The sequence below is a fragment of the Nocardioides sp. BP30 genome (assembly GCF_029873215.1).
Classification (GTDB): domain Bacteria; phylum Actinomycetota; class Actinomycetes; order Propionibacteriales; family Nocardioidaceae; genus Nocardioides.
In genome coordinates this window covers 3,405,141-3,633,058 of sequence record NZ_CP123620.1, presented here as the reverse complement: position 1 = coordinate 3,633,058, position 227,918 = coordinate 3,405,141, and the positions used below count along the sequence as shown (strand labels likewise).

Here is a 227,918-nt window from a genome sequence, read left to right as displayed (position 1 = left end):
AGCCTGCACCCGTACGTCGGCGCGGGGGAGATGCGCTGAGCGTCGTGACGCTCGACCCGTCCGGGGTGGTCCCGGTGCCGTGGCCCAACGGCGCCGGGACCACGCGGGAGCTCGCGATGGATCGCGGTCCCGACGGCGAGGTGCGGTGGCGGGTGAGTGTGGCCGACCTGACCCACTCCGCGCCGTTCTCGCTCTTCCCGGGCCTGGACCGGCTGTTCGTCCCGATGGGAGCGGTGCGGCTCGTCGTGGACGGGACGGCCGTCGATCTGCTGCCCGGCGAGCAGCACCGCTTCGCCGGTGAGGCTGCCGTCGAGGTGGTGCTCGCCATGCCGACACGGGCGCTCAACGTGATGACGCACCGCGACCTCGGCAGGAGTCCGCGCGTCGTGCTCCGGCCGGCCCGATCGGCTGCTCCCGACACTCCGGACCTCCATGTCCTGCTCGGGCCGATCGTCGCCGACATCCACCTGGAAGGACTTCGATGAACGACACTTCGACGAACGACACGGTTGCCGGCCTGCTGGCCGAGATCGCCGACCTCGGGCGGGATGCGGTCCGCGGCGGATACACGCGCCCGGTCTACTCGGCGGCCGAGCTCGACCTGCGCGCGTGGTTCCTCGCTCATGCGGGCAAGCGCGGCCTGGACGTCGAGACGGACCCCAACGGCATCATCTGGGCGTGGGCCGGCACCCCCGGCGCGGACGCCGTCGTCACCGGGAGTCACCTCGATTCCGTGCCGGGCGGCGGCGCGTACGACGGGCCGCTCGGCGTCGCCTCCGCCCTCGTCGCCTTCGACCGTCTGGCCGCGAGCGACGTCACCGGCAGGCCGCGCGCGATCGCCGTCTTCCCCGAGGAGGAGGGCTCGCGCTTCGGTGTGGCGTGCCTCGGCTCGCGCCTGCTCACCGGCGCGATCCGGCCCGAGCGCGCCTTGGCCCTCACCGACGCCGACGGGCGGACCTTCGCCGAGACCATGGCGGCAGGTGGCCTCGATCCGGCCCGCGTGGGCCGCGACGCCGACAGGCTCGGCCGCCTCGGCGCCTTCGTCGAGCTCCACGTCGAACAGGGGCGTGGGCTGGTCGATCTCGACCGACCGGTGGCGGTCGCCTCCTCGATCCTCGGACACGGACGCTGGCGGCTCTCCTTCACCGGAGAGGGCAACCACGCGGGCACCACGCTGATGCCCGAGCGCCGTGATCCGATGGTGGCTGCGGCTCAGGCCGTGGTGGCGGTGCAGCGGCTCGCGCGCGCGACACCCGGTGCTCGGGCGACGGTCGGACGCCTGCAGCCGATCCCCGGTGGCACCAACGTGATCGCGTCGCAGGTCGACGTGTGGGTCGACGTACGACATCCGGAGGACGTGGTGACGCGTGCGCTGGTGGAGCAGATCGGGCAGGCCGCTGCCGTCGTCGCGCAGGAGGAGGGCTGCGACGTCACCCTGACGGAGGAGTCCTTCAGTTCCACCGTCGACTTCGACTCCCGCTTGCGCGACGACCTCGCCGCCGCGCTGGGTCATGCACCGTTGCTCGGCACGGGGGCGGGTCATGACGCGGGCGTGCTCACCGGGCACGTCGAGACCGCCATGCTGTTCGTCCGCAACCCGACGGGGGTCTCCCATGCCCCCGGGGAGCATGTCGAGGACGACGATGCCGAGGCCGGGGCCGCCGCGCTCGCGGCAGCGTTGGAGGTGCTGATCGCTCGCTGAGCGACCACTGCGGGGAAACGCCGTCCCGTAAGGTTCACCCCATGGCGGATGAGCTGCTGCGCAATACCGGGACGGCGCGTCGCCGCGGCGCCGAGGAGCCGATCGAGGAGCTGGAGCTCGAGGCGGCCATCGCCCGCAACGTGCGCGAGCTGCGCCTCCAGCGTGGTCTCTCGGTGGCCGACATGGCCGGCGAGATCGGCATCTCCAAGGCGATGCTCTCCAAGGTGGAGAACGCCCAGACCTCGTGCAGCCTGGGCACCCTCGCGCTGCTCGCCAAGGGGCTCGACGTGCCCGTCACGTCGCTGTTTCGAGGCGCCGACACCGAGCGGCCGGCGTCCTACGTCAGGGCCGGGCGCGGTACGCCGATCGTGCGCAACGGCACCCAGGCCGGGCACGAGTACCAGCTCCTGGGGGCACTCCGCGGCGAGCACAAGCGGCTCGAGTGCCTGCTGGTCACCCTGACCGGCACCAGCGAGACCTATCCGCTCTTCCAGCATCCGGGCACCGAGTTCATCTACATGCTCGAGGGCACCATCGACTACGGCCACGGCCGCAAGGTCTACCGCCTCACGGCAGGGGACTCGTTGACGCTCGACGGCGAGGGTGCGCACGGCCCGGTGGAGCTCATCGACGTCCCGATCCGGTTCCTGTCCGTCATCGCCTTCCCCGATGGCGCGGTCTGAGCCCTCGCCGGCCGTCTCGACGGCAACGACCTGACCTCTCGGCCGTTTTCTAGCCCGCCCGCGCCTGATGAGAGGATGACGCCATGCCAAAGGTCGTGATCATCGGTGGGGGACCCGGCGGGTACGAGGCGGCGCTGGTGGCCCAGCAGCTCGGAGCCGAGGTTACCGTCGTCGACCGGGACGGCATCGGCGGCAGCGCCGTCCTCACCGACTGCGTGCCGAGCAAGACCCTGATCGCCACCGCCGAGGTGATGACCGACATGGCCCAGGCCGCCGAGCTGGGCATCAGCTTCGAGGACCACGACGGTGACGCCGCGACGCAGCTGGGCGTCGACCTGGCCAAGGTGAACGCACGGGTGAAGTCGCTGGCCGCCGCGCAGTCCGCCGACATCGAGGGCCGCCTGTCCCGGCGCGACATCCGCATCGTCAAGGGCACCGGACGGCTCGGCCCGGGCGCCGGCGCCGCCGGCGGCGAGGTGATCGCCACCGCACCCGACGGTTCCGAGGAGGTCCTGCACGCGGACAGCGTTCTGATCGCGACCGGAGCCCGGCCACGCGTGCTCGCCTCGGCGCAGCCCGACGGTGAGCGGATCCTCACCTGGGAGCAGGTCTACGACCTGGACGAGCGGCCCGAGCACATGATCGTGGTCGGCTCGGGGGTCACCGGCGCGGAGTTCGCCAGCGCCTATCTCGCCCTCGGCTCGCAGGTCACCCTGGTGAGCAGCCGCGACCGGGTGCTGCCCGGGGAGGACGCCGACGCCGCCGAGGTTCTCCAGGACGTGCTCGAGCGACGCGGGATGAACATCCTCGGCAACTCGCGGATGGCCTCGGTCGCCCGTGAGGGTGACGCTGTCACCGTCACCCTGATGGACGGCCGCACGGTCACCGGCAGCCACTGCATCCTCGCCCTGGGCTCGATCCCGAACACCGAGGACCTCGGCCTCGAGGCGGCCGGCGTCCAGGTCGACGACGGCGGCTTCATCAGGATCGACAAGGTCAGCCGCACCACCGCCCCCGGCGTGTACGCCGCCGGCGACTGCACGGGCGGCTTCATGCTCGCCAGCGTGGCGGCGATGGCGGGCCGGGTCGCGATGCGGCACTTCCTCGGTGACGCGGTCCAGCCGGTCGACCTCAAGGAGATCAGCTCCAACGTCTTCACCAGCCCCGAGATCGCCACCGTCGGCTGGTCGGAGGCCGCGGTGACCAGCGGCGCGATCGAGGCCGACGTGGTCAAGCTCGACCTCAACGGCAACCCGCGCGCCAAGATGCAGGGCATCACCGACGGTTTCGTCAAGCTCATCGCGCGACGCGGCAGCGGTGTCGTTGTCGGCGGGGTCGTCGTGGGCCCGCGGGCCAGCGAGCTGATCCATCCGATCAGCCTGGCGGTCAAGGCGAACCTGACAGTCGACCAGCTCGCCAACGCGTTCACGGTCTACCCGTCGTTGAGCGGCTCCACGGCCGAAGCCGCCCGGCGCCTGCACCGCGTCGACTGAGCCGGCCGCCTCCGGCCACTCGACCTCCCGGATGTGACGTCTCGACCCGCGAGAAGTGACGTCTCGGCGCTCGGGTCTTCACTCGTCCGGATCGTGCGGCTGCCGATGGGTTACCGTCGCCGTACCCCCGAACGACGGAGGAGACATCCATGTCCGTACGTCGCCCGCTCGCCCCGATCGCCGGTCTGGTCCTCGGCCTCCTCGCCGCGGTGCTGCCGCTCGCCGCACCCGCCGCCCAGGCCAAGCCCGGCGCGGTGGTCACGGGGCCGCTGACAGTGCGCGGCAACGGCTACGGTCACGGCCACGGGATGTCGCAGTGGGGGGCCGAGGGCGCCGCCCGCCAGGGCCTGGACTACCGCAGGATCGTCGGCTTCTACTACCCGGGCACGGCATGGGGGAGCGCCACCGGGAATGTCCGCGTGCTGATCACGGCGGACACCACCCGCTCGGTGGTCGTGCTGGCGCGGGACGGGCTCACCGCCCGCTGGGTCGGCCACGCCCGCACCTGGAGGCTCACGAAGCGCCAGCCGCACGCCACCCGGTGGCGGATCGTGCCGCTCGCGGGCGGGCGCAGCAAGGTGCAGTACAAGCTCAAGGCGTGGCACAAGCTCGCCACCGTCAGCGGTGATCTGCAGTTCGCCGCCGCGGGCGCACCGGTCACGCTGGTGCTGCCGGGTCACCGCACGGTCGCCTACCGCGGCACCCTGCGCGCTGCCAGCCCGCACCCCGGCGGCCTGGACCGCGACACGGTCAACATCCTGCCGCTGGATCGCTACCTGCAGGGCGTGGTGCCGCGCGAGATGCCGGCGCTGTGGCACACCGCCGCCGTCGAGGCGCAGGCGGTGGCCGCCCGCACCTACGCCGCCTTCGAGCGCGCCGGCCAGCACGGCTACTACCAGATCTGCGACACCTCCGCCTGCCAGGTCTACGGCGGCTACAGCGGCGAGCAGGCCGCCTCCAACGCGGCCGTCACCGCCACCGCCGGCCAGATCCTGACCTACGCCGGCCAGCCAGCCTTCACCCAGTTCTCCGCCAGCAACGGCGGCGCCAGCCTGGCCGGCGGCCAGCCGTACCTGGTCTCGCAGACGGATCGGTACGACGCAGCGGTCTCGCCGTACAGGGGTTGGAGCACCAGCGTGACGCCGGCCGCCATCGAGCAGCGTTGGCCGGCGATCGGCCAGCTCACGGGCGTGAAGGTGACCCCGTCGAGCGCCAACGCACCCGGCGCCGGCTACGTCGCCACGGTGACGCTCAGCGGGACCGGTGGCAGCGTCACCGTCAGCGGGGATGCGTTCCGCAGCTTCGCCGGGCTGCGCTCGACGTGGTTCAGCATCACCCTGCCGAGCGGGACCACGTCGCCCAGCCCCAGCGCCCACCGCCGTGGAGTGTCACGCTGACACGGTCACCGTGACACTCCACGAGCCCGGGCTCAGCCGATCACCAGCACGAGGTCGCCGCCCTCGACCGACTGCGTGCCGCTCAGCGCGACCCGGCGGACGGTGCCGCCGACGGGTGCGGTGATGGCGGCCTCCATCTTCATCGCCTCGATGGTGGCCACCGTGTCGCCTGCGGCGACGGTGTCGCCGACTTCGACGCCGACGGTCACCACGCCCTGGAACGGGGCCGCGACCTGGCCGGGCACTGCGATGTCTGCCTTCTCCGCCGCGGCGGCCTCGGCGGAGACCGAACGGTCGCGCACCGACACCGGGCGCAGCTGGCCGTTGAGGGTGGCCAGCACGGTGCGGTAGCCGCGCTCGTCGGGCTCGGAGACGGCCTGCAGGCCGACGAACAGCTGCACGCCGGGTTCGAGCTCGACGACGTGCTCCTCGCCGGCGCGCAGCCCGTAGAGGTAGTCCAGCGTGGTCAGCACCGACACGTCGCCCCAGGTGGAGCGGGCCTCGGCGAAGTCGCGCGTCGGGCCGGGGAACAGCAGCCGGTTGAGGGTGGCACGGCGGGTCGCGTCGGTGGTCCCCGCGTCGCCGGCCAGCGCTGCCTCGTCGTCCGCGGCGAGCTCCTCGGCCGGCGGCGTCCACGGCCGGCCCTCGATCGCGCGCGAGCGGAACGGCTCGGGCCAGCCGCCCGGCGGGTCACCGAGTTCGCCGTGCAGGAATCCGATCACGGAGGCCGGCACGTCGTAGGAGGCCGGGTCCTCGGCGAACTTCACCGGATCCGCGCCGGCGGCGACCAGGGCCAGCGCCAGGTCGCCGATCACCTTGGAGGAGGGGGTGACCTTCGGGACGCGGCCGAGGATGTCGTTGGCGGCGGCGTACATGTCCTCGATGTCCTCGAACCGCTCGCCGAGGCCCAGGGCGATGGCCTGCTGGCGCAGGTTGGAGAGCTGACCGCCGGGGATCTCGTGCCGGTAGACGCGGCCGGTCGGGGCCGGCAGCCCGGACTCGAAGGGCGCGTAGACGCGCCGCACGGCCTCCCAGTAGGGCTCGATCGCGTTGACGGCCGCCAGGTCGAGGCCGGTGGCGCGCTCGGTGAAGTCGGTCGCGGCGACCAGCGAGGACAGCGGCGGCTGGGAGGTGGTGCCGGCCATCGCTGCGCAGGCGGCGTCGACGGCGTCGACCCCGGCCTCGATCGCGGCGGTGAGCGTGGCCAGCTGGCCGCCGGGGGTGTCGTGGGTGTGCAGGTGCACCGGCAGGTCGAAGCTCTCCCGCAGCGCCGTCACCAGCGTCCGGGCCGCGGGTGCGCGCAGCAGACCGGCCATGTCCTTGATCGCCAGCACGTGCGCCCCGGCCTCGACGATCTGCTCGGCCAGCCGCAGGTAGTAGTCGAGGGTGTAGAGCTTCTCGGCCGGGTTGGACAGGTCGCCGGTGTAGCACAGCGCCACCTCGGCCACGGTGGTCCCGGTCGCGCGGACGGCCTCGATCGCGGGCCGCATCTGCTCCACGTCGTTGAGCGCGTCGAAGATCCGGAAGACGTCGATGCCGGTCGCGGCGGCCTCGGCCACGAAGGCGTTGGTCACCGAGACCGGGTAGGGCGTGTAGCCGACCGTGTTGCGGCCGCGCAGCAGCATCTGCAGGCCGATGTTGGGCACCGCCTCGCGCAGTGCCGCCAGCCGCTCCCACGGGTCCTCGGAGAGGAAACGCAGGGCCACGTCGTACGTCGCGCCACCCCACGCCTCCAGCGACCACAGCTGCGGCGTCGTGCGGGCGACGTGGCCGGCCACGTCGAGCAGGTCGCGGGTGCGGACCCGGGTGGCCAGCAGCGACTGGTGCGCGTCACGGAAGGTGGTGTCGGTGACCGCCACGGCGGTCTGGGCGCGCAGCGCGGCGGCGAAGCCCTCGGGCCCGAGCTCGAGCAGCTGCTGCCGGGTGCCGGCCGGCACCGGGGCGGTGGCGTCGAGCGGTGCCAGCTTCGTGACGGGGCTGACCGAGACGGGCGCCTCGCCGTACGGCTTGTTGACGGTGACGTCGGCCAGGTAGGTCAGCAGCTTGGTGCCGCGGTCACCCGAGGCCCGCGCGGTCAGCAGCTGCGGGTGGGTCTCGATGAACGAGGTGGTGATCCGGCCCGCGTCGAAGTCCGGGTCGTCCAGCAGCGCCTGCAGGAACGGGATGTTGGTGGCCACCCCACGGATGCGGAACTCAGCGACGGCGCGGCGGGCGCGCTTGACGGCGTCCTCGAACGTCCGGCCGCGACAGGTGAGCTTGGCCAGCATCGAGTCGAAGTGCGGGCTGATCTCGGCGCCGGTGAAGGTGGTGCCGCCGTCGACGCGCACACCGGCGCCGCCGGGGGAGCGGTAGGTGGTGATCACCCCGGTGTCGGGCCGGAAGCCGTTGGCCGGGTCCTCGGTGGTGATCCGGCACTGCAGCGCCGCACCGCGCAGCTGCACCGTCTCCTGGGCGAGGCCGAGGTCGGCCAGCGTCTCACCGGAGGCGATCCGCATCTGGGACTGCACGAGGTCGACGTCGGTGACCTCCTCGGTCACGGTGTGCTCGACCTGGATGCGGGGGTTCATCTCGATGAAGACGTAGTTGCCGGCCGGATCGAGCAGGAACTCCACCGTGCCGGCGCACGAGTAGCCGATCGCCTTGGCGAACCGGACCGCGTCGGCGCAGATCCGGGCCCGCAGCTCGGGGTCGAGGTTGGGGGCCGGCGCGATCTCCACGACCTTCTGGTGGCGGCGCTGCACCGAGCAGTCGCGCTCGAAGAGGTGGATCACCTCGCCGGTCGCGTCGGCCAGGATCTGCACCTCGATGTGCCGCGGCTCCACGACCGCCTGCTCGATGAAGACGGTGGGGTCGCCGAACGCGGCCTCCGCCTCCCGCATGCAGGTCTCGACCGCCTCGCGCAGCTTGCTGTCGTTCTCGCCGGCCTCGTCGACGCGCCGCATGCCCCGGCCACCGCCACCGGCGACGGCCTTGACGAACAGCGGATAGGGCAGCGCGGAGGCCGCGGCGATGAGCTCGTCGGCATCCGTCGAGGGGGCGACGCTCTGCAGCGTCGGTACGCCGGCCTCGCGGGCGGCCGCGATCGCGCGGGCCTTGTTCCCGGTCAGCTCCAGGACCTCGACGCTGGGGCCGATGAACGTGATGCCGGCTCGGGCGCACGCCTCGGCCAGCGCGGGATTCTCCGAGAGGAAGCCGTAGCCGGGGTAGACCGCGTCGGCGCCGGCCTGCACGGCCGCGGCCACGATGGCCTCGGGATCGAGGTAGGTGCGGACGGGGTGGCCGAGCTCGCCGATCTCGTAGGCCTCGTCGGCCTTGAGACGGTGCTCGGACCCACGGTCCTCGTACGGGTAGACGGCGACGGTCTTGGCGCCGAGCTCATAGGCCGCGCGGAAAGCTCGGATCGCGATCTCACCACGGTTGGCCACCAGGATTTTCCGGAACATGCGGGCCAACGTATTGGTCGCGGGTCGACCGTGACAGGGGCGTCTCACAGGCTGCGACGCCCGTGCCGGAAGTTACCGATGAGTCACCCCGTCGCGGGTTCGCCCACCCTCACCTGTCGTCGTCCGCCCAGGTGGCCCGCCCGCGCCTGGCGGCTCGGAAGGCCAGCCAGATCAGACCGGAGAAGAGGGCCAGCATCACCACGAACACACCGATGACCGCCACCACGCCGGCCACATCGTGGCTCTGGGTGTTGTCGGTCGCAGCCAGAAGGAGCACGTCTCCATCATGCGCCTTCTGCCCGACCGTCACCTGATCGGGTCCCGGACCGATCAGCCTCGTCGTGAGTCACACCCCCGCGGGATCGGGAAGGTCAGTCCTTGAGCTCGCAGATGACGGCGCCGTTGCCGACGGTCTCGCCGACCGCGGCGGCGAGCCCGGTCACGGTGCCGGCCTTGTGGGCCTTGAGCGGCTGCTCCATCTTCATCGCCTCGATGACCACGATGGTCTCGCCCTCGGCGACCGTCTGGCCCTCCTCGACGACGACCTTGACCACGGTGCCCTGCATCGGCGAGGTGACGGCGTCCCCGGAGACGGCGGCGCCGGCCTTCTTGCCGCTGGCGCGCTTGGGCTTCTTCGCACCGGTCGCGGCGGCGCCGGCGGAGAGGCCTCCCAGCCCGGCCGGGATGACCACCGAGAGCCGCTTGCCGCCGACCTCGACGACGACGGTCTGCCGCTCGCCGTCCTCGGCCGCCTCGCCGGCGGCGCCGGAGTACGGCTCGATCTGGTTGTCGAAGTCGGTCTCGATCCACTGGGTGTAGACGTCGAAGGAGCCCTCGCCGCTCGGGGTCGAGGGGCCGACGTAGGCCGGGTCGTTCACGACCGCCCGGTGGAAGGGGAGCACCGTCGGCATGCCGTCGACGACGAACTCGTCCAGCGCGCGTCGCGAACGCTCCAGGGCCTGGGTGCGGTCGCGGCCGGTGACGATCAGCTTGGCGATCAGCGAGTCGAACGAGCCGGGGATGGTCTCCCCGTTCTCGTAGCCGCCGTCGACCCGTACGCCGGGGCCCTGGGGCGGGTTCCACGCGGTCAGGGTGCCGGGGGCGGGCATGAAGTTGCGGCCGCCGTCCTCGGCATTGATCCGGTACTCGATGGAGTGGCCGATGATCTCGGGGTCGCCGTAGCCGAGCTCCTCGCCGGCCGCGACGCGGAACATCTCGCGGACCAGGTCGATGCCGCTGACCTCCTCGGAGACGCAGTGCTCGACCTGCAGGCGGGTGTTGACCTCCAGGAAGGAGATCGAGCCGTCCTGCGCGACCAGGAACTCGCACGTGCCGGCGCCGTAGTAGCCGGCCTCCTTCAGGATCCGCTTGGAGGACTCGTAGAGCTCGCTCACCTGGGCCTCGGTGAGGAACGGCGCCGGTGCCTCCTCGACCAGCTTCTGGTTGCGGCGCTGCAGCGAGCAGTCGCGGGTGGAGACCACCACGACGTTGCCGTGCTGGTCGGCCAGGCACTGGGTCTCGACGTGCCGGGGCTTGTCGAGGAACTTCTCGACCAGGCACTCGCCGCGGCCGAAGGCGGTGACCGCCTCGCGCACCGCCGACTCGTAGGCGTCAGGGATCTCCTCGAGCGTGCGGGCGACCTTCAGGCCACGACCGCCGCCGCCGAAGACGGCCTTGATCGCGACCGGCAGGCCGTTGGCCTTGGCGAACTCCACGACCTCGTCGGCGTCCTTGACCGGGTCCTTGGTGCCCGGCGCCAGCGGCGCGTTGGCCCGCTCGGCGATGTGCTTGGCCTTGGCCTTGTCGCCCAGCGCCTCGATCGCCGCCGGCGGCGGGCCGATCCAGATCAGCCCGGCGTCGATGACGGCCTGGGCGAAGTCGGCGTTCTCGGCCAGGAAGCCGTAGCCGGGGTGGACCGAGTCGGCACCCGACTGCTTCGCCGCCGCGACGATCTTCTCGATCGAGAGGTAGGACTCGGCCGGCGTCGAGCCGCCGAGGGAGTAGGCCTCGTCGGCCAGGCGCACGTGCAGCGCGTCGCGGTCGGGCTCGGCGTAGACGGCGACGGACCCGATGCCCGCGTCCTTGCACGCGCGGATCACCCGGACGGCGATCTCTCCGCGGTTGGCGATCAGCACCTTGGCCAGCGGCTTGCTCAACGTCACTCCTCGTTCGGCTCATCGCGCCCAGTCATGGGCGAACGGGGCGACTGTACCGGCCGGATGACTGCGCGGGGTGTGACGGAGGTTACGCGACTCGGACCCGTAGGGTTGGCGTCGTGTCAAGGGTGAGCCGCATCGTCGGCGAGGCTGGGCGGTTCATGGCGGTAGGCGCCGTCTCGACCGCCGTCGCCGTGCTGCTCTACAACTGGCTGGCCTACGAGCCCTACCGCCTGTGGTCCCCGTTGCACCGCCACATCACGACCGCCTACATCGTCTCCCACGCCGTCGGGATGCTGGTCTCCTACGAGCTCTCCCGGCGTTGGACGTTCAAGGAGCGCGCCGATCGCAAGCCCGGCGAGGGCTTCCTGTCCTACGCCGTCATCAACATCATCACGATGATCACGATCCCGGTCGGCTGTCTGTGGTTCAGCCGGCACGTGCTCGACCTGCAGAGCGGCCTGGCCGACAACATCTCCGGCAACGTGGTGGGTCTGCTGATCTCCCAGGTGGCGCGGTTCTACCTCTTCCGGCGGTTCGTCTTCCACCGGCCGATCCACTACATCGAGGTCTACGACGACCCGAGCGTCCTGCCCGGTGCGGCGGAGGGCAGCGGGGTCGGCGTGCTCACCGAGGAGCCCACAGCGCCGTCCACTGGTGCCCCAGAGCGGCGACCAGGTTCCTGACCAGCGGCAGGCTGACGCCGACCACGTTGTGGTGGTCACCCTCGATGCCTGTCACGAACGCGCCACCGAGCCCGTCGATCGTGAATGCTCCCGCGACGTGCAGCGGCTCGCCCGTGGCGACGTACGCCTCGATCTCGGCGTCGGTGACCTCCGCGAAGTGCACCGTCGTCTCAGCGGTGCGGCTGACCAGGCGACCGGTGGCGGTGTCGAGCAGGGCGTGCCCGGTCACCAGTACGCCGCTGCGGCCGCGCAGCTCGTGCCAGCGCGCCGTGGCGACGGCGGCGGTGTGCGGCTTGCCCAGCGGGCGACCGTCGAGCTCGAGCACGCTGTCGCAGCCCAGCACCAGCGCGCCGTGCGGCACCTCGGCCCGCTCCGCGACCGCGCGACACTTGAGCTCGGCCAATCCGAGGGCGAGCTCGCGGGGCGCGAGGCCGTCGAGCCGGCTCTCGTCGACGCCGCTGACGATCACCACGGGCTCGATCCCGGCGTTGCGCAGGGTCTGCAGGCGGGCGGGGGACTGCGAGGCCAGCACGAGGGTGGTCATGGCGGTCAGTGTGTCAGCCGGCGCGTCCACCCGCGGTGCGAGCGTGCGGGGCGCCGCCACGATCGGCACGGCCACGGCCCGGCCGGCCTGCCGACGAGCGCTCGACATGGCGGGCTGGCTAGGCGGCCTCAGGCGGCTCGCAGAGCGGGGTGGGAGCTGTTCACCCGATGTTCGCCGCCCGCTGGCGCGGACCCTAGGATGCCGCTGAGCGCCCGTAGCCCAATTGGCAGAGGCATGCGGTTTAGGTCCGCACCAGTGTGAGTTCGAGTCTCACCGGGCGCACGCGAGGCCGGTCCCGCGTCGGCTGGTGGCCGGGCCGGGCAGAAGGCATGGAGAACGCCTGGAGAACGCCCGGAGCCCGCCCGGAGACCGCCCGGAGACCGCTGGAGAACACTGTCGTCGAGCACCTCGGTTGTGGAAGACTCTGGAAGTGAATGGCATTCATTTAAGAGGAGGGGTGTCCGGTGGCAGCTGAACCGTTCGAGCTCGGTGGTCTGTCCCGCCCGCGGGTGAGCCCCGAGCGGGCCGCAGAGGTGGCGGCGCGCTACGGCGCGGTGACCGCCCCGCTGGTCGAGCTCGGCAGTCAGCAGGACCGCAACTTCCTGGTCACCACCGAGCGGGGTCGGTTCGTCCTCAAGCTGGCGAACGCCGCGACCGGCACGGCTGAGCTGGAGGCGCAGCACCTGGCTCTGCGCCAGCTGGCCGCGGCCGGCCTCGGCGTACCCCTGCCGGTGGCCGACGGCGACGGTGCCGAGCTGAGTGCGACCGATGTCGAGGGGGAGCGTCTGCTGACCCGGCTGCTGACCTTCGTCGAGGGCGAGCCGCTCATCGAGGTGGAGGACTTCGGGCTCGAGCAGGCGGCGCTGCTGGGCGACACGGCCGGTCGGGTGGTGGCCGCGCTGGTCGACTTCGACCATCCCGGGCTGCACCGGCGCAACCAGTGGGACCTGCGGCTGGCCGGCGACGTGGTCGCCGCGCTGCTCGACCACGTGCCCGACGAGGATCGTCGGACCCGCCTGGCCGCCGCACGCGAGGAGGCGCTGCGCCGGCTCGCGCCCGTGGCCGGCCGGCTGCGCGAGCAGACCATCCACGCCGACATCACCGACGACAACGTGGTGCGCGACGCCGCCGGGAGGGTCGGGGTGATCGACTTCGGCGACCTGCAGCGCAGCTGGCGGGTCGCCGAGCTCGCCGCGACCTGCGCCGCGACGCTGACCCGCGACCCCGATCCGGCGCTGCTGCTCGGTGCCGTGGAGGCCTTCACCGCCCACGTCCCGCTGGACGACGCCGAGCTGACGGCGCTGTGGCCGCTGGTGTGGCTGCGCACCGCCGTGCTGGTCGTCAGCGGCGAGCAGCAGGTCGCCCTCGACGGTGACAACGAGTACGCCGACGTCCGCCGTGCGGCGGAGTGGCGTTCCTTCGCACTCGCCAGCTCGTGGGATCCCGACGAGATGGACGCGCTCGTCCGTGCGGCCGCCGGCAGGCTCGGGCAGCATCAGCACCCCTTCGGACCGATGCTGCCGGCGGGTCTGGCGCCGGCCGTCCTCGACCTGTCGGTGCTCAGCCCCGCCCTCGACGGCGGAGCCTGGCTGGAGGAGGACATCGAGGACCGTCTCCTCGAGCACGGCGCCGACGGCGGCGGTGTCGCCGTCACCCGCTGGGCCGAGTATCGGCTCACCCGCGCGCGCCCGTTGACGGCACGCAACGGCTCACCGACGCTGGCGCTGGCCGTCGACCTCGTCCTGCCGCCCGAGACGGTGCTCAGGGCGCCGTTCGCCGGGGGCATCGAGCCGACCGACGACGGGCTGGTGCTGCGGGGCGAGGGGATCGACCTGTTCCTGCACGGCCGGCTGGAGCACGCTCCGGCGGGGAGTGCCAAGGGCGCGGCGGCGCAGGGTGCCGAGCTGGCCCGCGTGACGGGCAGGCTGCGGGTGCAGCTGAGCGCGCTGCTCGGCGTCCGGCCTCCGGCGTTCGTCGCGCCTCGCTGCGAGCGGCTGTGGCGCCGGATCAGTCCGGACCCGTCGGCCCTCCTCGGTGTCGACGTAGCGGCCGAGCCGGTCGACGCCGACTCCGTGCTGGCACGACGGGACGCCGCCTACGCCCAGGTGCAGGAGCACTACTACCGCCGGCCGCCGCAGATCGAGCGGGGCTGGCGCGAGCTGCTTGTGGACACCACCGCCCAGGTGTACGTCGACGCCGTCAACAACGTGGCCACGCTGGGTCACTCGCACCCTCGCCTGGTCGAGGCCGCGGCGCGCCAGTGGGCGCTGCTCAACACCAACGCGCGGTTCCACTACGCCGTCGTGGCCGAGCTCTCCGAGCGCCTGGCGGAGCTGGCGCCCGACGGCCTCGACCACGTCTTCCTCGTCAACAGCGGCAGCGAGGCGGTGGACCTCGCGCTGCGGCTGGCCCAGACGGCCACGGCGCGACCGCGGATCCTGGCGGCGCGCGAGGCGTATCACGGTTGGACCATCGGCTCCGACGCCGTGTCGACCTCGCTCGGCGACAACCCGCGGGCGCTGGAGAGCCGGCCCGCCTGGGTCGAGCTGATGGATGCTCCCAACCCCGTCCGCGGCACGCACCGCGGTCCGGACTCCGCGGCTGCCTACCTGGCGGATCTGGACGCCCAGCTCGACGCCCTCGGCGCCGCCGGCCGCCAGGAGCTGGCCGGCGTGATCCTGGAGCCGATCTTCGGCAACGGCGGTGGCGTGCTCCTGCCCCAGGGGTACGTCGCGGGCGTCTACGACCGGGTGCGCGCGCTGGGCGGCCTGTGCATCTCCGACGAGGTGCAGGTCGGCTACGGCCGGCTCGGCGACCACTTCTGGGGCTTCGAGCAGCAGGGTGCGGTGCCGGACATCATCACGATCGCCAAGGCGATGGGCAACGGCCAGCCGCTCGGCGCCGTGCTGACGACGCGGGCGATCGCCGAGGCGTTCGCGGCCGAGGGCAGCTTCTTCTCCTCCGCGGGCGGCAGCCCGGTCAGCGCACGGATCGGGCTGACGGTGCTCGACGTGGTCCGCGACGAGGGGCTGCAGGACAACGCCCGGGTGGTCGGCGGCCACTTCCGCGAGCGGCTGCTGGCCCTCGCGGAGCGGCACCCCTCGATGGGCGCGGTGCACGGCATGGGGCTCTACCTGGGCGTCGAGCTGGTCTCGGACCGAGCGGCGTTCACGCCCGACGGCGCCCTGGCGGACCGGGTCTGCGAGGAGCTGCTGTGGCGCGGGTGCATCGTGCAGCCGACCGGTGACTTCAAGAACGTGCTGAAGATCAAGCCGCCGCTGGTCATCACCCAGCGCAGCGTCGACTTCGTCTGCGATGCGCTGGACGAGGTGCTGACCGAGCTGGGCGGCTGACGCGCGGGGTGACACGGTGCCGCGCGGACACCGTGTCACCTCCGGGCGTCGTCACGCCAGCAGGCTCAGGCCTCCGCCACCGACTCGCTGAAGTCCAGGACCGGCGGCTGCCGCCGGAACATCCCCGTCGACGCGGCCAGGTAGGCGGCGCCGATGGCCAGCCAGATCAGCCCCAGTGTCAGCGTGTGCCGCGACAGCGAGGTCCACAGCCACACCGTCAGGCCGAAGCCGATCAGGGGCAGCACCACGCCGCGCACCCAGGCACCCGCACTGCGGCCGGCGGTCCCGCCCCGCAGGAAGGACCGGGTCACGGCCAGGTTGACCATCGAGAACGCTGCCAGCGCACCGAAGCTGATCGTGGAGGCGGCTGTCGACAGCGAGAGCACCAGCGCCAGCAACGAGACGGCGGAGACGAACAGCGCGGCGACGTACGGCGTGCGGTAGCGCTCGTGCAGCCGCCCGAAGATCCGCGGGAGGATGCCGTCGCGACCCATCGCGAAGATGATCCGCGAGACGCTGACCTGCGTCGTCATGCCGGAGCCGAACGCGCCCACGACGTACACCCACACGAAGATCGTGGAGAAGAACGAGCCGCCGACCTTCACCATCAGGTCCACGCCGGCGTTGTCGAGGTCGGCGAAGCCGTGCCAGTCCGGGATCACGAACGCGCCGATCCAGCTCACGACCAGGAAGAGGGCACCGCCGAGCACGGTGGTCCACACGATCGCCCGTGGGATGTCCCGCTTGGGGTTCTTGCTCTCCTCCGACATCGTGGAGACGGCGTCGAAGCCCAGGAAGCTCAGCGCCAGCACCGCCGCGCCCGAGAAGACCGAGCCGACCCCGCCCGAGCCGGGCAGCAGCGGGGAGAAGAAGCCGGGCCGCGACGCGTCGGGGTGCCGTGCCACGTGCACGACGGCGAGCACCGCGAAGACCAGCACCAGCAGCACCGAGACGCCGACCACCACCCAGCTGAGCCGGTTGATGAGGGTGACGCCGAGGACGTTGCAGGCCAGCGAGAGCACGAGCGAGGCGAGCACGAAGATCCACTGCGGGATGCTCGGGTACTGACCGTGCAGGTAGATCCCGATCAGCAGGAAGTTGATCATCGGCAGCAGCAGGTAGTCGAGCATGAGCGCCCACCCGGTGAGGAAGCCGACGTGGCCGCCGAAGGACTGCTGCGAGTAGGTGTACGCCGATCCCGAGACCGGGTAGAGCCGCGCCATCCGGCCGTAGCTCAGCGCGGTGAACAGCATCGCCACCAGGGCCACGAGGTAGGCCGAGGGCAGGTGGTTGTCGGTCTGCTGGGTGACGATCCCGTACGTCGTGAAGACCGTCACCGGTGCGAGGTAGGTCAGGCCGAAGAGGATCAGAGCGCCGGGGCCGAGCGCTCTGCGCAGGCCGGTGGCGCCGGCCGCGTCTGTTGCCGTCATGGGGTTCCCCATTCTGTTGGTGGATGGTGCCCGGGCCGCCGAGTCGGCGTCGTCGTCCCCGGCCTCATTGCCGGAACCGCTCCCTGCCGGCGACCCAGGTCCCCAGGACCTGGACGTCGACGAGGCTGTCGGGGTCGGCCTGACGCGGATCCGCGTCCAGCCAGACCAGGTCGGCGTCGTACCCCTGTGCCAGGACGCCGCGGCGTCCCTCGGCGAAGGCCTGGTGGGCCACGCCGGTGGTGTACGCCGCCAGCGCCTCGGCCAGGCCGATGCGCTGCTCGGGCAGCCAGCTGTCCTCCTCGGGCCGGCCGGGGGTGCGGCGCGCGACGGCGGTGGCAGCACCGGCCCGCCAGTCCGCGCCGGTCACCGGCCAGTCGCTGCCGAAGGAGACGGCGGCGCCCGCGTCGAGCACGCTGCGGATGGCGTACTGCCAGCGACTGCGCTCCTCACCCAGGTGCGGCATCGTCAGGTCCCGCATGACGCCGTCGCAGCGGGCCCACAGGGGCTGGAAGTCCGGCACCACGCCGAGCGCGGCGAACCGGGGCACGTCGCTCGGGTCGAGCACGTGCGCGTGAGCGATCACGGGCCGGCGGTCGCGCGGCCCGTTGCGCTCCTGCACGGTCTCGAAGACGTCGAGGGCGAGCCGGTTGGCGGCGTCGCCGATGGCGTGGAAGTGCAGCTGGAAGCCGAGCGCGTCGAAGGCGATCGCCGTCTCCAGCAGGTCGGCACGGGTCCAGTTCGGCAGGCCGCGGTCGCCGGGGCGGTCGGCGTACTCGGCCAGCATCGCGGCGGTGTGGTTCTCCACGATGCCGTCGACGAAGACCTTGACGGTGTCGGCGGTGAGCAGCGGATGGCCGAGCGCCCGGACGCGGTCGCGTCCCTCGGCGAAGCTGTCGAGCTGGTCGCGCCACCCGCGCGGGTCGGCCCGCTGCGCGAGGTTCACCCGGATGGCGAGCAGGCCGCGACGGGCGGCGTCGAGGTAGGCCTCGAGGTCGTCGTGCTCGACCCACGCGTCCTGCGCCCAGCCGAGGCCGAGGCCGGCGTAGTGCCGGGTCGCGCGGCGGATCGCCTCGACGACCTCCTCGTGCGAGCGGCCCGGCGCCACCGCCGAGACGAGGTCGACCGCGCCGGGCTCCTGCAGGATGCCCAGTGGGCTGCCGTCCTCGCGGCGCACGATCCTGCCGAGCTCGGGCTCGGGGGTGTCCGCGTCGATGCCGGCCCGCCGCAAGGCCTCGGAGTTCACCCAGACGGTGTGGTAGTCCCACGCCTGCAGGACCACCGGGCGGTCCGGGCAGACCTCGTCGAGCCATCGCGCGTCGAAGAGGCCACCGGCCGCGAGCGTCGCGTCGTAGCTCGCGCCGTAGATCCACTCCTGTTCGGGATGCTCGTCGGCCCACGCGCCGACCGCCGCGACGATGTCGGCGACGCTCCGCGCGGCACGGATCTGCGGGCCGAGCCACTCCAGGCCGCCCTGCGGCAGGTGGGCGTGGCCGTCGGCGAGCGCTGGAGCGAGCACGCCGCCGGCGAGGTCGACGATGCGCACGTCCGGGTCGGCGAGGTCCACGGCGCCGGTCGCCCGCTCGCCGAGCGCGAGCACGCGGTCGTCGTCGACGACGAGCACCGGGCCGGGGGAGGTGTACGGCGCCCGGTCCGAGCCGAGGTCGCAGATCAGCGACCCGTTGAGGAAGACCAGCACTGGCATGGCGGAGCGTCCTTAAATGAAGACCGTTCGTTTTATCGCGGGACACTAGTATTTCCGCTCGTGACTGTGAAGACCCTTGTGGCAACGGATTCCGCGTGACGGGTCGACGCAGGGCGGGTCGCCCGCTCACAGCGGTGCTGAGCGTCGACGGCATCGCCGCGGCCGGGCTGGCGCTGCTCGACGAGCGCGGCGACTTCTCGATGGCCGAGCTGGCCCGTGCGCTCGGCGTACAGGCCTCGGCGCTGTACAACCACGTCGCCGGCAAGGACGAGGTGCTCGCGCGCGTCCGGGAGCTGGTCAGCGACCGGATCGACGTCGGGGTCTTCGACCGGCTGGGCCTGGAGGAGGCGCTGCCGGTCTGGGCGCGCTCGTACCGGATCGCGTTTTCCACCCACCCGGTGACGGTGGCCCTGTTCGCGACACTGCCGGTGGTGCGGGCGGATCGCACGATCGCGATGTACGAGCGCGTCATCCGGGCGTTCGCGGAGGCCGGCTGGCCCGAGGAGGACATCCTCACCACCGTCGTCGCCCTCGAGAACCTGATCCTGGGCTCGGCGCTCGACGTCGTGGCGCCCGACGACATGCTCGACCCGGCCGGCGCTGCGGCGGCGCCGGCGTTCGTCGCGGCCTACGCCGCCCAGCGGGCGGCACTGGGTCGGGCCCGGCCCGCCGACGCGGCGTTCGAAGCCGGGTTGGCGGCGATGCTGCTCGGCCTGCGCGCGCGGCTCGGCGCGCTGCGCGGGGCTTAGCTCCGCCCCGGCTGCGGCGACGGCCCGTCAGTCCAGCTGCAGGTCGCGCCGAAGCTTGGCCACGTGGCCGGTCGCCTTGACGTTGTACTGGGCCAGCTCGACCTTGCCGTCCTCGTCCACCACGACCGTGGAGCGGATGACGCCCTCCACGACCTTGCCGTAGAGCTTCTTCTCCCCGAAGGCGCCGTAGGCCGCGAGCACCTCCTTGGTCGGATCCGAGAGCAGCCGGATGGTGAGGCTGTCCCGCTCACGGAACTTCGCCAGCTTCTCCGGCTTGTCCGGCGAGATCCCGACGACCTCGTAGCCGGCCGCCTGCAGCGAGGCGAGGGAGTCGGTGAAGTCGCAGGCCTGCTTGGTGCAGCCGGGCGTCATCGCCGCTGGGTAGAAGTAGACGATCACCTTCCGGCCGCGCAGGTCGGCCAGCGAGACGGTGGCACCGGTGTCGTCGGCGAGGCTGAACTCGGGGGCGGGGTCACCAGCGGAGAGACGGCTCATGAGGGCGAATCTACCGGTCCGTTATCTTGTGCAGCATGGCGAACGCAGACCGCAACTCCAAGCTGGAGCGCGAGATCGAGGAGACGCGGGAGCAGCTGGCCGGCACCATCGACCAGCTGATCTACCGCACCAACCCCAAGACCATCGCGTCACGTCAGGCGGCGGCGGTGAAGGCGCTCTACGTCGACCCGCGCACCGGCGAGCCGAACACGGTCAACATCGCCAAGACCGCCGGCGCGGTGCTCGGCGTCGTGGTCCTCTTCATCACGCTGCGCAAGCTCTCCTCCCGATCGTGAGCAGCGCCAAGACCCCGATCAAGATGCTCCACGACCGCATCCTGGTGGAGCTCGACCGGGAGTCGGGGGAGCGCCGGTCCTCGGGCGGGATCGTCATCCCCGCGACAGCGGCGATGGGCGCGCGCCGGCTGACCTGGTCGCGGGTGGTGGCCGTCGGGCCGCACGCGCGTGCCGTCGAGGTGGACGACCGCGTGCTCTTCGACGCCGAGGACAAGGCCGAGGTCGAGGTCGCCGGCGAGCTCTACATCGTCATGCGGGAGCGTGACGTGCACGCTGTCGCGGCCGACCGCGTCGCCAGCGAGTCGACGGGGCTGTACCTGTAGCTCAGCGCAGCAGGCCGTAGGCGCGCTGCGGACGCAGCCGCAGGACGACGCGCCGGTCGGTGACCATGGCGCGCCGGTACTCCTCCCAGTCGGGGTGGTCCTTGGCCGCCACGGCCGCGTAGAGGGCGACGAGCTCGTCGGCCGCCTCGTCGTGCGGATCGGCGGCGACAGCGGACAGCTCGGCGTCGCACTCCAGCACCGCGTAGGACCAGAAGTCAGGTCCGTTGACGTGCAGTGCTGCCCACGGCGTACGACGCAGGTTGTGGTACTTGGCGCGGGTCGCGGTGATCGAGATCCGGATGGTGTCGTCCTCGCCGACGGCGTGCACGACGTTGGACAGCTGGGGCAGGCCGTCGCGCTTGAGGGTGGTGAGCACTGACTGCTGCCGGGCGCGAGCGGCCTCGAGGGCCTCGGAGATCTCCATGCCTCCAGCATGCCCCGTGACGATCGGCGGGGGGCCGGAAAAAACTTCCGCGCCGATGTCGAAGACGCGCGCGGCCGTTCGACGTACGTGCGAGAAGCAAGGCCCAGCAACCAACAGGAGGAAACCGAGATGCCGCGTTTCATGGGATTCGTGAGGATGGAAGAGGGGATCGGTACGCCGCCGCAGGAGCTGTTCGAGGCGATGGACACCTACATCGGCGACCAGGCCGCCCGGGGGATCTTCCTCGACGGCGGCGGCCTCTACGGCACCGAGGATGCGGTGAACTTCGTGGTCCGCAAGGGCGAGGTCAGCCGGGTCGACGGGCCCTACGCCGAGGCGAAGGAGGTCGTCGGCGGATGGGCGATCATGCAGTACGACACCCTCGAGGAGGCGGTCGCGGGGCAGCAGGAGTTCGCCGAGCTGCACGCGAAGTACTGGCCCGAGGTCAGCATGGTGGCGACCCTGCGTCAGATCTCGACCGGGCCGGACAACCCGGCCGACGCCTGAGCGATCTCACTACGCTGGGCTGCGTGTCGCACGCAGCCGTGGTCGCCGCGTGGCGGGCCGAGTCGGCCCGCCTCGTCGGCGCCCTGACCCGGATGACCCGGGACGTGGGGCTCGCCGAGGACCTCGCCCAGGACGCTCTGGTGGCGGCACTCGAGCAGTGGCCGGACTCCGGCGTCCCGGAGAACCCGGGGGCGTGGCTGATGACCACCGCGAAGCGGCGCGCCATCGACCACTTCCGTCGCGCCGACAGCCTGCGACAGAAGGTGGCCGAGCTCGAGCACGCCGCGGAAGAGGAGGCCGTGATGCCCGACCTCGACGCTCAGGTCGACCACATCGAGGACGATGTCCTGCGGCTGATCTTCCTGTCCTGCCACCCGGCCCTGAGCGCGGAGTCCCGAGCGGCGCTGACCCTGCGGCTGGTCGGCGGCCTGACCACCGCCGAGATCGCGCGCGGGTTCCTCGTCACCGAGTCGACCATGGGCCAGCGCATCTCGCGGGCCAAGCGGACGCTGGCGGACGCGCGGGCACCGTTCGAGCTGCCCAGCGGTGCGGAACGGGCGCAGCGTCTCGACGACGTCATGGCAGTGGTCTACCTGATCTTCAACGAGGGGTACGCCGCCACGGCCGGTGCGGACTGGATGCGGCCGGACCTGGCCCGCGAGGGGATGCGGCTGGCCCGCATGCTCGCAGCGCTGGTCCCCGACGACCCCGAGGTGCTCGGTCTCCAGGCGCTGCTGGAGCTCCAGGGCTCCCGGATGCCGGCTCGCATCGACGACACCGGCGCGCCGGTGCTGCTCGAGGCCCAGGACCGCTCCCGGTGGGATCCGCTGCTCGTCCGGCGTGGACTCGCCGCGCTGCGCCGCGCGGAGTCGCACGCGACGCGCGGGCGGCCCGTCGGGAGGTATTTCCTGCAGGCCGCGATCGCCGCTCAGCACGCCCGGGCACAGCGTGCCGAGGACACCGACTGGCGGCGGATCGCGGCCCTCTACGACGTCCTGGCCCAGGCCGCGCCGGGCCCCGTCGTGGAGGTGAACCGTGCGGTGGCGCACGGTCGCGCGTTCGGTCCGGACGCGGGACTGGCGGTCCTGGCAGCGCTCGATCCGTCGCTCCTCGGCGACTCCCCGCTGCTGCCGAGCGTGCGGGGGGACCTGCTGGAGCGTGCGGGGCAGCACGCCGGGGCGCACGCCGCGTTCACCGAGGCCGCGGGCCGCAGTCGGAACGAGAGCGAGCGCGCGATCCTCGAGCGCCGCGCCCAGGAGTCTCGCCGGCGCACATTGACCTCGTGACTCAGGACCTGCCGCAGCTCAGGCGTGCAACCGCTCCTGCCAGTCGTCCGGGACCCGGCCGGCCGGGCCGGGCACGGGCTGGGACAGCGGGTGCGACTGCGGGTCGGGCAGCTGCGGACCGTCGGCGTACTCCTGGCGCTGGTAGTCCCAGAACCAGTCCTCACCGGGCTCGAAGCTGCGCACGTAGGGGTGGCCGGTCTCGGCAGCGTGGTGGCTGGCGTGCTGGCCGGGCGAGGAGTCGCAGCAGCCGATGTGGCCGCACTGCGTGCAGCGCCGCAGGTGCAGCCACCATCCCGCCGTCCGCTCGCAGTCGGCGCAGCCCGTCCCGCTCGGAACGGCCAACAGGTCGATGCCCGGATCAGTGCTCATGGCTCTTACCCTGGCCGTCCGTCGGCACGGGGACAAGCCCTCCCTCCAGGCCCCTCGGCTGCCTTAGGCTGATGGCGTGGAAGGCGACCCCGCGATCATCCTCGTCTCCGGTGAGCACGGCGAGGTGCTCCTGGAGGAGTTCCGCAGCCGCTACGAGCGCGACTACGACCTCCGGCTCGCCGCCGGTGCGGCGGAGGCCGAGGCGATCGCGCGGGAGATCTGCGACAGCGGCGGGACGATCGCACTGTTCGTGAGCGACTCGCGCCTGCCCGACGCCGACAACCTGTTCACCGCGCTCCACCGCTGGCGGCAGGTGATCCCGACGGCCCGGAAGGTGGTCGCGGCACACTGGGACCACTTCGTCGAGGACGGGCCGCCGCTGCGGATCGGCCTGGCCAAGGGCAAGTACGACGCCTACCTGCTGATGCCCCGGGGCCGTCGGGACGAGGAGTTCCACAACGCCATCACCGACCTGCTCTCGGACTGGGGCTCCACGGTGCCACAGCCCGAGGTGGTGAGCGCCAAGATCATCTCGCCCCAGGCCGACGCCCTGACGATGGGCATCCGCGACTTCCTGGACCGGATGGGCATGCAGAACAAGGTCTGGCACCCGGACGACCCGGCGATCGCCGACTACCTGCGGATGATCAAGGACCGACTCGGCGTCGAGGACCTGCGCTACCCGGTCGTCTACGCATCCAACCGGGTGCCGGTCCAGGCCCGTACGGTGCGCGACGTCGCCGTCTCGATCTACGGCCGCCCCGGTGACCTCCAGGTCGACGGCGTCGTCGACCTGGCGATCGTCGGCGGTGGGCCGGCAGGCCTCGCCGCGGCCGTCTACGGCGCCTCGGAGGGATTGTCGGTCGTCGTGCTGGAGGCCGAGGCCATCGGCGGCCAGGCGGGCACCAGCTCGATGATCCGCAACTACCTCGGCTTCCCGCGGGGCATCTCGGGCATGCGGCTGGCACAGCGCGCTCGCAACCAGGCCCTGCGGTTCGGCACCGACTTCTACACCGGCTGGGAGGTCACCGAGCTGATCCCCGGATACGACGGGGAGCCGCATCGGCTGTGCACCGACGGCGGTGACGTCCATGCCCGCACGGTGCTGATCGCCAACGGCGTGGCCTACCGCAAGCTCGGCGTGCCACCCCTGGAGGAGCTGGTCGGCGCCGGTGTGAACTACGGCGCGGCGATGACCGCTGCCCGCGAGATGGAGGGGAGCGACGTCGTCGTGGTCGGCGGCGGCAACTCCGCCGGTCAGGCGGCGTTGCATCTGGCCCGGTTCGCGCGCTCGGTCACGATCGCTGTGCGCCGGCCGGGTCTGGAGGAGACCATGTCGCGCTACCTGATCGACGAGATCGGCTACAACGAGCGGATCCGGGTGCTGCCCTGCACCCGGGTGGTCGACGGCGGGGGAGAGGGCCAGCTGGAGTGGCTCTGCCTGGAGGACCTGACCACCGGCGAGCGCACGACCACCCCGGCGCACGGCCTCTTCCTGCTGCTCGGCGCGGAGCCGCGATGCGACTGGCTGCCGCCGGAGCTGGCCCGGGACAAGAACAGCTTCGTCCTCACCGGCCGCGACGTCCCGCGGGAGCGCTGGGTCGACGGGCTGCCCCCGGCCAGCCTCGCGACGACGGTCCCAGGTGTCTTCGCGGCGGGGGACATCAGGTCCGGGTCGATGAAGCGCGTCGCCGCTGCCAGCGGCGAGGGTGCTTCCGCCGTACCGCTGGTGCACGCCTACCTCGCGCCGGCGCCCGAGACCGAGCCCGCCGCGACGCCGGTCTCCTGACCGCCCGACCCGACCGACCGGCCGACCGGCCGCACGGAGCCCGGGTAGCGTGGTGGCGTGGTCGAGTCGGGTCCGGTGCTGGTCGACCACCGCGAGCGGAACAGCACCATCCCGGAGGCGCTGTCCGCCGCGGGCCTCGACGTACGGCTCACGGATCTGCCGGTCGGCGACTACGTGCTCGGACCGGGGCTGGCCGTGGAGCGCAAGGGGCCGCACGACCTGGGCGCCTCGATCCGCGACGGCCGCATCTTCGACCAGGCGGTGCGACTGCAGTCGGCGTTCCCCCAGGCGGTCCTGATGATCGAGGGCGAGCCGCGCGGCATCGTCGAGGACGCCTGGCGCGGCGCGGTGTGCCGGCTCGTCGAGGACGGGTTCACCGTGCTGCACAGCCTGGACGCCGAGGACAGCGCGGCCTGGATCGTCCGCCTCGCCAAGCGGGCACGGCGGACGGCGCCCACCGCCCGGTCCGAGGGTCCGCGCCGGGCGCCCCGGCACCCCTCGGCGCAGGCCGAGGTGATGCTCTCCGTCGTGCCGGGCATCTCGCCGACGATGGCCCGCAGCCTCCTGGCCGCCTACGGCAGCCTCGCGGCCGTCGCCGCGGCCGCTCCCGACGGGTTGCGCGGCCACCCGGGCATCGGCCGGGTCCGGGCGGCTCGGCTCGCCGAGGCACTGCACGGGTCGTACGTCGCTCCGATCGACCGTGATCCCGAGCCCGACCGGCCCGTCCGCGGTCCCCGTACGCCGCGGCGCTGGATCCTGGCCGAGCCGGACGGCGGCTCGGAGCCGCAGTCCTTCGACCGCCGGGCGATAGCGCTGCGTGCGTTGCGGGCCGCCGCCGACGGCGCCCAGCTGATCGACGGCCTCACCGGCGAGGTGGTCGGGGCGAGCGCCGGCACCGATACGCTGCGATCATGAACCTGGCCCCGCGCCTGAACGTCGCGATGCACGGACCTGCCGAGGCGCGTCCGATCGTGTTCGTGCACGGCTTCGGCTGCGGCCAGCTGATGTGGCGCCACGTCGCGCCCGCCTTCGCCGAGGACCATCGGGTGGTCCTGCTCGACCTGCCCGGCGCGGGTGACTCGGACCTGTCGCTCTACCGGCCGGAGCGATACACCGGCCTGGAGGCCTACCGCGACGACCTGGTCGCGTTGCTGGAGGAGCTCGACCTGACCGACGCGGTGTTCGTCGGTCACTCCGTCTCGGCGATGATCGGCGTCCTGGTCGCCAACGCCGCTCCCGGACGAGTGGGTGCCCTGGTGCTGGTGGCCCCCTCGGCGCGCTACCTCGACGACGAGGGCTACCTGGGGGGCTTCTCCGAACGTGACATCGAGGAGCTGCTCGGCCTGATGGAGCGCAACCACCTGGGCTGGCAGGATCCGCTCGCCGGGCTGGTCGCCGGTGCAGCGCCGGCCGAGGTGAAGCTGGAGCTGGAGGACAGCTTCTGCCGCACGCGCCCCGACATCGCCGCACAGTTCGCCGCGGTGACCTTCCGCGGCGACAACCGCGCCGACCTCGTCGACGTACGCGTGCCGACGCTGATCGTGCAATCGAGCGACGACGCGGTGGCGCCGATGTCCGCCGGCGCGTTCATCCGCGATCAGATCCCCGACTCGATCTTCACCGTCATCGAGACCCACGGTCACTGCCCGCACCTCAGCGCGCCGGTCGAGACCGTTGCCGCCCTACGAGAGTTCCTGGACCGGCGCTGACCCCGATGGAGCCCGCGCACGGCACGGCCGACCCCTTCGAACGGGCGCCCTGCGGCTACGTCGTCACCGATGGCGAGGGTGTGATCGTCCGCGCGAACGCGGAGTTCCTCCGCATGGTCGAGGTGACGGCCGCCGAGATCGTCTCGGTGCGCACCCTCGCCAGCTTCGTATCGGTCGCCGGGCGCATCCTCCTCGAGACGCACCTCTTCCCGATGCTCGAGCACAGCCGGGTCATCCGCGAGATCGACCTGGACCTGGTCACCGCCGGCGGTCGGCGGGTGCCGGTGCTGTTCAACGCCGGCCTGGCCTCGCCCGGCGGGGACCGGTCGGTGCTGGCCGTGTTCGTCGAGGCTCGGGACCGGCACCGCTACGAGGAGGACCTGCGGCACGCGAAACGCACCGCCGACCACGCCCGGGAGGAGGCCGCAGCCCTCGCCGAGACGCTCCAGCAGACCCTGATCCCGCCCGCGCCGCCGCACATCCCCGGGCTGGACATCGCCGCCGCCTATCGGCCGGCGGGTGCCGGGCGGGAGGTCGGTGGGGACTTCTACGACGTGTTCCAGGTCAGTGCCAGTGCGTGGATCGTCGCGCTGGGCGACGTGAGCGGCAAGGGCGTCTCCGCTGCCACCGTCACCTCGCTGGTGCGCTACACGGTTCGGTCCTTCGCCATCGACCATCCCGACCCGGCCGACCTTCTCGGCCGCGTCGACGCGGTCCTCTCCGCGAACGACACCCGGCACTACTGCACCCTGGTGGTGGCGCGCCTCGAGCGTCACGGCGACGGCTGGGAGCTCGCGCTGAGCCTGGCCGGCCAGCCGGCCGCCCTGCTGCGATCCTCGGGAGGGGAGGTGAGCGAGCTGGGGGTCTTCGGAACCCCGGTCGGGCTGGTCGAGCACCCGCGCTTCACCACGGTCCGGCACCGCCTCCGCGCGGGCAGCAGCGTGACGCTCTTCACCGATGGCGTCACCGAGGGACGCGGAGCGGACGGCATGTACGGCGACGAGCGGCTCCACGACCTCGTCCGCGACCTGCCTGCGGACGTCCAGGCGGTCACCGACGGCATCGCCCGGGCCGTCCTGGAGTTCCAGAACGGGGACGCGAGCGACGACATCGCGATCGTCACCTTCGCCCCGCAGCCGTGACCCGTCGGAGCACCGGACCTCCCGAGTGCGCGCTTCCGCATCCGGGTAGCGTGGCGGGATGAGCGTCGGCCGCACCCTCACCCGTGTCCTGCTCGGCACCGCCATGATCGGGGCCGGCGTCAGCCACCTGACGGTGGCGCGCGAGGAGTTCCGCGCCCAGGTGCCGCCGTGGTTCCCCGTGGACGAGGACGCCACGGTGCTGGCCTCCGGGGTGGTCGAGGTGGCGCTCGGCGCCGCCTTCGTCGCGCTGCCGCGGCACCGGCGGGTGATCGGCACGGCGCTCGGCGCGTTCTACGTCGGGGTCTTCCCCGGCAACATCGCGCAGTACACCGAGCACCGCGACGCCTTCGGCCTCGACAGCGACCGCAAGCGGCTGGTCAGGCTGTTCTTCCAGCCCGTCCTGGTCGCGGCCGCGTTGTACGGCGGCGATCGCCTCGGCGCCAGCTCCTGACGGCCGGCGGGGACCGACCAGCGACCGGACAACGGCCCGGCTATCGGGCGCGCTCGACCCTGACGCCGCCGAAGATGCCGTAGGCGAGCAGCCGGACGGTCGGCGCGCCCGGCATCGACGGCCCGGTGTCGCGGGTGCGCCGGCCGATCACGTTGAAGCCCTCGACCACGACGTTGACCCCGGCCGGCACCCGGAGCTTGGCGCCACCGACGAAGGACACCTTGACGATGGTCGCGCCGCCCTCGGGGAGGGTCGCCTCGGTCAGGTCGAGGTCGATGCCGCCCACCGGCGAGATGGCGACGGTGCGGCGGCGTACCTCCCACGGGCCGCGCCGGTCGAGGCCGCCCAGGAGGGCCAGGTGCAGGGTGGTGTCCTTCGCGGCGCTGCCCGATTCGCTCATGAGCGCAACGGTACGAAAGTCCGAGCGGTCAGGCCACGGGATCGCTGGGGGAGTCCCGCCCCGGGTACCTGCCCAGGCGTCGGCTGATCCGGAGGAGCAACGAGGTGACGTGTGCGTGACGTGCTCGGCGAGCTGACGCAGCGCTGGCGGGCCGGTGAGACGGTGGCCCTCGCCACGGTCGTGGGCACCTTCTCCTCGGCACCACGCCCGCCGGGATCCTCGATGCTGGTCTGTGCCGACGGCGCTGTCGCCGGCTCGGTGTCAGGCGGCTGCGTGGAGGGAGCGGTCTACGAGCTGGCGCAGGAGGTGCGGGAGAGCGGTACGCCGCTGCTGCGGCGTTACGGGGTCTCCGACGAGGAGGCCTTCGCCGTCGGCCTGACCTGCGGCGGCATCATCGACGTCTGGGTCGAACGGGTCGACCGGGCGAGCTTCCCCGAGCTGGCCGAGGTCGCCGCCGACGTCGAGGCCGGCCGGCCGGTGGCGGTGGCCACCGTCATCGAGCACCCCGATCCTCAGCGACTCGGCCGCCGCCTGGTCGTGCGGCCGGACCGGGAGCCGGCCGGGACGCTGGGTTCGGCCCGGGTCGACGATGCGGTCGACGACGACGTCCTCGGCCTGCTCGCCTCGGGCAGCAGCGCCACCCTGACCTACGGCCCGGACGGCGAGCGTCGGGGGGAGGGCATGCGCGTCTTCGTGTGGACGGCCGCGCCCAGGCCACGCATGCTCGTCTTCGGAGCCATCGACTTCGCCGCGGCGGTGGCCTCGGTCGGCGCCTTCCTCGGCTACCGGGTGACGGTCTGTGACGCCCGGCCGGTCTTCGCCACGCCCCGGCGCTTCCCCGACGCCGACGAGGTGGTGGTCGACTGGCCGCACCGCTACCTGGCGGCCGAGAGCGAGGCCGGCCGGATCGACAGCCGTACCGTCGTGACGGTGCTCACCCACGACCCGAAGTTCGACGTCCCCCTGCTGGCGGTCGCGCTGAGGCTGCCCGAGATCGGTTACGTCGGGGCGATGGGCTCACGGCGGACACACGAGGACCGCCTCGCCCGGCTGCGCGAGGCCGGACTGGACGAAGACGCACTGGCGCGGCTCTCCAGCCCGATCGGTCTCGACCTCGGGGGCCGGACGCCGGAGGAGACGGCCGTCAGCATCGCGGCCGAGATCATCGCGGGCCGGTGGGGAGGCACCGGTCGCCGGCTGCAGGCGACCACCGGCCGCATCCACGGCCCGGCCTGAGCCCGCTGTCGCCCAGCCCTCACCCGAGGAAGCGGTCGGCGGTGAGGGGGATGCTCCGCACCCGTACGCCGGTGGCGTGGTGGGCGGCGTTGGCGATCGCGGCGGCGGTGCCGACGATGCCGATCTCGCCGATCCCGCGCGAGCCCATCGGCGTGAAGACCGGGGTCTCGTCCTCGAGCCACTCGGCCTCGATGCCGAGGGCGTCGGCGTGCGAGGCGACGTGATAGCTCGCCAGGTCCTGGGTAACCATGTGGCCGAACCGGGGGTCGCGGACGCCCTCCTCGAAGAGGGCGGCGGAGAGACCCATGATCAGTCCGCCGAGGAACTGGGAGCGGGCGGTGGTCGGGTTGATCACCCGGCCGACGTTGTAGACACCCAGCATCCGGGGGACACGCAGCTCGCCGGTATAGCGGTGGATGCGGACCTGCGCGAAGACGGCGCCGAAGGAGTGGAAGGAGTACTGCTCGACCTCGTCGCCGCGCATCGCGGAGGCCTCCGAGCGCAGTCCCGGGTCCGGCCGGTCGCCGTGGTCGTGGCGGAACTGCTGGGCGGCTGCGACGATCGCCGAGCCCCACGAGCTCGTCCCCGACGATCCGCCGGCGACGCTGGCCATCGGCAGCGAGGAGTCGGCGATGTGCAGGTCGATCGCCTCGGTGCCGACCTCGAGCGCGTCCGCGGCGATCTGGGTGAGCACGGTGCGCGCGCCGGTACCGATGTCGACGGACCCGATCGAGACCGCGTAGCAACCGCCGTCCAGCGACTCGACCCGGGCGACGTTGCCCGGCATCCTCATGGCCGGGTACGTGGCCGAGGCGACGCCCGTGCCGACCCACCACTCGCCGTCCCGCGTCGCGCGGGGGCGGGTGGGCCGATCCGCCCAGCCGAACCTCGCCGCGCCCCGCTCGAAGCACTCGGTCAGCCGGCGGGTGTCGAACGGCAGGCCGGTCTCGGGGTCGACGTCGGGTTCGTTGCGCCGGCGCAGCTCGATCGGGTCGAGGCCGCAGGCCACGGCCAGCTCGTCCATCGCGACCTCGTGGGCGAACATGCCCGGCATCTCGCCGGGCGCACGCATCCACGACGGCACGGCGACGTCCAGGACGGCGAGGCGGTGGCTCGTGCGCCGGTGGGGTGCCTGGTACATCATCCGGGTCGGGGTGGCCGTCTGCTCGGCGAACTCCTTGACCGCGGAGGTCTGCTCCTGAACGCGGTGCTCGATCGCTGTGAGCCGGCCGTCGCGACCGGCGCCGAGCCGGACGTGCGAGATCGTCGCCGTCCGGTAGCCGGTCAGGGCGAACATCTGCTGACGGGTCACGGCCAGTCGGACCGGCCGGTCGGGGGTGGTCCGGGCGGCGAGCGCGGCGGCCATCACGTGCGCGTGCGGCTGACCCTTGCTGCCGAAGCCGCCGCCGACGTACGGCGCCATCACGCGCAGCTGGTCCTCGGCCAGGCCCAGCATCGGGGCCAGCGCTTGCGCGACGCCGTGCACGCCCTGGCTCGCGTCGTACATGGTCAGTGTCTCGCGCCCGTCCTCGGTGCTCCACCAGGCGACGGTGGCGTGCGGTTCGAGCGGGCTGTTGAACTCGTAGGCGGTGCGGTAGGTCGCCTCGACCAGCACGTCGGCAGCGGTGAGGGCGGCGTCGACGTCGCCCTGCTCGGTGTCGGTCTCCTTGTCGGGGTTGACCGAGTCGGGCCGGTAGGTGGCGTTGTCCTCGCGCAGCTCGGCCTCGAACGGCTCGGCCTCCTGCTCGACCCGAACCAGCCGGGCGCCCTCACGCGCCGCCTCGGAGGTCGCGGCGATCACCAGAGCGACGATCTGCCCGCGGAAGTGGATCCGGTCGTCCTGCAGGATGGCCAGCTCCCGGTTGCTGGTGTCCTCCAGGCGCGGGGCGGTGGTGTGGTCGATGACGGCGAGGACGCCCTCATGGGCCAACGCGGCGGTGGCGTCCACCCGGCTGACGCGGCCGCGTGCGACAGTCGACTGCACCAGCCAGCACGAGAGCGCCTCGGGGATGCGCTGGTCGGCAGCGTAGGCAGCGCGGCCGGTGACCTTCTCCAGACCGTCGACGCGGCGCAGGTCGGTGCCCATCGCCCGGGCGGTGATGGGGGTGGTGCGCAGCTCGGTCACGGCGTCTCCTCGAGCAGGTCGGGAACGAGCCGGCGGAACGCGAGCGCCGTCGCGTTGCGCACCATCGTCGTCTTGTACGCCGTTTCGGGGGTCGGGCGGGCCGCCTCCAGCTCGGTCTGGGCGGCGGCGCGGACGGCGTCCTCGGTGAGGACCGCTCCACGCAGGGCCTCCTCGGCGCGGTGCGCGCGCCAGGGCTTGTGCGCCACGCCGCCCCAGGCGATCCGTACGTCTCGGACCGTGCCGGTGGCCTCGTCGAGGTCCAGCGCCGCTGCGACGGAGACGAGGGCGAAGGCGTAGGACGCGCGGTCGCGCACCTTGATGTAGGTGGAGCGGCGGTACGTCGGACTTGCCGGCAGCTCGACGGCGGTGATGAGCTCGCCGTGGTCGAGGACGGTGTCCCGCTCGGGCTCCTCGCCCGGCAGGCGGTGCAGCGCGTCGGCCGGGATCCGACGCTCACCCTCGCGTCGCAGCGTCAGCACCGTGGCGTCGACGGCTGCCAGCGCCACGGCGAGGTCGGAGGGATGGACCGTGACGCAGGCAGGGCTGGCGCCCAGGATCGCGTTGTAGCGGCCGTAGCCCTCCGCGGCCGAGCAGCCGGAGCCGGGCTCACGCTTGTTGCAGGGCGTGGTCGGATCCTGGAAGTAGACGCACCGGGTTCGCTGCAGCAGGTTGCCGCCGGTGGTGGCCTGGTTGCGGATCTGGCCCGACGCACCGGCGAGCAGGGCGCGGGTCACGGCCGGCCACCCGGTCCGCACGCGCAGGTCGGCCGCCAGGTCGCTGTTGCGCACGTTGGCGCCGATCCGCAGGCCGTCCTCGGTCTCCTCGATGCCGTCCAGCGGCAGGTGACCCACGTCGACCAGCGTCTCGGGGTCCGCGATGCCGAGCTTGAGATGGTCGACCAGGTTGGTGCCGCCGGCGAGGAAGCGGGCGGTCGGGTCGTCGGCGACCGTCGCGACGGCCTGCGCCGGATCGCTGGCGCGGACGTAGCCCAGCTCCCTCATGCTCCCGCCACCTCGCGAACGGCGTCGAGGATGCCGACGTACGCACCGCAGCGGCACACGTTGCCGCTCATCCGCTCGCGGATCTCGGCATCGGTCAGGTCCTCGATCGTGGTCGGGCGATCCAGGTCCTCGGTGACATGGCTGGGATGGCCGTGGGCGACCTCGTCCAGCATCCCGACCGCCGAGCACACCTGCCCCGGCGTGCAGTAGCCGCACTGGTAGGCGTCCTTGGCCAGGAACGCCTCCTGCATCGGATGCGGACCGTCGACGCCCAGCCCGGAGGCGGTGGTGACCTCGGCGCCGTCGTAGGACAGGGCCAGGGCGAGGCAGGTCAGCTGCCGGCGACCGTCCACCAGCACGGTGCACGACCCGCACTGGCCGTGGTCGCAGCCCTTCTTGGGCGAGGTGTTCCCCAACCGCTCCCGCAGCGCGTCGAGGAGCGTCGTTCGGGTGTCGACGGTGATCTCCCGGGCAGCGCCGTCGACCGTCAGCCTGATCACCGTCTCCATGCCCAAGCCGATACCCGGGTGCGGGCGAACCATCCCTGCGGCGGGGGTGCTGTCGCGAGCCGGCGAGCCGGCCTTCAGCGCGCAGCCGACGGCGGCAGCGCGTCCAGGGCGCGGAGGTAGCGGGCGGTCATCCACCGCTGGGTCCAGGTCGTCAGCGGGCCGCCGGCCCGCGCGAGCAGGGTCGCCGGCCGGGAGAAGGCGGAGACGGTGAAGCGGAGGCGGCCGTCGTCACAGCGCTCGAGCACGAAGCGCTCCTCGCCGCTCTCCGGGTGCCCGGGCAGCGTCCCGTAGGCGAACCCGACGCGGTCGGGCTCCTCGACCACGGAGATCACGCGGCAGGGGATGCGTACGGCGAGCGGCCCGATCCCGAGGCGCATCAGCACGACGGCGCCGGCCTCGGCGCGTGGCGCTGACGCCGCCACGCGGACGCCGGCGTACTCCTGCACCTGCCAGCCGAGCAGCTCGCGCCCGGCCGCGTCGAAGTCACGCCGTTGCAGCAGGCGGGTGCGCTGGAAGGAGTGGTGGCCCGGCGGGGTAGTGCCTTCGCCGGTCGCTCCCACCGCTGGGTAGGTGAGCTCCGCCGCGCGGAGTGACGCGGCGACGTGCGGCGGGAGGATGGTGACCACGCTCCCATCATGTCCCTGCGAAACGCGTTCCGGGGCGGCGGATGCGCGCTACCTTTCCCGCATGCCTCGCCGCACGCTCGCCGACATGCTGGGTGTCTACCGTCGAGACGGTCGCGTCGTGTTCGGGCGGGCGCCGTACATCACCGCGGAGCAGTGGTCTCGTATCGAGCATCCGGGGCCGATCCTGCGGGTGCTGCAGTTCCTTGGTCTCGCGTACGCGTCCGACCACACCCGTCCGCGAGCCCTCAGGCCGACCGGGCGGCGCGGGCACGCTCCTTGATGGCGACGATGACGTCGGTCTTCGCGTCGGCGTACGCGTTCATGTCGGCCCAGTCCCGGGTGATGAGCTCGCGCTTGACCCGCTCGTACAGCTCGCGGTCAGTGGTGCTGCTGCGCAGCTGGTCGCGGAGCAGCAGGTAGTCCGCCGCCGCCTCGTCGCCGACCTCAAGGACGTGCACATGCACGTCGCGCGCAGGGGTGCGCACCAGGCGATGCCCGGGCTCGCGGGTGCGCAGCAGATAACCGGCCTCGAGGAGCTGGTCCAGGTAGTCCTCCTCGGCGGTGATGTCCGCCACGGTGAGCAGGATGTCGACGATCGGCTTCGCGGCCAGGCCCGGCACCGAGGTCGAGCCGATGTGCTCGACCTGGAGGGCGGTGGGGCCGAGCGCCGTACGGATGCGTCGTCGGTGCTCCTCGTACGCCGCCGCCCACCGCGGATCGTGGTCCACCAGCTCCAGCGTGCGCCGCTCCACCCCACCGACGAGCTCGACCGTCGTCACGTCCGGGCGCCGGGGTCTGTGTGCTGAGGTCATGGTGGCGAGTGTCGCAGGGGCACCGTGGCAGGATGCACACCGCTGACGACCCGATCGAGCAGGGCGAGCTCAGGGCGGTCACCGGTCGCGAGGTCGAGGTGTTCACACGTCTGATCTACGAGATCGACGAGCTCACCGGGAAGAACGCTCACACCCGCCACACGATCCAAGCAATGCTCCAGTCCTGCCTCGGGCCGCCTGGTGTGGGGTCACAGCGCCCGCCGGTAAGGCTGGAGGACGTAGTCAGAGCCGCCGAGCACTGGGGCGTTCCCTCGCCTCCCGGGCTACCGCCGGTGCGGGGAGCGAACCCGTAGGTCACCGACCCCAGCGCTTGGCCGCCCGCGCCCGGCGCTTCCCCTCCTGGACCGCATCGTGGTTGACGTGCGACGGGCTGCCCTTGCGGTCGACCCAGACGCCCACCGCCAGGATCGCGGCGAAGACCAGGCCTACGATGGGCCAGAACATGGGGAGCTCGCTTTCTCGATCCGGCCGCTCCGCGCCACTCGCGGGTCATTCCGGCGGATTGACACTGTGCGGCACGCGCGAGTGCACGCGCAGCGTTTTCAGGTGATCGGCAGGGTCTACTGGCCGTAGGAGTAGCGCAGGTCGGCGTAGAGCAGGACGTTCATGCGGTAGCGAAGGTGGCCGGCGGTCTTCTCGTCCGGCGGGTCGGACGGCGTGAGCAGGGTGAACGTCAACAGCGTCGAACCACCTCGGTCCGCCAGGTCGAACCGGATCCGGTCGTCGGGGCGGCTCGGCCACAGCGTCGACCAGACCACGCGCGTGGGACGGACGGCCTCGAGCACCCGAGGCTCGATCTCGTCGCGATACAGGTCGAGCCACGGGCGCGCGCCAGGGGCGTGCGGATCGACGAGGGAGTCGAACACGACTCGCACCGGCGGGGGCAGTGCCTTCGTGCGGGAGCCGATCTCGATCACCGGCGCAGCGTAGGGCAGCGCCTGACGAGGCTGTGCGCCATTTTCGGCGCTCGTGAGCGCCCCGCTCTTGACCGCGCCGCTTGAATGGCACGGTGCCGACGCGGCTGCTGATCATGTCCGACACCCACCTGCCCCAGCGCGCCCGGGACCTGCCCGCCGAGCTGTGGACCGCCGTGGACGAGGCGGACGTCGTCGTCCACGCCGGTGACTGGGTGGACGCCGCACTGCTCGACGAGCTGGAGCACCGATCGCGCCGGCTGGTCGGCGTGTACGGCAACAACGACCACGGCGTCCTGCGCGACCGACTTCCCGAGGTGGCCCGGTGCGAGATCGACGGGCTGCGGTTCGGCGTGGTGCACGAGACCGGCCCCTCGACCGGCCGCGAACGCCGCTGCAGCGAGCGCTTCGGCGACCTCGACGTCCTCGTCTTCGGCCACAGCCACATCCCGTGGGACACCACCTCCGAGACGGGTCTGAGACTGCTCAACCCCGGCTCGCCCACCGACCGCCGCCGCCAGCCGCACTGCACCTACCTCACCGCGGTGGCGAACGCCGGCGCGCTGGTCGAGGTCACGCTGCACCGCCTGCCACCGCGATCCACTCCCGCTCTCAACGACTGAGGGCCGGCCCGTCCGGCGCGATGTACTCGAACACCGCCCCGTCGACGTGCCGCGCGATCATCCGGGCTCCGTTCGGCGCGGGTGCCGGGCCCTCCAGGACCTCGCCGCCGTACTCCTCGACGACCGACCGCGCCGCCTCGATGTCGTCGACGATCAGCGTCGCCCGACGCTCGTACTCCGCTCGTCGCTCGGGAGCGACCTGCAGCAGCAGGAACGGCCCCACCCAGGCCAGCCGTACGTCGCGGAACTCGAACCGCTTCGTCTCCACACCGCCGGCCAGCGCCTCGTACGCCGGCAGCGCGGTGTCGAGATCGTCGACGAAGACCCGCGCGACCACCGACCTCACCACTGTCATGGGTCCAGTGTGCTCGTCGCAGCCGGAGGCCGGCCCGCACGGTTCCGAGCCGCCCCTACGCCCGCCGTACTGTTGCCGCATGGCGGAGCCGGCGCGGTGGTGGGAGATCCGTCCCGCGCAGAGCCGGCAGCCCAAGACCTACACCTGCCCGATCTGCCACGGCCTGTTCCTGGCGATGGTGCCCAACGTGCTGCTCTCCCCGGAGGGCGACCGCGAGCGACGCCGGCACGCGCATCCCGAGTGCGTCGCGCGGGAGCGCCGGGCGGGCAGGCTGCTGACCCGTTCGGAGTGGGAGCGACTCAACCGGCCGCCCCGTGAGGAGCGGCCGTGGTGGCGCAGGGTGTTCGGTCGGTAGCGGCGGCGACGCCGAATCTGCGGCGTACGCCCGCCGTCTCCTGCGAGGATGTCGTCGTGGCCGCGTGGAGCAGGACAGGGATGGCGGAGCTGGGGAGGCGCGTCACCACGGGCCTCGGGCTCGCCGGACCATCGCGGCAGTGGTCCTGGTGGACGAGGTGCTGGGTCGCCGCTGGCTTCCTCTTCCTGGCAGGGGAGATGTACGCCAGGCGTGGCGTTGTGGTCGGCACCGTCGGCCTCCTCGGCTACGGCGGGATCGGTCTGTGCCTGCTGTCGAATCGAACCGATCCGAGGCGCTGGGCCCAACTGCATCCGGTGCTGGACGGCATGATGCTCGGACCTTTCGTGTTCCTCCCGGTCGCTTACCTGACGTCTTGGTCGTTGCCGATCTGCGCCGCTATCGGTGCGGTCGCATCCTGTGCCGGGGCGGTCGCGGCCGCGCGTCGGTCACGATGCCGTCGTCCGGCGCCCGCGGACTAGGACGACGACCCGCTGCGAGGCCGAGCCGCCAGGAAGGCGGCGGAACCGCCCGATCGTTCGCCGGCGACCTCGTTGGCGCCACGTGCGGCCTACCGTCGCCGGTGAGCCTGCTGCTGCCGCAGCGTGTCGCGGATGGGGGCCGGCCACCGATCGAGGCGGCGTTGCAGCGCCGGTTCGTACCAGCCCTCGTTCTCGAGGAACGCGATGTGGACGCATTCGGGGTCGTACAGGTCCGAGTGCTCGTCGACCGCCGGCAGCAACGCGGTCACGATGCGCAGCGCGAGCTCGTCGTCGCCATCGGCGTACGCCGCAAGGACGCGGCCGGCCGCGCGCTCGCAGACGTCGAACGGATGCGCGATGCCCCAGCGGCGCTCGGACGCGGCGATGTCGTCGGCGAGCTCCGGGACCTCGGCCCGGAGGTGGCCGACGAAGCGGTCCCCGCTGGTCTCATCCGTGGGCGGCAATGACAGGCGGTGCTGGTCGCCGTTCCAGGAGGTTGGGCGCCAGTAGTAGAGCGCCTCGGGGTTCACCGGCCACCGGTCCCCGTCGAGCTCGGGCGCGTTCCCATCCACTGCGGGATCGAAGGGCCGCCAGCCCGCATCGAGCGGCTCGTCGGGACGAGGAGCACGCACCCTGCTCTGGAACGTCCGGCTCATCGCGCCGAGCCGCCGGTAGCTCTGTTGCGCCTCGGCCAGGCTGATCCCGTTGGCGCCCACGGGGCTGAGCGGGCGGCGCAGCTGACCGGGGTCGTCCTCCCAGAAGCACACCGGGCAGAGCCCGAAGTCGCCCGGGCCCTCGGGGAGGGTGAGGTGGCCGCAGCAGGGGCAGGGGAAGCGGCGCACGGCGTCATCATCGTGGACACGGAGGAGGCGTGCCACCTCCTTCGCGCCGATTCGTGGGGCCGCGAATGCTCAGCAAACGGATCCGCGGCCCGTTGGTGCGCCCGTACGATCGGCGTGTGCGCATCGAGATCTGCCCCGAATCGCCAATGTTCGGCGGCGGGGGAACCCTGGCGCTCGTCGGAGACTTCCTGCTGGACGGCCTGCCGGAGGTCGGCGAGGGCCTGCAACTGATCGAGGTCGAGCTCCTGCTGCGCAGCCGTCCCCAAGCCGGGTACCCGGTCGGCGAGGACTCGATCTCGGAGGCGGACATGGCCGCCCTCGTGGCGGCGGTGACCGAGGGACAGGGGATTACGCGCGACCACCCCGACTGGGACCGCAGCCACGAGGAGAGACGGGCCAAGGGTCCGAGGCTCACGTTCCGGCGTGCGGCAGGCAGGGCGAGTGTTCGTATCGTGAGCGCTCTCTCTGAGCGAGATGTCTTCGGCGACGGTCAGTCCCGGCTGGAGGTCGAACCGGAGATCTTCGCGACCGCAGCCCGGGAGATCGTCGCTGCGCTAGCAGACCTCAGCCGGCGAATGAAGTCCGACGATCCGTTCGACGCCAGCACATTCCTGGCCCACCTGTCGACGCGCCTGGAACACCTACCGCAGACGCAGGACGAACTGCGGGCAACCCTCGCGCCTCTCCAGGAGGCCGCGCAGCAGCGCTGGAGGTCGATGGGGCCATGGGAGGTCCTCGACGTCGACTGGACACTCTTCGCGCCTGGGACGAAGGAGCGACTGAACGACCCCTTCTTCTTCGACCCTGCCGACAACGAAGCCCCGCACGGGAACGATGCCGGCGCGGATCTGCTGGTGGAGTACCTCGAGCAGCGCCCGGCCGATGGGTGGGCGTTCTTGCACGAACAGATCCGCGACGACGGCTATGGGTCCGTTGAAGCTATGGTCGGGGACGCCGATGGGGACGGCCGTGAGCTGGTGATCGCGACGGCGTTCGCTGAGCTGATGGTCCGGGGGAAGACGTCGGACCGGATCGTCGCGCTTGCCTTGGAAGCTCTCGACCGACGAGAAAGGGACGCGCCCAGTCCGCGCAACGAGCAGTTGCGCCAGGCCCTGCGGGAGGCTGCCCCGTCCCCGGGCGTGGCAGGGTGAGCACACGCGCGCGGCTCGTCAGCTCCGCCTGATGTCCCTCAGGGTCAGTGCGGCGCTCTGCGCCTCCTGCTCCAACGCGTAGGCAGCAGGGCTCTGGTCGTCCCACAGCCGGTCCCACCCCTGGACGAGCCGCAGATCGGACTCGCCTGACCCCGAGCCGGTCACGACCAGTTTCGTGTACGGATAGCTCTCGCGAAGGCTGAGGGTCAGATCGCTCGTCAGCTCATCATCGGCCAGCAGGACATCGACCCTCGCCGCGAAAGCGCGCTCGATCTCCGCGGCCTGCGCCGCCGCGTCCGGATGGCATCGGGCCAGGGCGAGGGCGAGGGGCCGCTTCAGCTCGTCATCGTCGCCTTCCCATGCCTCTTCGAGCCGGGCGAGCAGGGGGTAGAGCCTCGGATCGGCGAGCGCCGCGGCCGCCTCCAGTTCCAACTCGTAGATGTCGTCCGTGTCGTCGGCGCCCAGGCGTTCTTCGACCGCCGCCAGGGCTCTCTCGTCGCCGACGGAGGCGAGGGCGAGCAGCGCCTCGCAGCGGGTCTTCGCGTCGGGGTCGGACAGCCGTGCGGCGAGGGCGTCACGGGCCTCCGGCGACGAGGCGCCGCTGAGGTAGAGCCCGAAGCATGCCCAGTCACGCACGCTCGTCTCGCTGTCGCCGGAAGCCGATCTCCAGGTCCGATAGGGCCGCGCGGGTGGTCGAAGACGCCGGTCTCCGGGTCGATGTGGACCATGCAGCGCATCACGTCAGAAGCGTAAGCGCGACGCTCAGGCCCGCCGCGCAAGCGCCTCGAGGATGCGCTCGATCCGTACGATCCCCACATACCGCCCGGCGTTGTCGGTGCACACCAGCGGCTGGAACCTCACCGCCGGATGCCGCACGATCGCCCGCTGCGCAGCCATGGCGGTCGGGGTGTCGAGATTGATGCCGAGCGCGGCCTCGCGCACGGCGTACTGACGTCCGTCGGCATCCAGCGTGGCGTCGGGTCGGCCGTGCTCGTCGACCACGACGGCGACCTCGCCGGCGCGGAGCCGGTTCCGGAGGCTGGGGACGGCGGAGGGGCCGACGGTGGGCACCTGCTCGAGGAGTGCTCGCAGGGTGGGTCCCGACTCCTGGCTCGCCCTGCTCGCGATGCCGAGGGCGACCTCCGGCTCCAGGCTCTGCAGCCCCGGCGCCGGCCGACCGAGGTGATAGCCCTGCGCCAGCGGCACCCGCAGGTCGATCAGTACGTCGAGCTCGGCTGCGGTCTCCACCCCCTCGGCGATCACCCACGCGTCGATCCGGCCGGCGAAGGCACCCATCACCTCGACGAGCGCCCGCTTGGCCTCGTCCAGGTCGAGTCCCGAGACCAGGTCGCGGTCGAGCTTGATGAAGTGCGGTCGCAGGGCGAGGAGGTGCTGGAGCCCGGCATAGCCCGCACCCGCGTCGTCCACGGCGATCATCGCGCCGCGTGATCGCAGGTCGTCGAGCACCGGCTCGAGGGCGGCGTAGGACTCGATCCGGACCTGCTCGGTGAGCTCGACGACGATGCCGCTCAGGGAGGGGTGGCCCTGCCAGACCTCCCGCACCGGCGACTCGTCGATCAGGTCGGGTCCGATGTTGACCGTCAGGAACGTGTTCGGCGGCATCTCGCGTCGGGCTGCCAGCGCCGTACGGAGGGCGGCCGCCTCCAGATCGGCACCGCGTCCGCTCAGACGCGCGGCCGCGAACACCTCGAAGGGGCCCGGGCCGCCGGGGAAGCGGGCGAGCGCCTCATAGCCCGCGACGTTGCCGCGGGTGAGGTCGACGACGGGCTGCAGGTGGGTGGTGATCCCACGTTCGAGGAGTCGGTCGAGCTCCTCGGGGCTCACGCCACCTCGCGGATCGCCGCGCGCACCTGGTCGACCATCTCGGTGGGGACCGAGGTGAGGTGGTGATCGCGGCTGGCGTGCAGTGCCACGGCGGCCAGGATGTCGTCGTCGCTGGCGCCGGCGAAGGTGGCGTCACAACCGGGTACGACGTCGCCACAGGCGAATTGCTTCATCGGGATCTCCTCGTATCTGCGTGTTCGATCCGCCCGGCGGACGGTCAGCCCCCATTCGGCGGGTGGCTCTCCTTCGAGACTCAGGAGGAAGAGGTCGCCATGGAGATCATCGGCCGATCCGAGCCCGAGGTGAGGAGACCAGCCCCTCGTCGACCTCGCTGCCCACCTCGGGTGGCGGTGTCCTCGATCCACCTCGATACTCGAGGAGTGGCGCCGCGCCACTGCGCCCGTCGTCCCGTCCGGTCGGAGGTATCTCGTGGGGAAGTTGATCTACGCTGCCAACACCTCCCTCGACGGCTATCTCGAGGACGAGACCGGCGCGTTCGACTGGTCGGTGCCGGACGAGGAGGTGCATGCCTTCTGGAACGAGCACGAGCGGCACATCGGCACGTCGCTCTACGGTCGCCGGATGTACGAGACGATGCGGGTGTGGGAGCGCGACGACTGGCTGTCGGACGAGCCGGCCGTCGCCCGTGAGTACGCGCAGATCTGGCGCGACACCGACAAGGTCGTCTACTCCTCGACGCTCGAGGAGGTCTCCACCGCGCGGACGAGGATCGAGCGGCGGTTCGATCCTGAGGCGGTGAGGCGGCTCAAGGAGGAGTCCGGCTCCGACCTGAGCATCGGCGGCGCGACCCTCGCCGTGGAGGCGTTCCGGCACGGGCTCGTCGACGAGTGCGTCCTGCTGCTGTGCCCCGTCATCGTCGGCGGCGGGAAGCCGGCGCTGCCGCGTGGCCTCCGCCTCGACCTCGAGCTGCTGGATCAGCGGCGGTTCGGCAACGGGGTGGTCCACCTGCGCCACCGGGTGCGCGCTACCTGAGCGCTCGACCCTGCGGGCCGCCGGCTGACCGGACTCGACGCCGCCGGGCGACGTACGACGCCGGCCGGGTTTCGCCACTATCTCCGTTCCCGTCAACAAGGCGGCCGAGCAACGCTAGCCTCACCGCGTGAACGCGCCGAACGAGCCACGTGCCACCTTGCAGCCCACACCTCCACAACGCCGCATCACGGTCCGCCCCTACAACACGCGGATGGCCACCCGGATGGCGAGGCGGGCGAACCTCCCCGAGGACGGGGTCGCCATCGCGTTCACCTTCAACAACCTCCTCACGATGGTCGTGTTCGCGCTGGTGGAGGACGTCGCCAGGCTGATCCCCTCGGTCGGGTTCCTCCTCGACCTGGCGATCTCTCTGGTGAGCTTCTACTGGCACCGGATCGTGCTCGTCACCGACACGCACGTCTACATCTACCGCGACCTGCCGTTCCACCAGCCCGGGAAGCAGCTCCGTGTCTTCGAGCGAGGCCCGGGCCTCGTGACGATCGGCAGTCCCAAGACCGGATGGTGGTCGAAGTTCATCCGCCGCGGGCAGCTGACGTTCAGCGACGGGACAGTCGTCTACCACGGCGTGCTCTGGATCAAGCGGGCCCGCTACGTGGCGCAAGAGGGCAACATCGCCCCGGCCGTGACGGTCTAGACGGTGGCGGCGCACCACCATCGCACCTCGCGCGGGTTGCCCGCGTGAAGGTCGTGATCGCAGGCGGCTCTGGAGCGCTCGGGCGTCGGTTGTGCACCGACCTCGCCGCTGCCGGCCACGAGGTCGTCGTCCTCACGCGTCGCCGACGCCCGGGCCCTCACCGACAGGTCGAGTGGGACGGCCGCACCGTCGGACCCTGGTCCAGGGAACTCGAAGGCAGCGCGATCATCAACCTGGCCGGCGAGTTGGTGGACCGGCGGCCCACACCGGCCAACATCTCGCTGCTCACCGCCTCGCGCGTCGAACCGACACGTGCGCTGGTCGAGGCGAGCCGCACCCTCGAGGCCCCGGTCCCGGTGTGGGTCCAGGCCAGCACGCTCGCGATCTACGGCGACGCGGGTGATGCGGTCCTCGACGAGTCGGCTCCGCCAGCCGACGGTCCGCCCCAGATGGCAGGGGTGGCCCGGGCCTGGGAGGCCGCCGCGGACGGCGCCCACACTGAGCGCCTGGTCGTCCTGCGCACCGGAATCGTCCTCGACAACGACACCCCGGCGCTGGACCGCTTGTGGGGGCTGGCCCGCTGGGGCCTGGGTGGACGCGTCGGCCCGGGCACGCAGTGGATCAGCTGGGTGCACATCGAGGACTGGCTGGCCATCGTCCGCACGGTCCTGGCGCCGGGCTCGGACCTTGAAGGAGTCCTGCACGCGACCGGTCCCGAGCCGGCGCGCAACGCCGACCTGATGGCTGCCCTGCGCCGCAGCCTCGGTCGGCCCGCCGCTCCACCGACGCCGGCGGCGCTCGTACGCCTCGGGGCGGTCGTGCTGCGTACCGACCCGGCGCTCGCCCTCACCGGTCGCCGCGCGATCCCCGCCCGGCTCCTGGAGAGCGGCTTCCGGTTCGGGCATCCCGACCTCGACGAGGCACTGTCCGACCTCCGCACCCGTCAGGCGAACAAGGCCTGACCGAAGCGATCCGCCGGCGTCAGATCGGGCGGTCGAGGGTGTCTGAGGGCGACTCGCCGAAGGCGTGGCGGTAGGCGGCGGCGAAGCGACCCAGGTGGAGGATTCCGAGCTCGAGAGCGACGGTACGGACGGTGGTGGCGTTGCGGTCCGCGCGCTGCAGCGCCTCCCGGGCGAGACGGAGCCGGACTTGGCGCAGGTACGTCATCGGCGGGATGGCGAGGTCACGCCGGAAGCCCTCCTGCAGCGCACGCACGCTCAGGTGCACCTCGGCGGCCAGGCGGACAGTGGTCCACGGCTCGGACGGTCGCTCCTCGATCAGCTCGACCGCTCGTCTGATCGCCGCGCCCGGCCCGGCCGGACGGGTGCGGGCGACGGCGTCGCTGTTGTTGTGCGGTTGCGAGAGCAGCAGGCCGTCGATCACCAGACTCTCGAGGTGTCGACCCGCGAGGGGGTTCCGAGACAGGTCGGTGGGGCGGCCGAGCTCATGGACGACCAGCTCGAGAACCGTCCGCCAGCGCCGCCCCAGCGGCGTGTCCAGGTCGGCTGCGAAGTCGAAGACCAGCGGACCGCGGACCAGCCGTCCGAGCAAGCGCTCGAGCTCCGCCTCGAGACGGGCTTGGGGGACCATCAGGCACAACTGCTCGCAGCCGGGTGCCCACAGGAGCTCGGCCGGCGCGCCGGGTGAGAAGACCAGTCCCTCGCCCCGGCCGGTCGTCACCGCCTCACCGTTCCCGCGCCTCGACGTCGCCCAGCCGCGGAGCGGGATGTTCACGTGCACCTGGGTGGCGTCGGCCGTGGATTGGCGCAGGCCGCGGCCGTAGGTCAGCCGGCCCACGGTGAGCGCTCCGAGGCGTACGCCGGAGAGCTCCATCCGCAAGGGTGCGGTATCGCCCGAGAGGTCCAGCCGGTTGGGGAGGTAGACCTCGGTGATGATCCTCTCGGCCTCGTCGCTGTCGTCGGTGGTGCTCCGAGGCGTGATGCTCGACGGTGGTCGAGTCTGATCCCGGCTCGGCGGTCGCTTCTCAGCCGCAGGGTCGCTCATCGTGCTTCCCCCAGCAGTGTCGCGACGCGGCTCGTCGGCGTACGCCGCTCGTGGGTGAGGAGCGTGGCAGCGAGGGCGATCGTGAGACCGAGGACGGTCTGGAGCGCGCGCTGGGTCAGGAGGGTGCCGATCGAGGCGGGCAGCATGAGGTCGCCGAGCACGAGCGCCATCGGGGTGAAGAAGACGAGGCCGAGGCTGTAGTTGCGTGCGGTGGTCAGTTCGGTGCACGCCTGGAGCACTGCGATCACCATGATCGCTGGGTACCCGGTCGGATGGGCCGCCAGGACGAGGGCTGCCACACCGAGACCGGTGGCGGTGCCGATCACCCGCTGGGCCGCACGCGCGAGGCGGGCGTGCAGGTCGGGTGCGGACATGGGGACAGATGCGGTGACGAACGTCCAGTAGGGATGGCCGATGCCGCTGATCGCGACGGCGAGGCCGGCGGCGCCGATGCCGAGGACGTAGCGGCTCACATGACGAGCCACCGAGTCGGGCGGCTCAGGGGCACGAGCTGCCGGCGCGGGCGCCCCCGGCTCGGCCTGTCGGCGGCACCCGGGGAGGGCGAGCAGCAGTGCGACCACAGCCGCGCCGGCGGCCGCGAGGGCAGCGGCGGGCACCGTGTTCGGCGTCATCGGGACCGTGGCCGATGCGGTGAGGGCGAAGACCGGGTTGAGCGCCCCGACCGGATGCCATCGGCCCCGCTCGGCCAGCACGACCGAGACACCGGCCCAGAGGGTCGCGACCGGGACGAGCAGCCAGAGCCGGAAGGGGACCGAGGCGATCAGCGCACCCAGGATGACGCCGGCCACCAGCAGTGCGCCCGCCTGCCCTTGCATGCGCAGCCGTACCCGGGCCGGCTCATGCCTGCCGTACAGAGCCGTGAAGGCCCCGATCGCGGCGTACAGCAGGAGGTCGTCGCGACCGGACGCGCGACAGACCGCCAGCGGCACCAGGATCGCCAGGCTCGCGCGCAGCGCGGTCCCGTGGGCGCCGGCGTGCGGGCCGACGTGGAAGACCGTCGCCCACCAGCGCTGCGACGGCATGGTCTGTGTCATCGATGACTCCGAGATGCTACATAAGTGAAGTATCTCCCAGGGTACTACAGTTATGAACTATCTTGGGAACGGCCGAAGCGGAGGGCAGCAGGAGGCTCCGAATGAACCAGGACACCGACGCAACGCTCACCGAGGGCGACGTCGTGGACAGCATGCAGCGAGAGTGGACCCGGCTGCGGCCGGACCTGGATTTCACCAGCCTCGGCGTCGTCCACCGCCTGCTCCGAGCTTCCCGGCTCATCCTCGAGGCCAGCGACGACTTCCTCGCTGCGTACGGCCTCACCCGCGGCGAGTTGGACGTGCTCTCCACCCTGCGCCGGTCGGACGCGCCCCCGAGCCCCACCACGCTGGCCCGGACCTTGTTGGCGCCACGGTCCGCGATCACCATGCGGCTCAATGCCCTGCAGGCTCGGGGGCTGCTGACCCGCTCGACGAATCCCGCCGACGCCCGCTCATCCCTGCTCATGCTGACCGACGCAGGGGTGGCGCTCGTGGACGAGGTGATTCCCGCCCAGCTCGCCTTCGAGGACGCCCTGCTCGCCGAGGCCCCGACCGAGGCCGTCGAGGGCCTCGCCGGCCGCCTGCGCGCCTTGACCACCGTCTGGGAACAGGGCCGGCGGCCCGCGCCCGGTGCTCGCAAGGACGGGTGACTCGCGCCGTCCCGGCGCGTCACAGGGCCCCGCCGATGCTCGGTGGGATCCCCGGACCGTGTCCGACGAGCCGCGTTGCGCCGGTCGGTGTCCGGATCGCGCGGTTTCTCCTCCCCAGGGGTGGCCGAGGCGGCCTCGCGGTCTGATCCTCACGCCGAGAGGTTTGGACGCGCGGGTCGCGCCATGACGGCCGGTGCGAGATCAGTAGGGGGGCAGATGTCGCAGAAGGAGCGGCGGCCGAGGAGGTCGGCGACGCAGGGTCGCGGTCACCCTGCCGGACGCCGGTGTCTCGTGCAGCCGGAAGGATCGACGTGGGCCGGCTCACCCGGCCAGGTGGTCTCCGATCGGGGGTGGGCGGCGGTCCTGCTCGCCGGTCCGCTGCTCCCCGCGGGGGTGGCGACGCACGTCTCCCAGGACACGGGCGCATGGATGCCTCTACTCGTCGCTGTCGTGATGCTCGGACTCGTCATCGCTCTCCTTGCCGGGAGCCCAGGCGCGAGGCTGCGCAGCGCCGGGCTGGACGCGCTCGCCTCGGCACGGCTCCGCCGAGCGCTCAAGCGCGGCGAGATCGAGGTCTTCTATCAGCCGATCTACCAGGTCCAGGAGTGCCGCGTCGCCGGCTTGGAGGCCCTCGTCCGGTGGCGCCGGCCGTCCGGGGGATACGCCGATCCGTGCACGTTCATCCCCGTCGCGGAACGGACCGGTGCGATCACGCAGCTCGACGAGTACGTCCTGCGGCGGGCCATCGCCGAAGCATGCTGCTGGACGAGCACGGGTCGTCTGTACGTCTCGGTGAACCTGTCGGCGACGACGCTCGCGAAGCCCCGCCTGGCAGCCACCATCGACCGGATCCTGGACGAGACGGGCTTGTCGGCGCACCTGCTGCAGGTCGAGATCACCGAATCGGCGTTGATCGACGACCTGCCCGGCGCCGTCCGCCAGGTCGCGGCTCTGCGATCGCGGGGCGTGGTCGTCGCCATGGACGACTTCGGATCGGGACGTGCGTCCCTGAACTACCTGCAGCACCTCCCGGTCGATGTCGTCAAGCTCGACCGCAGTCTCGTGACGGCGGCGGCCGTCGACGATCGGAGTCGCCGCATGCTCGAAGGGGTGATCCACATGTGTGACCTGCTGGACCTGCGGGTCGTCGGCGAAGGCGTGGAGCTTCCCGAGCACCTCGCCTGTCTCACCGAGGTAGGGGTCGGCATGGCCCAGGGCTTCCTGTTCGGCCGTCCGGCACCGATCGAGGAGATCCGTGCCCGTCTGGCCGGGCCGGCATCGTGAGCGCGAACGGCGGTGACGCCTCCCGCCAGCGGAGTCTCTTCCCGAGAGTGGCGCCGCGACAGGCGTCGAGCCTGCGTCGGTTCGCGCGTGCCTCGACCGCGGAGGCACGAGGTAGATGGCGGGAGGCTGATGCCCCCGACGAGTCGACGACGCACGTGCCGGTGGGGCCCACCTACCGCGTCGCCTCGTACACCGTCTATCCCTCGGGCTTCCATGAGGTCGACATCACCGCCAAGGAGCGATGGTGCCTCGTGGTGGTCGATGCCGGGAACGGATGGGCGATCCGACGCGGGGACATGTGTCTCAACATCGCTCTGCAGTGGGAGGCGGAGCGCCCGCCCTCGCTCTGCGACACCGAGTTCGTTCGCCGGTGTCGCTACAACGAGCATGCAGCGCTCCTGCGTGCCAGGAGGGTCGTGGACAGGCTGGAGGCGGCAGGCCTGACGTTCGACGAGTACGTGGTCGACGTACGGCGGAGCCTCTCCGACAGCGACGCCTAGCGTCCGGCGTCATCGCCGGACGGCGGAGTCCCCACCTCGGTCGTCAGACCGAGGATCACCCCGCGTACGGCGGCCTCGCGCACGTGCCTGGCGTCGTCGTGCAGGGGCGCCAGCGTGATGGCGCCGGCATCCGCGGCCAGGACCGCCCTGGTGAAGATCTCGGGGGTGGTCGACAGCCGTCGGCCGACGATGTCCAGGCCGCGCAGCAGCAGAGGCTGCAGGTGCCGGCTGAAGGCCTCGGCGTGCGCGCGGAGCTCGGCCGCCAGCTCGGCCCGATGCTGGGCCTGGGCGACGAACCCGGCGCGCACCGCCGACCACTGGGGGTCGCTGGGCAGCGCCTCGAGCACCGCTGCGACGACCGCGTGCAGGTCGTGCGGTGCATCGGCGGGGAGCAGTGCTTGCGGGACGATGGTCTCCAACTGTTGCTGAACCTCGGCGTAGCGCTGCTTGTAGAGCGCGAAGAACAGCTCGTCGACGGTCTTGAAGTTGGAGTAGAAGGCGCCGCGGGTGAAGCCGGCGCGTTCGCAGATCGCCTCGACGCTGACGTGGGTGGTGCCACGCTCGGTGAACAGCTCGGCCGCCGCGGCGATCAGCTGTGCGCGGGTCTCCACCCGCCGTCGTGGGCGGACCGACGCCGACTTCTCCATGGGCTCTCCGAACATTGCGATACGAATCGTATTCGATACAGTATGTATCGAACGGGTGGTGTGGACAACCGCGACCCGTGTGCCCCAGCACCGCCGGCCGCGCCGAACGCCGGCCACCATCAAGGAGATCTCGGCATGAGCGATTCACCCGGCCGGCACGCTGACCCTGCTGTCGACCCCGCTGTCGACCCCGCTGTCGACCCTGCTGTCGACCCTGCGCGCAAGGAGACGTTCGCCGAGGAGTTCCGCGACGCCATCAGCCCGCGTTCCCTGCTGCTGGGCATCGGCACCGGACTGCTGTGCCTCGGGTTCCTGCTCTCCTATGTAGGCGCGTTCCACACCCCGACGCCGCATCACGTTCCGATCGCCGTCGTCGCCCCGGCACAGACCAGCGCCCAGCTGGTCGACGGTCTCAACGGCATCGACGGCACGCCGCTGAAGGCGACGGCGGTCGAGAACGAGTCCATCGCCCGACGACAGCTCGAGCGCGCCGAGGTCTCGGCCGTGCTCGTCGTGGACGCCTCCGGCACCCAGGACCGGCTGCTGGTCGCGAGTGGCGGCGGGGCGACTCTCGCCTCAGCGGTCGAGCGGGTCATCAACGCTGCCGAGGACCAGCAGCATCGGACCGTCGCTGTCACCGACGTGGTGCCCCACCAGGCCGGAGACGAGACCGGCGCGGTCGGGTTCTACGTGGCCATCAGCGCCGTCCTGGCCGGGTACCTCTTCGCCGCCACCCTCGGGATGGCCCGCGGTGCCCGCCCCGCGACCTTCCGCCGTACGCTGTGGCGGCTCGGCGCCACAGTCCCGTACGCCGGCTTCGTCGGTCTCGGCGCCGCCGTCATCGCCGATCCGGTCCTGGGCGCACTGACCGGCCACTTCGGCGCGATCTGGGGCATCGTCACGCTGCTGACCCTCGCCGCGGCCACCGTCACGATGGCCTTCCAGGTGCTGTTCGGCTTCCTGGGCGTCGCCGCGACCATCCTCGTCTTCGTCATCGTGGGCAACCCGAGCGCCGGCGGCGCCTACCCCTACCGGATGCTGCCCTCGTTCTGGGCCACCATCGGCCCCTGGATCCCGAACGGCGCCGGCGTCGACGCCCTGCGCCGTACCGTCTACTTCGGCGGCGTCGAGACCACCGACCGCCTCCTCGTCATCGCGGCCTGGGCCGTCGCCGGTGCGATCCTGGCCATCGCCGCTTCCTACCGGCGACACCGCCGCACGGACGCGGCCTGAGGGGGAGGTGCGACCCCGGGGAGTGGCGAGAGCTGGCGCGCAGCAGCTCAGATCGCCTCTCCGCGTTGCGGATCGAAGCACACCAGACCGCGAGCCCGGGCTTCCGCGGCGATGACGGGAACGGCGAACTCCGCGCCCGGAAACGTCATCGTGATGTAGATGCAGGCGCCGAGACAGTCGCCGATCTCGGGTCCCATCGCCCACGGCGATCTCTCGTCCCCCGGCTCGCCGAGGGCCGGCCACCGTGCGAGCAGCGCGTCGACGAAGTCATCGATCACCTCGGCCATCGGCGCCGCGAGCGCTTCATCGTCCTCGAGGAGATCGGTCACCGTCGCGTAGGCGTCCTGCGGCGGATGGCCAGCGAACGGGGCGACGTCGGCCCAGACCGCGAGGTCGTAGCTCATGGCCCGAGTCTCTCAGAGCGTGCGGTGCTCCGGTGATCGCTCCGCACTCCGGCTCGCGGCGGTGCTTCAGGGCCAGTCTCGGAAAACGAGATAGACGTCCGTCGTGTGGCTCAGTCGCGCTCTCCGGGAGCATCTGGCACCCACCGGATGATGTCGCCCGGCTGGCAATCGAGCACCTCACAAAGAGCATCGAGGGTGGTGAACCGCACGGCTTTCGCCCGGCCGTTCTTCAACACGGCGAGGTTCGCAGGTGTGATGCCGATGAGGTTCGCCAGCTGGGTGACGCCGATGCCCCGGTGGGTCATCATCGACTCGAGATCGACCACGACCGTCATCAGACGACTGACTCCAGCTCGTGATGCTGGGTAGCGGCCGCGCGCAGGAGGCCGCGTAGCACGACGACCAGCAGCACCGCAGCAGCACCGAGGAGTACCTCGACCGGCAACAGGACGACGCCCAACGGCAGGTCGATGATGACCAGCATGGCCGCGCCGAGAGCCGTCACCAGGGCCACTGCTCCGATCTCCCGCGTGACCCAGCGGTCCGCGGCGGGGGAAGAGAAAAGAATGCCGTGGCTGACGAACGTCAAGAGCTGCCATACGCCGAGCAGGCCGAACTCCACAACGGCGAGGGCCACGATCGAGATGACAAGGAGCGGCGATCGCATCCAGGCGAACTCGGGATACCTCGCGGCGTAGGTCCCAGCCGTCCACGGCAGCACCAGCACCTGCATGAGGACCGACCAGGCAAGGATCGCCGCGATGATTGCCTTGAGGGGTACCACCGACTTCGCCATGGACGAAACCTATCGCAAAACGATAGGTGCGGTCGTGGCGAATTCCCGGATGGTGCGGATGCCGGTCCGCGTGACTGGGATCTGAATCTCGGCCGATCCGGTGAGTGGGCCCTCATCCACTCTCGTCGCCCTCGAAGCCGATGAGCCAGTGCACTCCGTAGCGGTCGATGACCTGGCCGTCGGATGCGCCCCACGGTCGAGCCTCCAGGGGAGCCACTATTCGCCCGCCATCGGAGAGACGCGAAAACCAGGCGTGGAGCGTCGAGGGCGCGGCTGCGCCGAGGAGGGAGAGCATCATGCCCTCGCAGCGGAAGGACGGCTCCTCGCCCGACGCGTCGGCTGCGAACAGCTCGACTGGCCCGTTCACGAGGTAGCCGTGGGCGATGCCATCGGCTGGGCCGTCGGTTCTGTGGAAATCCTCGAGGGTGTGAAGCTGCACGGCGCAGCCGAACACGTCGCCGTAGAACGTCAGAGCCTCGCGAGCGGTGCCCATCGGGAAGAGGAGGTACGGCGTCGGAGCGTTCATGAGCCGATGCTAGGCACGTCGACTCCCGAAGTCCGGACGGCACCCGGCGCTCTAACACCACACGACGTCGCGGATCGATCGTCGCTCGCGGCTGGTGCCGGTCCCGGTGTGTGTCTCTCGGGCGCCGACAGGTACGCCGATCGCCGCCATGCTCGTGATCTCCCAAGGAGACGGCACCCGGAAGTCGTCGGCGAGGCGCTGACGATCGAAGGCTCGGAACTGGTGAACGGCCAGACCCATGGCATGGGCTTGGAAGGTCATGTGGGCGACAGCCTGGCCGAGGTCGTAGTGGGCGAACTCCGAATACTCCATCTCGCTCCCTTCCACGAAGCGGAGGCACAGGTTGGCAGTCAGGATGCTGGCCGCCGGCGCCCACGAGGAAGAACTCCGAGCGAGGTGACCCACGAGACGCCTGTGGGTGTCATCGCCTCGCCGTCCCACGATGAACGCCCAGGGCTGTGAGTTGCCCGCGGACGGGGCGCGCCGTGCGGCATCGAGAAGAGCGTCCACCTCGCTCTGAGATGACTCGCGTGCGGGGTCGAAGCGCATCGGGCTGAAGCGGTCCATCGCGAACGAGGTGAGGAGCGTGGGACCAGGCACGACTGCACAACTTCGATCCGGGCTGGACTAATCCCGGGCGTGCACACACGGCCCGTGTCGATGCCGAGGGCGGTCCTGGGTGCTGGCCTCTGCGTACGTCGTCCCCAACGTCCATGCCTCCGGCCCGATCTACGCGTTCTTCGCCACGGCGTGCAGCGCCCGTCCACCGCCGCGCACCGTCCACGGCATGATGACGCTCGTGCCCTGCGAGATCCCCGACTTCCTCGACCTGGTCTCCCAGCTTCCCGGTGTCGGCCGCTCCGACCGGGACAAGTGGCTCCGGTTCGACGTCGATCGGCGTGCCTTCGGCTACCTGTGGCCGGCGACCCGAACGGTCGGGTTGAAGCAGACGATCGTCGAGCAGCTCGCCCTGGTGGCCGAGCGGCCGGACGTCTTCGAGGTGCAGTTCACCTCCGGAGGCTTCGGCTGGGTCGTGGTCCACCTCGCAGGTGTCGAGCGCGACGAGCTGGCCGAGCTCACCTTCGAGGCGTGGAGGTTGACTGCGCCCGACGCGTTGCTCGAGGAACGCGCCGACGAGTTGCCGTCCTAGGCGGCGAGGCGAGACGGCTCAGACGATGCGCGGGAAGAAGTCGCACTCGGTGTGCGCGGATCGCGGCTGGTCGGTGCCATCGGCCTAGGAAGGTCGGTCGTGCGGATCGGCGCCGTCGCCCCGGTATCGAAACCATCCAGTCGGCGTGCCCGGCGGTAGCGGCTCCGGGTACGGGCGCAGGCGACGGAGGTCGTGACGGTCGAGCGCGGCTCCGGTGGCGAAGCGGTACGCCGAACAGCGTTGGCACCGCACGACGTCCGGCAGATAATCCCTGCGCGCTGGGGGAGGCCCGTACGGGGCCCATCTGTGTCCCTTGAGGCGGCATTGCAACCTCGCGACTGCGCCCACGCGACGACCGTACCCTCCGACTCCTCCTCGGCGGATGAGGTCATCGGGGGGACGGTGGCCCGTTCGCGGCGGATCGACACACCCTGTGGGTGACGTGTGGAGCGGCTGGAGGCCAGGCGTCAGCTATACCGGGGGAGTCGGGACATGGCATCGAACGCAGCACCCGTTCTCCGGCCCTCAGGCGGACCGTCCCTCGAGAAGGGCCGCGACGCCGAGCGCGGTCGGGTCACCGTACGGGCGTCCGACGGCCTGCACGGCGACCGGCAGCCCGTCGACGAAGCCGGCTGGGACGCTCACGGCCGGGAGGCCGGTCGCGTTGAACGGTGAGGTCAGGCGGGTCAGCACATCCTCGATCTCGACCTCCTCTGCGACCCCGGGGAACGCGATCGACCGCTGGCCGAGCCGAGGCGCCGGGCAGGGGACGGTCGGCAACAGGAGCGTGTCGTACCGCTCCAGCAGGCCGAGCAGCTGTGCGGAGAAGCGGGCGATCGCGGCCTCGGTGCTCGCCAGCTCGGCCGGTGCCGGACAAGGCAACGCCAGCAGCTCGGTGAGGTCGGCCCCGAAGGACGCCGGCTCGGCCTCGAAGGCGGAGCGGTGCAGCAGCCCCGCCTCGAACAGGATCCGCGTGAGGACGGCGTGCGGCATCGCTGCCTCCCCGGGCAGGTCGACGGTCTCCACGTCGAGCCCCGCATCGGCGAGGGTGCGGGCCGCCCCGTCCAGGGCGTAGCGCACGCCCGGGTGCAGAACCTCGGTGGCCCAGCCGCCGAGTACGGCGACGCGCGCCGTGCCGACGTCACCCGGAGCCAACGGGTCGACCAGCCGGAGGGTGCGCGCATCGGCCGGGTCCGGACCGGCGATGGCGTCGGCGATCACCGCCGCGTCGGCGACCGTGCGCGCCAGGGCGCCCACGTGGTCGAGCGTCGAGGACAGCGGCATGACGCCGGCCAGGCTGATCCGCCCGCGCGAGGGCTTGAAGCCGACACAGCCGCTCAGCGCCCCCGGGATCCGGACGCTGCCCGCGGTGTCGGTACCGATAGCGCCCAGGCAACTGCCCGCGGCGACGGAGGCACCGGAGCCGCCCGAGGAGCCGCCGGCGATGTGACCCTGGCGATGCGGGTTGTGGGTCGGCCCGTAGAAGGCGCTGTCGGTGCGACCGCCCCACGCGAACTCGTGCGTGGTGTGCTTGCCGAGGATGACGGCGCCGGCGGCGCGCAGGCGCGCCACGGCGGTGGCGTCGCGTTCGGGTACGTGCTTCGCGTACCGCGGCGAGCCGTAGGTGGTGCGCAGCCCGTCGGTGTCGAAGAGGTCCTTCACACCCAGCGGCACACCGTGAAGCGACCCGAGCGTGTCGCCGCGTCGGACCGCCCGCTCCGCGGCGGCCGCGGCCGCCCGGGCACCCTCCTCGTCGACAAGGGCATAGGCCTGCAGCGACGGCTCGGTCGTCGCGATCCGCTCCAAGATGCGCTCGGTGAGCTCGACCGGGGACAGCTCCCCGGCTCGGATCGCCGCTGCCGCCTCGACCAGAGTCAGCTCGTCGAGCTGCGCCTTGCCGCTCATGGCACCGCCGGTCGGGCGACGAAGTGGCCCCGGTCTGCGTCCTTGCGGACCGTGCGCCACCGCGTGTAGGTGAACATGTCCGCATTGGACTCACCGCCGAAGCGGCCACCGCTGCCGGACGCCTTCGTGCCGCCCATCGGTGCCCACGCGTTGTCATTGATCGTTTGGCCGTTGATGTGCACCATCCCGGAGACGATGCGGTCCGCAACCGCCTCGGCCCGCTCCGGCGAGGCGCTGTGCACCGAAGCGGACAGGCCGTACTCGGTGTCGTTCGCGATCCGCACGGCGTCCTCGTCGTCAGCGGCGGCGACCACGACGGCGACCGGTCCGAAGACCTCCTCTGCGTACGCCCGCATCGCCGGCGTGACGCCCTTCAAGACGGTCGGCTGGACGAAGTTGCCGCGACGCTCCCCGCCGGCGAGCAGCTCGGCACCCTGCGCGACCGCGTCCTCGATCAGCGCCATCACGCGATCAGCCTGGCGGGCGTTGATGAGGGGGCCGAGCTCGACGTCCTCCCGGAACGGGTCGCCGACACGCAGTCCGCGGGCCCACCGCGCCAGCTCGGCGGCGTAGTCCTCGAGCACCGGCGCGGCGATCACGTGACGCCCGATCGCCATGCAGACCTGGCCCTGGTGGGTGAAGTTGCCCCACGCACCGGCCGCGGCGGCACCCTCGATGTCCGCATCGTCGAGCACGACGTGCGGGTTCTTGCCGCCGAGCTCGAGCGCCACCTTCTTCAGGTACGGCGCGGCCAGCGTGGCGATGGTGCGCCCCACGGCGGTGGACCCGGTGAAGCTCACCATCGACACGTCGGGGTGGGTCACCAGGGCGGACCCGACGGAAGGACCCTGCCCGGGCACGGCGTTGAAGACGCCGGCCGGGAGCCCTGCTTCCTCGAGCAGGCGCCCGATCAGCACCGCGCCGCTGACCGGTGTCTGGTGGTCGGGCTTGAGCACGATCGCGTTGCCGAGCGCGAGGGCCGGGGCGACCGTGCGCATCGCCAGCGTGAAGGGCACGTTCCACGGTGTGATCACGCCGACCACGCCGTACGGGACGCGCTCGGCGACGCTGGCGTCCTCGCCGTGCGGGGGGAGTGGGCGGGCGACCGTACGCTCGGCGAGGTCGGCCGCCTCGCGGAACTCGTCGAGCGCCTGGAGGTACTCCGCGGCATGCGCCTTGGCCGGCACGCTGCCCGACTCTCGGACGATCCACTCAACGACCTCGTCGTGGTGCTGCTCGAGCAGATCCGCCGCACGGCGGAGCACGCCCGCGCGTACGTCGGCCGGCCGGGCCGCCCAACCGGGCTGCGCGGCCTTGGCGGCTGCAACCGCCCGGTCGAGCTGCTCCAGCGAGGCCTCGCGCATGATCAGCAGCGGCTCGCCAGTCGCCTTCTCGGCGACCTCGATCTGGTCGCCGTCGCCGCCCTGCCACTCGCCCCCGATGACAGTGGTGCGCTCGTCCGCCGCCCACAGGCGGGCGTCGATCCGCGTGCTCATGCTCTCTCCTCGTTCAGTCGACCGGCGGCATGCCGAGCGTGTGGAAGCTCTCGATGGTCCGCAGGCCCCAGGCCTGGCCCTTCGCACGTTCGGCCTCGGTCCAGGTGACCAGCGGCCAGTCGGGGTCGAGGATCAACCGGCTGAGCGGGTTGCACAGCTCGATCCGGTTGCCGCCCGGCTCGAAGACGTAGAGGAAGAACGTCTGCTGGATCGCGTGCTTGTGCGGCCCGGTCTCGATCTTCACGCCGTTGTCGAGGCAGAGGTCGGCCGCACGCAGGATGTCCTCGCGGCTGTCGGTGGCGAACGCGAGGTGATGCAGGCGGCCGTGGGCGCCCTTCCAGTCCTCGGTGTAGACGATGTCGTAGGACTTGTTGCCGAAGCTGAGCCACTTGGCCGCGATCCGGCCGTCGTTCATCTGGATCTGCTCGGTGGGCCGAGCGCCGAGGACGTGCTGGATGAAGTCGGCGTTGAGCGCGACCTGGGAGCCCAGGTAGTTGACGTGGTCGAGGCGGCGCACGCCGACGCCCTGCCGCGGCTTGGCCTGCGGCTGGTTCTTGAGGCCCGGCTTGAGGTGGTCGGGGGCGACGTAGCGCTCGGTCTCGTAGTACAGCCCGATCTCGTGGCCGTCCGGATCGGTGGTCACGTAGTTGCGGCCGGTTCCGGCCCTGCCCTCGACCCATGATCCGCTGCCGCCGGACTCCTCGATGGCGCGAACCCGGCGCTGTAGCGCATCCTCGCTGCTGGCGCGCAACGCGGTACGACGGATGCCGGTGGTGTGGTGGCCGGTGAGGACGAGGCTGGTCAGCTCGTAGTCGTCGAACGTGCGGAGGTGGACCGAGTCGCCCTCGCGTTTGGTCTCGGTCAGGCCGAGGATCTCGGTGAAGAACCAGGTGGATCCCTCGAGGTCGGGGGTCAGCAGCTCTGCGTGACCAAGGTGGGCGATGTCGCCGAGTGGGGCCGCCATGCGGTCCTCCTTAGGAGCGGGTCGCGGGCACCGGGTAGACGGTGCCGTCGAAGATCATTCGGGCGGTGCGGGTGACGGTGGTCCGAGCGATCCCGTCCTCGCCGGCCTCCACAGCGAGGTCGAGAAAGCCGGTCGGGTGCTCGATCCGGACCCGGCCGTCCCGGACCCGGGCCAGGTCGGCAGCGACGCTGCCGGGCAGGATGGTGGCAGCGGCGACGCTGGCGGCGCCGAGCACGCCGATCGCCTGGTGCACCCGGACCGGGATGAAGCTGCGGGTCGAGATCGCACCCCCGTGCCGCGGCGCTGAGACGAGGACCATCTTCGGCACGGTCGTGGCTTCGAGGTCGGTGTCGAGGCCCATCGCCTCGACGGCCTCGGCGCGGAGCTCATGGATTCGGGCGGTGAGCGCCTTGTCGGCCTCAAGCTCGGCCGGCTCCTCGTCGCCGCGCACGCCGAGGTCGCTGGCACGGATGATCACCGACGGCATCCCGTTGTCGATGCAGGTGACCTCGAGACCGGCGAGCGTGTCGGTGACGTTCCCCGTCGGCAGCAGCGGACTGGAGCTTGGCTCGACGTCGATCCGCACGGGGGCCGCGGTGCCCGGGACGCCGGAGAGCTCGACGTCACCGTCGTAGGTCACCTTGCCGCCCGGTGTGCACACCCGCAGGGTGGCCAGACCTCCGGTGTTGAGCATCCGTACGCGCACGTCGGTGAAACCGTCGGCGGCCTCGACGAGGCCACGCTCGATGGCGAAGGGCGCCACCGCCGCGAGCATGTTCCCGCAGGTTTGCGAGGTCGACACGATCGGCTGGTCGACGACCGCCTGCAGGAAGAGGTAGTCCACGTCGACCCCCTCGTCGCTCGAGGCCGACACCACGGCCACCTTGCTGGTCAGCGGATGCGCGCCGCCGAGGCCGTCGATCTGGCGAGGGTCCGGACTGCCCATCACGCGCAGGACCAGCGCGTCGCGCTCGTCGGCTGTCGTGGGCAGGTCGGAAGCGAGGAAGACGGCACCTTTGGAGGTGCCGCCGCGCATCAGGGCGCACGGGATGCCGGTCATGTCAGGTCGCCGTCCCTCAGGGCCTGCTCGTGGGTCTTGTAGGCCACGCCCAGCTCCTCCAGCAGCGGTCGCAGTCGGTAGCGGTCGAGGCCGAGCTCGCCCTGCCGGAAGGCGGCACGGGTGGCGGTCTCCTTCTCGAGGCGCGCCTGGGACGCCGCGATCGTCTCCGCGACCCGGGCACGAGGCACGACCACCACACCGTCGTCGTCGGCGACCACCACATCGCCGGCCTCGATCCGCTGGCCGGCGATGACGACCGGGAGGTTGACGTGGCCTGCCGTCGCCTTCACGGTGCCCTGCGCGGAGACGTGGCGCGACCACGCACCGAAGCCCATCTCGCGCAGTTCCTGAGTGTCACGCACGCCGGTGTCGCTGATGACCGCGGTCACCCCGCGGTGCGCCAGCGCCGTGGCGAAGAGCTCGCCGAACATCCCATGCGTCGACGGGGCCGCGCTGGCCACGACCAGGAGGTCGCCGGGCCGGCACTGCTCGACCGCGACGTGGATCATCAGGTTGTCACCGGGCCAGCACAGCGCGGTGACCGCGCTGCCGGCGACCGTCAGGCCCTGCTGGATGGGCCGCAGATCGGGTCCGAGGCTGCCGACCCGACCCATCGCCTCGTGGAGGGTGGCGACGCCGTACCCGCGGAGCGTGGCGATGTCCTCCCTGTCGGGACGCGGCACCTCGGTGACGACGACGTTCCTCATGACAGGCTCCTCAGGCGGGGGTAGACGCGCCGGGCGTTGCCCTCGAAGATCAGCGCGCGCTGCTCGTCGTCGAGGTCCGCCGCTTCGATGTAGCGGCGGGTGTCGTCGAAGTAGTGACCTGTCGTCGGGTCGATTCCCCGCACGGCACCGACCATCTCGCTACCGAAGAGCAGGTTGCGGGTGTCGATCACGTCGACCAGGAGGTCGATGCCGGGCTGGTGGTAGACGCAGGTGTCGAAGAAGACGTTCCCCATCACGTGGGTATCCAGCGCCGGCTTGCCCAGCATGTCCGCGAGCCCGCGGTAGCGCCCCCAGTGGTACGGCACCGCGCCGCCGCCGTGGGGGATGATCAACCTCAGGGCGGGGAAGTCGGCGAACAGGTCCCCCTGCAGCAGTTGCATGAACGCGGTCGTATCGGCGTTGAGGTAGTGCGCCCCGGTCGCGTGGAAGACCGGCGTACAGGTCGAGGAGACGTGGACCATCGCCGGCAGGTCGTGCTCGACCAGCGCCTCGTAGAGCGGGTACCAGAGGGGGTCGGTGAGGGCGGGCGCCGTCCACCGGCCGCCACTCGGGTCGGGGTTGAGGTTGACCCCGGCGAAGCCCATACCAGCGACCCGGTGCACCTCGGCGACGGCGGCATCCAGCGGCTCACCCGGTGCCTGGGGCAGTTGTGCCACCGGCGCGAAGTTGCGCGGGTAGAGCTCGACCACTCGGGCGATGAGGTCGTTGGACACCTGGGCCCAGCCGATGCTCGTCTGGAGATCCCCCTCGTGGTGCGCCATCGCGGAGGCTCGGGGCGAGAACAGCGTCAGATCGGTGCCACGCTCGGCCTGCAGCCGTAGCTGCGCCGACTCAAGGGTCTCGCGGATCGCGTCATCGGCGATCACCGGGTAGGCGGGGGTCGTCCCGCCCTCGCTCCATGCCCGCAATTGCGCGACGCGCCAGTCGGTGTGGGCCCGGGGAGCCGTCGTGTAGTGGCCATGGGCATCGATCAGCATGATGCGGCCAGGCTGGCATTGTCCGACAGGATTGTCAACAATCTTGCTCGCGGGGCGGGTCCCCGGTGTCCGGCGCCCGATACGATGCGGCTCAGCGGCTGGTGGCCGGCTGCAGCGAGGAGGAGTCCGTGAGCGTCGAACGCGTCGTCACCCAGGTCGAGGTGGCCGCTTCGGTCCGTGCGGCGATCCTGGCCGGTGACCTGGTTCCGGGCCAGCGTCTGGTCGAGGCAGAGCTCTCCGACTCCCTTGGCGCGAGCCGGGGCGCTGTCCGCGCTGCGCTCATCGACCTGACACACGAGGGTCTGGTCGAGCGGATCGCGAACCGGGGCGCTCGGGTGCGGGTCGTCACGGTGGCGGAGGCCTTGCAGATCACCGAGGTCCGCATGGCCCTGGAGGGTCTGTGTGGCGCGAAGGCCGCAGAGAACGTGAACGACGAGGCGATCGACGACCTCCGGGCGCTCGGCGCCGCGATGACGTCCTGCGTGCAGTCCGGCGACGTGGCCGGATACTCCCAGCTCAACCAGCAGCTGCACGAGCGGGTGATCGCGCTCGCCGACCAGCCGGTCGCCGCCGAGGTGCTGGCCCGGCTGCGGGCCCGCAACGTGCGCCATCAGTTCCGGCTGGCGTTCCGGCCCGGGCGCCCGCAGACGTCGCTGCCGCAGCATCTCGCGATCATCGAGGCGATCTGCCGCCGCGATCCGGCGGACGCCGAGGCGGCCGTCCGTGCCCACCTCGCCAGCGTCCTCCAGGCGCTCAGCGACGCCGAGGACGCTCCGCGCTCCTGAGCCCGCCCTCCGGCCCCTCGAAGGCATCCGGCGTGCGCTCGTCCGCACGGGGGTTGACATGACGCATGTCACACGAGATTGTTAACACTCTCGTCAACGATATCTCGCTCATCTTCATCCTCGGCGACGACAGGCGATGACCTCATACCTCCACGCCGCGGCCGATACCGCCGTGCGCACCGACGCAGGAGCACACACCCATGTCCACCACCACACCCGGCGCGAACGCGGCCACGCCCGGCATGAGCGCCCTGTTGCTGGGGCGCCTCGACCGTCTGCCTCGCCATGCGGTCCGCTACGCCGTCACCGGCATCGTCGGACTAGGCCTGTTCCTGGTCTTCTACTGCAACTTCAACATCAACGTCTCGTTCATCCAGACGTGCACGCAGATCAAGGCCGGTTGCACCCCGGCCAACGCCGCGAGCGCTGAGCGCTGGCCGGTGGTCCTCTACCTGATCGGCTACGTGCTCGGCGGTCTGGCCGTCGCCCCGATCTCCGACCGACTCGGCCGACGTCGCCTCGTCGTGGCCGTCCTCGTCTTCGCGCTGGTCGGCTCCCTGATCACCACGTTCGCGGGCACCTTCGACCTGTTCGTCTTCGGCCGCGCCGTCACCGGCGTGGCCATGGGGGGCATGCTCGCGGTCGGGAACACCTACATCGGCGAGATCGCCCCGCCGTCGTCCCGTGCGCGGTACACCGCCATCACGTTCGTGCTGTGCACCCTGGGCGCGATGATCGGCATCGGTCTGGGTCTGCTCTTCACCACGGAGTCGGCCTCCTTCCCGAACGGCCTTCCGATCGCGCTCGCCGGAGAGGGCTTCACCACCGGGTGGCGCTGGATGTACGCGATCGCCGCGGCTGTCGGCCTGGTCTCGATCCTGCTGGCCCTCCGCCTGCCCGAATCGCCGCGCTGGCTGCTGGAGCATGGTCGCGTGGACGAGGCTGAGGCGGTCGTCGTCGAGCTTGAGCGGCGGGCCCTGCGCCGCGGACCGTTGCCCGAGCCCGCCCCGGCTCCGCCGGCCGCCGAGCACGAGAAGCTCTCCGAGGCGTACCGCGAGCTGTTCACCAACCATCGTTACCGCAACCGCGCGCTGATCCTGATCGCGATGTGGTTCTTCGGGTACGCCACCGTCTTCTCGTTCTCCACCAGCTCGACGTCGATCCTGACCGGGCTGCACTTCACCCCACCGGTCGCGGGCATGATCACCGCCGTCGGCGGCGTCGGCTTCTTCGCCCAGGGCCTGTTCTCGGCCCGCTTCTCCGAGGCGCTGCCGCGCCACCTCTGGCTGCCGATCGGCGCCGTCCTGACCCTGCTCGGCGGCGTCGTGATCGCCGAGCTCGGCGATCACATCACCTGGGCCTTCATCGGCGCCTTCATCGTCTTCTTCGGTTTCAACGTCTGGGTGCCGCCAACGTTCGCGCTGTCGGCGGAGAGCTTCCCGACCCGCATCCGCGCGGCCGGCTTCGGCCTGGTCGACGGCGTCGGCGTCACCGGCGGCATGGTCGGCGTACTGGTCATCGCGCCGCTGGTCCCGCACCTCAGCACGTTGGCCGCGATGGTTGTCATCTGCGCCTTCCAGTTCGTCGCCGCCGTGCTCGCACAGTTCACCCCGCGCTCGCGCAACGAGGCCCTCGAGGTGGTCTCGCCCTGAGCGGCACGTCGTGATCCAGGGCGTTCCCTGGCCCAGGTCTGTGCTCGCCGGGTGTCGTGCGGCGCTGACGCCAGCGACGCTCGGCGACCCGGCACGAGAGCGAGATGAACGTAGGAGCGCCTCAGCCCTGCTGGCTGGCCATGTGGAGCAGTACTCCGTCCACCGGATCGGGTGGTGAGAAGGCCCGGCCGAGCGGCGCAGACAGGCGCCGTCTCCTATTCCTGATGCACGACCGCGGACGCCCAACCGATCGCGCTCACGCTGACGGCCGGAGCAGGTAGGGCAGTCGTCGGGACAGGAACGAACGTGGGAACTCGTCGCGCAGGCGCCAGAGCCCGGCGTCGATGACGAAGTGGGCCATGACCAGCCCGAGATAGCAGCCGTACAGCCCGCGTACGGCGCCGTGTGCGGTGTGCAGGTGCGACGCCTGGCTCAGCGCCAGGCCCGCGATCAGTGCGATGTTGACCATGACCAGCACGCCCAGCTGAGGCGAGGCGGAGGCGTCGATCGGTGCGGCCGAGAGCAGGCCGACGAGCAGGAGGTACTGCATGCCGTGGGCCATCGTGATGCCGGCAACAGCGGCGTACGGCGAGGGAAAGAGGAACACCGGTACGAAGAACAGCAGCGAGGCCATGTAGACCGCAACGAACGCTCGGTGCCGCTCGGACCGGCGACGGCCGGCCATGGCGAGAGCGCCTGCGGCCGCGGCGACGACGAAGAGCGTCTCCCCGCCATGGAAGAGCCAGGTGAGAGAGACGCGCGGCGAGAGATCGAGGAGCGTCGGGTGCGCGATCAGCGCCGTGATCCCCCCGACGCCGGACCAGATGAGTGCGTGCCGCTCGATCCTCGAGAGCGCGCGGACGCGCGTGGCGCGCGCCGCGAGAGCGGCGATGCCGAGGTTCTGCTTCTGGAAGTGGAAGAACTGCCAGGCGAAGAACCCCAGCAACGCCTCGACGAGCAACGCCGCCGGTGCCGCGATGACCGCGACAGCGGCGACCGCGACGAGCAGCAGTGGGGCCCACACGTAGCGGAGGCGATGCGCTCTCATGTGCGTGCGCACCTCGGGAACGGTGTAGAACCATGCGGTGGCGCCGACGTGGGCGGAGGAACCGACGAACAGCAGCCACACCAGAGCCGGACCCGGACGGGTGCCGGCACTAGGCGCCAGGGCGACGGCAACGGCGATGGGCAGCAGCGTCAGCGCGAGGGTCGCGACCAGCCACGAGCGACGCTGGCCGCGCCGCGGCACAGCGATCCACGGATCAGCCGCCGCCACAGCCGCCCGCTGCTCCTGCCGCCTCGTGCAGCGAGATGGCCGCGATGACGATCACGACGGCCAGGGCAAGCAGCACCAGCAGCACAACGCGCGGCCAGATCCGCGCGCGCTTCGGGTCCTCTGGCTGGTCCGTCGGGGCGCCCTCGTCGAGGTGCGGGATCAGGTCCGTCACTGCTGCACCTCCACGTCGCTGGTCTTGAATGGACTCAAGGTAGCGCTCTCGTGTGCCCGCCGTTGCCAGATTCCTAGCAGCGAGGGGAAGTCAGTACGCCGAGACGCAGACGCTCCGTTGAGTCATCGCGGGCGAACCCGGTGGTTCGCACCCGCGCCCTGCTCGCGGCGCTCAGATGCCCGAACGCACGAGCAACCGTCCGTCGCCTCGCGTGCCATCCCGATGCGATGGGGTCGTCATCCCAACGTCCGCGCGAGTGCTTGATTCGTACTACGCGGGCACCCGCTCGGTGATCGGATCACGATCTCGGACGACGGCGAGCCCGGTTCGCGGCGAAGTGACGCAGGTCCGTGTGATCGAACGGCATGGTTGACGCCGCTCGCTGGTGGAGGCGGGGTCTGGATGGCCTGGACCCACCGACCGACCGACCGACCGCCGGCGGATGCCCCTAACGCTTTCGCAATCTCCCGTGAGGCCGTCGTGCGACGAATAGCATGCGGACGTGGGTACGGCTCCAGAGCAGGATCGAACTCCTGACATCTCACCGGCACGGCTGCGGTTGGAACGCTTGGCAGAGTTTGCGAAGTCGTGTTGGAACTTCCTGTTCGACTGGATTCTTCCGTGGTGACTCGCCACGGGCGGCGGAGTCGGCTGGACACCGACGGCAGCTGCCCTCAAGCAGTGTGCTCATAGCGCCGCCGCCCAAGGTGCGGTGCGTGCTGCCTGGTGGGCGTGTGTCCTTAGCGCGGCTATGCACGAACGCGGAGCAGGGTCCCACGGTCGGGGAGGGATCTGCGGCTTCCTCGCGGCGGAATGACGCCGATGGCGCATACGGTGCCGGGAAAGCAGCCCAGCGGGTGAAGATAGGGCACAATACTGGACACCCTGCGTATCAGGTCTCGGCGTATTCATTCTCTAAACCCACCCGAGGGCAGGGGTCGACGTTCTACTTCAGTCACTGGGCGCAGGGCGGGGCTCAGACGCTCAACTCCCTGGAACTGGCCAGCACGCGCATTCGCAGAGCTACCTCCGCTTCGATACCGAGCGACCAGGACGATGTCATCTAGACGGGCGACCTCGGCGTGGTCGAGTCCGCTCTGCGCGTTCGCGTGAAGGTCAATAGCCTCCAAGGCACTATGACCGATCTGGAGGTGATCCGTCCTTCTTTGCCGCTGTGCGGCCGACGGAGGACGCCGGCGCCACCTCGTCGGGCTACTACGAGTTCCAATACGGATGGGTCGCTCGGCACGCGTTGGAGATGACCGACGAGTCCTCCGGACTCCAATGGATTTTGTGCGAGTGGCACACCGAATTCGTTCTCGGTTGAGTCGACTCGTTCGCGCCAGTGAGCGTGAAGCACCGAGAGCCGAACTCGGGACACTGGACCATTGCCACGATGTTCAGCGAGGGCGGCTTGCACACGTTGTACACGCGGTGGTGCGAACTTGGTCGGCCACCAATGTGCCGGTGGGTGACCAACGGCGGGTGAAACGGGGAGCACCCCGCGGCAGCGTTGCTATGCGCTCGAACTTCGTGGGCAACGGCTTGCTGGGCAAGTAAACGGACTTAGCGCCCTGCGGATTCCGCCAGTTCAAAAACGCGCGGATCGTCGCTTCCGCGCCCAAGCTGATGTAAACAAGATGTTGCGTTTACGTTAACTTCTGCTGTGTCCGACCTGTGAAGGCTACGTTCAGGGCGCGGCGTCAACGCGGGTGCCAAGAGTCCGACAGGAACCCTGGTGAGATCACCCAGCCAATTCAGAGGGTCTATCACTGTTATCGCGACATGCGTCGGCCTCTTCGCCTCGAGCGAATTTGCCGTCAGCGCTACGGCCGAACAAGTCAACACAGGCGTCCCAGTTCAGTTCGACTCCTCCGCCGACGGCACGACCGAGGAACCGACCGCCGCAGCAGCTCAAACCGAGGCGAAGCTTCTTGGTAAGCCCGTGGAAGACACTTCGCAGACGACGCCGACGGTGCAAAAATTTGCGAACCCGAATGGAGGGTGGACGTCCAAGATATCCGCCTTTCCCGTACGCGCGCGGAACATCACAACCGGCTCTTGGCAGAGCATCAGCACTTCCTTGGTCTCATCGGCAGACGGGTGGCGTCCAGAAGCAGCGGTTGGCAACGTGGTCTTGTCTGCTGGGGGATCAGCGCCCCTTGCACAGATGACCGACGCGGAGGGCCGAGAGCTTTCTTGGACCTGGCCCCATCCTTTGCCGACACCGACAGTTTCCGGTAGCACATTGACTTACCATGATGCGGTCCCGAATGGCGACCTAGTAGTGCGCGCGGTCCCAAACGGCTTCTTGCACTCAATCGTGCTCAGGAAGGCGCCGGAGAGCACACTGAAGATACCGATTGTCGTTGGCACGAATGGCTCTTCCCTGGCCCAGGACTCGAGCGGGAATCTTTCGTTCAAGAGCGAAGGGAAGGACACGCTGGATGCGCTACAGCCTAAAATGTGGGACAGCAGACGAGGCGGCAATTATTTGAGGGCACAGCCGATCGACGTTGCTTTGGAGAAAGATGGATCCAAGTCCGTTATGACTCTGAGTCCAAGTCTCAAGTTCCTCACCAGCAGCACGACGAAATACCCGGTCACGATTGACCCGTCTTTTACGCTTCCCGCATCGTACTATACCACTTAATGCATTACATCGATCAGTACTATTCCATTGCAAATGCTCGATATGTCAGTTCAAATTACACAACGCAGCTTGAGCAGTGCGCTGCCGGTGGATCGCGGAACAAAAAATCGCTGAAGCGCCTCGCTAAAACGGATGGCGAAATGTCAATTGGCGGTGCCGAAAATCATCTGCTGGCATACAAGTGGGGCACGGGCGTATACGATGGCACCGTCTCGAGCAACCTTGGCTTCGAACTAGGCGCTGGAGCTGCAAAAGTTTCCGCCAGCCTCGCCGTAACGAACGGCGGACACGAAACAGGGAGCGTCGGCTCGGGGCTCTGTGGTGCCATTGGGAGCAATAATGGAAATCAGGTCAACGCAGCTTGGAACTACCATTACCCTGGATTCGGAACCGGTGATTTCAAAGGAAACGTCGGACAGGCGCTTTATGAATACACGACCGCAAACAAGACAAGCTTCGACATTAAATTTGTCAGCTGTGCGACGCCTCGGTACTAGAAGGGCGAAATGAAGCGGAACGCAACGCGCTTGATGCGCCTTTTGGTCGGCTGTCTCGTCCTCCTAGCGCCGCTTGCGGGCTGCGGAGGCGGGACGGCCGCTCACTCCGGCAGTGCAACCCCAGCGCACGTCCCCCACCAAACCGGCCTGAGTCGTTCGCCTAGCCCGATGGCCAAGCTGCTAAGAAACCTCGGAGCTCGGCAGATCTACGTGATGTCAGGCAGCGACGTCCTACACGCCAGCCTAGGTGTCCTGGACTCCGAAGGCATCCGTGCCGCTCAGGTTTCCCCACCTATACCGCTTGTATCAAACATCGCAGGTAACGGAACGGCGGTTGTCGTCGGTGGTGCAGGCGTCACGCCGAACTCTTACACGGACGGCGTCTACCAAATCGTTGGCAAACGACTCATCACGCTCGCTAGGCCGGCCCGCGCGATGTATGGCCCTACGATCGCGCTAAACGGCACCGTCGCAGCAATCCACCCCGAGGGCGGATTCTCATGGCGGTCAGCTCGATCAGGTCGCTGGCGCACTGATGCGCGTTTGCAAAGCACGCCACTCGGCTCATTGACGTGGAATCGCGCAAACAATGCCTACGCCCTCATTCGCGGAGGTACCCAGCAAGCGGCGCTGGTGCGAATACCTAAACACGGGGCCGTTCGGCAACTTAACATCAACGTCTCGTGCGCGATCTCGGTTCTCAGCGCCCCGACCAAGTCGCTCGTGGCAACGACGGTTAGTGGTAGTAGGCACGAGCCGGCGGCATGCAGGCGTGCGCGTGCGCAGGTGTTGAAGCCAAGCCATCGGGGCTCGCCAATCCTCATCCCGCGAGGCTGGAATCCGATCGCCTGGTCTGCCGACTCCTCGACGCTTTTACTCACCCGAGGCACGACCGTCTCTACTTGGAAGCCTGGTTCCTCGGGCCTCGCCGGCCCCTACGACCTCAAGACAAAGACTTGGATGGCGGCGCCCATATATGAGTAGGACGGGGTATCGTGTGCTGAAACTTGGGGTATGGCGCTTCGGCACGCTCAAGCTCATCGGAGGTCGCCGACGGGGCCCGATAGTGGTCCCGTGGGCGACTTATGTGGGAGGCCTCCTGAAGGACACCATCTCGCCACCTCTCCGTTGGGTCTAAACGGACGCAGCCCCCTGGGACGTATTCAAGGTGCGTAGGCCCCATGCCCGTCGTTTCGGGGATCGACCGCCAGAATCTCGGCTTACAGCCGCATCACGGCGGTCTGCTGATCTGGGGTAGAAGCTTCCAAACGCCGTCCCAACGGCGGACAAATAATCGGCCGCGTCATTCTGGGCGATGCGACACAGACGCGCCCCGTTGCTCCGCTGCCCGTTGCCGAGCCCGGCCCGTCAGGCGGCGCGGGTGTCGAGCGCTTCGACGTCCAGCCCCATCACACCAGCCATCGTGGCGAGCGCCCCGTCGAGCAGCTCCAGATCCCGCGCGACCAGCTCGTGTGAGGAGCCGCCGGAGGGGGCGGGCGCGGTGGTGACGGGGGAGGGGCAGTCGGTCACGGTGCGATCGAAGAGGGCGGCGCTGCGCACGTAGGCGCGGTCGCGCTCGCCGCGCTCGATCCAGCCGAGGAGGACCTCGACCGACTCCGAGAACCGTCGGCGCGCCTCCTCGAAGCCCTCTAGCACGACGGGGGAGGCGTCGACGGTCGGGATGTCCATCATGAGGTTGCGGGCGTAGTGCCGGGCAGCGCTCGCGGCCGTCATGAAGCGCTCGGTCTGGCTGCCGCCCCGGTCGAAGAGGTTGACGCTCAGGTTGGCCGCGACAGCGCGGAAGGTCTGGTAGGCGTCGTCCATTCGGCGTACGGCGGCGCGCAGCTCGGCCTGCGTCATCGACCCGTCCAGCACGGCGACGGCGGTGACCACCACCTCGTCGACGGCCTCGAGGAACCGCTGGCCGCTGAGCCGCGCCACCCGGCCGGTGCGCAGCGGGAAGACGCAGAGCACCGTCACGGCTGCGATCGCGGCACCGAGCGCCGTCTCCTCCAGCCGCAGCAGCAACAGCGAGTCGGTGAACTCGTCGAGCTGGACGTAGAGCTGGGAGACCATCACGGTGATGCCGATGACCATGAACGCATAGCTGATCCGCATCAGGTAGATCCCGAAGAAGATCGCGGCGAGGATGACCAGGATCGCGATCCAGCCGTGCGGGCCGACCAGGTGCGCGAGCAGCCCGCCGACCACAGCGCCGACGACGGTGCCGAGCACGCGGTTGGCGCCCTTGCGGACCTGCTCGGCGGCGCTGTTGGCACCCATGAAGGTCACGAACGCGGCGATCACCGCCCAGTAGAACCGGCGCCCGCTGAGGATCTCGCCCAGCAGCACCGAGGCGCCGACGGCGACAGCCATCTGCACGGTGACGCGGACGTTCGGCGCGAGCGGCACGTGCCCGCCGAGCACCTGCCGCCAGCGCGGCCCTGCCGGAGTGCGGGCGTCGGGAAGGCTCGAGGCCTCGGCGCTGACCATCGCCGATCCGGGCAGCCATCCCGCCATCAGCACCACGGGCGAGCCGAGCCCCTCGGCGGCGTCCCCCGCTGGGGTCGACGGCGACGACTCCGCGGCCAGCCGCGCCTGCTCCAGCTGGTGCTGGACGGCGCAGTGGCCGGCGATGGAGAGGCTGAGGCGGTGCAGGACGATCCGTCGCGCGCCGTCGTCGAGGATCGGACCGGTGGCGCGCTCGCCCGGCACGGGCGCCAGGGCGAGGGCGGTGAGCCGCTCCGCAGCCCGGTCGGCACCGGCCAGGTCCCCGTCCCGTACGGCGAGGAGCGCCTCGCGGACCAGCCCACGCGCTTCGGGGTCGAAGCCCGGCCTCGTGGCGACGGCGCCGGCGAACCGGCCCATGTTGCTCACCGACAGCTCGACGTCGAACAGGATCTGATGCAGCAGCTCCGCCGACCAGCCCGGTGGGATCGCGGCGGGGTGGTTGAGGTGGCCGTCGATCATCAGCGCCGTCTCGTTGAGCAGCAGCAGCCGCCGGTCCAGCTGCGGCGCCATCTCGGGGGCGCGGGCCGGGTCGTCGAGCATCCGGACCGCGTAGTCGAGCAGGTCGCGACGGCGCGCGTCGTACGAGCGCTGCAGCCGGCGCAGGGCGGAGCGCCGGCCGGGGTAGAAGAGCGTGAACTGGGCGAGCAGGGCGACGGCCGTGGCGAGAGTGATCTCGGCGGCGAGCCAGCCGATGTCGCCGATGCCGATCTGCCCACCGAGGAAGAAGCCGAAGAAGTTGCCCATGAACACCATCTGGCCGCCGACGAAGCCGAGGGGGCCGAACCGGCGGCAGTAGGCGCCGGCCGCGAGGATGACGACCAGGACGGTGAGCGCGATGGGCCGGTGTGAGCTGAGCGGCAGCCCGACGGCCAGGCCCGCGACCATCAGCGGCGGCATCAGGGCGTAGCCCACGAGCTGCTGGCGGACGGTGGGATACATCCCGCCGGTGAACGCCGAGATCATCCCGACCACGGCTCCGAGCATGACGCCGATGATCAGCATCGCGTGGTTCTCGGCCGCCACCAGCGCCGCCTGCGTCGCCGGCAGCGTCGCGCCGTGCGTCTGGATCTGCAGGGCGTGGGTGATGCCGACGAACGCCCACTCCGCCGCCATCGCGGCGCCGATCGTGGCCACCGCCTGGAGGGCTCCGCGCAGTCGATTCAGGCCAGGGTCGGAAGCTCGGAATCGTGTCAGCATGTGCTGCTCATCCTAGCGGTCGGTCCGTGGAGGCACGGGGCACGTGGTTCTCGCCACATAAACGGAAACTGGCTCCACTTTTACTCTACAGTGCTGGCGCAGCCAACCATCCGTCCCGAGAGGTCACCATGTCATCGGCGTCACCGGCATCGAGCCGCGCGCACTACCAAGTCACCTTCGCCGTGCTGGCGCTCGGCGTCGCGGCGTACGCGCTGCTCCAGTCGCTGGTCACGCCGGTCCTCGCGACCGTCGGTGCGGAGCTGCACGCCTCGCAGAGCTCGGTCACCTGGGTGATGACCGCCTACCTGCTCTCGGCCTCCATCTTCACCCCGATCATGGGTCGTCTCGGCGACATGATCGGCAAGGAGAAGGTGTTCGTCGCGACGCTCGGCGCGCTGGCGGTGGGCTCCCTGCTCGCCGCGCTGGCGGGATCCTTGCCGCTGATGATCGTGGCCCGGGTGATCCAGGGCGTCGGTGGTGGCGTGCTGCCGCTCTCGTTCGGCATCATCCGCGATGAGTTCCCGCGCGAGAAGGTCACCGGAGCGGTCGGCATCATCGCCTCCCTCACCGCCGTGGGTGCCGGACTCGGCATCGTCCTGGCCGGCCCGATCGTCAGCTCGCTGAACTGGCACTGGCTGTTCTGGATCCCGATGGTCCTCACAGCGATCGCCGCTGTCGCCGCGCTGCTGTTCGTGCCCGAGTCGCCGGTGCGGAGCGAGGGCAGGATCAGCTGGCTGCCCGCGCTGCTGCTCTCCGCATGGCTGGTGTGCTTCCTGGTGGCGCTGAGCGAGGCGCCGGACTGGGGCTGGGGTTCGTTCAAGGTGATCGGCCTGCTGGTCCTCGCCGTCGTGCTCGCCGCGCTGTGGGTGGTGGCGGAGCAGCGCTCCGCGGCGCCGCTGATCGACATGGCCATGATGCGTCAGAAGGCGGTCTGGACGAACAACCTCGTCGCGCTGCTGGTCGGCGTCGGCATGTACGCCACGTTCGCGTTCCTGCCGGAGTTCGTCCAGTCCCCGGCGCAGGCCGGCTACGGCTTCGAGGCCAGCATCACCCACTCGGGCCTGATGCTCCTGCCGAACACCGTGACGATGTTCGTCATCTCGATCCTCGCCGGTGGTCTGGCCGCCCGCTTCGGCGGCAAGGCGCTGGTGGTGGCCGGCTGCGCGGTGGCCTCGGTGGGCCTGTTCATCATCGCCTTCGCGCACGGTCAGCAGTGGGAGATCTACGTGGCCACCGGCGTGCTGGGGATCGGCATCGGGGCGGCCTTCTCGGCGATGTCCGGTCTGATCGTCGCCGCCGTACCGCCCGAGCAGACCGGCGTCGCCTCGGGCATGAACGCCAACATCCGCACCATCGGCGGCAGCATCGGATCGGCGCTGATGGCCAGCGTGGTGACCTCGCACGTCACCGCCTCCGGCTTCCCGAAGGAGTCCGGCTACACCGCCGGGTTCGCCATGCTGGCGGTCGGGATGGTGATCGCCGCGTTCGCCGGTCTGCTCATCCCCGCGCTGCGGACGCGCCCCTCCACCTCCGACCACGACGCGCCCCACCCGGAGATGGGTCTGGTGGCCGCCGGCACGCTCGTCGGCGACGAGAGCGAGTGAGCTGGGTCGGGGGCGCGTGCACGCCGCACGCGCCCCCGACAAACAGCTCGGCCCCTGACCGCGTTTCCGCAGGTCAGGGGCCTGATCTGTACGCCATGTAGGACTTGAACCTACAACCCGCTGAGTATGAGCAGCCGGATCATCACGTCCTCGATGGTGCTCGATCGCCAGTTCCGTGAGCGTGGCAGCAGCCAGTCGGCCCGGTTGGGCGTCATCCGAGCTCATCTCTGTTCCCCTTATTGACGGGGGGGTCTAGGGGAACGTTCGTCTATTTGGCGTTGTCGCTCAGGTGGCCAACAGGAATCTGCTCAAAAACCTCTTTACTAGTACCCCTGATTGGTCGTATCCTTGAGTCATCGGGCGAGCGCCCGTCCCCAGACGAGGAGGAACCATGAACGCATCAGCCGTAACGTCCGACATTAGGGTCCTGGAGCTGCCCGCTACCCAGAGCGCACCCGGCGAGCTCTGGATTCAGGTGCTCTACAGCCGCGGCGAGCTGATGCTGGACCTCCCGACGGTCCGCCGCGTCGTCGCCGAGCGGTTCCCGGACGTGAACCTCGACGACTATCGTCGTCGTCCTGTGGCATACCAGCCGTCCGACGAGCCCGAGACCGGATTCCACCGGAGTGAGTGGTGGGTACTCACCGCTCGACGCTGACTCAGCCCAGGCAGCGCGGCCCAGCCTGCGGGCGGGCCGCTTCTGCACGTGTACGTGCCACGAGCCGCACAACATAAGCGGCTCACCGAACGAACGGCTGCCCACCGGACTCTGTGCCCGCGGGCGATCGGACCGTCGCGCAGCGCGCACGCCATAGCGCTGCCATGCATCCGAGTCCCTATGCGGCGCAGCGCGCAGTCCGCGGGGAAGATGCGCCAGGCTCGCTCCGCTCGAGCCAGCGAGCTGGGGCCGGCAGGGTGGGCAGGCACCCACCCGTCAGAGGGGTACCCCCTAGTGCAACAGCCCTCTTGAGCCCACGGTTTTAAAACTCGGCCCCACCCCCTCTTATTAGTCTGCCTTTTTACGTCGGTGGCTGGATCGTTGGCTCGGCTGCGATGGCTGAGCTGATGCAGAACTCTTCGCCAGGCAGGTGGGATCAATCCTTTCGTTTCCCCTCCAACCAGGCACCGGGGCGTGCATCCTTCGCCTATAATCACAAAGCCTCGAGGCCTAGGCGTTCTGCTCACCAAGTTGCTCGCAGTCGGCTTGTTCTGTGCAGTGTGCGGGTTCGCAGGGGCGTACGCATTGCAGCGGCTGCACCCGGCTCCGCACGGTGCAGTTGGACCGGCAGGCCCTGCGGGCACACCCGGTGATCCGGGCTTCGCGGCCCCGTCGGTCCGGTCGGGCCTGCGGGCTCCGTCAACTTCGATGAGGATCCGGGTTTCCGGTTACTGGTCGGACAGGTTGAGGTGCTTACCGAGAAGGCGCAGCAAGACGGAGTGTGTACGCCCACCCAGGTCGTGACCGGTATCGATCCCGGTGGGACGACTGCAGTCGGCACTACATATCCTATGAGTGTGCACACCGGCACGTATTGCCTGAAGCCGTGACTCCTTAGTGTTCTTCGTTGCTGGACCCATCTACCGCTGCTCACCCCGCGGCCTGAGCAGCGACGAGCCAGCGAACCGTTCCTGAGCGGCCTGGACTACGGACGGGTCGACGACAATCGTCGGCCTCATGCGGCCTTTCGGGATTGCTTGCACCCATACGTCGAGCGGAACTTCTTGACGGCACTCGCGGCACACGAAGTAGCTGCACGTGCGAAACCTGTTGGACTCATTGACTACTACGATCCTGATCTCTTCAACATCGATACGAGATTCGCATCGTGTACAGAGTCGCTTGTCTCGCGCCATGCGGGCCTCCCTCGCCTGAATTCGCGAAACGTAGCGCAATCGCGTAGATGTTGCGAGCGCGAATAATTGTCAGTATCTCTGAATACGTCTAGCAGAGCTAACTCACGCTCGGGCCCAACTCTGTTGACAGTCGTTCGAACGCACTTTCACGCGTCTACCTGCTGGCATGCAACATCTCTGGCACTCTGGACAACGGCGGCGCTCGGCACAGGGGGATTGACAGCCTTCTCGATCGCTCCATCCATCGCAACCTCAAACGCTCCGACTGGAGGCGTGGCGCCATCCTCGACCGGAGCCCCTGTTCCCCAACATCGCACCGCGAGCACCTCCACGATCGTGGGCTGGCTCAAACTTCCGTTGAGCGTCTCTCCTGTCCACGCTGCCTCGGCGGACATCCACTGGGTTGTGGTGTGCAATTGCACGAAAGGAGTTCCAATTCTTGAGCCATGCTGGATAAACAAAGCAAACCCAAAGTCGAATGTCCGATCTGCCTCCATCTTCGCGACGACCTCTCCGTGCCGAAGTTTGAAACTAGCCCTAGCTGGCCCGGGGCGCTCGATGCCATTGTGAAGTAAGCAATATTTGTCGGGAAGGAGTTTGACAGTGTCAGTCGATACCTGTGTAGCCAGTCGCCCGCCTGCAACGAATTCTGGACCGGGCACAGCGTTGGATAGGACTTTCGCCAGCCTGCCGGCCGCTCCATCTAAGGTGTTGACGCGGAACCAGCGCGAATCCTTTCGGGCCTTGTCGAGCGAGATGTCACCGATTGCTCGACCGGGGCAGAATCCATCGAGGCCGACCGTGCACCCCGCTGCCAATTCACCCACTTGGTTCGCTGCTGTGGTAGCACCGGCGCGCGCCGTCAGACCCGGAGGCTGGACAACCGCCAGGTAATCGGCGCCTTGCGTTGGGCGCCCGGCACACGTAGCCGTAGGTACACCGTCAGGAGTCGTCGGCATGACGATGCCTGTCAGCCCATAGAGTCCCGTCGCGATCGCGACGACAGCAGCGAGGGTGTCGACGCCTGCGCCTTTCACATGGCCCCGGAGCGTCAGCGCAGCCACACATAGGCCGGCGGTGACAACTAGGGCCCGGCCATAGCGGACTGGCTCCGTACCGAAGAGCACGCCCGTGTGTACTAATGCTCCGCCAAGTGCCACCGGGAGCACGATCCCGACTACCGCAACCAGCGCGATCCTTCCCCACTTCATGCGCAAGACCCTCCCGGTGCGGACGAAACGACGACGATGCAGGGCCCGAGCGCGGCTCGCCGCCAATAAACGTCAGAATGCTGTACCTGGGGCTCGGCCGTCGATAGGGCAACGTCCAACCACGGCCACTGCTTGCGGGTCTTTGTCACGTGGGTGACGAAATCGCAAGAGGTTCTGTCATTCACCTTCGCACCTCCGACACCCCGGGCCCCACGCCGGCGTCTCTGACGGCAGCACGGACCGAGACCCGCGTCATGACCCGCTCCGTCAGGCCGCATCGGAAGAAGCAGCTGAGCCATGCACACGGGATGCGCCCGGACCTGGAAGCGTCGCTCGGGCGAAGAGCGAGGACCGCCTCGCCGCTGGCCCCTGGTCTACCCACAGAATCCGCCCGACCAGTCGTCACTCACCCACCGCCGCGACCTTCGCCGCCGTGAGGATCTCGATGTGTCGGGCTTTGAGTGCCGCCACCGGGACGCGAAGCTCCTCGTACTCCGGTGCGCTTTCCGCTAGCCGTCCATCCGCACTGTGCCACTTGGTGCTCTCGTTCCCCACCTCCAGAGGACGATCGGGGACCGTCTGGATTACGACACCGCCAGCCAGTTCGATCCAGAAGTGATCGGGGAAGCTCGCATAGCCCGATTTCTCGTACTGGCACACGATGGTTGCAGCGGCCGCCTCCGGCTCGACGACCTCGAACCCATTGAGCTGGACCAGCTTGACGAACATCTCCTTCATCAGTGGCCGCGCTCGCGCTTGGGTCGCCTCATCGGCCGGCTCTTCCGCAGGCACCAGGCTGGCCAGCCCCGCTGCATTCAAGCGCCCGGTGAGTGCCCGCAGATCGCCGACCACCTCCTGGGACAATCCCGCCATGGTGGCCGGTAGTTCCTTCTGTGCAGCCGGGTTGAGCACATAGGACCAGAAGTCCTCTCGAGACGGCCCGCCGGCAACGTCGCTCAGCGCCCACAGGGCCCAGTTCCAGCAGGCGTGGTTTGGCTTCTCCTTCCCGATTCGGTGGACCCGCTTTCTATCGGGGGCGTAGGACTGGTTGCGCTTCGGTCCACCGAGCCAGGCCAGCACCTCCGGCGGCAGCGCGGGGGCTGCCTCTACGGCCGGCTCTGCCTCAGCCGCGACCTCAGCTCCTGCGACCGGAACATGGACGTCGTTGACCACCGCGGGCACTGGGGCGTGGTCCGCAGCCACCCCTCCGACCTGAGCCCCCTCCACGGGAGCAGGCACCTCGACCGGGGCCGCTGGCGCCGCTGCCTCTGCGCCGGGCTCTGCCGGTTCATCAGCCGCCCGCCGCCGTTTGCGTGCGAGCCCGGCCAGCGGCATCTGAGCGGCCGCCTGAGGGGCGACCGCCGCTGCGGCGCGCGCCGCTGCGCGCGCGTCACGGTCGGCGCGGGCCCTAGCGCGACCCGCATGCGCAGTGGCGTCGAACATGGACACAGACGGCCTCCTGGGGCGCTACCGGCGTCTGCCGCTCATGCTAGACGCCTCGATACTCGCCAGTAGCGCAATTATCTAAACTACGCTTTCTGAGCGAACCCATCCGCTGGGCAGCGGAGGCCTTCTGGGCCGCCGTCATCTTCCTGGAGCGCTTAACGCCCGCCGCGACCAGCGGTCGCTCGGGATGCTGAACGAGGCCCACTCCGTGGTGCCGACTCGGCCGCTGGCGGTCTCGGTGAACGCCGAGTCCTTGCGCAGTCGGGTGATGACCTTGGCCTGGGCGGTCGGGGTGGCGCGTCGAGCTGCACATAATCGCTCTTACCGATCCGCCGACTGTCCGTCGCCCGAAGGAAGTGGCGGCCAGGTGACATCGGTGTCGCCAAACGCCTGACAACGAGCCTTGGTCAGTCCTACTTTCGTTGCATGGTTAACGTTGGCGCGCCCCTTGCGGGGACGGACTATGTATGCGTGATGAAGGGCAAGGCTGGAGAGATTCAGTCACTCGAGGGCGTGCTCTCGGATCACTTCGTTCCGCTGATCGAACTTGCCGCGGCAAGCAAGTGCCCGGACATAGCAAAGCGTTGGTACGTTGGCGAAGCTATCTGGATCCAGCCGGTGAACCTTGATGGGGCGGCTGATCCGGTCTGGGCGCAAGAAATAGATCAGATATTCGCGGACCTCCAGGGTGCGGGGCGCGAAGCAACGCCTGTCATTCTTCTGGAGGAGCCGGTAGAGTCGATCAAAATTTACGAAACCGTGCTTGAGCGACAGGACACGGGCGCTGTGCTCCGTGTCGACGCCGAGGATCTGATCATGAGCCCGCCAAAGGCCATCGTGTCGGACGTCGATGACTTCCTGATCCTATACGGCCTTGACCCTGAGGATTGCGATCTTGTCATCGACGCCGCGCTGATCCGTGACAGCGTCCCAGCGCGGGTTGCGACCGTAAATGGTGCCCTCGCCGTCTTCCCTTACCTCGACCGGTGGCGCTCCCTGGTACTGGTATTTTCCGCGTTCCCGGAGGACATGGGCGCTCAGGCTCCGAAGTCCTCTGTGCACCCGTTTCCACGTGATGACCGCGAGGCGTACCTCGCGCTCGTCGCCCGCGGTCTTCCCCGAGACGCGACGTACGGGGACTTCGCCGTCGGACAACCTTCCTACGGAGGAGTTCCCTACACGCCGGTGCCCAACATCAAGTACACCTGCGTTGACGTTTGGCGCGTTCATCGCGGCGCGAGCCGCAACGATCCGAGCCCGCAGTACATCGACCTCGCCAAGGGCGTCGCCGCATCGCCATACTTCCGCGGAAATTCGTTCAGTGCAGGTGACAGTTACATCGCGAGTGTGGCTAACGGATCCGACGGGCCAGGAAACGCGACAACGTACCTTCGCGCGGCAATGTCTCACCACGTCCTGCACGTTCTGGACCGTCTCGCCACCCACGGCGAGCCTTAAGGGCTGAACGCACCTCAAAGCGAAGCTCGTCCAGTTCCAAGGAGTCGGCTAATCGCGACCACACTGCATCGCGTGGGCGCGATCGGACGCCGCGGTCAAGTTCGAGACGCTCGAGAACGGCCAGCGCCTCTGCCTTCCACAGAAGTTGAACGAGAGAAGACTTATCGACCCCGGGGTTTGGCTTCGCGATTCGAGCCTCCTCGAGCACCACCACTCCCTGGCGTACTCGAACGACCTCTACGCCCCACCAAGGTCGAACGATCCGACGAGCGTTCTTTAGATGATTCTCCGCTACAACAAGCGTGGCGTAATCGAGAACCTTGGAGTAAACGGCTACTTGAGCGGGAAGCCGCGTTAGGGTGTCACGAGCGCTCTTGAGCTCATATCCCGAGAAATCTCCGTTTACCACGGCAACATCTACCCGAACCGCGTTACATAGCCCCAGTTCCTCCACGAAGAGGGTGTCCTCGAGCTCGTCCTGGTGCTGGGTGGCGAGCTTGCGCCGAACAACCCTCCTAACGTCCGCATCGCGCATGCCTGACAGTGTAAGGACGGCAGCGCGGTCCTGAGCAACGAACACTGGGGCCGGCCGGGCTGGGTGGCGGTGTGCCAGCGATCTCAAATCTGTCGTCACCGCTGAGTGCACGGCTTGTGCACCCTGTGCGTGAGAGGAACTCACCGCGCGGCCGGAATCACGACGGACAGATCGTCGTGCTCGAAGTACCGGTTGTAGATCGGCGCGAACGCGGGGTTCTTGGCGACCATCTCAGAGGTGTAGTTCTGCCAAACGGTCCCGACATCAGCGTTCTGCCCAGTCGGGGCGCCGTCTGGGGTGTACGTCAGCGTGTGCGAGCCGCCCACAGCGGCGCGTTGATCGAGAACGGCGCTCACCTGGGCACGAGCGATGAGGTACGAGCGCAGACCAGTGATGTCCGCTCGACTGTCGAGCTGAGGATCGAACGCCACGTGGTAGGCATCCTGAAGCACCGACTCGAGGTTGCTCGAGGCGCTGGTGTATGCCGCTTCCCATCCCGGGTTGGACGCCATGATCGCCTGCAACTGCTTGTTCCGCCATGCTCTAACGACGGCGTTCGACGACGCGGAGAGCGACGAACTGCCGCCCTGAGCGGCCACTGTCCGCAACGCGCTGGTGACCGTGTCCTGAAGCTTGTTGTACTGCACCCATCCGCGATTCACGTACGCGCTGTTCATCTGCTCGCTCGGAGACTGACGCTCTCGAAGGGTGTCGCTACTCAGCGGCGAGACGCGGGTGCGCATCTGCCAGTCGTACACCGCCTGGCTGAAGTCGGGGTCGTTCGACCCGATGGAGCCGGTGAGAACACCGACCATCGACGGAGCTTGCTCGATCAGGCCGTGATACCTGTCGTACATCGTCTTGGCTGCCACCGTCGGCGCCATGCCGCCGACCGAGTGGGTCGCGTCACCGGCGAACAGCAGCGCATCGGGCCCGAAGTCGTCGTAGAACTTCTCACTCGCGGCCTCGCCGTACTTCTTCTCATACTGCCGGTAGGCGTCGATGAGCGGCTGATAGGGCGATTGGGGGGTCACCGGAGTCGGTAGCAGCAGGGAAGACGCGGCGCGAAGTCGGTACTCGTTCTTGGTCGCCTCGAGTGCCTTCTCGTCGGTCGGTTCTGGACCGACACGACCGCCGTTCTCCCAGTCAACCTGCATCTGCACCCTGATCTGTGCCGCTCGCCGGGCGAAGGCGGCATCATCGAGGTTTTCCGTCTCACTCGTGGTGAGGCGACGTGCCCACGCGGGCTCGACCGAGGACGCGGCACGCTCAAGGAAGTTGCTCCCCTGGGGCTGGCCGTACGGATAGAGCCACCTGTAGATGGCGCTGTTCGAGAGCTCAGGTCGTTCGCGGTAGTGGAACTCCGAGAGCGGGGCGGTGACCAGCGGGCCCGTCGAAGGGATGAACGGGTTCTGGCCCTGGGTGATCACGTCGAGCGAGGACGTCGGGATGGTGAAGGAGCTCGCGTAGGGGAACAGCTTCTTGAGCGGCCCAAAGTTCTGAAAGACCACACGGTTGTCCGGGCTGTAGCCCTTCGCCGGATTGCCGTCTTGGTCGACGACCTTGAAGAACGGGTTCGGCATGGTCTGGGACCCGACGTAGAGCTGGGCGAGTCGTGCCATCGTCTCCGGCTTCTCCATCGCGAGGTGCGCGTACTTCTCGAGCACCTCGACCTGGGCCTGGAAGAACGGGGAGACGAAGCGCAGCATATGACTGATCTGCCGCTCGTCGGCCATGTTGTAGAGCAAGTTCCGCACCTGCCGCGTGGCCTCGCCCCGAGCGGTGGCCTCCGCCGCCTCAAGAACCTCCGGCGTAAGGGCGTCGCTCTCCACCGACGAGAGGTAGTGGCGAAGCGTCTGCCGGTAGACGGTGCTGGCATAGGGGTGGCGGACCAGGCGGTCCGTCGGCTTGGTCGCGAGGAAGTTCATCGCGCTGTCGATGAACTTCGAGATGTACTTCCCCTCGATGCTCTGCCCGAGCCCCAAGGCGATGTCGTCACCGTGGATCTGGTTGCGAAGCTCGAGCGGGATGGCGCGTTCGGCCTGGGCGGCAATGACCTCGCCCGCCTTGGCCGCATCCCTCGACGCTTGGGTTGTCAGCACGTGATCGAAGACCGTGCGTGAGTTCTCCACCCAGCGTGGTCGTTGAGGATCTCGCCGCGCTTGTCCTCGAACATCAGGGCGAAGCCCTGACCAACGTTGAGGTTGCGCTGCTGCTGGAGGCGATGCGCGTAGGACCAGCTGTAGTTGCCGCCCGTGAAGAAGTCGTGGAGGCTGGCGTTGCTGTTCAGGTCGCCATACGCCTCGAGCGTCGAGAGGTACTCGTTCGCCTTGCCGGTCAGCCAGAACGCCTGCTTGATGCCGGGCGTGCTGGCGACCTTCTCGAACCCGGTCGAGAGTTGGTTGCCGACCTTGTCGGCAGAGTCGTTGAAGTTCCAGTCGATCTTGCTGTCGTCGTTGCCGGGGGCAACGAAGCGAGCGGCGTTCTCCGCCTCACCAACAGCGCCGCCGACGGCGTTAGTCGCCGTCCCTACGGCACCGGTGATGTGGCTCCAAAGGCTCACTGAATGTCTCCCTCGCGCTTGTCACCGATGAACTCGTCGCGAAGCACCTGATAGCGCTCCGTGTCGCTCTCGCACTCCCGCGCTCGCTCGATCGCTTCGAACGTCTCGGGAGGGAACGCTTCGTCTAGCCGGCGGTTGAGATCCGCCAGCATCCGGGCGTAGTCGTAGTCACTGCTCATAGATGGGTCCTTGTCTCAGGTGGGTGGTCAGAGGCCGACGACGTCGGCGGTGCGGCTCTTGCGGCTGAGCGCGTCGATCTGGCGCTGGCGCACGAGGGGTGTGTCGGGGAGCAGGGTCAGGTGCTCGCAGACGTCATGGGGCGACCCGATGCGTCGGATACGGCCCTCGCGTTGCTGCTCGCGCTTGGGGTTCCAGGAGGCTCCGAGGCTGATCAGCAGGTTGCAGTGCTGAAGGTTGAGCCCCCGCTCAAGAACGCTGCTTCCGAGGAAGACACGCGCATCTCCGGCCCGGAACCGCTCGACGGCCGCGGCGCGGTCGGGGGCCTTGACCTTGCCCTCAACGCGAACGAGGGAGATCTCGTCTCGATGCAGGGCCTGCTCGACTAGGTCGAGCATCTCGAGTGTTTCGCAGTAGACGACTGCCTGCCTATCGGCCCCTCGGAGTCTGAGCTCAACCGACAGTGCGTCGACCAGGGCGCTCTGTCCGTCCGCGATTAGCCCTGCCATCTGCTTCCGCTGGAAGCCCGTCAGGCCCACGGAGTTGAGAGCCGTCTCGTAGGCCTTGCGCTGAGCCGCGGTCAATCCCACCCATCGGGTCGTTTGTTCCAGGCGGGGGAGCGGCAGCCCGATGTCATCGGCCGTGCGGCGAAGCACCGTCTCGCTCAGCAGCTTCCGCACCTCGCCGACGCGCGGCTCCAGCCACCCCTCAGGCTGAGGGTGCTCCCGTCCCCACTTGTCAACGAACGGAGGGCCGAACCACACGAAGCGCTTCTCGAAGGTGCCCTTCGGCCACAGCCCCTCAACGCCGGCAGCGGACAGCACGCGCCACAGCTCGACCGGGTTGTTCTCAAGGGGCGTCGCCGTCATCAGGAGTGCTCGGCCGGCTCTCTGAGCGAGCGCTGCCATCGTCGTGGCCGACGGTCCACCGCCGCGGACCTTGCTGCCCTCATCGATGACGACCATCGCGAACTCGTAACGGCTCAACCACTGCCGGCGACTGTGCGCCGTCTCATGGCTCAGGACAAGGAGGTCGATGCCGGTGCGCGCTCGCTCCTGCAACTTGAGCTGAGCGCGGCCACCCCCACCCAACTCCCGATCATTGCCGGTGAGAAGAGAAGCCGACGGCAGGAACCGTTGGATCTCCGCGGCAGTCTGATCGATCAAGTTCGCTTCGGTAAGCCACAGCACCCGCGCAAGCTGGTGCTGTGTGCGCGGTAGTTGCTCCGTTACTCCCAGCTCGGCGATCAGCCCGAGAGCGGTGACCGTCTTGCCCAGGCCCACATCGTCCGCGAGCACTGCGCGGGGGCGTTTCACCAACCAGTCAACGCCCGTGCGCTGGTGCTCCTTGAGAGGCGCGGAGAGCGTGAAAGCGGCATCATTCATCAGAGTCGTCATGCGACTGCCTTTCCGGGGATTGCCCCCTGGGCCGACCCCCTGGGGCAGCCCTGCGAAGGGCCCCCTGGAATGTCGATCGAATTAGTGCAAAATGGCTGGTCAGGCCACGAATGGGGGAGTGTGTGAACTCCCGCCTAAAGCTGCGAGATCAGGACGCCCATGAGGCTTCGGGGTCGCTGTCCGCGAATTCGGCGACGAAGAGCTGTTGATAGGCAGTCCGCTCGCGCTCGTGCAGCTCCGCCCGACGGTGGCGTTTGCCCATCACGCCTAGCAGGCGTGCGAGGCGTTCGGCGGCCTCGTCGCTGGGGACGATGCGCCGCCAGGTCTGGCCGCTGCGCTCGGCGAGGCCGGCTTGCTCCAGGCGGTTCAGATGACCGCGAAGCGTGCGGATCGTGGTGTGGCCGCGTCGAGCGAGAACCTCGCGCGTCTTCGTGAACTCGTCCGAGAGGGCTTCCCACGTCTCGCGGCAGGGGAGACCCAGTCCTGATCCGTTGGTGAACAGATCACCGAGAGTGTCGGTAGAGGGGGACATTAATAGTTCTCGGACCCCCTTAAGAGAACTACTAGTGTCTCCAGGAACGTAACCTTCTGCGGTCGTGAGAGGAGCGACGAGCCGCACGGCGGTCGCCCTCCCCGGGGCAGCGCTTCGCTGCTTCGGGCGCTCGATCAAGCCCATATTGGTCAAGCGGCTAAGGGCCGTGCAGGCGGCGTTCTTGCCCACTCCGCTGCGGTCGGCCAACTGCCGAACGCTGGCGGTGGGATCGATTCGAGCGGCTTCCGTAGCGATTTCGATGAGCGCGGTGTATACCGCTCGATCGGTCGTGCCGGTTCGCGCGGTCCATGCGTGGTCGCTGATTCGGCGGCCCAGGTCAGCGAGCATCGCCCGTGCGAGCTTCGCCGACGGCGTCGGCGGGTTCTCCCGCACCCAGGCTGCCGCGTCAGTCCAGAGCTTTTCGGCGTACGCCAGGCGGCTCTCGGCCGGCTGCTCGCGGTACTTGTCGACAGCCACCCCGTGGCTAGCCTCCAGCGTGGACCTGAAGTCATCGAAGGTCCATCGCGCGTGCACAGCAGCACATGCGACGGTGTAGAGCGTGACGCCTCGCGCCGGCTTGCGGTGGTGCCTCCTGAGGTCTTCTAGATCCCGCGTCGTCAGCAGCCGCATCGTGTCTTCGTCCAATGCGCGAGGCATGGCTGACTTGAACCACTCGAGGGCTGTAGTCGGGTCGGGCTCGACCAGCTCGGCTCGGGCGTCCTCGCTTCGGTGCGGACTCAGCGGTGGCCGGGTGGCATTGCTGCGAACCTGTCGCCGATCGCCTTCAGCGTGTGAGGCGATGAGGGACTTGATGTGCTGATGGCCCCAGCCGGGTGCGCCGATGATCCACAGGTGGCCGTGTCCACGGCGCCCAGAATGCGTCAGCACGACGCGGAAGGCGTCGGGCAGTGCGGCGCGCACGCGCTGGGCCCAGGCCCAGTCGGCGTCGCTATCGAGATCGAGGGCGACGATGCCCTGACGAGGCTCGACGGCGTAGGCGCCGCCGTCGCGAACGGCGGTGGCGATGTCCGTCCAGGCGACCGGGCGGTTCTGGGCGTCGATGCGCAGAGCGCGTCCGTTCTTGGCGATCGCCTCCGCGAACGCCAACGCCATGTCATGCGCGTCAGGCACTGAGCGTCTCCGTGATGCCCGAACGGTGGCCTTCGGCCCAACGCTCGATCTCGCTGAGCCGGTAGCGCCAGCCGCCTCCGAGGCGGTAGCGCGGGATGCCGAGCTTGTCTTGGTTGGCGTAGAGCCAGTTGCGGTCTCTGCCGAGAAAGGCTGTCACTTCAGCGGTGCCGACGAACGGCTCCATGCTTGGTGATGTCATGCGCGCCTCGATTCCCGCCTCAGCCGACTGCGGCTGGGCGTGCGGATGAACTAGCTGGAATCGAGCGGTGATCGAGCGAGGCGCATCGGGTCTGTTCGTAACCGCGTCAGTTCGATATTACACGAATCATCTGGCATATGCCAAGTGCATCAGGTATAGTGCGTGTCGTGGCTCTATCGGACGCGGAAGACTCGGCTCGACGTGCCGGCTCGGGCTTCGATGAGCCCTGGTTGTGGGTCAGTTACGAGGTAGGTGGGTGGGTCGTCACCGCGCGGGCGCAGGTCGACGCACCATTCGAAGGACCCCAAGAACTCTCCGTCGCGCTGGACATGTCGGAGGAGGGGTTTCAGGCGTCCGTCGAGGCGGCGGAGTCGACTGGCGGCATCACTGCTGCTGTCTTGAGGTCGGTCCCGCTCGGCGACGCCCGCAAGGTGTTGCGTCGCATGCGGGCTGATGCGCTCGCGCATCGGGATCTCGACGACCGGGCCGTCTACACCCTGCCTAGGCGGATGGTGACCGATGACGACTGGCGAGCATTTGCTCGTGCCTATGCGCGGGCCGCCTCGCGGAACCCTGGCCAGCCGATCCCGCACCTCGCGGGCATGACCGGCTTGAGTGTTCACACCATTGCGGCTCGCCTTCGGCGAGCTCGTGAGATGGGGCTGCTAGTTGATCGAGGCGACGGCTGGTTCGTACTGCCGGAAGAGGAGACGAAGTGATTCACCTGACGACTGAGCAACTTGCGGAGCGATGGCAGGTGACCGTCGGCCACCTCGCAAACATGCGCTCGGCGGGCCGCGGGCCTGCTTACTTGCGCATCGGTAGCCGCGTGATCTACCGCGTCGCGGACGTCGAGTCGTACGAGCAGGACCGCTTGGTGGTTCCCGCTCGGGACCTACATATCAATCCCCCTATTACGGCCTAGGATTTCGACATGGCACGACCGAGAACGGCGCTGGGCACGTTTGGCAAGATCGCGCTCACTGGCCAGGTGAAGGACGCCGCGGGCCGATGGACTCGCTCCGAGGCGGGTCAGCGCCCAGAGCGCTGGCGGGCGCGCACGAAATTCCGCGATCGCGATGGGGTGTCTCGTGACGTCGAGGCGTTCGGCGCCACCAAGGCGAAGGCCGAGCATGCCCTCAGGCTGAAGCTGGCCGATCGCCAACACGTCACCCAGAACAACAAGTTACGCGCCGACATGACGGTCCTCGCAGCAGCGAAGGTGTGGCTTGAGCAGGTGGACCGCAGCGAGCTGGCGGATGGAACGAAGCGGCAGTACGCCGCGAACGTTGCCACCTATCTCGAGGGTGCGTTCAAGGACGAAGACCTTGCGCGCGTAGCGAAGGCCTACTCGATCAAGGGTCTGACGCTGCGCGAGGTCAACCGGGTTTCGATCATCGAGGGCTACCTCCAAGGCGTTGCTGATGCTCACGGCGAGGGGGCCGCCAGGGCCGCGCGCAAGGTCTTGTCAGGTGTTCTGGCACTGGCTGTCCGCTACGACGTATTGCCGCACAATGCGGCGAAGGATGTTCGACCGGCGAAGGCCAGTAGCGCGAAGAGTGAGCGTGTCCGCGACACTCGGCGCGCGCTGACGAAGGACGAGCGAGCGCACCTGATGGCTGTCGCCGACGCCGACGAGCGGGCTGGCCGCGACCGCATGGACATTGCCGATCTGATCGCCTTCATGGCCGGCACAGGCGTCCGCATCGGGGAGGCTCGGCTCTGCCTCCAGTGGACAGATGTCGACTTCGAGCGAGGGACCGTGCACGTTCGCGGCACGAAGACCGCGAGTGCGGACCGCGTCCTAACGCTTCCTGAGTGGCTCTCGAGCCGCCTGCTCGCACGTGCGAAAGTGCTTGGAAGTGAAGGCCTTGTCTTCCCCTCGCCGGGCCGTCCCGCCGGCATCAACCGGGACTCGCATCGCCCCTGGGACAAGGATAACCTCAACAAGGAGGTCCGAAAGTTGCTCGATGCAGCCGATCTGCCGTGGGCGACGTCGCATAGCCTGCGGCGCACGGTCGCGAGTCTCATGGACGCAGCTGGACTCTCGGTCGCCGAGGCCGCGGACCAGCTCGGGCACGCTAATCCCGCGATGACTGCGAGTGTTTACTTGGGCCGCAGGGCGGGCGGTTCTCGGGCGGCTGAAGTGCTCTAGCGAATCAACGCAGAGTGTCCACTGCGGTCGCCTCTTCGTCACCGAGAGCGTCGTCCTCAGCGTCCTTATCCAGTGGTTCCGCTTGCCCTTTGCGGAGTGCCGTCAGTCGAGTGAGATGCGCGCGTCCGCGCTCCGTCAGGGACCAGTACGTGTCGCGGTCAGTGACTGGGTGCCGCTTCTCGGATTCCTGAATGAGGCCAAGCGCAAAGAGCTGAACGATCGTCTCGGTGCGGGCTTCTTCCTGGATCGCTGGATCACGGCGGAACTTGCCGGCGCCTTCGGGGAACGGGAGACCGCTACCATGCTCTGGTAGCACCGCCGCGGCATGGCGTCGGAGCGCCATGCCGATTGACTGCTCGGATGCCTCGACCATGAGCAGAGGAGCGACCTGCGCAAACACGCCATCCCAGGTCGTGGGCAGGCGAGTGTCGAGGAACTTACGACTTGAGGCGACAACCGCCTCGTCCTTGTTCCAATACGCGATGCGCACGGGCATGCGGTAGACGTCTGACCCTTGGGCAAAGCCAGATACGTCCTCGTCGGTGACGCCTTGCTCCCGAGCTTGAAGTTGCTGGGTGAGCGTCGCCACGCGCTCTCGCAGTTGAGCGATCTCAGTTTCAACCTCAGGCGACATGGCATTGTCGCCGCGGACCCAGCCGATCGCAGGGTGCGACTTGCGAGTCTTGATCAAACTAACGGCTACCGCGCCGGCAAGCTCCTCGGGCGACGTCCAGTACTTCACCATTCGCTGTTCGACCTTGGTGCGGAACGCCTCGAGCTTCTTGCGTAGCTCAGGCTCAAGGTCCGTCTTGCCAGCCGCGATCGCTCCGGCGTCGCTGTGTATGAATCCCATGACTGGCGTCTTGGTCTCGACTGCGTAGTCGAACTCCTTCTCCGTGAAGCTCAACCCGTCGTCGTCCAACGAGCCGTAGCGACCTCCGACCACCACGACGTAGTAATCGCTGTCATCGATCACAGCACGGATCAGGTCCCACTTGTCAGAGTCCGAAGCCGGGAATAGTTCCATGCCGGCGGGGAGGCAGTCAGCCTCCAGGAGCGTCTGGATGACAGCTTGCCGCTCCTCCTGCAGATCAAGGTACGTGGAACTGACGAAGACTTGTTCGCGACGCTCGACTGCCACGTCCAGACGGTAGCGCGAGCGTCGCTCGCAGGGGACGACTTCGGGGGGTACGCGTCCGCCGAATTCGGGGGGTTTTTGGGGAAACCTTGCAATGAAGTCAGCCCCCGACCCGCGTTTCCGCAGGTCAGGGGCCTGATCTGTACGCCATGTAGGACTTGAACCTACAACCCGCTGATTAAGAGTCAGCTGCTCTGCCAATTGAGCTAATGGCGCATCGCCTTGCGTCCGCCGTGCGTTCGCTTCAGCGAGAAGAACACTACCAGCGGGGTCGGAGGGTGCGAAATCGAGGGCTCAGCGCCCCTCGAGGACCGCCTGGGCGGCGTTGTGGCCGCCGATCCCGGAGACCGCACCGCCGCGGCGCGCCCCCGAGCCGCACAGCAGCACGCTGGCGACGTCGGTCTGCACGCCCCACCGCTGCGCCGGCGTCTCCAACCGCGTCCGGTACGGCGCCCACGGCCATTCGAGGTGCCCGTGGAAGATATGGCCACCGGGCATCGCCACCTCCGCCTCGATGTCCTGGGGGATCTTGGCCTCGATGCAGGGCCGGCCGTCGCCGTCGCGCGCCACCACCGAGGCGATCGGATCCAGCAGGTGCTCGTCCAGCGAGCCCAACGCGCGCTTGATCGCCTCGGCCTTGGCGGCCTCGGGATCGGCGTCGAAGAGCGTGGCCGGCGTGTGCAGCCCGAAGTAGGTGAGGGTGTGGGTCCCCGCCGGCACGTCGGTGCCGAGGATCGAGGGGTCGGTCAGGGAGTGGCAGTAGACCTCACCGGGTAGGCGCGAGGGCATCGACCCGGCGGCGGCCTCGGCGTACGCCCGCTCCAGGTCGGGATAGTCCTCGCTCAGGTGCAGGGTGCCGGCGAAGGCGACGCGCGGGTCCTCGCCCGAGCGCAGCCGGGGGAGCCGGTCGAGCAGCAGGTTGACCTTCAGCTGGGCGCCGACCGGCTTGGTGGCCGGGTCCTCGGGCTCGCCGAGCAGGATCCGCAGCACCCAGGGCGCGACGTTCGCCAGCACCACCGAGGCCCCCACGGTGTGCGAGCCGTGGTCGTCGTCCCAGGTGACCTCGGCACCGCCCTCGGCGGCGCGGATCCGCCGTACGCCGGCACGGGTGAGGAGCTCGGCGCCGGCATCGACGGCGGCACGGGCCAGCGCGTCCGTCACCGAGCCCATCCCGCCGACGGGCACCCGCCACTCGCCGGTGCCGTTGCCGATGAGGTGGTAGAGGAAGCAGCGGTTCTGCACCAGCGAGGGGTCGTGCAGCGAGGCGAAGGTGCCGATCAGCGCATCGGTCGCCACCACGCCGCGCACCGTCGGGTCGGCGAAGCGCCGCTCGATCGCCTCGCCGATGGGCCGCTCGACCAGATCGCTCCAGATCTCCTCCGGGACGCGCTCGTGCACGAAGCGATCGGTGGGCAGCGGCTCGGTCAGGGTCGGTGCGACGACCTCCGCGAGGGCCGCCACCTCGGCATAGAACGCGCGCCAGGCGTCGTACTCGCTTCCCGAACCCGTCAGGGCGCGGAACGACGCCGCGGTGGCCGGGCCCTCCGGCCGCTCGACCAACAACCCGGTCGCGCTGCCACCCCGGCTCACCGGCGTGTACGACGCGATCGGGCGCGACTCCAGTCGCAGATCCAGGCCGAGCTCGCCGACGATCCGGTCGGGCAGCAGCGAGACCAGGTAGCTGTAGCGGGAGAGCCGTGCCTCCCGGCCGGGGAAGGCCCGCGCTGAGACGGCGGCCCCGCCGACGTGGTCGAGCCGCTCCAGGACGAGCACCTGCAGGCCGGACCGGGCGAGATAGGCGGCGGCGGTCAGGCCGTTGTGGCCTCCGCCGACCACCACCACGTCGTAGTGACTGCGCACGCCCACCACCCTAGGGGGAGGAACCTGGCACTAGACCGACAGCGCGAGCTGCTTCTCGAAGAAGTGCCGGGCGTAGGGGTTGTCGTTGTAGCGCTCGATCTCGCGGTAGCCCGCCCGGCGGTACATCCCGATCGCCTCGACCAGGGTGTCGTTGGTGTCGAGCCGCACCACGTGGTGACCCAGCCCGGCGGCCACCGACTCCAGGTGTCGCAACAGCCGCGAGCCGACGCCGGTGCCCCGCCAGGCGGTGTCGACCCACATCCGCTTGATCTCGCCGTACCGGATGTCGGCCTCGATCGTCTGCACGCCACCGCACGCGACGGCTCTCGCCCCGACCTCCTCGGGGGAGTGCCCCTGTGGCAGCACCACCACGAACGCACCGCCGGGCGGCCCGAGCAGCTCGGCGTCCTTGGTGCTCTGGCCGCTCGCGTCGAAGCCGCCGGGGAAGCGGTCGTCGAGCTCGGCGAAGTACGCCGCCATCGCGGCCGCGGCGAGGGGCGCGGTCGGATCGACGGTGTGGAAGCTGATCGCGGCGGGCATGGCGAGAACCCTAGTCATGCCTCCCAGACCGCCGCGTCGTGGGCGAAGACGACCCGACGCGGGTCGAAGGCGAGCACGCGCTCCATCCAGAGCGGCGGTGCCGGCAGGGGCTCGTCGTGGCCCAGACCGACAGCGGTCGCCGCGAGCACATCGGCGCTCCAGGACGAGGCGGTGTCGTGGGACTGGCCGGCCAGTACCACTGTGCCGTCCGGCGAGACGACGACCACCGACTGGTGGCCCGCGACGTGACCGGGGGTCGGGATGACGTGGACGCCGGCCAGCGGCTCGGCCTCGCCGTCGAGCGCCTGGTAGTTGCTGCCGGCGTGGTCGATCAGCTCGGTGAAGGTGTAGTCACCCGCCCGAGCGGCGGACAGCTCCGTGCGCTGGGCCAGGATCGGTGTCCCGCCCAGCAGCGGGTTCCCGCCGCAGTGGTCGAAGTGCAGGTGGCAGTTGAGGACCAGGGCCAGCTCCGAGACCTCGACCCCGGCGCCGGCGAGCGCCTCCCGCAGCCCTACGCGGCGCGGCCGGTACCACTGCTCGGTCTCCTCCTCACCGCGCCCGATCCCCGTGTCGAGCAGCAGCAGGCCGTCGCGATGACGCACGAGGTAGCCGTACACGGCCTCGACGCGGGGCGCCCCGGTGCCCGTCTCGGCGGCCGGTCGCACGAACGTGCCGAGCAGCAGGCGCCGGACGCTGGTCACGAGCCCAACCTACGGCATGTGAAACGGCTCCCGACCTGTCGGTGCAGGTCGGGAGCCGTTCTCCATGGGGTGAGCGACGGGGCTTGAACCCGCGACCCTCGCGACCACAACGCGATGCTCTACCAGCTGAGCTACGCCCACCATGCGCGCCGACCGAGGTCCGGCACGACCGGAACTATAGGGGAATCAGTTCCCGGTTGTGGAATCGGTGTCGTCCCGCAGGCCGGTGATCGATCCGCCGTGCCGCTGGGCGATCGCCTTGGCCGCCTCGCTGTCCAGGCCGGGCGGCGGCAGGAAGACCGCCTCCCGGTAGTAGCGCAGCTCCTCGATCGACTCCTGGATGTCGGCCAGGGCTCGGTGGTTGCCGCGCTTGGCCGGCGCCTGGAAGTACGCCCGGGGGAACCAGCGCCGGGACAGCTCCTTGATGGTGGAGACGTCGACGTTGCGGTAGTGCAGCCACCCCTCCAGCGTCGGCATGTCGCGGGCCAGGAACGCCCGGTCGGTGCCCACCGTGTTGCCGGCCAGGGGCGGTCGCGCGTCGGCGCCGCACTGCTCGCGCACGTAGGCGAGCACACGCTCCTCGGCCTCGGCGAGCGTGACGCCGTGCTCGAGCTCGGGGAGCAGGGCCGAGTTGGTGTGCATCGTCCGGACGAAGTCGTCCATCTGCGCCAGCGCCTCGGCCGGTGGCTTGATCACGATGTCGACGCCCTCGCCGAGCACGTTGAGTTCGTAGTCGGTGACGAGCGCGGCGACCTCGATCAGGGCGTCGGCCTCCAGGGAGAGGCCGGTCATCTCGCAGTCGATCCAGACGAGTCGGTCAGAGGTGGTGGACACGGAGAGCACCTTAGTCCGGACCGGGTCAGGCCCAGAGCCGGCTGCCGAAGTGGGCGTAGATGATCCCGGCGAGCACGAGGAAGTGCAGCACGATCCAGACCGGCGTCACCTCATAGACCAGCTTGGCCACCGCGTTGTCGTAGGCCCACCGGCGCAGGTTCCGGGCGGTGACGGCCCAGAACGTGGGGATCATGACCGCCCACGTCACCATGCACCACGGGCACAGCGCGTTGATGTGGAAGATCGTCTGGAACTGCAGCCAGCTCACCATCACGATCCCGCCGATGACACCGAGCTCGAGGGCCACCCAGTGCCAGGCCCGCAGGGTCACCCCCGAGATCAGCAGAACCCCGAGGGCAGCGACGACCGGCCACGCGATCACGCCGATGACCGGGTTCGGCAGGCTCCAGAAGATGGAGGCCTGCGGCGTGTTGATGACCTGGCCGCAGCCGATGATGGGGTTGAAGTTGCACGAGAGCGACGGGGCGTGGCCGGTCGCGAGCTGCTCGTAGTAGGAGAGCTTGTCCAGCACGAGGCTGGCAGCGGCGTACAGGCCGATCAGACCGCCGACCAGCAACCACCAGCGCAGCACACGGCCCTCGCCGGCGTGGCGACGCTCGAACTCCTCCGAGGCCAGCAGATACGCCCGCCAGGTCTCCTCGTCGGCATCGGCCTCGGGCTCGACGGGCGGCTCGAGGTGTGATTCGGCGTGGTGTGACACCGTGCTGCTGCTCCTTCGTCGGCGGACAGGTCCGCGCATCCTCACCCCATCTTCGCTGGCCGGCGGCCCTCGTGGCCACCGATCCGTGTCAGGAGGCGGCTGCCTTGACCCCGGCCGCCGTGCACACGTTGGCCGGCTTCTGGTCGGTGAGCTTGCACAGCGTCGCGGTGATGACGTTGGCGGTGCCCACGATCGACTTGGTGACGGTGCTGCTGGGGTCTGAGAGGTCCTTGGCGATGTCGGCGTGGCTGAGCCCCTGGAGCGTGGCCGGGTCGTAGCTGGCGCCGGAGGAGGCGTACTTCCCGCCGTAGTCGATGAAGGGGATGCCGCCGTCGCTGCCGACGTACTGCTTGGTGTCGTAGGTGTCCAGGATCTTCTGGTCGGCGGCGCTGAGGCTGTCCAGCGGCTTGTAGCCCCCGTTGCCGTCGGGCTGGTTGGTGGTCTGCTCGACGCCGGTGAAGGAGAGGTAGTCGCTGGTGTAGGTGGCGCCATGGAAGCTCAGCGTCGCCGTGCTCGGGTCGATGTCGCTGGCCGAGGAGGTGGTCTGGCCGAGGTGGGTGAACGTGCCGAAGCGGGACAGCGCGTTGACCACGGCCCAGCGCTGCGCGGCACAGTACGGGCAGTACTCGGCGCCCACGTAGAGCACGCGTGGCTTGCCGTCGCTGGTCAGCGCGGGAGCACCGCTCAGGGCGACCGGCTTGGAGATGCTGACGCCGCCGCCGGCACCGACGGCGTCGATGACGTCACCGGACACCCCGGTGATCGCCTTCTCCACCGAGGAGTCCAGGGCGGTCGAGGCGGAGCCCTTGCCGCCACCACCACCGCCGATGCTCAGCCCGATGCCGACACCCACGGCGACGACGATGACCACCACGATCGCCACCACGCCGGTCGTCTTCAGGCGCGCGGTCCGGCGGGCCTTGGCCTGGTCGCGCAGCATCTGGGCGCGCATGGCCTCGCGCCGCGCCGCCTTGGCCGCGTTCCTGCTCGGGGTCTGGTCGGGAGCGGGCGTGGCGCCCTGCGGTTCCTTCTTGGCCTTGCCGGTCATGCTTCGCATGGTAGATCGCCACGATGAGAGCAGGTTGAGAGAGCGCCTCGCGGAGCCTGCCGATCCTGCCGGCGGGCGGGGGAGCCGATCGTGGCAGGATCACGGTCGACGCACCCAGCTCCGACGTACGAGTGAGGCCCGACCATGTCCAAGCGCGACGAACGCGCCGCTGCCGCCGCCCGTCTCGCCGAGGAGGCCCGTCGCCGGGAACGCCGCGGCGTCGTGGTGAAGGTGAGCGCCCTGGTGCTGGCACTGATCGCGATCGTCGCTGTCTGCGTGGTCATCGGGTTGAGCAACGGGGGCGACGGCAAGGTCGACACCGACGCCGCGACCAGCAGCGACAACGCGACCTACAGCCTCAGCGTCGGCAACCCGAGCGCACCCCACACGATCGTCATCTACGAGGACTTCCTCTGTCCGTTCTGCGACCAGCTCGAGCTCGCCTCGCGGGACAAGCTCGCCCAACTGGCGGCCGACGGCAAGGTCTACCTGCAGTACCGGCCGTTCCGGCTGCTCTCGCCCGACTACTCCGGTCAGGCGCTCAATGCCTTCGCCGTGGTGCTGACGACGTCCGGCCCGGACGTCGCCAAGAGGTTCCACGACCTGCTCTACGAGAACCAGCCCGAGGAGTCCGGCCCGTTCCCGAAGGTGAGCGAGCTCGTGGACCTCGCCGTCAAGGCCGGCGCCGAGGAGAGCGCGGTCCGCGCCGGCATCGAGGACACCAGCTCGCAGAAGGCCTGGACCGACGGGGCGACCAGGGCCGCGCAGAAGGCGCACGTCGAGGGCACGCCCACGATCCTGCTCGACGGCCGGCAGTTCCAGGACGGCGACACCGTCCCCGAGCTGGCCGCCAACCTGATCAAGGCCGTCTCCTGATGCGCCCCTCGCACGTCCCGTTCCCATCGAGCTCCCACGTCGAGGTGATCGCATGAAGGACTTCATCGCCGGGCTGCCCAAGGCCGAGCTGCACGTCCACCACGTCGGGTCGGCCTCGCCGCGGATCGTCGCCGAGCTCGCCGCCCGCCACCCCGCTGCGGGCGTGCCGAGCGACCTGGAGGAGCTGCGCGGCTTCTTCACCTTCCGCGACTTCGCGCACTTCATCGAGGTCTACCTCGCGGTCGTCGACCTCATCCGTACGCCGGAGGACATCCGCTACCTCACCTACGAGATCGGCCGCGAGCTGGCGCAGGGCCAGCAGGTGCGCTACGCCGAGCTGACGTGCACGCCGTACACCTCGGTGCTGGCGGGCGTTCCGATCGAGGCCTACACCGAGGCGATCGAGGACGCCCGCGTGGCGGCGCTGCGCGACTTCGGGGTGGTGCTGCGCTGGATCTACGACATCCCCGGTGAGCTCGGCGTCCCGGCCGCCGACGCGACCCTCGGCTACGCCCTCGAGCACCGCACCGACGCCCTCGTCGGCTTCGGCCTCGGTGGCCCCGAGATCGGCGTTCCCCGCCCGCAGTTCGCGCCGCACTTCGATCGCGCCCGGGCGGCGGGACTGCACTGCGTGCCCCACGCCGGCGAGACCACCGGGCCGCAGACGATCTGGGACGCCCTCACCCTGCTGCACGCCGAGCGGATCGGACACGGCACCTCCGCCGCACAGGACCCGGCCCTTCTGGCGCACCTGGCCGAGACGGGCATCCCGCTCGAGGTCTGCCCGTCCTCCAACATCGCCACCCGAGCCGTGGCCACCCTCGCCGAGCACCCGCTCAAGGCGTTCGTCGAAGCCGGTGTCACCGTCACGATCAACTCCGACGACCCGCCGATGTTCGGCACCACCCTGGGTCGGGAGTACGCGATCGCCGCCGAGCTGCTGGGCCTGGACGAGGCCGGAGTCGCCGAGCTGGCGCGCGCCGCCGTACGCGCCTCGTTCGCGCCGGCCGACGTGCGCCAGCGGGTGCTCGCGGAGATCGACGCCCACCTCGGCTGAGAGCGACTCTCACCCGTTCCTCAAGAAAGTCCCCGGCAAGCGTCAGGTTGGGGGCGCATGCTCGTCGCATGGCAGCAGTGATCCCCTCGGTCCCCGCACCGAGCCTGTCGCCGGCGTTCGGCAGGCTCGCACGCCGGGACGCGCTGGTGCGGACCGCGCTGGTCTCCGTGCTGTGGCTGGGCGTGCTGCTGGTCGCGTACTGGTGGGCGGCCGGTGGCGGCTTCCAGGACCTCGGCTCCTCCCTGACCGACGCGTTGCTGTCGCTGGGCCGGCTCAGCGGGCTGGTCGGCTCGGCGCTGCTGCTCGTGCAGGTGCTGCTGATGGCCCGCGTGCCGCTGCTCGAACGCGCCTACGGCCAGGACCGGCTGGTGCGGATCCACCGGATCGTCGGCCTGACCTCCTTCGACCTGATCGTCGTCCACGTCGTCCTGATCACCTGGGGGTACGCCGCGGGCAGGCTGGGCTCGACCCCCGCCACCTTCTGGGACCTGACCTGGCACGACCCGGGGATGCTGCTGGCGGTCGCCGGCACGCTGCTGCTGGTGATGGTGGTGCTGACCTCCCTGCGCGTCGCGCGCCGCCGGCTGCGCTACGAGTCCTGGCACCTGCTGCACCTCTACGGCTACCTCGGCGCGGGTCTGGCACTGCCGCACCAGCTGTGGACGGGTCAGGAGTTCCTGGCGAGCCCGCGGGCGACGTACGTGTGGTGGGCGGCGTGGGCAGCCGTCGCCGCCACCGTGGTCGTCTTCCGCGTCGCGCTGCCGCTGCTCCGCAACTACCGGCACGGCCTGCGGGTGGCGGCGATCTTCCCCGAGGGGCCGGGCGTGGTCTCGGTCCACCTGATCGGTCGTCGGCTCGACCGGCTGCGCGCCGAACCGGGGCAGTACTTCACCTGGCGATTCCTGGACCGCGAGGGTTGGACACGGGCCAACCCGTTCTCGCTCTCGGCGGCGCCGGACGGCCGGACGCTGCGGATCACCGTGCAGAGCGACGGGGACGGCAGCGCGTCGGTCGGTGCGCTCCGGCCCGGCCAGCGGGTGCTCGTCGAGGGTCCGTACGGCCGGCTGACGCCGCGTGCCCGCACCCAGCGCAAGGTCGCCCTCATCGGGGCAGGCGTCGGGCTGGCGCCGCTGCGTGCGCTGGCGGAGGGACTGGGCTACGCGCCGGGGGAGGCGGTCCTGCTGCAGCGCTACCGCAGCCACCAGCTCTTCGCCGGCGAGCTGGGCGTCCTGCGCGAGCGGCGCGGGCTCAACCTGGTAGCGATGCCGGGCGCCCGGCGCAGCGCCGGCTCCTGGGTGGGCGAGGGCTACGACGGCTACGACGACGCGCAGGTGCTGCTCGGCTGGATCCCCGACCTCGTGCAGCGTGACGTCTACGTGTGCGGACCGCCGGCCTGGACGGCCGCGGTGCGGCAGGCGGCCGAGCAGGCCGGCCTCCCGCGGGAGCAGTGGCACGAGGAGGCGTTCGGATGGTGAGGGGCGTGAACCGGATCGTCTTCTGGTTCCTCGCGACGGTCACCGTGGTGGTCTTGCTCTTCGGCTACCACACCTCCACCTCGGGTCCGGCCGGCTCGGCGCCGCTGAGCGCGATCGCCGACCCGACGCCGGGCGCCGCGTCGGGTTCCGCGTCGGGTTCCGCGTCGGGTGCCGCCGGCTCGACCACGGAGGACTCGGGCAGCTCCGCATCGACGACCGTCACCGGTTCCGAGGCGCAGACCCAGTGGGGGCCGGTCCAGGTCGAGCTCACGATCGCCGGCGGCAAGATCACCGATGTCGCCGTACCGGTCTATCCCGACGGCAACGGCCGCGACGCGGAGATCAACTCCTTCGCACTGCCGCAGCTGATCCAGGAGACCATCTCCGCGCAGAGTGCCGACATCGACATGGTCAGCGGCGCCACCGTCACCAGCGACGGCTACCTCCAGTCGCTGCAGAGCGCGCTGGACAAGGCCGGCCTGTGAACGCCACCGCCGGGAGCGCGACGGGCAGCCCCACGGCCGCCCCCGTCACCCGGTACGTCGACCACGTCATGGGGATGCCGGTCAGCCTCGCCCTGCGCGGTCGGCACACCGACGACGCCGCGGCCCGGGATGCCTGGGCCGAGGCGATGGCGACGTTGCGCGACGTCGACCGGGTGTTCTCCACCTACCGCTCCGACTCGCACGTCTCCCGCCTCGACCGCGGCGAGATCTCCCTGGTCGCGTGCCCGCCGGAGGTGCTCGAGGTGCTCGCGCTGGGGGAGCGCTGGCGGCAGGAGTCGTCCGGCGCCTTCGACGTACGCCGTCGCGGGCGTGACGGGGAGCTGCACCTCGATCCCAGTGGCGTGGTCAAGGGCTGGGCGGTCGCCCGGGCGGCCCGGCCGCTGCGGCACCTGGAGGAGACCGGCTTCTGCCTCTCCGCCGGGGGCGACATGGTCTGTGCGGCCGACCCGGGTGCGGCGCCGTGGCGGATTGGCGTCGAGGACCCGCACGATCCCGCCCGGGTGGTGGCGGTGGTGCCGGTGCACAACGGCGCGGTGGCGACCTCGGGACTGGCGCACCGCGGCGCGCACATCACCGACGCCCGGACCGGCCGGGTGCCGACCCTCGTCGCCTCGGTGACGGTGATCGCCGACGAGCTCGTCGAGGCGGATCTGGACGCCACGGCGGCGTTCGCGCTCGACGGGGAGGCGGTGTCGTGGCTGGCCGGGCGGCGACGTACGGCGGTGGTGGTCTGGGCCGACGGACGGCGGGAGGTGCTCGGCACGGCGACGCAGACATCGCCGATCATCAGGCTAGACTGATCAACCGTGACTGATCACGAAGCTCTCGAGGAGATCGCCTCCGGCCTCGCGCTGAGCGTCAGCCTGCTGCGCCGCAGGCTCCGGCAGCGCCCCGTCGAGGGCGTCGACGGGATGCCGACGCTGCCCGAGCTCGCCGCGCTGGTGCGGCTGGACCGGTCCGGGCCCGCGACCAACGCCGACCTCGCCAAGGCCGAGCAGATCAGTCCCCAGGCGATGAGCGCCACGCTCGGCGGTCTGGAGCAGCGCGGGCTGATCGGCCGCACCGCCGATCCCGCCGACGGCCGCCGCATCCTGCTCGCCGTCACCGACGCGGGTCAGCGGATGATCGCGGCCAAGCGCGCCGTGCGCACCGAGCAGCTCGCCGGCGCGCTGGTGCACCTGGACGCCGACGAGATCGCCACGTTGCGGGCCGCCGTACCCGCCCTGGAGCGGTTGGCCGAGCACCTGTGACGGCGGTGCAGGAGCCGACCCGGTCGCGCAACTACCCCTGGATCGCGCTGGCGAACACGACAGCGGCGGTCTTCATGAGTGCGCTGGACGGCTCGATCGTGCTGATCGCGCTGCCGGCGATCTTCGACGGGATCCACATCGACCCGCTCGACCCGCACAACTTCGGCTATCTGCTGTGGATGATCATGGGCTACCGCCTGGTGCAGGCGGTACTGGTGGTGACAGTGGGCCGGCTCGGTGACCTGTTCGGCCGGGTGAAGATCTACAACGCGGGCTTCCTGGTCTTCACCATCGCCTCGGTGCTGCTCTCCTTCGACCCCTTCGCCGGTGGGCGTGCGGCGATCTGGCTGATCGGCTGGCGGGTGCTCCAGGCGCTGGGCGGCTCGATGCTGATGGCCAACTCCGCGGCGATCCTCACCGACGCGTTCCCGGCCGAGCGCCGTGGCTTCGCGCTGGGGGTCAACCAGGTCGCGGGCCTGGCCGGTCAGTTCATCGGCCTGACGCTCGGCGGGGTGCTCGCGGTCTGGGACTGGCGAGCGGTCTTCTGGGTCAACGTCCCGGTCGGCATCTACGGCACCGTCTGGGCCTACACGAAGCTGCAGGAGACGGCCGTGCGCCGTACGGACCGGCCGCGCTTCGACTGGTGGGGCAACCTCACCTTCGCCGGCGGACTGTCGGCGATCCTGATCGGGATCACCCAGGCGCTGCACCCCTACCGCGACCACACCATGGGCTGGACCAATCCGGTCGTGCTGGCCGAGGTGATCGGGGGAGCGGCGCTCCTGTTCGCCTTCGTCGCCATCGAGCGGGCGGTCACCGAGCCGATGTTCCGCCTCGGCCTGTTCAAGATCCGCGCGTTCTCCGCCGGCAACATCGCCGGCCTGGCCGCCTCCGTCGCCCGCGGCGGCATGCAGTTCGTGCTGATCATCTGGCTGCAGGGCGTATGGCTGCCGCTGCACGGCTACGACTTCTCCCGGACGCCGCTGTGGGCTGGCATCTTCATGGTGCCGCTCTCGGTCGGCTTCCTGGTGGCGGGCCCGATCGCCGGCACGCTCTCGGACCGGCTCGGCTCGCGAGGCATCGCCACCGGCGGGATGATCCTGTTCTCGGCGACCTTCCTGGGGCTCGCCGCGCTGCCGATCGACTTCCCCTACTGGCTCTTCGCCAGCCTGATCTTCCTCAACGGCATCGCCAACGGCATGTTCACCGCCCCCAACACCTCCTCGATCATGAGCTCGGTCCCCGCGTCCTACCGGGGGGTCGCGTCAGGCATGCGGGCCACCTTCCAGAACACCGGTACGGCGCTGTCCATCGGCGTGTTCATGTCGCTGCTCACCGCCGGTCTGGCGGCCCGGCTGCCGCACACCCTGACCAGCGGGCTCATCGCCCACGGCGTCTCGGCCGACACCGCGCAGCAGGTCGGCTCGCTGCCACCGGTCTCCTCGCTGTTCGCCACCCTGCTGGGCGTCAACCCGATCCAGCACCTGCTGGCGCCGACCGGCGCGCTCGACCACCTCACGGCGGCGCAGCGGTCCGCGCTGACCGGCCACACGTTCTTCCCACAGCTGATCGCCGGGCCGTTCCACACCGGCCTGGTCATCGTCTTCGTGACCGGGGCGGTGCTGGGGCTGGTCTCCGCGCTCGCCTCACTGCTGCGCGGCGGACGCACCGTGCAGCTGCCGGACTGAACCACTGCCTCCACCCCTACGAACGGAGATCCTCATGCCCCTGACCACGATCGATCCCAAGGCCGCGCTGGTCGTCGTCGACCTGCAACAGGCCATCGTCGGCATCGGCGTACCGGGGACGGCCGAGGTCCTCGACCGCTCGGCCCGGCTGGCCACGGCGTTCCGGGCGGCCGGTCATACGGTCGTCCTGGTCAACGTGGATGCCTCGCCCGCCGGCCGAAGCGACGCCAACCCGGCCGGCGGCGGCATGCGGATGACCCAGGACCAGCTGGCGTTCGCCCCGGAGCTCGACCGTCAGGACTCCGATCTCGTCGTCACCAAGCACACCCGCGGCGCCTTCCACGCAACGGCGCTGGAGCGGAACCTCGCCGAGCGCGGCGTCACCCAGGTGTTCGTGACCGGCATCGCGACCGGCTCCGGCGTCGAGGAGACCGCTCGGGAGGCCTACGCCCGCGGCCTGAACGTGGTGGTGGTGACCGACGCCGTCGCCGACCGGGACCGCGACGTGCACGACTTCGTGCTGACCCGGGTGCTGCCGCGGTTCACCGAGACGACGACGACCGATGAGGTGCTGGCAGCGCTGGGGTAGCACCGGAGTGACGCCTCGCGGCGAACAGAGGGACTCCTCGTCGAGCCCTCAGGCCGTCACCGCCACCGCACCCGGCGCCCCCAGCAGCCGGTCGCGCAGCTCGACCAGCTCGGTGACGGCTCCCACGAAACGGCGGGTGCTGTCACCGACGGCGAGGTCGTCGAAGTAGTGGTGCCGCATCGCGGTCCGGGCGAGCTGGTGCTCGTCGTGCGCCAGCCGGGCGCCGACCAGCTCGGCCAGGCCGGCGAGGTTCGAGGAGTCGACGACGTCGGCCACCCGGCTCACCGGCGCCTCGGTCCGCAGCCGCTCCCGGTCCTCCCACCGGTCGGTGATCAGGATCGGCTTGTCGGTGCGGAGGTAGAGCCAGTCCAGCCCGACGGAGGAGACGTCGGTGACCATCGCATCGCAGTGCGCGAAGACCGCGAGGATGTCGCCGTCGGGGATGGCCACGTGGCCGGCCGCCGGGTCGCGGGTGGCACCCCACGCCAGGACGTCGAGGATCGCGCGGTGCCCCTCGGCGATGGCCGGTGCCTCGCTGGTGGTGACCTTGGGGTGCGGCTTGTAGACGACCCGCACGCCCGGCACCGCAAGCAGCGCCCGGACGATCCGGGGACCGAACACGTCGACCGAGGTGTAGCAGTTGTAGTCGGCGTCGCCCTCCCACGTCGGCGCGTAGAGCACCGTCCTGCGGTCACTGGCCGGCAGGATCGGCTCGGGCCGCAGGTCCAGCTGCGGTCGCCCGATCCGGATCAGCTTCGACTCGTCGAGCTCCATCAGGGCTCCCCGGTGCCGCTGCACCGCCGCCTCGCCGGCGACGAAGACACGGTCGTAGGCCTTGGCGTTGTTGCTCACCATCGAGTGCTTGTCGCTCTCGCCGTGATTGATGTGCACGTGCAGCATGCGGTTGTTGATCAGCGAGTTGAAGTTGCGCACGCCGTTGTTGCAGTAGAGGACCACCTTGGCGTCGAGCTCGGCGTACAGCTCGCTCAGCTCGTTGAGCTCCTCGGCGACGTACACGGGCAGCCCGGTGCGCTCGCGCACGACGACCGCCGTCTCCAGATCCCGCAGCACGATCGCCACCGGATGGCTCTCGTCGAGCATCTCCAGGACCGGCAGCCACTGCAGCAGCTGGTAGACCCGGGTCGGGTCGTCGGAGAAGTAGCTCAGCACGGAGGGGCGCGGCATCGTCACCAACGGATCATACGGCCTGCGGAGCCGACCTGAAAAATGCAGTCTGACCTGCGTAAACGCAATGTTTCCGGGTGGCGTCGCCGCCCTCGGCCGGCACCTGTCAGCCGCCCGTCGCGCCGCGCTGGCGCAGCACGCCGCGCGCAGGGGGCCGGCCGCTTCCGGGGACCGGCCCGCCACCCGGTGCGGTGCTGTCGCTCACGAGCGCCCTCGGCAGGAGTCGAACCCGCAACCAGCCGGGTAGAAACCGGATGCTCTATCCATTGAGCTACGAGGGCCAGGCGGCAACATTGTGGACCATGGGCCTCAGGTGAACGGCCCCAGGGCCGAAGGAGCGGGGGTGGATCCTGAACTCACGGCGGCCGGCCTGCCCATGGTCGCCGTGCCCCGTCCCCGGGCGGGGGATCAGGTGAGACTCGGCGTGGACGTGATCCGCTGGCTGCTGGCCAACGGCGGTGTCGCGACGGCCTACCAGCCGATCATCGACGTACGCCGCGATCGCGTCATCGGCTGGGAGGCCCTGCTGCGTGCCCAGCACCCCGAGATCGGCGCGATCTCGCCGGTCGCGCTGGTCGAAGCGGCCACCGAGCACGGGCTGATCGACGCGCTGACCCGGCGGATCGTCGAGGACGCCTGGCACACGATGGCGCTCGCCCGCGACATCGTCGCCGAGCCGCTCACCATCCACCTCAACCTCGAGCCGGCCCAGCTCGGTCCGAACCAGCCGCTGTTGCAGTGGATCGCCGACATCGCCTGGCCCGAGGACGTGCGCGTGATCGCCGAGATCACCGAGCGCGGGGCCGACCGCTGGCTCCCGGTGCACGAGCTCGGTGCCAACACGCTGGTCTCCGGTGGCCTGGCGCTGGCCATCGACGACTGCGGTGCCGGCTCCTCGAGGCTGGGCTTCCTCAACAGCCGGCACTGGGACATGGTCAAGCTCGACCGCAGCCTGATCGCGGAGTCCGGCGAGCGGGCCCAGCTGGTCCTCAAGCACCTGATCGAGATGCTGGCGGCCCTCGGCACGGTGAGCCTGGCCGAGGGCATCGAGACCATCGAGCAGTACCGCACCGCCCGCGGGCTGGGCGTCGACGAGGCCCAGGGCTACCTCCTCGGCATGCCCGTTCCGGGCGCGGTGATGCTCGCCACGCTGGCCAAGAACGGTCTGGCTCTCGACCTCGACGTCTGAGACGACGGCGCCGAGGAGTCTGCCGGGCGTGGAGCCACCGCCTAGGGTTGCGGCTCGTGGACCAGCACTTCTGCACCGCCTGCGGCCACCGGCTCGGCCCGGGCGACAACTTCTGCACCGGGTGCGGCACCCCGGCGAGCACCGCGGCAGCGGACGAGTCGCCCGAGCGCACCGCCGTACGACCCTCGATGCTGGACCAGCTGATGGCGCAACCGGCCGACGACACCGCCGTACGCCGCCCCCTGCCGCCGGCCGGCCGGCCGCCCAGGCGCCGCTCGCGGGGACGCTTCTGGGGCTGGGTGGCAGTGGCAGCGGTCCTCGTCGCGGCGGTGTCCTACGGCCTCGGCACGCTCGCCGCCGGTCGTGACGGGGACGACCGACGCAGCACCACAGGGACCGGCGCAGGGACCGGCACCGCGACCGGCGCCGCCACCGACGCCCCGGGAACGAGCGCGAGCGCCGATCCGTCGTCGGGAGCCTCGATCGACCCGCAGGCCCTCGCGCAGGCGAGGGCGCTGCGCGCCCTGCTCGGCCGCTCCGCTGCGGACAAGCAGAAGATCGCCGTCGCCGCCGGCGAGCTCGAGACCTGCCGCCACCTCCACCAGGCCGTGCAGACCTTCGAGGAGGCGGCGAGCTCGCGCGATCGGCTGGTCACCCAGGTCGCCGACCTGCGGGTCGGCCTGCTCCCGGGCGGCGGTGCGGCCGTCGCCAGCTTCACCGACGCCCTGCGCGCCGCCGCCGACGCCGACCGTGCCTACGTCAGGTGGGGTGAAGCCCGGCACAAGGGGCGCCACCACACCTGCCGCGGCGGCGGCTCGCTGCGCAGCGCAGCCGTCCGGTCGAGCTCCGCCTCGCACGCACCCAAGCAGCAGACCGCTCAGGCGTGGAACGTGATCGCCGCCCAGTTCGGGCTGGCGAGGATCAGCTGGACCAGCCTCTGAGGTCTCAGAGGTGACGGCCCATCCACGCCTCGACGTCGTCCGGCGTGCGCGGCAGCGCCGCCGAGAGGTTCCGTGAGCCGTCGGCCGTCACCAGGATGTCGTCCTCGATCCGGATGCCGATGCCGCGCAGCTCCTCGGGGACCAGCAGGTCGTTGTCCTGGAAGTAGAGCCCCGGCTCGACGGTGAGGACGTACCCCTCCTCCAGCGTGCTCTCCTTGCCGTAGGCGGCCTGGCCGGCCTGGGCGCAGTCGTGCACGTCCAGGCCGAGCATGTGCGAGGTGCCGTGCAGGGTCCAGCGGGCGTAGGTGCGGTTGTCCTCCGAGAGCGCCTCGTCGACCGAGACCGGCAGCAGGCCGAGATCGTCGAGTCCGTGCGCGAGCACCGCCATCGCGGCGTGGTGCGGGTCGCGGAAGCCGGCTCCGGGACGGACGACGTCGATGCCGGCCTGCTGGGCGTCGAGCACCAGCTGGTAGAGGTCGCGCTGCAGCGGGGTGTAGCTGCCCGAGATCGGCAGCGTCCGGGTGATGTCGGCGGTGTAGAGGTTGCGGTTCTCCACGCCCATGTCCAGGAGCACCATCTCGCCGGGGACGATCGGGCCGGTGTTGTCGACCCAGTGCAGCGTGGTCGCGTGCCGGCCGCCGCCGACGATGGAGTCGTAGCCGAGGTCGTTGCCGAGCGCGCGGGCACGACGGAAGAACGTGCCCTCGATCCAGCGCTCGCCGTACCTGATCGCGTTCGTCCAGTCGGCGACCGAGTCCTCGAAGCCGAGGGCGGTGATGTCGCAGGCCTCCTGCAGCTGCTCGATCTCCCAGGCGTCCTTCTTCAGCCGTAGCTCGCTGGCCACCCGGGCGAGGTCGGCGTCGAGGCCCTCGTCGGGTGCGACCAGGCCGTCGACGTACGCCGACACGCCGCGCAGCACGCGCGTCTTGGTGGACCCCGCGAGGGCGTCCTCGAGGCCGTCCACGTGCCGCACCTCGAGGCCGAGCGACTCCGAGAGCTCACCCAGCGAGGGCCGACGGCCCACCCAGAGCTCGCCGTAGGTCGCGTTGCGGAAGAACTCCTCGGTGTCGCTGCCCGCGCTGGGTCGTGCGTAGAGCGCCGCCGAGCCGTCGGGCTCGATCACCAGGACGGCGTCCGAGGTCTGGTTGCCGGTGAAGTAGGTGTGAGCGGTGTCGGGCCGGAAGCGGTAGTCGGTGTCGTTGGCGCGCACCTTGTAGCCGCCCGAGGGGATCACCAGTCGCTCGCCGGCGAACGCCTCGGCCAGGCGGGCGCGCCGAGCGGCCGCGTGGGGTGCCACCGGATGAGCCGGTACGTCGAGGGCGCGCTCGCCCCAGCCCTGCATCATGAAGGCGCGCCAGGCCTCGGGCACCTTGTCGTCGTGGGGCCGGGTGCCGCTCTGGTTCTCAGCCGGCTGGTCGGTGGGGTGAGGGGTCGCCTCGGGGGTCACCGCTTCGTCGCTCATGAGCCGAATGCTACGCCGAGCCACCCCGTCCCCGACCTGCACCGATAGGCTTCGCCCCATGGGGGTGAAACCGCCGCGCAACCGAGCGTTCACGATCGTGGTCAGCGTGCTCGTCGCGCTCGCATCCATCCCCGTGCTGATCATCGTCGCCGCGTCCGGCGCGCCCACCCACACCGTACTCGCCGTCATCTTGGCCAGCGTGCCGGTGGTGCCCCTGGTGCTGTTCTACCTGTGGCTGGATCGCTACGAGCCCGAGCCCCGGCTGCTGCTCGCCCTCGCGATGACGTGGGGGGCGTTCGTCGCCTGCTTCGCCGCCATCGTGCTCGAGGGTGTCGGCGGGGTCGTCACGGGTCTGCACGACAACGCCGCCATCGCCATCGTGGCGCCGGTGGTGGAGGAGGCCTGCAAGGGGTTCTTCCTGGTGATGCTGCTGTGGTGGCGGCGCGACGAGCTCGACGGCGTCCTCGATGGCATCGTCTATGCCGGCCTGATCGGCGTCGGCTTCGCGTTCACCGAGAACATCCTCTACCTCGCCGCGGCCTACAACGGCACCGACGGCGTCGGGCCCGGGGGAGTGAGCGGTCTGGCCGGGACCTTCGTCGTACGGTGCCTGCTGAGCCCCTTCGCCCACCCGATGTTCACCGCCTTCACCGGGATCGGGGTCGGCCTGGCCGTGGGGTCCCGCTCGCGCTGGGTGCGGTGGCTCGCCCCGCTCGGGGGGTACTGCGTAGCGGTGCTCGCCCACGCCACCTGGAACGCCTCGACGATCTTCGGCTTCGGCAGCGTCGTCCTGGTATACCTCGTGCTGATGCTGCCGGCCGTCGGGGGCCTGGCGGCCGTCGCGATGTGGGCGCGACGCTCCGAGCGCCGGATGCTCGCGCTGGCGCTCGGGGACGCCGCGCGCCGGGGCCTGCTCCCCGCCACGGACATCGGCTGGGTGGTCGACCTGGGAGCCAGACGCAGCGCCCGTGCCTACGCCCGCCGGTGGGGCGGTCCCGCGGGCGAGCACGCGATGCGGGAGTATCAGCAGGCAGCGATCGAGCTCGGGTTCCTGCACTCACGCTTCCTCCGTGGCACCCCGCCACCGAACTTCGTCGCCCGCGGGCAGGAGTACGTCGCGAGAATTGGTGCGGTCCGGCCCCGGATCGCCTTCCCTGGACAGGTGGTACCGACGAGATGACAGCCGCTGGGGCGTTCGACAGCACCCGGATGGTGACGGCACTGGTCCGTCTCCACCAGGCGCTGCACGACATCGCGCTACCGCTCGACCTGGCCGGCGCCGCCGAGCAGCGGCGCTCCCTCGCCGCGCTCGTGGACCAGCTCGAGGACTACGTCATCCCGCGGATGATGACCATCGACGCCCCGCTGCTCGCCGTGGTCGGCGGCTCCACCGGTGCCGGCAAGTCCACGCTGGTGAACTCCCTGGTCGGCAGGCGCGTCACCGCGCCCGGTCTGCTGCGCCCGACCACCCGCTCACCCGTCCTGGTGCACAACCCGGCCGACGCGCACTGGTTCGGCCAGGATCGGCTGCTCCCGGAGCTCAAGCGGGTCGAGCACGCCACCGACGACCCCAAAGCGCTGCAGCTGGTCGCCTCCGAGACGGTCCCGGCCGGGCTGGCCATCCTCGACGCCCCCGACGTGGACTCGGTCGAGGAGCAGAACCGCCTCCTCGCCGCCCAGCTCCTCGCCGCCGCCGATCTGTGGATCTTCGTCACCTCCGCCGCGCGCTACGCCGACCAGGTGCCGTGGGAGTTCCTCAAGGCCGCCGCCGAGCGCTCGACAGCCGTGGCCGTCGTCCTCGACCGCACACCGCAGGACGCCGTCCAGACCGTTGCCACCCACCTGGCCCGGATGCTCGCGGCCCGGGGGCTGAAGGACTCACCGCTGTTCATCGTGCACGAGGGGCAGGTCAGCGGCGAGGGCCTGCTGCCCGCGCCGCACGTCGCCGAGGTCCGCGGCTGGCTCGACATGCTGGCCGACGACGCGGCCGCCCGCCAGGCGGTGGTCACCCAGACCCTCGACGGTGCCGTCCGGGCGCTGACCTTCAACGTGCACCCGCTCGCCGACGCCGCCGCGGCGCAGGGCGATGCGCTGGACCGGCTGCGCGGCGACGTGCAGGCGGCGTACGGGAACGCGCGCAGCGCCATCGTGGCCGCGACCGCCGACGGCACCCTGCTGCGCGGCGAGGTGCTTGCCCGCTGGCAGGAGTTCGTCGGGACCGGCGAGCTGCTGAAGTCGCTGGAGAACCGGGTCGGCAAGCTGCGCGACCGGATGGTCAACGCGGTCAAGGGCAAGCCGCAGCAGGCCGAGCGGGTCAGCGTCGCTGTCGAGTCCGGCCTCGAGCTCCTCATCCTCGAGCACGCGGAGGCCGCCGCCGAGCGGGCGGAGGCCGCCTGGCAGCAGACCGAGGCCGGCCGTGGCCTGCTCGCGGATGCTCCCGGCGATCTCGGTCGAGCCAGCCGCGCGCTACGCAGCAAGGCCGAGCGTGCCGTCCGGGACTGGCAGCAGGACGTGTTGGAGATGGTGCGGGCGGAGGGGGAGGACAAGAAGTCCGCCGCCCGCTTCCTGGCCTACGGTGTCAACGGCCTCGGGGTGGCGCTGATGGTGGTGGTCTTCGCCAACACCGCCGGCCTGACGGGTGCCGAGGTCGGCATCGCCGGAGGTACGGCGGTGGTCGGGCAGAAGCTGCTGGAGGCCGTCTTCGGCGACCAGGCCGTGCGTGACCTCGCGACGCGGGCGCGCGCCGCGCTCGAGCAGCGGGTCGACGCCCTGCTGGCCGAGGAGGAGGCGCGCTACACCGGTGTCCTCGACGTGCTCACCGTGGACGCGGGCGCGCCGGACCGGCTGCGCCAGGCCGCCCGCGGGGTGGACGACGTGCGCTACGCGATGCAGCGCACGCTCGACTGATCCGCTCGCTGAGACGATCGGCGTACCCGGCCACTAGGCTGGGGCGCGTTCACACTACCGCTGAAGGGGAAGCATGTCGTCGTCGCTCGAGGGAGCCCAGCACCTGCAGACGTTGGGGAGCGACATCGGCGACCGCCTCGGCGGTCTCGCCGAAGCGGCCGAGGCGGCCCAGGGGCGCCTCGACGATGAGATGGTCGGCGAGGCCCGCGCCATCGCCGAGCGCGCCGGCAGCCGGATGCGGCTCTCCTCCGAGCACACGGTCGTCGGCATCGCCGGCGCGACCGGCTCGGGCAAGTCCTCGACCTTCAACGCGCTGACCGGCCTCGAGCTGTCGGCCGTCGGCGTACGTCGCCCGACCACCTCCTGGGCGACCGCCTGCGTGTGGGGCTCCACCGGGGCCCGCGAGCTGCTGGAGTGGCTCGGCATCCCTGATCGTCACCAGACCACCCGTGACTCGATGCTCGACACCCGGCGCGAGTCCAACGAGCTCGACGGCGTGGTGCTGCTCGACCTGCCCGACCACGACTCGACCGAGCTCTCCCACCACCTCGAGGTGGACCGACTGGTAGCCCTGGCCGACATGCTGGTCTGGGTGCTGGACCCGCAGAAGTACGCCGACGCCGCGATCCACGACCGCTACCTCGAGCCGCTGAAGACCCACGACGAGGTCATGGTGGTCGTGCTCAACCACATCGACAAGGTGCCCGAGGAGCGGCGCCAGTCGATGATCGACGACGTCCGCCGCCTGCTCGACAACGACGGGCTGCAGAAGGTGCCTGTCATCGCCGTCTCCGCCCGGCTGGGCTGGGGCATCCCCGAGCTGCGCGGTGAGATCGCGCGTCGGGTGGCGGACAAGAAGGCGACCAAGGGCCGGATCGAGGCCGACGTGCGGACGTTGGCCGGCCGGATGCGGGACGCGTCCGGCGACGCGGCCCCCAAGAAGCTCGACCAGGGCCGCATCGACGCGCTCGACGACGCGATCGCCGAGGCGGCGGGCGTGCCCACGGTGGTCGACGCCGTCGAGCGGGCCACCCGGATGCGCGCCGGCCGCGCCACCGGCTGGCCGCTGGTGTCGTGGCTCTCCGCGCTCAAGCCCGACCCGCTCAAGCGGCTGCACCTCGATCTCGGCGCCGAGGGCAGGGTGCTGACCGGCCAGGCCCGCACGTCGGTGCCGGAGGCGACCTCGGTGCAGCGCGCCCGGGTCGACAGCGAGGTCCGTGCGTTGGCCGACGAGACCGGCTCGGGCCTGGGCGCACCGTGGCAGGAGTCCATCCGGGCCGCCTCGGTCTCCCGGATCGGCGACCTCAACGACCGCATCGACGCCGCGCTCGGCGGGGTCGACCTCGGCGCGGCCAGGCTGCCGGTGTGGGCCGGCGTGGTGCGGGTGCTCCAGTGGCTGCTGATCCTCGCCGCCGTGGGCGGTGCGGTCTGGACGGTCGCCGCGGCGGTGTCGGGCGGGCTGGACGACACCTCGAAGGTGGCCGGGGTCGCCCTGCCGCTGGCCATCCTGATCGCGGCGGTCGTCCTCGGCATCGTGCTCGCGCTGGTCTGCCGCGCCCTCGTGGCAGGTACGGCGAAGACGCGGGCGGCTGCCGCCGACGAGCGGCTGCGCACCGCCGTCGCCGAGGTCTCCGAGGAGCTCGTCGTCAGGCCGGTGCAGGCGGAGCTGGCGGCGTACGCCCGCTTCCGCGACGGCGTGACGAGGGCACTGAAGTAGGCGACACGCGTCCGCTGGCCGGTCGAAAGTTTCTCTACTGAATAACTAGAGATATAGTCGGCGGCATGTCCGTCGTCTCGATCGCGCGCCCGGCCCTGTCCCGGGCCGAGCTCGCCGAGCTCACCCAGCGCTACGCCGAAGAGGTCCGCGAGGGCCGCCACGAGGTCCACGCCGACCCCGACGAGCGCTGGCACGTGCGGCTGCACTGCGACGACCAGGTCGACGTCTGGCTGATCAGCTGGACGCGTTCCCAGGGCACGGAGCTGCACGATCACGGCGGCTCCAGCGGCGCGTTCACCGTCGTGGAGGGCACCCTCACCGAGTCGGTGTGGTCTGGACCGGTCGAGGCCGGACGTCTGCGCGAGCTGGAACGGGGTACTGGTTCGACCGTCACTTTCGGTGAGCACTACGTACACGACGTGTGCAACACTGCCGAGCCGGTCGCGGTGAGCGTGCACGCCTACTCGCCGCCGCTGGCCCTGATGAACTTCTACGACGCAGAGGACGGGGCCTTGCAGCGACTCGCCACCAGCTGGACCGACGACCCGGAGATCGCCACACCTACCTATCGCACGGTCGACGAGATGCTCAGCGCCGCCCGCTCCGGGATCACGCGGCTCTCACCCGAGCAGGCCGCGGCCGCCGCGGCCGAGGGCGCCCTGATCGTCGACATCCGGCCGGTGTGGCAGCGCGAGGTCGAGGGCGAGATCGCCGGCTCGATCATCGTCGAGCGCAACCACCTCGAGTGGCGGGTGCACCCCGACTCCGACGCCCGCCTGCCGCAGGCGGTGCAGGGCCAGCGGTGGATCGTGCTGTGCCAGGAGGGCTACACCTCCTCGCTGGCCGCCGCCGCGCTCGCCTCGCTGGGCATCCCGGCCGCCGACGTCGAGGGTGGGATCAAGGCCTGGACCGCCGCCGGGCTGCCCGTCGTACCGGGCGTGACGGGCGTCGAGCAGGTCGTTCCCGCCGAGCGAGCCGCTGACGGCGCGGCCTCGCACGCGTCATGATGACCGCATGATCGAGTACCGATCCGTCGGGAAGACCTTCGCCGGCGGTGCCGAGGCGGTCCGCGACTTCAGCCTCGTCCTGCCCTCCCGCACGACCACCGTCTTCGTCGGCTCCTCCGGGTGCGGCAAGACCACCCTGCTGCGGATGGTCAACCGGATGGTCGACCCCTCCCGCGGCCAGGTGCTCATCGACGACGTCGACGTCGCCACCCGCAACCCCGTCGAGCTGCGTCGCTCGATCGGCTACGTGATGCAGCACGCCGGCCTGCTCCCGCACCGCAAGGTGGTCGACAACGTCGCCACGCCGCTGCGGCTGGGTGGCGTCGGCCGGCGCGAGGCGCGCAGCCGCGCGCTGGCCGCCCTGGAGACCGTCGGACTCGACCCGGCGCTCGCCGGCCGCTATCCCGGGCAGCTCTCCGGCGGCCAGCAGCAGCGCGTCGGAGTCGCGCGCGGGCTGGTCTCCGACCCCAACATCCTGCTGATGGACGAGCCGTTCGGCGCGGTGGACCCGATCGTCCGCGCCGAGCTGCAGCAGGAGCTGCACCGCCTGCAGAGCGACCTGGACAAGACGATCGTCTTCGTCACCCACGACATCGAGGAGGCCTTCCTCCTCGGCGACCAGGTCGTCATCCTGCGCAAGGGCGGAGAGATCGCCCAGGTCGGCACGCCGAAGGAGATCCTCGCCTCGCCCGCGGACGACTTCGTGCGCAGCTTCGTCGGCCTGGACAAGGGCCGGCGTACCTTGCGGATCGAGGAGGTCGACGGCCAGCGTGTGGTGATCGACTCCGACGGCCGCGCGACCGGTGTGCTGGCGTGACCTGGTTCTTCGACAACTTCTCCTACATCCGCGGGCTGGCCTGGCGCCACCTGTGGCTGTCGGTGATCCCGGTGGTGCTGGGCTTCGTCATCGCCCTCCCGATCGGGTACGCCGCGCGGCGCTGGCGCATCGGCGGCAAGGCGCTGCTGAGCCTGGCCAGCGTCCTCTACACCATTCCCTCGCTGCCGTTGCTGGTGATCCTCCCCGGCCTGCTCGGCACCTCCTTCCTCGATCCGAAGAACGTGTTGATCGTGCTGACGATCTACGCCGTCGCGCTGCTGGTCGGGACCGCCGCCGGCGCGTTCGGCAGCGTCTCGGAGTCCGTCGTCGACGCGGCCCGGGCCAGCGGCTACTCCACCTGGCAGCGGATCCTCCAGGTCGAGCTGCCCCTGGCCGGCCCGGTGCTGCTCGCCGGCGTCCGGGTCGCCTCGGTCAGCACCGTCAGCCTGGTGACCATCTCGCCGCTCATCGGGGTGAGCAACCTCGGCTCGCTGTTCACCGACGGCTTCCAGCGCTACTTCACCACCGAGATCATCATCGGCATCATCTGCGTGGTCGTGCTCGCCCTGCTGCTCGACCTGCTCTGGGTGCTCATCGGCCGGCTGGCGATGCCGTGGCTGCGGGTCAGGAGCGCCCGATGAGCGCGTTCTCCGAGGGCATCTCCTGGCTCACCGACGGTTCCCACTGGCACGGTGACGACGGCTTCCCGCACCGGATCGCGCAACACCTGGGCTACACCTCGCTCACCGTCGTGATCGCCTCCGCCATCGCGATCCCGCTGGGGCTGTGGATCGGCCATACCGGTCGGCTGCGCGGGCTCGCGATCGCGCTGACGGGCGCGCTGCGAGCGCTGCCGACGCTCGGCCTGGTGGTGCTGATGGTGCTGTGGCGTGGCATCGGGCTCGCGCCGCCGACGATCGCGCTGGTGGTGCTCGCCATCCCGCCGCTGCTCGCCGGCGCTTACGCCGGGCTGGAGGCCGTCGACCGCGCCACCATCGATGCCGCGCGCGCCATCGGGATGACCGAGTGGCAGGTCCTCGGCAAGGTCGAGGTGCCGCTCGCCCTGCCCCTGATCATCGGCGGGGTGCGGGCGGCTGTGCTGCAGGTCATTGCCACGGCGACCGTCGCGGCGTACCCAGGATTGGGTGGCCTCGGGCGCTACCTCATCGACGGACTCGCGGTTCGGGATTATCCGCAGATGGTTGCGGGTTCTGTCGTCATCGTGGTGCTCGCCCTCGTCCTCGACGGCGTGTTCGCCGTCGTCCAACGCGCTCTCTCCACCCAACGATGAGTAAGGAAGAAACCATGAAGGTCACCCGACTGGTCGCTCTGGCCGCCGCCTCAGGTCTGACCCTGACGCTGGCCGCCTGCGGCAGCGACCCGACCAACACCGCCTCCGGTTCGGAGTCGAGTTCGGACACGTCGGCCTCCTCGGCTGCCTCTGGCTCGTCGGCCCAGCCGATCGTCGTCGGCTCGGCCTCCTTCGGGGAGAGCGAGATCCTCGCCGAGATCTACGCCCAGGCGCTCAAGGCCAAGGGCATCGACGCCTCCACCCACCTCGACATCGGTCAGCGTGAGGCCTACATCGGCGCCCTCAAGGACGGCTCGATCTCGCTGTTCCCGGAGTACACCGGCAACCTGCTCACCTACTTCGACCCCAAGGCGACCGCCACGGCGCCCGACGAGGTCGACACGGCGCTCAAGGCGGCGCTGCCCGACACGCTGACGACGCTGACGCCCTCGGCGGCCGAGGACAAGGACTCCTACAACGTCACGTCCGACTTCGCCAAGAAGAACAACCTGCACACGATCGCCGACCTCAAGAACGTCTCCGGCCTCTCGCTGGCGGGCAACCCCGAGCTCAAGACCCGTTCGTACGGCGTCCCGGGCCTGGAGAGCGTCTACGGCATCACCGGGATCAAGTTCACCCCGATCAGCGACAGCGGCGGTCCCGCGACCCTCAAGGCGCTGACCTCCGGCAAGGTCGACGTCGCTGACATCTACTCCACGACGCCGTCGATCTCGCAGAACCACCTGGTCACCCTGAGCGACCCGAAGAACCTGGTGGCAGCGCAGAACATCGTCCCGCTGATCCGCAAGGACCACGACAACGCTCAGGTCGACGCGGTGCTCAACGCCGTCTCGGCCAAGCTGACGACCCAGTCGCTGCTCGACCTCAACACGAAGTTCAACGGCCCCGACAAGCCCAAGGCCGCCGACGTGGCGGGGGACTGGCTGAAGGCCAACGGCCTGGCCTGACCCGACGTCCCACCGCTGCGAGGCGGCCGGAGCGATGACGCTCCGGCCGCCTCGTGCGTCCTGGTGGGTTTGGCGGGCCGGGTGGGGCCGGTCCGGGTTCGGTCGGTCTTCGTGCACAGCGAGCGCTCGCGAGCGGGATATCCACAGGAGCGGACCGGCTGGCGGGCGCTGTCGGTGCTGCTCGGCAGGCTCGCTGGTGCAGCGCATGCTGCTGAACCTGACAAGGAGCCAGACCATGAACGAGTCCTACATCACCGTCCACGGCTACGTGGTGGCCGCCCCCGTCGTGCGCAACGTCGGGGACCACTCCGTCGCCAACTTCCGCATCGGCGTCACCCCGCGCAAGCTCGAGCGATCCTCGGGGGAGTGGCGCGACGACGAGACCCAGTGGTACTCGGTCAGCGCGTGGCGGGCGCTGGGCGACAACGTCGCCCGGTCGCTGCGCAAGGGCGATCCGGTGATCGTCCAGGGCCGGCTCAACGCCCGCACCTGGGTGAACGCCAGCCACGCCGAGGTGGTGGCCCACGAGATCGAGGCGACGGTGGTCGGGCACGACCTGCGCCGTGGCTTCAGCACCTTCGCCAAGACCGCCTCGGGCGTCGCTGCGGAGGGCGCGCCGCGCACCGGGGCCGGCTCGACCCCCGCGGGCGAGGCAGGCGTGACTCCGGGCGACCAGCCCGGCGCGGAGCCCGGCCAGGTGCCGGTGGAGTCGGCCCGTCCGGCCGACTGGAGCGCTCCGCTGGCCGACGCTCCGGGCTGGGCCGGAGCCGCCTGAGCACGCTCACCACACGGGGGCTGTCCGGCGGCAGCCCCCGATCGGGCCCCAGCGGCCGATCCCAACTAACCTAGCCGCATGGCCGAGTACATCCTCTCCCTGCGCAATGTGCGCAAGGCCCACGGCGACAAGGTCGTCCTCGACAACGTCACCCTCTCCTTCCTGCACGGCGCCAAGATCGGCGTCGTCGGTCCCAACGGCATGGGCAAGTCCTCGCTGCTCAAGCTGATGGCCGGCCTGGACCAGCCGAACAACGGTGATGTCGTCCGCGATCCCGAGGCGACCGTCGGGATGCTGCAGCAGGAGCCGCCGCTGACCGAGGGCAGGACCGTCCTGGAGAACGTCCAGGAGGCGGTCGGGGAGATCAAGGCCAAGCTCGACCGGTACAACGAGATCTCCGAGCTGATGGCCGACCCGGACGCCGACTTCGACACCCTGCTGGCCGAGATGGGCAACCTCCAGGAGGAGCTCGACCACGCCAACGCCTGGGACCTCGACTCCCGCCTCGACCAGGCCATGGACGCGCTGCGCTGCCCGCCGCCGGAGGCGCTCGTGGACAACCTGTCCGGAGGCGAGCGCCGCCGGGTCGCGCTGTGCAAGCTGCTGCTCCAGCAGCCCGACCTGCTGCTCCTCGACGAGCCCACCAACCACCTCGACGCCGAGTCGGTGCAGTGGCTCGAGGGTCACCTCAAGAACTACCCGGGTGCCGTCCTGGCCGTCACCCACGACCGGTACTTCCTGGACAACGTCGCCCAGTGGATCGCCGAGGTCGACCGCGGCTCCATCCACGGCTACGAGGGCAACTACTCCACCTACCTGGAGACCAAGAAGGAGCGCCTCAAGATCGAGGGGCAGAAGGACGCCAAGCGCGCCAAGATGCTGGAGAAGGAGCTCGAGTGGGTCCGCTCGAACGCGAAGGCCCGGCAGACCAAGTCCAAGTCGCGCCTGGCCCGCTACGAGGAGCTCGCCGCCGAGGCGGACAAGGCCCGCAAGGTCGACACCGCCGACATCAACATCCCGCCGGGCCCGCGCCTGGGTGACGTCGTGCTGGAGGCCCACGACCTGACCAAGGCGTTCGAGGGCCGCACCCTGTGGAACGACATCTCCTTCACGCTGCCGCGCGCCGGCATCGTCGGGGTCGTCGGCCCGAACGGCGTCGGCAAGACGACGCTGTTCCGGATGATCACCGGCGGCGAGGCGCCCGACGCGGGCGACCTGAAGGTCGGCCAGACCGTGAAGATCTCCTACGTCGACCAGAGCCGCGGCGGCATCGACCCCAACAAGAACGTCTGGGAGGTCGTCTCCGACGGCCTGGACTTCATCAAGGTCGCCAACTTCGAGATGAACAGCCGCGCCTACGTCGCCTCGTTCGGCTTCAAGGGCCCCGACCAGCAGAAGAAGGCCGGTGTGCTCTCCGGTGGTGAGCGCAACCGGCTCAACCTCGCCCTGACGCTCAAGCAGGGCGGCAACATGCTGCTGCTCGACGAGCCGACCAACGACCTGGACGTGGAGACGCTGTCCTCGCTCGAGGACGCGTTGCTCGACTTCCCGGGCTGCGCCGTCGTCACCTCCCACGACCGGTGGTTCCTCGACCGCATCGCCACCCACATCCTCGCCTGGGAGGGCGACGACGAGGACGGCGGCAAGTGGTTCTGGTTCGAGGGCAACTTCGCCGCCTACGAGGAGAACAAGGTCGAGCGCCTCGGCGTCGACGCCGCCCGCCCGCACCGGGTGACCCACCGCCGCCTGACCCGGGACTAGCAGGAGCGCCCGCGGGCGCCACCGACGACACGATCCGGCGGTGGCCGGGGCCGCAGATTGCCCCGGACCACCGCCGGATCTGTCATGTGCGACAGCTCAGCGGCCGTACCTGATCAGCTGACCCATCGGCGTGGTGGTGTTGCCGTGCGGATCATCGGGCGTGCCGGAGAGCACGTTGTTGGTGAAGTAGAGCCCGCGGGGTGTCCACTCGACCTCACCCGGGGAGGGTGTGGCGATGGTCCCGGTGATCTGGCCTCCCCACCTGCCCATGCTCACCTTCGCGATGGAGTCGCCGAACAGCTGGGCGACGTACAGGGTGCCGTGCGGCGCGACCGCCAACCCGGTGGGACTCATCAGGCCCGTCACGACCTGGCGGGCCTGGTGGCCGTAGTAGCCGTTGCCGTGGTGGTGTCCGGGGTGGAGCCGGAAGTTGCCGTGGTAGGCAGCGTGGGCGCTGATGGCGAAGACGCTCCCGCGTGCACCCGACTGCGGGCCCTCGGGACCGCCCGGCAGGCTGGTGACGTAGACGGTGCCGTTGCTGCCCACCTCGACGTCGGTCGGGACCGGCTCGAAGTAGTAGGTCAGGCCGACGAAGCAGGGGTCGAGCCCCAGCCCGGTCGCCGTCGTGGCGTCGATCGTCTGTGGGATGGCCGGCAGCGTGGCGACGGTCCTGATCTGGCCCCACGGCGAGACCAGGAAGATCGCGTTCGCACCCGCGTCGGCGACATAGGTCCAGCCGTTGTTCAGGACGTAGGTGGCGTACGGGTGGGAGTCGACCTGGCCGGTGTAGGTGGCGGGGCCGTTCTCGGCGGTGTTCCACTTCGCCAGGCAGGCAGCGGTGGCCGGGTCGGAGGTGTCAGCGTCCCGGAAACCGTACGTCGTGCCCTGGTCCGGATTGTTCGCCGCCTCGTAGGCGTGGATGTCGGCGATGGTCCGCACGTTCCCCGACGGCGTGAGCACCTTGAGCCAGCTGTCGAGGTTCTCGCCCTCGCCCACGCTCTGGGTGACGGTGAAGGCGACGTAGCGGCCCAGGGTGGACAGCCCGCCGACCTCATAGCCGTTCGGATCGGTGTAGACGGTGGTCTTGGTGCCGTTGCGACCGATCCTGTCGATCTTGCCGGCGAAGTTCTCCGAGACGTAGGCGGTGCCGTTGTCGCTGACGGCCGCGCGTAGGGGTGAGAGCAGGCCGCTGGCCAGCACGTGTTCGCTGGGGGCCGTCCAGCCCTGACCGTGGGTGCTGTGATGGCCATGGTGGGAGCCCGGGTGGTGGGCCGAGGCCGCCGGAGCGGCGATCAGTGAGGCCGCTGCGAGGGTGAGGACCGCGGCAGCGGTGGTGAGTCTGGGAATGTTCGACATGCTCTGCCTCCTTGCAGAAGATGACTCACCCCAGACGCTGCATCAGCAGGCATCGGCCGGGAAACCCCCGACCTGGGTATACGCCCCATGCTGGCGGGGGTATCGCCGATCAGCGGATCTCGATGTCCGGGCGGTCCGAGATCAGGTGGTCGGCGACCAGGTTCATCACCCGGCCGAGCGTCGCGAAGTCATCGGCGGGGACCAGGTCCACCAGGTTCTCCCGCACGCCGCGGACATGCAGCGGAGCGGCCTCCCGCAGTACCTCCCAGCCACGCTCGGTGAGGACCGCGTCGACACCACGGCCGTCGACCTGCGACGTACGGCGCTCCACCAGCCCGGCCTTCTCCATCCGGGCGATGGTGTGCGTCACCCGGGACCGGGAGTGCCCCATCGCACTGGCCAGCTGGGCCATCCGCAGCGTGCCCTCGGACTCCGAGAGCCGCACCATGATCTCGTACTCGGCCATGGACAGGTCGAACCCCCGGCGCAGGTCGTCGTCGAGGCGGTCCACGAGCAGCGTCATCCCGATGACGAGTCCGCGCCAGGACCGCTGCTGTGCGGCGTCGAGCCAGCGCGTCTCCTCGGTCATGTGTTGATCCTAGGAGATGTTGAATCGGGGAAGTATCAGGTTCGGGTCCACACGCGCGCGCCGGACCCGAACTCGCGAGATCCGCGCGTCAGCAGCGCTCGAGAATGAGGGCCATGCCCATGCCGCCGCCGACACACATGGTGATCAGACCGGTGGTCTTGTCGTGCCACTCGAGGCTGTTGAGCATGGTGTTCTGCAGCCGGGCGCCGGTCATGCCGAAGGGATGGCCGACGGCGATAGCGCCGCCGTTGACGTTGAACCGGGTGTCGTCGAAGGGGTCGAGGCCCAGCTCGCGGGCCGAGGGGATCACCTGGGCGGCGAAGGCCTCGTTGATCTCGACCAGGTCGATGTCGGAGATGCTCATGCCGGCCGAGGCGAGGGCACGCTGGGACGCCTCGACGGGGCCCAGGCCCATGATCTCGGGAGAGAGCCCCGAGACGCCTGTCGCCACGATCCGGGCCAGCGGGGTCAGGCCGAGGTCGGCAGCCTTGGCCTCGGAGGTGATGACCACCACGGCGGCGCCGTCGTTGAGCGGGCAGCAGTTGCCGGCGGTGACGGTGCCGTCGGGGCGGAAGACCGGCTGCAGGCCGGCCAGCGCCTCCAGGGTGACGCCGGGGCGGGGGCCGTCGTCGGCGGAGACCACGGTGCCGTCGGCGAGCGTGACGGGGGTGATCTCGCGGGCCCAGAACCCGTCGGCGATCGCCTTCTCGGCCAGGTTCTGCGAGCGCACAGCGAACTGGTCCTGCTCGGCGCGGCTCACGCCCTTGAGCTGCGCGACGTTCTCGGCCGTCTGGCCCATCGCGATGTAGACGTCGGGCAGCAGGCCGTCCTCGCGGGGGTCGTGCCAGACCTGGCCGCCCGCGGCGTACTGCTTGGTCTTCGCCTTGGCCTCGTCGAAGAGCGGGTTGTGGGTGTGGGGGATGTGGTCGGAGGTGCCGGCGGCGAACCGGGAGACCGTCTCGACACCGGCGGAGACGTAGACGTCCCCCTCGCCGGCCTTGATCGCGTGGAACGCCATCCGGGTGGTCTGCACCGAGGAGGAGCAGTAGCGGGTGATGGTGGTGCCGGGGACCTTGTCGTAGCCGAGCAGGACCGGCACGTTGCGGCCCATGTTGTTGCCGGACTCACCGCCGGGCAGGCCGCAGCCGAGGAGGTAGTCGTCGATGGTGTTGGGGTCCAGTGCGGGGATCTTGTCCAGCGCGGCGCGGGTGATCAGGGCCGCCAGGTCGTCGGGCCGGAAGTCCTTGAGGGATCCCTTGTTGGCCCGCCCGATCGGGGATCGGGTAGCGGAGACGATGACGGCCTCGGGCATGAAGCACTCCTTGTTACTCGCGAGTATGAAGCAGGTTCTGCTGACCATAGTGCCCGCCTGTCGGGTACGGCGACAGGGGCCGCGAACCGTTTGGCAGGATCGAGGAGTGCGACACCGTTACGAGTGCCCGATGCGCTGGGCCGACCTGGACATGCTGGGCCACGTCAACAACGTCGTCTACGCCGACTACCTCCAGGAGGCGCGGGTGGACATGCTGCGGGTGCACGCCCGCAGCCCGCACACCGACGGCCTGGCCGAGGGCCTGCTGGTGGCCAACCACCAGATCACCTACCTCGAGCCCCTTCACTTCGACCACCACCCGGTGTTCGTCGACGTCTGGGTCACCGAGATCCGGGCGGCCTCGTTCACCCTGGCCTACGAGGTCTACCGCGAGCACTCCTCGGACCACGGCGACCAGCGCACCGTCTACCTGCGCGCCTCCACGCTGCTCACGCCGTACGTCTTCGAGCACCGGGCGCCCCGCCGGATCAGCCGCGACGAGCGGGAGGCGCTGAGCGTCTACCTGCATCCCGAGGACGTGCTGCACCCGCACGGCGTCGAGGTCAGCGAGGCGCGCCACCTCGAGCTGGGCCACTACCCGATCAAGGTGCGCTTCTCCGACGTCGACGTCTACGGCCACGTCAACAACGTGAAGTACTTCGAGTACTTCCAGGAGAGCCGCATCGCGGTGATGGCGAAGGTGGCCGAGGCCTTCGGTCTCGATGAGCGCCCCAGCGTGGTCGTGGCCCAGGCCGAGGTGACCTACCGAGCGCCGATCTCGCTGCGGCCGGCGCCGTACGACATCTACACCTGGGTGGCCCGGTTCGGCTCGACGTCGATGGTCTTCGACAGCGAGATCGTCGACAACGACGTCGATCGGGCCAGCGGCGCGAAGCCGGTCGTGCTCAGCCGTAGCCGGATCGTGCTGGTCTCCTTCGATGTCGCCAGCGGCCGTCCGGTCGCGCCCCCGGCGAGGTTCCGGGCGGCCCTGGAGTCGCTCGGCCACGACTAGGACCGTCCCCCGGTCAAGGAAGCGTCAGGCCGGTCAGCGGCACCGTCAAGGAAGCGTCAAGGCAGCACAGCAGGCCCCTACGGCGGAGCTAGACCTGAGTCGTGTCCGACTTCGTCTACCTGGCGCTGACCCTGCTCAGCTTCGCTGGTCTCGCCCTGTTGGTGGGAGCCATCGACTCCCGCCTCGAGCCCGATCCCGACCCCCACTCCGATTCCGCCGACACCGACCCCGACGGCACCGACGACCCCGACGACCCCGACGGCACCGACGGCGACCCCCGCCGGACGCCGGACGTCGACGGCGTCACCCTGACCGGGACGGTGCGCCGATGAGCGCCACGACGGCCGCGGTGCTGCAGCTCCTGCTGCTGGTCGCGGCGCTCGTCGTCTCCGTCCCGCTGCTGGGTCGCTACCTGGCGCACGTCTACACCAGCCCTCGTCACCTGCGGATCGAGCGGGCGGCGTACCGGATCATGCGCGTCGACCCCGACGCCGACCAGCACTGGCGCTCCTACGCCATGTCGGTGCTCGGCTTCAGCATGGTCGGCGTCCTGATCCTGTACGCCGTGGCACGGCTGCAGCCGCACCTGCCCCAGAGCCTCGGCTTCGCCGGGTTCGACCCGGCGGGTGCCTGGAACACGGCCGTCTCGTTCGTCTCCAACACCAACTGGCAGTGGTACTCCGGCGAAGCGGCCGCCGGCTACGTGCTGCAGGCCACCGGGCTGACGGTGCAGAACTTCGCCTCTGCGGCGGTCGGCATGGCTGTCGCCGCCGCGTTCGCCCGCGGGCTGGCCCGATCCCGGTTCGGCGGACGGCTGGGCAACTTCTGGACAGACCTGGTCCGCGGCACCGTCCGGGTGCTGCTGCCGATCGCCTTCGTCACCGCCCTGATCTTCGTCGCCGGCGGGATGATCCAGAACTGGCACGCCTTCCACGCCGTGACCACCCTCGGCGGGGGCCACCAGACGATCACCGGTGGACCGGTCGCCAGCCAGGAGGCGATCAAGGAGCTCGGCACCAACGGTGGCGGCTTCTACAACGCCAACAGCGCCCACCCGTTCGAGAACCCGAACGCGTTCACCAACCTGCTGCAGGTCTACCTGATCCTGCTGGTCCCGTTCGCGATGGCCTGGGCCTTCGGGCTGATCGTGCGCGACAAGCGCCAGGGCGGCGCGATCGTGGCCACGATGGCAGTGCTCGCCACCGCCGCCGTCTCGCTGCTGACCTGGGCCGAGATGTCCGGCGCCGGCACCGCCACCCGGCTGGCCGGCGCCGCCATGGAGGGCAAGGAGACCCGCTTCGGGGAGGCGGGGAGCGCCCTGTTCGGGGCCGCCACCACGCTGACCTCGACCGGCGCGGTGAACTCCATGCACGAGAGCTTCACCGCCCCCGGCGGCGGCATCGCGATGTTCAACATGATGCTCGGTGAGATCGCACCGGGCGGTGTCGGCTCGGGGCTGTACGGCATGCTCATGCTGGCCATCGTGACGGTGTTCCTCTGCGGCCTGATGGTCGGCCGCACACCGGAGTACCTGGGCAAGAAGATCGGGCAGCACGAGATCGTGCTGGTAGCGCTCTACATCCTCACCACGCCGACGCTGGTCCTGCTCGGCGGCGCTGTGGCGGTCACCGCCGGCGCCGGGCTCGCCGGGCTCTCGGTGGGTGGCACCCACGGCCTCTCCGAGGCGCTCTACGCGGTCACCAGCGCGGCCAACAACAACGGTTCGGCGTTCGCCGGCATCACCTCGGGCACGCCGTTCTGGAACACCCTGCTCGGTGTGCTGATGCTCTTCGGCCGCTTCCTGCCCATCGTGTTCGTGCTCGCCCTGGCCGGGCGCTTCGCCTCAGCCCGGCACCAGCCCGCCGGCGCCGGCACCCTGCCCACTTACCGGCCACTGTTCGTGGCCCTTCTCACCGGCGTCGCGCTGGTCGTGGTCGGCCTGACCTACGTCCCGGCGCTCGCCCTCGGTCCGATCGCGGAGTCCCTCTCGTGAACAGTCCCCACACCGTGTCCCAGCCCAGCATCCTGACCGCCGATCAGCTCGTCGCGGCGCTGCCGGGCGCCGTACGCAAGCTCGACCCGCGCGCCCTGCTCGGCACGCCGGTGATGCTGATCGTCGAGATCGGCGCCGCCGCCACCACCGTCCTGTCCGTGGTGAACCCGTCCGTGATGGGCTGGCTCGTCACGGTCTGGCTGTGGCTCACCGTCCTCTTCGGCAACCTCGCCGAGTCCGTCGCCGAGGGCCGGGGCAAGGCGCAGGCGGCCAGCCTGCGCGCCCTGCAGGAGGAGACCATCGCGCGCCGGCGCCGGAGCGACGGCGTCGTCGAGACGGTCGCCTCGACCGAGCTGCGCAAGGGCGACGTCTGCGTCGTCGAGGCGGGCGAGCGCATCCCCGGTGACGGCGACGTCATCGAGGGCGTGGCCAGCGTCGACGAGTCGGCCGTCACCGGCGAGTCCGCACCGGTGATCCGCGAGTCCGGCGGCGACCGCAGCGCCGTCACCGGCGGCACCACCGTGCTCTCCGACCGGATCGTCGTGCGGATCACCTCCGAGCCCGGCCAGTCGTTCGTCGATCGGATGATCGCCCTGGTCGAGGGGTCGGAGCGGCAGCGCACCCCCAACGAGATCGCGCTCAACGTGCTGCTCTCCACCCTCACCGCGATCTTCGTGGTGGTCTGCGGGACGCTGTACTACCTCGCCGACTACAGCGATGCGCACCAGTCCTGGTTGGTGCTGACCGCCCTGCTGGTGTGCCTCATCCCGACCACGATCGGTGCCCTGCTCAGTGCGATCGGCATCGCCGGCATGGACCGGCTCGTACGCCGCAACGTCCTGGCGATGTCGGGCCGCGCGGTCGAGGCCGCCGGAGACGTCGACGTCCTGCTGCTCGACAAGACCGGCACCATCACCTACGGCAACCGGCAGGCCAGCGAGCTGCTGCCGGTCGGCGGCGTCGGCCTGCGCGAGCTCGAGGACGCGGCGGTGCTGGCAAGCCTGGCGGACGAGACCCCCGAGGGGCGCTCCATCGTGGCACTGGTCGAGCGCGACCTCGCCGCACCTGCGCAGGCCCAGCTGGTCGAGTTCTCCGCGATGACCCGGATGAGCGGCATCGACGCGCCCGGGCTGCGGCTGCGCAAGGGCGCCGGCAGCGCCGTCTCGGCCTGGGTGGCCGAGACCGGCGGCGCCGTACCGGAGGACACCGAGATCCTGATCGCCCAGATCAGCGGCACCGGCGGCACGCCGCTGGTCGTCGCCGAGCAGCGCGACGAGGGTCCGGCCCGTGTCCTCGGCGTGGTGCACCTCAAGGACGTGGTCAAGCAGGGCATCCGGGAGCGGTTCGCCGAGCTGCGCGCGATGGGCATCCGCACCGTGATGATCACCGGCGACAACGCGATCACGGCCAAGGCGATCGCGGAGGAGGCCGGCGTCGACGACGTGCTGGCCGAGGCGACGCCCGAGGACAAGCTCGCGCTGATCCGGCGCGAGCAGCGCGGGGGCCGGATGGTCGCGATGTGCGGTGACGGCACCAACGACGCGCCGGCGCTGGCCCAGGCCGACGTCGGGGTGGCGATGAACACCGGCACCACCGCGGCGAAGGAGGCCGGCAACATGGTCGACCTCGACTCGGACCCGACCAAGCTGATCGAGGTCGTCGAGATCGGCAAGCAGCTGCTGATCACCCGGGGCGCACTGACGACGTTCTCCATCGCCAACGACGTGGCGAAGTACTTCGCCATCCTGCCGGCGATGTTCGTCACCGCCTTCCCGCAGCTGCACGTGCTCAACGTGATGCGCCTGTCCAGCCCGCAGTCGGCGATCGTCTCGGCGGTCGTCTTCAACGCGCTGATCATCGTGGCGCTCATCCCGCTGGCCCTGCGTGGCGTGCGCTACCGGCCCTCGTCGGCGGTGGAGCTGCTGCGCCGCAACATCGTCATCTACGGCGTCGGCGGCCTGATCGCTCCCTTCGTGGGCATCAAGCTGCTCGACCTCGTCATCTCGCTGATCCCAGGACTGTGATGAACATGAAGGACCTCTACGCGCTCTACCGGCACAGCCTCGCGGGGCTCCGGGTGATGATCGGCGCCACCGTGCTGCTCGGCATCGCCTACCCGCTGCTGGTCACCGGCGTCGCGCAGGTGAGCATGCCGTGGCACGCGAACGGCTCCCTGGTCACCTCCACCGGCGCCCACACCACCTCGACGGCGGAGGCGGTCGGCTCACAGCTGCTCGGCCAGGTCGTCGACGATCCGAAGCTGTTCTACGACCGTCCCTCGGCCGCCGGCGACGGCTACGACCCGACCAGCAGCTACGGCAGCAACCTGGGCCCCAACGACCCGCGCCTGGTCAAGGCCGTCAAGGCGGCCCGCCAGGCGATCGCGCAGCGCGAGGGCGTGCCGGTCACGGCCGTACCCGCCGACGCCGTCACCTCCAGCGGCTCGGGTCTGGACCCGGCCATCTCGCCGGCGTACGCCGACCTCCAGGTGGCCCGGGTGGCGAAGGCGAACGATCTCTCCGAGAGCGCGGTGCGGCGGCTGGTCGCCGAGAACACCCACGGCCGTGCTCTCGGCGTGCTCGGCGCGCCCTACGTCAACGTGCTCATGCTCAACCTCGCTGTCACCCATGCCGCCGGGCACCCGGCAGACTGAGCCACATGGAGGCTAAACGGGGGCGGCTGACCGTCTACCTCGGCGCCGCCCCCGGCGTCGGCAAGACCTTCGCGATGCTCGGCGAGGCCCACCGCCGATGCAGCCGCGGCACCGACGTCGTGGTCGGGTACGTCGAGACCCACGACCGGCCCACGACGCAGAGCCAGCTCGAGGGCCTGGAGGTGCTGCAGCGCCGGCGGATCAGCTATCGCGGGAGCACCTTCACCGAGCTCGACCTCGACGCCGTGCTCGAGCGCCGGCCGCAGGTGGTCTGCGTCGACGAGCTCGCCCACACCAACGTCCCGGGCAGCCGGCACGCCAAGCGCGCCCAGGACATCGAGGAGCTGCGCGCTGCCGGCATCGACGTGATCACCACCGTCAACATCCAGCACCTGGAGTCGCTCAACGACGAGGTCGAGCGGATCACCGGCGTCCGGCAGCGCGAGACGGTGCCCGACGAGGTGGTCCGCACCGCCGACCAGATCAACCTGGTCGACATGGCGCCCGACGCGCTGCGCCGGCGGATGGCGCACGGCAACATCTACCGTCCGGAGAAGATCGACGCCTCGTTGACGTCGTTCTTCCGGGTCGGCAACCTGACCGCTCTGCGCGAGCTCGCGCTGCTCTGGCTGGCCGATCGGGTCGACGACGCGCTGGGCGACTACCGGCGTGAGCAGGGCATCCGCAGTCCGTGGCCGACCAAGGAGCGGATCGTGGTCGCCGTGACGGGCGGGCCGGAGAGCGAGACGCTGCTGCGCCGCGGAGCCCGGCTGGCCCAGCGCGCGGCCGGTTCGGAGCTGCTGGCCGTGCACGTGCTGACGGCCGACGGCCTGCAGGCGCCGGAGGCGGCCGGGCTCAGCCGGCTGCAGGAGCTGACCCGCTCGCTCGACGGCACCTTCCACTCGGTGGTGGGGGAGGATGCCGCCGAGGCCATCGTCGACTTCGCGGTCGGCAGCAACGCCACCATGATCGTGGTCGGGGTCTCGCGGCACGGCCGGATCCGCCGGCTGCTGGCCGGCACCACCGGCGACCGGATCGCCGCCGCAGCCGGCTCGATCGACGTCCACCTGGTCACCCACGAGCAGATCCCGCGGACCGTGCGGCGACGGATCTCGATGTCACCGCTGAGCCCGCGCCGTCAGGCGCTGGGCTGGGTGATGGCGCTCGCGGTGCCGCTGCTGCTGGCGTGGTGGCTCAACCACACCGCCCAGACCGCCGGTGCGACCGATCAGCTGCCGCTGGCCAGCCTCCTGCTCCTGGCGACGACGGTGCTGGTGGCGCTGGTGGGAGGCAGGTGGCCGGCGGTGGTGGCGGCGATGTTCGGCTTCGTCAACCTCAACTGGTGGTTCACCCCGCCGGTGCGCCGGCTGACGATCGCCGAGCCGCGCAACCTGCTCGCCCTGGTCGTCTTCGTGCTCGTGGCGGTGGCCGTGGCCACCGTCGTCGACGGTGCGTCGCGGCGGACCGAGGAGGCACTGCGGGCGCGCGCGGAGGCGGCCACGCTCGGTGCCCTCTCCCGCTCGGTGCTCACCGGGCAGGACACCGCCGACGCCATCGTGGAGCGGGTCCGCGAGACGTTCGGACAGCGCTCGGTGGTGCTGTTGCGGCGTACTGCTTCGGGGTGGGAGCGGCAGGCGGGGGCCGGGATCGGGTTCGCCGACACCCCCGATCAGGGCGACAGCCGGGTGGCGGTCGACGACGACCACGTGATGGTGCTGATCGGCGACCCGCTGCGAGCCGCCGACCAGCGGGTGCTCGAGGCGTTTGCGGTGCAGACCTCGCTGGTCCTGGAGTACCGGCGGCTGCGGGAGCATGCCGATCGCACGGTGGCGCTGGAGCGGGCCGAGGCCACCTCGACGGCGCTGCTGCGAGCGGTCTCCCACGACCTGCGTACGCCGCTGGCCACGGTGCGCACCGCTGTCGACGGGCTGCGCAACGGCGTGCTCGACGATGCCGACCGCGAGGTGCTCGCCACCTCCGCCGCCACCTCGGCCGAGCAGCTGGAGCACCTGATCGACAACCTCCTCGACCTCTCCCGTGTCCAGGCCGGCCTGGTCCACCCCGTGTTGCGACCGGTCAGCCTGGAGGAGTGCGTGCCGCTGGCCCTGGCCGGCTTCTCCGCCGAGGAGGCCAGCAACGACGTGGCCGAGGACGTGCCGCTGGTCCGCACCGATCCCGGTCTGCTCGAGCGGGTGGTGGCCAACCTGGTGTCCAACGCGGTGCGCGCCTCCGCCGGGGTCGCGCCGGTGCGGGTGCTGGCGAACGTACGCCGCGAGGAGGTCGAGATCCTGGTGGTGGACCGCGGACCGGGGGTGCCCGAGGACCAGCGTGAGCGGATGTTCGAGCCGTTCCAGCGGCTGGACGACAGCTCGCCGGGCGGTCTGGGCCTCGGCTTGGCGGTGGCGCGCGGTCTCGCGGAGGCGATCGGCGGCAGACTGTCCGCCGAGGACACCCCCGGCGGTGGCCTGACGATGGTGGTGGCGGTGCCGCGGGCGAGTGCGGTCCCGGCGGAGCGGGAGGGCGAGCGATGAACCGAGCGATGAGCAAGGTCCTGGTGATCGATGACGAGCCGGCCCTCGCCCGCGCGCTCGCGGTGAACCTGCGCGCCGCCGGTTGGGAGGTCGAGGTCGCCCACGACGGTCGCTCCGGCCTGACGGCGGCTGCCGGCTTCCACCCCGACGTGGTGCTGCTCGACCTCGGCCTGCCCGATCTCGACGGCACCGAGGTGCTGGCCGGCCTGCGCGGCTGGACGTCGGTGCCGGTGGTGGTGCTCAGCGCGCGTCAGCACGGCGACGACAAGGTCGAGGCGCTCGACCTGGGTGCCGACGACTACGTCACCAAGCCGTTCGCCATGGACGAGCTGATGGCGCGGCTGCGCGCCGCCGTACGGCGAGGCCAGGAGGCCACTCCCGCGCAGGCCGCCACCCTCAGCATCGGCGACCTGGAGATCGACTTCGCCCGCAAGCGCGTCGCCAAGCACGGCGAGGACATCCGGCTGACGCCCACCGAGTGGGCCTTCCTGGAGCTGCTGGCGCGCAACGTGGGCCGGCTGGTCTCGCGCGAGCAGATCCTCAAGGAGGTGTGGGGGCCGGTCTACGCCAAGGAGACGCACTACCTGCGCGTCTACGCCGCCCAGCTGCGCCGCAAGCTGGAGGACGACCCGGCGCACCCGCGCTACCTGGTGACCAGCAGCGGGTTGGGCTACACCCTGGAGCCGTGAGGTCGGCGCTGGCGAGCCGCCCGGGTATGCGCCGCCCCCCGCGGGCGCAGCACGGCCACGGCCGCCGACAGCGCGACCAGCAGGGCGAGGTGCCCCAGGTCGGAGCCGGCGAAGCTCAGCTGTCCGCCGCTGTTGACGACGAACCCGGTCAGGAAGCCCCAGCCCGAGAGGCCGAGGAGCACCGCGTACCCGAAGGGCACGGTGAGGGCCGCGAGGGCACACGCGCCCAGGAAGCCGAACAGCCCCGCGGCGAGGTCGGCGTGAGTGTGGGCCAGGAGCGCGGCAAGGCCGAACAGGAGCGCGAATCCCCATCCTGCGCGGACGGCGGCGACGTCGGTGAGGCGTGACTCCATGCCTCCAGTCAAGGGCCGATGGGGCCTCGCGGCGCCGGCTCCGATGCGTTCTTGACGCCGTACCGGCCAACATTTACGGAATCTTGACGCCGTCAGGCGGGTCACGGATGAGGACTGCTGGAACGGCCCGCGTCAGGCTTGTCCCGTGTCATCAGCGACCCTGAAAGCGCCGACCGGCTCCCCGGCGCCCGAGCAGCCCGAGCCGCGCCAGAAGTGGTACCGGGTGATGTGCCTGACCGGCGTGGACTACTTCTCCAGCCTCGGTTACGCACCCGGCATCGCCGCACTCGCCGCCGGCCTGGTCTCGCCCCTGGCGACGATCGGCCTGGTCATCCTCACCCTCGGCGGCGCGCTACCGGTCTACCGCCGGGTCGCGCTGGAGTCGCCGCACGGCCAGGGCTCGATCGCGATGCTCGAGCGGCTGCTCGGGTTCTGGAAGGGCAAGCTCTTCGTCCTGGTCCTGCTCGGCTTCGCGTGCACCGACTTCGTCATCACCATGACGCTCTCGGCGGCCGACGGCGCTGCGCATCTTCGGGAGAACCCCCACGTGCCCAGCAGCATCGGGGATCACCCGATGCTGATCACCTTCGTCTTCCTGCTCGCGCTCGGTGCCGTCTTCTTCAGGGGTTTCAAGGAGGCGATCGGGATCGCCGTGGTCCTGGTCTGCCTCTACCTCGCGCTCAACGCTGTCGTCGTGCTGGTGGGCGTGGCCGAGGTGTTCAAGGCGCCGTCGGTCTTCAGCCACTGGCGCACCGGGCTGACCCAGGAGCACGGCAGTGCGCTGGCGATCGTCGGCGTCTCGCTGCTCGCCTTCCCCAAGCTCGCGCTGGGCATGTCGGGCTTCGAGACCGGGGTGGCGGTGATGCCGCAGATCCAGGGCGACCCCACCGACACCCCGGCCCGGCCGCTGGGGCTGGTCCGGGAGACCCGCAAGCTGCTGGCGTCGGCTGCGATCATCATGAGCACGTTCCTGATCCTCAGCTCGTGGGTCTGCACCCTGTTGATCCCGCAGGACGCGTTCAAGGCGGGCGGTGCGGCCAACGGCCGTGCACTCGCCTACCTCGCGCACGAATACCTCGGCAGCGGCTTCGGATCGATCTACGACATCTCCACGATCACGATCCTGTGGTTCGCCGGTGCCTCGGCGATGGCCGGCCTGCTGAACCTGATCCCGCGCTACCTGCCCCGCTACGGCATGTCGCCCCAGTGGGCCGGGGCGACCCGGCCGCTGGTCGTGGTCGTCATGGGGGTCGCCTTCCTGATCACCTGGATCTTCGACGCCAGCGTGGATGCCCAGGGCGGCGCCTACGCGACAGGCGTGCTGGTGCTGATGAGCTCGGGCGCTGTCGCGGTGACGCTGGCCGCCCGCAAGGCCGGGCAGCGCAAGCGCACCGTCGCCTTCGCGGTGATCGCGCTGATCTTCTGCTACACCACGATCGTCAACTGCGTCGAGCGCCCCGACGGCCTCAAGATCGGCGGCTGCTTCATCCTGGCGATCGTGGTGGTCTCGCTGCTCTCCCGGATCGGCAGGTCCTTCGAGCTGCGCACCACCTCGATCGAGCTGGACGCCACCGCAGACCGGTTCCTCCGTGACTGCGCACGCCGCCGGATCCGGCTGGTCGCCAACGAGCCCGGTGCTCTCGATGCGCAGGAGTACGACGACAAGACGCGCCAGGTCGTCGCCGACCACGACCTGACCGACGAGGGCGACATCGTCTTCATCGAGGTCACCCTCACCGATCCCTCCGACTTCGAGGGCCGGCTCTCGGTGCACGGCGTCGTGGTCCACGGGCACCGACGGGTGCTGCGGATGGAGTCCGCCACGGTGCCCAATGCGCTGGCGGCGCTGCTGATGCACATCCGCGACGTCACAGGCGTCACGCCGCACATCTACTTCGAGTGGACCGAGGGTGGCCCGGTGATCAACCTGCTGCGCTTCCTCTTCCTCGGCATCGGGGAGGTCGCACCGACCACCCGCGAGGTGCTGCGACGGGCCGAGCCGGACCGGTCACGGCGTCCGCACGTGCACGTCGGCTGAGCGTTGCGGCGCGGGAGGCCGCGACGGATCAGGCGTTGACCATGAAGTCGGCCGCGCGCACGACGTACGCCCAGAACTCGGCGTCCTGCTCCGGCGTCAGCTTCGCCGCGTCCAGGCCCTCGCGGAAGTGGGTGAGCCAGTGCTCCTTGGCCTCGTGGGTCACGGCGAAGGGTGCGTGCCGCATCCGCAGGCGCGGGTGCCCCCGCTGCTCGGAATAGGTGGTGGGGCCGCCCCAGTACTGGCACAGGAACCCGAAGAACCGCTCCTCCGCCGGCCCGAGGTCCTCCTCGGGGTACATCGGCCGGAGCAGCTCGTCCTGGGCGACGCCGGCGTAGAAGGTGGCCACGATCGTGCGGATCGTCTCGGCGCCGCCGATCTCGTCGTAGAACGTCACGCCCCCATTGTGCGCGGTGGGCATCGAGCCGCGCGCATCGAGCCCGCGCATTGAGCCGTCGTCGCCGACCCGCCAGGATGGGCCCATGCCTACTACTCGCACCGCAACAACCGTCTGGGAGGGCACCCTGTTCGAGGGTGCCGGCAAGGTCACCCTGGACTCCTCCGGGATCGGCACGTACGACGTGTCGTGGCCCTCGCGCGCCGAGGCCGCCAACGGCAAGACCAGCCCCGAGGAGCTCATCGCTGCCGCGCACTCCTCCTGCTTCTCGATGGCCTTCTCCAACGGCCTCGCCAAGAACGGGACGCCTGCCACCACCCTGACCACCTCGGCCGAGGTCGAGCTCACGCCGGGCACCGGCATCACCGGCATCACGCTCACCGTGCGCGGTGTCGTGCCGGGCATCGACGAGGAGAAGTTCGTCGAGCTCGCCCAGGAGGCGAAGGCCGGCTGCCCGGTCAGCCAGGCGCTGGCCGGCACCACGATCACGCTCGACGCCGCCCTCTCCTGATCGCCGGCCGGGCCTGTCGAAGCATCTCGACGAGCCCGGCCGACGCCCGGCCGACGTCCGGCCGGGGTCAGCCCGGGGTCCGCGCGCGGGGACGTCTACTCGTTGGCGGCCTTGGCCGAGTCGTGCGCGGCGGGATCGGTCGTCGGGGGAGTGGCGCCGGCGTACGGCGGGGCCGGGAAGAGGACCTTCTGGGTGAACGGCATCGCGATGCCCTCGTGGTCGAAGCGGGCCTTGATCCGCTGGCGCAGCTCCCGGGCGACCGCCCACTGCTGCATCGGCGCGGTCTTGATCAGCACCCGGACGGTGATCGCGTCCGGTGTCATCTGCTCCACGCCGGTGACCTCGGGCTCCTCGATGACGATGTCGCGGTAGTCGTCGTCCTCCCAGATGTCGTGCGCTACCGACTTCAGGACCCGCTGCACCCGGGCGAGGTCCTCGCCGTACCCGATGCTGACGTCGACGACCGCCCGTGCCCAGTTCTGGCTCATGTTGCCGACCCGCAGGATCTCCCCGTTGGGCACGTACCAGACCGTCCCGCTCTGGTCACGCAGGCGGGTGACCCTCAGCGAGACCGCCTCGATGGTGCCGGACGCGACGCCGACGTCGACCACGTCGCCCACGCCGTACTGATCCTCGAAGATCATGAAGATGCCCGACAGGAAGTCCTTGACCAGGGACTGGGCGCCGAAGCCCAGTGCGATGCCGACGATGCCGGCGCTGGCGATGATCGGGGCGATGTTCAGCCCGAGCTCGCTGAGGATCATCGTGCCGAAGATGGCGACCAGCAGGCCGCCGATGATGCTCTTGAGCAGGTCGCCCATCGTCTTCGCGCGCTGCACCCGGCGGGTGCTGTGAGCGGTGGTGAAGCGATCGGGGAGGACGCCGTCCTCGGCGTGGCGCACCAGCCTGTCGACCAGCTTGCCGAGGACCCAGCGGATCACCATCGCCAGCAGGACCAGCGCGACGATGGCGACCGGTTTGCCGATCAGCACGTCTGCGTTGTGGCGCCAGTCGATGGCGGCGGGCCGGAGCAGGATCTGGACGAACATGGGGCCCATTCTTAACAGCCTCGATCAACCGGTACGCTGATCTCGTGACCAACTCCTTCGCCCGCCGCGCCCTGACCCTCGGTGCCGCCGTCGCCGCTGTCACCGCGGCTGTCGCCGGCCCTGCCGCCGCCGACGTTCCGACCGGCTGGAGCAACCCGTCCCACGTGAATCCGCTCCACTTCATCACGCTGATCGTGTTCATCCCGGTCGCTGCGGCCCTGGTCATCTCGTTCCTGGTGCTGCTCCCGGGCGTCCTGCGCGGCGAGGGACTGCTGCCCAAGGCGCACAAGCCGAGCAGCGAGTCGCCGGTCGAGCGCGCCGGCCACACCCACCCCTGACGCAACGCGAAGGCCCCCGGATCGGCGATCCGGGGGCCTTTCGCATGTCCGGGTGAGCTGCGCTCGGCGCCGACGGGCGAGGCTGTAACGCGGTGTCCGGTCACGTTCCGCGGTGCCGCAACACCGCAGAACAGCGGCAAACGCCGCGCAAGTAGCGCCACCGCACGTGGGTCGCCCTCGTCCACGGGCCGTCCGCAACGGAGCGAGGCGCGGCACCCCGGCCGGGGTGCCGCGCCTCGTCAACCGGCGAGCGTGTCGGTCCAGCTGCTACTCGGCGTCCTTGGCCTGTGCGGCCAGGGCCCGCGCCGCGGCGTCGCGGCCTTCGCGGACGTAGCGCTTCGCGGCCGGCTCGGCCGTGGAGCTCGCCAGCCAGGCGTCGGCCTTCTCCAAGAGCGCCGGCGAGGCGGCGTACCGGGGGAAGAGCCCGGAGAGGGCGACCGAGGCCTTGTGCGTGCCGAGGTGCTCCCACAGGCCGTCGGCGGCCTCGAAGTAGCGGTCGATGTACGGCGCCAGGACCTCGTCCTGCCGCGGCTGGTTGAACGCCAGCGTGATCTCGCGGGAGGTCTCGTTCGGGGTGCTCGTGCTGACCGCAGCGGCCTCCCACGCCGCCGCCTTCGCCTCGGGGTCGGGGCGCGAGGCGCGGGCGGCTGCGGCCTTCTCCTGACCCGAGATGGTGTTGTCGCGTTCGAGCTCAGCGGCGATCTCGGCCTCACCGAGGGCACCGGCGCGGGCCAGCCCGGAGATCAGCGACCAGCGCAGGTCCTGGTCGATCTCGAGGCCCTCGTAGGACAGCGAGCCGTCCAGCAGCCCCTTGAGGTCGGCGATCGCGGCGTCGGTGTGCGCGGCGGCCGCCAGGGAGCGGACGAAGGTGAGCTGGTGGTCACTGCCCGGAGCGGCCTGGGCGAGCAGGTCGCGCAGACCCTGCTCCCACCGGGCTGCGAGGGCGGCGCGCTTGGCCGGGGCCGAGTAGGTCGCGACGGCGAGCGCGGCGTTGGCCGGGATCCGGGTCACGCCCCAGGCATCGGTCTCCTGCCCGATGTTGGCCAGGACGAGCTCGACGTAGTCGCTGATCGACATCTCCGCGTCGCGCGTCATGTCCCAGGCCGCGCTCCACACCAGGGCCCGGGGGAGCGAGTCGTCGATCTGCGACAGGGACGAGAGGGCGGTTGCCAGCGACCGCTCGTCGAGGCGGATCTTGGCGTAGGCCAGGTCCTGGTCGTTGAGCAGCAGCAGGTCGGGCTGCTGCTTGCCCACCGCATCGGCGATCTGGGTCAGCTCGCCCTCGATGTCGACCTCGAGGTAGTCGGTGCGGGTCAGCGTCCTCTCCCCGGACTCAGACGCGGTGGTGGCGGTGTAGAAGCCGATGCCCAGCCGGTGCCGGCGCAGCGTCGGCCAGTCCGCGTTCGCGGTCTGGCGGACCGCCAGTGAGGCGTAGTTGCCGTCCTCGTCGAGGGTGAACTCCGGCGTGAGGGTGTTGACCCCGGCGGTCTGCAGCCACTCCTGCGCCCACCCCTGGAGCTCACGGCCCGAGGACTTCTCCAGCGCGGCGAGCAGATCCTTGAACTCGGGGTTCCCGTACTCGAACTCCTTGAAGTACGCCCGCAGGCCCTCCAGGAACGGCTCGAGACCGACCCAGGCCACCAGCTGCTTGAGCACCGAGGCGCCCTTGGCGTAGGTGATCATGTCGAAGTTGACCTCGACCGCCTGCAGGTCGTGGTTGTCAGCGGCGATCGGGTGCGTGGTGGGGAGCTGGTCCTGGGTGTACCCGGTGATCTTGCGCGCGTTGGCGAAACCGGTCCAGGCGTCGGTGAACTCGGTGACCTCGGCCTCGGCCCAGTAACAGGCCCACTCGGCGAACGACTCGTTGAGCCAGAGGTCGTCCCACCACTTCATCGTGACCAGGTCGCCGAACCACATGTGCGCCATCTCGTGCAGGATCACCGAGGTGCGGAACTCGTAGAACGACCGCGGCTGGCGCGAGCGCGGCAGGTACTCGTCGCGCAGCGTCACGCAGCCGGCGTTCTCCATCGCGCCCATGTTGTACTCCGGCACGTAGAGCTGGTCGTACTTGCCGAACGGGTAGGGGTAGTCGAACTTCTCCTCGAAGAACGCGAAGCCGGCCCTGGTCGTCTCCACGATGCTCTCGCGGTCGAGGTAGGGGACCAGCGACTGACGGCAGTAGTGGCCGAGCGGGATGGTGCCGTACTTGCCCTCGTAGACGTCCTGGACCTCGTGGTACTCGCCGGCGACGAGGGCGGTGATGTACGTCGACATCCGCTTGGTCGGCGCGAAGTCCCAGCGCGCCCTGCCGCCGCTGCGCTCGGTGGGCTCGGGCGAGGGGCTGTTCGACACGACCTTCCAGCCGGCGGGGGCGGTGACGTGGAAGGTGAAGGTCGACTTGAGGTCGGGCTGCTCGAAGGTGGTGAAGACCCGTCGCGCGTCCGGTACCTCGAACTGGGTGTAGGTGTAGACGCGGTCGTCGACCGGGTCGACGAAGCGGTGCAGTCCCTCGCCGGTGTGCGAGTAGGGGCAGTCCGCCTTCACCACGAGCACGTTCTGCGCCGCCAGCCCGGTCAGGGCGATGCGGTTGTCGACGTACGCCGCGGCGGGGTCGAGTGGGGTCCCGTTGAGGGTGATCTCGTGCACGGTCGCGCCGACCAGGTCGGCGAAGGTCTCCGCTCCCGGCTCGCGGCTGGTGAAGGTGATCGTCGTCGTCGAGCCGAAGGCCTGATCGCCGGTGGTGAGGTCCAGCTCGATGTCGTACGACGTGACGTCGAGGAGTCCGGCGCGGGTGCGCGCCTCGTCCCGAGTGAGGTTGGTTCCTGGCATGCGGCGATCCTCTCATCCACTCTGTGAGATTGCCGACGAGGGACAGGGCTCTGCCCGCAGAGGGCCCGCCTGACGGAAAAGAATTACACGAATGTAGTTAGCTATCCGGCGTGTCGCGTTGACATTTTTATCTCTAGAGTGCTCACGTGCCTCACCAGTCACAGCAGTCACGCCGACCCCTGGCGCGCGTCGCGATCGCGTCCGGGTTGGCCTCCGCTGCCTTCGCCGCGACCCTCGTGCCCACCACCAGCGTCCCCGCCACGGCGGCCACGGTCGGCGTGCTGTGCACCGGCTTCGGTCCATGCACCGATGCCGGGATGAGCGCTCGGGGCTATCACGCCGTGTGGGACACGATGTTCTGGGGGATGTATGCCGGCCAGAACTGCACGAACTACGTCGCCTTCCGGATGATCCAGGCCGGCATGTCCTCGACCCGACCCGCGCAGCTCAAGGCGGGACAGGGCAACGCGAGCTACTGGGGCGGATCGTTCGGCTCGCTCACCAACAAGGTGCCCACCGTCGGCTCGGTGGCGTGGTGGAACGCCAACGTCCCCGGCGCCGGCTCGGGCGGTCACGTGGCCATCGTGGAGAAGGTGTACTCCGCCACGGACATCGTCGTCTCGGAGTCGAACTGGTCGGGCAACTTCGACTGGCGCCGGATCACCACGGCCGCGAACTGGCCCAGCGGCTTCATCCACCTGCGCGACTCCGGCACCAGTACGCCGACCCCGACCCCGACCCCGACGCCGACCCCGACGCCGACCCCTGCCCCCGTCAACACGGTCCGACCGACGATCAGCGGCACCGTCGCCGTCGGGCAGACCCTCGCCGCCACACCGGGCACGTGGTCGCAGAGTGGCCTGACCTACGCCTACCAGTGGTACGCGAACGGCGTGGCGCTGAGCGGCGAGACCGCCAGCACGATCGACATCGGCAAGAGCAAGCTGGGCCAGACGATCGCCGTACGGGTGACGGCGACCGGCAAGGCGGGATCGGCCGCCGCGACGTCGGCGACGACGGCCGCGGTGATCGCCGGCACCATCGGCGTGACGGTGCCGCCGGAGATCACCGGGACGCCGCGGATCTCGGCGACGGTGACCGCTGTGCCGCCCAAGACGACCAACGCACTGACCACCAGCTCGGTGCAGTGGTACGCCGACGGACAGCCGATCGCGGGCGCGACCGGCTGGACGCTGACCCTGGGCGCCGCGCAGGTCGCCCGGCGACTCACCGTCCAGGTGCACGGCAGCCGGACGGCCTTCAAGGACCTCGTCGTGAGCAGCGCCGCCACCGACCCGGTCCAGGCGCCCGCGCTGCGGGTGACCAGCTCGGGTGGGGTGAGCGGTGACCCCCACGTCGGCGGCGTGCTCAGGGCAAACCCGGGCGGCACCGAGCCCGCGCCGGCGCAGACGACCTACGTCTGGCTGCGGGACGGGGTCCCGATCGCCGGGGCCGCCGCCGCGACGTACACGCCGACAGCGCTGGACGTGACCCACCACCTCGCCGTCCGCGTCGGACTGAACGCGACCGGCTACTACCCGCGGTCCACCGACTACCCGGTCGCGCAGCCGATCACGATGCCGGTCAGGCTGAAGGTGCACGCCGCCGCGGGTCGCCGTGCCGCCACGGTCGTGCTCAAGGTGAAGTCGCTGGGCACCCTGGTCAGGGGCGGTGAGGTGACCGCGCGGGTGGGCAAGCACCGGGTCACCGTCAAGGTCAAGGGCAAGCGGCTCGTGTTGCACCTGCGCGATCTCCCGTCGGGTCGCCGGACGCTGAGGATCGAGTACGCCGGCACCCAGAGCTACGCCGCCGCCTCGACCACGGAGAGTCTGCGGATCGGCCGCTGACCGGCCCCGGCACCGGCCGTGGGCATAACTGTCGGGCCGTGCTGGTTGACTGCGAACATGACGACCACTGAGGCAGAGTTCTGGTTCGACCCGTTGTGCCCGTTCGCGTGGATCACCTCGCGCTGGATCCTGGAGGTCGAGAAGGTCCGGGACGTGAAGGTGACCTGGCGGATCATGAGCCTGGCCTATCTCAACCAGGACAAGGACATCCCGGACGACTACCGCGAGATGCTGAAGACGGCCTGGGGTCCGGTGCGGGTCGCGATGGCTGTCAACGAGCAGTTCGGTCAGGAGAAGCTGGCCGAGATCTACACCGCGCTCGGCACCCGTCGTCACGTCGAGAAGAAGGACTTCACCCGTGAGGTGATCGAGGACGCGCTCGCCTCGGTCGGGCTGCCGGTGGAGCTCGCCGACGCCATGGACGACTCCTCCTACGACGAGGCGATCAAGGCCTCCCACCACCTCGGGATGGACCAGGTCGGCAACGAGGTCGGCACGCCGACGATCGCGATGAACGGCTCGGCCTTCTTCGGCCCGGTGATCGCCAAGGCGCCGAAGGGTGAGGAGGCCGGCAAGCTCTGGGACGGCTTCCAGCTCGTCACGGCCTACCCCTACGTCTACGAGCTGAAGCGCGCGCGGACGCACGAGCTGGACTTCAGCTAGAGGCCCCGACCGATGATGAGCACCCCCTCCAGGTCGCCCCTGCACGCACCCGGCCGCGTCGTCGTCGCCCTCGTCGGTCGGAGCCTCTGATGGCCGTCGACCAGGTCGGCATCCTGGCGCTCCAGCGAGCGCTGACCCAGGCTGCCGGCCTGCTCGACGGGATCGGGGGCGCCGACCTGGACAAGCCGACGCCCTGCACGGAGTGGGACGTGCGCCGGCTGGCCAACCACCTCATCGCCGCACCCCGGATCTTCGTGACGATGCTGCAGGGCGCGCCGCCGGGCTGGAACGGCCGGGAGGACTACACCGCCGACCTCGGCGACGAGCTGCGCACCCGGGGCAACACCCTGATCAACCTGTGGCGCGAGGTGGCCGCCGCCGGCGAGGAGACGATGGCGGACCCCGATTGGCAGGCCGCTGAGATCGCCACCCACACCTGGGACCTCGCGACGTCCCTGGGCATCACCACCGACGATCTCGACCAGTCCGTCGCGCAGCGCGCACTGGTCACGATGGACCGCGTCCTGGGGCCGGTCCGCAAGGGCAGGGCCTGGGCGGATGCCCGCTCCGCCCCGGCCGGGTCGGACGCCTACACCCACCTCGCCGCCTACGCCGGACGGGTCGTCTGATCGCGCCCGGTCCGCAGGCACCGCGGCAGGCGCTCGGCTCGGCCGCGCGCTGTCCGTCGTGACGCGAATCGAGGAGCTGGGCGGCGGCTCACTAGGATTCACTTCCATGAGCAAGGTCGCCCCGAAGAATGTGCTGAGCGCCGTCGCCTGGCCCTACGCCAACGGTCCGCGTCACATCGGGCACGTCGCCGGCTTCGGCGTACCGTCCGACGTCTTCTCGCGCTACATGCGGATGGCCGGCCACCAGGTGCTCATGGTCTCGGGTTCCGACGAGCACGGGACGCCGATCCTGATCGCGGCCGACGAGGCCGGCCTGAGCGCGCAGGAGCTGGTGGACCAGAACCACCGGCTGATCGCCGAGGACCTGGTCTCGCTGGGTCTCTCCTACGACCTCTACACCCGGACGACGACGCGCAACCACCACGCGGTCGTCCAGGAGCTGTTCCTCGGGGTCTACGGGAACGGCTACTTCGTCGAGCAGACGTCGTACGGCGCGATCTCGCCCTCGACCGGCCGGACCCTGCCGGACCGGTACATCGAGGGCACCTGCCCGATCTGCGGGTACGACGGCGCCCGAGGCGACCAGTGCGACAACTGCGGCAACCAGCTCGATCCCGACCAGCTGATCAACCCGCGGTCGAAGATCAACGGCGAGACGCCGGAGTTCGTGGAGACCACCCACTTCTTCCTCGACCTGCCGGCTCTGGCCGATGCGCTGGGGGAGTGGCTCGACGAGCGCGAGGCGACCGGGCTGTGGCGGCCCAACGTCATCCGGTTCTCCCAGAACATCCTCAAGGAGATCCGTCCGCGCGCCATGACGCGCGACATCGACTGGGGCATCGCGGTGCCGCTGGACGGCTGGCGGGAGAACCCGACCAAGAAGCTCTACGTCTGGTTCGACGCCGTGGTCGGCTACCTGTCCGCCTCGATCGAGTGGGCCCGCCGCTCCGGGGACAACGACGCCTGGCGACGCTGGTGGAACGACCCCGAGGCCCTCAGCTACTACTTCATGGGCAAGGACAACATCACCTTCCACAGCCAGATCTGGCCGGCCGAGCTGCTCGCCTACAACGGCAAGGGCTCGCGTGGCGGGGAGGCGCGCGAGCTGGGCGAGCTGAACCTGCCGACGGAGGTCGTGTCCTCCGAATACCTCACCATGGAGGGCCGCAAGTTCTCCTCCTCGCGCAAGATCGTGATCTACGTGCGCGACCTGCTCGAGCGCTACCAGGCAGACGCCTTCCGCTACTACGTCGCTGTCGCCGGCCCCGAGACCAACGACGCGGACTTCACCTGGGCGGAGTTCGTCCGGCGTACGAACGACGAGCTGGTAGCGGGCTGGGGCAACCTGGTGAACCGCACCGCCAACCTCATCGCCGTCAACTTCGGCGAGATCCCGGCCGCCGGCGAGCTGACCGCCGCGGACCTCGCAGTGCTCGACACCGTCGAGGCGGCCTTCGACGCGGTCGGCGCGCTGATCGGCACGCACCGGCAGAAGGCCGCCATCAGCGAGGCGATGCGGACGGTCGGCGAGGTCAACAAGTATCTGGCCGACCACGAGCCGTGGAAGCTGGTCAAGGTCGAGGAGAGCCGGGACCGTGCGGCGACCGTGCTGCACGTCGCGGCCCAGTGCGTGGCCGACCTCAACCTGATCCTGGCGCCGTTCCTGCCATTCTCGGCGAACGCGGTCGACCGGATCCTCGGCGGCAAGGGCGAGATCGCGCCGCTGCCGCGCATCGAGGAGGTGGACGATCTCGACGGGGGCGCGGGCTACCCGATCATCACCGGCGACTACACCGGCGTCCCGAGCTGGGAGCGGCACCCGATCGACGTCGGTACGGCGATCGGCAAGCCGACCCCGATCTTCACCAAGCTGGACCCGGCCGTGATCGAGGAGGAGCTGGGCCGGCTCGGCTGAGGTCGAGTCGGGCCTGCGTCCGGGTCGAGTCGGGCCTGCGTCCGGGTCGAGTCGGGCCTGCGTCCGGCGGCGGATCAACCGAGCCGGGCGAGCGCGGCCTTCAGCGGGTCCAGGCCGAGCGACCCGAGATCCAGCGCGGCGGTGTGGAAGGCCTTGAGGTCGAACGAGCTCCCGGCCCGCGCACGTGCGTCCTCGCGCGCCTCGAGCCAGATCTTCTCCCCGACCTTGTACGACGGCGCCTGCCCGGGCCAGCCCAGGTAGCGGTTCACCTCGTAGCGCAGCGAGCCGTCGTCCATCCGCGAGTGAGCCCGCATGAACTCGTAGACCTTCTCGGCGTCCCACGCCTCGCCACCGCGCCAGCCGAACGGGTTCGCCGACGGGATCCGCAGGCCGAGGTGGATGCCGATGTCGACGATGACCCGGGCGGCACGGAAGCCCTGCATGTCGAGGAACCCGAGGCGGTCGCCGGGGTCGGCGAAGTAGCCGAGCTCGTCCATCAGCCGCTCGGCGTACAGGGCCCAGCCCTCGCCGTGTCCGCTGACCCAGCACAGCAGCCGTTGCCACCGGTTGAGCAGGTCGGCCCGGTGGACGGCCTGGGCGCACTGCAGGTGGTGACCGGGGACGCCCTCGTGGAAGACGGTCGTCGTCTCGCGCCAGGTGGAGTACAGGCGGTGGTCGTCGGTGAAGGAGAACCACATCGTGCCGGGCCGGGCGAAGTCGTCGGTGGGTGGGGTGTACCAGGCGCCGCCGTCGTTGATCGGCGCCACCTTGCACGCGATGCGCTTGATCGGCTCGGCGATGTCGAAGTGCACCCCGTCGAAGCTCGCGATGATCTCGTCGGCGCGATCCTGCATCCAATGCTGGAAGGCGTCCCGACTGCCCAGGTCACGGGTGGCATCGGCGTCCAGGGCAGCCACCGCTTCCTCGACCGACCCGCCGGGCACGATCCGTCGCGCCGTGGCGGCCATGTCGGACTCGATCCGCGCCAGCTCCTCCCACCCCCAGGCATAGGTCTCCTCGAGGTCGACGGCCGCGCCCAGGAAGGAACGCGACGCGAGTTCGTAGTGCTCGCGGCCCACGCCGTCGCGGTCCCGGCCGAGCGGTCCCAACTCGGTCTCGACGAATCTCCCGAACTCCGCGTACGCCGCAGAGGCGCCCGTGGCGGCTCGCGCCAGGGGATCGCGCAGGTGGTCGGGGGCGGCTGCGACGGTGTTCGCGAAGTAGTCACCCGACCTTCCCTCCTGGCCGGTCCAGCCGCGGATCTGCGCCGCGACCTCGGCGTACTGCCGCTTCGCCGCCACCCGTCCCGCGGCCGCCTCCTCGGCCAGGGTGAGCCGGTAGCCGGCCAGCGTCTCGGGCACCGCGGCGAGTCGCTCGCCGATCGCCTCCCAGTCCTCGGCCGACTCGGTGGCCATCACGTCGAAGACCTCACGGATCGCGTGGGCGGCGCTGCTGATGACGGAAAGCTCGCTGCGCTCCAGGCCGGCCTCGGCTCGCGCGACGCTGAGACCGATCCGCTCGCAGAACGCATCCTGCGCGATCTGCTCACGCTCGTCGGCGGCGCTCAGCGCGGCGACCTCGGCCAGGGCGCGCCGGTCGAGCTCCTCGCGGGCGGCGAAGCCGTCGGGGGTCAGGTCGGGCAGCCGGCCATCGTGCCCGGCGATGCCGGCGAAGGTCGCGGTGAGCGGGTCGAGCCGGGCGTAGTCCTCGACGTACTGGTCCGTGCGGGCGTCGACGCTGCGGGTCATGCCGTCGAGGTTAGGGCACCGCTCCACCCGGACGGAGGCCCGACTCGACCCGGACGGAGGCCCGACTCGACCGGGACGGAGGCCCGACTCGACCGGGACGGAGGCCCGGGTCAGCGGGGCAGTGCGCTCGCCCGCCAGCCACCGCGGCCAGGGGCCACCGCGGGGGCGGGCTGCATCTGCCGACCCGGGTGGGCCCACTGCGAGCGCTGAGGCCTGCGTGCCGGCTCCACGCCGCCACCGAGCGAGGAGAGCACGGTGACGATCGCCGCGATCTCCTCGGGGGTGGCGTGGGCGTCGATCACCCGGAGGGCCGGCGTCGCTGCGACCGACTCGGACACCGCGGAGTCCTGGGGCGCCGTCACAGCGGGATGTTCCCGTGCTTCTTGGCCGGCAGGCTGGCGCGCTTGGTCTTGAGCAGCCGCAGCGCCTTGACCACCTCGGCGCGGGTCTCGTGCGGCGCGATCACGCCGTCGACGTACCCGCGTTCGGCGGCGATGTAGGGGTTGGAGAGCTCGGTCTCGTACTCGTCGATCAGCTCGGCACGGCGCGCCTCCACGTCGCCGCCCGCCTCCTCGACCGCCTTGAGCTCGCGGCGGTGGATGATGTTGGCCGCGCCCTGCGACCCCATCACCGCGATCTGGCCGGTGGGCCAGGACAGGTTGATGTCCGCGCCGAGGTGCTTGGAGCCCATCACGTCGTAGGCGCCGCCGAAGGCCTTGCGGGTGATCACCGTGACGAGCGGGACGGTGGCCTCGGCGTAGGCGAAGATCAGCTTGGCGCCACGGCGGATGATGCCGGCGTGCTCCTGGTCCGACCCGGGCAGGAAGCCGGGAGTGTCGACGAACGTCAGCACCGGGATGTTGAAGGCGTCGCAGGTGCGCACGAAGCGAGCGGCCTTCTCCGAGGCGTCGATGTCCAGGCAGCCGGCGAACTGCATCGGCTGGTTGGCCACCACGCCGACGGGCGAGCCCTCCACCCGGCCGAAGCCGACCACGATGTTGGGGGCGAACAGGGGGTGCACCTCGACGAACTCGCCGTCGTCGAGCACCGTCTCGATCACGGTGTGGATGTCGTAGGGCTGGTTCGGGCTGTCCGGGATGAACGTGTCGAGCGCCAGGTCCTCCTCGGAGGGCTCGAGGTCGGCGACGGTGTCGTAGACCGGGAGCTCGTCGAGGTTGTTCTGCGGGAGGTGGTCGAGCAGCGCCTTGACGTACTCGATCGCGTCCTCCTCGTCGGAGGCCATGTAGTGCGCGGCGCCGGACCGGGTGTTGTGCGCGCGGGCGCCGCCGAGGTCCTCCATCGAGATGGACTCGCCGGTGACGGTCTTGATCACGTCGGGGCCGGTGATGAACATCGCCGAGGTCTGGTCGACCATCACGGTGAAGTCGGTCACCGCCGGGGAGTAGACGTGGCCGCCGGCGCAGTTGCCCATGATGAGGCTGATCTGCGGGATCACGCCCGAGGCATGCACGTTGCGCTTGAAGATCTCGCCGTAGAGCCCGAGGGAGACCACGCCCTCCTGGATGCGGGCGCCGGCGCCCTCGTTGATGCCGACGATCGGGGATCCGGTCTTGATGGCGAGGTCCATCACCTTGCAGATCTTCTCGCCGTACACCTCGCCCAGCGCGCCGCCGAAGACGGTGAAGTCCTGGGAGAAGACGCAGACCTGACGGCCGTTGACGGTGCCGTAGCCGGTCACCACGCCGTCGCCGTAGGGGCGGTTCTTCTCCAGGCCGAAGGCGGTGGAGCGGTGGCGCGCCAGCTCGTCGATCTCGACGAAGGAGCCCTCGTCGAAGAGCAGCTCGATGCGCTCGCGTGCTGTCTTGCGGCCGCGGGCGTGCTGCTTCTCCACAGCCTTGGCCGAACCGGCGTGCACGGCCTCGTCGAGACGGTGCTCGAGGTCGGCGAGCTTCCCGGCGGTGGTGTGGAGGTCCGGCTCGACCGGGTTGGCGTCGGCGGGCTGCGCGCTCACGTGCTGCTCCCTGCGTGTGTAGAGGACAAGTGCGTGCGCCAATCTAGTGCCCATGACCACGGATGGAATGAGACGAGCCTCACTCGACCAGGCGCGTCTGGCGACCCTGGCGCCCACCTGGCGGATCGAGGTCCTTCCCGAGACCCCCTCGACGAACGCCGTCTGTGCGGATCGAGCACGCACCGGCGAGGCCGAGGGACTCGTGGTCACCACCGAGCACCAGTACGCCGGGCGCGGTCGCCTCGACCGGGTCTGGGAGATGCCGCCGCGCTCCGCGCTGGCGGTGTCGGTGCTGCTCCGCCCCGAGCTGCCGGCCGCTCGCTGGCCGTGGCTGCCGCTGATGACGGGTGTCGCCGTCGCGCGTGTCGTCGAGGGCCGGGTGAAGTGGCCCAACGACCTGCTGATGGGGCCACAGCACAAGAAGGTGTGCGGGATCCTCGTCGAGCGGATCGACACCGAGAAGGGGCCCGCCGCGATCGTCGGGATCGGGCTCAACACCTCGCTGACAGTCGACGAGCTGCCCGTGCCGACAGCCACGTCGCTGAGCATCGAGCGTGGCGGGGCGCCGGTGGACCGGACCGAGGTGCTGACACGGCTGCTCGGCGAGCTGTCGGCGGCGTACGCGCTGCTGGTGGAGGATCCGCAGCGGCTCGCCGCCGAGTACGTCGCGCGTAGTGCCACCCTCGGCCAGCGGGTCCGCGCCGAGCTGCCCGGCGACCGCGAGCTGACCGGGACGGCGACGGGGATCGACGAGTTCGGCCGCCTCCTGCTCGATGTGGACGGGGACCGGGGCGGTCAGCCCACGGCCGTGGGCGCGGGCGACATCGTCCACCTCCGCCCGGAGCGGTGACCCGGATGGGATGATCGCCCCGTGGCCATCTCCTCCAAGCTGCTGAACGACGGTGAGCACGTCGTCATCAGCACGCGCACGCATCCCAAGGCGCTCATCGGACCGGTGCTCGCGCTGGTCGTGCTGCTGGCGATCGGTGTCGTCGACCAGGTGTTCACCGAGGCGCACCCGCTGCAGCTCGTGGTGTGGGTGCTGGTGCTGCTCGGCATCGTCTGGTTCTGCGTCCGGCCGCTGCTCCAGTGGCTGGCGACGACGTACACGATCACCAACAGGCGCCTGATCACCCGCCGCGGCGTGCTCACCCGCCGCGGCCACGACATCCCGCTGAGCCGGATCAGCGACGTCGAGTACGAGATGGATCTGATCGACCGGATGCTCGGCTGCGGCACGTTGATGATCAGCGACGCCAGCACCGACGGCGAGGTGACGCTCTCCGACATCCCGCACGTCGAGACCGTCCAGCGCCGGCTCAACGACCTGCTGCATCGCCCCGACGCCGCCACCGCCGGCGGGAGCGTCGACTGACGTGTCGCTGTTCGATCCGCAGGCGGGCGCCTACACCTCCGAGGAGGTCGCCGAGCGTGCCGGAGTGTCCCTCGACCAGGCCAAGCGGCTGTGGCGCGCGCTCGGCTTCCCCGAGGTGGGCGACGAGGCGGTCTTCGGCGACCGGGACGTCGCAGCGCTGCGGATGCTCACCGAGGACGTCGCCGCCGGGGGACTGGTCGACTTCGATCTCGCCGTCAACCTGACCCGAGGGCTGGGCCAGACGATGGCGCGACTCTCGGACTGGGAGATCGCCGCCCTGGTGCACCAGGCCGAGGCGCGGCGCACCCGCGGTGACACCGACGGCGGCGCCGATCCCGGCGGTGCCGACGCTGCCGATGCTGCCGAGCCTGCTAATCCCTCGTCGACCGGCGCGGCCGGCTCGACCGGTGCGGACGGTGCTGCCGGCGGCGCGGACGGTGCTGGCGGTGGCGCCGCGGCGCTGGCGGCCGCCACCGAGGTGATGGTCGGCTTCAACGACGCGTTCGAGCAGCTGATGCTCTACGTCTGGCGACGTCACCTCGGCGCCGCCGTCGCCCGGCTCGAGGCCGCCACCTCGGGCGAGCTCGGCACCACCCAGCTCTCGGTCGGCTTCGCCGACATCGTGCAGTTCACCGCGCTGTCCAACACCCTGACCGAGCAGAAGATCGGCGACCTGGTCGAGCTGTTCGAGTCGCGCTGTGCCGACGTCGTGGCGGTCCAGCACGGCCGGGTGATCAAGTCCCTGGGCGACTCCGTGCTCTTCGTCAACGACGATCCGATCCGGGCCTACGACACCGCCGAAGGGATCATCAACGTCATCGGCCGCGACCCCCGGATGCCGGACGTGCGCGTCGGCCTGGCCACCGGCTCGGTGGTCACCCGGCTCGGCGACGTCTACGGGCCGCCGGTGAACATGGCCGCCCGGCTGACCGCCGTGGCCCGCAAGAACCGGATCATCATCGACGAGACGACCGCGGCGCTGCTCCCCGTCGACCAGTTCGAGACCCGCCGTCTGCCGGCGCGACCGGTGCGCGGTTTCGGGATCGTGGAGCCAGTGGCCGTACGGCGCAACTGACCGCGCGAGCGTTGGCAGGAAGGTGCCAGTGGCCGTGACCGGTCAATCGCTTGGTTAAGGGCTTTACGTTTCCTATGGTCTCCCTGTGATCGAAGTTCAGGACGTTCGTCTAGATCCCGACGGCCGCCGCGCCTGGCGGGGCGAGGAGGAGATCACCTTCTCCCGCAAGGAGTTCGACCTCGTGCACGCTCTGATCGCACGGGCCGGCGACATCGTCACCCGCGAGGAGCTCATGCGGGACGTGTGGCATGCCAGCTTCTGGACCTCGTCGAAGACCATCGACGTCCACCTCGGCTGGGTGCGTCGCAAGCTGGGGGACGACAGCCGACGCCCCCACCTCATCTCCACCATCCGCGGCAAGGGGCTGCGTTTCGAGACCAGGTGATTGAACCCGCCGCAGCCGGGTAAGTCGTGAGTCGTCACGACAACGGTTGGGGTGAATGGTTTGATCAAGCGTCGGTTCGGGCTGGCGGTCGCGCTCGCGGCCCTCGGCACGCTCGTCCTCGCTCCGGGGGCGCAGGCCGCCCGGGGTAGCGCTCCGGACGGGACGTACGTCGTCTGCAACGGGTCCTCGCTGAACTACATCATGGTCGCCGGCGCGCCGATCTACGTGTGGTCCTATGCCAACATGCCGGCCAATCCGGGCGCAGCCACCGCGATCGAGTGTTCGACGGCGGGCGAGGGCCCCGGCGTCAACCCGTGGCACCCGACCGCCGAGGGCGTCTACGCCCAGGGCTGGTCCGGTGGCGCGGCCGTCGGTCCTGTCTACGCCGTCGTCGGCGGTGCACCGCTACCGGCTGCTGCCGGTGCGTCGGCCGGTCACACCGTCGAGCCCTTCGACAACGCATCGCTCCCGGGGACCACTGACCAGACCACCGTCGGGGGCACGCCGGTCTACGGCATGTTCTCCTCCGTCGTGCGCAACGGCTATTTCCGCGGCAGCGGCGGCACCTACTACCACACCGACTACGCCGGACACCCCATCATCCTGCCGAAGGCGCCGGCCAACCACACCTCGCCGGTCGTCGACCAGGGCGCCATCAACGCTTGCCAGCGGATGAACTGCGACCCCTGGGGCGACATCTCGGTCGAGGTCGCGGGCGAGGGCAGGATCCACGTCAGCGGCTACGCGCTCGACGGGTTCGCGACCCGACCTCTCACCGTGCACCTGGACGCCGCCGGGCAGGCGGTCGACCTGGTCGCCAACCAGCCCAACGCCGCGATCAACGCCGGCTACGGCATCGCCGGCAACTACGGCTTCGACCGGGTGGTCTCGGTGCCGGCCGGTCACTACGACCTGTGCACCACCTTCGTCGGCTACGCACCGGGTGGGACGACCGAGCAGGCCGGCTGCCAGGCCATCGTCGTACCGGGTGCCAAGCCCGGCAAGGTGCACCGGCCCAAGCTGAAGGCGACGGGCCACGGTCGCGCGCTGGTGAGGTGGAAGGTGCCGATCACTCACGGCAGCCCGATCACCGAGTACGTCGTCAAGGTCGGCCACCGCCAGAAGCAGGTCTCCGGTACGGCGCACCGGGTCGTGCTCAAGCACCTGCCGGTGGGCCGTTCGGTCACCGTCAAGGTGCGGGCCATCAACGGCGTCGGCCTGGGGAAGTACAGCAAGGCCTCGAGGGCGGTTCGGATCCGCTGAGCGTGGGTAGGACCACCTCCATGAAGCACCTGGGGGGACCTCGTCGATCGGCTCGCCTGAGCGTCCTGGCGGTGACGCTCGCCCTGATCGCGGGCGCGTTCAGCATCGGCGCGGGCCCGGCGAGCGCGGCGGTGCCCGCCGACGGCACCTACATCAGCTGCAGCGGCACGACCGTAGCCCCGACCGCCCCCTACTACGTGATGGTCGGCGGCGCGCCCCTGCTGATGACGCTCGACGACATGCCGAAGCCCGGCAGCACCTCGGGCACCCCGACGGCGGCCGACGACGTCACCTACCACTCCGATTGCGCCACGCTGTTCCCGACGCCGAAGGTGCCCAGGAACGGCGTCTTCGTCCGTGGCTACGACGCTCACGCCGCGAAGGGGTCGACGTACGAGATCGTCGGCGGAGCACCCATCACCGTGCACGGTTGGTCGCACGTGCTCGCTTCCGGCTCCGGCAAGGTGATCCCGGTCGACCACGACGTGCTTCCCGCGGCCACCGCCACGACCGACGTGACCAGGTCGGGCACCACCAAGCTGCACGGCTACCTGCACGCCCGGGTCGCGGCGGGCACCGCCTTCGCGGGGTTCAACACCGCGAGCAAGACCGCGACGAGCTTCTATCGGGTCGACTCGGTCATCCACCCCGTCCCGCAGCGCTCGGCCAGCTCGGGAGAGCCGGTGGTCGACCAGACCAGCATCGAGGCATGTGAGCGGATGACCTGCGACCCGAACGGCAACATCGTCAACGCGTACGGCGGTGGCTACGGCGTGCTGCACGTCGACGGCTGGGCCGAGGACTACCCCTCGGCGGCACCGGTCAGCGTGCGGCTGAGCGCCGGCACCTCCACCTTCGTGGTCGCGGCCGGTCAGCCCACGACCTACGTCCCGGCCACCACCGCAGGCAACCACGGCTTCGCGGCCGACCTCCCGCTCGCCGCCGGGACCTACGAGCTGTGCGGCACGGTCCTGGGCACCGCGCCGGGTGCCACCACGCAGCCGCTCGGCTGCAGCACCGTCGCGGTGCCGGGCGCGAAGCCCGGCACGGTCCACCGGCCGAAGGCGAGGCCGAAGGGGCACGGCAAGGTGCTGGTGAAGTGGAAGCGCCCGAGCACGCACGGCAGTCCGATCTCGGCGTACATCGTCAAGACCAGCACCGGGAAGAAGAAGCAGGTCTCGGGCGCGCTCCACAAGGTCGTCCTCAAGCACCTGCCACGCGGGCGTCACGTGAGCGTCAAGGTGCGCGCCATCAACGCCGTGGGGCTCGGGTCCTACAGCAGGACATCGAAGTCCGTGACGGTCCGGTGAGCCGATAGGCTCACCGCCGTGCCGGAACTCGCTCCCACCCTTGCCGTCATCGGTGGCGGACAGCTCGCGCGGATGATGGCCCAGCCGGCGATCGCGCTCGGCCTGCCGCTGCGCCTGCTCGCCGAGGCCGAGGGCGTCTCGGCCGCGCAGGTCATCCCCGACCAGCAGGTCGGCGACTACCGCGACCTCGACACCCTGCGCCAGGTCACCGCTGGCTGCGCCGCTGTCACCTTCGACCACGAGCACGTGCCGACCGAGCACCTGCGCACGCTGGAGGCCGAGGGGCTCGCCGTCCGCCCGGGGCCCGCGGCGCTGGTCTACGCCCAGGACAAGGGCCTGATGCGCGAGCGGCTCGGCGCGCTCGGCATCCCCTGCCCGCGCAACGCCATCGTCGGGTCGGTCGCCGAGGTGGAGGAGTTCGGCTTCCCCTGCGTCCTGAAGACCACCCGCGGCGGGTACGACGGCAAGGGCGTCTGGGTGGTCCGCTCCGCGCAGGACGCGGCCGAGCCGTTCGAGGTGGCGGCGGCCAGCGGCGTGCGGATCCTCGCCGAGGAGCTCGTCGACTTCCGCCGCGAGCTGTCGGCGATCGTGGCGCGCTCGCCCAGCGGCCAGGCCGCGGCGTACCCGGTGGTGCAGACCACCCAGCTCGACGGCATCTGCCACGAGGTGATCGCCCCGGCGCCGGACCTCTCCGAGCAGCTCGCCGGGCAGGCGCAGCAGCTCGCCCTCCAGGTCGCCGGCGAGCTCGGGGTGACGGGCATCCTCGCCGTCGAGCTGTTCGAGACCGCCGACGGCCGGATCCTGGTCAACGAGCTGGCGATGCGGCCGCACAACACCGGTCACTGGACCCAGGACGGCGCCGTCACGAGCCAGTTCGAGAACCACCTGCGGGCCGTGATGGACCTGCCGCTGGGCTCGCCGGCGCCACGCTCCCGCTGGTCGGTGATGGTCAACATCCTCGGCGGCCCCGAGAAGGACGTCGGCCGGCTCTACGACGGCTTCCCGCACGCCCTCGCCCGCGACCCGCACCTGCGCGTGCACCTCTACGGCAAGGAGCTGCGGCCCGGCCGCAAGGTCGGCCACGTCAACACGTACGGCGAGGACCTCGACGACTGCCTCGAGCGCGCGCGGCACGCCGCCGCGTGGTTCCGTGGCGACCTGGGCAACGAGAGTGAGTGACCCGATGAGCGCATCCACCGACTCCACCCCCCAGAGCCCGGCGAGCGGCGCACGCGTCGGGATCGTGATGGGCTCGGACTCCGACTGGCCGACGATGCGGGCCGCCGCCGAGGCGCTCGAGGAGTTCGGCATCGCCTACGAGGCCGATGTCGTCTCCGCCCACCGGATGCCGGAGGAGATGATCGACTACGGCAAGCGGGCCCACGAGCGCGGGCTGTCGGTGATCGTGGCCGGCGCCGGGGGAGCGGCCCACCTGCCCGGCATGCTCGCCGCGGTGACCCCGCTGCCGGTGATCGGGGTGCCGGTGGCGCTGAAGTACCTCGACGGGCTGGACTCGCTGCTCTCGATCGTGCAGATGCCGGCCGGCGTTCCGGTCGCCACCGTGGCGGTCGGGAACGCACGCAACGCCGGCCTGCTCGCCGTACGGATCCTGGCGGCGGCGGATCCGGACCTCCAGCAGCGGATGCTCGCCTTCCAGGCCGACCTGAAGAGGTCAGCGCAGCAGAAGGGCAGGGTCGTCCGCGGCGAGGCGTGACGGCGTGAGGTGGGGTTACCGGACGGCATGACCACCGCACCCTTCGAGCCGGGGTCGGAGCCCTTCCCGGACCCCGACGCCCCGGCCATCCCCGACCCGACGACCGATCCGCCGGACCCGGACGTCATCCCGCCCGAGCCGGGCGCTCCGGGCGGGCCGGCGACCCCGGGGCCGCAGACACAGCCCGAGCCGGTGTAGCCCGACAGCGGAGCCGGCCCGCTTCCCTCAGACTCGGCCGATCGCCGCCGATCCGCGAGTCATGGGGGGAACCATGACTTTTCTACGCGCGCGCCCTCGTTCGGGCGCGCTGGCAGCCGTCGCCCTGGCGTCGGCCCTGAGTGCGGCCCTGACGGTGGTGCCGGCGTCGGCCTCGGTGCCGGATGGCGACGCAGGGGTCGACTACACCTGCGCGAGCACAGCCCTGCTCGGCCTCGTGCCGGCCGGGAGGGTGCCGTTGCACCTCGAGGCTCTCCACCAGGTCACCGTGCCGCTGGGGACGAAGGTCAGCGCGCTCACGATCGGCACCGGTCTGGCGCCGCTGGTCGCCGGGCTGACCGGCGACGTGCTCTCGCCGCTCTCCACCGTCAGCGACCTCAGCTTCGGCATCGCGGAGGAGCTCAGCGTGGCCGGCAGCCTGGACGACTCCGGAGCGTTCGACCTGCCCGCCTTCGCCCTGCCGGCCGGCGCCACCGCAGGCTCGACCCTGCCCATCACCGCACCGTCCTCGTTCACCCTGCAGGTGGCAGGCGGTGTCCTGGGCTCGCTGGCGTGCACCATCGACGACGTGGGCGCCGACGTGCTCGGCACGATCCTGGTCGGGCCGGCGAGCACCGACACCACCGTCACACCGGTGCACCCGCCGATCGTGCGGACACAGGACGGTGCCGGAGGCGCTACGACGACGGCTGCGTCGCGGCCGAAGCTGCGTGCCTGGCTGGCCCGCGCCGTGGTCCACCGCGGACGGCGGGCGCGGGTGCACGTGCAGGCCGCGACGGCTGCCGGGACTCCTGCGACGGGGCGGGTGGTGGTCCGCGGCGCCGGTCGGCGACTCGGAGTCGGCCGGCTCGAGCACGGGCGCGCTGTCGTTCGGCTCGCGTCGCTCCCGGTCGGCCGCTATCGGCTCAAGGTCCGGGGCGCCGCGATGACACGCCGGCTCATCCTGCGGATCGTCCGCTGACGCCGCGCCGCCGCCACTCGATCGCCGGGCAGGTGTCCATCACCATCCGGAGGCCGGCGGCGGTGGCGCGCCGGTAGGCGGCCTCGTCGACCACGCCGAGCTGGAACCAGACACCCTTGGCGCCCACCGCCACCGCCTCGTCGGCGAACTGCCCGGCGGCCTCGGAACGGCGGAAGACGTCGACCACGTCGATCGGCATCGGCACGTCGGCGAGCGTGGGGTAGGCCCGCTCGCCGAGCACGACCAGGTCGCCGCCGGCGGCAGCCGGGTGGATCGGGACGATCCGCTTGCCGCGCCGCTGCAGCAGCGCCGCGATCTCGTAGGCGGTGCGGGTCGGGTCGCCCGAGAGTCCCACCACCGCCCAGGTCTCGGTGTCGTCGAGCAGGAAGTCGATGTCGTCCTGGTCGGCCCAACGGCTCATGAACCAACGGTATCCGGGGTATGAAGTGACCTGTGCCACTACTGTCGAGTAATGTTCGGCGAGCGCCCGCTTCAGGGCGTCCGTGTCTGGGAGGCACGTTCTCAACGGAGAGGGAAAACTCCATGAAGTTTGTTTCGAAGGCCGCAGCGTTCGGTGCGGCTGCCGCCATCAGCGCCACGGGTCTTGTTGCCGCGACGGGGACGACGGCTGATGCCGCCACCGTGTCCGTCAACTACAACTGCGACCTCTCGCAGTTCGGCCCGCTTCTGGGCGGTCAGCCCACGACGCAGACCATTACGGCGGCCTACGCCATCCCGGCGTTCCCCAGCACCCTTCCGGGCCTGAAGACCGTCCCGGCGACACCGATCACCGCCAAGATCACGGTGCCCCCGGCTGTCAGCGCGATCATCACGGGCGGTTTCGGCGGTCACATCAGCGGCTCCGTCAACGGCAACGCCAAGTTCGGCGCGCAGGCCGTCGCCTCCAAGCTGACGATCCCCGACCAGACGATCCCGGCCAGCACGCCGCCGGCCGCTGCGACGGTCAACGCGAGCGGGACGCTCGCGTCCTTCACCCCGAAGACGGCGGGCGCCAACGCGTTCAGCCTGCCGGCGTCCGTCACCGCCACCCTCAGTGGCGCGACGGTGTCCTGCGTCGCCGACTCGTCCACCCCGGTGTCGCTCGGCTCGATCGCCGTCACGCCGGAGGTCCTGGCGACCGCGCCGAAGAAGGTCAAGGCCGGCAAGGCCGTCAAGATCCAGGTCACGAGCACCACCCTCACGGGCAAGGTCGTCGCCAAGATCAAGAAGAAGAAGGTCGGCAAGGCCACCCTCTCCAACGGCACCGCCACGCTGAAGGTGAAGAAGGGCCTGAAGAAGGGCAAGAACAAGATCGTCGTCTCGGTCGGCTCGCTCAAGCAGACCGTCAAGGTGAAGGTGAAGTGACCCAGGCTCTCTGAGCACTGGATCGACGCCTCGAAGGGCGCGTCTCCCGCGGGAGGCGCGCCCTTCGTCATGCCGTCGGTGCGCCCTCGACCCCTCGTTAGCCTCGCTAACGGTCTCCGGTACCGTCGGGTCCATGGCTGAGCTCATCGAGATCCCCGCCGGCGACGGCACCGCCGAGGCGTACGTCGCCCGACCCGACAGCACGCCCAAGGGTGGCGTGCTCCTCTTCATGGACGCGATCGGGCTGCGTCCCCGGATCGGCGAGATGGCCGACGAGATCGCCTCCTGGGGCTACCTCGTCCTGGCACCGCACGTCTTCTACCGGGAGGGCAGGGCGGCGGACCTGGCGCCGACGGGCGATCTGCGCGATCCGCAGCAGCGCGAAGCGTTCTTCGCCACCTCCAACGTCGGTCAGTACATCGCCAACCTCACGCCGGACCTGGCCGCACGCGACACAGCGGCCTACGTGGAGCGGCTCGAGGCGCTGCTGGCCGAAGCCGGCGCGGGCGAGGCCAAGCTCGCTGCCACCGGCTACTGCATGGGCGCGCGGCTCGCGATCCGTGCAGCAGGTCAGTTCCCCGGCACCGTGGTGGCGGTCGGCGGCTTCCACGGGGGCGGCCTGGTGACCGACGACCCGCAGAGCCCGCACACCGTCGTCACGAGCGAGGCCGAGTACGTCTTCGGTCACGCCGAGAACGACCACTCCCTGACGCCGGAGAACGCGGCCGAGCTCGACAAGGCGCTGGAGGCGGCGGGAGCGACGTACACCAGCGCCATCTACCCCGATGCGCCGCACGGCTACACGATGAGCGACACCTCCTCCTGGCACGAGCCGAGCTACGAGCGTCACCTCACCGAGCTCAAGGCGCTGCTTCAGCGCCGCCTCGGCTAGGCCGAGCCGGCCCCGGAGCCGGCCTCGGAGCCGGCCTCGGACCCGGCTTCCGAGCCGAACTGAGCGGTCACGGCGGCCGCTGCCTCGTCGATGATGGCGCGCATCGCGCGCTCGGCGGTGGTGGCGTCGCCGTGCCGCACCGCGCGGGCGACCTCGTCATGCAGGTCGACCGCCTCGCGGTTGGGCAGCGAGGGCATCAGGTGATGATGCGTCCGCCCCGCCAGCGCCTCGGCGACCAGACCCGAGAGCGCGGCGAACATGTCGTTGCCGCTCGCATCGAGCAGCGTGCGGTGGAACAGCTGGTCGGCCTCCAGGTACGCCGACAGGTCGCCGCGGCGGCCCGTCACGACCATGTCGGAGACGGCAGCGGCCAGCGTCCGGCACTGCTCGGGACCGGCCCGCTGTGCTGCCAGCGCCGCCGCCGCCGGCTCCACCCCGCGGCGCAGCTCGGCCATCGAGACGAGCTGCGCGGCCCGGTCGGCGCCTTCGAGCCGCCAGGCGATGACGCGCTGGTCGAACAGCTGCCAGCCGGCGCGCGGTTGCACCGTGACGCCCACCCGCCGACGGCTGGCCACCAGTCCCATGGACTCCAGGACGCGGACGGCCTCGCGGGCCACGCTCCGCGAGACGCCGTACTCCGCGCCGATGCCCTCCAGGGTGAGCACCGATCCGACCGGCCGGGACCCTGCCGTGATCTCGGCGCCGATGCGATCGAGCACCGTCGCATGGCGATCGGGTGTCCTGGTCACCCTCACATCATGTCAGTCGGCATCGCACGGCGGAATAGGCATGCCTTTGGCGGTTTCTGACACGAATGATATGACTTATCCATGAACGGTGTGATGCGAGGCACAAGGTGATGCGCCGCTACCACCATCGAAGGAGGTCCCGATGAGCCAGCTGCTCGTCGTGATGGGCGTGTCGGGTTCGGGGAAGTCGACGGTCGGAGCCGCGCTGGCGCAGCGCCTGCGGGTGCCCTTCGCCGATGCGGACGACTTCCACCCCCAGGCCAACATCGACAAGATGAGTGCGGGTATCCCGCTCGACGACCACGACCGCGGGCCGTGGCTCGATGCGATCGGGGAGTGGCTCGCGGCCCACCCCGCCGGCGGCGTGATGAGCTGCTCGGCGCTCAAGCGCAGCTACCGTGACCGGCTGCGCCACCATGCCCGCGACGTGGCGTTCCTCCACCTGGCCGGAACGCCCGAGGTCCTGGCCCGCCGAATGGCCGGTCGACCGGGCCACTTCATGCCCCCGTCCCTGCTCAGCTCGCAGCTGCACACCCTGGAACCGTTGCAGCCCGACGAGCGGGGCACCACCCTCGACATCGACCAGGGCGTCGACGACCTCGTCCAGCAGTACGTCGACCAGCTCGCGAAGGAGCACTGACATGATCGCCTCTCCGGTCGCCCTGGCGGCGACCTCCCTGGTCGAGCCGGTCGCGGCGGGCTGGCAGCTCCTGGTGGCGGCCCTGGCGGGCATCGCCGTCATCGTCGGCCTGATCACCTGGCTGAAGGTCCACCCCTTCCTCGCCCTGATCCTCGGCGCCGGGGTGGTGGGAGCGGCCGCGGGGCAGAACCTCAACGACGTGGTCACCAGCTTCTCCACCGGCTTCGGATCGACCGCCGCCAGCGTGGGCATCCTGATCGCCCTCGGCGCCATGTTCGCCAAGCTCCTGGCGGACTCCGGCGGCGCGGACCAGATCGTCGACACCATCGTGGGACGCGCCTCGACCCGGGTGTTGCCCTGGGCGATGGTGCTCGTCGGCGCGATCATCGGATTGCCGATGTTCTTCGAGATCGGCCTGGTGCTGCTGATGCCGGTCATCTACCTGGTGGCACGGCGCTCCGGGCTGTCCCTGATCACGGTGGGCATCCCGGCGCTGGCCGGGCTCTCGGCGATGCACGGCTTCGTCCCGCCCCACCCCGGTCCGCTCACCGCCGTGCAGGCGCTCCACGCCGACCTCGGGCTGACCCTCGGCCTGGGCATCATCGTCGCCGTGCCCACCCTCGTCGTCGCCGGCCCGCTGTTCGGCAAGATCGCCGGGAGGTGGGTCGACGTCCCGGCGCCGACGACGTTCGAGGGCCGCGACGAGCCGTCCGAGCAGCGCCCGTCCTTCGGCGTCACGCTGGCGAGCATCCTGCTCCCGGTGGTGCTGATGCTGGGCAAGTCGCTGGCCGACATCGTCATCGACGACCCCGGCCAGCGCGTGCAGCAGGTGCTCGACATCCTCGGTACGCCGCTGGTGGCCCTGCTCATCGCGGTGCTGGTCGGGTTCTTCACCCTCGGCCGCTCGGCCGGGATGGACCGGTCGGCGCTGTCCTCGGTGATGGACGCCGCTCTGCCACCGATCGCCGGGATCCTGCTGATCGTCTCGGCCGGTGGCGGCTTCAAGCAGGTGCTGGTCGACACCGGCATCGGCACCCAGCTCGCCGACTGGGCCAAGAGCGCGCACCTGTCGGTACTGGTGCTCGCCTGGCTGCTCGCCGTGCTGATCAGGTTGGCGACGGGGTCGGCCACCGTCGCGACGATCACCGCCTCATCGCTGGTCACGGGGCTGGTCCAGGGCGCGGGCAACACCGAGCTCTCGCTCGTGGTGCTGGCGGTGGGCGCCGGCTCGCTGTTCTTCTCCCACGTCAACGACGCCGGCTTCTGGCTCGTCAAGGAGTACTTCGGCCTGTCCGTCGGGCAGACGATCAAGTCCTGGTCGTTGATGGAGACGGTGCTCTCGGTCGTCGGCCTCGGCGTCGTGCTGCTGCTCAACCTGGTCGTCTAGCCCGGACAGCCGGGCCGATGCCCGCTCGGAGGGCCGGTCCGGCTCAGGCGTCGTCGTACTCGGGCTTGTCCAGCTCGATCGACTCCTCCCGGTCCGGCCCGGTCTCCGGTGCCGGATCCGAGTCGGGCTCGGGCTGGTTCACCTGGGTGCGCTGCCCGTGCTCCTCGGTGAAGTTCGGCTGTTCCTCCGGGTCCTGGTCGACGCGTTCGGCGGCGTCCGCTGCGGAGACGTCCTCCTCGGCCGGTACGCCGCCGAGGTCCAGCTTGTTCTCTTCCCGAGGGTGGTTCAGGCTCATGCCGTCCGGTAGCCGTGGCCCGGCTCGGACAAACACTCAGTCGGGGAAGATCCGCGGTATCGCCGAGGCCCGACCCGTGAACGCCGCCGGCCGCTTCTCCCGGAACGCCGCCACGCCCTCCTGCCCGTCGCCGACCGAGGTGTGCCACATGGCGAGCGAGTCGGCCAGGTGCGCCTCGAACGGGTCGGTCTCGGCGGCGTTGCGATAGACCAGCTGGCGCGCCAACCCCAGCGCGACGGCGGAGTGGCCGCGCACGAACGAGCGGGCGAGCTCGTACGCCGCCGGCAGCAGCTCGTCCGGCTCGTGCACGCTGCGCACCAGCCGACCCGCGTGCGCCTGTTCGGCGGTGAGGATATCGGCGGTGTAGATCCACTCCAGCGCCTGCGGGATGCCCACGATGCGCGGCAGGAAGTAGGAGGAGCACGCCTCGGGGACGATGCCCAACCGCCCGAAGACGAAGCCGATCCGGGCAGCGGTGGAGGCCAGCCGGATGTCCATCGCGCAGGTCATGGTGGCGCCGATGCCGACCGCGGCGCCGTTGATCGCTGCGATCACCGGCTTCGGCAACCGGTGGATCGCCAGCGTCACCTGACCGCCGGTGTCGCGCACGCCCGCGTCCCAGGCCGGGTCGTCGAGGTGGGCCCGCAGCGACTCGGGCGTCGGGTCGAGCGACTCGTCGAGGCCGAAGACGTTCCCCTCGGCCGACAGGTCCATGCCGGCGCAGAACGCACGGCCGGCGCCGGTGACCACGACCGCGCGGATGGCGTCGTCGTACGCGTCCTGCTCGAAGAACTGCCGCAGCTCGGCCGCCATGGTGAGGTCGAAGGCGTTGAGGCTCTCCGGCCGGTCGAGCAGCAGGGTGGCGATGCCGTCGTCGTCGATGCTGACGGCGAGGGTCTCGTACGCGGTCATCCGGTCACCGACTTCGGAAGGCCCGAGGCCGTGCACAGGCCCGCGGGGATGGTGGAGGTCTTGTCGGCCTTGAGGTAGCCGATCAGCTTCAGCGCGCGGGTCTTGTCCCAGTGCACGTACAGGTCCGAGATCGGGATGCCGCAGGTCAGGGCCTTGCCGCCCGAGACCGACTTCATCGCCAGCGCGAACCGGGCCATCTGGACGGTGCTCATGCCCTTGCCGACGCTGATCCCCGAGGTGCCCTTCTTGAGCCGGTGCAGCTTGAACGGGTTGAGCAGCGTGCCGGGGCCGGCGGCCTTCTTGCCGATCTGCCCGATGACCTCGGTCTGGGCCTCCTCGCGGCCGATGTCGCCGAGCGTCTGGGCGTGCCGGGAGCGGGAGTAGGCGAGCGCCTTGACGCCGCCGGCGTGCTGACAGCCGGCCTTGACGTGCAGACCGGCGAGCGGGTCGTTCATGGCCTTGGTCGGGCAGATGGTGACGCCGCCGACGCCGTTGACAAGGTTGACCAGGCCGCCCATGCCGATCTCGACGTAGCCGTCGATGTGCAGGCCGGTGTCCTGCTCGATGGTCTTGACCAGCAGCTGCGGACCGCCGTAGGCGAAGGCGGCGTTGATCTTGGTGCTGCCGTAGCCCGGGATGGGGACGTAGGAGTCGCGCGGGATGCTCATCAGCAGGTTCGGCCCGCTGCCGGTGTGCAGGATCTTGATGGTGTCGGTGCGCTGGCCGGCGGCGTCACCGGTGCTGAGCTTCTTGCGCTGCTTGGCCGAGAGGCCCTTGCGCGAGTCGCTCGCGACGATCAGGTAGTTGGTGCCGGGCTGGTCCGCCGGCCGGGTGCCCTTCGGCTCCCAGTCGACCCGCACGATCGCGTTCGCGACACCGAGACCCACCCACACGATGCTGACGAGGTAGACCAGCACCAGCACGTAGACGACGCGCCGGGCGGTCTTGAAGCTGACGAAGCGGCGCGGGCCGCGACGCCCCGCCGTACCCGGGTCGCCCGGCGTGGGAGCCAGCGGCGGGGGAGTCGGCGGCGTCGGGGGCCGGGAGCCGCTGTTCGCGCTGTAGGAGGCGCCGACCCGCGCGCGACGCGCCTCACGGTCGTCGACCGGCATCGCACGCGTGGCGTCGTCGGACGGCGGCACGGGCCGGCCCGCGGGCGTACCGTCGGGGCGGCTCGTGGGCTGGGACGGCTGGGGCTGCTTCGACGGGTCGGGCGAGGAGCCCTTGCCCTTGCCGAAGAGCCAGTCGTACTGGTCGGGCATGGCGGAGACGGTACCGTGCGCGCCATGAACGGAGCCGATCCGCGACGCCCCACCACGTACGGCGAGGTCTCGCTGGCGGTGCTCATGCGCACTGCGGAGGCCAACCTGGCCGGCAACATCCACGGCGGCGAGATCGTGAAGCTCGCCGACTCCACCGCGGGTGCCGTCAGCAGCCGGCACGCCGGCGGGCAGACCGTCACCGCGGCGTTGGACGAGATGGTGTTCATCGCGCCGGTGCACGTCGGCGACATCGTGCACACCTACGGTCGGGTCAACTGGGTCGGCCGCACCTCGCTGGAGGTCGGGGTCCGGATCGAGGCCCAGCCGCACAGCGATCCGAGCGTCGGCGGTGTGCACGTCGCTTCGGCGTACTTCGTCATGGTCGCGCTGAACCCCGACGGCACCCCGCGGGAGGTTCCGCCCCTCCTGCTGGAGAGCGCCGAGGACCACCGGCGCTGGCGCGAGGCGCAGATCCGGCGTGCCCACCGGCTGGCCAAGCGCGAGGAGATCCTGCGGGGACGGAACGCCTGAGGTCGGGGTGGGTCCCCGGCGCGTCGTGACGCATGTGACTGCTGTGGCTGGAGATACTGGCCGGGCCTGTCCTTCCCCGCAGAGCACGAAAGGCCGGTTCCATGCGGTCCATCGAAGAGCGCGCCGCCCGCGTCAGGTTCCGGCGTGCCCTCGCCCTGATGGCGATGACGCTGATCGCACCCGGCTCGGCGCAGCTCGCGGCCGGCGACCGCCGGGTCGGACGGATCGCCCTGCGGGTGTGGATCCTGGTGCTGACCGGCGGCTTCCTCTCGCTCGTGGTGGCGGTCTTCTGGCACGAGCTCGCGTTCTGGGCGGCCACCACGCCGTCGATGCTGCTGGCACTGCGGCTCGCGCTGATCGCGGCCGCGGTGGGCTGGGTGTACCTGTTCTTCGACGCCTGGCGGATCAGCCAGCCGCTCACCCTGGCCCTGGGCCACCGCCGCGCGGCGGTCTCCGTGACGGGTGTCGTCGCGCTCGGCATGTCGGCGGTGCTGTTGTTCAGCGCCCACCTCGTCGGGGTGCAGCGAGGACTGGTGATGGCGATGTTCGCCGGGAACTCGGTCTCGGACGCGGCGGACGGTCGCTACAACGTCCTGCTGATCGGCGCCGACTCCGGCGTGACCCGCTGGGGCCTGCGCACCGACTCGATGACCGTCGCCTCGATCGATGCGAAGACCGGCAAGACGGTGTTGATCGGGCTGCCGCGCAACATGATGAACTTCCCCTTCCCGAAGGGTTCGATCCTGGCCAAGCAGTGGCCGCACGGCTACAACTGCTCCACCTGCGAGCTCAACAGCCTCTCCACCTACGCCGCCGACCACAAGGCGCTCTTCGGGTCCTTCGACCAGCCCGGCGTGGAGGCCACGATGGAGGGCATCGAGGGGATCACCGGCCTGAAGATCAACTACTACGCGATGATCAACATGCCCGGGTTCCGTGACCTCGCCGACGCCATCGGCGGGGTGACGATCAACGTGCGACAGCCGATCGCGATCGGCAAGACCGGTGCCGTCACGGGCTGGATCAAGCCCGGGGTGAAGAAGCTGACGGGCGAGCAGCTGCTCTGGTACTCCCGCTCCCGCGCCACCTCGGATGACTACTCCCGGATGGCCCGGCAGAAGTGCGTGATGAACGCGATGCTGCACCAGGTCAGCCCGGCCACGGTGATGAAGCACTTCGGCAAGATCGCCAAGGCCTCCGCCGCGCTCTTCACCACCGACATCCCGACCAGCGAGGTGGACCACTTCGCGCAGCTGGCGCTCAAGGCCAAGTCCCAGAAGATCTCGACGCTCTCGCTGGTGCCGCCGCTGGTCAACACCAGCAACCCCAAGATCAAGACGATCCGCAGAGCCATCGATGCCGCGATCGCGCCGGCGCCCAAGGCCTCCGCGCCGAAGTCCACGGGGGCGAAGGGTGCGGCGAAGAAGCCGTCCGCCTCGACCGGCACCGCGCCCACCAAGGACGTCATGACCGAGGGCTCCTACGGCTCGCTCAAGACCGGGTACGTCGCCAACCAGACCGACGACCTCGCGGGTGCCTGCTGAGGCTGCCCTCCGCTCAGGACCGCGGCGAGCACCGACGGTTCTGGACGACCAGGCGCGAGACCGTAGGGTGAGCGCCGTGACCCAGCCTCGCCGTATCACCGCCGTGGTCGTCACCTACAACCGCCTCGCCCTGCTGCAGGAGCTGCTCGAGCGGCTCGACACCGTCGCTGAGCTGGACGAGGTGCTGGTCCTCGACAACGCCTCCAGCGACGGCACCGGCGAGTGGCTCGCCGGTCTCGAGGGTGGTGCGACGGGTTCTCCGGGGGAGAGCGAGCACCGCGCGGTGCCCGTCCTGGCGCGGACGCTGACGTCCAACCGGGGTGGGGCGGGGGGCTTCCACGACGGGCTGGCCTGGGCGATGGAGCGGGGCGCCGACCTCGCCTGGCTGATGGACGACGACGGCCTGCCGCAGCGGGACTGCCTCGCCCGCCTGCTGCGTGCCGACGAGCTCGACGAACGCGGTGGACTCGACTTCTGGGGGCCGGTCGTCGTCGACAGGGCCAAACCCGACCGGCTGGTCTTCCCGATCCGGCTGCCCGGAGGGACGCGGGTGGTGCACGACCTCGCGGACGTCCGGAACGCCGCGGGTGCGGGCGGCCGGATCGAGGGCATCGTCATCCCGTTCAACGGCGTCCTGGTCACGCGCGAGCTGGTCTCCCGGATCGGGCTGCCGCGCGAGGAGTACTTCATCTGGGGCGACGACCACGAGTACCGGCTGCGCGCGGAGGCTGCCGGGGCCCGGATCGCCACCGTGGTGGACGCGCAGGTCAGGCATCCCGCCGTCGGCGCACTCGGCACGCCCATGCTGGGCGGCCGCACCACGTACAACCACACGCCCAGCGACCTCAAGCACTACTGCATGGCACGCAACAACCTGCTCAACCTGCGCGACTACAAGGGCTGGCCGCATGCGCTGGCGTTCGTCGCCAAGACCCTGTGGTTCTACACCTTCACCCGTCGCGAACCGAGGCGGCTCCTGCTCAGCGTGCGTGCCTGGTGGGCGGCGCTGCGCGGCGACTTCACCGGCCATCGGAGGTATCTGTGAGCCCCTCGACCAGCCCGGGGAGCGCGTCGGACCCGGCGACCGAGAGCGTCGCGATCGTGGTCGTCACGTACAACCGCGCCGATCTGCTCGCGGTGATGCTCGAGGGCCTGGGGCGCCTCGAGCACCCGGCCGACGCCGTGGTCGTGGTCGACAACGCCTCGACCGACCGCACCGCCCAGGTGCTCACCGCGTGGGCCACCGGTGATGCTGCCGGTGACGCTGCCGGTGACGCTGCCGGTGACGCTGCCGCGGCAAGGCGGCAGGTCATCACGATGCCGGAGAACCTCGGTGGCGCCGGCGGGTTCCACAGGGGTGTGCAGGCCGCCTACGAGCAGGGCTTCGACCGGATCTGGCTGATGGACGACGACGTCGTCCCGGCACCCGACTGCCTCGGGGTCCTGCTCGCGCAGGACGAGGACTGCCTGATGGCGGTGCGCCAGAACACCGACGGCACGCTGATCGAGCTCGCCGCCACCCGCTTCGACCTGGCCAACCCGCTGGCGATCAAGCCCAAGCGCGCCAGCGTCGTCTCCACCTACCCGACCCGTGCCGAGATGCCGGCGCGGGTCCGGCTGGAGAACGTCGCCTTCGAGGGCTTCATGGTCCGCAGACGGGTCATCGACGCGGTCGGGCTGCCGGATCCGAGCTTCTTCATCTTCTACGACGACGTCGACTTCGCCCTGCGCGCGCGACGCGCCGGCTTCGAGATCTGGGCGATCCGGGACGCGGTGCTGGTCCGCCAGCTCGACTTCAGCCAGCAGCACGACCTGTCGAGCTGGAAGGGGTTCTACATGTACCGCAACCTCTTCGTCGTCCATCTCCGGTACGGCGAGAACCCGCTCGTGCGGCTCAAACCGTGGCTGATCATGGTGCTGGTGGTGCTGCTGAGCCCGGTTCGCGGGGGCCGGCGCGAGGCCGGCAACGTGATCTCCGCCGTACGGTCGGCGCGGGGAATGCGGCAGGTACCCACCGCCTCCGTAGACTGACCGACCGTGCCAGACAGTGTTGCAACCCCGGATCTCGTCATCGTCGGGTCAGGCTTCTTCGGCCTGACCATCGCCGAGAGGTGCGCGGCCGAGCTCGACCTCAAGGTGCTCGTCATCGAGCGCCGTTCGCACCTGGGCGGCAACGCCTACAGCGAGTTCGACCCCGAGACCGGCATCGAGGTCCACAAGTACGGCACCCACCTGTTCCACACCAGCAACGAGAAGGTGTGGGAGTACGTCAACCGCTTCACCACGTTCACCAACTATCAGCACCGCGTCTTCGGCAAGTACCAGGGCCAGGTCTACTCGCTGCCGATGAACCTCGCCCTGATCAACCAGTTCTTCGGCAAGGCCCACACGCCCGACGAGGCCCGCGCCCTCATCGCCGAGCAGGCCAGCGAGATCAGGACCGCCGACGCCACCAACCTGGAGGAGAAGGCCATCTCCCTGATCGGCCGTCCGCTCTACGAGGCCTTCATCAAGGGCTACACGGCCAAGCAGTGGCAGACGGACCCGAAGGAGCTGAGCGCGGAGATCATCACCCGACTCCCGGTCCGCTACACCTTCGACAACCGCTACTTCAACGACAAGTACGAGGGCCTGCCGACCGACGGGTACACCGCCTGGCTGACCCGGATGGCCGATCACCCGAACATCGAGGTCCGGCTCGAGACCGACTTCCTCGATCCCTCCACGGGCCTGGCCGAGCAGTTCAAGGGCAGCGTGCCGATCGTCTACACCGGCCCGGTCGACGAGTACTTCGGCAACGCCGAGGGCCGGCTCTCGTGGCGCACCGTCGACCTGGAGTCCGAGACCCTGGACGTCGACGACTACCAGGGCACGGGCGTGGTCAACGCGAACGACCCGGACGTGCCGTGGACGCGGGAGCTGGAGTTCAAGCACCTGCATCCCGAGCGAGCCGCCTCGTACAAGCCGAACCGTACGATCGTGGTGCGCGAGTACAGCCGCTTCGCCGAGGAGGGCGACGAGCCGTACTACCCGATCAACACCGCCGACGACCGCGCGAAGCTGCTCAAGTACCGTGATCGGGCGATGGCCGAGCCGATGGTGCTCTTCGGCGGCCGCCTCGGCACCTACAAGTACCTGGACATGCACATGGCGATCGCCTCGGCCCTGTCGATGTACGAGAACAAGCTCAAGCCGCACTTCGCCCAGGGTGCGGAGCTCAAGTCCGGGGGTGTGGACGCCTGATGACCGCAGTGACAACCGCAGGAGCCTCGGAAGCGGTGACGGGCACCACCCGCCGGCTGCTGCAGCGCCAGATCCTGCCGCTGGATCGCGACTTCGAGGTCCTGCCGCTCTACGTGGACCCGAGCACGCCCGATCTCGACGAGGACAAGTACGTCGTCGGCGGCACCCGGGCGGCCAAGGAGCTCAACAACACCAGGATCCGGCAGGGGACCGGTGAGGCCGAGCAGGTGCGGGCCGACCAGATCCTCGACCGCACCCGTCTCCGGCTCGATGCCGGCCAGCGGCTGAGCTTCGCCGCTTACTTCAACGCGTTCCCGGCCTCCTACTGGCGGCGCTGGACGATCGTCGACCACGTCACCCTGACGGTGAGCGTCGAGGGTGCCGGCGCGACGGTGATCGTCAACAAGTCGCTTGCCAACGGCAACAGCCAGCGCGTCGACTCCGCGGTCACCGAGGACGACGGCATCAACACGCTTACCTTCGAGTTGAGCCTGACGCCGTTCATCGACGGTGGCTGGTACTGGTACGACGTGGTGGCCGCCGAGAACGCCGTCACGGTCAGCGCCGAGTGGCACGCCGAGGTGCCCGCGGACCGGGCCGACCACGGCACGGTCGACGTCGCCATCACGACGATGAACCGCCCCGAGTTCTGCGCCAAGCTGCTGCAGCAGTTCGGCGAGCCGGACGTGGCCGAGTTCCTCGACACCGTCTTCGTGATGGAGCAGGGCACCCGACGGGTGACCGACAGCGAGGAGTTCCCGGCCGCCGAGAAGGCGCTGGGTGACAAGCTCCGCATCGTCGTGCAGGGCAACCTCGGCGGCTCGGGGGGCTACGCCCGGGGTCAGCTCGAGTCGGTCCGCAAGGGCACCGCGACGTACGCGCTGATGATGGACGACGACGTCGTCTGTGAGCCGGAGGGCATCATCCGCCAGGTCACCTTCGGCGATTTGGCCAAGCAGCCGACCATCGTCGGCGGCCACATGTTCAGCCTCTACTCCCGCTCGCGCCTGCACAGCTTCGGCGAGATCGTCCAGCCGTGGCGGTTCTGGTGGAAGTCGCCGGAGGACAGCTACAACCAGTGGGACTTCGCCACCCGCAACATCCGTTCGGCGCGCTGGCTGCACAAGCGGGTCGACGTCGACTTCAACGGCTGGTACTCCTGCCTGATCCCGCGGGTGGTGATCGAGCGGATCGGGTTGAGCCTGCCGCTGTTCATCAAGTGGGACGACGCCGAGTACGGGCTGCGCGCTCGCGCCCACGGCTTCCCGACCGTCACCCTCCCGGGCGCCGCGGTCTGGCACGTGCCGTGGACCGACAAGAACGACGCGCTGGACTGGCAGGCCTACTTCCACCTGCGCAACCGGCTGGTCGCGGCGCTGCTGCACTCGAGCTACCCGCGCGGCGGCCGGCTGCTCCGGGAGAGCCTGAACAACCAGATCGCGCACCTGGTGGCGATGCAGTACTCCACCGCCCAGCTCCGGATCGAGGCGATGGAGGACATCCTGCGGGGTCCCGAGGCGCTGCACGCCATGCTGCCGACGCGGCTGGGCGAGATCAATGCGGTACGGCGCGAGTTCAGCGACGCGCGCCTCGTCGCCGACACCGACGACCTGCCTCCGGTCCGGGTGGAGAAGCCGTCGAAGAAGGACCTCACCGAGGTGCCCTCGCGCAAGGCGCAGCTCATCACGGCCGGCCTGGCGCCGCTGCGGCAGCTGCGCCGGCCGCGCGACCTGTCCCGCACGAACCCGGAGGTGGCGGTGCCGGCGCTGGACGCGAAGTGGTACCGGCTGGCGTCCTTCGACTCGGCGATCGTGTCGATGAACGACGGGACCGCTGCAGCGCTCTACCGACGCGACCCGCAGCAGTACCGTGAGTTGCTCAAGCGCTCGGTGGAACTGCACGCCCGCTTCCTGCGGGAGTGGCCGCAGCTAGCCGAGCGCTATCGTTCGGCGCTGGGCGAGATCACCTCGCCCGAGGCGTGGGAGGAGACGTTCAAGCCGTGGAAGGAGACAGGTGATGAGTGAGGCCACCCTCGTGGCCGAGCGGCAGGCGCTGGAGCCGCTGTCCTCGCCGTCGGCGAGCCTGGGCCTGCTCTCGGTGTTCCAGCGACGCTATCTGTTGCGGTTGCTGGTGCAGCGCGAGATCGCCGCCCGCTACGAGCAGTCGTTCCTGGGCTTCTTGTGGTCCTACATCAACCCGTTGACCCAGTTCTTCATCTACTGGTACGTCATGGGCGTCGTGATGGGGGCGCACGCCACCATCTCGAACTATCCGGTGCACGTCTTCAGCGGTCTGGTGATCGTGCACTTCTTCACCGAGACCTTCGGGGCCGGCACCCGCTCGATCGTGCGGAACAAGTCGTTGGTGCAGAAGATGCCGCTGCCCAAGGAGATGTTCCCGGTGGCAGCGATGCTGGTCTCGTTGTGGCACGTGCTGCCACAGATGGCGATCCTGCTCATCGTCTGCTTCCTCACCGGCTGGCACCCGGACATGGGCACGCTCGTGGGCGGGGTCCTCGCCATGGCGATCATGATGATCCTCGGCACGGCGCTCTCGCTGATCTTCAGCGTGGCCAACGTGTTCTGGCGCGACTTCGGCTCCCTGGTCGGCATCCTGATGAACTTCGTCCGGTTCGGCTGCACGATGATCTACGGCTACGACCAGCTGGCCCAGCACGCGGGCAGCTTGAAGTGGCTCGTGCTCGGCAACCCGATCGCCGTCGCGTGCCTGCTCTTCCAGCGGGCCTTCTGGGCGCTGTCGACGGATCGACCGGAGCACACCATCAAGACCCAGTTCCCCCCGCACCTCTACCAGCAGGGGCTGATCGCACTCGGCGCGTCCCTGGTGCTGCTGCTGATCGCGCAATGGTTCTTCAGCAAGTTCGAGGCACGAATCCCGGAGCAGATCTGATGGCCGAGGCGATCGTCGCGCAGCACGTGACCAAGGACTTCGTGCTGCGGCGACACAAGACCTTCAAGCAGATGAGCGTCGCCAAGATGCGTGGGCAGAAGACGGTCGACCGGTTCAACGCCGTCGACGACGTCTCGTTCACCATCCAGCAGGGCGAGTCGGTGGGACTGATGGGTCTCAACGGCTCGGGGAAGAGCACCCTGCTGAAGGTGATCAGCGGTGTGATGCGACCCAACAAGGGCACGCTGGTCACCCGAGGACGCATCGCCGGCCTCATCGCGACCGGCGCGGGCTTCCAGAACCAGCTCTCCGGCCTGGAGAACATCTACCTCAACGCCGCGATCTACGGTCTCAACGAGAAGGAGACCAAGTCGGTCCTCGACGAGATCATCGACTTCGCCGACATCGGCCAGTTCATCGACCAGCCCGTTGGGACCTACTCCTCCGGGATGAGCTCGCGACTGGGGTTCTCGATCGCCGTGCACGTCGATTGCGACATCTTCCTGGCCGACGAGATCCTGGCCGTCGGCGACAAGCCGTTCAAGCGCAAGTGCATGAACAAGATGATGGAGATCCGCGAGAGCGGACGGACCATCGTCTACGTGAGCCACGCGGCCGCGTCGGTGCAGAAGATGTGTGACCGCGTGATCGCCCTGGAGCGGGGCCGGCTGGTCTTCGACGGTGACGCCATGGAGGGCATCCGCTACCTGCACTACGAGGACGACGGCGAGGAGGAGCTCGGCATCTCCGACGCCGAGCTCGGCGCCGACGTCTGAGTCTTCAGCGGCCGTCAGCGTCGCCGACTGCCCGCTTCCCGATGGGGGAGCGGGCAGTCGTCATTTGGCCTTCGGCATGCATCCGCGGCGAATGACACCGATGTAATTTTACTTTAATCTCGAGATCGTCGGCGTGTCGAGTAGAAATTACAGTCTTGTAGTTACTCGCGAACCCTTCCCATGGCGCTGTGACGGGTGTGAAAGTTGAGCCCTCGTGTGAACTTCCCCGCACACCTGGAGCAACGGAATGCACCTCGGAAAGATCCGCTACGTCGCCAGCTGCCAGCAGCTGCTGGTGCTCGGTGTCGTCGTCGCCGCCCTCGTCCCCGCCGCGAGCGTCGTCACCCTCGACGTCGTTCGTGAGACACCGTCGGAAACCGCCTCCACCGGCGGCAGCGGTAGCGTCGCCCCGGCGATCGCGCCGACCCCGAGCGGAGCGCTGGCGGCCTACACCAAGGCCGCGCTGACCCCCTCGACGGTCGCCACCGCCCCGGCCGAGGCGTCGGTCAAGGAGATCCAGCTGACAGTGCCGTCGGCGGCCGTCGCCGGTCGCCGGGCCGTCAACTCGGAGGCGGCCGCAGCGGCGCGCAACGCGCGCGTCGCGACCACGGCCAGGCGCACGACCATCACCAGCACACCCCAGCGCGTCACCGGCTTCGGTACCGTCGGCGTCACCTGGGAGCACGGCGACGACCTCAAGCCCAGCCAGGTCCGCGTGCGACTGCGCACCGAGAAGAACGGCACCTGGAGCGGCTGGAAGAAGGTCGACTACGACGTCGACGGGCCCGATCCCAGCAGCAGCGAGGGCAGGCGCTCGCGGCCCGGGACCATGGAAGCCCTGGTCGGCCACGTGGACCAGGTCCAGGTGCGGATGCGGGTCATCGGCGTGGATGCGCCGCCGGACCTCAAGCTGGCCGTGATCGCGCCCGGCGCGACGCCGACCGCCGCGGAGCGGCCGGCCCTCGACACCTCGAAGTTGGATGAGGGGTCCGGCTCGTCCACGACCACGGCTGCGAGCGCTCCGGCTGCTGCCGCCGCCCCTGCCGCCCCCGCCGCCGCCCCCGCCGCCCCTGCCGCCCCCGCCGTCGCGCCTGCCGCAGCAGGCGGGGCCGTCACCGACGCCACAGACGCTACCGACGCCTCCCTGACCGCCTCAGCGCAGAGCGAGGCCGTCCTGGCGGCCGCGGCGTACACGCCCAAGCCGCAGATCTACAGCCGCGCCCAGTGGGGGGCCGACGAGAAGATCCGGGAGCAGACCGCGCCCAGCTACGCCGAGGTCCACGGCGGCTTCGTGCATCACACCGTCAACGCCAACGACTACACCGCTGCCGAGGTGCCCGGGATCATCCGCAGCATCTACGCCTACCACGTGCGCAGCCGGGGCTGGCGCGACATCGGCTACAACTTCCTGATCGACAAGTTCGGCCGGATCTGGGAGGGCCGGTACGGCGGCGTGGACCGCCCCGTCGTCGGCGCGCACACCGAGAACTACAACGACTACGGTTTCGGGGTCTCGGCGATCGGCAACTTCGAGACCGGCAAGCCGACCACCGCGTTGCTGCAGGCCGAGGGGGCGCTGTTCGCCTGGAAGCTGTCGCTGCACGGCGTCTCGGCCGCCGCCACGAACGTGACGATCGGCCCGAAGACGTTCGCGTCCTCGATCATGGGTCACCGCGACACCAAGGCGACAGCCTGCCCGGGCAAGTACCTGTACGCCCAGATCCCCCAGATCCGCACGATCGCGGCCTCGTTGCAGAAAGGCTGGTCCGGCCGCACTCTCGAGTCGAGCTTCCTGGGCAACTCCGACCCCGACATCGTGGTCCGCGACGCGACCAGCAAGGAGGTCTACGTCGTACCGACGACCCCTGGGGCGTCCCGGAGCGTGGCGGTGGCGGCCGTCGGGGCGAAGCAGTCGGTGACCTCCGGGGACCTGACCGGTGACCGCCGGGTGGATCTGGTCACGGTGTCGAAGAAGGGCGTCGCGAAGGTGCGCCCGGGTGACGGCGCGGGTCACTACGGCACAGCGGTCACCAAGGACGCCAAGAAGTTCGTGGGCCGGGCCATGGTCACAGCTGTCGGTGACCTCAACGGCGACGGTCACAACGACCTGGTCGCCAAGATCATGAAGGCCGGCAAGAACCGCGGCCGGTTGAGCGTCTACCTCGGCCGCGGCAACGGCACGTTCGTCCGCAAGGCGCAGCCGACCGTCGACCTCAGCGACGTCACAGGCCTGGCCGGACCGGGGGACATCACCGGAGACGGCCATCCCGACCTGCTGGCGCGGCACACCAACGGCACGATCGTGACGCTGCCGGGGACCGGCACCGGCGCGTTCGGCGCACCTCGCGCCAGCTCGTCGGGTCGTCTGGGTACGCCGATCGACACCGGCCTGAAGCTGCCCAACGCCACCCAGCTGCTCAACGCAGGCGACTGGAACCGCGACGGCCACTCCGACCTGATCACCCGCAACACCGACGGCAATCTCTACCTCTACCTCGGCAACGGGCAGGGCCGGTTCGCCAAGCCGACCGTGCTCGCGGGCGGCTTCGGCGCGGTGACGCTGCTCAGCGCGGCGGGAGACATTACCGGCGACGGATGGCCCGACCTGCAGGGTCAGGTGAACGGTGCGATGCGGATCTGGCCGGGCAAGGGCGCCGGCGGTCTGGCGACGTCGTACGTGTCGCACAGCGCGATCTCGGCCAAGGAGCAGGTCGCCGTCGGCCGCTGGAACGGCGACGGCGCTCCCGACGCGCTCTTCGTCAAGGGCAAGAAGACGTTGCTCTACCCGGGCAACGGACCCGGTGGTCTCACGAACCCGATCACCGTCGGCGGCAGCCTGACCGGCTACAGCTGGGTCATTGGCGTGGGCAACGTCCAGGGCACCGGGCGATCGGCGCTGATCCTGCGCAACAGCGCCGGTGCGCTGTACCAGATCTCCCCGACCGCGACCGGCACGCTGGGCGCTCCGCAGCTGCTCGGCACCGGCTTCAGCCGCTACGACCTGGCCGGGTAGGGACGGCAAGGAGAGGTTCAGGCCTGGGTCTCCACGTCCGGGATGCGTCGATCCCGCTCGCGGACCGTGACCCGCTCGGCGACAGCGATCGCCTCGAGCCGGTCGGGGTCGGCGTGGACGACCAGGACCAGCGAGCCGCCGTTCGCGAGCGGCTCGCAGAAGGAGGCGGTTCCCGGTGGGGAAGCCGGGTCCGTCTCCGACACGAGGCGGTCGCCGCTGGAGAGGGAAGCTCCGGCGGCGGCCGCCCACAGCTGCGCCTGGCTGGTCACCTCGCCGGCCCAGTCCGTGGCGGCGTCCTCCGGCATCGGTGGGTCCCAGGGTGCCCAACCGTCCGGCTGGCCCCACACCTCGATCCCGACGTCGTGCACGTCGGGCGGGAGCTCCTCGGCGAACCGCACGCCCAGCGGGAGCAGGGCGCACGCCAGGGTCGGCCGGGTGCTCGCCGTGGGCGCCCAGATGGCCAGCGAGCCCGGTCCGCAGACCACCGCGTCCGCGTCCTCACCGTCGGTGACGACCAGGCCGGCGTTCCAGGCGGCGCCGAGGAAGACCAGGGAGAGCCAGTGCGGGGGCAGGTCGATGAGCAGGCGCTGGCCGCGCTCGAGGCCGTGCTCGTCGACCAGGAGTCCGGAGGCCTTGGCCACCCAGTTGGCGTAGGTGGCTACGGAGAGCTCGACCCGCTCCCCGCTCGCCTCGTCGTAGAAGGTCACCAGCGGTCGGCCGGGGTTGGAGCGCAGCTGGCGCGCCAGCACGTCGGAGAACGTCGTCACTGCACCATCCTGCCCTGCCGGCGGCGTGGCACTGGTTAGGCTGCCCCCTATGGCTGGACGGCTCTCTATCGACAACTTCTGGGCGGTCATCCCCGCCGGCGGCGCGGGGACCCGGCTGTGGCCGCTCTCCCGGCAGGCGGCGCCGAAGTTCCTGCGCGACCTCACCGGCAGCGGGCGGTCGCTGCTGCAGGAGACCTACGACCGGTTGCAGGTGCTGGCCCAGGACCGCTTCCTCGTCGTCACGGGGGAGGCGCACCAGGAGGCGGTGCTCGAGCAGCTGCCGCAGCTCGATGGCTGCGTGCTGGCGGAGCCGTCGCCGCGTGACTCGATGGCGGCGATCGGACTCGCCGCAGCCGTCCTGGAGCTGCGCGACCCGGACGCGGTGATGGGCTCCTTCGCGGCCGACCACGTCATCACCCGGGCCAAGAAGTTCACCGAGGCGGTCCGTACGGCGGTCGCTGTCGCCCGGGACGGCTGGCTGGTCACGCTGGGGATCACCCCGACCTTCGCCAGCACCGCCTACGGCTACGTGCACGGTGTCGAGGAGCTTCCCGGGCATCCCGCCGCCCGGCTGGTCGACTCGTTCGTGGAGAAGCCGTCCGAGGCCGTCGCGCTGTCCTACCTGGCCGACGGCGGCTACCGCTGGAACGCCGGCATGTTCGTGGTCCGTCCCACCGTGCTGCTCGACCTGCTGGCGAGCTGGGACCCGGAGTTCGCCGCCACCCTGCGCGAGATCGCCGCGCTGCACCACAAGGGCCAGGTCGACCGGTTCGACGAGCTCTGGGCCCGGCTGCCGAAGATCGCCGTCGACCACGCCGTCGCCGAGCCCGCCGCCTCCGCGGGCAGGGTCGCCGCGGTGCCGGCCGAGTTCGGCTGGGACGACGTCGGTGACTTCGACTCGCTGGCGACCCTCCTGGACGCCGCCATGACGGTCGACTCCGAAGGGCCGACGGTGCTGGGCGACAGCGCACTGGTGCACTCGATCGACGCCTCCGGCCTGGTCGTGCCCACCAGCGGGCGGACCATCGCGGTGGTCGGCCTCGAGGACGTGGTGGTGGTGGACACCCCCGATGCCGTCCTGGTCACCACCAGGGCGCGGGCGCAGCAGGTCAAGCAAATCGTGGCCAGTCTGAAGGCCGAGCACCTCGACACGCTGACCTGATCCGCCGCCCCTCGCCGCAGAGGCGGCGCAGAGGGCCTCAGGGGCTGGACAGGGATCGAACACATGTTCGATTATGGTCGGGTGATCCTGCACGCCGACCTGGACTCGTTCTACGCCTCCGTGGAGCAGCGCGACGACCCGTCGCTGCGCGGTCGGCCGGTGGCGGTCGGGGGCGGCGTGGTCCTCGCGGCCAGCTACGAGGCCAAGGCGTACGGCGTCAGCACGCCGATGGCCGGCTCGGAGGCACGACGGCTCTGCCCCGGGTTGATCACGGTGCGCCCGCGCTTCTCGGCGTACGTCGAGGCCAGCAGGGCGGTGTTCGAGATCTTCCGCGACACCACGCCGTTGGTGGAGGGTCTCTCGATCGACGAGGCGTTCCTCGATGTCGGCGGCCTGCGCCGCCTGGTGGGGGAACCGGTGGAGATCGCCGCGACGCTGCGGCGGCGCGTGCGCACCGAGGTCGGACTGCCGATCTCGGTCGGCGTGGCCCGGACGAAGTACCTGGCGAAGGTGGCCAGCGCCGTGAGCAAGCCCGACGGCCTGCTGCTCGTCGCGCCGGATCGCGAGTCGCAGTTCCTGCATCCGCTGCCCGTCGAGCGGCTGTGGGGTGTCGGGAAGGTGACAGCCGCCAAGCTGCGCGCCGACGGCATCCGCACCGTCGGCGACCTGGCTCGGCGTGAGGAGGAGGTGCTGCAGGGACTGGTCGGCAAGGCGTCGGGCCGGCACCTGTGGGCGCTGGCCCACCTGCGGGATCCGCGACCGGTGGAGGTCGGCCGTCGACGTGGCTCGGTCGGGGCCCAGCGCGCCCTGGGTCGGCGGCGCTGCACCGCGGCCGAGCTCGACGCCCACGTGGTCGCCCTGATCGACCGGGTCGCGCGCCGGCTGCGCGGCGGGGAGCGCATCGGCCGCACGCTGATACTGCGGCTGCGGTTCGACGACTTCACGCGGGCGACGCGCTCGGCGACTATCGGGAGCGCGGGCGCGGCAACAGGTGCGACGGAGGTCTGGGTCGCCACCGCACGCACGCTGCTGCGGTCCGCGTGGCCGCTGATCGAGGAGCGCGGCTGCACGCTGATCGGGGTGAGCATCTCCGGGCTGTCCGACGCGGGGACCGAGCAGCTCGAGCTGCCCCTGGACTGGCCCGGGATGCAGGGTGCGGTGGGGCGCTCGAGCATCCTGGACGGCGCCCTGGATCAGGTGAAGGACAAGTACGGCGCGGGTGCGATCACCCGCGCCGTACTGCTCGGCTCCGACGACGGCATCGAGATGCCGCAGCTGCCCGATCCCGGGCCGTTCCGCTCCTCGGGGGAGGGTCACATGACGCCGGGCTCGGGGCTGTCCGTGTAGGGGTACTTGGTCATGAACGTCTTCAGGGCCGCGCCGGAGACGCCCGAGCAGTATTGGAAGGCGCCGACCTGCTTGGTGGTGTCGGTCTGGCCGTTCCCGCCGGCGGACCAGTGCGTGAAGGCGATGTGGGTGCCCTTGGGGAAGTTCTTCCCGATCGACTTCGCGTCGGCGGGCAGCCACGGCACGGCGATGAACTTGTAGCGGAAGTTGGTGTCGCCGGGGAACTTCGCGCCGATCGCGCGGATCTGGTTGATCTCCGCGGCCGAGACGGTGTCGTCGTACCAGAGCAGGGTGTAGCCGTGCTCGAGGTTGTGCACCAGCGCCTCGAGGGCCGGCCGGTCGTCGCGGCTGTAGAACTTGCGGCTCATCGCCACCGGCGCGACGCCGAGCTCGTTCCAGTGCGGACCGAAGGCGGGCGGCGCGGTGGTGTAGGTGACCGACTGACCCGTGGGCACATGCTGCTGGTTGCCGTCGGCCTTGACGGTGGTGATCTTCTGGCACACCGACGCGGACTGACCGATGCTCGCCAGCGCGATCGAGTTGAACTTCCGGGTGTCCCACCAGTCCTTGACCGGCTGGTAGGCCGCCAGGCCCACGATCAGCAGCGCCACGAAGGCGCAGACCCCGACGATGGCGAGGCCGCGGGCACGGTCGGCGCCACGCTGCTTCTTGCGGATCGAGTCGACGACCGCGCGACGGTCGGACTTGGACGGCTTGGCCACGGGTACCTCAGGGGTTCGAGTCGGTCAGGTCGCGCAGAGTCTACGGAGTCACCGGGCGCAGATGTGCAACACCGTCGTTCTCGGTCACCGAAGGATCCGGTCCCGGTGGCGCGACGGCCCAGCCGAAGGCGAAGGCGAGCGCGTCCAGTGCCGTCCGTCGGCCCGGCTCCGCCCCGGTCACGGCGAGCCCCTGCCGGTCCGGTACGGCGACCAGCCCGGTCGCCTGCGCGATCGCCGCGGCCAGCTCCTCGGCGGAGGCCGGAGCACCGAACGGCGTGCGGTCGGCGGCATCGCCGGTCAGCGCGCGCAGCACCGCCTCGCGGGCGCCGTACCCGAAGAAGTCGCTGCCCTCGGCCCGGATCAGCGCGCTCGCGCCAGGACCGTCCTCGCCGGCGGCGAGCACCAGGTCGGGGCGACCGCGGACGATGGCGAACGGCCGAGCCCCGAGCTTGCCGGTCGCCAGCTCGGCCAGGCCGGCGATCTCGTCGGCCACCGCCGGTGCGGTCACGACGAGCGCGTTGCCGTACTCGTCCACCCGGCCGGTGAAGTCCTCGGCGACGATCACGCCTGCGGCACCGATCGCGATGTCGGTCTGACCCTCGCGCCAGGCTCGTCCGGCCGTGTCGGTGACGACGACGCCGACGTTGACGCCGCCCCGCTCGGCGATGGTGGCGCGCAACCTCCGGGCCGACCCGTCGGGGTCGAGCGGCAGCAGGACGACCTGGCCGGGTGCGACGTTCGAGGCGTCGATCCCGGCCGCCGCCATCGTCAGCCCCAGCCGGTTGCGCACGATCATGGTGGCACCGCGGCGGGCGACGACGCGGCGGGTCTCGCCGGGCAGCTCGGCCTCCCGGGTCGAGGTGCGCACCCGACCCTCGGCCTTGGCCACCACCTTGCTGGTCACGACGACGATGTCGCCGTCGCTGAGGTCGACCAGGGGGAGCAGCAGCGTGGCGAGGTCGTCACCGGCCACCACCTCGCCGACGCCGTCCGGCGCCCACGCGCTCAGCACGGGTCCGGTGCTCATCCGACCAGTGCGATCGCGGCGGCCGCCATGGCGGCGGTCTGCTCCGAGGAGTGCATCCACAGCGGCGCGGCGGCAGCGCGCAGCCCGGCCTGCTCGAGCCGGGGCACGTCCGCAGCGTCGACGGAGTCGACGAGCCACCCGTCGATCACGCCGCCGGCCGCACGGGCACCGTAGTGCAGGCCGACGCCGGCCGCGCTCACCTCGGCGCCCACGGCCGTGAGCATCTGCTCGGCCATCCCGCGCACGTGGTTGCCGCCGATGATGGGGGAGAGGCCGACCACGGGTGCCGAGGTCGCGCGCAGCACCTCGCGCAGCCCGGGAACGCCGAGGATGGTGCCGACCGAGACCACCGGGTTCGAGGGCGGTACGACGACCAGGTCCGCCCCGGTGATCGCTTCCAGCACGCCCGGTCCCGGCGTCGCCTCGTCGAGGCCGACGAAGACGAGCTGCTCGGCGGGCACGGCGGCGTGCAGCCGCACCCAGTACTCCTGGAAGTGCACCACCCGTCGCCCGGAGGGGGAGTCGGGGTCGGCGATCGCGACGTGCGTCTCGACGCGGTCGTCGGTCATCGGCAGCAGCCGCACGCCCGCGCCGTACCGGGGCCGGAGCCAGCGCTCGCACAGCGCATCCGTCACCTGGGAGAGCGTGAATCCCGCCTCCAGCATCTGGGTGCGCACCAGGTGGGTGGCGATGTCGCGATCGCCCAGGCCGAACCACGTGTTCGGCGCCCCGTAGGCCTCCAGGTCCTCCTTGACGCTCCAGGTCTCCTCGGTGCGCCCCCAGCCTCGCTCGTGGTCTAGACCGTCGCCGAGGGTGTACATGACGGTGTCGAGATCGGGGCACACCTTGAGCCCATGGATCCACAGGTCGTCGGCGGTATTGGCGACCACGGTGACGGTGGCGTCGGGGTCGACGCCGGGCAGGGTGCCGGCAGCGATGCCGTGCAGCAGGCCGTCGATGAACTTGGCCCCGCCGTGGCCGCCGGAGAGGACGGTGATGTGACGCATGATCACAGCCTCTCAGACGGCCCGATGTGACGGGTGTGACGGGTGGTGCTATAGCAGAGGTCGGGCTTGACTTCCGGTTGCGACAGGCATGTAATTTCACTTGTGTCATTCCGCCGGACGTAAATTGCTCAAGCGTCCAGCCGACACGCCGAAGGGTGAGCAAGGATGTAGGGACGCACCGCCTCGGTGGCGCGTCGAGTAACGAAAGTCACTGCTGAGAGTCGGGAAGGGCTGAGGTCGATGAGGGAGCTTTTTCTCCTCGAGTCGAACGCCGACGACGGGGGCTGGCAGGAGCGTGCGCTCTGCGCTCAGACTGACCCGGAGGCGTTCTTCCCCGAGAAGGGTGGGTCGACGCGGGAGGCCAAGAAGGTCTGCCAGACCTGCGAGGTGCGAGACGATTGTCTGGAGTCGGCGCTGATGAACGATGAGCGCTTCGGCATCTGGGGCGGGCTCTCCGAGAGGGAGCGCCGCAAGCTCAAGAAGCGAGCGGTCTGAGCCGGCCCCCAGCCGGTTCGGCACCGTGTCACAGGTAGCAGGACCCCGGCCCTCGCCGGGGTCTGCTGCATTTCGACCGCTCGGTGAAGGCCGTTAGGGTTGCGGATCGTGCGTCCATCGGTAGCCCTGCTCGTCGTCAGCCATGACGGAGCCCGTTGGCTGCCCACCGTCATCGAGGGCATTCAAGCCCAGACCGTCGCGCCCGACCGGGTGGTGGCGGTCGACACCGGCAGCAAGGACGGATCCTCCGAGCTGCTCGAGCAGGCCTTCGGGACGGCGCTGCGCGTCCCCGGCGCGACCAGCTTCCCCCAGGCCGTCGCCCTCGGCCTGGACCGCCTCGGCGAGGACCAGCCCGAGTGGATCTGGCTGCTCCACGACGACTCCACCCCTGCCCCCGACGCGCTCGAGCAGCTGCTCGCCGCCACCCAGGCGCACCCCGAGGCCAGCGTGCTCGGACCCAAGCTGCGCGAGTGGCCCTCGCTGCGCCGCCTGCTCGAGCTCGGCGTCACCATCTCCGGCACGGGCCGACGCGAGACGGGACTCGAACGCGGCGAGTACGACCAGGGTCAGCACGACCAGGTCCGCACCGTCCTGGCGGTCAACACCGCCGGCATGCTCGTCCGGCGCACGGCGCTGCTCGAGCTCGACGGCTTCGATCCGCAGCTGCCGATCTTCGGCAACGACATCGACTTCGGCTGGCGGGCGGCCTCGGCCGGTCACCCCACGGTGATCGTGCCGCAGGCCATCGTCTTCCACGCCGAGGCCGCCCATCGCGGCGTGCGGCGCACCCCCCTGACCGGCAAGCACACCCACTACGAGGAGCGCCGAGCCGCCCTCTACACGCTGCTCGCCAACTGCCGCCCCGGTGTGCTGCCCTTCCAGTTGCTGAGGCTGGCCGTCGGCACGGTGCTGCGCATGATCGGCTTCCTGGTGGTGCGCGAGGTGGGCGCCGCTCTCGACGAGCTCGCCGCTCTGGTGTCGGTGTACCGACGACCGGGAGCCGTGCGAGCTGCCCGACGCAGGCGGCGCGAACGCGCCAGCGTCCCGCCGGCCCAGGTGCGTGAGCTGCTCGCGCCGCCCTGGCTGCCCTACCGGCACGGGCTGGACTTCGTCGGCGACGTGGTGAGCGCGCTGACCAACCAGGCCTCCGACGTGGCCGAGCGCCGCCGGGTGGCGGCGGCCGAGGCCGACCCCGCCTCCTTCGCCGCCCGCGAGCTCGCCGCCCGCGACGCCGCGGCTCGCGAGGCGGCAGCTTCCGAGGACGACGAGATCCCGATCGAGAACGGCTGGATCGTCCGGTTCCTCACCAATCCGGTCGCACTCGCGCTGACCGCCGTGGTCGTGCTCGGTCTGATCGGCTCGCGGCCCGCCTGGCACGCCGTCGCCGGCGGTGGCCTCTCGCCCGCGCCCAGCGGGGTCAGCGCGTGGTGGCACCTGCAGTACCAGTCCTGGCACCCGCTCGGGATCGGCACCGCCGTGCCGGCACCGCCGTACCTGCTGGTGCTGGCAGTGCTCGGCACCATCCTCGGGGGCAACGCCGCCCTGACCATCAGCGTCGTGCTGATCGCGTCCTTCCCGCTGGCGCTGTGGGGCGCCTGGCGCCTGCTGCGGGTGGTGGGCCGGCTGATCAGCCACCGCGGCGCCCCGCGCTGGCTCATCCTGTGGGGGGCCACGACCTATGCGTTGGTCCCGATCGTCAGCGGCGCGTGGGGGGACGGCCGGCTCGCTGCAGTGGTGCCCGCGGCGCTGCTGCCCTGGCTGGCGCACGCCGCCCTCGGCTTCGCCGAGCCGGACGCCGATCGACGCTGGCGCGCGGCGTGGCGCACGGGACTGCTGCTGACGCTGATCAGCTGCTTCACCCCGTCGGCCTGGCTGGTAGCGCTCGTGCTCGCCCTCATCGTGATGGTCACGGCGTCGCGCATCGTGCCGAGCGCGATGCGCCAACGCTCCGTGTGGGGACCGCCGGTCGCGGCACTCGGCACGGCGCCGGTCCTGCTGCTGCCCTGGTGGCTCCCGGCCCTGATCCACGGTGCGGGCGCCGGCCTGGTGCTCGACGCCGGCCGGCTGCCCAGCCCGCAGCTCGGCGGCGGTCACCTCCTGGTCGCGCGCCTGGCGGACCTCGGGGCGCCGTGGTGGCTGGGGCTCCTCGTCCCGGTCGCGGCGATCCTGGCGCTGATCCCGATGCGCACCAGGATCCCTGTCCTGGTCTGCTGGTTCGGGATCGCCGCCACCGCCCTGGTCGCGATGTTCCTCGGCTTCCTCTCCCTCCATCTGGCGCACGGCACCACCCCGGCCGGGCTGCTGTTCCCGATGATCTGCCTGCAGGGAGCCGCCATCGTGGCCACCGTCCTCGGCGCCCAGGGCTTCCTGGTCGGTGGGCTGGCGGGCTGGCGGCGCTCGACGGCCTGGGTGGTGGCGGTGGTGGCGGCTGCCGTACCTCTCGCCGGACTGGGCTGGTTCATCGTGGACGGCAACGAGTCCCTGACCCGTGACTGGCACGACGGCGTGCCGACGTACATGATCGAGAACGCCGAGCAGGATCCGCACAACGGGGTGCTGGTGATCCGCGGCAGCACCGCCGGCGGACTGCGTTACTCAGTGGTGCGCGGTGACGGGACCACCGTCGGCGACGACGAGATCATCACGCTGACCCCCGAGGACCGGGCCTTCACCGGTCTGGTCCAGCAGCTGGTCTCCCATCCCACCGACCAGGTGGTGCAGGGGCTGGCGGATGTCGGCATCCAGTACGTCGTGCTGCCGCCCCGGGTCGACAGCTCGGTCGCCGCCGCCATCGACGCCAGTGGCGCCGTCACCCAGGCGAGCGCCGCCAACCGGGCCACGCGCGCCTGGCAGCTCGATGTCGCCCCGCGCGGCGACTTCGACGACCACCGCTCGTGGCTCCGGATCGCGCTGCTGGTGATCCAGGGCGTCGGCATCGTGCTGGTCCTGGTGCTGTGCCTGCCCACCCTCGAGCGGAGGCGCCGCCGATGAGACGTGCCACCCGTGCCACCCGTGCAACCCGTGCGACCCGTGCGAGCCGTCGACCGGTCGACCTCACCTTCGCCCTGGCGATCGTGCTGCCGCTGCTGGTGGCGCTGGCGCTCTTCCTGACCAACCCCGGCTTCGGGACCGGCTACTTCCATCCGCCGACCACCCCCGCGCTGACCCGCGCCACCGTGGTGTGCCCGGGATCGCTCGGCGCCGGTGATCAGGTGGGCGTCGGCTCGACAGGCTCGGGCGAGGTCACCGTCACCGAGCAGGGCACCGGTCAGGGTGGGAGCAGCAGCGCCACCGTCCCGGCCGACGGCGTCGGCGTGGTGAGCGCCGGCAAGGCCCCGATCGTGATCAGCGCCAGTGGAGCCACCGCCCCCGGCCTGGTCGCCACCCGCTCCTCCACCAAGCCCGTCGCGGCGGCGTCGTGCGTGCGGCCGCGGTCCGATCAGTGGTTCACCGGGCTCGGGGCCGGGCCGACGCACGACTCCCACGTGGTGTTGGTCAACCCCAACCCGGGACCCGCGATCGCCGATCTCACACTGCTCGGCGACACCGGCCCGCTCGAGGTGCCGGCGCTGCGCGGCATCGCGGTGCCCGGCAACGCCAGTCAGGAGATCGACCTCGGCGCGGTGACCCCGACGCAGAGCGTCCTGGCCCTGCACGCCGTCGTCGAGCGGGGCCAGGTCGCCGTGGCGGTCCGTGACGCCGCCACCCACCTCGTCGGCAACGCCACCGACGAGGACTGGCTGCCCGCGCAGAGCCGACCCTCGCGACGCGCCCTGCTGCTCGGACTCTTCACCGGTGGCGGGACCCGGCAGCTGACCGTCGCGAACCCCTCGGACCGTGAGGTCACCGCGAGCGTGCGGCTGGTCTCGGCGAACTCCGTCTTCACCCCGGAGAACGCTCCGACCCTCGACCTCGACCCGCAGTCGGTGGCACGGGTCGACCTCAGCAAGCTGCTCGGTTCCGCCGACGCGGATGGCGCGCTGGGCATCCAGCTCGTCGCGACCGGCGCTGTCACAGCGTCGCTGCGTTCGGTCGTCAACGGCGACGTGTCGCTGATCGCCCGCTCGCAACGGACCCGAGCGGCGAGCACCGCTATCGTCCCGTCCGGGACCAAGGACCTCATCGTCGGCGCGGCGAACCGCGTCGGAGCGCTCACCGTGGTGACACGCAACGCCGCCGGCAAGCAGCTGAGCTCCGATCGGGTCGCCATCAGTCCGCGCCAGGCGCTGAAGGTCTCGCTGCCGGCGGGCGCCGTCCGGGTCGACGTCACACCGGAGCGGACGGCGTTCCGTGGCTCGGTTGTGGCTCACCCGCACGGTGGCGACGCGGCGGTGGTGCCGCTCACCCAGCTCCAGCTGACCAGTCGGGTGCCGTTCGTGAAGCCCGGCCTGCCGCGCTAGCGGTCCTGATCCGCCGCCGCATCGACGTCGGCGACCACGATCAGGGCGCGTCCGGTGGCCTTGGCCTCGTACATCGCCGTGTCGGCGCGGCGCAGTGCCGCCTCGAGCGGCTCGTCCATGCGCCAGTGGGCGAGGCCGCCGCTGAAGGAGAGCGAGATCGAGGCCTCCTCGTAGGCGAGCGGCTGGTGGTGCAGCAGGCACAGGGTGCTCTGCCCGACCTGCTGCACGCGGCCGGGCACCGAGCCCGGGATCGTCACCGCGAACTCCTCCCCGCCGAGACGGCCGATGACGCCACCGCTCCCGGCGACGCTGCGCAGGATGTCGACGAAGTGCCGCAGCACGGCGTCACCCGCCGCGTGGCCGTGCCGATCGTTGACGTCCTTGAAGTGGTCCAGGTCGAGCAGCAGGATCCCCAGGTCGCCCCCGCCGGTCGAACGCAGGGCCGACAGGCGGCGGTGCCACCCTCGCGGGGTGAGCACCCCGGTGAGGAAGTCGGTGTCCGCCTCGCGGGCACGCTCCGCGACGAGGCGGTCGTTGCCGACGAGGACGACGCCGAGGATCAGCGCGGCCAGGCCGAGGCCGTTGAGGGCCAGGAAGGCGGTGTTCCACGGGTCGGGATCGCCCAGGTCGCGCACTTCTCGCAGGCCGGTCGCGTAGACGAGCGCGCGGGTGCTCTGGAGGGCGATCTCGAACAGCAGCGCGACGATGCTGAACCAGCGGCCGTAGCCCAGCCGGTCGCTCGGAGCGGCCGGCCAGACCACCCGGACCAGGCTGGTCATCAGCACGACGTGGGCCACGGAGACCAGGACGATCCGTGCGGTCATCGACGGCCACACCAGCAGCTCGGCGAGGTAGCCGAGCACCGCCACGGGGGTGCCGATGGCGAGGAGCCGTACCGGGACCGGGCGGTCGCTGAGTCGGCACAGCGCGACGTAGAGCAGGAGCACCGCGGCGACGATGACGCCGTTGCCGACGAGCAGGGCCGGCGTCATGGACCAATGCCACCGCAGCATGGCCCACAGCACGCTCACCGAGACGAAGGCCAGTGCGTTGGCGGCGACGGCGAGGCGGATCCCCGGCAGACCGGCGCGGGCCAGCGACATCAGCGCGCCGAGGCACAGCACGGCGAAGAACGCCGCGATGAGGAAGACGTCGATCGGTCCCAGGGACACGTCTCCTCCTCGTGGGTCGCCCGGCCGGTGGGAGCACGGCCGCGGGAGCGAGGGTACCGAGGAGGTACGACGGTCCGGGCGGCTTTCACCGATCCCCGGCCCGACGCGCCTAGTCCTCCTCGTACCGCGGGTCAACCATCTCCGGGGTGATGCCGAGCAGCTCGGCGACCTGCTCGACGATCACCGTCAGCAGCATCGCCTCCAGGTCGCTGCGGACCTCACACCGGTGCTCGATCGGGCGCCTGAAGACGACCAGCCTGGTGGGAGTGGTCCCGCTGCCCCGGATCAGGGAGGAGAGCGGGACCGTCTCGCTCGTCCAGTCGTCGGGGATCTGCGGGGTGTCCTCGACGGCGTACTCCACCAGCCCCAACCGCTCCTGCCAGCGCTCGTCGATCTCGGTGACGATGCTCAGCACCAGGTCGTCGAAGCGCTCGCGCCTGGTGCGCAGCTCCGGACGACCGGGGACGCGCGGCATCACCCCGGGTCCGCGCATCCCCCGACCCCGGCGATCACGTGTACGGCTCACGACCGCGAGCCTAATCGGAGCGGGTACTCGCCGGTTGTACCGTGTGGCCGTGACCCCGGCCCGTCGTTGCTCGCGTACCGCCTGCACCCGTCCCGCGACGTGCACGCTGACCTACGTGTACGCCGACCAGACGGCCGTCCTGGGTCCGCTCTCCACGTTCGCCGAGCCGCACGCCTACGACCTGTGTGAGGAGCACGCCGAGCGGCTGTCGGCGCCGCGCGGCTGGGAGGTCGTCCGGCTCGCCCGCGAGCACGTGCCGCCGGGCCCCTCCGACGACGACCTGCTCGCCCTGGCCAACGCGGTGCGCGAAGCGGGCCGCCCCGCTCCGGCCCCGACCCCGCGGCCCAGCACCGAGTCCGGAGCGCGTGAGACCGGTCGCCGCGGACACCTGCGCGTCCTCACCACCGACTGAGGCCTGCGCCGCGGGCACGGTGGCAACGCTAGGGTGAACCCCATGGCTGAACCGATGGCTGAGCCCACGATCGACCCCTCGAACGTCCTGGCGATCTTCAAGGCCTACGACGTCCGGGGCACGGTGCCCGACCAGCTCGACGAGGACCTGGCCCGAGCGACCGGTCGAGCGTTCGCCACGGTGGTCGGCGGACCTCGGATCGTGGTGGGACACGACATGCGGCCCAGCTCGCCCGGCATGGCCGCCGCCTTCGCGCGCGGCGCCTCGGAGCTCGGCGTGGACGTGGTCATCATCGGGCTGGCCTCGACCGACGAGCTGTACTTCGCCTCCGGTCATCTCGGGCTGCCGGGCGCGATGTTCACCGCGAGCCACAACCCGGCGCGCTACAACGGCATCAAGATGTGCCGTGCCTACGCCGTACCGATCGGCCTGGAGACCGGCCTGGGGGACATCCGGGACCGGGTGATCGCCGGCGTACCGCTCGATCCTGCCCGGGCGCCCGGGATCATCGAGCAGGGCAACGTCCTGGAGGCGTACGCCGCCCACCTCCTCACCCTGGCGCCGGTCAGCGGCCGGCGCCTGAAGGTGGTGGCCGATGCCGGCAACGGCATGGCCGGGCACACCGCCCCGGCGGTGTTCGGCCGCCTCGGCGCGGACCAGGTCGACCTGGTCCCGCTGTACTTCGAGCTCGACGGCACGTTCCCCAACCACGAGGCGAACCCGCTCGACGAGTCGACGCTCGCCGACCTCAAGGAGCGCGTCGTCGCTGAGGGCGCCGACGTCGGCCTCGCGTTCGACGGTGACGCGGACCGCTGCTTCCTGGTCGACGAGCGCGGTCAGGCGGTGAATCCGAGCGCGATCACCGCGCTGATCGCCGAGCGGGAGCTGGCCAAGCACCCGGGCGCCCACGTCATCCACAACCTGATCACCTCACGTGCCGTGCCCGAGATCATCGCCGAGCGCGGCGGCGTGCCCGTCCGCACGCGGGTCGGCCACTCCTACATCAAGGCGCAGATGGCGCAGACCGATGCGATCTTCGGCGGTGAGCACAGCGGTCACTTCTACTTCCGCGACTTCTGGCGCGCCGACTCCGGCATGCTGGCAGCGCTGCACGTGCTCGGCGTGCTCGCGCAGAGCGATCGACCGCTCTCGGAGCTGATGGCCGGCTACGCGCGCTACCCGATGAGCGGCGAGATCAACTCGACGGTGCCCGATCAGGCGGCGGTGATCGCCGAGATCAAGGCGACGTACGGCGGACGCGACGGCGTCGAGCTCGACGAGCTCGACGGCCTGACCGTCAGCCATGCCGAGTGGACGTTCAACGTGCGGGCTTCCAACACCGAGCCGCTGCTGCGTCTCAACGCCGAGGGCAAGGACCTCGCGACCATGGAGGGCGCCCGCGACGAGGCGCTCGCGATCATCCGGAAGGACAGCTGATGACCGACGCGACCACGGGGGCCCTGGGGCTGGAACCCGCCCTGTTGCAGATCATCGTGTGCCCGCAGTGCCATGGCGCGCTGGAGCCGCGCGAGGTCGCGGGCGGTGAGGCCGGGAGCGGCGAGCTTGCCTGCCAGGGTGAGTGCGGCCTGGTCTATCCGGTGCGTGACGGCATCCCGGTGCTGCTGGTCGACGAGGCCCGGAGCTGAGCTCGACGAGAGGGGAGCAGCCGCGATGACGTGGTTCGACGAGTCCCGTCTCGATGACGAGCAGGCGCTCGCCATCGCCGACCTGCGCCTGCGCGCGCTGGCCGAGTCGGGCTCGCGGGTGCGCCGCGAGCTCGGTGCCGCCCGGGATGCGGTCGCCGAGGCGGTGGCGCGTCGCGAGGGTGCTGGGCGTCCGCGCGCCGTGGTCGCGGCCGGACCGGACTCCCGGCTGCTCCGGGTCGTGCTCGAACCGACCTGCCCGGTGCCGTTCGTGGCCTGGCCCTCGCCGGGCCTGCCCGGCTGGGTCGGCTCCCTGGACCTGGTGGTGGTCCTCGCCCCGCAGGGCGCCGATCCCGGCGCGGCGAGCGCGGTCGCCGAGGCGGGTCGTCGGGGAGCCCAGGTGGTGGTGGCCAGCCCCGCGGCGTCGCTGGTGGGCGAGCATGCGAGCGGTCGTGACACGACGCTGCTTCCGGCCGAGACCACCGACCCGTTGGCCCTGGCGGTGGTGATGCTGACGTTCCTGGACCAGGTCCAGCTCGGGCCGGCGACCGATGCGGAGGCGGTCGCCGCCGCGCTCGACGAGGTGGCGGTGGCCTGCTCGCCGTACCGCGACCTCGCTGTCAACCCCGCCAAGTCGCTGGCGATAGCGCTCGCCGATACCAGCCCGGTGGTGTGGGGCGGCTCGGCGCTGGCCGCCCGGGCGGCGCGCCGGGTCGCCGAGGAGCTTCGGCGGGCGATGGGCCGCTCTGCGATCGCCGGTGATGCCGAGCACCTGCTGCCGGTGCTCGAGGCGGCGCGGGTGCGTGACGTCTTCGCGGACCCGTTCGACGCATCGGCCGGCTCGGGACAGCGCGGCGCCGGCGAGGCCCGTCCCGGCCTGCTCGTGCTCGATGACGGCGACGACGCGCCGCTGCTGGTCGAACAGCGTCGCCGGCTGGTGGAGGTCGCCGACGCCCGCGGCGTACGCGTGGAGATCGTCTCCTCCGAGGGCGAGGCCGAGATGGCCCGGTACGCCTCGCTGCTGCTGCAGGGCCGCTACGTCGCCGAGTACCTGCGCGTGGGCCTGGTCGAGGACTGAGGGGTCGCGGGGGACCGGCGGCGTCCGGGGCGACGGCTGAGACGTCGGCGACACAAAGTCGGCGCTCAGGTCCGTCCCCGCATGGTTCTCAGAGTCGCCGGGTAAACAGGGCCGGGTGGCTCGACGTGATCCCTGGCTGGACAACGCCAAGATGCTGCTCGTCACCCTCGTGGTGGTCGGGCACTCCCTGACGATGCTGCCGTGGGGCGGATTCCACGACCACCTCTACGACTTCCTGTACCTGTGGCACATGCCGGCCTTCGTGCTGATCACCGGCTACCTCTCCCGCAGCTTCACCTACAGCCCGCGTCGGCTGTGGGCGCTGGTCCGAGGCCTGCTGATCCCCTACGTGATCGTCGAGGCGGCGCTGGTGGCGTTCCGCGAGCTCGTCGGCGGAGAGCGACACTTCCACGACCTGTGGATCGCCCCGCACTGGCCGATGTGGTACCTGGTCGCGACGTTCTTCTGGCGCCTTGCGACCCCGCTCCTGCGCCGGCTGGGCCTGTTCGCCCTCCCGCTGGCGGTCGGGATCAGCATGGTCGGCGGCTACGTCGACTGGGACTACCTGGACGCCCGCAGGATCCTGGGCTTCCTGCCGTTCTTCGTGCTCGGCATGCTCCTCACGCCGGCGACGACCCAGCGGCTGCGCGCACTGCCGGTCAGGGTGGCGGCGGTGGGCGTGCTCGCCGGCGGATGGGTCCTCGCGGGCACGATTCCGGACTGGGCCCAGACCCGGTGGCTGTACTACTCGTGGGGATACCCCCACGTCCACAGCACGCTCGCCCCGGTGCTGACCCGCGGAGTCCTGCTCGCGGTCGGGACGGCGACAGCCCTCGCCGTCCTGGCCCTCGTGCCGTCGCGCGGTGGCTGGTTCACCCGGATGGGTGCGGCGAGTCTCGTCGTCTACCTGTGCCACGGGTTCGTGGTGAAGGGCGTGAGCTACACCGGCTACCCGGCCTGGGCGGCCGACCACGCCGGGCTCGCGCTGCCGTTGACCATCGTGGGAGCCGCGTCCGTCGCGCTGCTGCTCGCCTCACCGTGGGTGGCCAAGCGGCTGGAGCGGACGATCGATCCGCTGACCTACGCCGAGGGGCGCTTCGATGCGGCGGTCGACCTGCACGGGCGCGTCGACGCCCACCTCAACGGGCTCGAGCGGGAGCACGAGGGCGGCCGCGTTCTGACCAGAGCCTGACGGCGTGAGAGAGTCGGGCCATGAGCGCTGGACTCTTCGGTCTCCTCGACGACGTGGCCGCCCTGGCCAAGCTCGCCGCCGCCAGCGTGGACGACGTCGGTGCCGCAGCGGGCCGGGCCACGGTGAAGGCCGCCGGCGTGGTGGTCGACGACACGGCGGTGACGCCGCAGTACGTGCAGGGCGTGACCGCCGAGCGCGAGATCCCGATCGTGAAGAAGATCGCCTGGGGATCGATCCGCAACAAGCTGCTCATCATCTTGCCGCTGGCGTTGATCCTGAGCCAGTTCGCCGAGTGGGCGCTGGCGCCGATCCTGCTGGTCGGCGGCTGCTACCTCGCCTACGAGGGTGCGGAGAAGGTCTGGGAGCGGGTGCGGGGCCACGAGGAGCACGGCCCCGGCCAGGAGCCGGCCTCGGAGAAGGACCTGGTGGCGGGCGCCGTGCGCACCGACCTGATCCTCTCCACCGAGATCATGCTGATCGCGCTGGACCAGGTCGCCGACGAGTCCTTCTGGTCGCGGCTGGTGATCCTGATCGTCGTCGCCATCGCCCTCACCATCGGCGTGTACGGCGTGGTCGGGCTGATCGTCAAGATGGACGACGCGGGTCTGGCGCTGACCCAGCGCCGGTCGAGGTTCGCCCAGCGGTTCGGTCACGGGCTGGTCGCCGCGATGCCGAAGCTGCTGGAGACGATCTCGGTGGTGGGCATCGCCGCCATGCTCTGGGTCGGCGGCCACATCATGGTCAACAGCCTGCACGACATGGGCTGGCACGCTCCCCACGACGCCATCCACCACCTGGTGCACGCGGTGCACGGCGGGGTGCAGGGCTGGCTGGTGGAGACGGTCCTCGCCGCCGCGATCGGCGTGGTGGTCGGCGGCCTGGTGCTGGCGGTCCTGCCGCTGGTTCCACGGCGCGGCCGCGGCGAGGATTCGTCCCGGGATTGAGAAATGGCTCACTCGGGGATCTAGGCTGGCTCTCGTCCGCGTGGGAGATCCCGTGAGTGCGCAGATGCGCGACGCAGACGCCGCATCCAAGTCCTAGGAGACATCATGGACTTCCAGGTCGCCGACCTGTCCTTGGCCGAGTTCGGCCGCAAGGAGCTCACCCTCGCCGAGCACGAGATGCCCGGCCTCATGGCACTGCGCGAGCGGTACGGCGCGAGCAAGCCGCTCGCCGGTGCGCGGATCGCCGGCTCGCTGCACATGACGATCCAGACCGGCGTGCTCATCGAGACGCTGACCGCGCTCGGCGCCGACGTGCGCTGGGCCTCCTGCAACATCTTCTCCACCCAGGACCACGCCGCCGCGGCGGTCGTGGTCGGCCGCAACGGCACGCCGGAGGCGCCTCAGGGCACCCCGGTCTTCGCCTGGAAGGGCGAGACCCTGGCCGAGTACTGGGACCTCGCGGAGAAGGTCTTCGACTTCACCGACGAGGCCGGCAACCCGGTCGGCCCGAACATGCTGCTCGACGACGGTGGCGACATCACGATGCTCGTCCACCTCGGGGTCGAGTTCGAGAAGGCCGGCTCCGTGCCCGGTCAGGACACCACCGAGAACGAGGAGTACAAGGAGGTCCTCCGGGTCCTCGCGCGCTCGCTCGAGACCAGCACGACCCGTTGGACCGCCATCGCCAACGACATCAAGGGCGTCTCCGAGGAGACCACCACCGGTGTGCACCGCCTCTACGAGCGGTTCAAGGAGGGCTCGCTGCTCTTCCCGGCGATCAACGTCAACGACTCGGTCACCAAGTCGAAGTTCGACAACAAGTACGGCTGCCGGCACTCGCTCATCGACGGCATCAACCGCGCCACCGACGTCATGATCGGCGGCAAGGTCGCCGTCGTCTGCGGCTACGGCGACGTGGGCAAGGGTTGCGCCGAGTCCCTGCGTGGCCAGGGCGCCCGCGTCATCGTGACCGAGATCGACCCGATCTGCGCCCTGCAGGCGGCGATGGACGGCTACGAGGTCAAGCGCCTGGAGTCGGTCGTCGACACGGCCGACATCTTCGTCACCACCACCGGCAACTTCGACATCATCCGCACCGAGCACTTCGAGCGGATGAAGCACCAGGCCATCGTGGGCAACATCGGTCACTTCGACAATGAGATCGACATGGCCGGCCTGGCCAAGATCCCGGGCATCGTCAAGGACGAGATCAAGCCGCAGGTCCACCAGTGGATCTTCGCCGACGGCAAGAAGGTCATCGTGCTGTCCGAGGGTCGCCTGCTCAACCTGGGCAACGCCACCGGCCACCCGAGCTTCGTGATGTCGAACTCCTTCACCAACCAGGTGCTCGCCCAGATCGAGCTGTTCAGCAAGACCGACGAGTACGAGGTGGGCGTCTACGTGCTGCCCAAGCACCTCGACGAGGAGGTCGCCCGGCTCCACCTCGAGGCCCTGGGCGTCGAGCTGACCGAGCTCAGCCAGGCGCAGGCGGACTACATCGGCGTGCCGGTCTCCGGTCCGTTCAAGTCCGAGCACTACCGCTACTGATGTCGTCGTACGCCGAGCTTGCCGAGACACCTCGGCAAGCTCGGCGTACGTACACTCGCGCTGTGACCGCAGAGAACAGCCACGGCAAGAGCCGCGTCCTCGTCGTGGACGACGACGCCTCGCTCGCCGAGATGCTCTCCATCGTGTTGCGGCAGGAGGGGTTCGAGACCGCCACGGTGCATCGCGGTGACCACGCGCTGGAGTCCTTCCATCGCTACCGCCCCGACGTGGTGCTCCTCGACCTGATGCTGCCGGGCACGGACGGCATCGAGGTCTGCAAGCAAATCCGTCGCGAGTCAGGCGTCCCGATCGTGATGCTGACGGCCAAGGGCGACACCACCGACGTCGTCCGCGGCCTGGAGTCCGGCGCCGACGACTACGTCGTGAAGCCGTTCAAGCCCAAGGAGCTCATCGCCCGCATCCGGGCGCGGGTGCGTCGCTTCGACGCCGTGGAGTCCGAGCCGCTCACGATCGGCGACCTCACCATCGACGTGGCCGGCCACCAGGTCGCCCGGGCCGGCATCCCGATCAGCCTCACCCCGCTGGAGTTCGACCTTCTCGTCTGCCTGGCCCGCAAGCCGAACCAGGTGTTCTCCCGCGAGGTCCTGCTCGAGCAGGTGTGGGGCTACCGCCACGCCGCCGACACCCGGCTGGTCAACGTCCACGTGCAGCGGTTGCGCTCCAAGGTCGAGCACGACCCGGAGAACCCGGAGATCGTGGTGACGGTGCGCGGCGTCGGCTACAAGGCCGGCAGACCCTAGGGCTCGACATGCTCCGCCCCCGCGGGAGAGGCGCCCTGCGCCACGGTTGGACCTTCTGGCGTCGCTCGATCCAGGCGCGCGTGGTGGTCACCACCGTGCTGCTCTCGGTGGTCGCCGTCGGCGTCGTCGGCTGGTTCCTCATGCAGCAGACCCGCTCGGGGCTGCTGGACCATCGCGTCTCGCTGGTCACCGCCGAGGCGGCCAACGAGGTCCAGGACGCCCGCACCCGGCTCGGTGCCGCCTCCGGCATCGACGTGGACGCCTCGGGCCAGCGTCGGGACCTCGTCGAGCCGATCATCCAGCGTGGGCTCACCCGCGGCTTCGAGGTGGTGCTGGCCGGGCCGGTCACCAGCGCGAGCGCCGGACGCATCGCCGACGGGGGCGCGGAGTTCTCGCCCACCCTCGACATCACCAGCGTCCCGACGTCGCTCGAGCAGCACTTCGCCGACCCCGGCGCGAGCACCGCGTGGACCTACACCCGGATCCGCAACCAGACCGGGGGGCGCTCGGCCAGCGCCGTTCCGGGGATCGTGGTGGGCTCCCAGGTCGTGCTCCCGGCCGACGGGCAGACCTACACGCTCTACTTCCTGTTCTCGCTCGAGGACGAGCAGGACACCCTGCACCTGGTCGTCCGGGCGATGTCGACCGCGGCGGTGCTGCTGGTCCTGCTCGTGGGCGCCGTCGCCTGGCTGGTCGCGCGCCAGGTGGTCACCCCGATCCGGCTGGCCCGGCAGGTCGCCGAGCGCCTGGCGGCGGGGCACCTCCAGGAGCGTCTGCGCGTGACCGGTGAGGACGACCTGGCGCGGCTGGCGTTGTCGTTCAACCAGATGGCCAGTGCCCTGCAGAACCAGATCCGCCAGCTCGAGGACCTCTCCCGCGTGCAGCGCCGCTTCACCGCCGACGTGTCCCACGAGCTGCGCACCCCGCTGACGACGGTCCGGATGGCCAGCGACGTCCTGCACGACGCGCGCGACAGCTTCGACCCGGCGACCTCCCGGGCGGCGGAGCTCCTGCAGAGCGAGCTCGACCGGTTCGAGGGGCTGCTGGTCGATCTGCTGGAGATCAGTCGCTTCGACGCCGGTGCGGCCGTGCTGGAGACCGCCAACGTCAACCTGGTCGACGTGGCCCGCCGGGTGGTCGACGCCTCCCAGCGGCTGGCCGACCAGCGCGACGTACGGCTCATCGTGCACGCGCCGGACCACCCGTGCGTGGCCGAGGCCGACGTACGCCGCGTCGAGCGGATCGTGCGCAACCTGGTCGCCAACGCCATCGACCACGCGGGGGAGTCCGACCGGGTGGACGTCTATGTCGGCGGTGACGAGCACAGCGCCGCGATCGCGGTGCGCGACCACGGCGTCGGGTTGGCGCCGGGGGAGGCGGCGATGGTGTTCAACAGGTTCTGGCGCGCCGACCCGGCGCGGGCCCGCTCGACCGGCGGGACCGGCCTGGGGCTGTCGATCTCGTTGGAGGACACCCACCTGCACGGTGGTTGGCTGCAGGCCTGGGGACGGCTCGGCGAGGGTGCCCAGTTCCGGCTGACCCTGCCGCGCCGCGTGGGGGCACCCCTGCGCAGAAGCCCACTCCCGCTCGTGCCGCCCGACGCCCCGCACGAGCTACCGCGCCCGGCCCCGCCCGCCGTGGTCGGCCCGGAGGGCGAGCGATGAGCCGGCGACGCCGTTCGACGTTGATCGTGCTGGTCAGCGCGGTGGTCCTGCTCCTGACCGGCTGTGCCTCGATGCCCACGTCGGGGCCGGTCGTCAAGATCGCGCACCTGACCACGCCCGCGCCCGACAGCGGGTTCGCCATCACGCCGCGAGGTCCGCAGAAGGGTGCCTCGCCGACCGAGATCGTGCAGGGCTTCCTCGACGCCATGCAGGCGACGCCGGTGCAGACGACGACCGCCCGCCAGTTCCTGTCCTCGGCGTTCGCCGACGCCTGGGATCCTCAGCGCGAGACGGTCACCTACAGCGACCTGACGCCGCCGCACGGCTCCCAGGTGGTCACGGTGGACCTGAGCGACGCCAACCACCTCGATGCCCAGGGCGGCTGGCAGGGGACGGCCGGCATGGCCGACTCGCAGCTGCACTTCGCGATGGTCCAGGAGAAGGGGGAGTGGCGGATCTCCTCGGCGCCCAACGCGCTGATCGTGCCGCAGTCGTGGTTCGACGCCCGTTTCACCCAGGTCTCGCTCTACTTCTTCGACCCCAGCGGGCGGATCCTGGTGCCCGAGCCGGTCTTCGTTCCTCGCGGTCAGCAGCTCGCCACCACGCTGGTGCGCGCGCTCGTCGCGGGCCCGAGCGACGCGCTCGCCGGGGTGGCGCGGACCTTCCTTCCCACCGGCGTCAGCGCCGGGCTGTCCGTCCCCGTCGACGGCAACGGGGTCGCCAGCGTCGATCTCAAGGGGGATCCGGGCCAGCTGAGCGACCATGCGGTGCACCTGATGAGTGCGCAGCTGGCCTGGACCCTGCGGCAGGACGACTCCATCGAGGCGATCAGGCTCTCCATCGGCGACCGGCCGGTGGATCAGACCGGCGGTGGCGTGATCCCCGTCGACACCGGTGCGCAGTACGACCCGGCCGGCTACGACAGCAGCGCCCGGCTCTACGGCATCGTCGGGGGCGCCGCCGTCGAGGCCGCGTCCGACAAGGTCGCCCCGTTGCCGGGGGCGCTCGGCACCGGCAAGCCCGCGTTGCGGACGGTGGCGGTCTCGCTGGACACGGCGCAGGCCGCCGGGGTGACCAGCGACGGGCGCGCGCTGCGCAGCAGCCTGCTGGAGGGTGGCGCCGCCGCGAAGGTCAGGCTGACCGGCACCGACCTGCTGCGGCCGGCCTGGGATTTCGCGGGTCGGCTGTGGGACGTGGACCGGACCGCCCAGGGAGCGGTCGTGCACGTCAGCGACGGCGACCGGATGCGGCGCATCGTCGTGCCGGGCGTGACAGGACAGAACGTGCGCCGGTTCCTGGTCTCTCGTGACGGTTCCCGGTTGATCGCGCTGGTGCGGCACGGCGACGGGGACGAGGTGGTCGTCAGCCGGATCCGCAGCAGTGACCAGGGCAAGGTCCTCGGCGCCTCCGGTACGCAGGTCATCTCCGACCTCGGCGACGGCGCGCGCATCCGCGACATCGGATGGCACTCGCCGACCACCGTCGTGACGCTGCAGCAGCTCTCCGGAACCGCCCTGATCCGGACGCTCTCCGTCGACGGCGCCGTCTCCGGCTTCCCGGCTGTCACGCTGACCGTCGGCGACCGGCTGCGCAATCTGGCCGCCTCCCCGGTCGCGGGAGAGAACCTGTACGGCGTCTCCGCCTCCAGCCTGGTCGACCTGTCCGGCGACACCGGCACCACCGCCCTCGCGGGGCCGGTGACGGCTCTCGGCTACGCCGGCTGACGCCGGTTCTCCACAGCCCTGGCGGCGGGCGTTGCCCGCGGGTCGGGGCCCTGGTGTGATCGTGGCATGACCCCGCACGACGCCTATGCCGACCTGATGCTCGGCGCATCGTGCCTGGGGTGCGGCGTGGCCGGACGGATGCTGTGCGCGCGTTGCGCGGCGGCGCTGCCTGTGACGGCGTACGACACCCGGCCGGTCCCGTGCCCGGCGGGCCTGGCGCGGGTGGTGGCAGCGGCGCCGTACGAGGGGGTGATCAGGGCGATGGTGATCGGGCTCAAGGAGCGACGGCTGCTCGGGCTGAGCCGCCCCCTGGGGGACCTGCTGGCGTTGTCGGTGGGCCGGCTGGTCGAGGGCACGGCTTATCCGCAGGCCTCGGTGGTGTTGGTGCCGGTGCCCTCGCGTCGCAGCAGCGTGCGGGCCCGCGGTCTCGACAGCACCCGGGCCATGACGCTGCGGGCGGCTCGCACGCTGCGGGCCGCGCGGGCCCGCACGGTCGCGGTGGCTCCGGTGTTGAGCACCCGGGCCGGCCTGCAGGACCAGGCCGGCCTCGACGCCGCCGACCGGGCGGCGAACCTCGCGGGCGCGCTGACCTGCCCGACCCGGGGACTGCGCAGGCTGGCGCGCGCCCATCCTCGGGCCCTGGTCGTGCTGTGCGACGACGTGCTGACCACCGGCGCGACGGCCCGTGAGGCGCAACGGGCCCTGGCCGAGGTCGGCCTGCCGATCGTCGGCATCGCGACAGTGGCGGCGACGACGCGCCGGACTTTTCCCATCCATCCCCCCGGAGAACTTTCGTCGCGACCCCGGGGGAACTAACGTCTGTGTATGGAGTCCGTCCGGGTCCGTGGTTGCGTCGTTCAGGCGCCCGGTCTCCGGGTGTGCGAGCGACTAGCCGATGCCAGTCGCAGGCAAAGCGGTCCACGTAACCCCGGCAACGGGGGATCACGGTGCGGCTTAGACGTAAGTCCTGCCTCGTGCCCGTCGTCAGATGCGACGGCGTACGGGAGAAGGTCGGTAGTGGCGGAGAAGCTGCGGAAACCTCAGCAGGCGATTGTGGGGTCGAAGACCAGGTCGGCCGGACGGACTCCTCTCCTCACCCCATCCGACATGACGTCGGGCCACAGGAGGTTCACATGGAAGTTGTCGTCACGGCTCGCAACTGCGAGATCACCGATCGGTACCGAGCGCACGTCTCCGAGAAGCTCACCCGTCTGGAGAAGCACGACCACCGCATCATCAGGGTGCACGTCGAGGTCGACTGCGAACCCAATCCACGCCAGCACAAGGGCGCAGTGCACGTCGAGCTGACCGCTTTCTCCAAGGGCCCGGTCATCCGGGCCGAAGCATGCGCCGAGGACAAGATGGGGGCCCTCGACCTGGCGCTGGACAAGATGGCCGCCCAGATGCGCAAGGCGGCCGACCGCCGCCGCGTCCATCGGGGCCGCCACGCGCCGGTCTCGGTCGGACAGGCCCTCGCCGAGGTTCCGCCCGAGGACACCGAGGAGACCGGCGATGAAGCGCTGGAGCGCAAGGTCGGCCCGATCTCGGTCGTCGGTGACGGCCCGCTGGTGGTGCGGGAGAAGTCGCATTCAGCCTCGCCGATGACGCTCGACCAGGCCCTGTATGAGATGGAGTTGGTCGGCCACGACTTCTTCCTGTTCGTGGACAAGGAGACCGAGCGACCCTCGGTCGTCTACCGCCGCCGTGGCTACGACTACGGCGTGATCACCCTCGAACTCGACGCCCACGAGTAGCGCTGGGAAGCCGAGCTAGTCCGAACAGGTGGTTCCGAGCGCGGCGGGGTGGTCCATCCGGGCCACCCCGCCGTGGCATGCCAACCGGCCCTCTTGGGGCATGGGAATGGCTGAGTCGTGCCATGATTCGGTGTGTGCCCACCACCACCGCCCAGCCCGCCGAACCGGTCAGGGTCCTCGTCGTCGACGATCAGGAGCTGTTCCGCCGCGGTCTGACCATGCTGCTCGGCGCCGAGCCGGGGATCGAGGTCGTCGGCGAGGCCGGCGACGGCGACGAGGGGACAGCGCTGGCCGAGTCGGTCGCGCCCGACGTCGTGCTGCTCGACATCCGGATGCCCAAGCGCTCCGGCCTCGAGGCGTGCTCCACGATCAAACAGGTCGTGCCCTCGGCGAAGATCATCATGCTCACCGTCTCCGACGAGGAGGCCGACCTCTACGAGGCCGTCAAGTCGGGTGCCTCCGGCTACCTGCTCAAGGACTCCTCGATCGAGGAGGTGTCCCAGGCGGTCCGAGTGGTGGCCGATGGGCAGTCGCTGATCAGCCCGTCGATGGCGGTCAAGCTGATCGACGAGTTCAAGCAGATGTCGCGCCCCGAGCGGGAGAGCCCCGGCGGCCTGCGCCTGACCGAGCGCGAGCTCGAGGTGCTGCGGCTGGTCGCCCGTGGGCTGAACAACCGCGAGGTCGCCAAGCAGCTGTTCATCTCCGAGAACACCGTCAAGAACCACGTCCGCAACATCTTGGAGAAGCTGCAGCTGCATTCGCGGATGGAGGCGGTCATGTACGCCGTCCGGGAGAAGCTCCTCGACCTCCCCTGAGCAGTCGACAGGTCAGTTTCCGCGGGTTGAGTGTCCAGGTCGCTGGACACTCAACCCGCGGAGACTGACCTCTGGACTTGTTTAAGGTGACCTCCGTGGAGTCGCTCTCACTGGCCCAAGCGCGTCGGATCGCCCTCGCAGCGCAGGGGTTCCTCGACCCGCCGCACGAGCCGCCCACGATGCGCACCCTGCAGCGCACCGTCGATCGCACCGGTGTCCTGCAGGTGGACAGCGTCAACGTGCTGCAGCGGGCCCACTTCATGCCGCTCTACTCCCGGATGGGCGTCTACGACGTCGACCTGCTGCGGCGCGCCTCGACCGGTCGCAGCCGGCGGCGGCTGGTGGAGTACTGGGCGCACGTGCAGGCGTTGATGCCCGTCGAGCTGTGGCCGGTCATGCAGCACCGCATGCAGCACTACCGCGACCGGCGCGGCAAGTGGTCGATCGTCGAGGCCGAGCCCGGTCTGGCCGAGAGCCTGGTCGCGGAGATCCGTGAGCGCGGCGCCTCCACGGCACGTGAGCTCGACGCGGGGCTGCCCCGGGCCAAGGAGCACTGGGGATGGAACTGGTCCAACGCGCGCCGCGTGCTGGACTGGCTCTACACCACCGGTGACCTCGCGATCGCCGGCCGCACCAGCCAGTTCGAGGTGCTCTACGACCTGCCCGACCGCGTGATCCCCGCCGAGATCCTCGCCCTTCCCACGCCGACTCCCGCTGAGGCCCACCGCGAGCTGATCCGCCGCGCGGCCCGATCCCACGGGGTGGCGACCGCCGCCGATCTGCGCGACTACTACCGGATGGGGGTGGCCGACGCCGCCGAGGCGGTGCGGAGCCTGGTGGAGGACGGTGAGCTCCTGCCGGTGGCGGTCGAGGGCTGGCGGCGTCCGGCGTACCTGCACCGGGATGCGCGGCTGCCACGCCGGGTCGCGGCCCGTGCGCTGCTCAGCCCGTTCGATCCGGTGGTGTGGGAACGCGCGCGGACCGAGGCGCTCTTCGAGTTCCTGTACCGCATCGAGATCTACACGCCGGCAGCCAAGCGGGTGCACGGCTACTACGTGCTGCCGTTCCTGCTCGGCGACCGGATCGTGGGGCGGGTCGACCTCAAGGCCGACCGGCCGTCACGACGGCTGATCGTCAAGGGCGCGTACGCCGAGGCCCTCGCGCCGCCCGAGACAGTGGAGCACCTGGGGGCCGAGCTGGACCGGCTGGCCGGGTGGCTCGGGCTGGAGGACATCGCCGTCGAGATGCGCGGAGATCTGGCTGCGGCCCTCGCCGCATTGCCGCACGGGTAGAGTGAGCGCGCTCATAGCAACGTCTTGACACAAGGAGCCAGCCCTCGTGGCCATTCTCGACAAGATCCTCCGCATCGGCGAAGGAAAGATCCTGCGCCAGCTCGAAGTGGTCGCCAAGCAGGTCAACGCTCTCGAGCCCGAGTTCGAGAAGATGACCGACGAGGAGCTCCAGGCCATGACGGCGGAGTTCCGGGAGCGGTATGCGGCCGGCGAGGCTCTCGACGACCTCATGCCGGAGGCGTTCGCCACCGTTCGCGAGGCCTCCCGCCGCGTCCTGGGGATGCGCCACTTCGACGTCCAGATCATGGGTGGCGCCGCGCTCCACCTCGGCAACATCGCCGAGATGAAGACCGGTGAGGGCAAGACCCTCGTCGCCACGCTCCCGGCGTACCTCAACGCCATCGCCGGTGAGGGCGTGCACGTCGTCACCGTCAACGACTACCTGGCCACCTACCAGTCCGAGCAGATGGGCCGTGTCTACCACTGGCTGGGTCTGACGGTCGGCGTCATCACACCCGACCTGGACCCGCCGGCCCGGCGCGCGGCGTACAACTGCGACATCACCTACGCGACCAACAACGAGCTCGGCTTCGACTACCTGCGCGACAACATGGCGGGCTCGATCGAGGACCTGGTGCAGCGCGGCCACTTCTTCGCCGTGGTCGACGAGGTCGACTCGATCCTCATCGACGAGGCCCGCACGCCGCTGATCATCAGCGGTCCCACCGAGGACGACGTCAAGTGGTACGACGAGTTCGCCCGGATCGCCGCGAACATGCAGATCGACGTCCACTACGAGGTCGACGAGAAGAAGCGCACCATCTCGGTGCTGGAGGACGGCATCACCGTCGTCGAGGACTCGCTCGGCATCGAGAACCTCTACGACAGCGTGAACACTCCGCTGATCTCGTTCATGAACAACTCCATCAAGGCCAAGGAGCTGTTCCGGCGCGACAAGGAGTACGTCGTCCAGGACGGCGAGGTGCTCATCGTCGACGAGCACACCGGCCGCATCCTCTCCGGCCGTCGCTACAACGACGGCCTCCACCAGGCGATCGAGGCCAAGGAGGGTGTGGAGGTCAAGGAGGAGTACCAGACCCTCGCGACCATCACCCTGCAGAACTACTTCCGCATGTACGACAAGCTCTCCGGCATGACCGGTACGGCCATGACCGAGGCGAGCGAGTTCGACAAGATCTACGGCCTCGGCGTGGTGCCGATCCCGACCAACAAGCCGGCTGCGCGCATCGACCAGGCCGACCTCGTCTACCGGACCGAGGAGGCCAAGTACGACGCGGTGGTGGAGGACATCGTCGAGCGGCACGCGAAGGGCCAGCCCGTGCTGGTCGGCACCGTCTCGGTGGAGAAGTCGGAGTACCTGGGCCACAAGCTGCGCCAGCGAGGCGTGGCGCACACGGTGCTCAACGCGAAGTTCCACGCCGACGAGGCGAAGATCGTTGCTCTGGCCGGGCACAAGGGCGCCGTCACTGTCGCGACCAACATGGCCGGTCGAGGCACCGACATCATGCTCGGTGGCTCGGTGGAGTTCCTCGCCGACCAGGAGCTGCGCAAGCGCGGGCTGGAGCCGACCGGCGAGACGGCGGAGGCCTATCAGGAGGCCTGGCAGCCGACCGTCGAGTCCTTCAAGGAGCGCGTCGCCACCGAGCACGACGAGGTCACCGCCCTCGGCGGCCTGTACGTGATCGGGACCGAGCGGCACGAGTCGCGCCGGATCGACAACCAGCTGCGCGGCCGTTCGGGCCGTCAGGGCGACCCGGGCGAGTCCCGGTTCTACCTCTCGCTGCAGGACGAGCTCATGCGGCTGTTCAAGTCCGACTGGGTGGACCGCATCCTGGTCATGCTGAAGATCCCGGACGACGTGCCGATCGAGAACAAGCGCGTCACCAACGCGATCGCCTCGGCGCAGGCGCAGGTGGAGTCGCAGAACTTCGAGTCGCGCAAGAACGTCCTCAAGTACGACGACGTGATGGACCGGCAGCGCAAGGTCATCTACGCCGAGCGTCGGGAGGTGCTCGCCGGCCGCGACATCGAGGAGCAGGTCCGCACGTTCATCGACGACACCGTCACCGGCATCGTCACCGGCGCGACCCAGGACTTCGCCGAGGAGTGGGACCTCGACCAGCTGTGGACCGACCTGCGCCAGCTGTGGCCGGTCTCGTTCGGTCCGGAGAAGCTGATCGAGGAGGTCGGCGAGAAGGCCAACCTGGAGCGTGAGGAGATCATCGCCGCGCTCAAGGAGGATGCCCAGGCTGCCTACGACAGCCGCGAGGAGCAGGTCGGCGAGGAGGTCATGCGCGAGCTCGAGCGGCAGGTGCTGCTGTCGGTGCTCGACCGCAAGTGGCGTGAGCACCTCTACGAGATGGACTACCTGCGCGAGGGCATCTACCTGCGCGCCTACAGCCAGCGCGATCCTCTGGTCGAGTACCAGAAGGAGGGCTTCGAGATGTTCGCCACCATGATGGACGGCATCAAGGAGGAGTCCGTCGGCTTCCTGTTCAACCTCGAGGTCGAGGTCGAGGAGCACGGCGACCACCAGCACCTCACCATCACCGGCCTGCCTGACAGCGGCGTCGAGGACGACGAGGACGATGACGACGACGAGGCTGGCCACGACCACGACGGCCACGACCACGCCGCCGAGGCCGAGTCGATGGTGGCGCCGCAGTTCCGGGCCAAGGGCCTGGAGCGACCGAACACTCCGCAGCAGTTGAGCTACAGCGCCCCGGCCGAGGACGGCGAGGCGGCCGTGGTGACCCAGGGCCGGCCGAAGGTCGACCCGTACGCCGGCGTCGGGCGCAACCAGCCCTGCCCGTGCGGCTCAGGCAAGAAGTTCAAGCAGTGCCACGGAGCGGTCGACCGCTGATCCGTGTGCGACGAGGGCCCGGCCGGTCGGCCGGGCCCTCGTCGCGTTCGCCGACCTCAGGCCCACTCCAGCGCGGTGCACACCCACCGGCCCTGCCGGGTCTCGAAGCGCGCGGCCAGGGCCCGCGAGCGGGCGCCGTACCTGACGTGGACGCTGGCCTCGACCACCTGCGGGGTGACGAAGAAGGAGTGCGCGCTGAGCACCTTCGGGCGGACGGGCTGCACGCGGCCCTGTCCCGGTTGGTGGTGGCCGGCCCGGGCGACCAGGACGGCGCGACGCTCGAGCTCGGCATAGACGTCGGCGCTCGTCCAGCGTAGGAGCTGGCTCACCGGGCGATCACCGCCGACGATCTCGACCGCGGCCTGTGCGAACCGACTCACCCATCCGTCGAGGTCGTGGTGCGTCCGGCGCCGGGCACGATCGATCGGGACGACCCCCGCGGCGTGGTCGGTGTCGTCGGTGTGGGCGTCTTCGGTGTCGTGGGTGTCGCTCCGGGCGGTCGCGCCGGCATGCCTGCGCTCTTCGGGTCGGCACCGCCCGTCGGCCGCGTGGTCGCCGTCGCACGCATCCGTCGCTGTGCACCACCGGGTGCTGCGCGGCAGCCCGTACGGCGGCGCCTCGCGCGGCTGCAGCTCCAGCGCCAACGTGCCCTGCACCTCCGCGATCCCGACCCGACGGGGAACCTGCCTGGCCTCGTCCCACTCGGTCATCGTGCTCACCAGCCTCGGGGCCGATCGAGCAGCTGGCCGGGCTCGATGCGGTCCGGGTCGCTGCCGATCAGGTCGACGTTGGCGGCGTAGAGCCGCCGCCAGGCGTGGTCGATGGTGGCGTCGTCGGCATCGGGCGAGAGACGCTCGGCGGTCAACCGCCAGAGCGAATCGCCGACGTGGACGGCGATGGGATCGCTGTCGGCGTGATGCTGCCGGTCGACCCGCGAGATGGATGCGACGGGTGCGCGCGCCGGCGGCGCGGGCAGTGCCGCCGGTGCTCCTGCCGCTGCCGGTGCTGGTCCGAGGTGCACCGGGCCCGGAGTCGCCAGTGCCGGGGCGCCCGCGCCGGCCGAGAGCACCAAGCCGCAGGCGGCCAGCACGAGCCGACGGTAGGCCGACGGAACGCCGGGCCGCCGAGGTCGGAGTCGTTCGGCGGTGGCGCCGCGAGCTGCTTCGGTGAGCACCAGCATGGTGATGAGCCAGGCCCAGCCGGCGCAGCCGAGCAGCACAAGGGTGCACCACTGGCCGAGCAGCACGGCGAACTGCTGCCTGGCACCGAGGTCGACAGAGGGACCGAGCTCTGCCACGACGGCGAGCAGGGCGGTCGTGGCGAGAAGGGCAAGTGCCGTTGCCCGGATGATGACGCGACGCGGTGAAGTGTTCATCCCGAGAATCCTTGCGTTTGCGTTGGTTTGCTTATCTCAACGCCGCTTTGCCACTGGTGTCAACAACCGTTGGCATGCTGTGGAAACTCGAGATACTGCGCCGACGCGCCGACGCGCCGACGCGCCGACGCGCCGACGCGCCGACGCGCCGACGCGCCGACGCGCCGACGCGCCGACGCGTCGGTGTGCAGGCACGGCTCGACGCGCCTGCTGCTGAGCTCAGGACAACATGAGCACGTTCAACCGGCTCGCGGGGGAGGCGTCGCCCTCACCGGATGACCGCGGACCGCCGCCCAGGCGCAGACGAGCAGCATGGGGACGCTGCGCCCGGTGGTCGCCGAGGCGTCACCGGCCGCCGAGGGCAGCCGTCTCGATGAGGCTGCGGAGGCTGCCCAGGGGATCGACAGTCGTCGAGCCTGGCGCCAACCGCGAGGACGACGCGCCGGACGCACTGACCGGCGTCGGGACGGGTGTCGGAACCGGCGGGCACCTCAGGTCAGCGCGGTCGGCTCCATGCTTGCGCTTGAACAGCTTGCCGTGGAGCAGGTACGCCGCGATCCGATCGTCGGTGCACCGCACGCCGGAGAGCGAGCCCGCGTGCGTCGTACCGTCCACTCCCTCGATCAGGCGGGCCTTGGGGAAGCGCTTGCGCACCTCGATCGCTCCTGCCCAAGGCGTGGCGGCGTCGTGAGTCTCCTCGATCAGCAGGATCGGGGGCACGTGCCGGCCGGTGACGTGCACCGGCCGCGTCGGCTTGACCGGCCAGTCGCGGCACGGGGCGTTGAACCAGGTGTTGTTCCAGGTCAGGAACGGCGCCCGCGGAGCGAGCGCAGCTGCGTCACGCAGCTGCTGGCTCCACGACGGCGAGGAGGCGTCGGTGCACTGGACGGCCAGGTACCCGGCGTACTCGTTGTCCGCGCCCGGACCGCTCTGGTCGCCGTACATGGCCTTCGCCGGCGCCAGGTCGCCCTTCTGGGCGGAGACCAGGATGTGGGCGTACGCGTCCCAGTCGTAGACGTAGTAGCCGGCGCCGGTGAACACGTCGTTCCAGTCGGCCGCACCGAAGCCGTTGATCGGGTGCTGGGAGAGGTTGGCGAGAACGGTGTAGTAGAGCTGGCGCACGCCGGTGCCGCTGGTGCCGAGGTGGTACGTCGGGTCGTTCGCGGCGACCCAGTCGAAGAATGTGTCGGCGTTGGCCTCGAACGCGGTGTCCTGAGCCAGATTGGACTGGTACCAGACGTCGCGTGGGTCGACGACGCCGTCGAGGACGAAGCGGCGGACGCGGTTGGGGTGCAGCGTCGCGTACACCTGGCCCAGGTACGTGCCGTAGGAGAAGCCGTAGTAGTTGATCTTGGAGGCGTGCAGGGCCTTGCGCAGGCTCTCCATGTCCGCCACCGAGTCGGTCGTGTGGTCGTGTCGGAGCAGGCGAGCGCGGGCCGGCGACTCCTTCTTGCAGGCGTGGGCGTACGCAGCGGTCTTCGCCGACCAGAAGGCCTCCGTGCCGGCAGCAGGGTCGTAGGAGGGCCTACCGCCCGCGAGGTAGTCGTCGTCGCAACGCAGCGCCGGCTTGCTTTGGCCGACGCCGCGGGGGTCGAAGCCGATCCAGTCGTAGGGCTTCCCGCCACCGTGCGGCACGGCCGCACCCAGCTGTGAGAGCCGGAGGCCCGAGCCGCCCGGTCCGCCCGGGTTGACCAGCATCACGCCCTGGTACTTCGCGGCGCTGGTCTTGTGCTTGATCTTCGAGACGGCCAGCTTGATCTTCGTCCCGTGCGGCCGCTTGTAGTCGAGGGGAACGATCAGCATGCCGCACACCGCGTGGGCCTTGCGCAGACCGGTGTCGGCGCACCGGCCCCACTTGATCGAGGGCGGGTTGTAGGCCGGCAACCGGGCGGGCTGGGCGGCCGACACGCGGGTCGCCGCCTGGTCGATCTGCTGCTCGGTCGGCTGGGGGGCCGCAGCGTGGGCGGTCGCGATCGGCGCCCCCACCGTGGCGAGACCCGCTCCGACCAGGGCTGCCAGGGCGCCCTTGACCGCGATGGACCTGAACGACCTGCGCATACTGCCTCCCGATGATGAACATGTCCGACCGGCTCAGCCTGTCGGGGCCTCCGCGCTGCGCAACGGGTCTGTGACGATGGAGCCGGAATCCGTCAGCACCGGGTTGGTCGTCGGCACCTTAACAGTCGGATCCGGAGTGTGCGGGTGAAATTCGCCCCGAAGCGAGGCTGGCGAGCGTCCGTGCCCGGCCGCTCTGTGCCGGAAGCGGTAGCGCCCGTCGGGGAGCCTGATCGTCGCGTAGGTGGGGTCGTGGGCGCGTCTGTGGTGGTGTCCGCAGAGCAGGGATCCGTGGTTCAGGTCGGTGTGGCCGCCGGTTGACCAGGGGTGGTCGTGGTGGGCGTCGCACCAGGGTGCGGGGACGGTGCAGCCCTCGGTGCGGCAGTGTTTGTCGCGTAGCGCGAGGGCTTTGCGTTGGGTTGGGGTGAAGAGTCTTCGGGTGCGGCCGAGGTCGAGGGGTTCGGAGTTGCCGCCGAGGACGGCGGGGATGATCCCCGCGGTGCAGGCGAGGCGTCGGGTCTCGCCGGTGCTGATGGGGGTGCCGTCGTCGAGCCATGCGACACCGAGGTCGGCCTGTAGCTGGTCCAGCGTCATGGTGACGACCACCGTGGTGGCGTCGCCGCCGTGGGCGGGGAGTCGGGTGGGGTCGGTGTTCTCCAGGAGTTGGGCGAACGCGTGGGCGAGGAGCCGGCTGCGGGGCTGGACCTTGCCGTCGGCCTCCAGGGCGGCTACTCGGGGTTGGGTGTAGGCCTGCAGGTAGGTCCGCAACCGATGCCCGACCGTCGCGGGGACGATGCCGTGGATCCGGGTCGTCCCGTCGCCTTGGTCGGTGATCGACAGCGTCGCTCTCGCTTGGGCCTGTTCTTCGAGCCGCTGGATCGCTGCGGCTTCGGCGGCTTCGGCGACCTCGGGGGCGATGACCTCCAACAGGTGGTTGGTGAGGCGGCGCAGGTCCTTGGGCCGGTGCTCACTCGCGAGGTCGCACAGCGTGACCTCCGCCCGCGCCAACACCTCGGCGGGTAGGTCGTCGGGCAGGTCCTCCAGCCCACGGAGGATCACCCGGGCGTGCTCGAGACTGAACGCACCGCGCGCGAGCCTCGCCCGCACCACCGGCCGACCCTCCAACTCCCGGGCCAACCGCAGCGTGGCGTGCGCAGTAGGACTCTCGACCCGGTGCTGCGCCACCAGCCAGGCCGCGACATCGCGAGCCCCGACCTCGGCGGCCATATCGTCAGCGGAGGCGACCACCCGCAGGTACAACTCCTCGAGCCGCGCCCGGGACCGCATCAGCGCGGCGAGCACGTCTCTCTTCTCACTCGTTCCCAGGAAGACCGGGTTCGCGTCCGTGGCGTCATCGAGGGCAGCAGCGATCGTGGCGAGTGCCGCCTGGATCTGATGCATGAGGACCACCACCACCGAGAAGAGATCAGTTCGAACGCATGTTCGAAGCCTAGGTGGTCGGATGTGTGTGGTCAACCCCCGTTGCGAAACCACATCGGGGCGCGTGCTCGTCGTACTGGATCACAGCCATGGTGGCCCGACGCAACCGTAGGGAAGGCTCCCGACCCGGCCAAGACACCGGGCCACGCTGGGACTGGCCCACGCCTTTCGTTTTTCCTTGCACCGACCCCGAACACCAAGTCGCGCTGGAGGCCCGACTCAACCCGGACGCAGGCCCGACTCAACCCGGACGCAGGCCCGACTCAACCCGGACGCAGGCCCGACTCAACCCGGACGCAGGCCCGACTCAACCCGGACGCAGGCCCGACTCAACCCGGACGCAGGCCCGACTCAACCCGGACGCAGGTCCGACTCAACCCGGACGCAGGCCCGACTCAACCCGGACGCAGGCCCGACTCAACCCGGACGCAGGTCCGACTCAACCCGGACGCAGGTCCGAGTCGGGATGGCTATCCTCCGCGCGACCTCAGCCGGGCGAACGGCACACCGAAGGCCACAGCCACGCCGGCCCCCAGCGCCCAGCCGGCGAGGACATCACTGAGCCAGTGAGCGCCCAGGTACACCATGGCCGCACCGACGACGACCACGACGAATCCGAGCACCGCTGCCGCCAGTCGGCGCATCCGCGGGGAGCGCCAGCGCAGCCCCAGGAGCAGGGCGAGCGCGGCGCCGGCGGTCAGGGCGGCGATCGTGGAGGGCATCGAGGTCCCCGTGGTGGACACCAGGGCGAGATCCGCGGGGGGTCGAGGCCGGTCGACGAGGGCCTTGAGGGCTGTGGCGATGGCGCTTGCGGTGCCGCCGGCCGCGATGGCGATCCAGACCGCCCCGACCTGGTCGACGGCGAGCCCGAGGACGAAGACCACGATCAGACCCACGCCCAGCGCGCGCGAGCCGCCACCGGCCATCATCGTGCGGGCGAGGTCGGTGAGCGCGTCCGTGCGATGTGCTGCGATCCAGTCGAGCAGTCGCAGGTCGAGATTCACCTGCTTAGGCTGTCAGGCATGTCGTGGGAGGAGGAGCTCTTCGCGCTCTTCGACGATCTCGAGTCGCAGGCCGCGGCGGCGTACGCCGAGGACCGTGCGGCCGAGCTCGCCGACCGCAGCAGGGCCGAGTACCAGCAGGTCGCGCTGGCGGGACGCCTGATGGCGAGCGTCGGCAGCGAGCTGGCGATCGGCGTGTACGGCGTCGGCCTCCTGCGCGGCACCCTCGAACGGGTCGCCACCGGCTGGCTGCTGCTCCGGAGCGGTCCCGGGCAGGACTGGGTCATCCGCGAGGCGGCTGTCACCGGCGTGTCCGGCGCCTCCGAGCGTGCTGTGCCGCCGGTGGCCTGGGAGGCGGTGGCGCGTCTCGGCCTCGGCAGCGCCCTGCGACGCCTGTCCGAGTCCGGCGAGCGCTGCGTGCTGCATCTCCTCGACGGCACCCGGTACGACGGCACGCTGCGACGCGTCGGCGCCGACTTCGTCGAGGTGTACGCCGCCGGGCGGCTCTCCTTGGTCGCCTTCACCGCTCTGGCCGCCGTGCAGAGCCGAGACTGACCACTCGACCCGCGGAACGTGACCTCTCGGCGGTGGTCAGGTCGCGTCGAGGTCGTAGGGCGGCAGCTCGCCCGCGTCGAGCGGCGGAAGGTCGGCGTCGGCGGCCTCCGCGGCGTCCGCGGCGAGCACCGCCTCACGGACCTGACGCGCCACGAACCGGCGGGGATCCAGGTCGGTGAGCTCGAGGTCGGCGTACTCCGGGCCGAGCTCCTCACGCAGCTCGTCACGGACGGTGTTGGCGATCGTCCGCCCCCGACGCACCAGCCCCGCCGCCTGGCGCGCGAGGTCCGGCAGCTTGTCCGGGCCGAAGACCAGCACCGCCACGAAGGCGATCACCAGCAGCTCGGGGAAGCCGATGCCGAACATCGGCTCAGAACTTGTTCGAAGGCGTCAGCCCGAGCTGCAGCCCGGCCAGGCCGCGCCCACGGCCGGCCAGTCGGGTCGCGATGTCGGTCAGCACGACGGCTGCCGGAGCGGTCGGGTCGGACTCGACGATCGGCTTGCCGACGTCGCCGCCCTCGCGCAGCGACAGGTCGAGGGGGATCTGGCCGAGCAGAGGGACCGACGTACCGAAGCGCTGGGAGAGCGTCTCGGCGACGCGGGCGCCGCCGCCGGAGCCGAAGATCTCGATCCGGTGCTCGTCGCCGCAGTGCGGGCAGGGCAGGTAGGACATGTTCTCGACCACGCCGACCACGCGCTGATGCATCATCTCGGCCATCGTGCCGGCGCGCTCGGCGACCTCCGCGGCCGCCTCCTGCGGCGTCGTCACCACGACGATCTCGGCGTTGGGCAGGTGCTGGCCGAGCGAGATGGCGATGTCGCCGGTGCCGGGCGGGAGGTCGAGGAGCAGCACGTCCAGATCTCCCCAGTAGACGTCGGCGAGCATCTGGCGCAGGGCCCTGTCGAGCATGGGTCCACGCCAGGCGACGACCTGGTCGCGACGCGGCTTGAGCATGCCGATCGAGATGACCGAGACGCCCGAGGCTGTCGGCACGGGCATGATCAGGTCGTCCACCTGCGTCGGGCGCGAGTCGGCGACGCCGAGCATCGCCGGGATCGAGTGACCGTAGATGTCGGCGTCGACCAGGCCGACCTTGAGACCCTGCCGAGCCATCGAGACGGCGAGGTTGACCGTGGTCGACGACTTGCCGACCCCGCCCTTGCCGGAGGCGATCGCGAAGACCTTCGTCAGCGAGCCGGGCTGGGCGAACGGGATCTCGCGCTGGGCGGCGCCGCCGGTGAGCGAGTTGCGCATCGCGGTGCGCTGCTCATCGCTCATCACGCCGAGCTCGAGCACGACGTCGGTGACGCCGGGGACCTTGGCGAGCGCGGCGGTCACGTCGCGGTTGATGGTGTCCTTGAGCGGACAGCCGGCGACCGTGAGCAGCACCTTCGTGCTCACGACCCCGGTGTCGGAGACGTCGACCTTCTCCACCATCCCCAGCTCGGTGATCGGTCGCTTGATCTCCGGGTCGTTGACGGTGGCCAGTGCGGCGTTGACCTGGTCGAGGAGGGTGCTCACGGTGTCCAAGGGTACGGCGTGGACCTCAGCCGGCCGCTATCCGGCCTCGTCCTCGGACGAGGCGGACTGCGGACCGCGGTCCTCGAGCTCCGCGAGCAGCGAGCGCAGCTCGGAACGGATGTAGTCGCGGGTGGCGACCTCGCCCAGCGCCATCCGCAACGAGGCGATCTCGCGGGCGAGGAACTCCATGTCGGCCTGCCCCTGGGCGTTGACCCGCCGGTCGTGCTCGGCGATCACCCGGTCCCGGGCCTCCTGACGGTTCTGGGCCAACAGGATCAGCGGGGCGGCGTAGGAGGCCTGCAGGGAGAGCATCAGGGTCAGGAAGAGGAACGCGTAGGGATCGAACCGCCACCCCGAGGGGGCGAGCGTGTTCCACAGCACCCACACGACGATGAAGACGCTCATCCAGAACAGGAAGCGCGCCGTCCCCATGAAGCGGGCGAACTCCTCGGCGAACTTGCCGAACGCGTCGGGGGAGAAGCTCGGCCGTCGGACGAGCGGGCGGCGGGCCTCCAGCGGGGTGTCGAGGCGGGTGCGTCGGGTCTCAGCCATGGCGGCCCTCCTTCGCGTGCTCGCGCCAGTTCTCCGGCAGCAGGTGGTCCAGCAGGTCGTCGACGGTGACAGCCCCGACGAGGTGGCCGTCCTCGTCCACCACAGGCGCCGCCACCAGGTTGTACGTCGCCATGACGGCTGCCACGTCGTCGAGCGTGCTGGTCGGCTGGAGCGGCTCCAGTGCCTCGTCGAGCGCGCCGGCGACCAGCGAGGAGGGAGGCTCGCGCAGCAGCCGCTGGATGTGCGCGATGCCCAGGTACTTGCCGGTCGGCGTCTCCAGCGGGGGGCGGCAGACGTAGACCACCGCCGCCTGGGCAGGAGTCAGCTCCGGGTTGCGCACGTGCGCCAGCGCGTCGGCGACGGTGGCGTCCGGGCCGAGGATCACCGGCTCGGGCGTCATCATGGCGCCGGCGGTGTTCTCCGCGTAGGACATCAGCCGGCGGACGTCCTCGGCCTCCTCGGGCTCCATCAGCTCGAGCAACGTCTCGGCGGTCTCCGGCGGGAGGTCCGCGATCAGGTCGGCGGCGTCCTCGGGGGACATCTCCTCGAGGACGTCGGCGGCGCGCTCGGAGTCCAGCAGCGCCATGATCTCGACCTGGTCGTCCTCGGGCAGCTCCTCGAGCACCTCGGCGAGGCGCTCGTCGTCGAGCCCGGTGACCACCTGGAGACGCCGCTCCGGCGGTAGGTCGTGGATCATCGTGGCCGCGTCGGCGGCCTTCATCTCCTGGATCGCCTGCAGCAGGTGGGTGGCGCCCTGGGTGGGGGAGCGGTGGGCCAGGCCGTCCACGTCGCTCCAGTCGACGACGTGGGTCTGACCGCGGCGGCGCAGACTGGCCGGGCCGAGCTTCTTGCCCGACGGCTCCTGCACCGCCACCCGCGAGAGCACCCAGTCCCGGTTGCGGGCCTGCTCCATCGCGACGTCGTACACCGTGCCGGTGACGCCGTTGGAGCGGATCGTGACCTGCCGATCGAGCATCTGGCCGATGACCAGGGTCTCGGTGGAGCGCTGCTGGAAGCGGCGCATGTTGAGCAGGCCGGTGGTGTAGACCTGGCCGCTGTCGATGGTCGTCACGCGGGTCATCGGGACGAAGATCCGGCGGCGCCCGAACACCTCGGCGACCAGGCCGAGGACGCGCGGCTGCCTGCCTTCGCGACGCATCGACACCACGAGGTCACGCACCTTGCCGACCTGATCCCCCTGGGGGTCGAAGATCGGCAGGCCGACCAGGCGGGCGGCGTAGACACGGACGGGGGTGGTGCTCACGGCGACACGGTACCGGCCGCGGCCCGCACAGGGCGCCCCGGCCGGGTCAGCCGGCGCGCGCTGCAGCGGTGGCGGCCGGCTGGAGCGCGGGGTCGTGCGGCAACGTGGCCACCGGGGCGTGCGCGACGTTGAGGTCGCGGCCGCTGTCGAAGATGCTGCCGGGGACCGCCGGCAGGCCCAGGGCGGTGGTCGCGAGATCGGCGACCATCGCGTTGCGGACCGGCTGTCCCACCGTCAGGCCGGGGTTCGCCGAGCCCGGGCCGAGCAGGGCCGGGTTGAGCGCGTAGAGGTCCTGGTGTGCGGGCACACCGCGACCCCACACGATGAAAGGCACCCGGAAGTCAGCCTTCTTCGACCCGCCCGTGGCGTGCCCCTTGCCCCCGGCGCTGGCCGTGACGATCACCAGCGTGCTGGCCGCCGTGGCCGGGTCGGCCCTCACGGCGTGCACGATCGAGGCGATCCGGTGGTCGACCGTCTTGACCGCCGACCTGTACTTCTTGCTGCTCCAGCCGCTCTTCTGGCCGGCGCGCACAGCACCGGTGAGCTGGACCAGCGAGAACGCCTTGAGGTGTGCGGTCCCCTTGCGGAACGAGGCCGTCAGGGCCTTGTCGGTCGAGGAGATCACCGACTTGCCGATCTTCTTGGTGCCGTTGTTCCCGCCGACCCGATCAGCGGCCCCGTGCGCCTTGGACCAGGAGCGCTTGATCAGCTTCGCGTTCGGGTCGCTGGAGTACAGGGCGGTGCTGCGGCCGAAGTCGTGCACCACGTCGTAGACCGAGGAGACATATCCCATCGCATGGGAGGCGACCGTCTTGCCGTCGTCGCCCGAGCCCTTCACGCCGTGGCCGCCGCCGCCCTTCTTCAGCACCTTGCGGCCGGTCAGCATCCCGATCGCGTTGGGCAGCACCTTGGTGCTGTCCGGCGCCGTACGGGCGTCGAGCGTGGAGGCGCCGGCGGCGCGCAGCGAGTTGAGGAACGGTGCGTGGCGCCCCCCGGACTTGGTCAGGGCGCTCGAGGTCAGGCCCTCCGCATCGATCGCGACGACGTGGGTGATGCCGGTCGCGGACGCCGCCGGCGTCTTGACCGTCGCGTCGGCCCAGTACAGCGGGTGGTCGCTCGCCACGGCGACTGTCGCATCCTTCAGCCGGGTGGCACCGCTGAAGGTGACGTCGGGCGTGCCGAGGATCCAGTCGATCGGCCGGTACGACGTCTTGCCGCTGACGAAGGTCGGCGGGGAGCACTGGTCGGTCGGGGTGAAGGCGTGCGTGCCGCCGTACGCCGCGTGCACCGGTGCCCGGGAGGTGACGGGGCAGTAGAAGTTGCTCCAGTCGTTCATGTCACCGGTGAACAGCACCGGGATGCCCGGGTGGGTCGAGCGCAGCCGGGTGATCAGCGCCGCCTCGATCGCCACGCCCTGGTTGCGCCACGCGAGCGCGTTGCCGCGCACGTCGGCCGGGTTGTGGGTGTTCATCACGTACACCTCCTGGCCGGTGCGGATGTTCTGCAGCAGCACCAGCGGGCGGCGGGAGTACTTGCCGTAGAAGTACGGCACCGTGAAGGTGGTCGCCGACATCAGCCGCCAGGTATCGGTGCGCCAGGCGATGTTGTTCGCCACGACGAGCTGGTCGGTGTCGTCACCGGGATAGGTGCCGTAGGTGCCGCCGGTCTGGCTCTTGAACGCCGCGTACTGGACCCGCTCCATCTCCTGGAAGCCAATGATCGAGGGTCGGCCCTCGTTGATGGCCTGCACCGCCTGCGTCATCCGCTTGGTGCCCGAGGGCCGGGTGGACTCGTCGCCGTGGGCTGTGGTGTGGCTGTTGCCGAGCACATTGAAGGTGGCGACGCGGAAGCTCGTGCTCGCGGCTGCGGGGGTGGTCAGGCGATCGGAGGAGGCAGGACCGACCGCGACCGCGTCGTTGGCCGAGGCACTCGAGGTGCCGGTGAGGAGGCCGATGCCGAGCGTTGCCGCCACGACGCCAGCGAGGACCGATGCTCCGAGACGCATGCCAGCGAGGGTACGTCGTCGGCCCGCCGGCGCGGCGCCCATCCTCCTGTGGCGGTGCTGTGAGTCCGACCGGCGCGAGTCTGCGACGACGGTCCCGGCATGTTCCAATGGGCCCCGAAGACCTGCACTGAAGAGGGGATCGGATGACGCCGCGACGTCCTCGTCCGTTGGACGCCCTGCTGATCGGCGTGCTGGTCCTGATCGTGGCCGGTGTGGTGCTGCTCCAGCTCCACCTCGGCAAGGACAAGACGACGGCCACGTCCTCTCCGACAGCCACGCCGACCTACCAGCCGACCTCGTCGGTGGTCAGCGCCAGCCCGTCGCCGTCGACCGCGCCCTCCGTGACCGGATCCTCCGGCGTTCCCTCGACCACACCCGGCGCCTCCGGGGCTCCCGGAGCGACAGGCGCCCCGAACGCGGGCGCGCTGCAGTCCTCCCTGGCCGCCCAGGCGCAGTCGCTGGCCGCCCAGCAGCCGGCGACCTTCCAGGTCGCCACGCTCAACGTGCTCGGCTCCTCGCACACCAGCGCCAAGGGCGACGAGGCCGGCCGGCCCTCCGGCGTGTGGCGGATGGCGCGCTCGATCTCGGTGCTGAGCCAGCACGGGGTGGACGTGGTCGGGCTGCAGGAGTTCGAGACCATCCAGGCGCAGACCTTCCTCGACCAGACCCACGGCGCGTGGCAGATCTACCCCGGCCTGACCGGCGACACCCGCGACGCGATCGCGTGGCGGACCGACGTCTTCGAGGCGGTCCAGGAGCAGGTCGTCCAGATCCCGTACTTCAACGGCTCCGAAGTGGACATGCCGGTGGTGCTCCTGCGCGACCGCAAGAGCGGCAAGGAGGTCTACTTCTTCAACGTGCACAACTCGGCCGACACCTACAAGTACCACCACCAGCAGGGCAACCGGACCGGTGCCATGGCGCGCGAGGTGCAGCTGATCAAGCAGATGCACGGCTACCACATCCCGGTCATCTTCACCGGCGACCTCAACGAGCGCGCGGACGCCTACTGCCTGTTCACCGCCCAGGCCCCGCTGCACGCGGCGTACGGCGGCACGAACACCACGACCGGCTGCGCGGCTCCCTCGATCGGGGGCAGCATCCCGATCGACTGGATCTTCGGCACCCCCGACGTGACGTTCTCCGATCCGGTGATGGACCACTCCGGCCTCGTCCGGGCCGCCACCGACCACCCGTTCTACACCGCTACCGTGACGTTGCACTGAGCGTCGCTCACTAGACTCCCCCCATGCCGGTCACCGACGTCCGAGTGGACGATGAGGGCATCTTCGCCCGCTCCGCTCGCGAGGTGATCCTCGACGTGTGCTTCGACGGGCGCCGGATCTGGTCGTTCTGGCTGCAGCGCGACGGCGCCGCCGTGGGCTCCGGCCACCTGGTCGCGTGGCCGGAGTCCCTGCGCGACTACCTCGACGGCACCACCCGGCTCAGCCTCAACGAGCACGGCCACGAGACCGCTCTGTACGACGCGGAGGTCCGCCTCGGCACCGGCGAGGCCCGGATCGCCGTGGTCGACAAGCAGGGCAACCCCCTCGCGCTGGACAAGGACAACCGCCGCGTCAAGACCTTCGCTGGCCGCAACGCCGAGCATGTGCGACCGCTCATGGACGCGATCGAGGAGGTGCTCGCCGCGCTCGGCAAGGTGGGCATCGAGGGCTTCCTCGCCTATGGCACGCTGCTGGGAGCCGTGCGCGGCGGACGCCTGATCGGGCACGACTCCGACGCCGACCTGGGCTACGTGTCGAGCCACACCGAGCCGGCCGACGTGGTGCTGGAGTCCTTCCGCATCCAGCGCGACCTGACCTCGTTGGGGTACCGGATCACGCGCTACTCCGGTGCGGCGTTCAAGATCCTGGTGCCGGAGAGCGACGGCAGCCTGCGCGGTCTCGACGTCTTCGGCGGCTTCCTCCGGGAGGGTCACCTCCACCTGATGGGGGAGATCCGCGCCCGCTTCGAACGGGAGTGGATCTTCCCCCTCGGCACCGCGACGCTGGAGGATCGTGAGTTCCCCGTCCCGGCCGACACCGATCGCTTCCTGGCCATCACCTACGGGCCGCGCTGGCGTACGCCGGATCCCGCGTTCAAGTTCGAGACGCCGCGATCGACCGTCCGGCGGCTCTCCGGCTGGTTCCGCGGCATCCGCACCAGCCGCAAGGAATGGGATCGGGCCTACGCCCAGCGCGGCTACGGCCGCGGCAAGGGGCCCTCGGCGCTCCTCCAGCGCATCCACGATCGTGAGCAGGCGCCGGCGTCGTACGTCGACATCGGGTGCGGTCGCGGCCGCGACGTGTCGGCGGTGGTGGCCTGGCACGGCGTGCCCAGTCTCGGGTTGGACGTGCACCCGCGGGCCTTCCGGTTGCACGCCGAGCGCCACGCCGAGAACGACGGCGTGCGGTTCTGGACGTTCAACCTCCTCGAGCGGCGTCATCACGGCGCGGTCGCGGCGTACGCCGGGGTCGGCCTGCCCGCGCCCCGGCTGGTCACCGCCCGCCACCTGATCGACGCCATCGAGCCCGAGGGCGCCCCGGTGGAGCGGCTCGCCGAGCTGGCGCGGCCGCTGCTCGTCGGCGGCGCCGGCCGGCTGCACCTGGAGTTCCTGGTGCGCTGGGGCGACGACGGGTACGGCGAGGAGCTGCGGCTGGCGGCGGCGCTGGATCCCGATGCGGTCGCGGCCATGCTGGAGCGTGCCGGAGCCCGGGTGCTGGAACGGGAGCTGTCACCGGTCTCCGACGAGCCGGGCGCGTCGATCACCTGTCACCTGGTCGCGGACTGGCCCGCGCGTACCCCTGGAGGTAACTGAGTTGAGCATCAAGGACCGGCTGAGCCGCAGCGCCGCGCCGACGGCGGAGCTGGAACGGCGCGTGGCCGAGCTCGAGGCCGAGGTGCAGGAGTGCCGCAACGTCAATCTTCGGGTGGCCGAGCTGACCGACCTGGTCACCCAGCTGCTGGTGCCCCTGGCCGCCGGCGACCAGGAGCGGGTGCGGGAGCTGGTCGAGCGATACCACGCCTCCCTCTGAGGTCGAGAGGTCACTTTCCGCAGGTCGAGTGGCCGGCGAACCGGACATTCAACCCGCCGAAGGTGACCTCTCAACCCGCCGAAGGTGACGTTTCGGCGCGCGGGCACCACCACAGCTTCTTGCCGCCGACGGTGCGGGTCAGGCAGCCCTTCTCCGAGGTGCGCGCCGCTACCGTGGCGCTGGTGCGGATCATCTCGTGGTCGCTGATCTCGCGGTCGCGCGTGCTCCAGTCCGCCACGTGGCCGCTGAAGTCGACGTCGCCGGTGCCGAAGACCCAGTCCACCGTCGGATAGGGCTTCATCGGCACCCGGCAGCTGCCGCCGGAGATCTCGGCGCCGTCGGAGGCGTGCATGTCGGCCTGCGTCATCATCGGGCAGGCCGCCTCCTGACGATCGTTGAAGTCGCCGGTCTGGATCACCGGCGTGCCGTCGGCCGACAGCCTCTTGACCAGTGCGGCCTCGATCCGGACCGCCTCGTTGCGCTTGCCCTGAGCGTTGCCGTGGTCGTCGGAGGGGTTGTGGTAGTTCGCGAACCACACCAGCCGGCCGGTGTGCTTGTTGCGCAACAGCACGTGCGGCATCCGCACGGGCGCCCCGTAGTAGGGGATGGGGGTCAGGTCCGCCTCGACCAGTGTCCAGTCGGCCGTGCGCCAGGCGATCGAATTGTCCGAGGGCGTCCCGCCGACCGACGTACCCGGGTAGACGGCGTACTCGGGGGCGGCGCCTTCGAACGCGCGCAGCTGCGGCGTCTCGAGCTCCTGCATCCCGACGACGCTGATGTCGTAGCTGCGCAGGAGGGCGGCCACCCGGCCGACGCGGGAGGGGCCGCTGGGCCAGCGAGGGTGGGCGCTCTTCTTGGTCGAGGTGTGGATCGCGCCCAGGACGTTGAAGGAGGAGACCTTGAACTCGGTCACGCGCGTGCCGCCCTTGCCCACCCGCTCCAGGCCGCGCTTGGCGAAGATGGCGTCGAGTTCGGCAGCGGTCGGCACATGGCGCGCCAGGCGTTCGCCGGGGACGACCTTCGCCGGGGCCGCGACCTCCACCTGTCCCGCCGTAGGACGGCCGGAAGTCGAGCCGGAGGGCGAGCCGGAGGTCGAGCTGGCCGAGGTCGTGAACAGGCCGCTGACCGGACCGCCAGCGGTCAGATCGACCACCAGGCCGGCGACCAGGGCGAGGCCGAGCAGGCCCGCGAGGGCCGGCAGGATCGGGATGCGCCGACGCGGCCGGGGCGCGCGGTGACCGCGATGGCTGCCCACGTCGTCTCCCGTCCCCGGTGCTGTCCTCGGACCGCCGATGCTAACCAGGGGCCCAAGCAGCGAAAAGGATCACACTGGGTATCGCATGCCTGCGGCGCTCGACATACTGAGCGGCGCACAGGTTACTCGTGCGTAAACTAAGCCGCAGTCGCTGAAGGGAAGTGCTCGATGGGCCGCCTTGCTCAGACCGAAGGTCTCACCGACATCCAGGAGGAGATCCTCAAGACCGTCCACGACTTCGTGGAGGAGCGGATCATCCCGGTGGCCCAGGAGCTGGAGCACTCCGACACCTATCCGACCGAGATCGTCGAGGGCCTCAAGGAGCTCGGCGTCTTCGGCATCATGATCCCCGAGGAGTACGGCGGGCTCGGCGAGTCGTTGCTGACCTACGCGCTGTGCGTGGAGGAGATCGCGCGTGGCTGGATGAGCGTCTCCGGCGTGATCAACACCCACTTCATCGTGGCGCACATGCTGATGAACCACGGTACCGAGGAGCAGAAGCAGAAGTACCTGCCCCGGATGGCCACCGGCGAGGTCCGCGGCGCGTTCTCGATGTCCGAGCCAGGTCTGGGCTCGGACGTCTCCGCCGTCTCGACGAAGGCGGTCAAGCAGGACGACGGCTCCTACGAGATCACCGGCAACAAGATGTGGCTGACCAACGGCGGCACCTCGACGCTTGTCGCCGTCCTGACCAAGACCGACGAGGGTGCCGAGTCCGTCTACCGCAACATGACGACCTTCCTGGTGGAGAAGACGCCGGGCTTCGGCGAGGTCGAGCAGGGCATCACGGTGCCCGGCAAGATCGACAAGATGGGCTACAAGGGCATCGACACCACCGAGATGGTCTTCGACCACCACAGGATCGCCGCCGAGCAGATCCTCGGTGGTGAGCCCGGCAAGGGCTTCTTCCAGATGATGGACGGCGTCGAGGTGGGCCGGGTCAACGTCGCCGCCCGCGCCTGCGGCCTGGCGATCCGCGGCTTCGAGCTCGGCATCACCTACGCGCAGCAGCGGCACACCTTCGGCAAGGCGATCGCCGAGCACCAGGCGATCCTGTTCCGGCTCGCGGAGATGGCCACCAAGGTCGAGACCGCACACGCCATGATGGTCCGGGCCGCGCGCCTGAAGGACACCGGCGAGCGCGTCGACGTCGACGCAGGGATGGCCAAGATGCTCGCCTCCGAGTACGCGAACGAGGTCGTCGAGGACTCCTTCCGCATCCACGGCGGCTACGGCTACTCCAAGGAGTACGAGATCGAGCGGCTGATGCGCGAGGTGAAGTTCATGCTGATCGGCGAGGGCACCTCCGACATCCAGAAGATGATCATCGGCCGCCAGCTGCTCAAGGAGTACAAGGCCTGACGGCTGCCGGGCGGGTCCCGGGTCGACCTGACGGGGGCCGGGGTGCGAGGGTGGGAGCCCTGCATCCCGGCCGACCCCCTTCGGAGGAACCCATGACGAACGACGACCTGAAGGCGAAGATGCGCGAGGCGCTGGAGAAGAAGAAGGGCGCCCAGCACGGCAACGCCGCCTCGGCCGGCTCCAAGGAGAAGGCGCACGGCTCGGAGGTCGTCGGCGGCGGTCCTCGGCTGCACCGCCGCAAGTCGGGCTGAGGCGGCGCTGTTGCCCGAGCCGATCATCGCGGGGGAGGGCGGCGCGCTGCTGTTCAGCATCACCCCGCCGAAGCTCTCGACCACGCCTGAGCAGGCGCAGGACATCGCCGATGCGGTGCTCCGGCGCCTCGACGGGCTCGACGTCGACGCACTCGTGCTCTACGACATCGACGACGAGAGCGATCGCAACGCCGAGGAGCGCCCCTTCCCGTACCTGCCCACGATGGATCCGGCCCGCTTCCTCGCGGACCACCTCGGTGGCTGGCGGCGGCCGGCCGTCGTCTACCGGTGCGTCGGCAAGTACGACGAGGAGGAGTTGGCCGGCTGGCTCGCGGAGCAGCCGGCCGACCGGGTGCTGGGCGTGTTCGTGGGTGCCTCCTCGGGCACCAAGGAGGTGCGCACCTCGCTGGCGGCGGCGCAGAAGCTGCGCGCCGAGGCCCGCCCTGATCTGCGGCTGGGCGGCGTCGCCATTCCCGAGCGGGGTGTCGAGGAGTCGCAGCGGATGCTGCGCAAGCAGGAGGCCGGCTGCTCGTTCTTCATCACCCAGGTCGTCTACGACGCCTCCGCCGCCAAGAGCATGGTGTCCGACTACCTCCTCGCCTGCCGCGAACGAGGCGCGACACCGGTGCCGGTCGTCTTCACCCTCTCGGTGTGCGGATCGGTCAAGACCCTGGCGTTCCTGGAGTGGCTGGGCGTCGACGTCCCGCGGTGGATGCGCAACGACCTCGCGCACGCTCCGGACCCGTTGGCCGTCTCGTTCGACCAGTGCCTGGCGACAGCCCGTGAGCTGGCCGCGTTCTGCGAGCGGTTGGGCGCGCCGTACGGCTTCAACGTGGAGAGCGTCTCCATCCGGCGGACCGAGATCGAGGCCTCGGTCCGGCTCGCGAAGGCGCTGCGGCACTGACCTCCGGCGAGGGCGGGCGCCCGGATCAGCGTGAGATACGCCACCGGTCTCGCCGTTCCCGCCGCGGTGGCTCTTCGGAAGGATGACCTCCCATGAGCAAGATCAACGCGGGCAACTTCTTCGAGGACTTCACCCTCGGCCAGGTCATCGAGCACGCAACGCCGCGCACCGTCACCGAGGGTGACCGGGCGCTGTACGGCGCGCTCTACCCCACACGCTTCGCCGTACCTTCCTCGGCGGAGTTCGCCGCCTCGGTCGGGCTGTCCGCGCACCCGGTCGAGGAGCTCATCGGCTTCCACATCGCCTTCGGCAAGACGGTGCCGGACGTCTCGCTCAACGCGGTCGCGAACCTCGGGTACGCGGAGTGCCGCTTCCACCGGCCGGTCGTGCCGGGCGACACGCTCTCGACGCGCTCGGAGGTGATCGGCCTCAAGCAGAACTCCAACGGCCGGACCGGCGTGGTCTACGTCCGCTCGACAGCGACGAACCAGCGCGGCGAGGTAGCGATCGAGTGGGCGCGGTGGGTGATGGTGCACAAGCGCTCCGCCGAGAGCCCGGCGCCCGCGACGGTGGTGCCGGCGCTGGCCGCGAGCGTCGAGCCGGCCGACCTGGTCGTCCCCGCCGGGCTCGACTTCTCCTCCTACGACTTCGCCGCGGCGGGCGAGCCGCACCGGCACGGCGACTACGAGGTGGGGGAGCGGATCGACCACGTCGACGGCGTCACGCTCACCGACGCCGAGCACATGATGGCGACCCGGCTGTGGCAGAACACCGCCAAGGTGCACTTCAACACCGAGGCGCGCCCCGACGGCCGGCGGCTCGTCTACGGTGGCCACATCATCTCGCTGGCGCGGGCGCTGTCGTTCAACGGCCTGGCCAATGCCCAGCTCATCGCGGCGATCAACGCCGGCTCGCACGTCGCGCCCGCCTTCGCCGGGGACACCGTCCACGCCTGGAGCGAGGTGCTCGACACGGCGGAGACGCCGGCGCCGGGTGTCGGGGCCCTGCGGCTGCGGCTGGTCGCCACCCGGGGACGCGACGAGTCGATGACGCTGCGCGACGACCAGGGCGCGTACGCCGACGGCGTACTGCTCGACCTGGACTACTGGGCGCTCGTCCCTCGCTGAGCGAGCCTCGGGACCCGGGCTGTCGACAGGCTCAGCGGGCGTGCTCTAGCGTCGCGGCATGCTGGTAGTCACGACGAACGACCTGCCCGGCTGGGAGATCGACCGGGTGTGCGGCGAGGTGATGGGCCTCACCGTCCGCTCGCGCAACGCCTTCTCCCAACTCGGCGCGGGTTTCAAGTCGCTCGTCGGGGGCGAGCTCAAGGGCATGACGCAGAACCTGGTCAACAGCCGGACCGAGGTGATGGAGCGGATGATGCAGGAGGCGCGCAACCGCGGCGGCAACGCCATCGTGGCGATGCGCTTCGACACCTCCGAGATGGGCGACGTGTGGACCGAGATCTGCGCGTACGGCACCGCTGTGGTCGCGTGGCCGGTCACCGACGGCGCGCATGAGACGGCACGCCAGCTCGGCTATCAGCTCTGAGGCCCGGGTCAACGGGGACGGAGGCCCGGGTCAACGGGGACGGAGGCCCGGGTCAACGGGGACGGAGGCCCGGGTCGGCGGCGAACGCGCGGGCGAGCGGCAGCATGCCCAGGATCAGCACCATCGGTACGGCGAAGCCGACGCGCAGCGTGCCCGAGCCGAACACACCCGTCATCACCGATCCGAGCAGCGCGCCGGCGTAGTTGAACTGGTTGAAGCGCGCGATCACCGCGTCGATGCGCTGCTGGCTGCCGCCGGCGAGGGTGGCGGCGGCCGAGAAGCTCAGCGGCGCGATCACCGCGACGCCGGCGCCGAGCACGGTGAACCCGACGACAGCCACCGGCCAGACCGGGGCGAAGACCACGACCGCCAGGGCGGCGCACGCCACCACGGCGCCGACCCGCAGCACCCGGACCACGCCGTGCCGGGTGACGAGGCCGTCCCCCGCGAGCCGGGTGGCCAGCGAGGCGAGCAGGTAGGGGAACGTCGCCAGCGCCACCAGGTGATGCGGCGTCGGGAAGACGTCGTCGAGGTAGATCGGGCCCCAGGTCTGCACGGCCGTGTCGACCATGTAGAACAGCACCATGCCGAGGCCGACCAGCAGGATCGGCCGCCAGGGGATCCCGCCGATCCCGACGTCGACGGCTGCACCGACGCGCGGCAACAGGGCGCCGGCCGCGGCGTAGAGCGGCACCACCAGCAGGAACGCGTCAGCCCACAGCGGGGCGCCACCGAGGGCGAGGGCCAGCGCCGCCCCGATGACCCCACCCAGCGTCCAGGCACCGTGGAACGAGGGCAGGATCGGCCGGCCGTAGGCGTGCTCGAGCGCCACGGCCTGCATGTTCGTGCCGGCGTCGACCGCGCCGAGGGCGACGCCGTACAGGGCCAGGCCCAGGACGAAGATCGGCATCGCCGGCGCGGTGGTGATCACCGGGAGGGCGAGAGCGATCAGCACGAGGCCGCCGCGCAGCAGGCGGCCGCTGGGATGGCGCTTGGCCAGGTTCTCGGCCGCGACCGATCCCACGCCGGCGAGCAGCACCATCATCAGCAGAAGGCCCGAGAGGCCGAGGTCGGAGAGGTTCCAGCGGTCCTGGAAGCGCGGCAGCCGAGCCGTCAGGCTGATGTAGACCAGGCCCTGGGTGGCGAACGCGACCTGCGCCGCGCGGCGGGCGCGCGCCAGCCCCGGCGCGGTGGGCGGCGCGGCTGCGGAGGCGGTCATGGGGTGATCGTGGCAGATCCGGCGCTGTCAGGAAGGTGGTTCGGGTCGGGGAAACCGAAGGCGAAAGCGAAACTGAGGGCGAAAGCGAAACTGAAGGCGATCGGCCGCTTTCATCGGCAGCCTTCCAGCCCGTCGCCTTCCGTTTCCCGACCGTGAGCGACCCACCACCCCGCGCACCACCACAACGCGCCGAGCGCACGGCTGTCCGGCCCGGCATCGGCATGCCCTGAGGAGGTCTGGAAGACTCCCGCCATGGCCCTTTACCTCGCCCGTCACGGAGCCACCGAGTGGAGTGAGGCGGGACGGCACACCTCGACCACCGACCTCCCCCTGCTGCCCGCGGGGGAGGAGTCGGCCAAGCGGCTCGCGCCGCGGCTGGCCGGGCGGCGGTTCGAGCGCGTGCTGACCTCGCCCCGCCAGCGCGCCCGGCGTACGGCGGAGCTCGCCGGCTTCCCGGACGCCGTCGTGGACGAGGACCTGGTGGAGTGGGCCTACGGCAGCTACGAGGGCATCACCACCGCCGAGATCCACGAGCACGACCCCGGCTGGAGCATCTGGACGGGCGAGACGCCGGGTGGCGAGACGCCCGAGCAGGTCGCCGAGCGCCTGGACCGGGTCATCGCGCGGGTACGTGCGCTCGAGGGCGACACGCTGGCCTTCGCGCACGGCCACTGCCTGCGCGCGCTGGCCGCCCGGTGGCTGGGGGAGCCGGTGGCCTTCGGGCGGTTCCTCGTGCTGGGTACGGCCACGCTGTCGGTGCTCGGCGACGACCGCGGCCAGCCCGCCGTCGTGACCTGGAACAGCTGACGCGACACTTCGGCGCCCGCACGCCCTTGACCCCGTGGGCGCGAGCGCGGGACGGTGGGGCACATGCCGCCGCTGGCTCCCGGTTGCCCGCGCTGCCCCACGCCCGTGGCACGGGTCGGTGAGGGCGGGCGCTGGGCCTGCCCCGACCACGGTCCGGTCCGCCCGCTGTGGCGCCCCGAGACGCCCAGCTACGACGGCTTCGTGGCCCACCTGGACCAGGCCGGCGGCTTCCCGACGTACCTGCCCTGGCCGTTGAGCCCGGGCTGGGCGGTCACCGACTTCGCGGTGGTCGGCGACGAGCGCGGTGCGACAGCCACGCTGACCTGCGTCTCGGGCCCGAGCGAGCTAGACGGGCCCGTCGACCTGCTGGTGGTCGCGGAGGAGGCAGGAGTCGGACTGGGTGCCCGGTGCGCAGGTACGCCGGGCGACGACCCCGGCATCGACGCCGACGCCGGTCCGCCGGCGGCTCGGCTGCGGATCGGCAGCCAGCCGGTGCCGCTGTGGCCGGTGTCCTCCTGGGAGACCTCGAGCGCCGGGCCCGTCGGCGAATGGGACCGGTCGGTGGTGGTCGGCGAGGCGGCCGGACGGTGGCTGTGGTTGGTGCTGCGGCCGGCCTCGGCGATCCTGCTCCTGCACGAGGAGTGGCTGTTGCGCGACGTCTCGGGGCTCGGGATGGCGCTCGTGGAGGTTCCCTTCGGCGGGCCGCACGGAACCTGGTGAGTACGCTCCCAGGGTGCGCATCGACCTCCACACCCACTCGCGGGTGAGCGACGGGACCGATTCGCCGGCCGAGCTGGTCGCGGCGGCCGCCGCGAGCGGGCTCGATGTCGTGGCGATCACCGACCACGACAGCACGGCCGGCTGGTCCGAGGCCCTCGCCGTCGGACCCGAGCACGGTGTGACGGTGGTGTCGGGTATCGAGATCAGCACCGAGTACGCCGGGCGCAGTGTCCACCTGCTGGGCTACCTGCTCGATCCGACCCTCCCCGGTCTCGTCGCCGAGCTCGAGCACGTCTTGGCGGGCCGTTCGGCGCGGGTGCCGACGATCGTCTCGCGGCTGCGCGAGATCGGCATCCCGATCACCGAGGAGGACGTGCACGAGCAATCAGCGGACGCCGCCGCCACTGGACGCCCGCACGTCGCTGACGCGCTGGTGGCGCTGGGGGTGGTCGGACACCGCGACGAGGCCTTCGACCGCTACCTGTCCTGGGGGCGGGAGGCGTTCGTGGACCGGTACAACGCGCCGCTGGAGCAGACGATCCGGCTGATCGCCGAGGCCGGCGGGGTCAGCGTGATCGCCCATCCGTGGGGCCGCAGCGGACGGCGCGAACCGTCCGAGGAGCGCCTCGCCGAGCTGGCGGCGATCGGCCTGAGCGGCCTCGAGGTGGATCACCAGGACCACTCCGCCCAGGCCCGCGACGCCCTGCGTGCC

The 227,918-nt window shown here is 70.5% G+C and carries 217 protein-coding genes and 4 tRNA genes (2 of these 221 cut by a window edge); 129 read left to right on the top strand and 92 right to left on the bottom strand.

Translation table 11 applies throughout. From position 1 onward, the window contains the following. The 6 genes from P5P86_RS17170 to P5P86_RS17145 all read left to right on the top strand — a co-directional run. A protein-coding gene (locus tag P5P86_RS17170) for an NAD(P)/FAD-dependent oxidoreductase (protein WP_280608663.1) crosses the window boundary here: on the top strand, positions 1-39 show its 3' end. The gene continues 1,143 nt to the left of window position 1, outside the view; only the last 39 of its 1,182 coding nucleotides appear in the window; its start codon lies off the left edge, out of view; its stop codon occupies positions 37-39. A 5-nt stretch (positions 40-44) separates the two neighbouring features. Then, positions 45-485: a HutD family protein gene (locus P5P86_RS17165; protein ID WP_280608662.1), complete on the top strand. Its 441-nt coding sequence runs from the start codon at positions 45-47 to the stop codon at positions 483-485. Further along, positions 482-1,702: an allantoate amidohydrolase gene (locus tag P5P86_RS17160; RefSeq protein WP_280608661.1), complete on the top strand. Its 1,221-nt coding sequence runs from the start codon at positions 482-484 to the stop codon at positions 1,700-1,702. The genes P5P86_RS17165 and P5P86_RS17160 overlap by 4 nt, the downstream gene beginning before the upstream one ends. A gap of 41 nt (positions 1,703-1,743) precedes the next feature. Next, positions 1,744-2,385, top strand: a complete 642-nt coding sequence (locus P5P86_RS17155) for a helix-turn-helix domain-containing protein (protein WP_280608660.1) — start codon at positions 1,744-1,746, stop codon at positions 2,383-2,385. An 83-nt stretch (positions 2,386-2,468) separates the two neighbouring features. Continuing rightward, a complete protein-coding gene (locus tag P5P86_RS17150; RefSeq protein ID WP_280608659.1) occupies positions 2,469-3,878 on the top strand; it encodes an NAD(P)H-quinone dehydrogenase in 1,410 nt (469 codons plus the stop codon). 149 nt (positions 3,879-4,027) lie between these two features. Further along, on the top strand, positions 4,028-5,275 hold the full coding sequence (locus P5P86_RS17145; protein ID WP_280608658.1) for a SpoIID/LytB domain-containing protein: 1,248 nt from the start codon (positions 4,028-4,030) through the stop codon (positions 5,273-5,275). A gap of 32 nt (positions 5,276-5,307) precedes the next feature. Here P5P86_RS17145 and P5P86_RS17140 read toward each other — a convergent pair whose 3' ends face one another. The 3 genes from P5P86_RS17140 to P5P86_RS17130 form a co-directional block, all read right to left on the bottom strand. Then, on the bottom strand, positions 5,308-8,718 hold the full coding sequence (locus P5P86_RS17140; RefSeq protein WP_280608657.1) for a pyruvate carboxylase: 3,411 nt from the start codon (positions 8,716-8,718) through the stop codon (positions 5,308-5,310). A gap of 109 nt (positions 8,719-8,827) precedes the next feature. Beyond that, complete coding sequence (locus P5P86_RS17135) at positions 8,828-8,995, bottom strand: hypothetical protein (RefSeq protein ID WP_280608656.1); 168 nt, start codon at positions 8,993-8,995, stop codon at positions 8,828-8,830. 94 nt (positions 8,996-9,089) lie between these two features. Next, positions 9,090-10,880 (bottom strand): acetyl/propionyl/methylcrotonyl-CoA carboxylase subunit alpha, encoded by a 1,791-nt coding sequence (locus tag P5P86_RS17130; RefSeq protein WP_280608655.1) that lies wholly within the window; start codon positions 10,878-10,880, stop codon positions 9,090-9,092. A gap of 113 nt (positions 10,881-10,993) precedes the next feature. On the opposite strand from P5P86_RS17130, the gene P5P86_RS17125 reads away from it, so the two are divergent. After that, positions 10,994-11,560 carry a GtrA family protein gene (locus P5P86_RS17125; protein WP_280608654.1) on the top strand — a complete coding sequence of 189 codons (567 nt, stop codon included), beginning with the start codon at positions 10,994-10,996 and terminating at the stop codon, positions 11,558-11,560. Here the strand turns inward: P5P86_RS17125 and P5P86_RS17120 are convergent. Next, positions 11,502-12,104 (bottom strand): Maf family protein, encoded by a 603-nt coding sequence (locus tag P5P86_RS17120; protein ID WP_280611281.1) that lies wholly within the window; start codon positions 12,102-12,104, stop codon positions 11,502-11,504. The genes P5P86_RS17125 and P5P86_RS17120 overlap by 59 nt on opposite strands. Positions 12,105-12,312: 208 nt before the next feature. Between P5P86_RS17120 and P5P86_RS17115 the strand changes: the two genes are divergently transcribed. Beyond that, positions 12,313-12,386 (top strand) — tRNA-Leu (locus tag P5P86_RS17115). A gap of 182 nt (positions 12,387-12,568) precedes the next feature. Continuing rightward, positions 12,569-15,457, top strand: a complete 2,889-nt coding sequence (locus P5P86_RS17110; RefSeq protein WP_280608653.1) for an aminotransferase — start codon at positions 12,569-12,571, stop codon at positions 15,455-15,457. Between the two features lie 65 nt (positions 15,458-15,522). Here the strand turns inward: P5P86_RS17110 and P5P86_RS17105 are convergent, their stop codons facing one another. Both P5P86_RS17105 and P5P86_RS17100 read right to left on the bottom strand, forming a co-directional pair. Further along, complete coding sequence (locus tag P5P86_RS17105) at positions 15,523-16,887, bottom strand: APC family permease (RefSeq protein WP_280608652.1); 1,365 nt, start codon at positions 16,885-16,887, stop codon at positions 15,523-15,525. A gap of 64 nt (positions 16,888-16,951) precedes the next feature. Continuing rightward, on the bottom strand, positions 16,952-18,589 hold the full coding sequence (locus tag P5P86_RS17100) for an amidohydrolase (RefSeq protein WP_280608651.1): 1,638 nt from the start codon (positions 18,587-18,589) through the stop codon (positions 16,952-16,954). A gap of 95 nt (positions 18,590-18,684) precedes the next feature. On the opposite strand from P5P86_RS17100, the gene P5P86_RS17095 reads away from it, so the two are divergent. Further along, positions 18,685-19,338, top strand: coding sequence for a TetR/AcrR family transcriptional regulator (locus P5P86_RS17095; protein WP_280608650.1), 654 nt, complete (start codon positions 18,685-18,687; stop codon positions 19,336-19,338). A gap of 27 nt (positions 19,339-19,365) precedes the next feature. Here P5P86_RS17095 and bcp read toward each other — a convergent pair whose 3' ends face one another. Further along, positions 19,366-19,833, bottom strand: coding sequence for a thioredoxin-dependent thiol peroxidase (gene bcp, locus P5P86_RS17090; protein WP_280608649.1), 468 nt, complete (start codon positions 19,831-19,833; stop codon positions 19,366-19,368). Positions 19,834-19,868: 35 nt separating this feature from the next. Between bcp and P5P86_RS17085 the strand changes: the two genes are divergently transcribed. Then, positions 19,869-20,129, top strand: coding sequence for a DUF3618 domain-containing protein (locus tag P5P86_RS17085; RefSeq protein ID WP_280608648.1), 261 nt, complete (start codon positions 19,869-19,871; stop codon positions 20,127-20,129). Then, the gene (locus P5P86_RS17080) at positions 20,126-20,452 is read left to right on the top strand and encodes a GroES family chaperonin (protein ID WP_280608647.1); all 327 of its coding nucleotides are present in this window, start codon (positions 20,126-20,128) and stop codon (positions 20,450-20,452) included. The genes P5P86_RS17085 and P5P86_RS17080 overlap by 4 nt, the downstream gene beginning before the upstream one ends. Position 20,453: 1 nt before the next feature. Here P5P86_RS17080 and P5P86_RS17075 read toward each other — a convergent pair whose 3' ends face one another. Beyond that, positions 20,454-20,876 (bottom strand): PPOX class F420-dependent oxidoreductase, encoded by a 423-nt coding sequence (locus P5P86_RS17075; RefSeq protein WP_280608646.1) that lies wholly within the window; start codon positions 20,874-20,876, stop codon positions 20,454-20,456. Positions 20,877-21,032: 156 nt separating this feature from the next. Here P5P86_RS17075 and P5P86_RS17070 point away from each other — a divergent pair, with 156 nt between their 5' ends. Together P5P86_RS17070 and P5P86_RS17065 are read left to right on the top strand one after the other, a co-directional pair. Beyond that, entirely contained in the window at positions 21,033-21,383 is a 351-nt protein-coding gene (locus P5P86_RS17070) for a YciI family protein (RefSeq protein WP_280611280.1), read from the top strand. Positions 21,384-21,397: 14 nt separating this feature from the next. Further along, on the top strand, positions 21,398-22,669 hold the full coding sequence (locus P5P86_RS17065) for an RNA polymerase sigma factor (protein WP_280611279.1): 1,272 nt from the start codon (positions 21,398-21,400) through the stop codon (positions 22,667-22,669). A gap of 18 nt (positions 22,670-22,687) precedes the next feature. On the opposite strand, the gene P5P86_RS17060 is transcribed toward P5P86_RS17065, so the two are convergent. Beyond that, positions 22,688-23,038: a UBP-type zinc finger domain-containing protein gene (locus P5P86_RS17060; protein WP_280608645.1), complete on the bottom strand. Its 351-nt coding sequence runs from the start codon at positions 23,036-23,038 to the stop codon at positions 22,688-22,690. Between the two features lie 76 nt (positions 23,039-23,114). Here P5P86_RS17060 and P5P86_RS17055 point away from each other — a divergent pair, with 76 nt between their 5' ends. Genes P5P86_RS17055 through P5P86_RS17035 form a run of 5 tightly spaced genes read left to right on the top strand, consistent with a single transcriptional unit; the run spans position 23,115 to position 28,129 of the window. Further along, positions 23,115-24,827, top strand: a complete 1,713-nt coding sequence (locus P5P86_RS17055) for an NAD(P)/FAD-dependent oxidoreductase (RefSeq protein WP_280608644.1) — start codon at positions 23,115-23,117, stop codon at positions 24,825-24,827. Positions 24,828-24,884: 57 nt separating this feature from the next. After that, positions 24,885-25,742 (top strand): ERCC4 domain-containing protein, encoded by an 858-nt coding sequence (locus P5P86_RS17050; protein ID WP_280608643.1) that lies wholly within the window; start codon positions 24,885-24,887, stop codon positions 25,740-25,742. Beyond that, positions 25,739-26,536 (top strand): alpha/beta fold hydrolase, encoded by a 798-nt coding sequence (locus P5P86_RS17045; protein ID WP_280608642.1) that lies wholly within the window; start codon positions 25,739-25,741, stop codon positions 26,534-26,536. Before P5P86_RS17050 ends, P5P86_RS17045 begins: the two co-directional genes overlap by 4 nt. 5 nt (positions 26,537-26,541) lie before the next feature. Continuing rightward, complete coding sequence (locus tag P5P86_RS17040; RefSeq protein ID WP_280608641.1) at positions 26,542-27,678, top strand: PP2C family protein-serine/threonine phosphatase; 1,137 nt, start codon at positions 26,542-26,544, stop codon at positions 27,676-27,678. A 58-nt stretch (positions 27,679-27,736) separates the two neighbouring features. Further along, the gene (locus P5P86_RS17035) at positions 27,737-28,129 is read left to right on the top strand and encodes a DoxX family protein (RefSeq protein WP_280608640.1); all 393 of its coding nucleotides are present in this window, start codon (positions 27,737-27,739) and stop codon (positions 28,127-28,129) included. 40 nt (positions 28,130-28,169) lie between these two features. On the opposite strand, the gene P5P86_RS17030 is transcribed toward P5P86_RS17035, so the two are convergent. Further along, positions 28,170-28,529, bottom strand: coding sequence for a LiaF domain-containing protein (locus P5P86_RS17030; protein ID WP_280608639.1), 360 nt, complete (start codon positions 28,527-28,529; stop codon positions 28,170-28,172). A gap of 111 nt (positions 28,530-28,640) precedes the next feature. Here P5P86_RS17030 and P5P86_RS17025 point away from each other — a divergent pair, with 111 nt between their 5' ends. Then, positions 28,641-29,765 carry an XdhC family protein gene (locus P5P86_RS17025; RefSeq protein WP_280608638.1) on the top strand — a complete coding sequence of 375 codons (1,125 nt, stop codon included), beginning with the start codon at positions 28,641-28,643 and terminating at the stop codon, positions 29,763-29,765. A gap of 19 nt (positions 29,766-29,784) precedes the next feature. On the opposite strand, the gene P5P86_RS17020 is transcribed toward P5P86_RS17025, so the two are convergent. From P5P86_RS17020 to P5P86_RS17000, 5 genes are all read right to left on the bottom strand, one after another. Beyond that, positions 29,785-31,890, bottom strand: a complete 2,106-nt coding sequence (locus tag P5P86_RS17020) for a xanthine dehydrogenase family protein molybdopterin-binding subunit (protein WP_280608637.1) — start codon at positions 31,888-31,890, stop codon at positions 29,785-29,787. Continuing rightward, entirely contained in the window at positions 31,887-32,891 is a 1,005-nt protein-coding gene (locus tag P5P86_RS17015; RefSeq protein ID WP_280608636.1) for an FAD binding domain-containing protein, read from the bottom strand. The genes P5P86_RS17020 and P5P86_RS17015 overlap by 4 nt, the downstream gene beginning before the upstream one ends. Then, positions 32,888-33,400 (bottom strand): 2Fe-2S iron-sulfur cluster-binding protein, encoded by a 513-nt coding sequence (locus tag P5P86_RS17010; protein ID WP_280608635.1) that lies wholly within the window; start codon positions 33,398-33,400, stop codon positions 32,888-32,890. Before P5P86_RS17010 ends, P5P86_RS17015 begins: the two co-directional genes overlap by 4 nt. A gap of 74 nt (positions 33,401-33,474) precedes the next feature. Then, positions 33,475-34,026: a DUF1990 domain-containing protein gene (locus P5P86_RS17005; RefSeq protein ID WP_280608634.1), complete on the bottom strand. Its 552-nt coding sequence runs from the start codon at positions 34,024-34,026 to the stop codon at positions 33,475-33,477. 245 nt (positions 34,027-34,271) lie between these two features. Continuing rightward, a complete protein-coding gene (locus P5P86_RS17000; RefSeq protein WP_280608633.1) occupies positions 34,272-34,838 on the bottom strand; it encodes a GrpB family protein in 567 nt (188 codons plus the stop codon). A 32-nt stretch (positions 34,839-34,870) separates the two neighbouring features. On the opposite strand from P5P86_RS17000, the gene P5P86_RS16995 reads away from it, so the two are divergent. Next, entirely contained in the window at positions 34,871-35,152 is a 282-nt protein-coding gene (locus P5P86_RS16995; protein WP_280608632.1) for a hypothetical protein, read from the top strand. Position 35,153: 1 nt separating this feature from the next. Here P5P86_RS16995 and P5P86_RS16990 read toward each other — a convergent pair whose 3' ends face one another. Next, a complete protein-coding gene (locus tag P5P86_RS16990; protein WP_280608631.1) occupies positions 35,154-35,303 on the bottom strand; it encodes a hypothetical protein in 150 nt (49 codons plus the stop codon). A gap of 116 nt (positions 35,304-35,419) precedes the next feature. After that, positions 35,420-35,776, bottom strand: coding sequence for a hypothetical protein (locus P5P86_RS16985; protein ID WP_280608630.1), 357 nt, complete (start codon positions 35,774-35,776; stop codon positions 35,420-35,422). Positions 35,777-35,868: 92 nt separating this feature from the next. Between P5P86_RS16985 and P5P86_RS16980 the strand changes: the two genes are divergently transcribed. Continuing rightward, the gene (locus P5P86_RS16980; protein WP_280608629.1) at positions 35,869-36,396 is read left to right on the top strand and encodes a metallophosphoesterase family protein; all 528 of its coding nucleotides are present in this window, start codon (positions 35,869-35,871) and stop codon (positions 36,394-36,396) included. Here the strand turns inward: P5P86_RS16980 and P5P86_RS16975 are convergent. Further along, positions 36,386-36,751, bottom strand: a complete 366-nt coding sequence (locus P5P86_RS16975; RefSeq protein ID WP_280608628.1) for a VOC family protein — start codon at positions 36,749-36,751, stop codon at positions 36,386-36,388. The genes P5P86_RS16980 and P5P86_RS16975 overlap by 11 nt on opposite strands. A 79-nt stretch (positions 36,752-36,830) precedes the next feature. On the opposite strand from P5P86_RS16975, the gene P5P86_RS16970 reads away from it, so the two are divergent. Beyond that, entirely contained in the window at positions 36,831-37,106 is a 276-nt protein-coding gene (locus P5P86_RS16970) for an Rv1322 family protein (protein ID WP_280608627.1), read from the top strand. 568 nt (positions 37,107-37,674) lie between these two features. Here the strand turns inward: P5P86_RS16970 and P5P86_RS16965 are convergent. Next, the gene (locus tag P5P86_RS16965; RefSeq protein ID WP_280608626.1) at positions 37,675-38,427 is read right to left on the bottom strand and encodes a CPCC family cysteine-rich protein; all 753 of its coding nucleotides are present in this window, start codon (positions 38,425-38,427) and stop codon (positions 37,675-37,677) included. Positions 38,428-38,543: 116 nt separating this feature from the next. On the opposite strand from P5P86_RS16965, the gene P5P86_RS16960 reads away from it, so the two are divergent. Then, a complete protein-coding gene (locus P5P86_RS16960) occupies positions 38,544-39,578 on the top strand; it encodes a hypothetical protein (RefSeq protein ID WP_280608625.1) in 1,035 nt (344 codons plus the stop codon). 18 nt (positions 39,579-39,596) lie between these two features. Here the strand turns inward: P5P86_RS16960 and P5P86_RS16955 are convergent, their stop codons facing one another. From P5P86_RS16955 to P5P86_RS16945, 3 genes are all read right to left on the bottom strand, one after another. Then, positions 39,597-40,214, bottom strand: coding sequence for a HEAT repeat domain-containing protein (locus tag P5P86_RS16955; protein WP_280608624.1), 618 nt, complete (start codon positions 40,212-40,214; stop codon positions 39,597-39,599). 126 nt (positions 40,215-40,340) lie between these two features. Beyond that, positions 40,341-41,423 carry an EAL domain-containing protein gene (locus tag P5P86_RS16950; protein ID WP_280608623.1) on the bottom strand — a complete coding sequence of 361 codons (1,083 nt, stop codon included), beginning with the start codon at positions 41,421-41,423 and terminating at the stop codon, positions 40,341-40,343. Next, the gene (locus P5P86_RS16945; RefSeq protein WP_280608622.1) at positions 41,420-41,596 is read right to left on the bottom strand and encodes a DUF1059 domain-containing protein; all 177 of its coding nucleotides are present in this window, start codon (positions 41,594-41,596) and stop codon (positions 41,420-41,422) included. The genes P5P86_RS16950 and P5P86_RS16945 overlap by 4 nt, the downstream gene beginning before the upstream one ends. 256 nt (positions 41,597-41,852) lie before the next feature. Here P5P86_RS16945 and P5P86_RS16940 point away from each other — a divergent pair, with 256 nt between their 5' ends. From P5P86_RS16940 to P5P86_RS16930, 3 genes are all read left to right on the top strand, one after another. Next, on the top strand, positions 41,853-42,416 hold the full coding sequence (locus P5P86_RS16940) for a dihydrofolate reductase family protein (RefSeq protein ID WP_280608621.1): 564 nt from the start codon (positions 41,853-41,855) through the stop codon (positions 42,414-42,416). A 127-nt stretch (positions 42,417-42,543) separates the two neighbouring features. Then, positions 42,544-43,071: a hypothetical protein gene (locus tag P5P86_RS16935; protein WP_280608620.1), complete on the top strand. Its 528-nt coding sequence runs from the start codon at positions 42,544-42,546 to the stop codon at positions 43,069-43,071. A gap of 44 nt (positions 43,072-43,115) precedes the next feature. After that, positions 43,116-44,033 carry a TIGR01777 family oxidoreductase gene (locus tag P5P86_RS16930; protein ID WP_280608619.1) on the top strand — a complete coding sequence of 306 codons (918 nt, stop codon included), beginning with the start codon at positions 43,116-43,118 and terminating at the stop codon, positions 44,031-44,033. Between the two features lie 19 nt (positions 44,034-44,052). Here P5P86_RS16930 and P5P86_RS16925 read toward each other — a convergent pair whose 3' ends face one another. Together P5P86_RS16925 and P5P86_RS16920 are read right to left on the bottom strand one after the other, a co-directional pair. Beyond that, entirely contained in the window at positions 44,053-45,075 is a 1,023-nt protein-coding gene (locus P5P86_RS16925; RefSeq protein ID WP_280608618.1) for an AraC family transcriptional regulator, read from the bottom strand. Further along, the gene (locus tag P5P86_RS16920) at positions 45,072-46,130 is read right to left on the bottom strand and encodes an FUSC family protein (protein WP_280608617.1); all 1,059 of its coding nucleotides are present in this window, start codon (positions 46,128-46,130) and stop codon (positions 45,072-45,074) included. Before P5P86_RS16920 ends, P5P86_RS16925 begins: the two co-directional genes overlap by 4 nt. A gap of 101 nt (positions 46,131-46,231) precedes the next feature. Here P5P86_RS16920 and P5P86_RS16915 point away from each other — a divergent pair, with 101 nt between their 5' ends. The 3 genes from P5P86_RS16915 to P5P86_RS16905 all read left to right on the top strand — a co-directional run bounded on the left by P5P86_RS16915 (position 46,232) and on the right by P5P86_RS16905 (position 48,564). Continuing rightward, positions 46,232-46,780: a MarR family winged helix-turn-helix transcriptional regulator gene (locus P5P86_RS16915; protein WP_280608616.1), complete on the top strand. Its 549-nt coding sequence runs from the start codon at positions 46,232-46,234 to the stop codon at positions 46,778-46,780. 453 nt (positions 46,781-47,233) lie between these two features. Continuing rightward, positions 47,234-48,064: an EAL domain-containing protein gene (locus tag P5P86_RS16910; RefSeq protein ID WP_280608615.1), complete on the top strand. Its 831-nt coding sequence runs from the start codon at positions 47,234-47,236 to the stop codon at positions 48,062-48,064. 47 nt (positions 48,065-48,111) lie between these two features. Next, the gene (locus tag P5P86_RS16905) at positions 48,112-48,564 is read left to right on the top strand and encodes a hypothetical protein (protein WP_280608614.1); all 453 of its coding nucleotides are present in this window, start codon (positions 48,112-48,114) and stop codon (positions 48,562-48,564) included. Here the strand turns inward: P5P86_RS16905 and P5P86_RS16900 are convergent. After that, positions 48,561-49,226, bottom strand: coding sequence for a TetR/AcrR family transcriptional regulator (locus P5P86_RS16900; RefSeq protein ID WP_280608613.1), 666 nt, complete (start codon positions 49,224-49,226; stop codon positions 48,561-48,563). The genes P5P86_RS16905 and P5P86_RS16900 overlap by 4 nt on opposite strands. A gap of 120 nt (positions 49,227-49,346) precedes the next feature. On the opposite strand from P5P86_RS16900, the gene P5P86_RS16895 reads away from it, so the two are divergent. Next, positions 49,347-50,444 carry a DUF3533 domain-containing protein gene (locus P5P86_RS16895; protein ID WP_280608612.1) on the top strand — a complete coding sequence of 366 codons (1,098 nt, stop codon included), beginning with the start codon at positions 49,347-49,349 and terminating at the stop codon, positions 50,442-50,444. 47 nt (positions 50,445-50,491) lie between these two features. Here P5P86_RS16895 and P5P86_RS16890 read toward each other — a convergent pair whose 3' ends face one another. From P5P86_RS16890 to P5P86_RS20150, 5 genes are all read right to left on the bottom strand, one after another. Next, positions 50,492-50,848, bottom strand: coding sequence for a hypothetical protein (locus P5P86_RS16890; RefSeq protein ID WP_280608611.1), 357 nt, complete (start codon positions 50,846-50,848; stop codon positions 50,492-50,494). Between the two features lie 110 nt (positions 50,849-50,958). Beyond that, on the bottom strand, positions 50,959-51,183 hold the full coding sequence (locus P5P86_RS16885) for a helix-turn-helix domain-containing protein (RefSeq protein WP_280608610.1): 225 nt from the start codon (positions 51,181-51,183) through the stop codon (positions 50,959-50,961). Then, a complete protein-coding gene (locus P5P86_RS16880) occupies positions 51,183-51,644 on the bottom strand; it encodes a DUF2975 domain-containing protein (protein ID WP_280608609.1) in 462 nt (153 codons plus the stop codon). Before P5P86_RS16880 ends, P5P86_RS16885 begins: the two co-directional genes overlap by 1 nt. Positions 51,645-51,756: 112 nt before the next feature. After that, complete coding sequence (locus P5P86_RS16875) at positions 51,757-52,170, bottom strand: VOC family protein (protein WP_280608608.1); 414 nt, start codon at positions 52,168-52,170, stop codon at positions 51,757-51,759. 51 nt (positions 52,171-52,221) lie between these two features. Beyond that, on the bottom strand, positions 52,222-52,719 hold the full coding sequence (locus tag P5P86_RS20150) for a nitroreductase family protein (protein ID WP_348537927.1): 498 nt from the start codon (positions 52,717-52,719) through the stop codon (positions 52,222-52,224). Between the two features lie 130 nt (positions 52,720-52,849). Here P5P86_RS20150 and P5P86_RS16860 point away from each other — a divergent pair, with 130 nt between their 5' ends. Then, entirely contained in the window at positions 52,850-53,320 is a 471-nt protein-coding gene (locus P5P86_RS16860) for an MmcQ/YjbR family DNA-binding protein (protein WP_280608607.1), read from the top strand. A 525-nt stretch (positions 53,321-53,845) separates the two neighbouring features. On the opposite strand, the gene P5P86_RS16855 is transcribed toward P5P86_RS16860, so the two are convergent. From P5P86_RS16855 to P5P86_RS16830, 6 genes are read right to left on the bottom strand one after another with little or no spacing between them, the layout of a single operon-like run. Continuing rightward, on the bottom strand, positions 53,846-55,225 hold the full coding sequence (locus tag P5P86_RS16855) for an amidase (RefSeq protein WP_280608606.1): 1,380 nt from the start codon (positions 55,223-55,225) through the stop codon (positions 53,846-53,848). Beyond that, positions 55,222-56,721: an aldehyde dehydrogenase family protein gene (locus P5P86_RS16850; RefSeq protein ID WP_280608605.1), complete on the bottom strand. Its 1,500-nt coding sequence runs from the start codon at positions 56,719-56,721 to the stop codon at positions 55,222-55,224. The genes P5P86_RS16855 and P5P86_RS16850 overlap by 4 nt, the downstream gene beginning before the upstream one ends. 13 nt (positions 56,722-56,734) lie before the next feature. Next, positions 56,735-57,685 carry a VOC family protein gene (locus tag P5P86_RS16845; RefSeq protein WP_280608604.1) on the bottom strand — a complete coding sequence of 317 codons (951 nt, stop codon included), beginning with the start codon at positions 57,683-57,685 and terminating at the stop codon, positions 56,735-56,737. A 10-nt stretch (positions 57,686-57,695) separates the two neighbouring features. Then, the gene (locus P5P86_RS16840; RefSeq protein WP_280608603.1) at positions 57,696-58,745 is read right to left on the bottom strand and encodes a 4-oxalomesaconate tautomerase; all 1,050 of its coding nucleotides are present in this window, start codon (positions 58,743-58,745) and stop codon (positions 57,696-57,698) included. Then, on the bottom strand, positions 58,742-59,452 hold the full coding sequence (locus P5P86_RS16835; RefSeq protein WP_280608602.1) for a 4-carboxy-4-hydroxy-2-oxoadipate aldolase/oxaloacetate decarboxylase: 711 nt from the start codon (positions 59,450-59,452) through the stop codon (positions 58,742-58,744). Before P5P86_RS16835 ends, P5P86_RS16840 begins: the two co-directional genes overlap by 4 nt. Further along, complete coding sequence (locus tag P5P86_RS16830) at positions 59,449-60,450, bottom strand: amidohydrolase family protein (protein ID WP_280608601.1); 1,002 nt, start codon at positions 60,448-60,450, stop codon at positions 59,449-59,451. The genes P5P86_RS16835 and P5P86_RS16830 overlap by 4 nt, the downstream gene beginning before the upstream one ends. A 128-nt stretch (positions 60,451-60,578) precedes the next feature. Between P5P86_RS16830 and P5P86_RS16825 the strand changes: the two genes are divergently transcribed. Together P5P86_RS16825 and P5P86_RS16820 are read left to right on the top strand one after the other, a co-directional pair. Then, entirely contained in the window at positions 60,579-61,235 is a 657-nt protein-coding gene (locus P5P86_RS16825; RefSeq protein WP_280608600.1) for a GntR family transcriptional regulator, read from the top strand. A gap of 200 nt (positions 61,236-61,435) precedes the next feature. Next, on the top strand, positions 61,436-62,887 hold the full coding sequence (locus P5P86_RS16820; RefSeq protein WP_280608599.1) for an MFS transporter: 1,452 nt from the start codon (positions 61,436-61,438) through the stop codon (positions 62,885-62,887). A 256-nt stretch (positions 62,888-63,143) separates the two neighbouring features. Here the strand turns inward: P5P86_RS16820 and P5P86_RS16815 are convergent, their stop codons facing one another. Beyond that, a complete protein-coding gene (locus P5P86_RS16815; RefSeq protein WP_280608598.1) occupies positions 63,144-64,163 on the bottom strand; it encodes a hypothetical protein in 1,020 nt (339 codons plus the stop codon). After that, positions 64,150-64,335 carry a hypothetical protein gene (locus tag P5P86_RS16810; RefSeq protein WP_280608597.1) on the bottom strand — a complete coding sequence of 62 codons (186 nt, stop codon included), beginning with the start codon at positions 64,333-64,335 and terminating at the stop codon, positions 64,150-64,152. The genes P5P86_RS16815 and P5P86_RS16810 overlap by 14 nt, the downstream gene beginning before the upstream one ends. A gap of 2,652 nt (positions 64,336-66,987) precedes the next feature. Between P5P86_RS16810 and P5P86_RS16805 the strand changes: the two genes are divergently transcribed. Further along, positions 66,988-67,485: a hypothetical protein gene (locus P5P86_RS16805; RefSeq protein WP_280608596.1), complete on the top strand. Its 498-nt coding sequence runs from the start codon at positions 66,988-66,990 to the stop codon at positions 67,483-67,485. 1,368 nt (positions 67,486-68,853) lie between these two features. Here the strand turns inward: P5P86_RS16805 and P5P86_RS16800 are convergent. Continuing rightward, the gene (locus P5P86_RS16800) at positions 68,854-71,193 is read right to left on the bottom strand and encodes an FUSC family protein (RefSeq protein ID WP_280608595.1); all 2,340 of its coding nucleotides are present in this window, start codon (positions 71,191-71,193) and stop codon (positions 68,854-68,856) included. A 128-nt stretch (positions 71,194-71,321) separates the two neighbouring features. Between P5P86_RS16800 and P5P86_RS16795 the strand changes: the two genes are divergently transcribed. Next, complete coding sequence (locus tag P5P86_RS16795) at positions 71,322-72,797, top strand: MFS transporter (RefSeq protein ID WP_280608594.1); 1,476 nt, start codon at positions 71,322-71,324, stop codon at positions 72,795-72,797. Between the two features lie 391 nt (positions 72,798-73,188). Then, a complete protein-coding gene (locus tag P5P86_RS16790; RefSeq protein ID WP_280608593.1) occupies positions 73,189-73,455 on the top strand; it encodes a hypothetical protein in 267 nt (88 codons plus the stop codon). A 2,809-nt stretch (positions 73,456-76,264) separates the two neighbouring features. Here P5P86_RS16790 and P5P86_RS16785 read toward each other — a convergent pair. Beyond that, positions 76,265-77,035 (bottom strand): hypothetical protein, encoded by a 771-nt coding sequence (locus P5P86_RS16785; RefSeq protein ID WP_280608592.1) that lies wholly within the window; start codon positions 77,033-77,035, stop codon positions 76,265-76,267. A gap of 747 nt (positions 77,036-77,782) precedes the next feature. Between P5P86_RS16785 and P5P86_RS16780 the strand changes: the two genes are divergently transcribed. Beyond that, positions 77,783-78,766, top strand: a complete 984-nt coding sequence (locus tag P5P86_RS16780) for a beta family protein (RefSeq protein ID WP_280611278.1) — start codon at positions 77,783-77,785, stop codon at positions 78,764-78,766. Here the strand turns inward: P5P86_RS16780 and P5P86_RS20115 are convergent. The 7 genes from P5P86_RS20115 to P5P86_RS16750 form a co-directional block, all read right to left on the bottom strand. Continuing rightward, positions 78,660-79,301 carry a sce7726 family protein gene (locus P5P86_RS20115; protein ID WP_446724909.1) on the bottom strand — a complete coding sequence of 214 codons (642 nt, stop codon included), beginning with the start codon at positions 79,299-79,301 and terminating at the stop codon, positions 78,660-78,662. The genes P5P86_RS16780 and P5P86_RS20115 overlap by 107 nt on opposite strands. A 140-nt stretch (positions 79,302-79,441) precedes the next feature. After that, positions 79,442-81,433, bottom strand: a complete 1,992-nt coding sequence (locus P5P86_RS16775; protein ID WP_280608591.1) for a hypothetical protein — start codon at positions 81,431-81,433, stop codon at positions 79,442-79,444. Next, the gene (locus P5P86_RS16770) at positions 81,397-81,864 is read right to left on the bottom strand and encodes a hypothetical protein (RefSeq protein ID WP_280608590.1); all 468 of its coding nucleotides are present in this window, start codon (positions 81,862-81,864) and stop codon (positions 81,397-81,399) included. The genes P5P86_RS16775 and P5P86_RS16770 overlap by 37 nt, the downstream gene beginning before the upstream one ends. Next, on the bottom strand, positions 81,861-82,043 hold the full coding sequence (locus P5P86_RS16765) for a hypothetical protein (protein ID WP_280608589.1): 183 nt from the start codon (positions 82,041-82,043) through the stop codon (positions 81,861-81,863). The genes P5P86_RS16770 and P5P86_RS16765 overlap by 4 nt, the downstream gene beginning before the upstream one ends. Positions 82,044-82,070: 27 nt before the next feature. Beyond that, positions 82,071-83,438: a DEAD/DEAH box helicase gene (locus P5P86_RS16760; RefSeq protein WP_280608588.1), complete on the bottom strand. Its 1,368-nt coding sequence runs from the start codon at positions 83,436-83,438 to the stop codon at positions 82,071-82,073. 148 nt (positions 83,439-83,586) lie between these two features. Further along, positions 83,587-85,083: a MarR family transcriptional regulator gene (locus P5P86_RS16755; protein ID WP_280608587.1), complete on the bottom strand. Its 1,497-nt coding sequence runs from the start codon at positions 85,081-85,083 to the stop codon at positions 83,587-83,589. A 10-nt stretch (positions 85,084-85,093) separates the two neighbouring features. Continuing rightward, the gene (locus P5P86_RS16750; RefSeq protein ID WP_280608586.1) at positions 85,094-85,285 is read right to left on the bottom strand and encodes a helix-turn-helix domain-containing protein; all 192 of its coding nucleotides are present in this window, start codon (positions 85,283-85,285) and stop codon (positions 85,094-85,096) included. 182 nt (positions 85,286-85,467) lie between these two features. On the opposite strand from P5P86_RS16750, the gene P5P86_RS16745 reads away from it, so the two are divergent. Both P5P86_RS16745 and P5P86_RS16740 read left to right on the top strand, forming a co-directional pair. Beyond that, a complete protein-coding gene (locus tag P5P86_RS16745; protein WP_280608585.1) occupies positions 85,468-86,019 on the top strand; it encodes a hypothetical protein in 552 nt (183 codons plus the stop codon). A gap of 215 nt (positions 86,020-86,234) precedes the next feature. Next, positions 86,235-87,455 (top strand): site-specific integrase, encoded by a 1,221-nt coding sequence (locus tag P5P86_RS16740; protein ID WP_280608584.1) that lies wholly within the window; start codon positions 86,235-86,237, stop codon positions 87,453-87,455. A 4-nt stretch (positions 87,456-87,459) separates the two neighbouring features. Here P5P86_RS16740 and P5P86_RS16735 read toward each other — a convergent pair whose 3' ends face one another. From P5P86_RS16735 to P5P86_RS16695, 9 genes are all read right to left on the bottom strand, one after another. Next, complete coding sequence (locus P5P86_RS16735) at positions 87,460-88,596, bottom strand: DUF4062 domain-containing protein (protein WP_280608583.1); 1,137 nt, start codon at positions 88,594-88,596, stop codon at positions 87,460-87,462. Between the two features lie 140 nt (positions 88,597-88,736). Continuing rightward, positions 88,737-88,809 (bottom strand) — tRNA-Lys (locus P5P86_RS16730). Between the two features lie 78 nt (positions 88,810-88,887). Then, complete coding sequence (locus tag P5P86_RS16725; protein ID WP_280608582.1) at positions 88,888-90,453, bottom strand: phytoene desaturase family protein; 1,566 nt, start codon at positions 90,451-90,453, stop codon at positions 88,888-88,890. Between the two features lie 30 nt (positions 90,454-90,483). Continuing rightward, positions 90,484-90,993 (bottom strand): GNAT family N-acetyltransferase, encoded by a 510-nt coding sequence (locus P5P86_RS16720; protein ID WP_280608581.1) that lies wholly within the window; start codon positions 90,991-90,993, stop codon positions 90,484-90,486. A gap of 14 nt (positions 90,994-91,007) precedes the next feature. After that, positions 91,008-91,694 carry an MBL fold metallo-hydrolase gene (locus tag P5P86_RS16715; RefSeq protein WP_280608580.1) on the bottom strand — a complete coding sequence of 229 codons (687 nt, stop codon included), beginning with the start codon at positions 91,692-91,694 and terminating at the stop codon, positions 91,008-91,010. Between the two features lie 65 nt (positions 91,695-91,759). Continuing rightward, a tRNA-His gene (locus tag P5P86_RS16710) sits at positions 91,760-91,835 on the bottom strand. 45 nt (positions 91,836-91,880) lie between these two features. Then, complete coding sequence (gene orn / locus P5P86_RS16705; RefSeq protein WP_280611277.1) at positions 91,881-92,486, bottom strand: oligoribonuclease; 606 nt, start codon at positions 92,484-92,486, stop codon at positions 91,881-91,883. Positions 92,487-92,553: 67 nt separating this feature from the next. Next, positions 92,554-93,249, bottom strand: coding sequence for a vitamin K epoxide reductase family protein (locus tag P5P86_RS16700; RefSeq protein ID WP_280608579.1), 696 nt, complete (start codon positions 93,247-93,249; stop codon positions 92,554-92,556). Between the two features lie 88 nt (positions 93,250-93,337). After that, positions 93,338-94,297, bottom strand: a complete 960-nt coding sequence (locus P5P86_RS16695; protein WP_280608578.1) for a DUF929 family protein — start codon at positions 94,295-94,297, stop codon at positions 93,338-93,340. Between the two features lie 144 nt (positions 94,298-94,441). Between P5P86_RS16695 and P5P86_RS16690 the strand changes: the two genes are divergently transcribed. From P5P86_RS16690 to P5P86_RS16655, 8 genes are all read left to right on the top strand, one after another. Beyond that, the gene (locus tag P5P86_RS16690; RefSeq protein WP_280608577.1) at positions 94,442-95,173 is read left to right on the top strand and encodes a DsbA family protein; all 732 of its coding nucleotides are present in this window, start codon (positions 94,442-94,444) and stop codon (positions 95,171-95,173) included. Positions 95,174-95,225: 52 nt separating this feature from the next. After that, positions 95,226-96,230 (top strand): adenosine deaminase, encoded by a 1,005-nt coding sequence (locus tag P5P86_RS16685; RefSeq protein ID WP_280608576.1) that lies wholly within the window; start codon positions 95,226-95,228, stop codon positions 96,228-96,230. A gap of 68 nt (positions 96,231-96,298) precedes the next feature. Then, positions 96,299-97,705 (top strand): ferredoxin reductase family protein, encoded by a 1,407-nt coding sequence (locus P5P86_RS16680; RefSeq protein WP_280608575.1) that lies wholly within the window; start codon positions 96,299-96,301, stop codon positions 97,703-97,705. A 5-nt stretch (positions 97,706-97,710) separates the two neighbouring features. Beyond that, a complete protein-coding gene (locus P5P86_RS16675) occupies positions 97,711-98,190 on the top strand; it encodes an FMN-binding protein (protein ID WP_280608574.1) in 480 nt (159 codons plus the stop codon). After that, on the top strand, positions 98,187-99,011 hold the full coding sequence (locus P5P86_RS16670; RefSeq protein ID WP_280608573.1) for an FAD:protein FMN transferase: 825 nt from the start codon (positions 98,187-98,189) through the stop codon (positions 99,009-99,011). The genes P5P86_RS16675 and P5P86_RS16670 overlap by 4 nt, the downstream gene beginning before the upstream one ends. Before the next feature lie 6 nt (positions 99,012-99,017). After that, the gene (locus P5P86_RS16665; protein WP_280608572.1) at positions 99,018-99,461 is read left to right on the top strand and encodes a MarR family winged helix-turn-helix transcriptional regulator; all 444 of its coding nucleotides are present in this window, start codon (positions 99,018-99,020) and stop codon (positions 99,459-99,461) included. Beyond that, positions 99,458-101,149: an MFS transporter gene (locus P5P86_RS16660; protein WP_280608571.1), complete on the top strand. Its 1,692-nt coding sequence runs from the start codon at positions 99,458-99,460 to the stop codon at positions 101,147-101,149. The genes P5P86_RS16665 and P5P86_RS16660 overlap by 4 nt, the downstream gene beginning before the upstream one ends. Before the next feature lie 34 nt (positions 101,150-101,183). Further along, positions 101,184-101,738, top strand: coding sequence for an isochorismatase family protein (locus P5P86_RS16655; protein ID WP_280608570.1), 555 nt, complete (start codon positions 101,184-101,186; stop codon positions 101,736-101,738). A 48-nt stretch (positions 101,739-101,786) separates the two neighbouring features. On the opposite strand, the gene P5P86_RS16650 is transcribed toward P5P86_RS16655, so the two are convergent. After that, a complete protein-coding gene (locus P5P86_RS16650; RefSeq protein ID WP_280611276.1) occupies positions 101,787-102,923 on the bottom strand; it encodes a CDP-glycerol glycerophosphotransferase family protein in 1,137 nt (378 codons plus the stop codon). 208 nt (positions 102,924-103,131) lie between these two features. Beyond that, positions 103,132-103,204, bottom strand: a tRNA-Arg gene (locus P5P86_RS16645). Positions 103,205-103,266: 62 nt separating this feature from the next. Between P5P86_RS16645 and P5P86_RS16640 the strand changes: the two genes are divergently transcribed. Both P5P86_RS16640 and P5P86_RS16635 read left to right on the top strand, forming a co-directional pair. Next, positions 103,267-104,112, top strand: coding sequence for an EAL domain-containing protein (locus tag P5P86_RS16640; protein ID WP_280608569.1), 846 nt, complete (start codon positions 103,267-103,269; stop codon positions 104,110-104,112). A 56-nt stretch (positions 104,113-104,168) separates the two neighbouring features. Further along, positions 104,169-105,053: a zinc ribbon domain-containing protein gene (locus P5P86_RS16635; protein ID WP_280608568.1), complete on the top strand. Its 885-nt coding sequence runs from the start codon at positions 104,169-104,171 to the stop codon at positions 105,051-105,053. A 4-nt stretch (positions 105,054-105,057) separates the two neighbouring features. Here the strand turns inward: P5P86_RS16635 and P5P86_RS16630 are convergent, their stop codons facing one another. Continuing rightward, complete coding sequence (locus tag P5P86_RS16630) at positions 105,058-106,515, bottom strand: aminopeptidase P family protein (protein WP_280608567.1); 1,458 nt, start codon at positions 106,513-106,515, stop codon at positions 105,058-105,060. Positions 106,516-106,573: 58 nt separating this feature from the next. On the opposite strand from P5P86_RS16630, the gene P5P86_RS16625 reads away from it, so the two are divergent. The 10 genes from P5P86_RS16625 (at position 106,574) to ettA (ending at position 117,758) form a co-directional block, all read left to right on the top strand. Then, on the top strand, positions 106,574-107,695 hold the full coding sequence (locus P5P86_RS16625) for a PrsW family intramembrane metalloprotease (RefSeq protein ID WP_280608566.1): 1,122 nt from the start codon (positions 106,574-106,576) through the stop codon (positions 107,693-107,695). Beyond that, a complete protein-coding gene (locus P5P86_RS16620; protein ID WP_280608565.1) occupies positions 107,692-109,422 on the top strand; it encodes a dynamin family protein in 1,731 nt (576 codons plus the stop codon). Before P5P86_RS16625 ends, P5P86_RS16620 begins: the two co-directional genes overlap by 4 nt. 73 nt (positions 109,423-109,495) lie before the next feature. Then, complete coding sequence (locus P5P86_RS16615) at positions 109,496-111,139, top strand: YfjP family GTPase (RefSeq protein ID WP_280608564.1); 1,644 nt, start codon at positions 109,496-109,498, stop codon at positions 111,137-111,139. Positions 111,140-111,204: 65 nt separating this feature from the next. Continuing rightward, on the top strand, positions 111,205-112,146 hold the full coding sequence (locus P5P86_RS16610) for a rhodanese-like domain-containing protein (RefSeq protein WP_280608563.1): 942 nt from the start codon (positions 111,205-111,207) through the stop codon (positions 112,144-112,146). Positions 112,147-112,153: 7 nt separating this feature from the next. Continuing rightward, positions 112,154-112,963: an ABC transporter ATP-binding protein gene (locus tag P5P86_RS16605; protein ID WP_280608562.1), complete on the top strand. Its 810-nt coding sequence runs from the start codon at positions 112,154-112,156 to the stop codon at positions 112,961-112,963. Further along, positions 112,960-113,604 carry an ABC transporter permease gene (locus tag P5P86_RS16600; RefSeq protein WP_280608561.1) on the top strand — a complete coding sequence of 215 codons (645 nt, stop codon included), beginning with the start codon at positions 112,960-112,962 and terminating at the stop codon, positions 113,602-113,604. Before P5P86_RS16605 ends, P5P86_RS16600 begins: the two co-directional genes overlap by 4 nt. Next, positions 113,601-114,254: an ABC transporter permease gene (locus P5P86_RS16595; protein WP_280608560.1), complete on the top strand. Its 654-nt coding sequence runs from the start codon at positions 113,601-113,603 to the stop codon at positions 114,252-114,254. The genes P5P86_RS16600 and P5P86_RS16595 overlap by 4 nt, the downstream gene beginning before the upstream one ends. Positions 114,255-114,268: 14 nt before the next feature. Next, positions 114,269-115,222: an ABC transporter substrate-binding protein gene (locus P5P86_RS16590; RefSeq protein ID WP_280608559.1), complete on the top strand. Its 954-nt coding sequence runs from the start codon at positions 114,269-114,271 to the stop codon at positions 115,220-115,222. Between the two features lie 235 nt (positions 115,223-115,457). Beyond that, positions 115,458-115,997, top strand: coding sequence for a single-stranded DNA-binding protein (locus P5P86_RS16585; protein WP_280608558.1), 540 nt, complete (start codon positions 115,458-115,460; stop codon positions 115,995-115,997). A 78-nt stretch (positions 115,998-116,075) separates the two neighbouring features. Then, the gene (gene ettA, locus P5P86_RS16580; protein WP_280608557.1) at positions 116,076-117,758 is read left to right on the top strand and encodes an energy-dependent translational throttle protein EttA; all 1,683 of its coding nucleotides are present in this window, start codon (positions 116,076-116,078) and stop codon (positions 117,756-117,758) included. A 96-nt stretch (positions 117,759-117,854) separates the two neighbouring features. Here the strand turns inward: ettA and P5P86_RS16575 are convergent, their stop codons facing one another. The 3 genes from P5P86_RS16575 to P5P86_RS16565 form a co-directional block, all read right to left on the bottom strand. Then, positions 117,855-119,114 (bottom strand): ScyD/ScyE family protein, encoded by a 1,260-nt coding sequence (locus P5P86_RS16575; RefSeq protein WP_280608556.1) that lies wholly within the window; start codon positions 119,112-119,114, stop codon positions 117,855-117,857. Positions 119,115-119,223: 109 nt separating this feature from the next. After that, positions 119,224-119,703, bottom strand: coding sequence for a MarR family winged helix-turn-helix transcriptional regulator (locus tag P5P86_RS16570; RefSeq protein WP_280608555.1), 480 nt, complete (start codon positions 119,701-119,703; stop codon positions 119,224-119,226). An 88-nt stretch (positions 119,704-119,791) separates the two neighbouring features. Then, entirely contained in the window at positions 119,792-121,015 is a 1,224-nt protein-coding gene (locus P5P86_RS16565; RefSeq protein ID WP_280608554.1) for an acetyl-CoA C-acetyltransferase, read from the bottom strand. Positions 121,016-121,145: 130 nt separating this feature from the next. Between P5P86_RS16565 and P5P86_RS16560 the strand changes: the two genes are divergently transcribed. The 7 genes from P5P86_RS16560 (at position 121,146) to P5P86_RS16530 (ending at position 129,893) form a co-directional block, all read left to right on the top strand. Continuing rightward, positions 121,146-122,027 carry an acyl-CoA thioesterase gene (locus P5P86_RS16560; protein ID WP_280608553.1) on the top strand — a complete coding sequence of 294 codons (882 nt, stop codon included), beginning with the start codon at positions 121,146-121,148 and terminating at the stop codon, positions 122,025-122,027. 101 nt (positions 122,028-122,128) lie between these two features. Further along, a complete protein-coding gene (locus P5P86_RS16555) occupies positions 122,129-122,359 on the top strand; it encodes a hypothetical protein (protein ID WP_280608552.1) in 231 nt (76 codons plus the stop codon). Further along, positions 122,356-124,020 (top strand): potassium-transporting ATPase subunit KdpA, encoded by a 1,665-nt coding sequence (gene kdpA / locus P5P86_RS16550; protein ID WP_280608551.1) that lies wholly within the window; start codon positions 122,356-122,358, stop codon positions 124,018-124,020. Before P5P86_RS16555 ends, kdpA begins: the two co-directional genes overlap by 4 nt. Further along, entirely contained in the window at positions 124,017-126,044 is a 2,028-nt protein-coding gene (gene kdpB / locus P5P86_RS16545; RefSeq protein ID WP_348537907.1) for a potassium-transporting ATPase subunit KdpB, read from the top strand. Before kdpA ends, kdpB begins: the two co-directional genes overlap by 4 nt. 5 nt (positions 126,045-126,049) lie before the next feature. Then, the gene (gene kdpC / locus P5P86_RS16540) at positions 126,050-126,673 is read left to right on the top strand and encodes a potassium-transporting ATPase subunit KdpC (protein WP_280608549.1); all 624 of its coding nucleotides are present in this window, start codon (positions 126,050-126,052) and stop codon (positions 126,671-126,673) included. Positions 126,674-126,678: 5 nt separating this feature from the next. After that, a complete protein-coding gene (locus tag P5P86_RS16535) occupies positions 126,679-129,204 on the top strand; it encodes an ATP-binding protein (protein WP_348537906.1) in 2,526 nt (841 codons plus the stop codon). Positions 129,205-129,212: 8 nt separating this feature from the next. Next, positions 129,213-129,893 carry a response regulator gene (locus P5P86_RS16530; protein ID WP_280608548.1) on the top strand — a complete coding sequence of 227 codons (681 nt, stop codon included), beginning with the start codon at positions 129,213-129,215 and terminating at the stop codon, positions 129,891-129,893. Here P5P86_RS16530 and P5P86_RS16525 read toward each other — a convergent pair. Beyond that, on the bottom strand, positions 129,875-130,246 hold the full coding sequence (locus P5P86_RS16525; RefSeq protein WP_280608547.1) for a hypothetical protein: 372 nt from the start codon (positions 130,244-130,246) through the stop codon (positions 129,875-129,877). The two genes, P5P86_RS16530 and P5P86_RS16525, sit on opposite strands and share 19 nt — an antisense overlap. Positions 130,247-130,391: 145 nt before the next feature. Here P5P86_RS16525 and P5P86_RS16520 point away from each other — a divergent pair, with 145 nt between their 5' ends. After that, positions 130,392-132,284 carry an APC family permease gene (locus tag P5P86_RS16520; RefSeq protein WP_280608546.1) on the top strand — a complete coding sequence of 631 codons (1,893 nt, stop codon included), beginning with the start codon at positions 130,392-130,394 and terminating at the stop codon, positions 132,282-132,284. A 28-nt stretch (positions 132,285-132,312) separates the two neighbouring features. On the opposite strand, the gene P5P86_RS16515 is transcribed toward P5P86_RS16520, so the two are convergent. Next, on the bottom strand, positions 132,313-132,678 hold the full coding sequence (locus tag P5P86_RS16515; protein ID WP_280608545.1) for a globin: 366 nt from the start codon (positions 132,676-132,678) through the stop codon (positions 132,313-132,315). A gap of 85 nt (positions 132,679-132,763) precedes the next feature. Here P5P86_RS16515 and P5P86_RS16510 point away from each other — a divergent pair, with 85 nt between their 5' ends. Further along, entirely contained in the window at positions 132,764-133,189 is a 426-nt protein-coding gene (locus tag P5P86_RS16510; protein ID WP_280608544.1) for an OsmC family protein, read from the top strand. Between the two features lie 95 nt (positions 133,190-133,284). Here P5P86_RS16510 and P5P86_RS16505 read toward each other — a convergent pair whose 3' ends face one another. Continuing rightward, positions 133,285-134,238, bottom strand: a complete 954-nt coding sequence (locus P5P86_RS16505) for a mechanosensitive ion channel family protein (protein WP_280608543.1) — start codon at positions 134,236-134,238, stop codon at positions 133,285-133,287. A gap of 44 nt (positions 134,239-134,282) precedes the next feature. Here P5P86_RS16505 and P5P86_RS16500 point away from each other — a divergent pair, with 44 nt between their 5' ends. After that, the gene (locus P5P86_RS16500; RefSeq protein WP_280608542.1) at positions 134,283-134,576 is read left to right on the top strand and encodes a hypothetical protein; all 294 of its coding nucleotides are present in this window, start codon (positions 134,283-134,285) and stop codon (positions 134,574-134,576) included. Between the two features lie 267 nt (positions 134,577-134,843). Here the strand turns inward: P5P86_RS16500 and pepN are convergent, their stop codons facing one another. After that, on the bottom strand, positions 134,844-137,405 hold the full coding sequence (gene pepN / locus P5P86_RS16495) for an aminopeptidase N (protein ID WP_280608541.1): 2,562 nt from the start codon (positions 137,403-137,405) through the stop codon (positions 134,844-134,846). A 146-nt stretch (positions 137,406-137,551) separates the two neighbouring features. Here pepN and P5P86_RS16490 point away from each other — a divergent pair, with 146 nt between their 5' ends. The 4 genes from P5P86_RS16490 to metG all read left to right on the top strand — a co-directional run bounded on the left by P5P86_RS16490 (position 137,552) and on the right by metG (position 142,459). Next, positions 137,552-139,252: a CHAP domain-containing protein gene (locus P5P86_RS16490; protein ID WP_280608540.1), complete on the top strand. Its 1,701-nt coding sequence runs from the start codon at positions 137,552-137,554 to the stop codon at positions 139,250-139,252. A 57-nt stretch (positions 139,253-139,309) separates the two neighbouring features. Further along, on the top strand, positions 139,310-139,915 hold the full coding sequence (locus tag P5P86_RS16485) for a mycothiol-dependent nitroreductase Rv2466c family protein (RefSeq protein WP_280608539.1): 606 nt from the start codon (positions 139,310-139,312) through the stop codon (positions 139,913-139,915). An 89-nt stretch (positions 139,916-140,004) separates the two neighbouring features. Further along, positions 140,005-140,544: a maleylpyruvate isomerase family mycothiol-dependent enzyme gene (locus tag P5P86_RS16480; protein ID WP_280608538.1), complete on the top strand. Its 540-nt coding sequence runs from the start codon at positions 140,005-140,007 to the stop codon at positions 140,542-140,544. Between the two features lie 106 nt (positions 140,545-140,650). Then, a complete protein-coding gene (gene metG / locus P5P86_RS16475) occupies positions 140,651-142,459 on the top strand; it encodes a methionine--tRNA ligase (RefSeq protein WP_280608537.1) in 1,809 nt (602 codons plus the stop codon). 74 nt (positions 142,460-142,533) lie between these two features. Here the strand turns inward: metG and P5P86_RS16470 are convergent, their stop codons facing one another. The 3 genes from P5P86_RS16470 to P5P86_RS16460 form a co-directional block, all read right to left on the bottom strand. Next, positions 142,534-144,207 (bottom strand): DUF885 domain-containing protein, encoded by a 1,674-nt coding sequence (locus tag P5P86_RS16470; protein ID WP_280608536.1) that lies wholly within the window; start codon positions 144,205-144,207, stop codon positions 142,534-142,536. A 110-nt stretch (positions 144,208-144,317) separates the two neighbouring features. After that, entirely contained in the window at positions 144,318-144,569 is a 252-nt protein-coding gene (locus P5P86_RS16465; RefSeq protein WP_280608535.1) for an acyl-CoA carboxylase subunit epsilon, read from the bottom strand. Further along, entirely contained in the window at positions 144,566-146,179 is a 1,614-nt protein-coding gene (locus tag P5P86_RS16460; protein WP_280608534.1) for an acyl-CoA carboxylase subunit beta, read from the bottom strand. Before P5P86_RS16460 ends, P5P86_RS16465 begins: the two co-directional genes overlap by 4 nt. 52 nt (positions 146,180-146,231) lie before the next feature. On the opposite strand from P5P86_RS16460, the gene P5P86_RS16455 reads away from it, so the two are divergent. The 10 genes from P5P86_RS16455 (at position 146,232) to P5P86_RS16410 (ending at position 154,478) form a co-directional block, all read left to right on the top strand. Then, positions 146,232-147,029, top strand: coding sequence for a biotin--[acetyl-CoA-carboxylase] ligase (locus P5P86_RS16455; RefSeq protein WP_280608533.1), 798 nt, complete (start codon positions 146,232-146,234; stop codon positions 147,027-147,029). Between the two features lie 21 nt (positions 147,030-147,050). Continuing rightward, on the top strand, positions 147,051-147,554 hold the full coding sequence (locus P5P86_RS16450) for a PH domain-containing protein (protein WP_280608532.1): 504 nt from the start codon (positions 147,051-147,053) through the stop codon (positions 147,552-147,554). Position 147,555: 1 nt separating this feature from the next. After that, entirely contained in the window at positions 147,556-148,629 is a 1,074-nt protein-coding gene (locus tag P5P86_RS16445; protein WP_280608531.1) for an adenylate/guanylate cyclase domain-containing protein, read from the top strand. 85 nt (positions 148,630-148,714) lie between these two features. Next, a complete protein-coding gene (locus P5P86_RS16440; RefSeq protein WP_280608530.1) occupies positions 148,715-149,014 on the top strand; it encodes a winged helix-turn-helix domain-containing protein in 300 nt (99 codons plus the stop codon). 60 nt (positions 149,015-149,074) lie between these two features. Beyond that, positions 149,075-150,277 (top strand): fibronectin type III domain-containing protein, encoded by a 1,203-nt coding sequence (locus P5P86_RS16435; protein WP_280608529.1) that lies wholly within the window; start codon positions 149,075-149,077, stop codon positions 150,275-150,277. Positions 150,278-150,297: 20 nt separating this feature from the next. Next, positions 150,298-151,587 (top strand): fibronectin type III domain-containing protein, encoded by a 1,290-nt coding sequence (locus tag P5P86_RS16430; protein ID WP_280608528.1) that lies wholly within the window; start codon positions 150,298-150,300, stop codon positions 151,585-151,587. A gap of 18 nt (positions 151,588-151,605) precedes the next feature. Beyond that, the gene (locus P5P86_RS16425) at positions 151,606-152,766 is read left to right on the top strand and encodes a 5-(carboxyamino)imidazole ribonucleotide synthase (protein WP_280608527.1); all 1,161 of its coding nucleotides are present in this window, start codon (positions 151,606-151,608) and stop codon (positions 152,764-152,766) included. A 4-nt stretch (positions 152,767-152,770) separates the two neighbouring features. Then, positions 152,771-153,301: a 5-(carboxyamino)imidazole ribonucleotide mutase gene (gene purE / locus P5P86_RS16420; protein WP_280608526.1), complete on the top strand. Its 531-nt coding sequence runs from the start codon at positions 152,771-152,773 to the stop codon at positions 153,299-153,301. Positions 153,302-153,328: 27 nt separating this feature from the next. Then, positions 153,329-153,499 carry a hypothetical protein gene (locus P5P86_RS16415; RefSeq protein WP_280608525.1) on the top strand — a complete coding sequence of 57 codons (171 nt, stop codon included), beginning with the start codon at positions 153,329-153,331 and terminating at the stop codon, positions 153,497-153,499. 73 nt (positions 153,500-153,572) lie between these two features. Continuing rightward, positions 153,573-154,478 (top strand): hypothetical protein, encoded by a 906-nt coding sequence (locus tag P5P86_RS16410; protein ID WP_280608524.1) that lies wholly within the window; start codon positions 153,573-153,575, stop codon positions 154,476-154,478. Here P5P86_RS16410 and P5P86_RS16405 read toward each other — a convergent pair. After that, positions 154,456-154,899, bottom strand: coding sequence for a CoA-binding protein (locus P5P86_RS16405; RefSeq protein ID WP_280608523.1), 444 nt, complete (start codon positions 154,897-154,899; stop codon positions 154,456-154,458). The genes P5P86_RS16410 and P5P86_RS16405 overlap by 23 nt on opposite strands. 122 nt (positions 154,900-155,021) lie before the next feature. Here P5P86_RS16405 and P5P86_RS16400 point away from each other — a divergent pair, with 122 nt between their 5' ends. Both P5P86_RS16400 and P5P86_RS16395 read left to right on the top strand, forming a co-directional pair. After that, positions 155,022-155,843 carry a hypothetical protein gene (locus P5P86_RS16400; protein WP_280608522.1) on the top strand — a complete coding sequence of 274 codons (822 nt, stop codon included), beginning with the start codon at positions 155,022-155,024 and terminating at the stop codon, positions 155,841-155,843. Between the two features lie 133 nt (positions 155,844-155,976). After that, positions 155,977-156,735 carry a dienelactone hydrolase family protein gene (locus tag P5P86_RS16395; protein ID WP_280608521.1) on the top strand — a complete coding sequence of 253 codons (759 nt, stop codon included), beginning with the start codon at positions 155,977-155,979 and terminating at the stop codon, positions 156,733-156,735. On the opposite strand, the gene P5P86_RS16390 is transcribed toward P5P86_RS16395, so the two are convergent. Next, positions 156,732-157,484, bottom strand: a complete 753-nt coding sequence (locus tag P5P86_RS16390) for a FadR/GntR family transcriptional regulator (protein WP_280608520.1) — start codon at positions 157,482-157,484, stop codon at positions 156,732-156,734. The two genes, P5P86_RS16395 and P5P86_RS16390, sit on opposite strands and share 4 nt — an antisense overlap. Positions 157,485-157,626: 142 nt before the next feature. Between P5P86_RS16390 and P5P86_RS16385 the strand changes: the two genes are divergently transcribed. Then, positions 157,627-158,124: a gluconokinase gene (locus P5P86_RS16385; RefSeq protein ID WP_280608519.1), complete on the top strand. Its 498-nt coding sequence runs from the start codon at positions 157,627-157,629 to the stop codon at positions 158,122-158,124. A gap of 1 nt (position 158,125) precedes the next feature. Continuing rightward, positions 158,126-159,511 (top strand): GntP family permease, encoded by a 1,386-nt coding sequence (locus tag P5P86_RS16380; RefSeq protein ID WP_280608518.1) that lies wholly within the window; start codon positions 158,126-158,128, stop codon positions 159,509-159,511. Between the two features lie 43 nt (positions 159,512-159,554). Here the strand turns inward: P5P86_RS16380 and P5P86_RS16375 are convergent, their stop codons facing one another. The 3 genes from P5P86_RS16375 to P5P86_RS16365 are packed head-to-tail and all read right to left on the bottom strand — an operon-like array spanning position 159,555 to position 161,980. Beyond that, positions 159,555-159,806, bottom strand: a complete 252-nt coding sequence (locus tag P5P86_RS16375; RefSeq protein WP_280608517.1) for a hypothetical protein — start codon at positions 159,804-159,806, stop codon at positions 159,555-159,557. Positions 159,807-159,842: 36 nt separating this feature from the next. Next, positions 159,843-160,718 carry a crotonase/enoyl-CoA hydratase family protein gene (locus tag P5P86_RS16370; protein ID WP_280608516.1) on the bottom strand — a complete coding sequence of 292 codons (876 nt, stop codon included), beginning with the start codon at positions 160,716-160,718 and terminating at the stop codon, positions 159,843-159,845. Continuing rightward, positions 160,715-161,980, bottom strand: coding sequence for an LCP family protein (locus tag P5P86_RS16365; protein ID WP_280608515.1), 1,266 nt, complete (start codon positions 161,978-161,980; stop codon positions 160,715-160,717). The genes P5P86_RS16370 and P5P86_RS16365 overlap by 4 nt, the downstream gene beginning before the upstream one ends. 24 nt (positions 161,981-162,004) lie before the next feature. Between P5P86_RS16365 and P5P86_RS16360 the strand changes: the two genes are divergently transcribed. From P5P86_RS16360 to P5P86_RS16320, 9 genes are all read left to right on the top strand, one after another. Then, positions 162,005-162,511: an acyl-CoA thioesterase gene (locus P5P86_RS16360; protein WP_280608514.1), complete on the top strand. Its 507-nt coding sequence runs from the start codon at positions 162,005-162,007 to the stop codon at positions 162,509-162,511. A 101-nt stretch (positions 162,512-162,612) separates the two neighbouring features. After that, complete coding sequence (locus P5P86_RS16355; protein ID WP_280608513.1) at positions 162,613-164,055, top strand: LCP family protein; 1,443 nt, start codon at positions 162,613-162,615, stop codon at positions 164,053-164,055. Positions 164,056-164,131: 76 nt separating this feature from the next. After that, positions 164,132-165,100, top strand: a complete 969-nt coding sequence (locus P5P86_RS16350) for a glycosyltransferase family 2 protein (RefSeq protein ID WP_280608512.1) — start codon at positions 164,132-164,134, stop codon at positions 165,098-165,100. Then, positions 165,097-166,086, top strand: a complete 990-nt coding sequence (locus P5P86_RS16345) for a glycosyltransferase family 2 protein (RefSeq protein ID WP_280608511.1) — start codon at positions 165,097-165,099, stop codon at positions 166,084-166,086. Before P5P86_RS16350 ends, P5P86_RS16345 begins: the two co-directional genes overlap by 4 nt. A 6-nt stretch (positions 166,087-166,092) precedes the next feature. Further along, positions 166,093-167,298: a UDP-galactopyranose mutase gene (glf, locus tag P5P86_RS16340; RefSeq protein ID WP_280608510.1), complete on the top strand. Its 1,206-nt coding sequence runs from the start codon at positions 166,093-166,095 to the stop codon at positions 167,296-167,298. Beyond that, a complete protein-coding gene (locus P5P86_RS16335; RefSeq protein ID WP_280608509.1) occupies positions 167,298-169,322 on the top strand; it encodes a glycosyltransferase in 2,025 nt (674 codons plus the stop codon). Before glf ends, P5P86_RS16335 begins: the two co-directional genes overlap by 1 nt. Further along, the gene (locus P5P86_RS16330; RefSeq protein ID WP_280608508.1) at positions 169,315-170,208 is read left to right on the top strand and encodes an ABC transporter permease; all 894 of its coding nucleotides are present in this window, start codon (positions 169,315-169,317) and stop codon (positions 170,206-170,208) included. The genes P5P86_RS16335 and P5P86_RS16330 overlap by 8 nt, the downstream gene beginning before the upstream one ends. Further along, positions 170,208-170,984 carry an ABC transporter ATP-binding protein gene (locus tag P5P86_RS16325; protein ID WP_280608507.1) on the top strand — a complete coding sequence of 259 codons (777 nt, stop codon included), beginning with the start codon at positions 170,208-170,210 and terminating at the stop codon, positions 170,982-170,984. The genes P5P86_RS16330 and P5P86_RS16325 overlap by 1 nt, the downstream gene beginning before the upstream one ends. A gap of 247 nt (positions 170,985-171,231) precedes the next feature. Then, positions 171,232-173,997, top strand: coding sequence for an FG-GAP-like repeat-containing protein (locus P5P86_RS16320; protein WP_280608506.1), 2,766 nt, complete (start codon positions 171,232-171,234; stop codon positions 173,995-173,997). A 17-nt stretch (positions 173,998-174,014) separates the two neighbouring features. Here P5P86_RS16320 and P5P86_RS16315 read toward each other — a convergent pair whose 3' ends face one another. Then, positions 174,015-174,764 carry a TIGR03089 family protein gene (locus P5P86_RS16315; protein WP_280608505.1) on the bottom strand — a complete coding sequence of 250 codons (750 nt, stop codon included), beginning with the start codon at positions 174,762-174,764 and terminating at the stop codon, positions 174,015-174,017. Between the two features lie 49 nt (positions 174,765-174,813). On the opposite strand from P5P86_RS16315, the gene P5P86_RS16310 reads away from it, so the two are divergent. Continuing rightward, a complete protein-coding gene (locus P5P86_RS16310; protein ID WP_280608504.1) occupies positions 174,814-175,926 on the top strand; it encodes a mannose-1-phosphate guanylyltransferase in 1,113 nt (370 codons plus the stop codon). A 63-nt stretch (positions 175,927-175,989) separates the two neighbouring features. Further along, positions 175,990-177,273 carry a DNA polymerase IV gene (gene dinB, locus P5P86_RS16305; RefSeq protein ID WP_280608503.1) on the top strand — a complete coding sequence of 428 codons (1,284 nt, stop codon included), beginning with the start codon at positions 175,990-175,992 and terminating at the stop codon, positions 177,271-177,273. Here dinB and P5P86_RS16300 read toward each other — a convergent pair. Genes P5P86_RS16300 through cofD form a run of 3 tightly spaced genes read right to left on the bottom strand, consistent with a single transcriptional unit; the run spans position 177,240 to position 180,029 of the window. Continuing rightward, on the bottom strand, positions 177,240-177,995 hold the full coding sequence (locus P5P86_RS16300; protein ID WP_280608502.1) for a DUF3105 domain-containing protein: 756 nt from the start codon (positions 177,993-177,995) through the stop codon (positions 177,240-177,242). The genes dinB and P5P86_RS16300 overlap by 34 nt on opposite strands. Positions 177,996-178,035: 40 nt before the next feature. Continuing rightward, positions 178,036-179,022, bottom strand: coding sequence for a coenzyme F420-0:L-glutamate ligase (locus P5P86_RS16295; RefSeq protein WP_280608501.1), 987 nt, complete (start codon positions 179,020-179,022; stop codon positions 178,036-178,038). Beyond that, the gene (gene cofD, locus P5P86_RS16290; RefSeq protein WP_280608500.1) at positions 179,019-180,029 is read right to left on the bottom strand and encodes a 2-phospho-L-lactate transferase; all 1,011 of its coding nucleotides are present in this window, start codon (positions 180,027-180,029) and stop codon (positions 179,019-179,021) included. Before cofD ends, P5P86_RS16295 begins: the two co-directional genes overlap by 4 nt. A gap of 240 nt (positions 180,030-180,269) precedes the next feature. Here cofD and P5P86_RS16285 point away from each other — a divergent pair, with 240 nt between their 5' ends. From P5P86_RS16285 to P5P86_RS16275, 3 genes are all read left to right on the top strand, one after another. Beyond that, on the top strand, positions 180,270-180,524 hold the full coding sequence (locus tag P5P86_RS16285; RefSeq protein ID WP_017934826.1) for a WhiB family transcriptional regulator: 255 nt from the start codon (positions 180,270-180,272) through the stop codon (positions 180,522-180,524). Positions 180,525-180,632: 108 nt separating this feature from the next. Continuing rightward, the gene (locus tag P5P86_RS16280) at positions 180,633-183,515 is read left to right on the top strand and encodes a glycosyltransferase (protein WP_280608499.1); all 2,883 of its coding nucleotides are present in this window, start codon (positions 180,633-180,635) and stop codon (positions 183,513-183,515) included. Beyond that, positions 183,512-184,924 carry a DUF5719 family protein gene (locus tag P5P86_RS16275; RefSeq protein ID WP_280608498.1) on the top strand — a complete coding sequence of 471 codons (1,413 nt, stop codon included), beginning with the start codon at positions 183,512-183,514 and terminating at the stop codon, positions 184,922-184,924. Before P5P86_RS16280 ends, P5P86_RS16275 begins: the two co-directional genes overlap by 4 nt. Here the strand turns inward: P5P86_RS16275 and P5P86_RS16270 are convergent. Next, complete coding sequence (locus tag P5P86_RS16270; protein ID WP_280608497.1) at positions 184,921-186,096, bottom strand: diguanylate cyclase domain-containing protein; 1,176 nt, start codon at positions 186,094-186,096, stop codon at positions 184,921-184,923. The genes P5P86_RS16275 and P5P86_RS16270 overlap by 4 nt on opposite strands. Positions 186,097-186,205: 109 nt before the next feature. Further along, positions 186,206-186,622, bottom strand: coding sequence for a metallopeptidase family protein (locus P5P86_RS16265; protein ID WP_280608496.1), 417 nt, complete (start codon positions 186,620-186,622; stop codon positions 186,206-186,208). A 49-nt stretch (positions 186,623-186,671) separates the two neighbouring features. Here P5P86_RS16265 and P5P86_RS16260 point away from each other — a divergent pair, with 49 nt between their 5' ends. From P5P86_RS16260 to secA, 15 genes are all read left to right on the top strand, one after another. Continuing rightward, positions 186,672-187,034 carry a DUF3499 domain-containing protein gene (locus P5P86_RS16260; protein ID WP_280608495.1) on the top strand — a complete coding sequence of 121 codons (363 nt, stop codon included), beginning with the start codon at positions 186,672-186,674 and terminating at the stop codon, positions 187,032-187,034. A 42-nt stretch (positions 187,035-187,076) separates the two neighbouring features. Beyond that, positions 187,077-188,471 (top strand): phosphomannomutase/phosphoglucomutase, encoded by a 1,395-nt coding sequence (locus P5P86_RS16255; protein WP_280608494.1) that lies wholly within the window; start codon positions 187,077-187,079, stop codon positions 188,469-188,471. Continuing rightward, complete coding sequence (locus P5P86_RS16250; RefSeq protein ID WP_280608493.1) at positions 188,471-188,680, top strand: Trm112 family protein; 210 nt, start codon at positions 188,471-188,473, stop codon at positions 188,678-188,680. Before P5P86_RS16255 ends, P5P86_RS16250 begins: the two co-directional genes overlap by 1 nt. Before the next feature lie 25 nt (positions 188,681-188,705). Then, positions 188,706-189,755, top strand: coding sequence for an SIS domain-containing protein (locus P5P86_RS16245; RefSeq protein ID WP_280608492.1), 1,050 nt, complete (start codon positions 188,706-188,708; stop codon positions 189,753-189,755). 115 nt (positions 189,756-189,870) lie between these two features. Further along, on the top strand, positions 189,871-190,947 hold the full coding sequence (locus P5P86_RS16240) for an acyltransferase family protein (protein ID WP_280608491.1): 1,077 nt from the start codon (positions 189,871-189,873) through the stop codon (positions 190,945-190,947). A 20-nt stretch (positions 190,948-190,967) separates the two neighbouring features. After that, positions 190,968-191,891 (top strand): DUF808 domain-containing protein, encoded by a 924-nt coding sequence (locus P5P86_RS16235; RefSeq protein WP_280608490.1) that lies wholly within the window; start codon positions 190,968-190,970, stop codon positions 191,889-191,891. Positions 191,892-191,996: 105 nt separating this feature from the next. Continuing rightward, positions 191,997-193,439: an adenosylhomocysteinase gene (gene ahcY / locus P5P86_RS16230; RefSeq protein ID WP_280608489.1), complete on the top strand. Its 1,443-nt coding sequence runs from the start codon at positions 191,997-191,999 to the stop codon at positions 193,437-193,439. 62 nt (positions 193,440-193,501) lie between these two features. Then, on the top strand, positions 193,502-194,200 hold the full coding sequence (gene mtrA, locus P5P86_RS16225; RefSeq protein ID WP_280608488.1) for an MtrAB system response regulator MtrA: 699 nt from the start codon (positions 193,502-193,504) through the stop codon (positions 194,198-194,200). Positions 194,201-194,208: 8 nt separating this feature from the next. Next, the gene (gene mtrB, locus P5P86_RS16220; RefSeq protein WP_280608487.1) at positions 194,209-195,864 is read left to right on the top strand and encodes an MtrAB system histidine kinase MtrB; all 1,656 of its coding nucleotides are present in this window, start codon (positions 194,209-194,211) and stop codon (positions 195,862-195,864) included. Further along, positions 195,861-197,588, top strand: coding sequence for an LpqB family beta-propeller domain-containing protein (locus P5P86_RS16215; RefSeq protein ID WP_280608486.1), 1,728 nt, complete (start codon positions 195,861-195,863; stop codon positions 197,586-197,588). Before mtrB ends, P5P86_RS16215 begins: the two co-directional genes overlap by 4 nt. A 66-nt stretch (positions 197,589-197,654) precedes the next feature. Continuing rightward, entirely contained in the window at positions 197,655-198,404 is a 750-nt protein-coding gene (locus P5P86_RS16210; RefSeq protein ID WP_280608485.1) for a ComF family protein, read from the top strand. Positions 198,405-198,721: 317 nt separating this feature from the next. Further along, positions 198,722-199,342: a ribosome hibernation-promoting factor, HPF/YfiA family gene (gene hpf, locus P5P86_RS16205; protein ID WP_280608484.1), complete on the top strand. Its 621-nt coding sequence runs from the start codon at positions 198,722-198,724 to the stop codon at positions 199,340-199,342. Positions 199,343-199,476: 134 nt separating this feature from the next. Continuing rightward, positions 199,477-200,157: a response regulator gene (locus tag P5P86_RS16200; RefSeq protein ID WP_280608483.1), complete on the top strand. Its 681-nt coding sequence runs from the start codon at positions 199,477-199,479 to the stop codon at positions 200,155-200,157. A 95-nt stretch (positions 200,158-200,252) separates the two neighbouring features. After that, complete coding sequence (locus P5P86_RS16195) at positions 200,253-201,449, top strand: winged helix-turn-helix domain-containing protein (protein WP_280608482.1); 1,197 nt, start codon at positions 200,253-200,255, stop codon at positions 201,447-201,449. A gap of 46 nt (positions 201,450-201,495) precedes the next feature. Next, the gene (gene secA / locus P5P86_RS16190) at positions 201,496-204,333 is read left to right on the top strand and encodes a preprotein translocase subunit SecA (protein ID WP_280608481.1); all 2,838 of its coding nucleotides are present in this window, start codon (positions 201,496-201,498) and stop codon (positions 204,331-204,333) included. A 56-nt stretch (positions 204,334-204,389) separates the two neighbouring features. On the opposite strand, the gene P5P86_RS16185 is transcribed toward secA, so the two are convergent. From P5P86_RS16185 to P5P86_RS16165, 5 genes are all read right to left on the bottom strand, one after another. After that, a complete protein-coding gene (locus P5P86_RS16185; RefSeq protein ID WP_280611274.1) occupies positions 204,390-205,043 on the bottom strand; it encodes an Rv3235 family protein in 654 nt (217 codons plus the stop codon). A 5-nt stretch (positions 205,044-205,048) separates the two neighbouring features. Next, a complete protein-coding gene (locus P5P86_RS16180) occupies positions 205,049-205,708 on the bottom strand; it encodes a LysM peptidoglycan-binding domain-containing protein (protein WP_280608480.1) in 660 nt (219 codons plus the stop codon). Between the two features lie 345 nt (positions 205,709-206,053). Beyond that, positions 206,054-207,766 (bottom strand): alpha/beta hydrolase, encoded by a 1,713-nt coding sequence (locus P5P86_RS16175; protein WP_280608479.1) that lies wholly within the window; start codon positions 207,764-207,766, stop codon positions 206,054-206,056. A 33-nt stretch (positions 207,767-207,799) separates the two neighbouring features. Continuing rightward, on the bottom strand, positions 207,800-209,164 hold the full coding sequence (locus P5P86_RS16170; RefSeq protein WP_280608478.1) for an HNH endonuclease signature motif containing protein: 1,365 nt from the start codon (positions 209,162-209,164) through the stop codon (positions 207,800-207,802). 509 nt (positions 209,165-209,673) lie between these two features. Beyond that, positions 209,674-210,207: a phosphatase PAP2 family protein gene (locus P5P86_RS16165; protein WP_280608477.1), complete on the bottom strand. Its 534-nt coding sequence runs from the start codon at positions 210,205-210,207 to the stop codon at positions 209,674-209,676. A gap of 18 nt (positions 210,208-210,225) precedes the next feature. Here P5P86_RS16165 and P5P86_RS16160 point away from each other — a divergent pair, with 18 nt between their 5' ends. Beyond that, positions 210,226-210,759: a hypothetical protein gene (locus tag P5P86_RS16160; RefSeq protein ID WP_280608476.1), complete on the top strand. Its 534-nt coding sequence runs from the start codon at positions 210,226-210,228 to the stop codon at positions 210,757-210,759. A gap of 36 nt (positions 210,760-210,795) precedes the next feature. On the opposite strand, the gene P5P86_RS16155 is transcribed toward P5P86_RS16160, so the two are convergent. Genes P5P86_RS16155 through P5P86_RS16135 form a run of 5 tightly spaced genes read right to left on the bottom strand, consistent with a single transcriptional unit; the run spans position 210,796 to position 216,102 of the window. Further along, positions 210,796-211,125: a sec-independent translocase gene (locus P5P86_RS16155; protein ID WP_280608475.1), complete on the bottom strand. Its 330-nt coding sequence runs from the start codon at positions 211,123-211,125 to the stop codon at positions 210,796-210,798. A 4-nt stretch (positions 211,126-211,129) separates the two neighbouring features. Beyond that, positions 211,130-212,290, bottom strand: coding sequence for an Mrp/NBP35 family ATP-binding protein (locus tag P5P86_RS16150; RefSeq protein WP_446724908.1), 1,161 nt, complete (start codon positions 212,288-212,290; stop codon positions 211,130-211,132). A 27-nt stretch (positions 212,291-212,317) separates the two neighbouring features. Further along, on the bottom strand, positions 212,318-212,833 hold the full coding sequence (locus P5P86_RS16145; RefSeq protein WP_280608473.1) for a DUF1003 domain-containing protein: 516 nt from the start codon (positions 212,831-212,833) through the stop codon (positions 212,318-212,320). Next, entirely contained in the window at positions 212,826-214,097 is a 1,272-nt protein-coding gene (locus tag P5P86_RS16140) for a magnesium transporter MgtE N-terminal domain-containing protein (RefSeq protein ID WP_280608472.1), read from the bottom strand. The genes P5P86_RS16145 and P5P86_RS16140 overlap by 8 nt, the downstream gene beginning before the upstream one ends. Before the next feature lie 46 nt (positions 214,098-214,143). Further along, complete coding sequence (locus tag P5P86_RS16135) at positions 214,144-216,102, bottom strand: endonuclease/exonuclease/phosphatase family protein (RefSeq protein ID WP_280608471.1); 1,959 nt, start codon at positions 216,100-216,102, stop codon at positions 214,144-214,146. Positions 216,103-216,245: 143 nt separating this feature from the next. Between P5P86_RS16135 and P5P86_RS16130 the strand changes: the two genes are divergently transcribed. Genes P5P86_RS16130 through P5P86_RS16120 form a run of 3 tightly spaced genes read left to right on the top strand, consistent with a single transcriptional unit; the run spans position 216,246 to position 219,137 of the window. Beyond that, positions 216,246-217,328: an endonuclease/exonuclease/phosphatase family protein gene (locus P5P86_RS16130; protein ID WP_280608470.1), complete on the top strand. Its 1,083-nt coding sequence runs from the start codon at positions 216,246-216,248 to the stop codon at positions 217,326-217,328. A 23-nt stretch (positions 217,329-217,351) separates the two neighbouring features. Next, positions 217,352-218,920 (top strand): LicD family protein, encoded by a 1,569-nt coding sequence (locus tag P5P86_RS16125; protein WP_280608469.1) that lies wholly within the window; start codon positions 217,352-217,354, stop codon positions 218,918-218,920. A gap of 1 nt (position 218,921) precedes the next feature. Then, positions 218,922-219,137: a DUF6752 domain-containing protein gene (locus P5P86_RS16120; protein WP_280608468.1), complete on the top strand. Its 216-nt coding sequence runs from the start codon at positions 218,922-218,924 to the stop codon at positions 219,135-219,137. Positions 219,138-219,207: 70 nt separating this feature from the next. On the opposite strand, the gene P5P86_RS16115 is transcribed toward P5P86_RS16120, so the two are convergent. Further along, a complete protein-coding gene (locus tag P5P86_RS16115; RefSeq protein WP_280608467.1) occupies positions 219,208-220,392 on the bottom strand; it encodes an endonuclease/exonuclease/phosphatase family protein in 1,185 nt (394 codons plus the stop codon). Positions 220,393-220,560: 168 nt separating this feature from the next. On the opposite strand from P5P86_RS16115, the gene P5P86_RS16110 reads away from it, so the two are divergent. The 5 genes from P5P86_RS16110 (at position 220,561) to P5P86_RS16090 (ending at position 224,460) form a co-directional block, all read left to right on the top strand. Continuing rightward, positions 220,561-221,754 (top strand): acyl-CoA dehydrogenase family protein, encoded by a 1,194-nt coding sequence (locus P5P86_RS16110; protein WP_280608466.1) that lies wholly within the window; start codon positions 220,561-220,563, stop codon positions 221,752-221,754. Positions 221,755-221,846: 92 nt separating this feature from the next. Next, positions 221,847-222,005, top strand: coding sequence for a DUF5302 domain-containing protein (locus P5P86_RS16105; RefSeq protein ID WP_280608465.1), 159 nt, complete (start codon positions 221,847-221,849; stop codon positions 222,003-222,005). A 10-nt stretch (positions 222,006-222,015) separates the two neighbouring features. Further along, positions 222,016-222,909: a methylenetetrahydrofolate reductase gene (locus P5P86_RS16100; protein WP_280608464.1), complete on the top strand. Its 894-nt coding sequence runs from the start codon at positions 222,016-222,018 to the stop codon at positions 222,907-222,909. Positions 222,910-223,001: 92 nt separating this feature from the next. After that, positions 223,002-224,036, top strand: a complete 1,035-nt coding sequence (locus tag P5P86_RS16095; protein ID WP_280608463.1) for a MaoC family dehydratase — start codon at positions 223,002-223,004, stop codon at positions 224,034-224,036. Between the two features lie 58 nt (positions 224,037-224,094). Further along, positions 224,095-224,460: a YbjQ family protein gene (locus P5P86_RS16090; RefSeq protein WP_280608462.1), complete on the top strand. Its 366-nt coding sequence runs from the start codon at positions 224,095-224,097 to the stop codon at positions 224,458-224,460. A gap of 52 nt (positions 224,461-224,512) precedes the next feature. Here the strand turns inward: P5P86_RS16090 and P5P86_RS16085 are convergent, their stop codons facing one another. Next, on the bottom strand, positions 224,513-225,679 hold the full coding sequence (locus tag P5P86_RS16085) for an MFS transporter (protein WP_280608461.1): 1,167 nt from the start codon (positions 225,677-225,679) through the stop codon (positions 224,513-224,515). Positions 225,680-225,931: 252 nt separating this feature from the next. Here P5P86_RS16085 and P5P86_RS16080 point away from each other — a divergent pair, with 252 nt between their 5' ends. From P5P86_RS16080 to P5P86_RS16070, 3 genes are all read left to right on the top strand, one after another. After that, the gene (locus tag P5P86_RS16080; protein ID WP_280608460.1) at positions 225,932-226,486 is read left to right on the top strand and encodes a histidine phosphatase family protein; all 555 of its coding nucleotides are present in this window, start codon (positions 225,932-225,934) and stop codon (positions 226,484-226,486) included. Positions 226,487-226,549: 63 nt separating this feature from the next. Next, positions 226,550-227,206 (top strand): DUF6758 family protein, encoded by a 657-nt coding sequence (locus P5P86_RS16075; RefSeq protein ID WP_280608459.1) that lies wholly within the window; start codon positions 226,550-226,552, stop codon positions 227,204-227,206. Positions 227,207-227,219: 13 nt separating this feature from the next. After that, positions 227,220-227,918 carry the 5' portion of a PHP domain-containing protein gene (locus P5P86_RS16070; RefSeq protein ID WP_280608458.1) on the top strand. 180 nt of this gene lie beyond the right edge of the window, so the window shows 699 of its 879 coding nt (coding positions 1-699); its start codon is at positions 227,220-227,222; its stop codon lies off the right edge, out of view.

Bases quoted from the DNA above. Each gene is read 5' to 3' on its own strand.
- P5P86_RS16840 (WP_280608603.1), bottom strand. From the start codon at position 58,745: ATGACCGGCATCCCGTGCGCCCTGATGCGCGGCGGCACCTCCAAAGGT.
- P5P86_RS16075 (WP_280608459.1), top strand. From the start codon at position 226,550: ATGCCGCCGCTGGCTCCCGGTTGCCCGCGCTGCCCCACGCCCGTGGCA.
- P5P86_RS16245 (WP_280608492.1), top strand. From the start codon at position 188,706: ATGACGTGGTTCGACGAGTCCCGTCTCGATGACGAGCAGGCGCTCGCC.
- P5P86_RS16695 (WP_280608578.1), bottom strand. From the start codon at position 94,297: ATGACCGGCAAGGCCAAGAAGGAACCGCAGGGCGCCACGCCCGCTCCC.
- P5P86_RS17105 (WP_280608652.1), bottom strand. From the start codon at position 16,887: ATGACGGCAACAGACGCGGCCGGCGCCACCGGCCTGCGCAGAGCGCTC.
- P5P86_RS16185 (WP_280611274.1), bottom strand. From the start codon at position 205,043: ATGACCGAGTGGGACGAGGCCAGGCAGGTTCCCCGTCGGGTCGGGATC.
- P5P86_RS16610 (WP_280608563.1), top strand. From the start codon at position 111,205: ATGTCCGTCGTCTCGATCGCGCGCCCGGCCCTGTCCCGGGCCGAGCTC.
- P5P86_RS16755 (WP_280608587.1), bottom strand. From the start codon at position 85,083: ATGGCGTTGGCGTTCGCGGAGGCGATCGCCAAGAACGGACGCGCTCTG.
- P5P86_RS16135 (WP_280608471.1), bottom strand. From the start codon at position 216,102: ATGCGTCTCGGAGCATCGGTCCTCGCTGGCGTCGTGGCGGCAACGCTC.
- P5P86_RS16325 (WP_280608507.1), top strand. From the start codon at position 170,208: ATGGCCGAGGCGATCGTCGCGCAGCACGTGACCAAGGACTTCGTGCTG.
- P5P86_RS16400 (WP_280608522.1), top strand. From the start codon at position 155,022: ATGAAGTTTGTTTCGAAGGCCGCAGCGTTCGGTGCGGCTGCCGCCATC.
- cofD (WP_280608500.1), bottom strand. From the start codon at position 180,029: ATGCGTCACATCACCGTCCTCTCCGGCGGCCACGGCGGGGCCAAGTTC.
- P5P86_RS16380 (WP_280608518.1), top strand. From the start codon at position 158,126: ATGATCGCCTCTCCGGTCGCCCTGGCGGCGACCTCCCTGGTCGAGCCG.
- P5P86_RS16295 (WP_280608501.1), bottom strand. From the start codon at position 179,022: ATGAGCACCGGACCCGTGCTGAGCGCGTGGGCGCCGGACGGCGTCGGC.
- P5P86_RS16855 (WP_280608606.1), bottom strand. From the start codon at position 55,225: ATGAGCGGCAAGGCGCAGCTCGACGAGCTGACTCTGGTCGAGGCGGCA.
- P5P86_RS16685 (WP_280608576.1), top strand. From the start codon at position 95,226: ATGAAGGACTTCATCGCCGGGCTGCCCAAGGCCGAGCTGCACGTCCAC.
- P5P86_RS16410 (WP_280608524.1), top strand. From the start codon at position 153,573: ATGACTTTTCTACGCGCGCGCCCTCGTTCGGGCGCGCTGGCAGCCGTC.
- P5P86_RS16320 (WP_280608506.1), top strand. From the start codon at position 171,232: ATGCACCTCGGAAAGATCCGCTACGTCGCCAGCTGCCAGCAGCTGCTG.
- P5P86_RS16615 (WP_280608564.1), top strand. From the start codon at position 109,496: ATGTCGTCGTCGCTCGAGGGAGCCCAGCACCTGCAGACGTTGGGGAGC.
- P5P86_RS16405 (WP_280608523.1), bottom strand. From the start codon at position 154,899: ATGAGCCGTTGGGCCGACCAGGACGACATCGACTTCCTGCTCGACGAC.
- P5P86_RS16945 (WP_280608622.1), bottom strand. From the start codon at position 41,596: ATGAAGCAATTCGCCTGTGGCGACGTCGTACCCGGTTGTGACGCCACC.
- P5P86_RS17100 (WP_280608651.1), bottom strand. From the start codon at position 18,589: ATGCCAGTGCTGGTCTTCCTCAACGGGTCGCTGATCTGCGACCTCGGC.
- P5P86_RS16625 (WP_280608566.1), top strand. From the start codon at position 106,574: ATGGGGGTGAAACCGCCGCGCAACCGAGCGTTCACGATCGTGGTCAGC.
- P5P86_RS16535 (WP_348537906.1), top strand. From the start codon at position 126,679: ATGGAGGCTAAACGGGGGCGGCTGACCGTCTACCTCGGCGCCGCCCCC.
- P5P86_RS16925 (WP_280608618.1), bottom strand. From the start codon at position 45,075: ATGAGCGACCCTGCGGCTGAGAAGCGACCGCCGAGCCGGGATCAGACT.
- ettA (WP_280608557.1), top strand. From the start codon at position 116,076: ATGGCCGAGTACATCCTCTCCCTGCGCAATGTGCGCAAGGCCCACGGC.
- P5P86_RS16095 (WP_280608463.1), top strand. From the start codon at position 223,002: ATGAGCAAGATCAACGCGGGCAACTTCTTCGAGGACTTCACCCTCGGC.
- P5P86_RS16560 (WP_280608553.1), top strand. From the start codon at position 121,146: ATGCGCTGGGCCGACCTGGACATGCTGGGCCACGTCAACAACGTCGTC.
- P5P86_RS16760 (WP_280608588.1), bottom strand. From the start codon at position 83,438: ATGACGACTCTGATGAATGATGCCGCTTTCACGCTCTCCGCGCCTCTC.
- P5P86_RS16235 (WP_280608490.1), top strand. From the start codon at position 190,968: ATGAGCGCTGGACTCTTCGGTCTCCTCGACGACGTGGCCGCCCTGGCC.
- P5P86_RS16910 (WP_280608615.1), top strand. From the start codon at position 47,234: ATGCTCGGACTCGTCATCGCTCTCCTTGCCGGGAGCCCAGGCGCGAGG.
- P5P86_RS16915 (WP_280608616.1), top strand. From the start codon at position 46,232: ATGAACCAGGACACCGACGCAACGCTCACCGAGGGCGACGTCGTGGAC.
- P5P86_RS16605 (WP_280608562.1), top strand. From the start codon at position 112,154: ATGATCGAGTACCGATCCGTCGGGAAGACCTTCGCCGGCGGTGCCGAG.
- P5P86_RS16875 (WP_280608608.1), bottom strand. From the start codon at position 52,170: ATGAACGCTCCGACGCCGTACCTCCTCTTCCCGATGGGCACCGCTCGC.
- P5P86_RS16415 (WP_280608525.1), top strand. From the start codon at position 153,329: ATGACCACCGCACCCTTCGAGCCGGGGTCGGAGCCCTTCCCGGACCCC.
- P5P86_RS16480 (WP_280608538.1), top strand. From the start codon at position 140,005: ATGGCCGTCGACCAGGTCGGCATCCTGGCGCTCCAGCGAGCGCTGACC.
- P5P86_RS16680 (WP_280608575.1), top strand. From the start codon at position 96,299: ATGGCAGCAGTGATCCCCTCGGTCCCCGCACCGAGCCTGTCGCCGGCG.
- P5P86_RS17060 (WP_280608645.1), bottom strand. From the start codon at position 23,038: ATGAGCACTGATCCGGGCATCGACCTGTTGGCCGTTCCGAGCGGGACG.
- P5P86_RS17045 (WP_280608642.1), top strand. From the start codon at position 25,739: ATGAACCTGGCCCCGCGCCTGAACGTCGCGATGCACGGACCTGCCGAG.
- P5P86_RS16590 (WP_280608559.1), top strand. From the start codon at position 114,269: ATGAAGGTCACCCGACTGGTCGCTCTGGCCGCCGCCTCAGGTCTGACC.
- P5P86_RS16800 (WP_280608595.1), bottom strand. From the start codon at position 71,193: ATGCTGACACGATTCCGAGCTTCCGACCCTGGCCTGAATCGACTGCGC.
- P5P86_RS16470 (WP_280608536.1), bottom strand. From the start codon at position 144,207: ATGACCCGCAGCGTCGACGCCCGCACGGACCAGTACGTCGAGGACTAC.
- P5P86_RS20150 (WP_348537927.1), bottom strand. From the start codon at position 52,719: ATGCGCTTCGACCCCGCACGCGAGTCATCTCAGAGCGAGGTGGACGCT.
- P5P86_RS16210 (WP_280608485.1), top strand. From the start codon at position 197,655: ATGACCCCGCACGACGCCTATGCCGACCTGATGCTCGGCGCATCGTGC.
- P5P86_RS16575 (WP_280608556.1), bottom strand. From the start codon at position 119,114: ATGTCGAACATTCCCAGACTCACCACCGCTGCCGCGGTCCTCACCCTC.
- bcp (WP_280608649.1), bottom strand. From the start codon at position 19,833: ATGAGCCGTCTCTCCGCTGGTGACCCCGCCCCCGAGTTCAGCCTCGCC.
- P5P86_RS16570 (WP_280608555.1), bottom strand. From the start codon at position 119,703: ATGACCGAGGAGACGCGCTGGCTCGACGCCGCACAGCAGCGGTCCTGG.
- orn (WP_280611277.1), bottom strand. From the start codon at position 92,486: ATGACCGGCCTCTCCCTGGAGGCCGACGCCCTGATCGAGGTCGCCGCG.
- P5P86_RS16850 (WP_280608605.1), bottom strand. From the start codon at position 56,721: ATGAGCACGCGGATCGACGCCCGCCTGTGGGCGGCGGACGAGCGCACC.
- P5P86_RS16080 (WP_280608460.1), top strand. From the start codon at position 225,932: ATGGCCCTTTACCTCGCCCGTCACGGAGCCACCGAGTGGAGTGAGGCG.
- P5P86_RS16780 (WP_280611278.1), top strand. From the start codon at position 77,783: ATGAAGGGCAAGGCTGGAGAGATTCAGTCACTCGAGGGCGTGCTCTCG.
- P5P86_RS16330 (WP_280608508.1), top strand. From the start codon at position 169,315: ATGAGTGAGGCCACCCTCGTGGCCGAGCGGCAGGCGCTGGAGCCGCTG.
- P5P86_RS16090 (WP_280608462.1), top strand. From the start codon at position 224,095: ATGCTGGTAGTCACGACGAACGACCTGCCCGGCTGGGAGATCGACCGG.
- P5P86_RS16595 (WP_280608560.1), top strand. From the start codon at position 113,601: ATGAGCGCGTTCTCCGAGGGCATCTCCTGGCTCACCGACGGTTCCCAC.
- hpf (WP_280608484.1), top strand. From the start codon at position 198,722: ATGGAAGTTGTCGTCACGGCTCGCAACTGCGAGATCACCGATCGGTAC.
- P5P86_RS17140 (WP_280608657.1), bottom strand. From the start codon at position 8,718: ATGTTCCGGAAAATCCTGGTGGCCAACCGTGGTGAGATCGCGATCCGA.
- P5P86_RS17000 (WP_280608633.1), bottom strand. From the start codon at position 34,838: ATGACCTCAGCACACAGACCCCGGCGCCCGGACGTGACGACGGTCGAG.
- P5P86_RS16750 (WP_280608586.1), bottom strand. From the start codon at position 85,285: ATGGAGCCGTTCGTCGGCACCGCTGAAGTGACAGCCTTTCTCGGCAGA.
- P5P86_RS16215 (WP_280608486.1), top strand. From the start codon at position 195,861: ATGAGCCGGCGACGCCGTTCGACGTTGATCGTGCTGGTCAGCGCGGTG.
- P5P86_RS17145 (WP_280608658.1), top strand. From the start codon at position 4,028: ATGTCCGTACGTCGCCCGCTCGCCCCGATCGCCGGTCTGGTCCTCGGC.
- P5P86_RS17035 (WP_280608640.1), top strand. From the start codon at position 27,737: ATGAGCGTCGGCCGCACCCTCACCCGTGTCCTGCTCGGCACCGCCATG.
- P5P86_RS16360 (WP_280608514.1), top strand. From the start codon at position 162,005: ATGAACGGAGCCGATCCGCGACGCCCCACCACGTACGGCGAGGTCTCG.
- P5P86_RS16765 (WP_280608589.1), bottom strand. From the start codon at position 82,043: ATGAGCAGTGACTACGACTACGCCCGGATGCTGGCGGATCTCAACCGC.
- P5P86_RS16365 (WP_280608515.1), bottom strand. From the start codon at position 161,980: ATGCCCGACCAGTACGACTGGCTCTTCGGCAAGGGCAAGGGCTCCTCG.
- P5P86_RS16255 (WP_280608494.1), top strand. From the start codon at position 187,077: ATGGCTGAACCGATGGCTGAGCCCACGATCGACCCCTCGAACGTCCTG.
- P5P86_RS16975 (WP_280608628.1), bottom strand. From the start codon at position 36,751: ATGACAGTGGTGAGGTCGGTGGTCGCGCGGGTCTTCGTCGACGATCTC.
- P5P86_RS17160 (WP_280608661.1), top strand. From the start codon at position 482: ATGAACGACACTTCGACGAACGACACGGTTGCCGGCCTGCTGGCCGAG.
- P5P86_RS16485 (WP_280608539.1), top strand. From the start codon at position 139,310: ATGACGACCACTGAGGCAGAGTTCTGGTTCGACCCGTTGTGCCCGTTC.
- P5P86_RS16105 (WP_280608465.1), top strand. From the start codon at position 221,847: ATGACGAACGACGACCTGAAGGCGAAGATGCGCGAGGCGCTGGAGAAG.
- P5P86_RS16895 (WP_280608612.1), top strand. From the start codon at position 49,347: ATGAGCGATTCACCCGGCCGGCACGCTGACCCTGCTGTCGACCCCGCT.
- purE (WP_280608526.1), top strand. From the start codon at position 152,771: ATGAGCGCATCCACCGACTCCACCCCCCAGAGCCCGGCGAGCGGCGCA.
- P5P86_RS16885 (WP_280608610.1), bottom strand. From the start codon at position 51,183: ATGACGGTCGTGGTCGATCTCGAGTCGATGATGACCCACCGGGGCATC.
- dinB (WP_280608503.1), top strand. From the start codon at position 175,990: ATGTTCGATTATGGTCGGGTGATCCTGCACGCCGACCTGGACTCGTTC.
- P5P86_RS16160 (WP_280608476.1), top strand. From the start codon at position 210,226: ATGTCGTGGGAGGAGGAGCTCTTCGCGCTCTTCGACGATCTCGAGTCG.
- P5P86_RS16395 (WP_280608521.1), top strand. From the start codon at position 155,977: ATGGCTGAGCTCATCGAGATCCCCGCCGGCGACGGCACCGCCGAGGCG.
- P5P86_RS20115 (WP_446724909.1), bottom strand. From the start codon at position 79,301: ATGCGCGATGCGGACGTTAGGAGGGTTGTTCGGCGCAAGCTCGCCACC.
- P5P86_RS17085 (WP_280608648.1), top strand. From the start codon at position 19,869: ATGGCGAACGCAGACCGCAACTCCAAGCTGGAGCGCGAGATCGAGGAG.
- metG (WP_280608537.1), top strand. From the start codon at position 140,651: ATGAGCAAGGTCGCCCCGAAGAATGTGCTGAGCGCCGTCGCCTGGCCC.
- P5P86_RS16805 (WP_280608596.1), top strand. From the start codon at position 66,988: ATGCATTACATCGATCAGTACTATTCCATTGCAAATGCTCGATATGTC.
- P5P86_RS16375 (WP_280608517.1), bottom strand. From the start codon at position 159,806: ATGAGCCTGAACCACCCTCGGGAAGAGAACAAGCTGGACCTCGGCGGC.
- P5P86_RS16175 (WP_280608479.1), bottom strand. From the start codon at position 207,766: ATGCGCAGGTCGTTCAGGTCCATCGCGGTCAAGGGCGCCCTGGCAGCC.
- P5P86_RS16585 (WP_280608558.1), top strand. From the start codon at position 115,458: ATGAACGAGTCCTACATCACCGTCCACGGCTACGTGGTGGCCGCCCCC.
- P5P86_RS16890 (WP_280608611.1), bottom strand. From the start codon at position 50,848: ATGAGCTACGACCTCGCGGTCTGGGCCGACGTCGCCCCGTTCGCTGGC.
- P5P86_RS17070 (WP_280611280.1), top strand. From the start codon at position 21,033: ATGGAAGAGGGGATCGGTACGCCGCCGCAGGAGCTGTTCGAGGCGATG.
- P5P86_RS16310 (WP_280608504.1), top strand. From the start codon at position 174,814: ATGGCTGGACGGCTCTCTATCGACAACTTCTGGGCGGTCATCCCCGCC.
- P5P86_RS16880 (WP_280608609.1), bottom strand. From the start codon at position 51,644: ATGGCGAAGTCGGTGGTACCCCTCAAGGCAATCATCGCGGCGATCCTT.
- P5P86_RS16990 (WP_280608631.1), bottom strand. From the start codon at position 35,303: ATGTTCTGGCCCATCGTAGGCCTGGTCTTCGCCGCGATCCTGGCGGTG.
- P5P86_RS16820 (WP_280608599.1), top strand. From the start codon at position 61,436: ATGTCCACCACCACACCCGGCGCGAACGCGGCCACGCCCGGCATGAGC.
- P5P86_RS16275 (WP_280608498.1), top strand. From the start codon at position 183,512: ATGAGACGTGCCACCCGTGCCACCCGTGCAACCCGTGCGACCCGTGCG.
- P5P86_RS16110 (WP_280608466.1), top strand. From the start codon at position 220,561: ATGGGCCGCCTTGCTCAGACCGAAGGTCTCACCGACATCCAGGAGGAG.
- pepN (WP_280608541.1), bottom strand. From the start codon at position 137,405: ATGCCAGGAACCAACCTCACTCGGGACGAGGCGCGCACCCGCGCCGGA.
- P5P86_RS16170 (WP_280608478.1), bottom strand. From the start codon at position 209,164: ATGCATCAGATCCAGGCGGCACTCGCCACGATCGCTGCTGCCCTCGAT.
- P5P86_RS16430 (WP_280608528.1), top strand. From the start codon at position 150,298: ATGAAGCACCTGGGGGGACCTCGTCGATCGGCTCGCCTGAGCGTCCTG.
- P5P86_RS16655 (WP_280608570.1), top strand. From the start codon at position 101,184: ATGCCCCTGACCACGATCGATCCCAAGGCCGCGCTGGTCGTCGTCGAC.
- P5P86_RS17030 (WP_280608639.1), bottom strand. From the start codon at position 28,529: ATGAGCGAATCGGGCAGCGCCGCGAAGGACACCACCCTGCACCTGGCC.
- P5P86_RS16370 (WP_280608516.1), bottom strand. From the start codon at position 160,718: ATGACCGCGTACGAGACCCTCGCCGTCAGCATCGACGACGACGGCATC.
- P5P86_RS16565 (WP_280608554.1), bottom strand. From the start codon at position 121,015: ATGCCCGAGGCCGTCATCGTCTCCGCTACCCGATCCCCGATCGGGCGG.
- P5P86_RS17075 (WP_280608646.1), bottom strand. From the start codon at position 20,876: ATGGAGATCTCCGAGGCCCTCGAGGCCGCTCGCGCCCGGCAGCAGTCA.
- P5P86_RS16385 (WP_280608519.1), top strand. From the start codon at position 157,627: ATGAGCCAGCTGCTCGTCGTGATGGGCGTGTCGGGTTCGGGGAAGTCG.
- P5P86_RS16740 (WP_280608584.1), top strand. From the start codon at position 86,235: ATGGCACGACCGAGAACGGCGCTGGGCACGTTTGGCAAGATCGCGCTC.
- P5P86_RS17155 (WP_280608660.1), top strand. From the start codon at position 1,744: ATGGCGGATGAGCTGCTGCGCAATACCGGGACGGCGCGTCGCCGCGGC.
- P5P86_RS17015 (WP_280608636.1), bottom strand. From the start codon at position 32,891: ATGAGGGAGCTGGGCTACGTCCGCGCCAGCGATCCGGCGCAGGCCGTC.
- P5P86_RS16650 (WP_280611276.1), bottom strand. From the start codon at position 102,923: ATGCCGCGCCCCTCCGTGCTGAGCTACTTCTCCGACGACCCGACCCGG.
- P5P86_RS16180 (WP_280608480.1), bottom strand. From the start codon at position 205,708: ATGAACACTTCACCGCGTCGCGTCATCATCCGGGCAACGGCACTTGCC.
- P5P86_RS17150 (WP_280608659.1), top strand. From the start codon at position 2,469: ATGCCAAAGGTCGTGATCATCGGTGGGGGACCCGGCGGGTACGAGGCG.
- P5P86_RS16335 (WP_280608509.1), top strand. From the start codon at position 167,298: ATGACCGCAGTGACAACCGCAGGAGCCTCGGAAGCGGTGACGGGCACC.
- P5P86_RS16530 (WP_280608548.1), top strand. From the start codon at position 129,213: ATGAGCAAGGTCCTGGTGATCGATGACGAGCCGGCCCTCGCCCGCGCG.
- P5P86_RS16505 (WP_280608543.1), bottom strand. From the start codon at position 134,238: ATGTTCGTCCAGATCCTGCTCCGGCCCGCCGCCATCGACTGGCGCCAC.
- ahcY (WP_280608489.1), top strand. From the start codon at position 191,997: ATGGACTTCCAGGTCGCCGACCTGTCCTTGGCCGAGTTCGGCCGCAAG.
- kdpC (WP_280608549.1), top strand. From the start codon at position 126,050: ATGAAGGACCTCTACGCGCTCTACCGGCACAGCCTCGCGGGGCTCCGG.
- P5P86_RS16285 (WP_017934826.1), top strand. From the start codon at position 180,270: ATGAGGGAGCTTTTTCTCCTCGAGTCGAACGCCGACGACGGGGGCTGG.
- mtrB (WP_280608487.1), top strand. From the start codon at position 194,209: ATGCTCCGCCCCCGCGGGAGAGGCGCCCTGCGCCACGGTTGGACCTTC.
- P5P86_RS17120 (WP_280611281.1), bottom strand. From the start codon at position 12,104: ATGACCACCCTCGTGCTGGCCTCGCAGTCCCCCGCCCGCCTGCAGACC.
- P5P86_RS16720 (WP_280608581.1), bottom strand. From the start codon at position 90,993: ATGCCCGCCGCGATCAGCTTCCACACCGTCGATCCGACCGCGCCCCTC.
- P5P86_RS16455 (WP_280608533.1), top strand. From the start codon at position 146,232: ATGACCACGGATGGAATGAGACGAGCCTCACTCGACCAGGCGCGTCTG.
- P5P86_RS16690 (WP_280608577.1), top strand. From the start codon at position 94,442: ATGTCCAAGCGCGACGAACGCGCCGCTGCCGCCGCCCGTCTCGCCGAG.
- P5P86_RS17010 (WP_280608635.1), bottom strand. From the start codon at position 33,400: ATGGAGACGGTGATCAGGCTGACGGTCGACGGCGCTGCCCGGGAGATC.
- P5P86_RS16085 (WP_280608461.1), bottom strand. From the start codon at position 225,679: ATGACCGCCTCCGCAGCCGCGCCGCCCACCGCGCCGGGGCTGGCGCGC.
- P5P86_RS16145 (WP_280608473.1), bottom strand. From the start codon at position 212,833: ATGGCTGAGACCCGACGCACCCGCCTCGACACCCCGCTGGAGGCCCGC.
- P5P86_RS17040 (WP_280608641.1), top strand. From the start codon at position 26,542: ATGGAGCCCGCGCACGGCACGGCCGACCCCTTCGAACGGGCGCCCTGC.
- P5P86_RS16835 (WP_280608602.1), bottom strand. From the start codon at position 59,452: ATGAGGAACGTCGTCGTCACCGAGGTGCCGCGTCCCGACAGGGAGGAC.
- P5P86_RS16900 (WP_280608613.1), bottom strand. From the start codon at position 49,226: ATGTTCGGAGAGCCCATGGAGAAGTCGGCGTCGGTCCGCCCACGACGG.
- P5P86_RS16125 (WP_280608469.1), top strand. From the start codon at position 217,352: ATGCCGGTCACCGACGTCCGAGTGGACGATGAGGGCATCTTCGCCCGC.
- P5P86_RS16995 (WP_280608632.1), top strand. From the start codon at position 34,871: ATGCACACCGCTGACGACCCGATCGAGCAGGGCGAGCTCAGGGCGGTC.
- P5P86_RS16830 (WP_280608601.1), bottom strand. From the start codon at position 60,450: ATGCTGATCGATGCCCATGGCCACTACACGACGGCTCCCCGGGCCCAC.
- P5P86_RS16510 (WP_280608544.1), top strand. From the start codon at position 132,764: ATGCCTACTACTCGCACCGCAACAACCGTCTGGGAGGGCACCCTGTTC.
- P5P86_RS16250 (WP_280608493.1), top strand. From the start codon at position 188,471: ATGACCGACGCGACCACGGGGGCCCTGGGGCTGGAACCCGCCCTGTTG.
- P5P86_RS16525 (WP_280608547.1), bottom strand. From the start codon at position 130,246: ATGGAGTCACGCCTCACCGACGTCGCCGCCGTCCGCGCAGGATGGGGA.
- P5P86_RS16845 (WP_280608604.1), bottom strand. From the start codon at position 57,685: ATGGCGGCCCCACTCGGCGACATCGCCCACCTTGGTCACGCAGAGCTG.
- P5P86_RS16355 (WP_280608513.1), top strand. From the start codon at position 162,613: ATGCGGTCCATCGAAGAGCGCGCCGCCCGCGTCAGGTTCCGGCGTGCC.
- P5P86_RS16155 (WP_280608475.1), bottom strand. From the start codon at position 211,125: ATGTTCGGCATCGGCTTCCCCGAGCTGCTGGTGATCGCCTTCGTGGCG.
- P5P86_RS16630 (WP_280608567.1), bottom strand. From the start codon at position 106,515: ATGAGCGACGAAGCGGTGACCCCCGAGGCGACCCCTCACCCCACCGAC.
- kdpA (WP_280608551.1), top strand. From the start codon at position 122,356: ATGAGCGCCACGACGGCCGCGGTGCTGCAGCTCCTGCTGCTGGTCGCG.
- P5P86_RS16970 (WP_280608627.1), top strand. From the start codon at position 36,831: ATGGCGGAGCCGGCGCGGTGGTGGGAGATCCGTCCCGCGCAGAGCCGG.
- P5P86_RS16790 (WP_280608593.1), top strand. From the start codon at position 73,189: ATGAACGCATCAGCCGTAACGTCCGACATTAGGGTCCTGGAGCTGCCC.
- P5P86_RS16795 (WP_280608594.1), top strand. From the start codon at position 71,322: ATGTCATCGGCGTCACCGGCATCGAGCCGCGCGCACTACCAAGTCACC.
- P5P86_RS16920 (WP_280608617.1), bottom strand. From the start codon at position 46,130: ATGACACAGACCATGCCGTCGCAGCGCTGGTGGGCGACGGTCTTCCAC.
- P5P86_RS16130 (WP_280608470.1), top strand. From the start codon at position 216,246: ATGACGCCGCGACGTCCTCGTCCGTTGGACGCCCTGCTGATCGGCGTG.
- P5P86_RS16620 (WP_280608565.1), top strand. From the start codon at position 107,692: ATGACAGCCGCTGGGGCGTTCGACAGCACCCGGATGGTGACGGCACTG.